Source organism: Devosia sp. (genome assembly GCF_017307495.1).
Classification (GTDB): Bacteria; Pseudomonadota; Alphaproteobacteria; order Rhizobiales; family Devosiaceae; genus Devosia_A.
This window is the reverse complement of sequence record NZ_JAFKHE010000016.1, coordinates 1-226,658: the sequence shown is the minus strand read 5'-3', so window position 1 is coordinate 226,658 and position 226,658 is coordinate 1. Positions and strand designations below refer to the sequence as shown.

210 protein-coding genes and 3 pseudogenes (1 of these 213 running past the window's edge) are annotated in these 226,658 nt (G+C 66.7%); 136 read left to right on the top strand and 77 right to left on the bottom strand.

The features are described 5' to 3' along the window. The 5 genes from J0I99_RS09040 to J0I99_RS09020 form a co-directional block, all read right to left on the bottom strand. Positions 1-456, bottom strand: partial view of a glutamine amidotransferase gene (locus J0I99_RS09040; protein ID WP_291397159.1) — the 5' portion only. The gene continues 294 nt to the left of window position 1, outside the view; 456 of the gene's 750 nt are visible here — the first part of the coding sequence; the start codon lies at positions 454-456; its stop codon lies beyond the left edge, outside the window. Next, positions 453-1,469, bottom strand: a complete 1,017-nt coding sequence (locus tag J0I99_RS09035) for a LacI family DNA-binding transcriptional regulator (protein ID WP_291397158.1) — start codon at positions 1,467-1,469, stop codon at positions 453-455. Before J0I99_RS09035 ends, J0I99_RS09040 begins: the two co-directional genes overlap by 4 nt. A 94-nt stretch (positions 1,470-1,563) precedes the next feature. Continuing rightward, positions 1,564-3,426 (bottom strand): adenine deaminase, encoded by a 1,863-nt coding sequence (locus tag J0I99_RS09030; protein ID WP_291397157.1) that lies wholly within the window; start codon positions 3,424-3,426, stop codon positions 1,564-1,566. Between the two features lie 29 nt (positions 3,427-3,455). Then, complete coding sequence (locus tag J0I99_RS09025) at positions 3,456-4,187, bottom strand: creatininase family protein (protein WP_291397156.1); 732 nt, start codon at positions 4,185-4,187, stop codon at positions 3,456-3,458. Further along, positions 4,187-5,140, bottom strand: coding sequence for a hypothetical protein (locus J0I99_RS09020; RefSeq protein WP_291397155.1), 954 nt, complete (start codon positions 5,138-5,140; stop codon positions 4,187-4,189). Before J0I99_RS09020 ends, J0I99_RS09025 begins: the two co-directional genes overlap by 1 nt. Positions 5,141-5,225: 85 nt before the next feature. Here J0I99_RS09020 and J0I99_RS09015 point away from each other — a divergent pair, with 85 nt between their 5' ends. The 6 genes from J0I99_RS09015 to J0I99_RS08990 all read left to right on the top strand — a co-directional run bounded on the left by J0I99_RS09015 (position 5,226) and on the right by J0I99_RS08990 (position 12,382). Next, positions 5,226-6,575, top strand: coding sequence for an amidohydrolase (locus J0I99_RS09015; protein WP_291397154.1), 1,350 nt, complete (start codon positions 5,226-5,228; stop codon positions 6,573-6,575). Position 6,576: 1 nt separating this feature from the next. Continuing rightward, complete coding sequence (locus tag J0I99_RS09010) at positions 6,577-7,524, top strand: nucleoside hydrolase (RefSeq protein WP_291391262.1); 948 nt, start codon at positions 6,577-6,579, stop codon at positions 7,522-7,524. A gap of 28 nt (positions 7,525-7,552) precedes the next feature. Beyond that, complete coding sequence (locus J0I99_RS09005; protein ID WP_291397153.1) at positions 7,553-8,608, top strand: BMP family protein; 1,056 nt, start codon at positions 7,553-7,555, stop codon at positions 8,606-8,608. Between the two features lie 164 nt (positions 8,609-8,772). Continuing rightward, entirely contained in the window at positions 8,773-10,317 is a 1,545-nt protein-coding gene (locus J0I99_RS09000) for an ABC transporter ATP-binding protein (RefSeq protein ID WP_291397152.1), read from the top strand. Continuing rightward, complete coding sequence (locus J0I99_RS08995; RefSeq protein WP_291391265.1) at positions 10,314-11,441, top strand: ABC transporter permease; 1,128 nt, start codon at positions 10,314-10,316, stop codon at positions 11,439-11,441. Before J0I99_RS09000 ends, J0I99_RS08995 begins: the two co-directional genes overlap by 4 nt. Continuing rightward, positions 11,438-12,382: an ABC transporter permease gene (locus J0I99_RS08990; protein ID WP_291391266.1), complete on the top strand. Its 945-nt coding sequence runs from the start codon at positions 11,438-11,440 to the stop codon at positions 12,380-12,382. The genes J0I99_RS08995 and J0I99_RS08990 overlap by 4 nt, the downstream gene beginning before the upstream one ends. 78 nt (positions 12,383-12,460) lie before the next feature. Here the strand turns inward: J0I99_RS08990 and J0I99_RS08985 are convergent, their stop codons facing one another. From J0I99_RS08985 to ubiE, 6 genes are all read right to left on the bottom strand, one after another. Continuing rightward, positions 12,461-13,177, bottom strand: a complete 717-nt coding sequence (locus J0I99_RS08985) for a molybdopterin-synthase adenylyltransferase MoeB (protein ID WP_291397151.1) — start codon at positions 13,175-13,177, stop codon at positions 12,461-12,463. Next, the gene (locus J0I99_RS08980; protein ID WP_291397150.1) at positions 13,174-13,920 is read right to left on the bottom strand and encodes a DUF2259 domain-containing protein; all 747 of its coding nucleotides are present in this window, start codon (positions 13,918-13,920) and stop codon (positions 13,174-13,176) included. The genes J0I99_RS08985 and J0I99_RS08980 overlap by 4 nt, the downstream gene beginning before the upstream one ends. Continuing rightward, positions 13,874-14,332, bottom strand: a complete 459-nt coding sequence (gene dut / locus J0I99_RS08975) for a dUTP diphosphatase (RefSeq protein WP_291397149.1) — start codon at positions 14,330-14,332, stop codon at positions 13,874-13,876. Before dut ends, J0I99_RS08980 begins: the two co-directional genes overlap by 47 nt. Further along, on the bottom strand, positions 14,332-14,961 hold the full coding sequence (locus J0I99_RS08970; RefSeq protein WP_291391270.1) for a hypothetical protein: 630 nt from the start codon (positions 14,959-14,961) through the stop codon (positions 14,332-14,334). Before J0I99_RS08970 ends, dut begins: the two co-directional genes overlap by 1 nt. 118 nt (positions 14,962-15,079) lie before the next feature. Continuing rightward, a complete protein-coding gene (ubiB, locus tag J0I99_RS08965; protein ID WP_291397148.1) occupies positions 15,080-16,609 on the bottom strand; it encodes a 2-polyprenylphenol 6-hydroxylase in 1,530 nt (509 codons plus the stop codon). Between the two features lie 4 nt (positions 16,610-16,613). After that, complete coding sequence (gene ubiE / locus J0I99_RS08960) at positions 16,614-17,369, bottom strand: bifunctional demethylmenaquinone methyltransferase/2-methoxy-6-polyprenyl-1,4-benzoquinol methylase UbiE (RefSeq protein WP_291391272.1); 756 nt, start codon at positions 17,367-17,369, stop codon at positions 16,614-16,616. A gap of 232 nt (positions 17,370-17,601) precedes the next feature. On the opposite strand from ubiE, the gene mutM reads away from it, so the two are divergent. The 9 genes from mutM (at position 17,602) to J0I99_RS08915 (ending at position 29,436) form a co-directional block, all read left to right on the top strand. Beyond that, the gene (mutM, locus tag J0I99_RS08955) at positions 17,602-18,483 is read left to right on the top strand and encodes a bifunctional DNA-formamidopyrimidine glycosylase/DNA-(apurinic or apyrimidinic site) lyase (RefSeq protein ID WP_291397147.1); all 882 of its coding nucleotides are present in this window, start codon (positions 17,602-17,604) and stop codon (positions 18,481-18,483) included. A 159-nt stretch (positions 18,484-18,642) separates the two neighbouring features. Continuing rightward, positions 18,643-18,909, top strand: a complete 267-nt coding sequence (rpsT, locus tag J0I99_RS08950; RefSeq protein WP_291397146.1) for a 30S ribosomal protein S20 — start codon at positions 18,643-18,645, stop codon at positions 18,907-18,909. 853 nt (positions 18,910-19,762) lie between these two features. After that, a complete protein-coding gene (gene dnaA, locus J0I99_RS08945) occupies positions 19,763-21,223 on the top strand; it encodes a chromosomal replication initiator protein DnaA (protein ID WP_291397145.1) in 1,461 nt (486 codons plus the stop codon). Positions 21,224-21,342: 119 nt separating this feature from the next. Then, positions 21,343-21,516 (top strand): hypothetical protein, encoded by a 174-nt coding sequence (locus tag J0I99_RS08940; RefSeq protein WP_291397144.1) that lies wholly within the window; start codon positions 21,343-21,345, stop codon positions 21,514-21,516. 133 nt (positions 21,517-21,649) lie between these two features. Continuing rightward, positions 21,650-22,768, top strand: coding sequence for a DNA polymerase III subunit beta (gene dnaN, locus J0I99_RS08935; protein ID WP_291394350.1), 1,119 nt, complete (start codon positions 21,650-21,652; stop codon positions 22,766-22,768). 159 nt (positions 22,769-22,927) lie between these two features. Then, on the top strand, positions 22,928-24,049 hold the full coding sequence (gene recF, locus J0I99_RS08930; protein ID WP_291397143.1) for a DNA replication/repair protein RecF: 1,122 nt from the start codon (positions 22,928-22,930) through the stop codon (positions 24,047-24,049). A gap of 108 nt (positions 24,050-24,157) precedes the next feature. After that, positions 24,158-26,611, top strand: coding sequence for a DNA topoisomerase (ATP-hydrolyzing) subunit B (gyrB, locus tag J0I99_RS08925; protein WP_291397142.1), 2,454 nt, complete (start codon positions 24,158-24,160; stop codon positions 26,609-26,611). A 221-nt stretch (positions 26,612-26,832) separates the two neighbouring features. Continuing rightward, positions 26,833-29,004 carry a transglycosylase domain-containing protein gene (locus J0I99_RS08920; protein WP_291397141.1) on the top strand — a complete coding sequence of 724 codons (2,172 nt, stop codon included), beginning with the start codon at positions 26,833-26,835 and terminating at the stop codon, positions 29,002-29,004. 54 nt (positions 29,005-29,058) lie between these two features. Then, on the top strand, positions 29,059-29,436 hold the full coding sequence (locus J0I99_RS08915) for a hypothetical protein (protein WP_291397140.1): 378 nt from the start codon (positions 29,059-29,061) through the stop codon (positions 29,434-29,436). A gap of 136 nt (positions 29,437-29,572) precedes the next feature. On the opposite strand, the gene J0I99_RS08910 is transcribed toward J0I99_RS08915, so the two are convergent. Next, positions 29,573-30,319, bottom strand: coding sequence for a M48 family metallopeptidase (locus J0I99_RS08910; protein WP_291397139.1), 747 nt, complete (start codon positions 30,317-30,319; stop codon positions 29,573-29,575). Positions 30,320-30,412: 93 nt separating this feature from the next. Beyond that, positions 30,413-30,856 (bottom strand): DUF2852 domain-containing protein, encoded by a 444-nt coding sequence (locus J0I99_RS08905; protein WP_291390890.1) that lies wholly within the window; start codon positions 30,854-30,856, stop codon positions 30,413-30,415. Between the two features lie 201 nt (positions 30,857-31,057). Here J0I99_RS08905 and J0I99_RS08900 point away from each other — a divergent pair, with 201 nt between their 5' ends. The 3 genes from J0I99_RS08900 to J0I99_RS08890 all read left to right on the top strand — a co-directional run bounded on the left by J0I99_RS08900 (position 31,058) and on the right by J0I99_RS08890 (position 34,769). Next, on the top strand, positions 31,058-32,359 hold the full coding sequence (locus J0I99_RS08900) for an ActS/PrrB/RegB family redox-sensitive histidine kinase (protein ID WP_291397138.1): 1,302 nt from the start codon (positions 31,058-31,060) through the stop codon (positions 32,357-32,359). A gap of 145 nt (positions 32,360-32,504) precedes the next feature. Beyond that, entirely contained in the window at positions 32,505-33,056 is a 552-nt protein-coding gene (locus J0I99_RS08895) for an ActR/PrrA/RegA family redox response regulator transcription factor (protein WP_291390888.1), read from the top strand. Positions 33,057-33,098: 42 nt separating this feature from the next. Beyond that, entirely contained in the window at positions 33,099-34,769 is a 1,671-nt protein-coding gene (locus J0I99_RS08890; RefSeq protein ID WP_291397137.1) for an MBL fold metallo-hydrolase, read from the top strand. A gap of 57 nt (positions 34,770-34,826) precedes the next feature. Here J0I99_RS08890 and J0I99_RS08885 read toward each other — a convergent pair whose 3' ends face one another. The 6 genes from J0I99_RS08885 to J0I99_RS08860 form a co-directional block, all read right to left on the bottom strand. After that, positions 34,827-35,966: an MFS transporter gene (locus tag J0I99_RS08885; protein ID WP_291390886.1), complete on the bottom strand. Its 1,140-nt coding sequence runs from the start codon at positions 35,964-35,966 to the stop codon at positions 34,827-34,829. 7 nt (positions 35,967-35,973) lie between these two features. After that, complete coding sequence (locus J0I99_RS08880) at positions 35,974-36,435, bottom strand: MmcB family DNA repair protein (protein WP_291390885.1); 462 nt, start codon at positions 36,433-36,435, stop codon at positions 35,974-35,976. Further along, positions 36,428-37,603, bottom strand: a complete 1,176-nt coding sequence (locus J0I99_RS08875; protein ID WP_291390895.1) for an MFS transporter — start codon at positions 37,601-37,603, stop codon at positions 36,428-36,430. The genes J0I99_RS08880 and J0I99_RS08875 overlap by 8 nt, the downstream gene beginning before the upstream one ends. An 8-nt stretch (positions 37,604-37,611) precedes the next feature. After that, a complete protein-coding gene (locus J0I99_RS08870; protein WP_291390884.1) occupies positions 37,612-38,781 on the bottom strand; it encodes an MFS transporter in 1,170 nt (389 codons plus the stop codon). A gap of 137 nt (positions 38,782-38,918) precedes the next feature. Beyond that, the gene (locus J0I99_RS08865; protein WP_291397136.1) at positions 38,919-39,452 is read right to left on the bottom strand and encodes a hypothetical protein; all 534 of its coding nucleotides are present in this window, start codon (positions 39,450-39,452) and stop codon (positions 38,919-38,921) included. A 167-nt stretch (positions 39,453-39,619) separates the two neighbouring features. Continuing rightward, on the bottom strand, positions 39,620-40,258 hold the full coding sequence (locus J0I99_RS08860; protein ID WP_291392751.1) for a biotin transporter BioY: 639 nt from the start codon (positions 40,256-40,258) through the stop codon (positions 39,620-39,622). 67 nt (positions 40,259-40,325) lie between these two features. Between J0I99_RS08860 and J0I99_RS08855 the strand changes: the two genes are divergently transcribed. Next, entirely contained in the window at positions 40,326-41,249 is a 924-nt protein-coding gene (locus tag J0I99_RS08855) for an MBL fold metallo-hydrolase (RefSeq protein ID WP_291397135.1), read from the top strand. A 7-nt stretch (positions 41,250-41,256) separates the two neighbouring features. Here the strand turns inward: J0I99_RS08855 and J0I99_RS08850 are convergent, their stop codons facing one another. Continuing rightward, positions 41,257-42,075, bottom strand: coding sequence for a DUF1499 domain-containing protein (locus tag J0I99_RS08850; protein ID WP_291392748.1), 819 nt, complete (start codon positions 42,073-42,075; stop codon positions 41,257-41,259). Positions 42,076-42,256: 181 nt separating this feature from the next. Continuing rightward, positions 42,257-42,892 carry a pyridoxamine 5'-phosphate oxidase gene (gene pdxH / locus J0I99_RS08845; RefSeq protein WP_291392747.1) on the bottom strand — a complete coding sequence of 212 codons (636 nt, stop codon included), beginning with the start codon at positions 42,890-42,892 and terminating at the stop codon, positions 42,257-42,259. Between the two features lie 106 nt (positions 42,893-42,998). Between pdxH and J0I99_RS08840 the strand changes: the two genes are divergently transcribed. Then, entirely contained in the window at positions 42,999-43,964 is a 966-nt protein-coding gene (locus J0I99_RS08840) for a DnaJ C-terminal domain-containing protein (RefSeq protein ID WP_291397134.1), read from the top strand. Here the strand turns inward: J0I99_RS08840 and J0I99_RS08835 are convergent. Both J0I99_RS08835 and J0I99_RS08830 read right to left on the bottom strand, forming a co-directional pair. Beyond that, on the bottom strand, positions 43,961-45,322 hold the full coding sequence (locus J0I99_RS08835) for an HD-GYP domain-containing protein (RefSeq protein WP_291397133.1): 1,362 nt from the start codon (positions 45,320-45,322) through the stop codon (positions 43,961-43,963). The two genes, J0I99_RS08840 and J0I99_RS08835, sit on opposite strands and share 4 nt — an antisense overlap. A 31-nt stretch (positions 45,323-45,353) precedes the next feature. Then, positions 45,354-46,298 carry an L-threonylcarbamoyladenylate synthase gene (locus J0I99_RS08830; RefSeq protein WP_291397132.1) on the bottom strand — a complete coding sequence of 315 codons (945 nt, stop codon included), beginning with the start codon at positions 46,296-46,298 and terminating at the stop codon, positions 45,354-45,356. A 92-nt stretch (positions 46,299-46,390) separates the two neighbouring features. On the opposite strand from J0I99_RS08830, the gene J0I99_RS08825 reads away from it, so the two are divergent. From J0I99_RS08825 to J0I99_RS08810, 4 genes are all read left to right on the top strand, one after another. After that, a complete protein-coding gene (locus J0I99_RS08825; protein ID WP_291397131.1) occupies positions 46,391-47,320 on the top strand; it encodes a histone deacetylase family protein in 930 nt (309 codons plus the stop codon). Positions 47,321-47,349: 29 nt separating this feature from the next. Further along, the gene (locus J0I99_RS08820; RefSeq protein WP_291392739.1) at positions 47,350-47,598 is read left to right on the top strand and encodes an exodeoxyribonuclease VII small subunit; all 249 of its coding nucleotides are present in this window, start codon (positions 47,350-47,352) and stop codon (positions 47,596-47,598) included. Positions 47,599-47,690: 92 nt separating this feature from the next. Then, the gene (locus J0I99_RS08815) at positions 47,691-48,296 is read left to right on the top strand and encodes an SCO family protein (protein WP_291397130.1); all 606 of its coding nucleotides are present in this window, start codon (positions 47,691-47,693) and stop codon (positions 48,294-48,296) included. Continuing rightward, a complete protein-coding gene (locus J0I99_RS08810) occupies positions 48,293-49,033 on the top strand; it encodes a TlyA family RNA methyltransferase (RefSeq protein ID WP_291397129.1) in 741 nt (246 codons plus the stop codon). Before J0I99_RS08815 ends, J0I99_RS08810 begins: the two co-directional genes overlap by 4 nt. Here the strand turns inward: J0I99_RS08810 and aroC are convergent. The 5 genes from aroC to J0I99_RS08785 are packed head-to-tail and all read right to left on the bottom strand — an operon-like array spanning position 49,027 to position 52,374. Further along, on the bottom strand, positions 49,027-50,133 hold the full coding sequence (gene aroC / locus J0I99_RS08805; RefSeq protein WP_291392733.1) for a chorismate synthase: 1,107 nt from the start codon (positions 50,131-50,133) through the stop codon (positions 49,027-49,029). The two genes, J0I99_RS08810 and aroC, sit on opposite strands and share 7 nt — an antisense overlap. A gap of 51 nt (positions 50,134-50,184) precedes the next feature. Then, entirely contained in the window at positions 50,185-50,586 is a 402-nt protein-coding gene (locus tag J0I99_RS08800; RefSeq protein ID WP_291397234.1) for a type II toxin-antitoxin system VapC family toxin, read from the bottom strand. A 2-nt stretch (positions 50,587-50,588) separates the two neighbouring features. After that, a complete protein-coding gene (locus J0I99_RS08795; protein WP_291397128.1) occupies positions 50,589-50,840 on the bottom strand; it encodes an AbrB/MazE/SpoVT family DNA-binding domain-containing protein in 252 nt (83 codons plus the stop codon). A 49-nt stretch (positions 50,841-50,889) separates the two neighbouring features. Beyond that, positions 50,890-51,519, bottom strand: coding sequence for a histidine phosphatase family protein (locus tag J0I99_RS08790; RefSeq protein WP_291397127.1), 630 nt, complete (start codon positions 51,517-51,519; stop codon positions 50,890-50,892). 51 nt (positions 51,520-51,570) lie between these two features. Beyond that, entirely contained in the window at positions 51,571-52,374 is an 804-nt protein-coding gene (locus tag J0I99_RS08785; protein ID WP_291397126.1) for an SDR family oxidoreductase, read from the bottom strand. A 106-nt stretch (positions 52,375-52,480) separates the two neighbouring features. On the opposite strand from J0I99_RS08785, the gene J0I99_RS08780 reads away from it, so the two are divergent. Next, positions 52,481-53,890, top strand: a complete 1,410-nt coding sequence (locus J0I99_RS08780) for an FAD-binding oxidoreductase (protein ID WP_291397125.1) — start codon at positions 52,481-52,483, stop codon at positions 53,888-53,890. Positions 53,891-53,934: 44 nt separating this feature from the next. Beyond that, complete coding sequence (locus J0I99_RS08775) at positions 53,935-54,492, top strand: hemerythrin domain-containing protein (RefSeq protein WP_291397124.1); 558 nt, start codon at positions 53,935-53,937, stop codon at positions 54,490-54,492. On the opposite strand, the gene J0I99_RS08770 is transcribed toward J0I99_RS08775, so the two are convergent. Beyond that, positions 54,489-55,238: an SOS response-associated peptidase gene (locus tag J0I99_RS08770; RefSeq protein WP_291397123.1), complete on the bottom strand. Its 750-nt coding sequence runs from the start codon at positions 55,236-55,238 to the stop codon at positions 54,489-54,491. The two genes, J0I99_RS08775 and J0I99_RS08770, sit on opposite strands and share 4 nt — an antisense overlap. 68 nt (positions 55,239-55,306) lie before the next feature. Between J0I99_RS08770 and J0I99_RS08765 the strand changes: the two genes are divergently transcribed. From J0I99_RS08765 to J0I99_RS08755, 3 genes are all read left to right on the top strand, one after another. Further along, positions 55,307-55,714: an NUDIX domain-containing protein gene (locus J0I99_RS08765; protein ID WP_291397122.1), complete on the top strand. Its 408-nt coding sequence runs from the start codon at positions 55,307-55,309 to the stop codon at positions 55,712-55,714. A gap of 31 nt (positions 55,715-55,745) precedes the next feature. Continuing rightward, on the top strand, positions 55,746-56,117 hold the full coding sequence (locus J0I99_RS08760) for a TIGR02301 family protein (protein ID WP_291392714.1): 372 nt from the start codon (positions 55,746-55,748) through the stop codon (positions 56,115-56,117). Between the two features lie 108 nt (positions 56,118-56,225). After that, a complete protein-coding gene (locus J0I99_RS08755; protein WP_291392713.1) occupies positions 56,226-56,504 on the top strand; it encodes a hypothetical protein in 279 nt (92 codons plus the stop codon). A 116-nt stretch (positions 56,505-56,620) separates the two neighbouring features. Here the strand turns inward: J0I99_RS08755 and J0I99_RS08750 are convergent, their stop codons facing one another. Further along, positions 56,621-57,943, bottom strand: a complete 1,323-nt coding sequence (locus J0I99_RS08750; RefSeq protein WP_291397121.1) for a dihydroorotase — start codon at positions 57,941-57,943, stop codon at positions 56,621-56,623. A gap of 52 nt (positions 57,944-57,995) precedes the next feature. Here J0I99_RS08750 and J0I99_RS08745 point away from each other — a divergent pair, with 52 nt between their 5' ends. The 3 genes from J0I99_RS08745 (at position 57,996) to J0I99_RS08735 (ending at position 60,269) form a co-directional block, all read left to right on the top strand. Beyond that, complete coding sequence (locus J0I99_RS08745) at positions 57,996-58,814, top strand: folate-binding protein (protein ID WP_291397120.1); 819 nt, start codon at positions 57,996-57,998, stop codon at positions 58,812-58,814. A 212-nt stretch (positions 58,815-59,026) separates the two neighbouring features. Beyond that, entirely contained in the window at positions 59,027-59,635 is a 609-nt protein-coding gene (locus tag J0I99_RS08740) for an HD family hydrolase (RefSeq protein WP_291397119.1), read from the top strand. A gap of 106 nt (positions 59,636-59,741) precedes the next feature. Then, the gene (locus tag J0I99_RS08735; protein ID WP_291397118.1) at positions 59,742-60,269 is read left to right on the top strand and encodes a hypothetical protein; all 528 of its coding nucleotides are present in this window, start codon (positions 59,742-59,744) and stop codon (positions 60,267-60,269) included. 16 nt (positions 60,270-60,285) lie between these two features. On the opposite strand, the gene J0I99_RS08730 is transcribed toward J0I99_RS08735, so the two are convergent. Continuing rightward, the gene (locus J0I99_RS08730; RefSeq protein ID WP_291397117.1) at positions 60,286-61,446 is read right to left on the bottom strand and encodes a penicillin-binding protein activator; all 1,161 of its coding nucleotides are present in this window, start codon (positions 61,444-61,446) and stop codon (positions 60,286-60,288) included. A gap of 153 nt (positions 61,447-61,599) precedes the next feature. Here J0I99_RS08730 and rsmI point away from each other — a divergent pair, with 153 nt between their 5' ends. From rsmI to J0I99_RS08710, 4 genes are all read left to right on the top strand, one after another. Further along, positions 61,600-62,484: a 16S rRNA (cytidine(1402)-2'-O)-methyltransferase gene (rsmI, locus tag J0I99_RS08725; protein WP_291397116.1), complete on the top strand. Its 885-nt coding sequence runs from the start codon at positions 61,600-61,602 to the stop codon at positions 62,482-62,484. Next, complete coding sequence (locus tag J0I99_RS08720; protein WP_291397115.1) at positions 62,453-62,860, top strand: YraN family protein; 408 nt, start codon at positions 62,453-62,455, stop codon at positions 62,858-62,860. The genes rsmI and J0I99_RS08720 overlap by 32 nt, the downstream gene beginning before the upstream one ends. A gap of 129 nt (positions 62,861-62,989) precedes the next feature. Further along, positions 62,990-63,934, top strand: a complete 945-nt coding sequence (gene gshB, locus J0I99_RS08715) for a glutathione synthase (RefSeq protein ID WP_291390054.1) — start codon at positions 62,990-62,992, stop codon at positions 63,932-63,934. Between the two features lie 39 nt (positions 63,935-63,973). Continuing rightward, on the top strand, positions 63,974-64,627 hold the full coding sequence (locus tag J0I99_RS08710; protein WP_291397114.1) for a MarC family protein: 654 nt from the start codon (positions 63,974-63,976) through the stop codon (positions 64,625-64,627). Between the two features lie 42 nt (positions 64,628-64,669). On the opposite strand, the gene J0I99_RS08705 is transcribed toward J0I99_RS08710, so the two are convergent. Together J0I99_RS08705 and J0I99_RS08700 are read right to left on the bottom strand one after the other, a co-directional pair. Beyond that, the gene (locus J0I99_RS08705) at positions 64,670-64,792 is read right to left on the bottom strand and encodes a hypothetical protein (RefSeq protein WP_291390051.1); all 123 of its coding nucleotides are present in this window, start codon (positions 64,790-64,792) and stop codon (positions 64,670-64,672) included. A 106-nt stretch (positions 64,793-64,898) separates the two neighbouring features. Continuing rightward, complete coding sequence (locus tag J0I99_RS08700; protein ID WP_291397113.1) at positions 64,899-65,732, bottom strand: GH25 family lysozyme; 834 nt, start codon at positions 65,730-65,732, stop codon at positions 64,899-64,901. A 388-nt stretch (positions 65,733-66,120) separates the two neighbouring features. Here J0I99_RS08700 and J0I99_RS08695 point away from each other — a divergent pair. Beyond that, positions 66,121-67,002, top strand: a pseudogene (locus J0I99_RS08695) (YifB family Mg chelatase-like AAA ATPase); the annotation flags it as partial. Positions 67,003-67,029: 27 nt separating this feature from the next. Then, positions 67,030-67,506 (top strand): GNAT family N-acetyltransferase, encoded by a 477-nt coding sequence (locus tag J0I99_RS08690; protein WP_291397112.1) that lies wholly within the window; start codon positions 67,030-67,032, stop codon positions 67,504-67,506. Here J0I99_RS08690 and J0I99_RS08685 read toward each other — a convergent pair whose 3' ends face one another. Next, positions 67,507-68,427 carry an esterase gene (locus J0I99_RS08685; protein WP_291397111.1) on the bottom strand — a complete coding sequence of 307 codons (921 nt, stop codon included), beginning with the start codon at positions 68,425-68,427 and terminating at the stop codon, positions 67,507-67,509. It lies immediately after the preceding gene. Positions 68,428-68,563: 136 nt separating this feature from the next. Then, positions 68,564-69,679: a cyclopropane fatty acyl phospholipid synthase gene (cfa, locus tag J0I99_RS08680; protein ID WP_291397110.1), complete on the bottom strand. Its 1,116-nt coding sequence runs from the start codon at positions 69,677-69,679 to the stop codon at positions 68,564-68,566. Between the two features lie 153 nt (positions 69,680-69,832). Between cfa and J0I99_RS08675 the strand changes: the two genes are divergently transcribed. Then, positions 69,833-70,468: a cold shock and DUF1294 domain-containing protein gene (locus J0I99_RS08675; RefSeq protein ID WP_291397109.1), complete on the top strand. Its 636-nt coding sequence runs from the start codon at positions 69,833-69,835 to the stop codon at positions 70,466-70,468. 52 nt (positions 70,469-70,520) lie between these two features. Here J0I99_RS08675 and J0I99_RS08670 read toward each other — a convergent pair whose 3' ends face one another. Together J0I99_RS08670 and J0I99_RS08665 are read right to left on the bottom strand one after the other, a co-directional pair. Further along, positions 70,521-71,054 carry a DUF1697 domain-containing protein gene (locus J0I99_RS08670; protein WP_291397108.1) on the bottom strand — a complete coding sequence of 178 codons (534 nt, stop codon included), beginning with the start codon at positions 71,052-71,054 and terminating at the stop codon, positions 70,521-70,523. Beyond that, positions 71,054-72,055, bottom strand: a complete 1,002-nt coding sequence (locus tag J0I99_RS08665) for an aldose epimerase family protein (RefSeq protein WP_291397107.1) — start codon at positions 72,053-72,055, stop codon at positions 71,054-71,056. Before J0I99_RS08665 ends, J0I99_RS08670 begins: the two co-directional genes overlap by 1 nt. A gap of 70 nt (positions 72,056-72,125) precedes the next feature. Here J0I99_RS08665 and J0I99_RS08660 point away from each other — a divergent pair, with 70 nt between their 5' ends. The 22 genes from J0I99_RS08660 (at position 72,126) to J0I99_RS08555 (ending at position 99,140) form a co-directional block, all read left to right on the top strand. After that, complete coding sequence (locus J0I99_RS08660) at positions 72,126-73,172, top strand: LacI family DNA-binding transcriptional regulator (protein ID WP_291397106.1); 1,047 nt, start codon at positions 72,126-72,128, stop codon at positions 73,170-73,172. A gap of 68 nt (positions 73,173-73,240) precedes the next feature. Then, positions 73,241-74,740, top strand: a complete 1,500-nt coding sequence (gene xylB, locus J0I99_RS08655; RefSeq protein ID WP_291397105.1) for a xylulokinase — start codon at positions 73,241-73,243, stop codon at positions 74,738-74,740. Then, positions 74,737-76,041, top strand: a complete 1,305-nt coding sequence (gene xylA, locus J0I99_RS08650) for a xylose isomerase (protein ID WP_291397104.1) — start codon at positions 74,737-74,739, stop codon at positions 76,039-76,041. Before xylB ends, xylA begins: the two co-directional genes overlap by 4 nt. Positions 76,042-76,248: 207 nt before the next feature. Beyond that, on the top strand, positions 76,249-77,877 hold the full coding sequence (locus J0I99_RS08645; RefSeq protein ID WP_291397103.1) for a glycoside hydrolase family 43 protein: 1,629 nt from the start codon (positions 76,249-76,251) through the stop codon (positions 77,875-77,877). A gap of 229 nt (positions 77,878-78,106) precedes the next feature. After that, positions 78,107-80,782, top strand: coding sequence for a DNA mismatch repair protein MutS (gene mutS, locus J0I99_RS08640; RefSeq protein ID WP_291397102.1), 2,676 nt, complete (start codon positions 78,107-78,109; stop codon positions 80,780-80,782). Beyond that, a complete protein-coding gene (locus J0I99_RS08635) occupies positions 80,763-83,558 on the top strand; it encodes a [protein-PII] uridylyltransferase (RefSeq protein ID WP_291397101.1) in 2,796 nt (931 codons plus the stop codon). Before mutS ends, J0I99_RS08635 begins: the two co-directional genes overlap by 20 nt. A 171-nt stretch (positions 83,559-83,729) precedes the next feature. Further along, positions 83,730-85,286: a murein biosynthesis integral membrane protein MurJ gene (gene murJ, locus J0I99_RS08630; protein ID WP_291397100.1), complete on the top strand. Its 1,557-nt coding sequence runs from the start codon at positions 83,730-83,732 to the stop codon at positions 85,284-85,286. A gap of 97 nt (positions 85,287-85,383) precedes the next feature. Further along, on the top strand, positions 85,384-86,418 hold the full coding sequence (gene trpS / locus J0I99_RS08625; RefSeq protein ID WP_291397099.1) for a tryptophan--tRNA ligase: 1,035 nt from the start codon (positions 85,384-85,386) through the stop codon (positions 86,416-86,418). A gap of 65 nt (positions 86,419-86,483) precedes the next feature. Then, the gene (locus J0I99_RS08620; protein WP_291389508.1) at positions 86,484-86,960 is read left to right on the top strand and encodes a universal stress protein; all 477 of its coding nucleotides are present in this window, start codon (positions 86,484-86,486) and stop codon (positions 86,958-86,960) included. A 73-nt stretch (positions 86,961-87,033) separates the two neighbouring features. After that, complete coding sequence (locus J0I99_RS08615) at positions 87,034-87,594, top strand: NifU family protein (protein WP_291389507.1); 561 nt, start codon at positions 87,034-87,036, stop codon at positions 87,592-87,594. 159 nt (positions 87,595-87,753) lie between these two features. Then, positions 87,754-88,359 carry a tRNA (adenosine(37)-N6)-threonylcarbamoyltransferase complex dimerization subunit type 1 TsaB gene (gene tsaB, locus J0I99_RS08610; RefSeq protein ID WP_291397098.1) on the top strand — a complete coding sequence of 202 codons (606 nt, stop codon included), beginning with the start codon at positions 87,754-87,756 and terminating at the stop codon, positions 88,357-88,359. Further along, positions 88,356-88,832, top strand: coding sequence for a ribosomal protein S18-alanine N-acetyltransferase (rimI, locus tag J0I99_RS08605; protein ID WP_291397097.1), 477 nt, complete (start codon positions 88,356-88,358; stop codon positions 88,830-88,832). Before tsaB ends, rimI begins: the two co-directional genes overlap by 4 nt. 36 nt (positions 88,833-88,868) lie before the next feature. Next, positions 88,869-89,306: a Fur family transcriptional regulator gene (locus tag J0I99_RS08600; RefSeq protein ID WP_291389529.1), complete on the top strand. Its 438-nt coding sequence runs from the start codon at positions 88,869-88,871 to the stop codon at positions 89,304-89,306. A 7-nt stretch (positions 89,307-89,313) separates the two neighbouring features. After that, a complete protein-coding gene (locus tag J0I99_RS08595) occupies positions 89,314-90,114 on the top strand; it encodes a 1-acyl-sn-glycerol-3-phosphate acyltransferase (RefSeq protein ID WP_291389528.1) in 801 nt (266 codons plus the stop codon). Between the two features lie 249 nt (positions 90,115-90,363). Beyond that, a complete protein-coding gene (miaB, locus tag J0I99_RS08590; protein WP_291397096.1) occupies positions 90,364-91,776 on the top strand; it encodes a tRNA (N6-isopentenyl adenosine(37)-C2)-methylthiotransferase MiaB in 1,413 nt (470 codons plus the stop codon). A 40-nt stretch (positions 91,777-91,816) separates the two neighbouring features. Continuing rightward, entirely contained in the window at positions 91,817-92,836 is a 1,020-nt protein-coding gene (locus J0I99_RS08585) for a PhoH family protein (RefSeq protein WP_291397095.1), read from the top strand. Positions 92,837-93,063: 227 nt separating this feature from the next. After that, positions 93,064-93,525 (top strand): rRNA maturation RNase YbeY, encoded by a 462-nt coding sequence (ybeY, locus tag J0I99_RS08580; RefSeq protein WP_291397094.1) that lies wholly within the window; start codon positions 93,064-93,066, stop codon positions 93,523-93,525. A gap of 44 nt (positions 93,526-93,569) precedes the next feature. Then, positions 93,570-94,619: a hemolysin family protein gene (locus J0I99_RS08575; protein WP_291397093.1), complete on the top strand. Its 1,050-nt coding sequence runs from the start codon at positions 93,570-93,572 to the stop codon at positions 94,617-94,619. Between the two features lie 90 nt (positions 94,620-94,709). Further along, entirely contained in the window at positions 94,710-96,323 is a 1,614-nt protein-coding gene (gene lnt / locus J0I99_RS08570) for an apolipoprotein N-acyltransferase (protein WP_291397092.1), read from the top strand. Positions 96,324-96,455: 132 nt separating this feature from the next. Beyond that, positions 96,456-97,718: a methionine adenosyltransferase gene (metK, locus tag J0I99_RS08565; protein WP_291397091.1), complete on the top strand. Its 1,263-nt coding sequence runs from the start codon at positions 96,456-96,458 to the stop codon at positions 97,716-97,718. Between the two features lie 135 nt (positions 97,719-97,853). Then, entirely contained in the window at positions 97,854-98,564 is a 711-nt protein-coding gene (trmB, locus tag J0I99_RS08560; protein ID WP_291397090.1) for a tRNA (guanosine(46)-N7)-methyltransferase TrmB, read from the top strand. A 174-nt stretch (positions 98,565-98,738) separates the two neighbouring features. Further along, positions 98,739-99,140, top strand: coding sequence for a helix-turn-helix domain-containing protein (locus tag J0I99_RS08555; RefSeq protein WP_291397089.1), 402 nt, complete (start codon positions 98,739-98,741; stop codon positions 99,138-99,140). A gap of 41 nt (positions 99,141-99,181) precedes the next feature. On the opposite strand, the gene J0I99_RS08550 is transcribed toward J0I99_RS08555, so the two are convergent. Then, on the bottom strand, positions 99,182-99,532 hold the full coding sequence (locus J0I99_RS08550) for a hypothetical protein (RefSeq protein ID WP_291397088.1): 351 nt from the start codon (positions 99,530-99,532) through the stop codon (positions 99,182-99,184). Positions 99,533-99,748: 216 nt separating this feature from the next. On the opposite strand from J0I99_RS08550, the gene J0I99_RS08545 reads away from it, so the two are divergent. Further along, positions 99,749-100,357, top strand: a complete 609-nt coding sequence (locus tag J0I99_RS08545; RefSeq protein WP_291397087.1) for a flavodoxin reductase — start codon at positions 99,749-99,751, stop codon at positions 100,355-100,357. Positions 100,358-100,363: 6 nt separating this feature from the next. On the opposite strand, the gene J0I99_RS08540 is transcribed toward J0I99_RS08545, so the two are convergent. Together J0I99_RS08540 and J0I99_RS08535 are read right to left on the bottom strand one after the other, a co-directional pair. Continuing rightward, a complete protein-coding gene (locus J0I99_RS08540; RefSeq protein ID WP_291397086.1) occupies positions 100,364-101,383 on the bottom strand; it encodes a MerR family transcriptional regulator in 1,020 nt (339 codons plus the stop codon). Positions 101,384-101,465: 82 nt separating this feature from the next. After that, the gene (locus tag J0I99_RS08535; protein ID WP_291397085.1) at positions 101,466-102,455 is read right to left on the bottom strand and encodes an aldo/keto reductase; all 990 of its coding nucleotides are present in this window, start codon (positions 102,453-102,455) and stop codon (positions 101,466-101,468) included. Between the two features lie 149 nt (positions 102,456-102,604). Here J0I99_RS08535 and J0I99_RS08530 point away from each other — a divergent pair, with 149 nt between their 5' ends. The 11 genes from J0I99_RS08530 to J0I99_RS08480 all read left to right on the top strand — a co-directional run bounded on the left by J0I99_RS08530 (position 102,605) and on the right by J0I99_RS08480 (position 117,824). Further along, the gene (locus J0I99_RS08530) at positions 102,605-103,624 is read left to right on the top strand and encodes a ketopantoate reductase family protein (RefSeq protein WP_291397084.1); all 1,020 of its coding nucleotides are present in this window, start codon (positions 102,605-102,607) and stop codon (positions 103,622-103,624) included. A 156-nt stretch (positions 103,625-103,780) separates the two neighbouring features. Then, positions 103,781-104,410 carry a ribosome maturation factor RimP gene (gene rimP, locus J0I99_RS08525; protein ID WP_291397083.1) on the top strand — a complete coding sequence of 210 codons (630 nt, stop codon included), beginning with the start codon at positions 103,781-103,783 and terminating at the stop codon, positions 104,408-104,410. Next, positions 104,411-106,006, top strand: coding sequence for a transcription termination factor NusA (gene nusA / locus J0I99_RS08520; RefSeq protein ID WP_291394301.1), 1,596 nt, complete (start codon positions 104,411-104,413; stop codon positions 106,004-106,006). It begins immediately after the preceding gene. An 11-nt stretch (positions 106,007-106,017) separates the two neighbouring features. Continuing rightward, positions 106,018-106,641: an RNA-binding protein gene (locus J0I99_RS08515; RefSeq protein ID WP_291394302.1), complete on the top strand. Its 624-nt coding sequence runs from the start codon at positions 106,018-106,020 to the stop codon at positions 106,639-106,641. 122 nt (positions 106,642-106,763) lie between these two features. Then, positions 106,764-109,466 (top strand): translation initiation factor IF-2, encoded by a 2,703-nt coding sequence (infB, locus tag J0I99_RS08510; RefSeq protein ID WP_291397082.1) that lies wholly within the window; start codon positions 106,764-106,766, stop codon positions 109,464-109,466. Between the two features lie 63 nt (positions 109,467-109,529). Then, entirely contained in the window at positions 109,530-110,048 is a 519-nt protein-coding gene (locus J0I99_RS08505; protein ID WP_291397081.1) for a hypothetical protein, read from the top strand. A gap of 721 nt (positions 110,049-110,769) precedes the next feature. Further along, positions 110,770-112,632, top strand: coding sequence for an ABC transporter ATP-binding protein (locus J0I99_RS08500; protein ID WP_291397080.1), 1,863 nt, complete (start codon positions 110,770-110,772; stop codon positions 112,630-112,632). 79 nt (positions 112,633-112,711) lie between these two features. Then, entirely contained in the window at positions 112,712-113,638 is a 927-nt protein-coding gene (locus J0I99_RS08495; RefSeq protein WP_291397079.1) for a transcriptional regulator, read from the top strand. A gap of 148 nt (positions 113,639-113,786) precedes the next feature. After that, positions 113,787-115,343 (top strand): alpha-N-arabinofuranosidase, encoded by a 1,557-nt coding sequence (locus J0I99_RS08490; RefSeq protein ID WP_291397078.1) that lies wholly within the window; start codon positions 113,787-113,789, stop codon positions 115,341-115,343. A gap of 288 nt (positions 115,344-115,631) precedes the next feature. Further along, a complete protein-coding gene (gene hyi, locus J0I99_RS08485) occupies positions 115,632-116,414 on the top strand; it encodes a hydroxypyruvate isomerase (protein ID WP_291397077.1) in 783 nt (260 codons plus the stop codon). Positions 116,415-116,564: 150 nt separating this feature from the next. After that, a complete protein-coding gene (locus J0I99_RS08480; RefSeq protein WP_291397076.1) occupies positions 116,565-117,824 on the top strand; it encodes a DUF763 domain-containing protein in 1,260 nt (419 codons plus the stop codon). A gap of 787 nt (positions 117,825-118,611) precedes the next feature. On the opposite strand, the gene J0I99_RS08475 is transcribed toward J0I99_RS08480, so the two are convergent. From J0I99_RS08475 to J0I99_RS08440, 8 genes are all read right to left on the bottom strand, one after another. Then, on the bottom strand, positions 118,612-119,379 hold the full coding sequence (locus tag J0I99_RS08475) for a ribonuclease activity regulator RraA (RefSeq protein WP_291392936.1): 768 nt from the start codon (positions 119,377-119,379) through the stop codon (positions 118,612-118,614). Between the two features lie 27 nt (positions 119,380-119,406). Further along, positions 119,407-120,570: a mandelate racemase/muconate lactonizing enzyme family protein gene (locus J0I99_RS08470; protein ID WP_291397075.1), complete on the bottom strand. Its 1,164-nt coding sequence runs from the start codon at positions 120,568-120,570 to the stop codon at positions 119,407-119,409. 19 nt (positions 120,571-120,589) lie between these two features. After that, positions 120,590-121,801 carry a D-mannonate dehydratase ManD gene (manD, locus tag J0I99_RS08465; protein ID WP_291397074.1) on the bottom strand — a complete coding sequence of 404 codons (1,212 nt, stop codon included), beginning with the start codon at positions 121,799-121,801 and terminating at the stop codon, positions 120,590-120,592. 22 nt (positions 121,802-121,823) lie between these two features. Beyond that, positions 121,824-123,182 (bottom strand): mandelate racemase/muconate lactonizing enzyme family protein, encoded by a 1,359-nt coding sequence (locus J0I99_RS08460; protein ID WP_291397073.1) that lies wholly within the window; start codon positions 123,180-123,182, stop codon positions 121,824-121,826. A gap of 64 nt (positions 123,183-123,246) precedes the next feature. Beyond that, positions 123,247-124,341, bottom strand: coding sequence for an ABC transporter ATP-binding protein (locus J0I99_RS08455; RefSeq protein WP_291397072.1), 1,095 nt, complete (start codon positions 124,339-124,341; stop codon positions 123,247-123,249). Between the two features lie 16 nt (positions 124,342-124,357). Next, on the bottom strand, positions 124,358-125,236 hold the full coding sequence (locus J0I99_RS08450; RefSeq protein ID WP_291392927.1) for a carbohydrate ABC transporter permease: 879 nt from the start codon (positions 125,234-125,236) through the stop codon (positions 124,358-124,360). Then, positions 125,233-126,120 carry a carbohydrate ABC transporter permease gene (locus J0I99_RS08445; protein WP_291397071.1) on the bottom strand — a complete coding sequence of 296 codons (888 nt, stop codon included), beginning with the start codon at positions 126,118-126,120 and terminating at the stop codon, positions 125,233-125,235. Before J0I99_RS08445 ends, J0I99_RS08450 begins: the two co-directional genes overlap by 4 nt. Positions 126,121-126,332: 212 nt before the next feature. After that, positions 126,333-127,760: an extracellular solute-binding protein gene (locus J0I99_RS08440; RefSeq protein WP_291392943.1), complete on the bottom strand. Its 1,428-nt coding sequence runs from the start codon at positions 127,758-127,760 to the stop codon at positions 126,333-126,335. Positions 127,761-128,054: 294 nt separating this feature from the next. Here J0I99_RS08440 and J0I99_RS08435 point away from each other — a divergent pair, with 294 nt between their 5' ends. Both J0I99_RS08435 and J0I99_RS08430 read left to right on the top strand, forming a co-directional pair. Continuing rightward, positions 128,055-128,756: a GntR family transcriptional regulator gene (locus J0I99_RS08435; RefSeq protein ID WP_291392922.1), complete on the top strand. Its 702-nt coding sequence runs from the start codon at positions 128,055-128,057 to the stop codon at positions 128,754-128,756. Between the two features lie 137 nt (positions 128,757-128,893). Beyond that, the gene (locus tag J0I99_RS08430; RefSeq protein ID WP_291397070.1) at positions 128,894-130,093 is read left to right on the top strand and encodes a mandelate racemase/muconate lactonizing enzyme family protein; all 1,200 of its coding nucleotides are present in this window, start codon (positions 128,894-128,896) and stop codon (positions 130,091-130,093) included. On the opposite strand, the gene J0I99_RS08425 is transcribed toward J0I99_RS08430, so the two are convergent. The 5 genes from J0I99_RS08425 to J0I99_RS08405 form a co-directional block, all read right to left on the bottom strand. Beyond that, the gene (locus J0I99_RS08425; RefSeq protein ID WP_291390861.1) at positions 130,057-130,272 is read right to left on the bottom strand and encodes a hypothetical protein; all 216 of its coding nucleotides are present in this window, start codon (positions 130,270-130,272) and stop codon (positions 130,057-130,059) included. The two genes, J0I99_RS08430 and J0I99_RS08425, sit on opposite strands and share 37 nt — an antisense overlap. A 131-nt stretch (positions 130,273-130,403) precedes the next feature. Beyond that, complete coding sequence (locus J0I99_RS08420) at positions 130,404-131,453, bottom strand: mannonate dehydratase (protein ID WP_291397069.1); 1,050 nt, start codon at positions 131,451-131,453, stop codon at positions 130,404-130,406. Between the two features lie 159 nt (positions 131,454-131,612). Beyond that, on the bottom strand, positions 131,613-132,497 hold the full coding sequence (locus J0I99_RS08415; RefSeq protein WP_291397068.1) for a carbohydrate ABC transporter permease: 885 nt from the start codon (positions 132,495-132,497) through the stop codon (positions 131,613-131,615). Continuing rightward, positions 132,497-133,405, bottom strand: a complete 909-nt coding sequence (locus J0I99_RS08410) for a carbohydrate ABC transporter permease (RefSeq protein ID WP_291390858.1) — start codon at positions 133,403-133,405, stop codon at positions 132,497-132,499. Before J0I99_RS08410 ends, J0I99_RS08415 begins: the two co-directional genes overlap by 1 nt. 243 nt (positions 133,406-133,648) lie before the next feature. Then, positions 133,649-134,977 (bottom strand): extracellular solute-binding protein, encoded by a 1,329-nt coding sequence (locus J0I99_RS08405; RefSeq protein ID WP_291390857.1) that lies wholly within the window; start codon positions 134,975-134,977, stop codon positions 133,649-133,651. Between the two features lie 259 nt (positions 134,978-135,236). On the opposite strand from J0I99_RS08405, the gene J0I99_RS08400 reads away from it, so the two are divergent. From J0I99_RS08400 to J0I99_RS08355, 10 genes are all read left to right on the top strand, one after another. Beyond that, complete coding sequence (locus J0I99_RS08400) at positions 135,237-135,887, top strand: GntR family transcriptional regulator (RefSeq protein ID WP_291397067.1); 651 nt, start codon at positions 135,237-135,239, stop codon at positions 135,885-135,887. A gap of 289 nt (positions 135,888-136,176) precedes the next feature. Then, positions 136,177-136,983, top strand: coding sequence for an ATP-binding cassette domain-containing protein (locus tag J0I99_RS08395; protein ID WP_291397066.1), 807 nt, complete (start codon positions 136,177-136,179; stop codon positions 136,981-136,983). Between the two features lie 54 nt (positions 136,984-137,037). After that, positions 137,038-138,090 (top strand): substrate-binding domain-containing protein, encoded by a 1,053-nt coding sequence (locus tag J0I99_RS08390; RefSeq protein WP_291390854.1) that lies wholly within the window; start codon positions 137,038-137,040, stop codon positions 138,088-138,090. A gap of 197 nt (positions 138,091-138,287) precedes the next feature. Continuing rightward, positions 138,288-139,277, top strand: coding sequence for an ABC transporter permease (locus J0I99_RS08385; RefSeq protein WP_291391164.1), 990 nt, complete (start codon positions 138,288-138,290; stop codon positions 139,275-139,277). After that, a complete protein-coding gene (locus J0I99_RS08380) occupies positions 139,274-140,269 on the top strand; it encodes an ABC transporter permease (RefSeq protein WP_291391163.1) in 996 nt (331 codons plus the stop codon). The genes J0I99_RS08385 and J0I99_RS08380 overlap by 4 nt, the downstream gene beginning before the upstream one ends. A 44-nt stretch (positions 140,270-140,313) precedes the next feature. Next, a complete protein-coding gene (locus J0I99_RS08375; protein WP_291397065.1) occupies positions 140,314-141,504 on the top strand; it encodes an enolase C-terminal domain-like protein in 1,191 nt (396 codons plus the stop codon). 200 nt (positions 141,505-141,704) lie between these two features. Then, on the top strand, positions 141,705-142,490 hold the full coding sequence (locus J0I99_RS08370) for an IclR family transcriptional regulator (RefSeq protein ID WP_291397064.1): 786 nt from the start codon (positions 141,705-141,707) through the stop codon (positions 142,488-142,490). Positions 142,491-142,548: 58 nt separating this feature from the next. Beyond that, positions 142,549-142,860, top strand: a complete 312-nt coding sequence (locus tag J0I99_RS08365) for an L-rhamnose mutarotase (protein WP_291397063.1) — start codon at positions 142,549-142,551, stop codon at positions 142,858-142,860. A gap of 13 nt (positions 142,861-142,873) precedes the next feature. Then, positions 142,874-143,782: a dihydrodipicolinate synthase family protein gene (locus J0I99_RS08360; RefSeq protein WP_291397062.1), complete on the top strand. Its 909-nt coding sequence runs from the start codon at positions 142,874-142,876 to the stop codon at positions 143,780-143,782. Between the two features lies 1 nt (position 143,783). Then, positions 143,784-144,812, top strand: coding sequence for an aldo/keto reductase (locus tag J0I99_RS08355; protein WP_291397061.1), 1,029 nt, complete (start codon positions 143,784-143,786; stop codon positions 144,810-144,812). Positions 144,813-144,815: 3 nt separating this feature from the next. Here J0I99_RS08355 and cydX read toward each other — a convergent pair whose 3' ends face one another. Genes cydX through J0I99_RS08340 form a run of 3 tightly spaced genes read right to left on the bottom strand, consistent with a single transcriptional unit; the run spans position 144,816 to position 147,697 of the window. Next, on the bottom strand, positions 144,816-144,950 hold the full coding sequence (gene cydX / locus J0I99_RS08350; protein WP_291390032.1) for a cytochrome bd-I oxidase subunit CydX: 135 nt from the start codon (positions 144,948-144,950) through the stop codon (positions 144,816-144,818). A gap of 12 nt (positions 144,951-144,962) precedes the next feature. Next, positions 144,963-146,111 carry a cytochrome d ubiquinol oxidase subunit II gene (gene cydB, locus J0I99_RS08345; RefSeq protein WP_291397060.1) on the bottom strand — a complete coding sequence of 383 codons (1,149 nt, stop codon included), beginning with the start codon at positions 146,109-146,111 and terminating at the stop codon, positions 144,963-144,965. Positions 146,112-146,122: 11 nt separating this feature from the next. After that, positions 146,123-147,697: a cytochrome ubiquinol oxidase subunit I gene (locus J0I99_RS08340; RefSeq protein ID WP_291397059.1), complete on the bottom strand. Its 1,575-nt coding sequence runs from the start codon at positions 147,695-147,697 to the stop codon at positions 146,123-146,125. A gap of 143 nt (positions 147,698-147,840) precedes the next feature. On the opposite strand from J0I99_RS08340, the gene cydD reads away from it, so the two are divergent. Continuing rightward, on the top strand, positions 147,841-149,583 hold the full coding sequence (gene cydD, locus J0I99_RS08335) for a thiol reductant ABC exporter subunit CydD (RefSeq protein WP_291397058.1): 1,743 nt from the start codon (positions 147,841-147,843) through the stop codon (positions 149,581-149,583). Further along, positions 149,580-151,241 carry a thiol reductant ABC exporter subunit CydC gene (gene cydC / locus J0I99_RS08330; RefSeq protein WP_291397057.1) on the top strand — a complete coding sequence of 554 codons (1,662 nt, stop codon included), beginning with the start codon at positions 149,580-149,582 and terminating at the stop codon, positions 151,239-151,241. The genes cydD and cydC overlap by 4 nt, the downstream gene beginning before the upstream one ends. Positions 151,242-151,431: 190 nt before the next feature. Here the strand turns inward: cydC and J0I99_RS08325 are convergent, their stop codons facing one another. Then, a complete protein-coding gene (locus J0I99_RS08325; RefSeq protein ID WP_291397056.1) occupies positions 151,432-152,088 on the bottom strand; it encodes a L,D-transpeptidase in 657 nt (218 codons plus the stop codon). A 95-nt stretch (positions 152,089-152,183) separates the two neighbouring features. Further along, on the bottom strand, positions 152,184-152,915 hold the full coding sequence (locus J0I99_RS08320; protein WP_291397055.1) for a GntR family transcriptional regulator: 732 nt from the start codon (positions 152,913-152,915) through the stop codon (positions 152,184-152,186). Between the two features lie 201 nt (positions 152,916-153,116). On the opposite strand from J0I99_RS08320, the gene J0I99_RS08315 reads away from it, so the two are divergent. Continuing rightward, on the top strand, positions 153,117-154,040 hold the full coding sequence (locus J0I99_RS08315) for a dihydrodipicolinate synthase family protein (protein WP_291397054.1): 924 nt from the start codon (positions 153,117-153,119) through the stop codon (positions 154,038-154,040). Positions 154,041-154,056: 16 nt separating this feature from the next. Further along, the gene (locus tag J0I99_RS08310) at positions 154,057-155,361 is read left to right on the top strand and encodes a mandelate racemase/muconate lactonizing enzyme family protein (protein WP_291397053.1); all 1,305 of its coding nucleotides are present in this window, start codon (positions 154,057-154,059) and stop codon (positions 155,359-155,361) included. A 58-nt stretch (positions 155,362-155,419) separates the two neighbouring features. Here J0I99_RS08310 and J0I99_RS08305 read toward each other — a convergent pair whose 3' ends face one another. Beyond that, positions 155,420-156,631, bottom strand: a complete 1,212-nt coding sequence (locus tag J0I99_RS08305; protein ID WP_291397052.1) for an MFS transporter — start codon at positions 156,629-156,631, stop codon at positions 155,420-155,422. A gap of 190 nt (positions 156,632-156,821) precedes the next feature. On the opposite strand from J0I99_RS08305, the gene J0I99_RS08300 reads away from it, so the two are divergent. From J0I99_RS08300 to J0I99_RS08280, 5 genes are all read left to right on the top strand, one after another. After that, complete coding sequence (locus J0I99_RS08300) at positions 156,822-157,820, top strand: iron ABC transporter substrate-binding protein (RefSeq protein WP_291392095.1); 999 nt, start codon at positions 156,822-156,824, stop codon at positions 157,818-157,820. A 135-nt stretch (positions 157,821-157,955) separates the two neighbouring features. After that, positions 157,956-159,452 (top strand): iron ABC transporter permease, encoded by a 1,497-nt coding sequence (locus tag J0I99_RS08295; RefSeq protein WP_291397233.1) that lies wholly within the window; start codon positions 157,956-157,958, stop codon positions 159,450-159,452. Next, positions 159,449-160,471 (top strand): ABC transporter ATP-binding protein, encoded by a 1,023-nt coding sequence (locus tag J0I99_RS08290; protein ID WP_291397051.1) that lies wholly within the window; start codon positions 159,449-159,451, stop codon positions 160,469-160,471. The genes J0I99_RS08295 and J0I99_RS08290 overlap by 4 nt, the downstream gene beginning before the upstream one ends. A 115-nt stretch (positions 160,472-160,586) precedes the next feature. Next, positions 160,587-161,792: a mandelate racemase/muconate lactonizing enzyme family protein gene (locus J0I99_RS08285; RefSeq protein ID WP_291392099.1), complete on the top strand. Its 1,206-nt coding sequence runs from the start codon at positions 160,587-160,589 to the stop codon at positions 161,790-161,792. A gap of 192 nt (positions 161,793-161,984) precedes the next feature. Continuing rightward, positions 161,985-163,310 carry a hypothetical protein gene (locus J0I99_RS08280; protein ID WP_291397050.1) on the top strand — a complete coding sequence of 442 codons (1,326 nt, stop codon included), beginning with the start codon at positions 161,985-161,987 and terminating at the stop codon, positions 163,308-163,310. Here the strand turns inward: J0I99_RS08280 and J0I99_RS08275 are convergent. Together J0I99_RS08275 and J0I99_RS08270 are read right to left on the bottom strand one after the other, a co-directional pair. Then, positions 163,283-163,990 (bottom strand): response regulator transcription factor, encoded by a 708-nt coding sequence (locus J0I99_RS08275; protein WP_291397049.1) that lies wholly within the window; start codon positions 163,988-163,990, stop codon positions 163,283-163,285. The two genes, J0I99_RS08280 and J0I99_RS08275, sit on opposite strands and share 28 nt — an antisense overlap. Continuing rightward, positions 163,980-164,699, bottom strand: coding sequence for a FecR domain-containing protein (locus J0I99_RS08270; RefSeq protein WP_291397048.1), 720 nt, complete (start codon positions 164,697-164,699; stop codon positions 163,980-163,982). The genes J0I99_RS08275 and J0I99_RS08270 overlap by 11 nt, the downstream gene beginning before the upstream one ends. Before the next feature lie 404 nt (positions 164,700-165,103). Between J0I99_RS08270 and J0I99_RS08265 the strand changes: the two genes are divergently transcribed. Continuing rightward, a complete protein-coding gene (locus J0I99_RS08265; protein ID WP_291397047.1) occupies positions 165,104-166,120 on the top strand; it encodes a UDP-glucuronic acid decarboxylase family protein in 1,017 nt (338 codons plus the stop codon). A 41-nt stretch (positions 166,121-166,161) separates the two neighbouring features. On the opposite strand, the gene J0I99_RS08260 is transcribed toward J0I99_RS08265, so the two are convergent. Further along, positions 166,162-167,583, bottom strand: coding sequence for an ATP-binding protein (locus J0I99_RS08260; protein WP_291397046.1), 1,422 nt, complete (start codon positions 167,581-167,583; stop codon positions 166,162-166,164). 11 nt (positions 167,584-167,594) lie between these two features. Then, positions 167,595-168,313, bottom strand: a pseudogene (locus J0I99_RS08255) (response regulator). 201 nt (positions 168,314-168,514) lie between these two features. On the opposite strand from J0I99_RS08255, the gene J0I99_RS08250 reads away from it, so the two are divergent. The 8 genes from J0I99_RS08250 to J0I99_RS08215 all read left to right on the top strand — a co-directional run bounded on the left by J0I99_RS08250 (position 168,515) and on the right by J0I99_RS08215 (position 177,088). Then, positions 168,515-168,988, top strand: a complete 474-nt coding sequence (locus tag J0I99_RS08250; RefSeq protein ID WP_291397045.1) for a DUF2271 domain-containing protein — start codon at positions 168,515-168,517, stop codon at positions 168,986-168,988. Positions 168,989-169,000: 12 nt separating this feature from the next. Continuing rightward, positions 169,001-171,208 carry a PepSY domain-containing protein gene (locus J0I99_RS08245; protein ID WP_291397044.1) on the top strand — a complete coding sequence of 736 codons (2,208 nt, stop codon included), beginning with the start codon at positions 169,001-169,003 and terminating at the stop codon, positions 171,206-171,208. Next, positions 171,198-172,145 (top strand): FAD:protein FMN transferase, encoded by a 948-nt coding sequence (locus J0I99_RS08240; protein ID WP_291397043.1) that lies wholly within the window; start codon positions 171,198-171,200, stop codon positions 172,143-172,145. Before J0I99_RS08245 ends, J0I99_RS08240 begins: the two co-directional genes overlap by 11 nt. A gap of 156 nt (positions 172,146-172,301) precedes the next feature. Then, positions 172,302-173,564 carry an ABC transporter substrate-binding protein gene (locus J0I99_RS08235; RefSeq protein WP_291397042.1) on the top strand — a complete coding sequence of 421 codons (1,263 nt, stop codon included), beginning with the start codon at positions 172,302-172,304 and terminating at the stop codon, positions 173,562-173,564. A gap of 62 nt (positions 173,565-173,626) precedes the next feature. After that, positions 173,627-174,541 carry a carbohydrate ABC transporter permease gene (locus J0I99_RS08230; RefSeq protein WP_291397041.1) on the top strand — a complete coding sequence of 305 codons (915 nt, stop codon included), beginning with the start codon at positions 173,627-173,629 and terminating at the stop codon, positions 174,539-174,541. Then, complete coding sequence (locus J0I99_RS08225) at positions 174,538-175,422, top strand: carbohydrate ABC transporter permease (protein ID WP_291397040.1); 885 nt, start codon at positions 174,538-174,540, stop codon at positions 175,420-175,422. Before J0I99_RS08230 ends, J0I99_RS08225 begins: the two co-directional genes overlap by 4 nt. Before the next feature lie 4 nt (positions 175,423-175,426). Continuing rightward, the gene (locus J0I99_RS08220; protein WP_291394322.1) at positions 175,427-176,536 is read left to right on the top strand and encodes an ABC transporter ATP-binding protein; all 1,110 of its coding nucleotides are present in this window, start codon (positions 175,427-175,429) and stop codon (positions 176,534-176,536) included. 96 nt (positions 176,537-176,632) lie between these two features. After that, on the top strand, positions 176,633-177,088 hold the full coding sequence (locus tag J0I99_RS08215; protein ID WP_291397039.1) for a host attachment protein: 456 nt from the start codon (positions 176,633-176,635) through the stop codon (positions 177,086-177,088). 149 nt (positions 177,089-177,237) lie between these two features. On the opposite strand, the gene J0I99_RS08210 is transcribed toward J0I99_RS08215, so the two are convergent. Both J0I99_RS08210 and J0I99_RS08205 read right to left on the bottom strand, forming a co-directional pair. After that, positions 177,238-179,103, bottom strand: coding sequence for a DUF5054 domain-containing protein (locus J0I99_RS08210; RefSeq protein WP_291397038.1), 1,866 nt, complete (start codon positions 179,101-179,103; stop codon positions 177,238-177,240). A gap of 14 nt (positions 179,104-179,117) precedes the next feature. After that, positions 179,118-180,110 (bottom strand): LacI family DNA-binding transcriptional regulator, encoded by a 993-nt coding sequence (locus tag J0I99_RS08205; protein WP_291397232.1) that lies wholly within the window; start codon positions 180,108-180,110, stop codon positions 179,118-179,120. A gap of 362 nt (positions 180,111-180,472) precedes the next feature. Here J0I99_RS08205 and J0I99_RS08200 point away from each other — a divergent pair, with 362 nt between their 5' ends. The 6 genes from J0I99_RS08200 to J0I99_RS08175 all read left to right on the top strand — a co-directional run bounded on the left by J0I99_RS08200 (position 180,473) and on the right by J0I99_RS08175 (position 188,259). Next, positions 180,473-181,834 (top strand): extracellular solute-binding protein, encoded by a 1,362-nt coding sequence (locus tag J0I99_RS08200; protein ID WP_291397037.1) that lies wholly within the window; start codon positions 180,473-180,475, stop codon positions 181,832-181,834. Positions 181,835-182,091: 257 nt separating this feature from the next. Continuing rightward, positions 182,092-183,009 (top strand): carbohydrate ABC transporter permease, encoded by a 918-nt coding sequence (locus J0I99_RS08195; protein ID WP_291397036.1) that lies wholly within the window; start codon positions 182,092-182,094, stop codon positions 183,007-183,009. Continuing rightward, on the top strand, positions 183,006-183,836 hold the full coding sequence (locus J0I99_RS08190) for a carbohydrate ABC transporter permease (protein WP_291397035.1): 831 nt from the start codon (positions 183,006-183,008) through the stop codon (positions 183,834-183,836). The genes J0I99_RS08195 and J0I99_RS08190 overlap by 4 nt, the downstream gene beginning before the upstream one ends. Further along, positions 183,836-186,328 carry a CehA/McbA family metallohydrolase gene (locus J0I99_RS08185; protein ID WP_291397034.1) on the top strand — a complete coding sequence of 831 codons (2,493 nt, stop codon included), beginning with the start codon at positions 183,836-183,838 and terminating at the stop codon, positions 186,326-186,328. The genes J0I99_RS08190 and J0I99_RS08185 overlap by 1 nt, the downstream gene beginning before the upstream one ends. 3 nt (positions 186,329-186,331) lie before the next feature. Then, positions 186,332-187,183 carry a sugar phosphate isomerase/epimerase gene (locus tag J0I99_RS08180; protein WP_291397033.1) on the top strand — a complete coding sequence of 284 codons (852 nt, stop codon included), beginning with the start codon at positions 186,332-186,334 and terminating at the stop codon, positions 187,181-187,183. Further along, a complete protein-coding gene (locus J0I99_RS08175; RefSeq protein WP_291397032.1) occupies positions 187,183-188,259 on the top strand; it encodes a Gfo/Idh/MocA family oxidoreductase in 1,077 nt (358 codons plus the stop codon). Before J0I99_RS08180 ends, J0I99_RS08175 begins: the two co-directional genes overlap by 1 nt. A gap of 116 nt (positions 188,260-188,375) precedes the next feature. Here the strand turns inward: J0I99_RS08175 and J0I99_RS08170 are convergent, their stop codons facing one another. Genes J0I99_RS08170 through J0I99_RS08150 form a run of 5 tightly spaced genes read right to left on the bottom strand, consistent with a single transcriptional unit; the run spans position 188,376 to position 192,309 of the window. After that, entirely contained in the window at positions 188,376-190,160 is a 1,785-nt protein-coding gene (locus tag J0I99_RS08170) for a SulP family inorganic anion transporter (protein WP_291397031.1), read from the bottom strand. A gap of 3 nt (positions 190,161-190,163) precedes the next feature. Further along, a complete protein-coding gene (locus tag J0I99_RS08165) occupies positions 190,164-190,523 on the bottom strand; it encodes a sulfur transferase domain-containing protein (protein ID WP_291397030.1) in 360 nt (119 codons plus the stop codon). A gap of 2 nt (positions 190,524-190,525) precedes the next feature. After that, positions 190,526-191,419: an MBL fold metallo-hydrolase gene (locus J0I99_RS08160; RefSeq protein ID WP_291397029.1), complete on the bottom strand. Its 894-nt coding sequence runs from the start codon at positions 191,417-191,419 to the stop codon at positions 190,526-190,528. Positions 191,420-191,437: 18 nt separating this feature from the next. Continuing rightward, on the bottom strand, positions 191,438-191,878 hold the full coding sequence (locus J0I99_RS08155) for a DUF6691 family protein (protein ID WP_291391307.1): 441 nt from the start codon (positions 191,876-191,878) through the stop codon (positions 191,438-191,440). Next, complete coding sequence (locus J0I99_RS08150; RefSeq protein WP_291397231.1) at positions 191,878-192,309, bottom strand: YeeE/YedE family protein; 432 nt, start codon at positions 192,307-192,309, stop codon at positions 191,878-191,880. Before J0I99_RS08150 ends, J0I99_RS08155 begins: the two co-directional genes overlap by 1 nt. A 286-nt stretch (positions 192,310-192,595) precedes the next feature. Here J0I99_RS08150 and J0I99_RS08145 point away from each other — a divergent pair, with 286 nt between their 5' ends. From J0I99_RS08145 to J0I99_RS08135, 3 genes are all read left to right on the top strand, one after another. Next, positions 192,596-192,901: a helix-turn-helix transcriptional regulator gene (locus tag J0I99_RS08145; protein WP_291397028.1), complete on the top strand. Its 306-nt coding sequence runs from the start codon at positions 192,596-192,598 to the stop codon at positions 192,899-192,901. 132 nt (positions 192,902-193,033) lie between these two features. Then, positions 193,034-194,353 (top strand): MFS transporter, encoded by a 1,320-nt coding sequence (locus J0I99_RS08140; protein ID WP_291397027.1) that lies wholly within the window; start codon positions 193,034-193,036, stop codon positions 194,351-194,353. Next, the gene (locus J0I99_RS08135) at positions 194,350-194,655 is read left to right on the top strand and encodes a rhodanese-like domain-containing protein (RefSeq protein ID WP_291397026.1); all 306 of its coding nucleotides are present in this window, start codon (positions 194,350-194,352) and stop codon (positions 194,653-194,655) included. Before J0I99_RS08140 ends, J0I99_RS08135 begins: the two co-directional genes overlap by 4 nt. A gap of 51 nt (positions 194,656-194,706) precedes the next feature. Here J0I99_RS08135 and J0I99_RS08130 read toward each other — a convergent pair whose 3' ends face one another. Further along, entirely contained in the window at positions 194,707-195,297 is a 591-nt protein-coding gene (locus tag J0I99_RS08130) for a TetR/AcrR family transcriptional regulator (protein ID WP_291397025.1), read from the bottom strand. Positions 195,298-195,384: 87 nt separating this feature from the next. On the opposite strand from J0I99_RS08130, the gene J0I99_RS08125 reads away from it, so the two are divergent. Both J0I99_RS08125 and J0I99_RS08120 read left to right on the top strand, forming a co-directional pair. Beyond that, positions 195,385-196,560: a RidA family protein gene (locus tag J0I99_RS08125; protein WP_291397024.1), complete on the top strand. Its 1,176-nt coding sequence runs from the start codon at positions 195,385-195,387 to the stop codon at positions 196,558-196,560. Continuing rightward, positions 196,560-197,720, top strand: a complete 1,161-nt coding sequence (locus J0I99_RS08120) for a Xaa-Pro peptidase family protein (RefSeq protein ID WP_291397023.1) — start codon at positions 196,560-196,562, stop codon at positions 197,718-197,720. The genes J0I99_RS08125 and J0I99_RS08120 overlap by 1 nt, the downstream gene beginning before the upstream one ends. On the opposite strand, the gene J0I99_RS08115 is transcribed toward J0I99_RS08120, so the two are convergent. Beyond that, entirely contained in the window at positions 197,717-198,475 is a 759-nt protein-coding gene (locus tag J0I99_RS08115; protein WP_291397022.1) for a helix-turn-helix domain-containing protein, read from the bottom strand. The genes J0I99_RS08120 and J0I99_RS08115 overlap by 4 nt on opposite strands. Before the next feature lie 116 nt (positions 198,476-198,591). Between J0I99_RS08115 and J0I99_RS08110 the strand changes: the two genes are divergently transcribed. The 15 genes from J0I99_RS08110 to J0I99_RS08040 all read left to right on the top strand — a co-directional run bounded on the left by J0I99_RS08110 (position 198,592) and on the right by J0I99_RS08040 (position 215,190). Beyond that, a complete protein-coding gene (locus tag J0I99_RS08110) occupies positions 198,592-199,263 on the top strand; it encodes an amino acid ABC transporter permease (protein WP_291397021.1) in 672 nt (223 codons plus the stop codon). Next, positions 199,260-199,910: an amino acid ABC transporter permease gene (locus tag J0I99_RS08105; protein WP_291397020.1), complete on the top strand. Its 651-nt coding sequence runs from the start codon at positions 199,260-199,262 to the stop codon at positions 199,908-199,910. The genes J0I99_RS08110 and J0I99_RS08105 overlap by 4 nt, the downstream gene beginning before the upstream one ends. Beyond that, a complete protein-coding gene (locus J0I99_RS08100) occupies positions 199,897-200,628 on the top strand; it encodes an amino acid ABC transporter ATP-binding protein (protein ID WP_291391297.1) in 732 nt (243 codons plus the stop codon). Before J0I99_RS08105 ends, J0I99_RS08100 begins: the two co-directional genes overlap by 14 nt. A gap of 31 nt (positions 200,629-200,659) precedes the next feature. Further along, positions 200,660-201,448 (top strand): transporter substrate-binding domain-containing protein, encoded by a 789-nt coding sequence (locus J0I99_RS08095; protein ID WP_291391296.1) that lies wholly within the window; start codon positions 200,660-200,662, stop codon positions 201,446-201,448. Positions 201,449-201,515: 67 nt separating this feature from the next. Then, positions 201,516-202,523: a succinylglutamate desuccinylase/aspartoacylase family protein gene (locus J0I99_RS08090; protein WP_291397019.1), complete on the top strand. Its 1,008-nt coding sequence runs from the start codon at positions 201,516-201,518 to the stop codon at positions 202,521-202,523. Continuing rightward, a complete protein-coding gene (locus J0I99_RS08085; protein ID WP_291397018.1) occupies positions 202,520-203,464 on the top strand; it encodes a threonine/serine dehydratase in 945 nt (314 codons plus the stop codon). The genes J0I99_RS08090 and J0I99_RS08085 overlap by 4 nt, the downstream gene beginning before the upstream one ends. Positions 203,465-203,641: 177 nt before the next feature. Next, a complete protein-coding gene (locus J0I99_RS08080) occupies positions 203,642-205,978 on the top strand; it encodes a LuxR C-terminal-related transcriptional regulator (RefSeq protein WP_291397017.1) in 2,337 nt (778 codons plus the stop codon). Between the two features lie 199 nt (positions 205,979-206,177). After that, a complete protein-coding gene (locus J0I99_RS08075; RefSeq protein ID WP_291397016.1) occupies positions 206,178-207,728 on the top strand; it encodes an ABC transporter substrate-binding protein in 1,551 nt (516 codons plus the stop codon). 78 nt (positions 207,729-207,806) lie between these two features. Then, positions 207,807-208,829, top strand: coding sequence for an ABC transporter permease (locus J0I99_RS08070; RefSeq protein WP_291391291.1), 1,023 nt, complete (start codon positions 207,807-207,809; stop codon positions 208,827-208,829). Between the two features lies 1 nt (position 208,830). Next, positions 208,831-209,718: an ABC transporter permease gene (locus J0I99_RS08065; protein ID WP_291391290.1), complete on the top strand. Its 888-nt coding sequence runs from the start codon at positions 208,831-208,833 to the stop codon at positions 209,716-209,718. Continuing rightward, on the top strand, positions 209,718-210,563 hold the full coding sequence (locus J0I99_RS08060; protein WP_291397015.1) for an ABC transporter ATP-binding protein: 846 nt from the start codon (positions 209,718-209,720) through the stop codon (positions 210,561-210,563). The genes J0I99_RS08065 and J0I99_RS08060 overlap by 1 nt, the downstream gene beginning before the upstream one ends. Next, on the top strand, positions 210,560-211,453 hold the full coding sequence (locus J0I99_RS08055) for an ATP-binding cassette domain-containing protein (RefSeq protein ID WP_291397014.1): 894 nt from the start codon (positions 210,560-210,562) through the stop codon (positions 211,451-211,453). Before J0I99_RS08060 ends, J0I99_RS08055 begins: the two co-directional genes overlap by 4 nt. Next, positions 211,450-212,997 (top strand): hydantoinase/oxoprolinase family protein, encoded by a 1,548-nt coding sequence (locus J0I99_RS08050; RefSeq protein ID WP_291397013.1) that lies wholly within the window; start codon positions 211,450-211,452, stop codon positions 212,995-212,997. Before J0I99_RS08055 ends, J0I99_RS08050 begins: the two co-directional genes overlap by 4 nt. Further along, positions 212,987-214,090, top strand: coding sequence for a DUF917 domain-containing protein (locus J0I99_RS08045; RefSeq protein WP_291391286.1), 1,104 nt, complete (start codon positions 212,987-212,989; stop codon positions 214,088-214,090). Before J0I99_RS08050 ends, J0I99_RS08045 begins: the two co-directional genes overlap by 11 nt. 17 nt (positions 214,091-214,107) lie before the next feature. Continuing rightward, complete coding sequence (locus tag J0I99_RS08040) at positions 214,108-215,190, top strand: DUF917 domain-containing protein (RefSeq protein ID WP_291391285.1); 1,083 nt, start codon at positions 214,108-214,110, stop codon at positions 215,188-215,190. A 314-nt stretch (positions 215,191-215,504) separates the two neighbouring features. Here the strand turns inward: J0I99_RS08040 and J0I99_RS08035 are convergent, their stop codons facing one another. Then, positions 215,505-216,815 (bottom strand): hypothetical protein, encoded by a 1,311-nt coding sequence (locus J0I99_RS08035; RefSeq protein WP_291397012.1) that lies wholly within the window; start codon positions 216,813-216,815, stop codon positions 215,505-215,507. A 59-nt stretch (positions 216,816-216,874) separates the two neighbouring features. After that, entirely contained in the window at positions 216,875-217,528 is a 654-nt protein-coding gene (locus J0I99_RS08030) for an outer membrane beta-barrel protein (RefSeq protein WP_291397011.1), read from the bottom strand. 716 nt (positions 217,529-218,244) lie between these two features. Between J0I99_RS08030 and J0I99_RS08025 the strand changes: the two are divergent. The 7 genes and pseudogenes from J0I99_RS08025 to J0I99_RS07995 all read left to right on the top strand — a co-directional run. Continuing rightward, a pseudogene (locus tag J0I99_RS08025) lies at positions 218,245-218,367 on the top strand (integrase); the annotation flags it as partial. A 356-nt stretch (positions 218,368-218,723) separates the two neighbouring features. Beyond that, positions 218,724-219,266 carry an amino acid synthesis family protein gene (locus tag J0I99_RS08020; RefSeq protein WP_291397010.1) on the top strand — a complete coding sequence of 181 codons (543 nt, stop codon included), beginning with the start codon at positions 218,724-218,726 and terminating at the stop codon, positions 219,264-219,266. Between the two features lie 33 nt (positions 219,267-219,299). Next, positions 219,300-220,211, top strand: coding sequence for an amidohydrolase (locus J0I99_RS08015; protein WP_291397009.1), 912 nt, complete (start codon positions 219,300-219,302; stop codon positions 220,209-220,211). Positions 220,212-220,215: 4 nt separating this feature from the next. Continuing rightward, complete coding sequence (locus J0I99_RS08010; RefSeq protein WP_291397008.1) at positions 220,216-221,205, top strand: aldo/keto reductase; 990 nt, start codon at positions 220,216-220,218, stop codon at positions 221,203-221,205. 53 nt (positions 221,206-221,258) lie between these two features. Continuing rightward, complete coding sequence (locus tag J0I99_RS08005) at positions 221,259-222,179, top strand: NAD(P)-dependent oxidoreductase (RefSeq protein WP_291397007.1); 921 nt, start codon at positions 221,259-221,261, stop codon at positions 222,177-222,179. A 17-nt stretch (positions 222,180-222,196) separates the two neighbouring features. Continuing rightward, positions 222,197-223,171 (top strand): hydroxyacid dehydrogenase, encoded by a 975-nt coding sequence (locus tag J0I99_RS08000; RefSeq protein WP_291397006.1) that lies wholly within the window; start codon positions 222,197-222,199, stop codon positions 223,169-223,171. Then, the gene (locus J0I99_RS07995) at positions 223,168-223,905 is read left to right on the top strand and encodes an aldolase/citrate lyase family protein (RefSeq protein WP_291397005.1); all 738 of its coding nucleotides are present in this window, start codon (positions 223,168-223,170) and stop codon (positions 223,903-223,905) included. Before J0I99_RS08000 ends, J0I99_RS07995 begins: the two co-directional genes overlap by 4 nt. Before the next feature lie 53 nt (positions 223,906-223,958). On the opposite strand, the gene J0I99_RS07990 is transcribed toward J0I99_RS07995, so the two are convergent. The 3 genes from J0I99_RS07990 to J0I99_RS07980 all read right to left on the bottom strand — a co-directional run bounded on the left by J0I99_RS07990 (position 223,959) and on the right by J0I99_RS07980 (position 226,548). Beyond that, positions 223,959-224,732 carry a FadR/GntR family transcriptional regulator gene (locus tag J0I99_RS07990; RefSeq protein WP_291397004.1) on the bottom strand — a complete coding sequence of 258 codons (774 nt, stop codon included), beginning with the start codon at positions 224,730-224,732 and terminating at the stop codon, positions 223,959-223,961. Positions 224,733-224,851: 119 nt separating this feature from the next. Further along, positions 224,852-225,619: an SDR family NAD(P)-dependent oxidoreductase gene (locus tag J0I99_RS07985; RefSeq protein WP_291397003.1), complete on the bottom strand. Its 768-nt coding sequence runs from the start codon at positions 225,617-225,619 to the stop codon at positions 224,852-224,854. 74 nt (positions 225,620-225,693) lie between these two features. Further along, on the bottom strand, positions 225,694-226,548 hold the full coding sequence (locus tag J0I99_RS07980) for an SMP-30/gluconolactonase/LRE family protein (protein WP_291397230.1): 855 nt from the start codon (positions 226,546-226,548) through the stop codon (positions 225,694-225,696). Positions 226,549-226,658 lie beyond the last annotated feature (110 nt).

Here is a 226,658-nt window from a genome sequence, read left to right as displayed (position 1 = left end):
TTCCTTGCGGTCGTCATGGCGGTGGAGCGTCACCGGCAGCACGTCCTCGACCGGCGAGCCGGCATACTGGCCCTTGGCATCGATGCCCTGGAAGGTGAGGTAGCCGCCGATCATGACGAGGCCGCCGCCGTAGAGGACGTAGTCCCTGATCGAGACGAGGCGATTGGGCAGCGGCACCGAACGCACGAAGGTATCGGGATGGAGCAGCAGCGTGTTGGCGCCGATGTCGGAGAGCATCACCACGTCAAAGGCGGTGAGTGCTTCGGCGGTCTGAGGAAAATCGCGCGAGGCCAGGTGGTTGGGCAGGAAGGTCACGTCCCAGCCACCCGATTCGAGCGCCGCCTTCAGCCAGCGCACGCCTTCGTTGTATTCGGTGGTGGTGAAGCTGTCGAAGCCCTTGGTATGGATCGAGTGGGTGACCCAGGACTCGCCTGCGATCAGTACGCGTTTGCTCAAGCTCTGAAATCCTTGGAAGTGGGGGCCGCTACGGACTGGCGGCGGATGAGTTCGACGGGAAGGCGGGTGAGGAGCGGCGGCGTTTCCCCGTTCAGCAGGGCGAGCAGGGTGAGGAAACCCTGTCGCCCCAGTTGCTCGACCGGCTGGCGGACGGCGCTCAGCGGCGGCGTCAGCAGGGTCGAGAAGGCAATGTCGTCGAAGCCGATCAGCGACACCTCGTCGGGCACGCTGACATTGGCATCGCGCAGGCCCATCACCGCACCGATGGCGAGATAGTCCGAGGACGCAAAGATCGCGGTCGGCGGCAGGGGCAGCTCGAGGAACCTGACCGTCGCGGCACGCGCCAGCTCGGGCGCAAAGCTCCCCATCGCCACATATTCGGAGCGCACGGCGATGCCGGCCTCGTTCATGGCCATCAGGAAGCCCTCGCGCCGCTCGGTCACGGTCAGCAGGCCCTGCGGGCCGCCGAGATAGGCGATGCGCCGGTGTCCCGCCTCGATCAGGTGCCTGGTCGCCTGGTAGGCCCCCTCGCTGTTCTCGACGAACAGGCGCGGCACGCTGACGCCGGGGATGTCCTCGTCGACGATCACCACGTTGCGCCGCTCGCCGATCAGGCCCGCGAGCGTGCCATCGTCGGGCGTGTTGGTCATCATCAGCAGGCCATCGACGTGGCCGTCCTGCAGGCGCTCGAGCGAGGCGATCTCGCGCTTTCGGTCGGAGCGGGTCGAGCTCATGAAGACGGTGTAGCCGTGGTGGTCGGCCTCGTCCTCGAAGGCCGAGGCGAGCTCGGCGAAGAAGGGTTCGCGGATTTCCGGAGTGACGAGCCCGACGGCCTCGGTCTTGCCGGTGGACAGGCGCTTGGCGAGGAGATTGGGGCGGTAGTCGAGCTTCTTGATCGCCGCGTCGATACGGGCCGCGGTGGCCGGCGGCAGCTCGATCCGGTTGTTCAGATACCGCGAGACCGTGGTCGGAGAGACCCCGGCATCCTGCGCCACATCATGGATAGTCGCCATCTCACCCCCACTCGCAGGCCTCAGGCTAAGGTAGGGGAAGCGCTTTAGTAAAGCGGTTTCGTAGATCGAATTCCACAGCAACGACCATGAACTTCTACCAGACGATCGGATGCGTCCGGCCGGTCGCGACGTTGACGAACCCCTCGGGCGCGAGCGGCGAGGGGGCGACCAGCACCCATTGCCAGGGCGCGCAAGTCAGCGTCGCGAACATCAGCCGCTCCGGGAAGCCGGGATGCCAGCGCGGATGCCAGGTCGGTTCGTACATCCAGTCGATCGTGGCGGCAGCGGCGCGCAGGGCCCGCATGTCGGCATCGAGGGCTTCGGCGGAGCGCTGCGACATCAGCCCGCCGACCTCGAAGCGGACCGTGGCGGTGACTTCGCCGCGATGCACCAGCACCCAGCCGCCCCGCTGCTCGCGCAACCGGTTTACCGCCAGCGCCATGGCGGCATCGGACGAGCCGCAGGTCCAGATGTTGTGCTTGTCGTGCGCCACCGAGCAGGCGAGCGCCGTGTCGGGATCGCGCGGACCGGTGCCGCGCCAGAACATCTTCGACACCTTGCCCTCGCCCGAGAAGCGATCGACGATGGCGAACTTGGTGATGGTCTCGGCGGGCAGCCGCTGCACCTCGCCGTCCGCGACGGGCATCTCGACGGTGTAGAACTCCGGATGCCAGTGGAAAGGGCGGATCACGGCCGCGTTCATCGTGGCGCGGCCCGGCGCCGCCTTGATGGCGAAGTCGGCGGCGGTAATCTCGCGCCGGATGTTGACGGTGCGGGTCGCCCAGTCGGGCCAGGCGATCTGCGGAACCGTGCCGGTAAACCGGTTGCCCTCCGAGACCGGCTCGCCATCGGCCCAGACCTTCGCGATCTTCAGGCTCGGCACGTCTTGCAGCAATACTATGTCGGCATAGCGCCCCGGGGCGATCGAGCCGACATGCGGTGTCAGCCGCATGTGCCGGGCCGGGTTGATGGTGACGCACTGGATGGCGATCTCGGGTGCGAGGCCCGCCGCGATGGCGGTGCGGACGTTATGATCGGTGGCGCCGATCTCGAGCGTCTGCGGCGCGCTGCGGTCGTCGGTGGCGAACGCCACCTGGCTCCAGTCGGCGAGCCCCTTTTCCAGGAGACCCCTGATGATCTCCGGCATGGTGTGGACGCGGATCTCGATGAAGAGCCCGTGCCGGAGCTTGTCCCAGGCCTCGTCGGCGGTCGCCATCTCGTGGTCCGAGGCGAGCCCGGCCGCGGCGAAGGCATTGATCTCGGGCAGGGTGCGCAGGCCGGCGGCATGGCCCTCGACGACGCCGCGCGCCGCGAAGGTCGCCTCGATCATGCCCCAGAGGCGGGCGTGTGACGGGTTGTCGGGGTTCCATACGGCGGGCCAGTCCATCACCTCGTCGAGCCCGGTGACCATCGGGCTGCGCATGAAGCCCTGCTGCTCGTCGTGGCCGAAATGGCCGCCGCCCCATTCGTAGGCGGTGGGCGGCACGGCCGAGCCCGGCTGCGGGAAGATCTTCAGGCGGGAGCCGGCCTTGCGGGCGGCCAGCCAGAACTCGAGGTTGTGCGGACCGTCGACATTGGAGAATTCGTGGCTCGCCTCGCAGGTCCAGGTATTGCCGCGCGGCAGCACGAGGGCTGCCTCGTATTCCGGCGTCAGGTGCGAGCTCTCGATGTGCTTGTGCACCTCGCCGAAACCGGGAACGGCGCTGAGGTCCGGCTCGTGCACCCGCTCGGCGGCCTCGCCCGGGTAGGCACCGGCGGGACCGACCCAGGCGATGCGGCGGCCCTTGATGACGATTTCCTGGTCCTCGAGCCAGGTGCGCGAATGCACGTCGAGCAGCCGCCCGACGCGCAGGATGCGATCCGCCGGGCGCTTGCCGAGCGCGACCAGCAGCAGGTCCTGCCGGATCTTCACTTCATCGGCGGCGTTGAGGATCAGGTCGTCGGGGAGGTCAGTCATGCAGGAAGGTCCGACAGCCGGTGGGTGGTTCATATGCCGTGCTTTCCGCGCCATAGCGAAATCAGCCTGAGGCTCTCCGCCGCGATGCCGGCGATCATCGCCTCGCCCTTTTCGGCGCTGGCCGGCCGCGGGTCGCCGAACACGCCGGAGGTGTTGAAGGCGCTGAGCTTCATCGGCTCGGAGCCGAACAGCTCCGGGAACTCCGGATACTCGGGACGGGCCCGGTCCATGCGCACCGTCTCGGGCGCCAGCGCCAGCATCATCGAGGTCTCGACCTCGTCGGCGTGATAGAAGCCCGGGCCGGCGGGCTTGCTGTCCATCAGCTCGGCGGCAAGCGCCTCGAGCCGCGGATAGTCGAGATGCAGCACGGGAAAACCGGCCTCGCTCAGCGCCCGTGCCGCGAGGCTGATCGGCTCGCGATTGCCGAAATGGCCGTTGACGGTGACGAGGCCCCTTACCCCCATCCGCATCAGGCCGCGACCGATATCCTCGACCGATCGGCGCAGCGTCTCGGGCGACAGCGAGAGCGTGCCGGCCCAGCCCTCGGTGGTCCAGGCGTCGCCATAGGCGAGGGCGGGCAGCAGCAGGCCGTCGCAGCCTTCGGCGATGCGCCGCGCCACGCCGGTCGCCATCACCGTGTCGGTGAGCAGCGGCAGGTGCGCGCCGTGCTGCTCCACGGCGCCGACGGGCAGAACGGCGACGAGGCCGCGCGCGATGGCGGCGGATACGTCTTCCCAGCTGGCGCCGGCGGCATCGAGCATCAGGCCCATCCGGCGATCGCCAGCGTGGCGGCGGGGGCGAGGCTGCCGAGCAGCTCGGTCACGCTGCGTGAATAGTCGACGTCGCCGGCGAGCCGCGTGGCCAGCGCCGCCGCGGCAATGTCGGCGGCCTCGTAGCCGTGCGCGATGAGGTCGATCATCGCCGCCTGCATCGGGCCCATGGTCGGGTTGTAGGCGACGCTCTCGATCGAGAACCCGGCGACCATCTGCCCGTCGCCCAGCGCCAGCACCACGGCGCCGGGACAGCCGCTATAGGGCGCATGGGCGCGGCGCCCGGCTGCGGCCAGCCGGTCGGCGATGGCGGTCGGCAGCGCGTGCGGGCCGAGCGCGAGCGGCGAGACGCTGCCCGGCACATAGCCCGTTTCGCCGAGATAGCCGGGATCGAAGGGCCAGGGATAGAGCTCGGCCATCGTCAGCCGGTGTCCCAGCGGGTCGATCAGCACCATGTCGCGGCTGGCGGCGAATTCGCTGAGATACTGCCGGCAGTGGGCGCAGGGATGCGCCTCGCCGATGGCGAGGGCCTGGATCGTCGTGCCGCGCGAGGCGGCGCGGGTGAGCACGAACCCTTCGCCATGGATGGTGAAGCCCAGGTGCGTGCCGGAAAACTCGACATTGCCGCCCAGGATGAGGTTGCCGGTCTCGCGCTCGAGGCCGACCGCGCCGACGAAGAATTCCGAGATCGGCGGCCGGGCGATCTGCCGCGCTGCCGGCACCGCCAGCAGCATCAGTTCCTCGATGCCGGCAAGCCCGTAGCTGTCGACAAGGGCCGCCGCCTCGTCGCGGAGGATGACGCCGCCCAGGTTCTCGTCCGGACGGCGCGCCCGGCGGGCGGCCAGCTGCATGATCTCGGTGGCAATGTCGCCGCCCACGAGAGCGCCGAGTTCGCCAAGGCGCGCGGCGATCTCGGGGTCGGCGCGGAACGGATTGTGGCTCATGTGATCCTGCCGCGATTGCATTTGACAAGCGGCTTTGCTGTGTCGTTAGATTGTCATGTAAACCGGTTTACCGGACGGGGGTCAAATGGGTTCGACGCTTATCCACGGAGCGACTGTGCTTTCCGTGGACGCTGAAAATCGTGTGTTCGACGGCGGCTATGTCGCCATTCGAAACGGACGGATCAGCGCAATTGGACCCCGTGACGGCACTCCCGACCCGTCCGGCTTCGACGAGGTGTTCGAGCTGACCGGACACCTCGTCATGCCGGGCCTCGTCAACGCCCATACCCACTCGGTGATGGTGCTGTTCCGCGGTCGCTCCGAGGGGCAGAGCCTGCTCACCATGGAGGGCTGGTACAACTCGATCCGCGAGCCGGAACTGTCGCTGGTCTCGACCGACATCGGTCCGGCCGTTGCGCTGAGCTGCGCCGAGATGGCGCTGTCGGGTACCACGACGTTCTGCGACCAGTATTTCTTTGCCGACGAGATCGCCGACGCGGTCAAGGCCGCGGGCCTTCGATCCGTGATCGCCTACGGCATCGTGCAGCTGGGTGACAGGGAACGCGGCGAGCAGGAGCTCGCCAGGGCGACCGCCTTCCTCGAGCGGCAGCGTTCGGCCGATGGCCGGGTGATCCCCTGGTTCGGCCCGCATGCGCCCTATGTCGACAATACCGAGGACCTGCTGGTGGCCGAGGTCGAGGTGGCCAACAGGTACGGGGTCGGCCTCCACCTGCACATGGCCTGCGGGCCGGAGGACAACGAGGAAACGATACGCCGCTACGGCACCACGGCGGCCGTGGCGCTCGAAAAGCTCGGCTTCTTCAAGGGCCGCATCCATGCCGCGCACTGCCTCGACCTCAGCCCGGAGGACATTGCCGTCTTCGCGCGGGCCCCGAACGCCTCGGTGTCCTACAACGCCACGGCCGGGCTGCGCTCGGGTCGCGAGGGCATCTGCCCGGTCGTCGACCTGCGCGCGGCGGGCGTCACCGTGGCGCTCGGCACCGACAACGTCGCCGCCAACAATTCCTACGACATGGTCGCCGAGATGCGGGTCGCCGGCCTCGTCGCCAGCCATCGCGAGGGCGTGGCGCAGCCGCTGTCGAGCCGCGACCTGATCCGCATGGCCACCATCGAGGGCGCGAAGGCGCTTGGGCTCGCGCACGAGATCGGCAGCCTCGAGGTCGGCAAGGCAGCCGACATCGTCGCCTTCGACCTGCGCGGCGCCGGCTATTCCGAGACGCCGGATCCCGAGACGCTGCTGATCTACTCGGGCTCGGGCCGTGATGTCCGTCACGTTTGGGTGGATGGCGAGCAATTGGTCAACGATCGCAGCTTGACGCGGCGGCCCTATCGCGACATCCGACAGGCCTATTCGGCGACCTATGCCGGGTTCTGGAGCCGCGTCGACGACGCCAAGAAGAAAGAAGTTGCCTAGCTTGACCAAGCGTAAGTTCATTTTCGACAGCGACGGCGGCGTCGACGACGCCCAGGCGCTGATCCTGCTCGTCGCCAACGGCAGGACGCCGGACCTCATCACCACCGTGTTCGGCAATGTCGGCCTCGACCAGGCAACGACCAACCTGCTCGCCGTGCTGGCGATGCTGAAAGTCGACGTGCCCGTGCACAAGGGCGCCGATCGCCCGCTGACCCAGCCGATCATCGATGCCAAGTATGTGCATGGCGACGATGGCCTCGGCGGCGCGCGCCGGCCCGACAAGCAGGCCCTGCCGGCCTCCGAGGATGGCGTCGGCGTGCTGCGCCGCGCCTTCGGCGACGCCGCGGCCAAGGGCGAGAAGGTCGACATCCTGATGATCGGCCCGCTCACCAACCTGGCGCTGGCGCTCCGGCTCGAGCCCTCGATCGTCGACGGCATCGGCACGCTCACCATCATGGGCGGCAACGTCTATGGCCGCGGCAACACCACGCCGGCCGCCGAGTTCAACATCTATGCCGACCCCGAGGCGGCGCAGGTCGTGCTGACCGCCGGCGTCGAGACCGTGGTCGTGCCGTGGGAGCCCTGCACCACGCACTTCATGGAAGGGCCGCGCGTCGACGCCATGTTCGACGCCATCCCCGAAACGCCGCTGCGCGACTTCTCCAAGGCGCTGGCCCGCCATGCGCGCGAGAACGGCATCAAGCGCGGCCTCGCCGATCGCTTCCTCTATGTCGATCCGCTCGCCGCCGCCGTGGTGCTCGACCCTTCGATGATCACCAAGTCGATCGAGGCCTCGTCGTCGGTCGCGCTCGCCCCCGGGATCACCCGCGGCATGACGCTGGTCGATCCCTCGGGACGCCTCGGCACGCCCAAGATTACGTTCGTCGAGGAGGTCGACATCAAGAAGGTCGATGCCCTCTACGCCGTATCCGCCGCCTATTCCCCCTGAACCAGAACAAACGCAAACAGGAGTGCGCATGTCTCTGATCTCGAATTTCGCCAAGGCCGCGGCAGGTCTGCTGCTCGCCGGCTCGATGATGGCGTCGACGGCGATCCCCGCCGCCGCCGCGGAATACACCAAGGACCACCCGCTCAAGGTCGCGCTCGTGCTGCACGGCACGCTGGGCGACAAGAGCTTCTTCGACAGCGCCAAGGCCGGCATGGACAAGGCCGCGGCCGAACTGCCGGTCGAGGTGAAGGTCATCGAACTGGGCTATGACCGTTCGAAGTGGCAGGCCGGCCTCGCCGACGCCACCGACAGCGGCTACGACGTGGTCATCGCCGGCACGTTCGACATGACTGCCTACATCGCCGAGCTCGCCCCGCAGTACCCGGACGTCAAGTTCATCGATTTCGACGACGCGCCCGACTACACCAAGTGCGACTGCAAGAACGTGCTGGCCGTCCAGTACGGCACGTCGACTGCCGGCTATCTCGCCGGCTACGCCGCCGCCAAGATCTCGAAGTCGGGCATCCTCGGCACCATCCTCGGCATGGAATTCCCCACCGTCACCGACTTCAAGGTCGGCTTCGACCAGGGCGCCAAGGATGCCAACCCGAACATCCAGATCCTCAACGCCACGGCCGGCACCTTCTCCGACCCGGCCAAGGGCAAGGAAATCGGTCTCGCCCAGCTCAACCAGGGCGCCGACATCATCTTCCCGATCGCCGGTGGCACGGGCCTGGGCGCCCTGCAGGCGGTCAAGGAAGCCGGTGGCGGCAAGCTCGCGGTCGGCGTCGACAGCGACCAGGCGGCCATCTTCGCGGTCACCGATCCGGCCCAGGCCGACGTGATCTTCACCTCGGTCGAAAAGAAGGTCGGCGAGTCGCTCTACCTGGCGCTCAAGGGCACCATCGACGGCACCCAGGAATACGGCAAGCGCATCGTGCTCGGCCTCAAGGACGGTGCCGTCGGCATTTCCAAGAACGCCCAGTACGAAAAGCTGGTGCCGGCCGATGTGCGCGCCGAAGTCGACGCCAAGGAAGCGGCCATCATCGCCGGCGAGATCGTCGTCGCCGCCGACGTGAAGTAAGGTCGATCGCCTCCCTCCCCTTGCGGGGAGGGACCGAGGGAGGGGGTGGTGGGGTTCGTCTCTGATGGACCCCCTCCCCCAGCCCCTCCCCGCAAGGGGGAGGGGTGTACTCGCCCGGACCGCAGTGGCCCGGGCCAGACTGTCAAAACCAGGCGCGGGGCAGCATGGCGCTTCTTGAAGCAAGCGGGATCGGCAAGGTCTATCCCGGCGGAGTGGTGGCGAACGACGGGGTCAACCTCGTCATCGAGCCGGGCGAGGTTCATGCCGTGGTCGGCGAGAACGGCGCGGGCAAGTCCACCCTCATGAAGATCCTGTTCGGCATCGAGCAGCCCAATGCCGGCACGCTCACGCTCGACGGCAGGCCGGTCAGCTTCGCCAATCCGCGCGAGGCGATCGATGCCGGCATCGGCATGGTGTTCCAGCACTTCTCGCTGGTGCCGAGCTTTTCCGTCTACGAGAACGTCGTGCTCGGCTCCGAGCCGCGCGCCGGCATCCGGCTCGATCGCGACAAGGCGATCGCCGAGGTGCGGGCGCTGAGCGACAAGTTCCGCCTCAAGGTCGATCCGCTGCCGCCCGTCCGGACGCTGCCGGTCGGCCAGCAGCAGCGCGTCGAAATATTGAAGGCGCTCTATCGCAACGCCCGCATCCTGATCCTCGACGAGCCGACCGCGGTGCTGGCGCCGCAGGAAGTGCAGGAGCTGTTCGTCGCCATCCGCTCGCTGGTGGCGCAGGGCAAGACCGTGATCTTCATCGCCCACAAGCTGCCCGAGGTGCTCGAGATCTCGAACACCATCACGGTGATGCGACAGGGCAAGACCGTGGGCCAGGTCAAGACCAGGGAAGTGACCGAGAAGAGCCTTGCCGCCATGATGGTGGGGCGCGAGGTGGCGCTGCGCGTCGAGCGCAAGCCGACCGACCAGACGCAGCGCGTCGCCGCGGTGAGCGGCCTGCGCGTGGTCAATGCGCTGGGCACGGAAGTGGTCGCCGGCCTTGATCTCAACGTGCACTCGGGCGAGGTCGTCGGCCTTGTCGGCGTCGAGGGCAACGGGCAGGCGGAAACGCTCGAGGCGATCGCCGGCCTTCGTTCGATCGTGGCCGGCACGATCACGATCGCCAACGAGAACGCAACGCCGATGTCGGTGCTCGAGCGGCGCGGGCTCGGCCTCGCCTCGATTCCCGAGGATCGGATCGCCCAGGGCCTGTCGACCGGCTCCACCGTGGCGGAGAACCTCGTCGCCACCCGCCTCAACGACAAGCGCTATGTCCGCAACGGCCTGCTCGACCTCAAGGCGATCAGGGCCAATGCGGTCAGGCTGATCGAGCAGTTCTCGATCCGCGTCGGCGGGCCGAACTACACCGTGGGGACGCTCTCGGGCGGCAACATGCAGAAGGTGGTGGTGGCGCGCGAGCTCAGCGAGCAGCCCAAGCTCCTGCTGGTCAACCAGCCGACGCGCGGCGTCGACCTCGGCGCCACCCAGTTCATCTGGCGCACCATCACCGACGCCCGCGATGCCGGCGCCGCGGTACTGCTGAGTTCGGCCGACCTCGGCGAATTGCTGGCGCTGAGCGACCGGCTGCTGGTGCTCTATCGCGGCAAGATCGTCGCGGCCTTCATCAATACCCCCGACCTCACGCCGGAAACGCTCGGTACCTACATGCTCGGCCTTTCGACCCAGACCGCAGACGAAATGAAGGCGGCCCTCAAATGAGCAACATCCCCGCCATCGACCGCTCGTCGCGCTGGAAGACGGTGCGCCGGGAAGTCGGCCGCGCCGTCGGCGCGCTGGTCATTGCGCTGGTCGTCACCTTCGTCATCGTGCTGTTCACCTCCAAGGCGCCGTTCGACGCCTTCGGCCAGCTGCTGACGGCCCCGGCATCCAAGCCGCGCACCATCGGCCTCTGGCTCGACGACGTGGCGAAGCTGACCGTCACCGGCCTCGCCTTCAGCCTGGTGTTCCAGGCCCGGCAGTTCGCCATGGGCGTGCAGGGCCAGGTCTATATCGGCGCGCTGGCAGCGACCTATGTGGTGCTGACGCCGCTCGGCGCCACCTGGGCCGGCATCCCGCTCGGCATCGCCGCAGCGATGCTGGCCGGCGCGATCTACGGGTTCCTGCCCGGCATCGCCAAGGCCAAGCTGGGGGCCAACGAGATCGTCTCGTCGCTGATGCTGAACTACATCGCCATCGAGGCGTGCAACTTCCTCGTCCGCGTCAGCCTGCCCAAGCCGCAGGCGGGCGTGCTGACCACCAACGAGTTCCCCGACACCGCGGTCTATCCGCAGCTGATCAAGTTCGACTTCCTCAACATCACCCGGCTCGACCTCGGGCTCGTCTTCGCGCTCGTCGCGGTGCTGGTGGTGTGGTTCGCGCTCTATCGCACCAGCTGGGGCCTGAAGCTCCGGCTCGTCGGCCACAACGCCCGCTTCGCCGAATATGCCGGCATCAAGTCGACCTTCATCATGGTCTCGGCGATGACCGCGTCGGGCGCGTTGGGCGGCCTGCTCGGCTCGATGTTCGTGCAGGGCCAAGGCTACGGCAAGCTCACCGTGCTGTTCGAGGGCGGCCTCGCCTTCGAGGGCATCCTCGTCGCCATCGTTGCCCGCAGCCGGCCGCTGGCGGTGCCGATCGTGGCGCTGTTCTACGGCTACCTGCGGCAGGGCGCGCAGCTGATGAACATCCGCACCGACGTGCCGGCCGAAGTGATCGGCGTCGTCACGGCGATCATCATCCTGCTCGTCTCCTCGAGCTTCTCGCTCAACTTCGTCACGCGCCTGTTCAGGCGCAACCCGGCTGCCGTCGCGGCGCCGGCCACCGCCGGGGGCGCCACCAAATGATGGAGCTGTTCGTCACCGTCTTCTCGGCGGCCTTCTTCGTCACCATCATCCGAACCACGACGCCGCTGCTGCTGGCAACGCTCGGCGGTCTCATCGCCGACCTCTCCGGCGCGCTCAACGTGGCGCTCGAGGGCATGATGCTGATCGGATGCCTCACCGCCGTGATCGTCTCGGTCTATGCCCCGTGGTATGTCGCGGTGGCCGCGGGCCTCGGGGCCGGCGCCCTGCTCGGCCTGATCATGGCGTTCTTCGCCTACCGGATGAAGGCCGACATCATCCTGGTCGGTTTCGCCATCAACATTCTCGCGACGGGTGGCACCGTGTTCGCGCTGGCGCTCGCCACCGGCGGCGACAAGGGCACCTCGATCAACCTGCAGTCCAAGGCCATCCCCGCCGTCGATCTGGGCTTCCTCTCCGGCATCCCGGTCGTCGGCCCGACCCTGACGGCGCTGCTCTCGGGCCATTCGGTGCTGAGCTGGCTCGCGGCCTTCCTCGTCTTTGCCGTCTGGTATTTCCTCTATCGCACGCCGTGGGGCCTGTGGCTGCGCGGCGTCGGCGAGTACCCGGCAGCGCCTGAGGCAGCGGGCATCCCGGTGAACCGGATCCGCACCCTGAGCCTTGTCGTCTCCGGCGCGCTGGCGGGGCTGGGCGGGGCGCAGCTCGCCATGTTCAACTATGTCGGTTTCACCCGCGACATGACGGCGGGCCGCGGCTTCATCGCGCTGGGGGCGGTGCTGCTCGGCGCCCGCCATCCGGTCGGGGCGCTGCTGGCGGCCTTGCTGTTCGGTGCGTTCGAGGCCCTGGCGGTGGTGATGCCCGGCCTGTTCAACGATATCCCGGCCGAGCTGATCCGCATGATCCCGTTCGTCGTGACCATCGCCGCGCTGGTGCTGTTCTCGATCCGGGCGCAGCGGGCGCTGGCGCTGCGCGGGGTGAAGTAGCTCCCCCCTTGCAGGGATGGTGAGGTGGTTCGCCGGTGGACCCCCACCCCCGGCCCCTCCCCTCAAGGGGGAGGGGAGTCAGTAGCCCAGTTCGGTAAACCGGGCAGCGCGTCCGTCGTAGAGCAGCAGCCGCCCGACCAGCGGCTCCCCGATCCCGGTGATCAGCTTGATGGCCTCCATGGCCATCAGCGTGCCGATGACGCCGGTGACGGCGCCGAGCACGCCCACCACTTCGCAGGCCGGCAGGTCGGCCTCGTCCGGCGTGTCCGGGTAAAGGTCGCGGAAGGTCCTGCCCCCGGGCATGAACACCGTCACCTGGCCGTCGAACATCGACACCGCGCCCGACACCAGCGGCACGCCCGCCGCCTGGGCCGCCGCGGCGACGATGGCGCGGGTGCCGAAATTGTCGGTGCCGTCGAGCACGTAGTCGTATCCGGCGACCAGCCCGGCCGCGTTGTCGGTACCCACCCGCTCGACATGCGAGACGAAAGCGACCGTATCGTTCAGCCCGGCCACGAAGCCGGCGGCGCTTTCCGCCTTCGACGTGCCGATTGCGTCGCTGCGATGGATGATCTGGCGCTGCAGGTTCGACAGCGACACCGTGTCGTGGTCGACCACGCCCAGCGTCCCGACCCCGGCCGCCGCCAGATAGGCGATGGCCGGGCTGCCCAGCCCGCCGGCGCCGACCACCAGCACGCGGGCCGACTTAAGCTTCTGCTGGCCATCGCCGCCCACGCCGCGCAGCACGATGTGGCGGGAATAGCGCTTGATCTCTTCGGGGCTCAACATGCTCATGGCGCGATCGGTACGGTGACAAAGCGGCGGTTAGGGCCTTCGAAGCCGAGGCTGTAGGCGGCAATGACGGCAACCAGCGGCGAGGCGCTGACGGCGAACGGGAACGGGCTGAAGATGGCGTGGATGCGGTAGTCGGAAACGCAGCCGCGCGAGGCCGGGACGGCGGCGTCGCGATGGACTTCGGCGGTGTTCCCGGCGCTGTCGGTCAGAGTCAGCGCAAAGCCCTGCACCGGACCCTCCATGCCGTAGCTGGCGCAGGGTTCTGTCGTTGTCGATGCGAAGGTCTCGAGCCTGAGCGTGAACGGATCGCGCGGCGCGTCGAGCCCATTGCCGAACATGCCGAAACCGACCTCCATGCCGCTGGCGCCGACCTCGCCGTCGGCGTTCATCAGCAGCGGCTGCGCCGGCATCACCATCCCGGCCTTGTCGAGCATGGCTTTCGCCTCTGACAGGGCCTGCTTGCGCGCCGCATCGAGGGTGGCGGTCTCGTCGTCGAGGCGGACGCGGACGGGCGTGCCGACCCATTTGTCCGCGATCAGGTCGACGAGAAAGATCGAGTCGTAGGGAAAGCCGGAGCCGTCCTGCACACCATATTCCTCGTAGGCGAAATAGCGCCCGTCGGCGGAAAAGCCGATCGGGTCGATCGCCGCCGCATCGCCCGCGAGGGCCGGCGACGCGAGCAACGCCAGCCCGAGACTAGCGGCCAGTCGAGCCGAAGCCGCCTGCACCACGTGCCGTGTCATCGAGGGTCTCCCTGAGCGCGAACGCGACCTGCGTCACCGGCGCCACCACCATCTGCGCGATGCGCTCGCCGCGCCGGATCTCGAACGGGGCGTCGCCGTGGTTGACGAGGATCACCTTGATCTCGCCGCGATAGTCCGCGTCGATCGTGCCCGGCGCGTTCAGCACGGTCACGCCGTACCTGGCGGCAAGCCCGGAGCGCGGGCGCACCTGTGCCTCGTATCCGGCCGGCAGGGCGATGGCCATGCCGGTCGGCACCAGGGCGCGCTGGCCCGGGGCGAGGGTCACGACCTCCGAAGCGTCGAGCGCGGCAAGGAGGTCCACTCCCGCCGCGCCCGCCGTCTCGTGGCGCGGGACCTCAAGGCCCCGGCCGTGTTCAAGCCAGATGAAGCCGATCTGGACGCGTGCCGTCATCAGCGGGTGTCGACCACGGCGTAGAGCTCGGCCGGCAGATCGACATTGCCATCGAGCAGGTCGGTGAACGGGATCACGGTCTCGGCGGCGTTGTCGCCGACCTTGGTCATGTTGGTTTCGACGATCTTCTTGCCCTTGATGCGGATGGTGGCGCTGTGGCCCTCGAAATAGGCCTTCATCATCTGCGCCGTCTGCTCGTCCTGCTCTTCGCCCTGCGTCACCTGGCTCTTCATCTCGTCGGTCTTGAAGGCGACGCGAACGACGCCCGGGCTCACCACGGTGAAGATGGTATCCTGGTTCGGGCCTTCGCCATCGGCGGTGATCTCGGTCAGGTTGCCTTCCTTGACCGACGTGCAGGTGGCGCTGCCGTCGCCGTTCTCGGTGAGCACGTCGCCTTCGTCCTGGCAGAAACTGCTGTCGGAGCTCTCGGCTTCCTCGCCGCCGGCCTTGGCCGCCTCCTGCATCTGCTTGATCATCGGATAGAATTCGGCGCCGACCGTCATCGTCGTCGTCGCCTTGCCGGCGGTCTCCGACAGCACGTCGATCTCGGCGGTCACATCCATGCAGCCGGCAAGGCTGGCGCCGAGCACAAGGACGCCGGCCAGCCGGGCAATGGTCTTCAGGGTCATGGAATTCTCCTCAACAGTCCGCCCGCCGCTTCCCCGCACGGTATGGCCGGGACCCAAGAGCTGCAAGCGTGCGCCGCCTCGTTATCGCCCGGTTGATGAACGGGTCATGAACCCGCATTCAGAATCCGAGGAGACGCCAGAGCGCGGTCAATAGAACAACCAGTCCGAGCCAGAAGCCGGTGAGGATCATGAAGCGGTTGAAGCGGCGGCCCGGCGCGTGCTTGTCGTGCTCGTAGTCGTCGAGCGCCGCCTCGGCCTTGCTGACCACCGCCGGGAGCCGGCCGAGCGTCGCCACGGCGGTGTCGAAGTGATCCCTGAGGTCTTCGAGCCGGCCGAGCGGGCCTGCCGAACGCCGGACCCAGTCGCCGACGATCGGCTCGGAAATGGTCCAGATGTCGAGTTCGGGGTCGAGCGCGCGCGCCACGCCCTCGACCAGCACCATCGATTTCTGCAGCAGGATCAGCTCGGGGCGCGTCTGCATCTCGAACAGCTCGGTGGTGGCGAAGAGCTGGCCCAGCACCTTGGACATCGAAATCTCGGAGACGCGACGGCCATGCTGCGGCTCGCCGATGGCGCGCAGCGCGAGGGCGAACTCGTCGATCGACTGGCTGCGCGGCACGTAGCCGATCTCGAAGTGCCGCTCGGCGATCAGGCGGTAATTGCGTGTTATGAAGCCATAGAGGATCTCGGCGAGGAAGCGCCGCTCGCGCCGCGTGATGCGGCCCATGATGCCGAAATCGACGGCGATGACATCGCCAGTCCGCGGGTCGGCGAAGAGGTTGCCCGGGTGCAGGTCGGCATGGAAGAAGCCGTCACGCACGGTGTGGCGCAGGAAGGCCTGCAGCAGGTTCTTCGCCAGCGCCTTGCGATCGACGCCGGCCGCATCGAGCGCCGCGTTGTCGCGGATCGGGATGCCCTCGACCCAGGTGGTGGTCAGCACCGTGTCCGACGTGTAGTCCCACAGCACGCGCGGGATGACGAAGCCGGTGTCGTCCTTGATGTTGTCGGTGAACTCCGAGATCGAGGCGGCCTCGAGGCGCAGGTCGAGCTCGATGCGGGCCGAGCGGTCGAGCGTTGCCACCACGTCGACGGGGCGCAACCGCCGCAGCTTGGGGACGAACGTCTCGGCCAGGCGGGCGCCGGCATACTGGCTCTCGATATCGGCGGCGAAGCGCTGGCGGATGCCGGGTCGCAGGATCTTCACCGCCACCTTGGTGCCGTCGGCCAGCCTGGCGTGATGGACCTGGGCGATCGAGGCCGCGGCGATGGGCGGCGAGAACTCGGTCAGCTCGGCGGCCCGGGCTCCCAGCGCCTCGTGCAGCAGGCCCGGCACCAGCGCCGGATCGAACGGCTCCATCGAGTCCTGCAGCACCGCGAGGTCGGCGGCCGCCGCCGGGCCGACGATATCTGGGCGGGTGGCGAGGGTCTGTCCGAGCTTCACATAGGTGGGACCGAGCCGGTGCAGGGCGCGCGTCAGCCGCTCGACATTGCCGCTGCGCCGGACCTCGCCGCGCTCGAACAGGCGGCCGAAGCGCACCCCGGCCTTCATCACCGGCGGCAGCGCGTCGTTATCGGCGATCGACAGCGCGCCCTCGCGGGCAAGGACGAAGCCGGCCCGAGCCAGGCGGAAATAGGCCCCCAATCCCATGGCGTCAGAGCTTCCAGGCCGCGTGCAGGGCCGCGATGTTGCCGGAGAGCGCGGTGTGGGTGACGCGCTTGAAGCCGGCAGCGCCGATCATCTGGGCAAAGTGCTCGGCGGTCGGAAACTTGCGGATCGACTCGACGAGGTACTGGTAGGGCTGCGCGTCGCCGGTGACGGCGCGGCCGATCGGCGGGATGACGCGGTCGGAAAAGGCCTTGTAGACCTCGGCCAGCACGGGCGTGTCGACCTGGCTGAACTCGAGGACGAGGAAGCGCCCGCCGCGCTTCAGCACGCGAAAAGCCTCGCGCAGCGCCAGCTCGATGCGCGGCACGTTGCGGATGCCGAAGGCGATGGTGTAGGCGTCGAAGCTCTCGTCGGCGAACGGCAGGGCTTCGGCGTTGGCCTCGACGAATTTGGCCTGCGCCGGGAAGCGCCACGCCTTGGCCCGCTCCTCGCCGACGCGCAGCATGTCGGTATTGATGTCGCCGACGGTGACCTCGGCATAGCCGACCGAGGCATTGACGATGCGTTCGGCGATGTCACCGGTGCCGCCGGCCATGTCGAGCACGCGGTAGGGCACCGAACCCTGCCTGGGCGGGGCCAGGCGGGCCACCATGGCGTCCTTCCACAGACGGTGCACGCCGCCGCTCATCAGGTCGTTCATCAGGTCGTAGCGGTCGGCGACGCGGTGGAAGACGTCGTTGACCAGCCCCTGCTTGTCCTCGAGGGCGACCGTGCGTTCGCCGAAATGCGTGGTCCCAGCCATGCCTGTCGTCTCCGAAATCTGCCGGCGTTATAGCGGAGCGGGGTCGCGCTTGCCATGCTTCTCGCGGGCGCATGGTTGAGGCGATGGCGACCCCGCTCTCCTCCCACTCGATGCCATCCCTGCGCCAGCCGGGACCCTACTCGCTGAGGCCGTGACAAACCCTGACAGCGCGCGGCGCTTGCGTGACTTAGGTTCGCCCGCCACATATCGCGTGCTGAACAAGGAGTCCCCGATGCCCGAGCTGCCAGAGGTCGAAACGGTCCGCCGCGGGCTCGAGCCCTATGTCACCGGCGCGCGCATCGACAGGGTGACGCTGAAGCGCAAGGACCTGCGCTTTCCGTTTCCCGAGGGGTTCAAGCAGGCGCTGGAAGGCGCGACCATCGACAGCACCGGGCGCCGCGCCAAGTACCTGCTGTTCCGCCTTTCGACCGGCAAGACCTGGCTCAGCCACCTGGGCATGACCGGCACCTATCGCTTCGAGGCGTTCAGGTTCAAGGAGCCGAGCCGCTATTACGAGCCGACCGAGGACCGCAAGCACGACCACCTCGTCCTCGAACTCACCCATCCCGGGCACGGGCCGCTGCAGCTCATCTACAACGATGCGCGCCGCTTCGGCTTCATGGACCTGTTCGGCAACGACGAGGACAGCCCGTGGCTGGCCGGACTCGGACCGGAGCCGCTGTCCAACGCCTTCAATGCCGCCGAGATGGCCGAGCGCTTCCGCGGCAAGAAGGCGCCGATGAAGGCGGCCCTGCTCGACCAGCGCGTGGTGGCCGGGCTGGGCAATATCTATGTCAGCGAGGCGCTGCACCGCGCCCACATCCGCCCCGACGTCGCCGCAGGCACGCTGGTGCTGAAGTCGGGCAAGCCCTCGAAACGCCTCGAGGACCTTGCCGACGGCGTGCGCACCGTGCTGATCGAGGCCGTCGACGCCGGCGGCTCGACGCTGCGCGACTTCCGGGCCGCCGACGGTAATTCGGGCTATTTCCAGCACCGCTTCGCCGTCTATGATCGCGAGGGCGAACCGTGCCCCACGCCGGGCTGCCGCGGCACCGTCAGGCGCATCGTGCAATCGGGTCGCTCGAGCTTCTTCTGCCCGGTGTGCCAGCACTAGCGGCGACTCGGCCACGGGCCTGAATCCAGTTGACGCCACCGGTGGCCGCGACTATACACCCCCCAACTTGGCGGCTTGGTGCCGCCGATTTCATTTCATCGCCCGTGGGTGAGCGGCTCGCAAGGCTGCGCCACTGGGTTGAAGCGCCAAGAGGATTTCATGGCCAATACCGCCTCCGCCAAGAAGGCCACCCGCAAGATCGAAGCCCGTACCGCGGTGAACAAGTCGCGCCGCTCGCGCATGCGCACCTTCGTCCGCAAGGTCGAGGAAGCGATCACCGCCGGGGACCACAAGATCGCCGTCGAGGCCCTCAAGGCAGCCGAGCCGGAGATCGTGCGCGCGGCTCAGAAGGGCATCGTCCACGCCAATGTGGCGGCCCGCAAGGTGAGCCGTCTCAACTCCCGCGTGAAGGCGCTGCAGGCTTAACAGCCGGCCGCAATCTGCACCAATCTGGCACAGGGCTCCCGCTCGGGGGCCCTTCGCTTTTTGTGCGCTCCCGATGCCGGTGGCGGCCGGGAGGCCACCCTGGGGTGTGGCCGGATTGCGACAGTTTTGCTACAGAGTTTTCCCCTTGCCAAACCCCAGTGTTTCCGGGCCTTTGCGGGCGCCCGTCATGAGAATTTCACCTTCGGATGTGAAATGCGGGCTGCCCTTCGAGTAGAGGGCAAGATTGTCGCAGCCAGGCCAGTCGGGGTCCCCAAATGGCGATTCCGCCTTGAGTCACAGCGCCTTAAAAACGGGGGCCGGGCGAGGGCGCCGGAAAGGTTCTCGCAAGAGTCGCGAGTCAACCCCCCGGAGGTAAAAAACCCCCGTTGATTGGAAAATTCCCCCCCTCTAATATGGCCTCGCTGGCTCAGGACAAACGGCGTAAGAACCGGGCGGAGAGCCAGTGTTGCGTGCAAGAATGCTGACTTGAGATCATGGCTGATAGGCGGTTTGGACGCGGCCGGCAGTCTTGGGGAACTACATTCGTGGGCTGGATTGTCTAGTAATTAGTGTGGTCTTGCACGTGCGCAGGACGTTGCAGTAGCCGGGCGCGGTCAGCGGCCCGGTTCAAGTTAAATATTTGCGTAGACGCAACCGCGGCGAAGTCCGCGGACGGAAGAGGTTTGCCTGAAAAACGGCAAGCAGGTTGGCGGCGCCGTGCCCGGTCGGGGCGGCGGCAGGATAACAGGATTGGGGCTGAAACACGATGGCGACACAAGCGGCGGCAAGTCGTGCTGACTGGGGTTTGGGTGCGAACAAGGGAAAGGGACAGGCTGGCAGCGAAGGGGGACTGATGATGACGACGGGCAAGGATGGCCAGCCGATCGCATCCAATGAACTGTTCCAGCGCGTCCGCGCCCGTCTCAAGGCCGCCGTTGGCGAAGACGTGTTCAACTCCTGGTTCGCCCGGCTCGAGCTCGAGGAGATCGTCGACGATCTGGCGCACCTGAGCGTGCCCACCCGATTCCTGTGCTCCTGGGTGCAGTCCAACTACGCCGAAAAGATCCTCGACGCCTTCCGCGCCGAGTCCGCCGGCCTCGCGCGCCTGCACTTCACCGTGCGCGTCAACGGCCAGGCCCGGCCACGGCTGCAGCACAACGAACCGGCGATCGAGCCGGTCGACCTGCCGGTCGTGTCCTCTGCGCCTGCCGCGGCGCGCCCGGCCCGCGAGCCGCAGGTGGTGGCGCCCACGCCGCGCGGCGATGCGCTGTCGGGCTCGGCGATCGATCCGAAGATGACGTTCGACAATTTCGTCGTCGGCTCGGCCAACGAAATGGCGCTGCAGGTGGCCAAGCAGGTCGCGCATGCCGTCCAGAACAACACCGTCAGCTTCAACCCGATCTATATCCACTCGAGCGTCGGGCTGGGGAAGTCGCACCTGCTCAACGCCATCGCCTGGGCCGCCGGTGCGTCGGACCCTGGCAAGAACATCGTCTACCTGACCGCCGACCACTTCATGTACCACTTCATCACCGCCGTGCAGCGCCAGTCGGCGCTCGGCTTCAAGGAGTGGCTGCGCCGGGTCGACCTGCTGCTGATCGACGACATGCAGTTCCTGCAGGGCAAGTCGGCCACCGAGTTCGGCCACACGCTGGGCACGCTCCTGACCGGCGCCAAGCAGGTGGTGGTGGCCGGCGATGCGCCGCCGCGCGACCTCGAGATGCTCGACGAGCGCGTGCGCTCGCGCCTGTCCGGCGGGCTGGTCGTGCCGATTAACGCGTTCGACCTCGACCTGCGCCGTGCCATCGTGACGCGCCGGGCCGAGCAGGCGGTGGCCCGCTTCTCGGATGCGCATTTCGCTCCCGCCGTGCTCGACTACGTGGCGCGCGTCGTGGTGAGCCATGGCCGCGACCTCGACGGCGCGGTGAACCGCCTGCTGGCGGCCAACCAGCTGACTAAGGAACCGATCACGGTCGCACTGGCCGAGCGCACGCTCGCCGACCTGGTGCGCCAGCGCGACGCGCGCCGGGTGCGCATCGAGGACATCCTCAGGATCGTGTCGCGCCACTACAAGGTGCCGCGCAACGACCTGCTGAGCTCGCGCCGGTCGCGCGACGTGGTGCGACCGCGCCAGATTGCCATGTACCTGGCCAAGGCGCTGACCTCGCGCTCGCTGCCCGAGATCGGCCGGCGCTTCGGCGGTCGCGACCACACCACCGTCCTCCACTCGGTCCGCAAGGTCGAGCAGATGATCAAGGACGACGGCGAGCTGGCCCAGGAGATCGAACTGCTCAAGCGCATGCTTGAAGAATAAGCAATTCCGGCCCTCTCCGACGGAGTGGGCCGTCTGCCCGCCGAGTATTGAGTGCTGCCCAGTAGGGCGCTTTGTGAGTAGTAGCGTTGCCGTCATCGCGTTCTCGTACCCCGCGGTTGTTGCTGCGGATTCGCAAGGGCCTGCGTCGCCTCGACATCGGGGCCAGGGCCGAAAACCAGCCGCTGCCGCCGGACCGGGCCTGGCACGAAATGCTGGCCCGCCTCGAGGCGGACGAGGCCGAGCGGCGGCTCGAGGCGATGGAGCAGGCCCTGAACCGCGGCGCCCGTCACTGAGCCGAGCGCGTTTTTCCAAGGGATTGCGGGGCGTTCGGGGCTGTCGCCCTTGCCTTTTTCGCCCTCGCTTGCAAATGTCGCAGCCCGGCTTTGCCGGGCGTTTCATGCCGCATGCCGCAGGGGTTCTGAGTTTATGAAGGTCACTCTCGAGCGCAATCATCTGCTCAAGTCGCTGGGGCACGTCCACCGCGTGGTAGAGCGCCGCAACACCTATCCGATCCTCGCCAACGTGCTGCTCAAGGCCGCCGACGGCAAGCTCGACCTGCGCGCCACCGACCTCGACATCGAGGTGACCGAAAGCGTGCCGGCCATGGTCGGACAGGCCGGGACCACGACGGTGCCCGCCCACACGCTCTACGAGATCGTGCGCAAGCTCGCCGACGGGGCCGAGGTGCGGCTCGAGAACACCGGCGGCGAACAGCTGACGGTCAGTTCCGGGCGGTCGCGGTTCAACCTCTCCTGCCTGTCGCCCGACAGTTTCCCCGACCTCAAGTCCGGCACCTTCACGCACAGCTTCTCGATGCCCGCCGCAACGCTGCGCGAGCTGATCGAGCGGACCCAGTTCGCCATCTCCAACGAGGAGACGCGCTACTACCTCAACGGCATCTACATGCACGTGCTCGAGGTCAATGGCGAGCCGACCCTGCGGGCCGTGGCCACCGACGGCCACCGCATGGCGCGGGCCGAAACGGCGGCGCCTGCCGGCGCGAAGGGCATGCCGGGCATCATCGTGCCCAAAAAGACCGTCTCGGAGGTCCAGAAGCTGCTCGAAGGCGCCGAAGGCGACGTCGCCGTCGAGCTCTCCGACACCAAGATCCGCTTCACCCTGGGCAGCGTGGTGCTGCTGAGCAAGCTGATCGAGGGCACCTTCCCCGACTATGACCGGGTGACGCCCAAGAACAACGACAAGCAGATGAACGTCGACAAGGCGAGTTTCGCCACCGCTGTCGATCGGGTGTCGACCATCGCGTCGGACCGGGGCGGCAAGGCGGTGAAGCTCTCGCTGCGCGAAGGCCAGCTGGAGCTCTCGGTCACCAACCCGGACCATGGCACGGCGAGCGAGGAGCTGGCGGTCGAGTTCGAGCCCGAGAGTTTCGAGATCGGCTTCAATGCGCGCTACCTGCTCGACATCATCGGCCAGATCCGCTCCGAAAATGCCGTCTTCCTGTTCAACGACGCCGGCTCGCCGACGCTGGTGCGCGAGGATGGCGACGCCAAGGCGCTCTACGTGCTGATGCCGATGCGGGTGTAGTTCGCCCGCAAATCCAGGTCCCCTCACCCGGTCCTGCGGACTGACCTCTCCCCCAAGGGAGAGGTGGCGATGGGGCAAGATCGTGCCACGGATCACCTCTCCCTTGGGGGAGAGGTCGCGCCGCGTCAGCGGCGGGTGAGGGGGCCTTCCTCAACCGCAATGCATCCCTCCCGCTACATTTCCCGGCTTCGCCTCAGCCACTTCCGCAACTATGCCTCCGCCGCCCTCGATCTCGACGGGCGGCACCTGGTGCTGGTCGGGCCGAACGGGGCGGGCAAGACCAACCTGCTCGAGGCCGTCTCGCTGCTCTCGCCGGGACGCGGCCTGCGCGGGGCCGCCTTCGAGGACGTCGCCGCGCAGGGCTCGGACGGGCTCTGGGCCGTGGCCTCGACCATCGAGACGCCCGAGGGGCCGGTGGATATCGGCACCGGCGCGGGCGGCGCGGACGGCGGGCGGCGGGTGCGGATCAACGGCGCCAATGCCAGGACCGTCGAGGAGATGAGCGCCTATCTGCGCGTCCTCTGGCTGACGCCATCGATGGACGGGCTGTTCACCGGACCGGCCAGCGACCGCCGCCGCTTTCTCGACCGCCTCGTCACCACCCTGATCCCCGGCCATTCGGCGGCGGTGTCTGACTACGAAAAGGCCATGCGGCAGCGCAACCGGCTGGTGGACGAGGACGCCGATCCGCTCTGGATCGACGCGATCGAGGCGCAGATGGCGGTGTCGGCGGCGGCAGTGCACTTTGCCCGCGCCGACAGCCTCGATGACCTGCAGGCGGTGATCCTGTCTGGCGTCGACGAGGCCAGCTTCCCGGCTGCCCGGCTGGCGCTGACCGCGCTGTTCGAGGATCGGCACGTGCCGCAGTCCTCGGCCGCGCTGGAGGCCGAACTGCGCGCGTTCTGGCGGCGCGAGCGCCAGCGCGACCGCGCCGCCGGCCGCACCCTCACCGGGCCGCACCGCATCGATCTCGAGGTCCGCCATGCCCAGAAGGACATGCCGGCCGCCCTCGGCTCAACCGGCGAGCAGAAGGCGCTGCTGATCGGACTGATCCTGGCGCAGGCGCGGCTGGTGAAGCGCTCGACCGGGATCGCCCCCTTCCTGCTGCTGGACGAGGTGGCCGCCCACCTCGATCCCGGCCGCCGTTCGGCGCTTTTCGCGGCGCTCGAGGCGCTCGGCACCCAGTGCTTCATGACCGGCACCGACCCGATGCTGTTCGACGCGCTTGGCGGGGCCGCGCAGCAGGTCTTCGTGCGGGATGGCCGGCTCGGCCCGAAATAGGCGCAAAGCCTTGCAAAACGGGCTCAAAATAGCCATTTGTCTTGGGTATCCGACACGCTTCCGCTAGACCCGGTCCAGCGGACCTGCAGGCTTTGATTCGGGATTCCCTTGAGCACCGATACTCCATCCGAACCCAATGAATATGGCGCCGATTCCATCAAGGTCCTGAAGGGCCTCGATGCGGTGCGCAAACGCCCCGGCATGTATATCGGCGATACCGATGACGGCTCGGGCCTGCACCACATGGTCTACGAGGTCGTCGACAACGCCATCGACGAGGCGCTGGCGGGGCATGCCGACCTGGTGACGGTGCAGCTCAACGCCGACGGCTCGTGCACGGTCATCGACAATGGTCGCGGCATTCCCACCGGCATCCACGCCGAAGAGGGCGTCTCGGCGGCCGAAGTCATCATGACCCAGCTGCATGCCGGCGGTAAGTTCGACCAGAACTCCTACAAGGTGTCGGGTGGCCTGCACGGCGTGGGCGTCTCGGTGGTGAACGCACTGTCGGTCTGGCTCAGGCTGCGGATCAATCGTGACGGCGAGATCCACGAGATGGAGTTTGCGCACGGCGATGCCGTCGCCCCGCTGAAGCAGGTCGGCACCTACGTCCAGGACAAGCAACCGGGCACCTATGAGGGCCGCTCGGGGACCTCGGTCTCGTTCATGCCGTCGCCCGAGACCTTCACCATGGTGGAGTTCGACTTCAAGACCCTGGAGCATCGCCTGCGCGAGCTGGCGTTCCTCAATTCCGGCGTCCGCATCGTCCTGCGCGACCTGCGTCATCCCGAGCCGATCGAGACGGAGCTGCACTACGAGGGCGGGCTCGAGGCCTTCGTGCGCTATCTCGACCAGGCCAAGACGCCGCTGATTTCGGCGCCCATCCTGCTGCAGTCGGAGCGCGATGGCATCACCGTCGAAGTCGCGATGTGGTGGAACGACAGCTACCACGAGAACGTCCTGTGCTTCACCAACAACATCCCGCAGCGCGACGGCGGCACGCACCTTGCGGGCCTGCGCGCGGCGCTCACCCGGCAGGTGATCAAGTACGCCGAGGAAAGCGGCATCCTCAAGCGCGAGAAGGTCGAGCTGGCGGGTGACGACATCCGCGAGGGGCTGACCTGCATCCTCTCGGTCAAGGTGCCGGACCCCAAGTTCAGCTCGCAGACCAAGGACAAGCTGGTCTCCTCCGAAGTGCGCCCGGTGGTCGAGAACGGGGTCAACGACAAGCTGCAGCAGTGGCTCGAGGAGCATCCCGCCGAGGCCAAGACCGTCGTCGGCAAGGTGGCGGAAGCCGCCGCCGCGCGCGAAGCGGCCCGCAAGGCGCGCGAGCTCACCCGGCGCAAGTCGGCGCTCGACATCAACTTCCTGGCCGGCAAGCTGAAGGACTGCTCGGAGAAGGATCCGGCCCTGTCCGAGATCTTCATCGTCGAGGGCGACTCGGCCGGTGGCTCGGCCACGCAGGGGCGCGATCGCCGCAATCAGGCCGTCCTGCCGCTGCGCGGCAAGATCCTCAACGTCGAGCGCGCGCGCTTCGACCGCATGCTGAGCTCGGAGACCATCGGCAACCTGGTGATGGCGCTGGGTACCTCGATCGGGCGCGAAGACTTCAACATCGACAAGCTGCGCTACCACAAGATCATCATCATGACGGACGCCGATGTCGACGGCGCCCACATCCGGACGCTGCTGCTGACCTTCTTCTACCGGCAGATGCGCGAGCTGATCGATCGCGGCCACATCTATATTGCCCAGCCGCCGCTCTACAAGATCAAGCGCGGCTCGTCCGAGCAGTACCTGAAGGACGAGCGCAGCCTCGAGGACTACCTCATCAATACCGGCACCGAGGATGCGGTGCTGACCAGCCGTGACGGCGTGGCCCATTCGGGCGCGGACCTGCTCGCCATCGTGCGGCAGGCCCGCGATATCGTGCACGCCATCGAGGGGCTGAACACCAAGTACAACCGTTCGATCATCGAGCAGGCGGCCATCGTCGGTGGCCTCGCCGACGCCGCCGGCGACGAGGAGCGCTCGCGCATCGTGATCGAGCGGGTGGTCCGCCGGCTCGACCGCCTGGCCGACGAGTTCGAACGCGGCTGGAGCGGCGAAAGCGACGGCCAGGGTGGCTATGTCTTCCGGCGCACCATTCGCGGCGTGACCGAGACGCATGCCGTCGACGCGCAGCTGCTCGCCTCGGCCGACGCGCGCCGCATCCGGTCGACCGTCGACAAGCTGGGCGATCTCTATGGCGGCGTGGCCAGGCTGGTCCGCAAGGACCAGGCGTTCGACATCTTCGGACCGTTCTCGCTGTTCGACACCATCGCCACGATCGGGCGCAAGGGCATCTCGCTGCAGCGCTACAAGGGCCTGGGCGAGATGAATCCCGAACAGCTGTGGGAGACCACGCTCGACCCCAACGCCCGCACCCTGCTCAAGGTGGAGCAGCGCGAAGACGACAGCGAGGTCGGCATGCTGTTCTCCGAACTGATGGGCGACGTGGTCGAGCCCCGCCGGGTGTTCATCCAGGACAATGCGCTGAGCGTCGCCAACCTCGACGTGTAGCGACTTCGCGGGGCGGCCTCCGGCCGCCCTGTCGCCCCCTCGCAACACCCTCGGCTATGGGGGTTAAGGCCACATAAACCGGCCACAATTACCCTCGATAGCCGAGGGGACCGCGCTGGTCGGAGGCTCGGGAGTCCCGAGTTGGCTTGGGCCTGGCGAGACGGTCGGAACGCCCCATGGTGTCCGCGCGCCCCCAAGGAACTGCCGCCGGATCGAACGCCATGCGCAAGAAGAATGCCGGGGCCCTGTTTATGGACTTTCAGATTTCGCCGGACGACCGTGTCGGAGCGACGCCGAAGAAGGGCTCGCGCTCGTCGCGCAATGCGCCCCAGAAGGCAGCCCGCGGCGCCCGGGTGGAACCCGGCTTCGACGACAGCGCCGTCCATGTCGAGGACGAGCGCAGCGAGCGTGCCCCGCGTGGCAAGCAGAGCCGCGGCAAAGCCAGGGCGCCGAGGGGCAAGAAGACCCGCGGCCGGCGCGAGAAGAAGCCGCTGACGCTGTTCGGCGTCATCGGCAAGCTGATCGGCTGGCTGTTCATTCTCGGCATCTGGGCCGGCGTCGCCGCCGCGGGCGTCATCATCTACTACGCCGTGCAGCTTCCCTCCTCGGACACCTGGAAGGTGCCGGACCGGGCCGCCAATATCCGGATCGTCGCAGCCAATGGCCAGCTGATCTCCAACCGCGGCAAGACCGGCGGCGAAGCCGTGTCGCTGCGCGAGCTGCCCTATTACGTGCCCGCCGCGTTCGTTGCGATCGAGGACCGGCGCTTCTACGAGCATTTCGGCGTCGACGTGGTCGGCCTCGCCTCGGTGGCGCTCGAGTCGATCCAGGCGGGTGAAGTGACCCGCGGCGCCTCGACCATCACCCAGCAGGTGGCCAAGAACCTGTTCCTGACCCCGGACCAGACCCTGGGCCGCAAGGTGCAGGAAGCGCTGCTCGCCATCTGGCTCGAGCAGAACTATTCCAAGGACGACATCCTCGAACTCTACCTCAACCGCATGTATTTCGGTTACGAGAAGTACGGCATCGAGGCAGCGGCGCAGTACTATTTTGGCAAGTCGGCGCGCAACCTGTCGCTGAGCGAGGCAGCCATGCTGGCGGGCTCGCTGCAGGCACCGTCGCGGCTCAATCCCAAGGGCAAGCCGGAACTGGTCAAGGCGCGCCAGCAGCTTGTGCTGAACGCCATGGCCAAGGAAGGCTATATCAACACCAACGAGGCCAAGGCGGCGGCGATCGACCCCAGCCAGACCATCCGCACCAAGGTGGTGGGCGGCGAATCCTACGTCGCCGACTGGGTCGAAAGCCTGATGACCGCCTATCTCGGCGACGTGAAGCAGGACGTGATCGTCCACACCACGATCAACTGGGACCTGCAGAAGGAAGCCGAGTTCGCGGTCAAGGAAGCGGTCTCCAAGTACGGCAAGGACAAGGGCTTCAGCCAGGGCGCCATGGTCGCGATGGATGTCGACGGCTCGGTGCGCGCCCTCGTCGGCGGCGTCGACTACCAGCAGAGCCAGTACAACCGCGCCGTGACGGCGCGCCGGCAGCCCGGCTCGGCGTTCAAGCCGTTCGTCTACCTGGCAGGCATGGAGAAGGGCTATACGCCCGATACCGTCGCCACTGACGGTCCGATCGACATCAACGGCTGGCAGCCGCAGAACGCCGACGGCAAGTATGGCGGCGAAATGACCCTGCGCACCGCGCTGGCGCTGTCGCGCAACACGGTCGCGGCGCTGCTCGCCAACGATGTCGGGCCGGACAAGGTGGTCGAGGCGGCGATGCGCATGGGCATCTCGTCGCCGCTGCAGGCCGTGCCCTCGATTGCGCTGGGCACGCAGGAAGTCTCGCTGCTCGAACTCACGGCCGCCTACGCGCCCTTCGCCAATGGCGGCATCGGCGTCATCGCCAACGTCATCACCCGCATCGAGACGGCCGACGGCAAGGTGCTCTATGACGCCGTGGCGGCCGGCCCGGGCCGGGTGATCGAGCCCAACATCGTGGCCGAGATGAACGACATGCTGCACGCGGCGGTCGAGATCGGCACCGGCAAGCGCGCCCAGCTGAACGGCTGGCCCATGGCCGGCAAGACCGGCACGTCGCAGAAGGCCCGCGACGCCCTGTTCGTCGGCTATACCTCGCGCATGGTCGCCGGTGTCTGGCTCGGCAACGACAACGACGTCGGCACCCGGCTCTCGGGCGGCAACGTGCCGGTGGAGATCTGGAGCCAGTTCATGACCAAGGCGCACGACGGCATCCCGGTCGCCGACCTGCCCGGCGCGGCATCGCAGCCCGGCCTCGACCAGCAGCAGTTGCAGCCGATGGAGCAGCCGCCGGTGGAGCGGCCCAAGCGGACGCTGGTCGACCTCCTGGGCGACATTTTCGGCGGCAACTAGGCTCCGGAAGCTCGTGGCGCCGCGACGAACCCAGGACAGTCGGAGGAAGGGTGCATGCGCCAGACCGTTCTCGCCGCTCTTCTCATGCTGGCGGGCCTGCTCGGAACCATGCGGGAGGCCGTCGCCTACACGGCCGTCGCCGTGTCGGGCTCGCTCGCCTATGGCTTCTGCAACAACATGCAGTCGCAGGGCGAGGCAGACAGTTGCGCCCTGAGCTACTGCCAGCAGGGCGCCGCCGACCCGGAAACCTGCGCCATCGGGTTGAGGAGCGAGCCGACGGGCAACTACGCGCTGGCGATCGGCGGCGGCAGCTGGGGCGCTGCCATGGGCCAGAGCCAGGCAGACGCCGATCGCGATGCGCTCGGCTATTGCGCCAACTCCGCCTGCGCCGTTGTGGCGCGCTGGACCGAGGGGATTGTCCGCGGGAACTAGCTAGCTGGCTCCCGCCAGCGGCAGTCTCAACTCGATGTCATCCCCGCGAAAGCGGAGATCTCTGTTTCTGGCAGGCACCGCAAACCGAGGTTCCCGCTTTCGCGGGAAGGACCCGGCGGGTGGGTGAGACGGGTGCCTAGCTGTCGAGCCCGTAGCCCATCAGCACCTTGCCGTGGGCCTTGAGCCAGGCCTTGCCTCTTTCCATGTCGGGCAGGGCGCGGGTCACCGCCTTCCAGAAGCTGGGCGAGTGGTTCATGTGGACGAGGTGGGCGACCTCGTGCGCGGCGACATAGTCGAGCACGAAGGGAGGGGCCAGCACGAGGCGCCAGTTGTAGTTGAGCCGCCCCGTCGATGAGCAGGAGCCCCAGCGCGTCGACTGGCTGCGCATGGCCACCGACTTCACCTCGACGCCCAGCGTCGCGGCATGGATGTTCGAGCGCTCGGCCAGGTCGCGCTGCGCCTCGGCCTTCAGCCACTCGGTCAGCCGGCGCGGAATGTGCACCGCCTCGCCCGGCACCAGCAGCGCCGGCTCGCCCTCGATCTCGGCGGCCTCGACGCGACCGCGCAGGCGCCCGGTGGCGTGGATGCGATGGGCAATGCCGCGCAGCGGCACCAGCTCGCCATGGCTGAACGCGGTGCGGGGGGCGCTGCGCCTGATCCGGGCCGCGAGCCAGCCGCGGTGGCGGTTGAGGAAGCCCTCGGCCTCGGGCCAGCGACCGGTGCTCGGCAGGGTCAGCACCGGGCTGCCGTGGTGCGGGACGGTCAGCCGATAGCTCCGGGCCCGCGCGCTGACCTTGACGGTAATCTCGACTGCACAGCCGTCGAGGATCAGCGTAGCGGTCGCCGGGATCTTGGCGGAGCGGTCCGGGAACAGGAAATTCATGACCTGATCATCGCCGATTCGAGGCCCGTTCCGACGACAAAAAAAGCGCCCCCGGAGGAGCGCTTAGTCGTCAGGAGGACATTGGGCCAGAACTCAGGCGTTCTGCCCATGGTCGGAGCCGCCGTAGTTCGGGCGGTTGCCGTTGCGGTCGCGCATGAAGCGGTCGAACTCCTCGCGGTCCTTGGCCATGCGCAGGTTGCGCATGTACTCGTGGAACGCGTTGACCTCCTCGTCGAGGCGCTTGCGCTCCTCTTCGAGCCGGCGCAGCTGCTCGGCGCGGTAGTCGTCGAAGGCGGCATTGCCGCTCGAGTGGTGGAACCCGTGGCGGAAGGCATGGCCACGCGGGCCGCAGCGTTCCGCCCAGGCGCGGGATCGGTTGACGAACCCTTCCGCCTTTTCCGCCGAGCCGCCGAACATTTCGCCCCACAGGATGTAGGCGAGCATGGCGAGGCCGAGCGGCCACCAGACGACGAAGCCCAGGACCATCAGGGCGATGGTCAGCGGGCCCCATTGCGGTTTGACAATTGCAGTATTCATCGGGCTTCTCCCAGAGGCGGGAACCGGGGGGAAGTCAGCGACTGCTCCGGTTCGGTTCCCGCGATATTCAACCAGTCACGAACCCCTGCGATGTGGGCCACCCCGGGGCAGGATCAAGCGATTCCGCACGGATTTTGGCCCTTGAAATGGCGTGCTAGACTTCCCATGCGGGCGCTGGGACGACCCGGAAAGGACGACTTCATGGCATTGGCACTGGGTTCGGAGGCCGTACTGCCCGGCACGTGGCGGCCGCTCCGGCTCGGCACGCTGGTCGGTCTGCGCTGGCTGGCGATCGTCGGGCAGGCGATCGGCGTGCTGTTTGTCGCCTTCGGTCTCGGCTTTCCGCTGCCGCTGGCGCAGTGCCTCGTGCTGATCGGGCTGTCCGTCCTGCTCAACCTGTGGCTGCTGTTGCGCCTCGGCGAAGGCTATCGACCCTCGGCGACGGTGGCGACGGTGCACCTGAGCTGGGACCTGTGCCAGCTCGCCGCCCTGCTGGCGATAACGGGCGGCTTGCAGAATCCGTTCTCGCTGTTGCTGCTGGCGCCGGTCTCGGTATCGGCGACGACCCTGCCGCAGCGCGCCACCACCATCATCGCCATGCTGGCCATCCTGCTCGCGTCGCTGCTGGCGGTCTTCCACCTCGACCTGCCCTGGGCGCCGGACGAGAAGCTCGTCTTCGACCGCGTCTATGTCATCGGCATCTGGGTCTCGATCGTCTGTGGCACCACCTTCATTGCCGCCTATACCAACCGCGTGGCGCACGAGGCGCGCCAGCTCGCCGATGCCCTTGCCGCCACGGAACTGGCGCTCTCGCGCCACGAGCAGCTGAACGCGCTCGACGGGCTTGCGGCGGCCGCGGCGCATGAACTGGGCACGCCGCTCTCGACCATCGCGCTCGTCGCCCGCGAGATGCGCGACGAGCTGCCCGACGGCGACGTGCGCGAGGATGCCGAGCTGATCATGTCGCAGGCGGCGCGCTGCCGCGAGATCCTCGGCAAGCTGCGCAGCCTGCGCGATACGCCGGGCGACCCGTTCGCCGCCGTGCCGCTGGGCGAGCTTCTGGCCGAAGTGGTGCAGCCGCTAGAGGGCACCGGCAAGGCCATCTCCATCCGCATCGACCGCTCGGGCGGGCCGGACCCGGTGATCAAGCGGGGCGCGAGCCTGCTCTACGGGCTCGGCAACCTGATCGAGAACGCCGCCCAGTTCGCCCGGCAGTCGGTGCTGATCGATGCCAGCTGGGACAAGTCGGCGCTGACGGTGACGATCACCGACGACGGGCCGGGCTTTCCATCCGAGCTCATCGCGCGGCTGGGCGAACCCTACCTCACCACCCGGGCGCGCGACCCCGACAGCCCCGAGCCCGGCGGGCTCGGGCTGGGCATCTTCATTTCCAAGACCCTGCTCGAGCGCACCGGGGCAAGAATCCGGTTCGAGAACGAGGCGGCCGACGGCCATGCCCGCGTCCGGCTGGTCTGGCCGCGGGCCGCACTCGAGACGGCGTGAGGTGAGCCGCCTTGAGATGGGTCCCCGGGTCAAGCCCGGGGACGACGGTGATAGAGGGCGCGGTCGGTGTTGGCTGAATGTGTGCCGCGCTCGGGGGGCCTGGCTTCTTTGACCTTTTGGCCGAAAGCCCTTACATCAGGCCCCGATGAGCACAGTCGATGAACTACTTGCGGCCGACCGTAGCCTCCTATTGGTCGATGACGACAAGACTTTCCTGACCCGCCTCGAGCGGGCGATGCAGAAGCGCGGCTTCGATGTCCGCATTGCCGACACCGTGGCGGGCGGCCTTGCGGCCGTTTCCGAGGCGCCGCCGGCCTATGCCGTGGTCGATCTCCGCCTCGAGGACGGCAACGGGCTCGACGTGGTCGCGGCCCTGCACCAGAAGCGCGGCGACGCCCGCGCCGTGGTGCTGACCGGCTATGGCAACATCGCCACCGCGGTGACCGCCGTGAAGCTGGGCGCCGTGGACTACCTGAGCAAGCCCGCCGATGCCGAGGATGTGATCAACGCGCTGCTGGCGAACGGCGACAAGCCGCCCGAGCCGCCGGAAAACCCGATGTCGGCCGACCGGGTACGCTGGGAGCACATCCAGCGCGTCTACGAGCTCTGCGACCGGAACGTCTCGGAGACGGCGCGCCGTCTCAACATGCACCGGCGCACGCTGCAGCGCATCCTCGCCAAGCGCGCGCCGAAGTAACCCCGACACAATCGACAGACAACGAACGCCCCGGAGGCCAGCATGACGGTCACGCTTTACTTCCACGGGGCGGCGGGGACCGTGACCGGGTCGTGCTACCGGATCGTCCATCCGCGCGGCCAGTTCCTCGTCGATTGCGGCATGTTCCAGGGCAACCGGACCGTCCGCGGGCTCAACTACAAGCCCTTCCCGTTCGACCCCCGGGCCATCGACTTCCTGCTGCTGACGCATGCCCATATCGACCATGCCGGGCTGCTGCCCAAGCTCTGCCGGCAGGGCTACCGCAAGCCGATCTGGGCGACCGGACCGACCGACAACCTGCTCGAGTACCTGCTGCCCGACGCGGCCGGCATCCAGGAAAGCGAGGCCGAGCGCGAAACGCGCAAGCGTACGAAGCGCGCCGAGGAGCCGTTCAAGCCGCTCTACACGATGGAAGACGCCGAAGAGGCGCTCAAGCTGCGCAAGTCCGTCACCTACCAGGAGTGGATCGAGCCCGGCCCGGGCGTGCGCGCCCGCTACTGGAACGCCGGCCACATCCTGGGCTCGGCCTCGATCGAGGTCGAGGTCGCCGATGTCGACGGCAAGATCATCCGGATCCTGTTCTCCGGCGACCTCGGCCCCGACGTCAAGGTGTTCTGGGACGCGCCCGACGCGCCCTCGGGCTACGACTACATCCTCAGCGAATCCACCTATGGCGGGCGCGAGCGCGAGGACTACACGCTCGAACAGCGGCGCGAGACGCTCAGGACCGAGATCAACACGGCACTCGGCCGCGGCGGCAACCTCGTCATTCCCACCTTCGCGGTCGAGCGCAGCCAGGAGCTGCTGCACGACATCGGTTACCTGATCAAGCGCGGCGAGATCAGCCCCAGCCTCGTCTTCCTCGACAGCCCGCTGGCCAGCAAGGTGACCGGCGTCTACCGCAAGTATGCGGCCATGTTCGACGATGTCGAACTCAACGCCGACGAACTGTTCAACGACCCGCGCTTCCGCATCGTCGAGGGCGTGGAGGAGAGCAAGGCGATCAACTCGATCCGTGGCGGCGCCATCATCATGTCGGCCTCCGGCATGTGCGACGCGGGGCGGATCAAGCACCACCTCAGGGTCAACCTGCCGCGCGCCAATGCCACGGTGCTGTTCGTCGGCTATCAGGCGCCGGGCACGCTGGGGCAGATCATCCAGTCGGGCGCCAGGGAAGTGCGCATCCATTCCGAGCTGGTGCCGGTGCGGGCCCAGGTGCGCAGCCTCGGCAACTACTCGGCCCATGCCGATCATTCCGAGCTCGTCGCCTGGGTAACGAAGCGCCTGCCGGCGCATGGCGCGATCTTTCTGACCCATGGCGAGGACGAGGAGCGCGCCGCGCTCAAGGCCGCCCTGATGCACGACGACGGCCTCGGCTCCGACCAGGTGATCACGCCGCTCCTGGACGATGCCTTCGAACTCCGGGCCGAGGGCATCGGTGGGGTCGAACACCCGTCGGAGCGGCGCGTCGACCTCAGCCAGGTTACCTCCGACTGGCACAATGCCTATGCCAGCTTCATCATCGATCTCAGTCACCAGCTGCAGTCGGCACCGACCGACGCGCAGCGGATCGCGGTGATGGAGGCGCTCAAGGCGACGCTCGCCAATAGCGGGCCGGTGAGCCCGCCACTGCCGATGAAGACGCAGCCCGGCCGGCCGCAGGTGCTGCACGGCGAGCCGAGCGGCGAATAGGGGACATCCCTGGTTCCTGCACAAGCACCCTCCCTCGCGGAAAGGGATGTGGGACGGTCAGCGCTTCGGTTCGAGGTAGCGCGCCAGGTAGATGGCCAGCAGCAGCGGCGGCAGCATCACCGCGAAGGTGACGCGGATCGAGGCGGCGGTCGCGATCCAGCCCAGCACCGCCGGGGTGCCGAGCAGCAGGATCTGCTGGCTCATGGTCAGCGCCGCGACATTCTGCGAGGCCGGGCGATCGCCGAGGCGCGCCGCCGCCGAGGTCGAGAGCGGGAACGACACGCACACGCCGGCCCCGATCAGGAAGAAGCCCAGCAGCGCGACGACCAGGTTGGGCGAGAAGATGACCAGCAGCAATCCGGCCAGCGCCGTCAGGCCGAGCCCGCGCGCCAGCCGGACCGGACCCCAGCGCGTGACGGCACGGTCGGCCAGCAGGCGGCCGGTCGATTGCGCCGCCATGAAGGCGGGCAGCGTCAGCGTATCGACCCATTCGGGGGCCACGAAGCTGTCGCGCATGAAGATCACCGACCAGTTCCGCAAGCCGCCTTCGAGCAGCGCCGAGCCGAAGGCGTAGCCGACCAGCAACAGGGTCATGCCGGTGGGCAGCGCGATGCGCGGAGCCTTGCCGGTCCCGGCATGCGGCCGCGGCGGGGCGCTGCGCATCGGCAGCGCCACGAGCACGATGCCAGCCAGCACGGGCACCAGGACGAGGGCGAAGTGCATGGCGGGCGCGATGCCGGCGCCGCGCATGGCGGTCGCCACCAGCGAGGAGGCCAGCAGCCCGACGCTCCACACCCCGTGGCAGGTGTTCATGATGCGCGTCCCAAGCGCCGCCTCGACCCGGTCGGCTTCGACATTGACGGCGATGTTGCTGATGGCGAAGACGCCGCCGAACACGGCGAAGCCCAGCCAGAGCAGCGGCAGGCTGGGCGCGAGCGCCATCAGCACGAGGGTCAGCGCCATGAGGGGAATGGTGGTGAGGATCACGAGGCGCGTGCCGATGCGCTCGACCACCTGGCTGGCGATCATGAAGCACAGGATGGCCCCGGCCGGCTGACCGAGGAGGGCGAGGCCCAGCTCGGCCTCGCTGAGCTGCAGCCCGCTCTGGAAATCGGGGATGCGGGCAAACATGCCGCCCTGCGCGATGGCGTGGATCAGGAACACCAGGATGATGCGGCGGGCCGAAACCGTGTTCATGCCGATCTCACAGGTCCTGGGGGTCCATCAGCACGTGGATGCGGTCGGCGCCGAGCCGGGCGAGCTTCAGCAGCATCGCCTTGCGGCGGGCCGGCGCCAGCGCACTCTCCCGTCCCATCCTGAGGATCGCCGCATCGTGGCCGTCGCCCACCATCAGCCCTTCGTCGTCGGGGAAGATGTCGGGGTCGAGCTCGGGAGGCTTGGCGAAGAAGAAGCGGTCGCAGAAGTCCTTGTAGTCGGGCCATTTGCGGTCGACCTGGAAATCGACCAGGGAGGACTTGATCTCGACGATCCAGATCTCGCCCCTCGGCCCGAGCGCCAGGACGTCGGCGCGGCGGCCATTGCTGAGCGGCACCTCGGCGTAGCAGCAGAAATCGTGTGCGTTGCGCAGGAAGCGCATGACGCCGCGCTGGACGCGCAGCGCCGTCGGCGATTGCCTCAGATCGACGATCTTCGGCAGCTCAGCCATGGGGCGTCGCCGGCTCCGGTTCCGACAGCACCGGCGTTGGCCGGGCGGCGAGGGCCCGGATCGCCAGCAGCGCCGCGATGACCAATGGCACCACCACGAAATACGAGGTGCGGATGCCGAAGGCCTCGGCGATGAAGCCCAGCAGCGGCGGCCCGAGGAAGAAGACGACGAAGGTCATCTGCCCCAGGGATGCGACGTTGACCGACGCCGGCCGATCCGTGCGCTGCGCCGCGGCCGAGACGGCCAGCGGATAGACCGACGAGCAGCCCAGCCCCATCAGCAGGAAGCCGAACAGCGCCACATAGGGGTGGGGCGCAAGGCCGACGATCACCAGCCCCACGGCGGCAATGCCGAGCAGCGTGCCTGCAACGACTCGCGGGCTGTAGCGCTCGACCACCGGATCCATGAACAGGCGGGCGAGCGCCATGAACAGCGAGAAGATGGTGATCGACAGCCCGCCCACGAACGGCTCCACGGCAAACACGTCGCGCATGTAGATCGCCGACCAGTCGATGCCCGCGCCCTCGACGAGCAGCGGCGCGGCGCCGATGAGGCAGAGCGGCAGCAGCCCGATGGTGGGGAACGCCACCAGCGGCATCTTGCCCGCGTGCGCCTCGATGCGGGGCGGAGCGTTCTCGATCCGCGCGAACACGATGCAGCCGAAGATCACCACGACCACCAGGGCAGCGAAGGTGTGCACGTGCACCGAGACCCCCAGCTGGCGCACGCCGGCCGAGATGAAGGCGGTGACGAAAAAGCCCAGGCTCCACATCCCGTGCGCGCGGCTCATGATGCGCGTGCCCAGTTGCGCCTCGTGCCGGTCGGTCTCGAGATTGACGTTGATCTCGAGGGCGCCAGCCAGCAGCCCGGCAACGAAGAACACCGGGATGAGCAGCAACGCCGAGGGCACCCACGGCACGATCGCGTACATGGCGGAGGCGCCGAACACCGTGACGAACGCCGTGGTGCGCGCGCCGAACCGCTCGATGAGCGGGCTCGAAAAGGTCAGGCCGCACAGGGCCCCGACCGACATGGCAATCAGGATGAGGCCGAGCTGCCCCTCGCTCAGGTGCAGTGACTTCTGCAGGTCGGGCAGGCGCGACAGGAGGGCGCCCATCGACAGCGAGAACACGAAGAAGATGCCGTACACCCGTTGGTGCGGTTTCAGGCTGAACATCAGTCGACCTCATGGCGGATCGGCTTCCGGCCCAGGGCATCGGCGAAGATGAGGCTCAGGATGACGAGTGGAATACCGATGCCGAACGACCAGCGGATGCCGAAGTGCTCGGCAACATAGCCCAGCAGCGGCGGTCCGAGGAGGAAGGCGACGAAGCTGGTCTGCGCCAGCGAGGCGACATTGGTCGCCGCCGGACGGTCGGTGCGCTGCGCCGCCGCCGACATGGCGAGCGGGAAGATCGCCGAAGTGCCGATGCCGGCAAGTCCGAAGCCGAGCAGCGCCATCCAGTCGGAGCCGGCAAAGAAGATCAGCAGGGCGCCGACGAAGAGGATCGAGAGCAGCACGCGCGACACCACGGTGGGGCTGTAGCGCTCGACGAAGGGATCGATGAAGAAACGCGTCATCGCCTGCGTAAAGGCGCCGAGCGCCACGGCAAAGCCGGCGAGGAACGGGGTCACGTGGAACTCGTCGCGCATGTAGATCGCCGACCAGTCGATGCCGGCGCCCTCCATGATCATGGCCGAGAGCGTCACGATGACGAGGATCATGATGGCGAGCGTGGGGGTGGCAAAGCCCCTGGTCTCGTCGGTCGAGCCGCCGCTGCGATGCGGCGCGGGATCGAAGCGGCCGAGCAGCAGCGCGACGCCGAGGATCACCACAGGCACCATGAGCAACAGATGGATGTGCACCTCGAGGCCGGTCTGCGCGACGGCGGCGGAGACGATGCCGGCGGAAAAGAAGCCGAAGCTCCAGAAGCCGTGCGCCCGGTTCATGATGCGGCGGCCGATCAGGTGCTCGGTGCGATCCGCCTCGAGGTTGAGGATGATCTCGATGCCGCCGATGACCAGCCCGACCGGGACCAGCAGCAGGAAGAAGGCCAGCGGACCGCCGGCGAAGCTGGCGATGGCGTAGAACAGCGACAGCAGCGGGATGAGGGTCAGGATCGAGCGGCGGTAGCCGAACCTTTCCAGCCACGGGCCGGCGACACTGAGCGAGATCAGCGTACCGACGGCGGCGCCGATCAGGCCGAAGCCGAGCGCGCCTTCCTGCACGCCCATGGCGTGCTGGATATCCGGCAGGCGCGGCGGCAGGCTGCCCATACAGAACGAATAGATGAAGAAGCCACCATAAACCCGCCGCTGCGGCGGCAGCTCGATACCGAATCTCATACCCAGGGGAACTCGCGAAGGAAGGCGCGGGACCCTATTAAAATCGGTTCAATCGGGCAAGCGCCGGCGCATGTTTCCGACCGGGACGATCGACGTCGTTTCGGGGAAGCATTCGGGCACGCGCCGCCGGCGCGGCCCTAAACGGCCACCTGCATCTCGTCGCGCATGACGCTGACGCCGCTCAAGACCGTGCGCATGATCTCCAGGCGGCGATACTGGCCGTTGCGCTGGCCGTGCGTCAGGCGCATCCCGCGGTCGGGGCCGAGGTAGTCCGCCGTCTCGAAATAGACCTGCGTGTGGTCGACCAGCCGGTCGAGGCGGCCGGAGACGCGATGTGACGTGAAGGGCAGCGTGATCACGTCGTCGAAGCCCATCTCGACGCAGGTGCGGATGGCATCGAGCGACGGGCTCTCGGAGAAATACACCATGGGCGAGAAGCGGATCCGCCGACTCGGCGAGAAGCGGACGGCGTCGGCCGTCGCCTTCAGTCCGAGCACGTCGTCGACCGCGGCGAACAGGAAGAACAGCAGCGGAGTCTGCTGCGCCTGCGCCTCGGCGGCGGCGAGGCTGGCGAAGGGGGACACGGCGGCAAAGCCGAGGCCTCGCGCCAGGTGGGCAAGTGCGGCCCCCGGACCATCATGCGGTCCCACGACGAAAGCACAGGCGCGCACGTTGCCTCCGTTCGATGACCTGCCCGACGCGGGAGTATGGCGCAGCCGGATTGCCGCGCGGTTAAGGCGCGCCCGATTCGTCGCGCTGACCAACCGGTGGCAGCCCCTCGCCAACGAAAAAGGGCCGGTCGTCGGACCGGCCCTTTGTTCAGGATTGCTGGCGACCGTCAGGCCTTCCTGGGCAGCAGCTTCCAGATGCCGACCAGGCTGAGCGCGGCAAAGGCCATCTTCAGCACGTCCCACAGGACGAACGGGGCGATGGCGCCGTTCCAGGCGGTGGTGACGAGGTTGCCTGCATCGAGCCAGCCCGGCAGCGCCGCACCCGACTGGATGATGATGTTGGCGACGATCAGCAGCCAGGTGAAGCCGAAGGCGAAGGCCACCGCATCGGCAGCCAGCATGGCGAGGAACAGCAGGGCCGGACGGCCCGAGGCGCCAAGGTCGGCGGCGCGCCCGATGATGTAGGCCATCGGCAGGTAGCCGACGAGGAAGCCGAACGAGGGGCGCAGGATATAGTCGAAGCCGCCGCCGGTGGCGAAGACCGGCAGGCCGGCGAGACCCTCGACGAGATAGAGGGCGACCGTGGCAACGGCGATCCGCCAGCCGAAACCGGCGGCGAGCGCCGCTACGGCGAGCGTCTGCAGCGTGACCGGCACCGGCATCACCGGCACGCTGATCTTGGCCGACAGCGCCAGAATGAACGAACCCACGACGACCGTGGCGATGTTGGCCACAAGGCGGGCCGACTGCGACTTGGGCGAAAGCACGCCGAGAACGGTATTCGGCGTGGTGAGCGTCAAGGCCATTGCCAATCCTTCAGCAAGAGGAGAAATTCCAGCGCCCTTTTACTAGTCGCTCCCCTGGGAGAGCGCAATGCCCGCCCGGACGCCCGAGCTTCGCTTCAACACCCAGTTCGATGCCAGAACCGGAGAGCCCACGGGGGTCGCTCCCGGCATCGTGCGGGTCACGGCGCCCAATGCCGGTCCCTACACCTTCAGGGGGACGAACAGCTTCCTCGTCGGCAGCGCCCCGGTAGTCGTCGTCGATCCCGGTCCCGACGACAGCGGGCACCTGAAGGCGCTGCTCGACGCGATCGGCGGCCGCAGGGTCGCGGCGATCCTGCTCACCCACACCCACCTCGATCACTCCGCGCTCGTGCCGAGGCTGAAGGCCGCGCTGGGCGCCCCGGTCTGGTCGGGCGGCCGGCACCGGCTCAGCCGGCCGCAGCGCCTGTTCGAGATCAATCCCGTGGGTCGGGAAAGCGACTGGCGCCATGTGCCCGACCGTGTGCTGAAGCACGGCGAGCGGGTCGTGGTCGGCGACACTGCGCTCGAGGTTGTTGCGACGCCGGGCCACTGTGCCAACCACATCGCCATCGGCCTCGCCGGTACGCCATGGCTGCTCACCGGCGACCACATCATGGGCTGGAATTCGACGCTGGTCGCCGTGCCGGACGGCTCGATGGCCGACTATCTCGGCGCGCTCGAGCGGGTCATCGGGCTCGACTACTTGCACTACCTGCCGGCCCACGGTGGCGAGATCGCCAACGGTCCGGACCAGGCCCGGGCCCTTCTCGCGCATCGGCAGGCGCGGAACCGCCAGGTCGTGGCTGCGGTCGGGCAGGGCGCGCGCAGCATCGGCGACCTGCTGGCGAGGATCTATCCCGATCTCGCCCCGCCGCTGCGGGGGGCGGCCCGGATGACCCTGCGCGCCCACGTGGAATATCTCGCCGATCGTGGCCTGATCGGCGCGACGCACGGCGTCGCCGGCATGGTCGTGTTCCCCGCCAGCAACTGACGACGGGCTATTGGCCGGCGTCGCCCTCGTCGGGCGGAGCCGGAGGCGGCTCGGTCTCGCCGGCAGCCGGCGCCTGCGGTGCGTCGCGCAATGTCAGGGTGATCTTCTGGTCGAGCGCGAGCAGGAATTCCTCGATCCGGCGGCCGTTCTCGCCGAAATCGTGGAACCCTCCCAACGGCACCGAGCGCATGTCGATGGTCGAGCCCTGCGCCGTGCCGGCAACACGGATGGCCACCTCGTCGCGCCAGCCGAACAGGGTCATCGCGATGGCATTGATCTGGCCGGTATCGAGCGCGGTCGGCGGGGCCCGCTGGATGCGCACGTCCCAGCCTCGTTCGGAGACGAGGTTGTCCACGATGGTGAACATGTCGGTGGCATCGACGGGATAGGAACGCGTCCGCGCATTCGGAAAGGCCTCGGCAATCCTGTCGCGCAGGGCGGCGCTGGTCGGCGCCACGCTCACCCCTGAGGTCAGCGCCAGCGGTTCGGCGATGTCGGTGGTCACCTCGTTGGCCATCGGGTAGCGGACGGCCTGATAGCCCAGCCAGGCGAACGGCAGCAGGCAGGCGATCCCGAACAGCAGTCCCGACGCGGCGCGGCCCCAGCCCCGGTCGCCGGTGACCCACAGCCGGGCGAAGGCGCCCAGCGCGAGGAACACCGCCAATGCCGCAAGCCCCGCGGCCACGGCTTCCGTGACGACGAAATCGCCCGACGCGATCATCTGTTCGCGATGCAGGAATACCGGGACGATCGTCACCGGCAGCGCGAGACTGCCCAGGCGCCGGGCCCAGATCGCCCATTTCGAGGTGCGGATGAGGATGCGCATCGCCGCCGCTGGGAATGACAACCCGCTAGCCATAACCATGCCGCGCGGCAGGATGCAAAGGCCGGGCGCAGAAAGCTGTTAGGAGCCGCTGGCGCCCTGGGCCGAGCCGGCTCGCAGCATTGTCTCGACGGCCGGTTCCTCGTTCGGGCGGGCGGGCTGACGAAGCAACGATTGGCGTCTGCTACGGATAAAGCCGTTGCCGGCTCCACGCGCCGTCCGGCAGGGTACGGGTGAAGCGGACCCGGTCATGCAGCCGGTTGGCCCCATCCTTCCAGAACTCCATTGCCTGCGGCACGACCCGGAACCCCGACCAGTTGGTCGGGCGGTTGACCGGCTCGTCCTCGCCGAAGCTCTTCTGCAGGGTCTCGACCCGCTCGAGCAGGGTGTAGCGGTTGGCGAGCGGTCGCGACTGCTTGCTGGCGTGCGCGCCGATCTGGCTGACGCGGGCCCGGGTGGCAAAATAGGCGTCGGCTTCCTTGTCGGCGACGACTTCGACCGGCCCGCGCACCCGGATCTGCCGGCGCAGTGACTTCCAGTGCAGGACGAACGCAGCCCTCGGGTTGGCCAGCAGCTGGCGTGCCTTGTCGCTCTCGAAATTGGTGAAGAAGCAATAGCCGCGGGCGTCGCGGGCATTGAGCAGCACCATGCGCACGTCCGGCAGCCCGTCCGCGTCGACTGTCGCGAGCGCCATGGCATGCGGATCATTCGGCTCGCTCTGCTGGGCCAGGGCGAACCACTCCTCGAACAGGGAACCCGGATCGATCGGCGCCATGTCGGCATCGTCGAACAGGCGTTCGGAAAGCGTTGTGGCCGGCATGTCTACCCCCGTCTCGCGCCGATCTGGACAAGCATCGGGCGCGTCGCCATATAGGATGCGGCAGGGGGCGAAAGCAAATCCCAACCCGCGCCACGAAAAGGAACCCATGCGCGATCCCTATACCGTGCTCGGGGTGCCCAAGTCCGTCTCGGAGAAGGACCTGAAGGCAGCCTACCGCAAGCTCGCCAAGGCGCACCACCCCGACCAGAACCAGGACGACCCGAAGGCTCACGCGAAGTTCGCGGAGATCTCGTCCGCCTATGATTTTCTCTCCGACAAGGAGAAACGCGCCAGCTACGACCGCGGCGAAATCGACGCCGACGGCAACCCGCGCTTTGCCGGCTTCGGCCGCGGCGGCGCCGGCGGCCGCGCCGGCGCTGGTGGCTACTCGGCGAACCAGGGCGGCTTTTCCGCCGAGGACATCCTCAAGGAATTCATGTCCGGCTTTGGCGGCCAGCCGCGCGGCGGCGGCGGCCGGACCGGCGCCGGCGCCGGGCAGGGCTGGGACCCGTTCTCGGGCTCATCGGCCGGCGGTTTCCAGGGCCGTGCCCAGAGCTTTGGCGGCGAGGACATCAACGCCACTGCCACGGTGACGCTCGAGCAGGCGCATCAGGGCGGCAGCGTGCCCCTGCGCATGCCTTCGGGCAAGGTGCTCAACGTCAAGCTCCCCGACAAGGTCGAGGACGGCCAGCAGATCCGGCTCAAGGGCCAGGGCAGCCCGTCGCCGATGGGCGGACCGCCGGGCGACGCCATCGTCACGGTGAAGTTCGAGCGCCACAAGCAGTTCCGCCGCGACGGCCCCGATCTGCGCGTCGACGTGCCGATCACCCTCTACGAGGCGGTGCTGGGCGGCAAGGTGCGGGTGCCCACCCTCGACGGCTCGGCCGAGCTGAACCTGCCCGCCTCGGTCAACACCACCAAGGCGTTGCGCCTGAAGGGCAAGGGTCTGCACGGCGCCGGCGATCTCTATGTGACGCTCAAGATCGTGCTTCCCGAGAGCAGCGATCCCGACCTCGAGAGCCTGATGCGCTTCTGGCGCGACCAGAAGCCGTATAAGGTGCGGGACAACTAGGCCGCGGCGGTTTCCGCCGCGGACATGGCACGCTTCAGGGCCAGGAGACAGTCGGGATCGATCGCGGTCCCGGCATCGCCGTCCATGACGGCAAAGGCCTTCGAGACCGGCATGGCGGCGCGGTACGGCCGCTCGGCGGTCAGGGCATCGAAGATGTCGGCCGTGGTGACGATGCGCGAATCCAGGCCGATCTGCTCGTCCCGCAGGCCATGGGGATAGCCTCGGCCATCGAGCCGTTCGTGATGCGATAGGGCGATCTGCGCCAACTCGGCGAAGGCCCCGATTCGCGACAGGATGCGCTCGCCGATCACCGGATGCCGCCGCATCTGTTTCCACTCCTCGTCGTCGAGCTTGCCCGGCTTGTCGAGCACCTGGTTCGATACGCCGAGCTTGCCGATATCGTGCAGCAGGGCGGCGCGCCTCAGGCGACGGCGGCGTTCCGGTGGCAAGCCCAGTTGCTCGGCAATCAGGTCGGCAAACAGCGCCACCCGGTTCGAATGGCCGCTCGTATAAGGGCTTTTGGCATCGATGACGCGGGCAAAGGCGGCGGCGATGTCGTCGAGATAGTCCTCTCCGACTGCAATGGCCCGCTTCCGCGGTTCCAGCGCCACGACATGCGCGTCGATGTCAGGGGCGGCGAGGCCGGCCCAAAACGAAGGATCCGCAGAGACGCGTGCGAAGCACGCCACATAGGCCGGATCGAACCAGACGCCCGATCGGGCCGAGACCTCCGCCAGTGCCGCCTCCCGGCCACCGGTCATGAAGAACACGTCGACCACCTGCGCGAGCAGCGCGATCCTCGCCAGCGGCGAGATCGCTTCGCCGACCTTGCCCAGGGGGTGGCCGCGGCCGTTCCAATGCTCGTCGAGGTCGAGGATGGCGCCTGCCACCGCCTCGGAGAAATGCATCTGGCGCACGATCTCGGCACCGCGGGTGCAGCGCGTCTCGATCAGTTCGCTGACCACCTCGCCGCCATGCATGGCGATGTGCAGGATCGTCCGGAAGCGCTCGGCGAGGCCGGCCTTCATGCCGGTATGCGACAGCACGAAGCGCAGGATCTGCGGCAGTGCGTCATCCAACCGCTTGTGGTCGCGTTTGAAGTTCAGGTCGTCGGCGAGGTAGAGCTGGCAGATGCGCGCGGCGTTGGAGCTGCACCCGACATCCTTGAGCAGCAGGGCGTAGTAGAGATCGCCGAGCGTTGCTTCATCGAAGCCGAGGGCTCGTCCCAGGTGCATGCCTATCCAGCAGCAGCGTACGCCGTGTCCCGCCGGCTGGCCCTCGGTGATGTCCAGGGCATGGCTGAGCGCGCCGACGAGTTCGGCGAGTTCGACCCTTTCGCTGCTGGTTCCTGCGGTCATGGGGCGATTGAACGGCCGACGGCATTAAGACTTAGTGGACGGCCGGAGTTCGCGGCGCGGCCGCTCGCCTCAGCCGGTCGTTGATCGCCTCGCCCAGGCCGGTGTGGGGGATCGGCGCGACGGCGATGCGCGTGGCGCTCTCGTCCAGTTCATGCAGCATCGAGAAGAGGTTGCGAGCGGCTTCGCGCAGGTCGCCCTTGGGCGAGAGGTTGGCGCCGGCGCGGCCGGGGCCGAAACCGAGCCAGGTCTCGCCCGGCTCGGGGTACTCCGCGTCGAGCCGGAGCGTGGCGCTCGGGGCGTAATGGCTGGCCAGCATGCCGGGGGCGGCAATCCTGGCGTCGTGCGCGGCCTGTGCGATCGGGCGGCCGATCGCGGCCGCGATCTCCGCGCGCGGCAGGGCGCCGGCGCGCAGCTGGGTCACCGTCTCGCCCTCGACGGCGAGGATGGTGGATTCGACGCCGGACTGCGACGCTCCCCCGTCCAGCACCGGCACAAGCCCCTGAAATCCCTTCACCACCTGATCGGCGGTGGTGGGCGAGAGCTTGCCCGATCTGTTGGCCGAGGGGGCCGCGAGCGGGCGGTCGGCGGCGCGGATGAGCTCCCGCGCCAGCGGGTGGTCGGGAATGCGGATGCCAACCGTGTCGAGGCCGGCGGTGACGATGTCGGAAATGCCGGCATCCGGGCGCCGGGGCAGCACCAGGGTCAGCGGGCCGGGCCAGAACTGGGCCAGCTTGCGCGCCATCGGCGAGAACTCGACCAGGCGTTCGGCCATCGCGAGGTCGGCGACGTGCACGATCAGCGGATTGAAGCGGGGGCGGCCCTTGGCCTCGTAGATCTTGAGCACGGCGTCGGAGTTGGTCGCGTCGGCACCCAGCCCGTAGACCGTCTCGGTGGGGAAGGCGACAAGCTCCCCGGCCCGCAGCAGGGCTGCGAGTTCGGCGATATCTGAACGGTCATGAACGGCGCCTGTCGGCATGCTGGACGATATGAAACGGACTCTGGTGCCCGCCGTTTGACAACCGCAAGCCTTGAACGTCAAGCTTCGCGGGCAATCCGGCGGCCCCCTCAATGACCACACTGCTCGTCTCGCAGCGCAATTTCGAAAGCCATGTCACCCCGACCGGCCATCCGGAGCGTCCCGATCGGATCAGGGCGGTGGAGGACGCACTGTCCGCCGCGACGTTTGCCGGGCTGAAGCGGCTCGACGCCCCCTCGGGCGATCTCAGCCTCGCACAACTCGTGCACTCCGGGGATTATCTGCAGAACCTTGCCCGCATCCGGCCGGCCGAGGGCATCTCCAGGATCGACGAGGACACCTTCATCTCGTCCGGCTCGCTCGGTGCAGCCGCGACCGCCCTGGGCGCCGGACTGCTGGCGCTGGAGGAAGTGGCGCTGGGCGGGGTCCGCAATGCCTTCTGCGCCGTGCGTCCGCCCGGCCACCACGCCGAGCGGCACCGGCCGATGGGGTTCTGCCTCATCAACACCATTGCCATCGTGGCGCGCGAGGCGCAGCGCAAGTTCGGGGCCGAGCGTGTCGCGATTGTCGATTTCGACGTGCATCACGGCAATGGCACCGAGGACATCTTCCAGGATGACGAGACGGTGTTCTACGGCTCGAGCCACCAGATGCCGCTCTATCCGGGCACCGGTGCGCCGAGCTTTGTCGGCGTCGGCAACATCTGCAATGCGGCGCTGCCCGCCGGGTCGGGCACCGAGGCGATGCGTGCGGCCTATGACGACCGCATCCTCCCGGCGCTCGAGGCCTTCCGACCGGATTTCCTTCTCGTCTCGGCCGGGTTCGATGCCGACTATCGCGATCCGCTCGCCGGCCTCAACTGGAAGCCCGAGGACTTTGGCTGGCTCACCGGCCGGCTGATGGATGTTGCCAGCCGCGTGTGCGACGGCCGCATCGTCTCCATGCTCGAAGGCGGCTACGACCGCCAGGGGCTCGCCACCGGCGTTGCCGCGCATGTTGAAATGTTGATGGGGGCGGGCTAGCAACGGATCCTGTTCCGAGGAGCCGCGACATGGCCGATTCCCCAGCCGACGATATCAAGCAGATGAGCTTCGAGGCCGCCCTGCGCGAGCTCGAGACCATCGTCGGCAAGCTCGAGAGCGGGCAGGCGCCGCTCGCCGAGTCGATCGCCATCTACGAGCGTGGCGAGGCCCTGAAGGCGCATTGCGAGGCGCTGCTCAAGGCGGCCGAGATGCGCATCGAGAAGATCACCCTGCGCAGCGGCCAGCCGACCGGGACCGAACCGCTCGACCCGCAATAGCGGGCTTCAACAGCGCGTGACTGCGACATCGCCGCTCGCCCCGCACCGCTGCGGAGCGCTATAAGGCGGCGGACTCTCCGGACACAGGGACCATGGCCGACACGACCTCGCCCGCGCTTGCGCGCTTCCGCATCATCCTCTGGACGCTTGTCGTCGTCGCCGCCGTTGCCGCCACAGTGGTGTTCTTCACCCGGCAGGGCCCCAACGCCCCGCTCGGTGTGACCGGCAAGCCCTTTGCCCTCGAGTCGACCCAGGGCGGCACCTTCACCGAGGCGAGCCTCAAGGGCACCCCGAGCCTCGTCTTCTTCGGCTACACGCACTGCCCCGACGTCTGCCCGACCACGCTCGCCGAGTCGGCCGCATGGAAGGAACAACTGGGCCTCTCGCCCGAGCAGTTGCGCATCATCTTCGTCACCGTCGATCCTGCCCGCGACACCAGGAACGTGCTGGCCGACTACCTCAGTTCCTTCCCGGGCACGATCGGCCTCGTCGGCACCGACCAGCAGACGGCGGATGCCAAGGCCTCGTTCGGCGTGATGTCGGAAGCGACCGCTCCGGATGCGGATGGCTACTACCTCGTCAACCACACGGCGAGCGTCTTCCTGATCAACAGGGACGGCCGGTTCGAAGGCACCATCGCCTATGGCGAGTCCAAGGACACCGCGGTCGCCAAGATCAGGAAGCTCATCGCGTCGTGAGCGGGCGCCGCCGGCTCGACCAGGAACTGGAAGCCCGCGGCCTGCTCCCCAGCCGCGCCCGGGCCCGCGACGCCATCCTGCGTGGCACGGTGACGGTCAACGGCAGCGTCGCGGCCAAGCCCAACCAGCAGGTGGATGAAAGCGACGCCATCGCGCTCGACGATCCCGCGGCGCGATATGTGTCCCGCGCCGCGCTGAAGCTCGTCGCCGGCCTCGACGCGGGAAATATCGACCCCCGCGGCAAGACCTGCCTCGACCTCGGCTCGTCCACGGGAGGGTTCACCCAGGTGTTGCTCGAGCGCGGCGCAGTCCGGGTCCATGCCGTCGATGTCGGGCACGCGCAGCTGCACGAGAGCCTCAGGTGCGACCCCCGCGTCGTCTCGCTCGAAGGCGTCAACGGCCGCGACCTCGACCGCAACCTCATCCCGGACCCGATCGAGCTCATCGTCTCCGACGTCAGCTTCGTTTCGATCCTAAAGGTCATTGACCCGGCGCTGGCGCTGGCCGCGCCCGGCGCCGAGGCGGTCATACTGATCAAGCCGCAGTTCGAGGTGGGGCGCGATCACATCGGCAAGGGCGGCATCGTCACCGACGACACGGCGATTGCCGATGCGGTTGAGCGCGTGGTTTCTCACATGGCCACAGCGGGCTGGGCGCACCGCTTCTCGATCGCCTCACCGATCACCGGGGGCGACGGCAATCGCGAGATTGTCGCGGGGTTCAGCCGCGTTCAGTAGCCGATGCCACCCTCGCGCCCGGTCTGGCCGCGATGGCGCAGGAAATGGTCGGCCAGCACCAGGGCCATCATCGCCTCGCCGATGGGTACGGCGCGGATGCCGACGCAGGGGTCGTGCCGCCCCTTGGTGATGACCTCGGTGTCCTCGTTGGCGGTCGTCACCGTCTCGCGCGGCGTGATGATCGAGGAGGTGGGCTTGACCGCAAACCGCACCACGATCGGGTCGCCATTCGAAATACCGCCGAGGATGCCGCCGGCGTGGTTCGACTTGAAATAGGGGCCGGCATTGCCCGCCCGCATCTCGTCGGCATTCTCGGTGCCGGTCAGCGCGGCCGAGTTCATGCCCTCGCCGATCTCGACGCCCTTGACCGCGTTGATCGACATCATCGCGGAGGCGAGATCGGCGCTGAGCTTGCCGTAGATCGGCGCCCCCCAGCCCGGCGGCACGCCCTCGGCGACGACCTCGATGACCGCGCCGACCGAGTTGCCGTCCTTGCGGATGCTGTCGAGATAGTGCTCCCAACCCTGTGCGGCGATCGGATCGGCACAGAAGAAGGGGTTCTGGTCGACCTGGGCCCAGTCGAAGTTGGCGTAGTTGATCTTGTGCGGCCCGACCTGCACCAGGCTGGCGCGGATCGTCACGTGCGGGATCACCAGCCGTGCCACGGCGCCGGCGGCGACGCGCGCCGCCGTCTCGCGCGCCGAGGCGCGGCCAGAGCCCTTGTAGTCACGGATGCCGTATTTCTGGTGGTAGGTGAAATCGGCGTGGCCCGGCCGGTACTTGTCCTTGATCTCGGAATAGTCCTTGGAGCGCTGGTCGGTGTTCTCGATCAAGAGCGAGATCGGCGTGCCGGTGGTCTTGAGCTGGCCGTCGCGCTCGTCCTCGAACGTGCCCGAAAGGATGCGGACCTGGTCGTCTTCGCGCCGCTGCGTGGTGAAGCGCGACTGGCCGGGCTTGCGCCGATCGAGATCGCGCTGGATCGCCTCGGCCGAGATCGGGATGCCGGGCGGGCAGCCATCGACCACCACGCCAAGCGCCGGCCCGTGGCTTTCGCCCCAGGTGGTGAAACGGAAGAGATGACCGAAGGTGTTGAACGACATGGAGTGCGCCCCGCAGGTTGTGGGCGTTCTAGGGGCTGGAGGGGGAAAAGGTCAATCGAGCCAGTTCTCGACACGCAGTCCGGGGACGCGCGAGAACTCGCCCACGTTTGCGGTGACCAAGGTGAGATCGAGCGAAAGGGCGTGGGCGGCGATGAGCAGGTCGACCGGCCCGATTGGCTTCCCGGCCGACACCAGCTCATGCCGAATGCGTGCGTACTCACGGTCCGCCGGCGGCTCCAGAGGCAGGACGGAAAGGCGCCTGAGAACGACGTCGACCATTTCGGGAAGCCGCGACGATAGGGATTTCGCGGCTCCATACCGCAGTTCAGCCGCCACCAACACGCTGGTACACACACGATCGACGCCGCGCGCGTCGATCGTGCGACTGGCCCTGCCATAGGGATCGCGGACAACGTTCGATACGATGTTGGTGTCCAGCATGAACCGGAACAGGCTCACAGCGACACGTCGCGTTGCAGAGGAAGTTCGTCGTCGGAAATGTCGGGGAACTGGTCTTCCGGACCGAGTGGCGGCTGCTTTCGAAGCCAATCGAGCCAGTTCTCCTTTGGATGGACGGGCGAGATGATCAGCTGTTCTCCCCGCCTCTCGACGATGACCTCATCACCCTCGGGCTCGAACTCGACTGGAATACGCAACGCCTTGTTGCGGCCATTGCGAAACAGACTGACTTTGCGTGCTTCAGACATCGCCGCCTCCATGGCATATGCCTATACATATGCCAATTGCGGCACGGCTTCAATCGTCCCAGCTGTGCCCGGCCGGGTAGACCACGCTCTTGCCGTCGATGAAGTGGACGACCGAGTCCTGCGGCGGAAACCAGTTCACCGCCCGCTCGGCCGGAAAATCCTCGATCAGGCGGCGCAGGATGCGCAGGATTCCGCCATGCGCGACGATGATCGCGGGGCCGTCGAGCTTGTCGGCGGCAAAGGCCTGCACGCGCTGCGCCACGTCCTGGTAGCTTTCGCCTGAGGGCGGGCGGAAGAACCAGAAGTCGGCGTCCCGCTCACCGGCGATGGCCATTTCGGACGAGCTGAGTTCGGTATGGAGCCGGCCTTCGTAGACGCCGAAGGACACCTCGACCAGACGCTGGTCGAACCCGACCTCGGGCAGCGGCACGTCGAAGCCGGCGCGCACCCGCTCCATGGTCTCGCGCGTACGGCCGAGGGGCGAGGCGTGCCAGGTGAAGTCGGATGGCTTGCGGCCGGCGCGCTTGAGGATCTGCACCAGCAGGCGACCATTGAGGTCGGCCTGGCCGCGGCCGATATCGTTGAGGGGAATGTCCTTGCTCCCCTGGTACCTGCCCTCGGCGTTCCAGTCGGTCTCGCCGTGGCGGATGAAATAGAGCTCAGGCCAGTTCAGGGACATGCTTGGTCTCGAAAAACGGAAAGGGCCGCCTCACGGCAGCCCCTTTGTGGATCAGACGGCTGCGTCGGCTTCGTCGTCGACATGCATGCCGATGATGTTGAAGCCGCAGTCCACGTACTGGATCTGGCCGGTGACGCCGGAGCTCAGGTCGCTGAGCAGGTAGAGCGCGGCCGAGCCGACTTCCTCCTGCGTGACGTTGCGCTTCAGCGGTGCGGCCTTCTCCTGGTAGTGCAGCATGGTCCGGAGGCCCGAAATGCCCGAGGCGGCGAGGGTCTTGATGGCGCCGGCCGAGATGGCGTTGACGCGGATGTTCTGCGGGCCGAGGTCGTGCGCAAGGTAGCGCACCGAGGCCTCGAGCGCGGCCTTGGCGACGCCCATGACGTTGTAGTTCGGCACGTACTTTTCGGCGCCGTAATAGGTCAGCGTGAGCAGCGAACCACCCGGGTTCAGCATCGCCTCGGCGCGCTTGGCGACGGCGGTGAAGGAGTAGACCGAGATGTTCATGGTCAGCGCGAAATTGTCGGCGCTGGTGTTGATGTAGCGGCCCTCGAGCTCGTCCTTGTTGGAAAAGCCGATGGCGTGGACGAGGAAGTCCATCGTCCCCCACTTGTCCTTGAGCACGCGGAAGGTCTCGTCCATCGCGGCGTCGCTCGACACGTCGCATTCGACCAGCGTGGTGACGCCGATCTCGGCGGCGAGCGGCTCGACGCGCTTCTTCAGCGCTTCGCCCTGGTAGGAGAAAGCGATCTCGGCGCCCTGGTCGGCGAGGGCCTTGGCAATGCCCCAGGCGATCGAGCGGTTGTTCGCCACGCCCATGATCAGGCCCTTCTTGCCGGCCATCAGCCCCTGCGCCATCGTCGTGCTCCGTATTGGATGTGTCGTTGGCGCCGCTTGTCGCATAGGGCAATGGACCGGGCAAGTTCAGCCTTGCGCCCGTGCCGCCTGCGGCTATTGTCCGGCCATGACGCTCGCCCCCCCCGCCATCATCTCCGGTCTCACGGCCCTGCTGGGGGAGGCCGGCGTGATCGCCGACGCCATGGCGATGACCAGCTACCTCACCGAGCCGCGCAAGCGCTTCAAGACTCCCGCAGTCGCGGTGGCGCTGCCGGCCGATGTCCCCGCGCTGCAGGCGCTTTGCCGCTGGGCCAATGACCATCGCGTGCCGCTGATCCCGCAGAGCGGCAATACCGGCCTCGTCGGCGGCCAGGTGCCGCTCGCCGGCAATGAGGTGATCGTCAACGTCTCCCGCCTCGACAGGGTGCGCGACGTCAACGCCGCGGCCGGGCACATGACGCTCGAGGCCGGCGTGATCCTCGAGGAGGCGCACAGGGCGGCGGAAGCGGCCGGCGCGCTGTTCCCGCTCTGGATCGCTTCGCAGGGCTCGGCGCGTATCGGCGGCGTGCTGAGCTCCAATGCCGGCGGCGTGCAGGTGCTGGCCTTCGGCAATGCGCGCGAGCTGACGCTGGGGGTCGAGGCCGTGCTGGCCGACGGCCGGCTCTACCGGGGGCTCAATGCGCTGAAGAAGGACAATACCGGCTACGATTTGAAGGACCTGCTGGTTGGAGCCGAGGGCACGTTGGGTTTCATCACCGCCGCGACGGTGAAGCTCTTCCCCATCCCCGAGGCCCAGGAGACGGCGCTGATCAACGTGCCGGATCCGGGCGTGGCGCTGCAGCTCTTCTACCTGCTGCGCGAGCGGACCGGATCGCGGCTGACGGCGTTCGAGCTGATGAACCGCTTCGGCGTCGACCTGCAGCTCAAATACGGCCTGCTGTCGCGCGATCCGACGGCGTCGCTGTCGCCCTGGTATGTGCTGGCCGAGGTCAACCGCATGAAGGGCAGCGCACCCGGCGCGCTGCAGGCGGCGCTCGAGGAGGCGCTCGGTTCGGGGCTCGTCACCGATGCCGTGGTCGCCGAATCCGAGGCCGATCGCACCCTGATGTGGGCGGCGCGCGAGCAGATGAGCGAGGTGCAATCGAGGGAAGGCGCCTCGATCAAGCACGATGTCTCGGTGCCGATCGGCGTCGTGCCGGCCTTGATCGCCGAGGGCACCGCGGCGGTCGAGAAGGTGATCCCCGGCGTGCGGCCCTGTCCGTTCGGGCACATGGGCGACGGCAATATCCACTTCAACCTGAGCCAGCCGGTGGGCGCCGATCCCAAGGCGTTCATGGCGCGGGAGAAGGACGCCAATGCGGCGATCTACGAGGTGGTGCTGCGGCTGGGCGGCTCGGTCTCGGCCGAGCATGGCATCGGGCAGCTGAAGCGCGAGCTGCTCAAACAGGTGAAGGATCCCGTCGCGCTCGAGATGATGCGCGCCATCAAGGCCGCGCTCGATCCCAACGGCATCCTCAACCCCGGCAAGGTACTCTAGGGAGCCTTGTTGACGCGGCGCGTCATCTGCCCCATCTGGGCGCCATGCTGCTCGATATCGGATTTCTCGACGACGCCACCCGGCCCAGGCCGATCAGGCTCGAAGGCCTGACCGAGGCGCAACGCGCCCCCGGACTGCACCTGAAGGAAGTGCACGACCACCTGCGCGGCAACATGCTGACGCTGGGCCGGTTGATCGAGCGCGCCGCAGCGGGCGGTCAGAATGCCGCGGCGCTGACCGCCGAAGCCGCCAACCTGGCGATGGTCGCGAACTACCGTCGCTTCGGCGTGCTGTGCGGCGAGCACTGCCAGATCGTCAACATGCATCACTCGATCGAGGACGCGGCGATCTTCCCGGCCATCGCGGCGCAGGGGCCGGGCTTCAAGGCCATCGCCGACCGGCTCAGGGCAGAGCATGTCGTCGTGCATCAGCTGCTTGAACGGCTGATCGACGCGCTTGGCGAACTGGCGGACGAGCCGGGCGCGCAGAAGTTCGCGGCGACGCTCGAAATCTACCGCGCGCTGGAGCGCGTGCTCCTCAGCCACCTCGGCTACGAGGAAGAGGCGATCGGCGACGCCTTGGGGGCCTTCGACATCTTCTAGAACAAGTCGAGCTGGCCGCCACCGCCGACCACCTTCCTGGGCTTCACCGGCTTGACCTCCTCGGCCGCCAGCTTCGCTTCGGTCAGCGGCCGGATCAGCTCCGGGCCGTCGGCATCGGTGCGGCCCACGGCCTTGCCGACGGGGTGATACTTCAGCGAGCCGGGCGGCAGCGGCAGGGCGAGCTGCGTCGCTGCCCTGGTGTCGATCTCGCGGGTGTTGAGCCACAGGTCGACGGCCTCGCCCTGCAGCATCGCGGGCATGCGATCGTAGATCGAGCTGATCTCGAGGTTCGGCTCGACCGTGACGATGCAGGCCGTGTCGACCTCCTCGCCGTCGGGGCCGGACCAGGTCGAGTAGAGGCCGGCGAACACCATCGGCGAGTCGTCGGCCATGGTGATGTAGTAGGGCTGGCGCACCCCGTCCTTGCCCTTCATCCACTCGTAGTAGCCCGAGGCCGGCACGATGCAGCGCGCGTTGCGCACGGCATCGCGGAACGACGGCTTCTCCGCCATCGTCTCGGCGCGGGCGTTGATCAGCAGCGAGAATGCGCGCGGATCCTTCACCCAGCCGGGCACGAATCCCCAGCGCACCAGCTGAATGGTGCGCCGGCCCGACTGCTCCCAGATCACCGCGATCGGCTGGGTCGGGGCGATGTTGTAGCGCGGCGGGAAATCGATCTGGTTGAGCAGGTTGAACAGCTCGACCATCATTTCCGGCGGCAGCGTTGCGGCGTAGCGTCCGCACATGGCGCGTTCTCCGTTTCGCCTCTAGTTAGGGCCTTGCCGCCGGATCGGCAAACCCCGAACATCGCGACATGCCCGACTCGCGCCGCCCGCCCAACGCCGCTTCCGTCGCCCTGATCGACCGCGACAGGGTTCTGCTCATCCAGCGGGCGCGGAAGCCGTATTTTGGCATGTGGAGCCTGCCCGGAGGGCGGCTGGAGCCGGGTGAGACCGCCGAGCAGGCGGCCGAACGGGAGATCCTGGAAGAGGTCGGCCTGCGTGTCTGGCGCCTGCATCCGATCCGGCGCATGCTGATGGGCGAGGGCAACTTCGTGCTGCAGGTCTTCGCGACCGAGGCCTTCGAGGGCGAGATCCTGGTCGCCGCCGACGAGATCACGGCCTATCGCTGGGTGCGGCTCGACGAGATCGGCCTGATGCCCACCACGCCCGACCTGGGGGAAGTGGTGGCCGGCGCCTTCCGCGTCTTCGATCGCAGTTGAGGGCGCCGGGCCTTTCCCATAAGGATGCCGCATGCGCCTGCGCCCGCTCGCCTTCGCCCTGCTGATCACCTGCCTCGCGGCGGGACCGGTGCGCGCCGTGGATCCGCCGTACCAGGCGGACATGGAGCGGCTGAGCGAGATTCTCGGTAGCCTCTATTTCCTCGGCCCGCTCTGCCGCCCCGAGCTCGGCACCGACTGGCGCGCGCAGATGGCCGACCTCATCAATCTCGATGAACCAGACGACGACCGTCGCCAGCGGCTGACCGGCGCGTTCAATGCGGGCTACGAAGCCTATGCCCGGCTCTACCGGGTCTGCACCACCTCCGCCGACGAGGCCATGACCCGGCTCCTCGTCGAGGCGGAAAAGACCGCGCGCGACATCCACGCCCGCTATGCCGAGTAGGCGGTCATGCGTCCGGCAAGGCGTTAAGAATAATTGAAGAGTGCAAATTAACCTTTTGGCGACGAGTGGGGCGCGCAACCGCCCCGGCGCGTGCTACCGCCTATGCTCATGAAACTCACCAAGACCCTCAGGGCCCGGGCCAGCCTCGAGCCGATGGCGGATGCCGACCGCGAAGAGCGGCAGGTGGCGCTCGAATATGTCGCCGGGGCCTGGAACGACGCCGAGGATGACGGCGTCGCCACGCTGGCGCTCGCCCATGCCTCGCTGTTCGCCGCCATCACCTCGCTGGTCGACCACCACGGCGAGACGGCGGTGGCCGAACTGATTGCGAGCCTGCCCGAACGCATCCAGTCGGGCGACTACACGCTGGGGCGGTCGCTGCAGTAATTGCCGGATGCCGGCGCCTCCCGCCCCCCTGAGGGGAGGGACCGAGGGAGGGGGTAGTCCGGCGATCGCCGATGGACCCCCACCCCTCCCCTCAAAGGGGGAGGGGAGTCGAGTCCCTACAGCGCCTCCAGGAACCGCATCGGTTGTCCCACGGCCGGCGTCACCAGTTCGCCCTGCCACATCACCGTGTTGCCGCGCACGATCGTGCCGACCGGCCAGCCGGTGACCGATACGCCGTGGTAGGGCGTCCAGCCGGCGCGGCTCTTCACCCATTCATCGGTAATGGTTTCGGTGCGCTTCAGGTCGACGATCGTCAGGTCGGCGTCGTAGCCCACCGCGATGCGCCCCTTCCCGGCAATGCCGAACAGCCGGTTCGGGCCGTGGCTGGTCATGTCGACGAAGCGCTCGAGGCTCATGCGGCCGGCATTCACGTGGTCGAGCATGATCGGCACCAGCGTCTGCACCCCGGTCATGCCCGAATGGCTGGCGGGGTAGGCGTGGTCCTTCTCCTCGCGCGTATGCGGCGCGTGGTCCGAGCCGAGGATGTCGGCGACGCCGTTGTGGACGCCGGCCCAGATGCCCTCGCGATGCGCCTTGTCGCGCACCGGCGGGTTCATCTGCGCGTAGGTGCCGAGGCGGGTGTAGGCCGTCTCGTCTAGCGTCAGGTGGTGCGGCGTGACCTCGACGCTGGCCACGTCCTTGTGCGCGGCGAGGAACACCATCTCGTCGGCGGTCGAGATGTGCAGCACGTGGATGCGCTTGCCGGTCTTTCGCGCCAGCGACACCAGCCGGCGGGTGGAGCGCAGCGCCGTCTCCGGATCGCGCCAGACCGGGTGCGAGCTCGGCTCGCCCGGCACGCGCAGGTGCTTGCGGTCCTCGAGCCGGTACTCGTCCTCCGAGTGAAAGGCGGCGCGGCGCGAGATGGCGGAAAGAATTGCCTCGACGCCGCTGTCGTCGGGCACGAGCAGCGAGCCGGTCGAGGAGCCCATGAACACCTTGACGCCGGCGCAGCCCGGCAGGCGCTCCAGATCGGGCAGGTCGGCGACATTGTCATGCGTGCCGCCGACATAGAAGGCGAAGTCGCAGTGCATGCGGCGCGTGCCGAGCCGGATCTTTTCTTCGAAGCGCTCGCGCGTCGTCGTCAGCGGATTGGTGTTGGGCATCTCGAACACGCCGGTGACGCCGCCCATCACCGCCGACAGCGACCCGGACTCGAGGTCTTCCTTGTGCGTCAGCCCGGGCTCGCGGAAATGCACCTGCGTGTCGATGACCCCGGGCAGGATGTGCAGCCCGGTGCAGTCGATCGTCTCGCCGGCGCTGCTCGCCGCGAGCGAGCCGAGCGCGACGACGCGGCCATCGTTCACCGCGATGTCGGCCTGGTGCACGCCGTCCTGGTTCACCACGGTGCCGTTCTTGAAGATCGTCTGATACTGCGCCATGTCTGGTGCTCCCGGTCCCGTGCGTTCGGCCGGGTGTAGCGGAAACCCACCCATGCCCACAATCCTCCGACCGTCCCGTGCCGCCTTCCGCTTTTCCGGCCCGGAGGCGCAGAAGCTGCTGTTCGACGTGGTTACGGGGCGCCTGCTGGCCGAACCGGGGCCGGCCGTATGGTGGGCGCTGCTGTCGCCCCAGGGCAAGGTGCAGGCCGAAGGGCTGAGCGGCTGGGCCGACGGAGCCTTCTGGCTCGATGTCGACCACTCGGTCGCCGAAGCCTTCCTCAGGAAGATGAAGCTCTACCGGTTGCGCGCCAAGGTCGAGATCGACGACCTCAGGCAGACGCACTCGGTGGGCTGGACCTTCGATGGCTGGACCGAAGGGGTCGGCCACGCCGATCCGCGCGGGCTCGGGGAGCGCGTCATCGCCGAGAACGCCGCAACCGCAGGCTGGCTGCCGCCCGACGATGCGTTTGCCCGCCACCGCATCGCGGCCGGCGTGCCGGAGCAGGGGGCCGACTTCGGCGTCGACGAGGTGTTCGCCCACGATATCGGCCTCGACCTTCTCGACGGCATCGACTTCGTCAAGGGCTGCTACATCGGCCAGGAAGTCGTCTCCCGCATGAAGCATCGCGGCACCGCCCGCCGCCGCCCGGTGATCGTCTCGGGCATCGATGCACCGGCGGGCACGCCGGTGGTTGCCGGGAGCCGGGAAGCCGGGACGATCGGCGAGGTGGTCGACGGCCGGGCCGTGGCGATCATCAGGCTCGACCGCATCACTGACCCATCTTCGGTCACCGTCGCCGGAAAGCCGGTGACGCTGGAACTGCCGCCCTACGCGACCTACCAGTTTGGGGAAGTGGGCGCGGAGGAGTAACCCCTCATCCGGCGCTGCGCGCCACCTTCTCCCCGACGGGGAGAAGAATGCCGAAGCATCGACGATCACCTCTGTCCCTCTCCCCGTCGGGGAGAGGGTAGACCGGCGGAGCCGGGACGGGTGAGGGGTCGGGGCACGATTTCGCCGATCCAAATTGGCGAATCACCCGCGTTCCCACTACGTTCCCTTCCTTCTCGATGACGGAGCGGACAATGGCGCGAGGCAAGGAGCGGGCGTGGCAGCGCATGCTGTCGGGCAGGCGGCTCGACATCCTCGATCCGTCGCCGCTCGACGTGGAACTGAGCGACATCGCCCACGGCCTCGCCCGGGTGGCGCGCTGGAACGGCCAGACCACGGGCGACTATCCGTTCACCGTCGCCCAGCACTCGATCCTCGTGCTCGAGCTGTTCCGGGCCGTCAATCGCGACGCCGACGTGCGGGCGCAGCTCTATGCCGTCCTGCACGATGCGCCCGAATACGTGATGGGCGACATCATCTCGCCCTTCAAGGCGGCCATGGGCGGCAACTACAAGGACGTCGAGAACCGGCTGCTCGGCGCGGTCTACCTCCGCTTCTCGCTGCCGGCCGTCCCGGCGGCGGCCGTGCAGAAGCAGATCAAGCGGGCCGACCGGGAAGCCGCCTATCTCGAGGCAACCCACCTCTCCGGCTTTGCCCCCGAGGAGGCGCGGAAGTTCTTTGGCGAACCCAGTTTCCCGGTGTTCGAGTTCGAGCCGTTCGAGAAGCTGATCCGGCCCTGGCCGACGCGCGAGGCCTATGACCGCTTCGTCGAGGCTGTCGAGCAGCTGAGCGCCGCCCTGTAGCGCTCCGGCATGGTTAAATTAACCCTAACGCGTGTTTCATTTTGACACGCTTTTTGCCCGCGTGGTTGATCTCTGGTTAACGAGAACGGTTAACCGGAGGTAAATCGTGGAGACGTCGCGCGCGCTCATGCTCGGAGGCCTGATCGGTCTCGGAGCCGTTTGCCTCACCGCCCTTCCTGAATTGCTGCCGGCAGCCGTCGCCGACGACCAGCCGATGCGCACGCTGCTGCATTCGGCCAGCCAGCTCGTCGCGACCCCGATCGACCCCGACAAGCTGCTCAAGTGGGACTTCAAGATGGAGCCAGGGGTGTCCATCAAGCCGATCAAGGAATCCTCAATCCGGAAGATCGGCTACGGCCATGTGACCGTCGTCGACGTGATGGAGACCGACAGCGGCGTCTATTCGACCGATGGCCTCGCCAGCGCCAACATCCAGTACCCCGGCATCATCAAGGAGCCCAAGGCCGATGCCGCGCCGGCCCCGATGTTGTGGCTGTGGTCGGACGGTCGCTGGGCCAGCGCCATTGCCTTCTCGGCCAGTTCCTTTGTCGCCGTCACCCCGTTCAAGGGCGGCAAGCTGGTCGTCACCGACGGCGGCTCGTGCGTCGTGCGCGAGAACGCGCTGTACTGCTAGGCGCGACCAGAGTCTTCTAGAGCTTCGCCGCCTCGGCGATGCTGGCGCTGCCGATCGCGACCTGCTTGATCACCAGCGCATATTCGCTCCGGCCGTCGGCGAGGAAGCGGAACACGCCGTCCCGGCCGTTGAACCCGGCCGGCAGCGTCAGCTGCGCCCGGTCGTATTTCGGCGTGCCGTTGGCGAGCGAGCCGGCATTGGCGAGGATCGTCGCCGTATAGGCGATGGTGGCGAGCTTGTGCGGCGCCGAGCCGAACTTTGCCTGGTACTCGGGCAGCAGCGCATTGTAGCCGGCATCGTCGACCGCCGGGAAGATCGCCCCCGCCAGCGCCGTGGTGTTGAGGATGGCCGGATCGCCATCCCAGTCGGCGGAGCCGATCAACTGTACCTTGCCGGGCGGGATGCCGGCCTCGTTGAGCAGGTTCGCAAGGCTCGGCGCGGTGGCACGATCCGGGATGAACAGCGCATCGAGCTGCCCGGCCTGCAGCATCGGCACCAACTGCGTGACGACATTGCGCGCCTCGGCCTCGGACGAGAAATTGTAGACCGCGCGGGCATTGAGCCCCAGATCAGCGGTCGCCTGCCGGAACGCACCCTCCTGGATGCGGCCGAAATCGGTCGTCGGGAAGACGCCGGCGAAGGCCTTCTTGCCCAGCTTGTTGGCATAGCCCATCGACCGCTTCACCTCGCTCTCGGGCAGGACGTTGAGCAGGTAGACGCCCGGGCTGGCGGCGCCCGAATTGTTGGAGAAGCCGATGACCGGCACTCCGGCGGCCTTGGCCACCTGGCCCACCGCCGTCACCTGGTCGGCGCGCAACGGGCCGAGGATCAGGCTTGCGCCTTCGCCGAGCGCCTGCTGCGCCGCCTGCGTGGCGCCGGGCACGGAAGTGCCGGTGTCCTTGAGCACGACGGTGATGTTTTCCCCGATATTGGGGTTGGTCTCGACGAACTGGATGGCGAGTTCGGAGGCATTGGCCAGCGATTGGCCGACCGAGGCGATATTGGCGTCGCCCGACAGCGGCAGCAGCAGCGCCACCCGCACCGGGCCCTTGCCGAAGCTCTTGCCGGCCGCCGTCGGCATGGTCGTCGGACCACCGCTGGTCGAGCCGGGACCGAAGTTGAAGTTGCCAGCCGAGCAGCCCGCAAGGATCGCTGCCGCAACGATGCCGAGTCCCAACAGCCTCAACCCGCCCGAAGTTCGCACTTGCCCTGTTGTCATGAAGTCCCGCACTCTGGCGCCACAGCGCCGTTCCCTGCGGCGTCTATACAGAATCGCGCCCGCTGCATAAAGCCCGGGCCTAACCTTGCATCTACGTGCCCGGGGGGTGGTTTGGACGAGCGGCCGCACAGCTACTTCATTGCCGGCACGGCGTTTGCCGCGCCCCCGCTGGCCGCGGGCCTGTACGTGGTCGCCACCCCGATCGGCAATCTCAAGGACATCACGCTGCGCGCCCTCGAGACCCTCGCCGCGGCCGATCTGGTCCTGTGCGAGGACACGCGCCATTCGGCGACGCTGCTCGATCACTACGGCATCCGTACGCCGCGAAAATCGCTGCACGAGCACAACGAGCGGGCCCGCGTCGGCGAGGTCATTGCCGCGATCGGCGCGGGCCGGGCGGTGGCGCAGATCTCCGATGCCGGCACGCCGCTCCTGTCCGACCCCGGCTTCCCGCTGGTCCGGGCCGTGCGCGAGGTGGGCCTGCCGGTCTTCGCGCTGCCGGGCCCTTCGGCCCTGCTGGCCGCGCTGGCGAGCGCCGGCCTGCCGACCGATACTTTCGGCTTCATCGGGTTCCTGCCGGCCAAGGCCGGAGCGCGCGCCAATGCGCTGGCCGCGCTCCGGGCCCGTGGCGACACGCTGGTGTTCTATGAATCCCCCCGTCGCCTCGGCGACACGCTGGCGGCCATGGCCGATGCCTTCGGCGATCGTCCGGCCGCGGTGGCGCTCGAGCTGACCAAGCGCTTCGAGCGCGTCGAGCGCGGTACGCTGGCGGACCTTGCACGGCAGTTCGGCGAACGCGAGACGAAGGGCGAGGCGGTCATCCTCGTCGGCGGCGCCGAAGGCGTGGTGGTTGAGCAAGCCGACTGGCAGGCCGCGCTCGCCGACGCACTGGTGGCCCAGCCGCTGCGGGCGGCTGTCGATGAAATCACCGCCCGCTACGGGCTCAAGCGCAAGGACGTCTACGATGCCGCCCTCGCCCTCAAGGCCCAGGAATAGGGGCAGCCAGCAGACCCGGTCGGCCCGGCTCGGCGCCGAGCTGTTCGGCCGTCGCGGCGAGGATCTCGCCGCCTTGTACCTGCGCCTCAAGGGCTATCGCATCCTCGCGCGGCGCGTGAAGACACCGGGCGGCGAGCTCGACCTCGTCGCCCGCCGGCTCGGGGTCACCGTCTTCGTCGAGGTGAAGGCGCGCATGTCGCGGGCTGAACTCGGCGTGGCGCTCGAGGCGGTGAACACGCGCCGCATTGCCCGCGCCGCCGAGCACTATGTCGCCCGCCACCCCGAACTCGCCTCCGCGCCGCTCCGCTTCGACGTGATTTTCCTTGCGCCGATGATGTGGCCGCGCCATTTGAGGAATGCTTTTCAGGCCGAATGAAGCACGGCGTCCACCCTCGCACCGGGTCATCCCAGCGCAGGCGGGAACTCCATTTGCGAGCGTGCCTGAAACAGGGATTCCCGCCTGCGCGGGAATGACACCGAGAGTGTTGCAGCATCGGAGCGGAACGTGACTTTGAAGATTGCCGTGCAGATGGATCCCATCGCGACCATCAATCCGTGGGGCGACTCGACCTTCGCGCTGATGCTCGAAGCCCAGGCGCGCGGGCACCGGGTCGATTATTACGTGCCGCAGTCGCTGGCCCTGCGCGACAACAAGGTCTCGGCCGAGCTGGCCCCGATCCAGGTGTTCGACAAGCCCCGGGGCGAGCATTTCGCGCTCGGTGAGTTTGCCCGCGCCGACCTCTCGACCTACGACGTGGTCCTGATGCGGCAGGACCCGCCGTTCGACATGAACTACACCACGCTCACGCACCTGCTCGAGCGCATCCACCCGCACACCTTCGTGGTCAATCCACCCGCCGCCGTGCGCAACGCCCCCGAGAAGATCCTCGTCACCGAGTTTCCCGAGCTGATGCCGCCGACGCTGGTGACGCGCGACCGGGCGCTGATTCACGAGTTCCGCCGTGAGCACGGCAACATCATTTTGAAGCCGCTCTACGGCAATGGCGGCGCCGGCGTGTTCCTGCTGCAGGCGGGCGACCAGAACCTCAATTCGCTGATCGAGCTGTTCGAGCAGAGCTTCCGCGAGCCCTTCATGGTGCAGCGCTACCTGCCGGACGTCAGGAAGGGCGACAAGCGCATCATCCTCGTCGACGGCGAGCCCGTCGCCGGCCTCAACCGCATTCCCGCCGAGGGCGAGGCGCGCTCCAACATGCATGTCGGCGGCCGCCCCGAACTCTCGGAACTCACGGCGCGCGAGCGCGAGATCTGCGCCGCCATCGCCCCGGCGCTGAAGGCGCGCGACATGATCTTCGTCGGCATCGACGTGATCGGCGACTACCTCACCGAGATCAACGTCACGAGCCCCACCGGCATCCGCGAGATCAAGCGCTTCGGCGGACCGGACATCGCGGTGCTGATCTGGGACGCGATCGAAAGGCGGCGGAGCTAGACCCTCGCCAAATCGCACCGCTTCCGGCATGTTCGCGCCATGCCCATCGACACCCTGCTGCTCGCGCTGACCACCTTCTTTGCCACCCTCGGGCCGGCGGACCTGCTGGTCGTCTATGCGGCGCTGACGCAGAAGAACACGCAGGCCGAGCGCCGCGCCATGGCGCTGCGCGGCACGGTGGTCGCGGCGGTGATCCTGCTGTTCTTCGCCGTGTTCGGCGAGGTGCTGTTGCGCCTGTTCGGCATCACGCTGCCCGCGCTCAGGATTGCCGGCGGCATCCTGCTGCTGCTGATCTCGATCGACATGGTGTTCGCCCGCCACTCGGGCGGCACGGGCACGACGCCCGAGGAAGAAAACGAGGCCCAGGGCCGCCAGGACATCTCGGTGTTTCCGCTGGCGACGCCGCTGCTGGCCGGGCCGGGCGCGATCAGTGCCGTGATCCTTCTCACGACCGCGAGCGGCAGCTTCACCTTCGGTTGGTTCGTCGTGGTCGCCGCGCTGCTGGCGATCCTGCTGCTCTGCTACGCCGTCATGCTGGTGGCGATCCCGATCCAGCGACTGCTGGGGCTGACCGGCCTGGCCGTCGTCACCCGTGTCGTCGGCGTGCTGCTCGCCGCGCTGGCCGTCCAGTTCCTGCTCGACGGGGTCAAGGCCAGCGGGCTCGTCGGCGCCGTGCTCCAGGCCGCAGGATAGGAAGGGGCCGCGGCGTCGGCCACGGCCCTCCCGGTCGCGCTACTACTTCTTCTTGCCCGGCGCGGCGGTCGTGACGGTGCTCAGCCCCGCCGTCGCCAGCACTTTCGGCTTTTCCTTCTTGGGCTTCTTGGCTTCCTTGTTCGAACGCAGTTGTCCCTTGGCCATGATCCTGCCTCCTCGCTGCTGCCGGCGCCTGCCGGCAAATTACACAGCGGAAGCTAGACCTTACCCCGAGTCATGACAAGTTGATGGCGAAGCCCTTGCCGCCGACCTACTTGAGCGAGCCGCAGCGGCCCTGTGGCCCGAGCCGGTCCAGCATGCGCGGGTCGCATCCGGTGAGCAGGAACTGCACCCATTCGGTCTCGCTGCCGTAGAAGGCGTTGCGGTCGACCTCGGTATTGATGCCCGACATCGTGCCGGTCTGCGTCCACTGCCAGATCAGCCACGGCCGGTCGCCATACTTCATGTGCGGCTCGGCCGCCGTCGAGCGCAGCCAGAACGAGCTGTCGAAATGCTCGCCGGCGAGGATGTCGCGGTAGAAGTTCATGTCGGTATAGATGATCGGCACCTTGCCGGTGTGGCGCTCCATGGCGTCCAGCATCACCCGCACCTTTTCGAGGATGTCGTCGCGGTTGTGCTTGTTCTTGCAGCTCGAATGGTTGTTCCACTCCAGGTCGAGCACCGGGGGCAGCGCGTCGGGATCGTTCGGCACCATCCGCACGAACCAGGCGGCCTGCTCGGAGGCGAGGCTGCACCAGGTCATGAAGTGGTAGGCGCCGCGCGCCATGCCCGAGGCCTGCGCCCCGCGCCAGTTGTCGTAGAAGTTGGGGTCGATGTAGTCCTTGCCTTCGGTGGACTTGATGTAGACGAAATGCACGCCACCGGAGCGCGCCGAGCCGAAATCGATCCGGCCCTGGTAGCGCGCCACGTCCAGCCCCTGGATGGGCAGGCCCCAGGCGCGGCGCACCCCGTCATGCGGATCGTTGTCGCCCGGGATGCCGACATAGTTGGTCGGCGAGCGGCCGCAGGCGGCCAGCAGCAGCATCAGCCCCACGACGAGTGCGGACCTCAAGGCGGGGAGCGCGGGACGGGAGGCGTTGGGCATGCGGAAACGAGGCCTTCAACAGGTCTGAAAGCCTTTGATTCAACATGCGGCGCTTAACGAAACCTTGCGCTAACCCTTTGGAATTCCAGCATGGTTAACGCGCGTTGGTCAGTCGAATGCGATCGTGGCGCCGTACCGCACGCCACGTCGTCGAAGTCTTTCCCGCTGGCGCTGCAGCGGACCTGGCAGCAACGGGCCGTCCCGATACTTCGTCCGTCGCCTGCGTTCACTTAATGTTCTTGCGTCATCCGCAAAACTCCTGATAGCGTCGGCCCGGGCACTGGGAGGCAAGCGGATGGTCACGCGGGTCGCGACCGTGGCGTTTCAGGGGATCGAGGCGGTGCCGGTCGATGTGCAGGTGCAGATCGCGCCGGGACTCCCGAAATTCCTGATGGTCGGGCCGCCCGGCGCCGGAAAGTCGATGCTGGCGGCGCGCCTGCCCTCCATCCTGCCGGCGCTCAACCCGCGCGAACTGCTCGATGTGTCGATGATCCAGTCGATCGCCGGTGAGCTCTCGGGCGGCGAGCTGTCGGACCGGCGCCCGTTCCGCGCACCGCATCATTCCGCCTCGATGGCGGCGCTGGTGGGTGGCGGGCTGCGGGTTCGGCCCGGCGAGGCCAGCCTGGCCCACAATGGCGTGCTCTTCCTCGACGAGCTGCCGGAATTCCAGCCCGCCGTGCTCGACAGCCTGCGCCAGCCGCTCGAAAGCGGCGAGGCGGTCATCGCCCGCGCCAATGCCCATGTCAGCTTTCCGGCGCGCTTCCAGCTCATTGCCGCAATGAACCCGTGCAAGTGCGGCCTGGCCGGTACGCCCGGCCATACCTGCAAGCGCGGCGACCGCTGCGCCAGCGACTACCAGGCGCGCATATCCGGCCCGTTCCTCGACCGCATCGACCTCAGGATCGACGTTCCCGCCGTCTCGGCCGCCGACATGATCGGGCCGGCGACGGCCGAGCCGTCGGCCAGGGTGGCGGAGCGGGTCGAAAGGGCGCGCGAGCGGCAGCGGCAGCGCTACGAAGCCGCCGGCCACCCGGGCACCTTCACCAACGCTGCCGCGAGCCCGACGCTGATCGAGAAGCTGGTCGATCCCGACCGGGAGAGCCAGGCGCTGCTGCTGCAGGCGGCGGAGCGCTTCAGCCTCTCGGCCCGCGCCTACCATCGCGTGCTGAAAGTGGCGCGCACGCTCGCCGACCTGGCTGGTGTCGACAAGGTCGCGCGGCCGCATATCGCCGAGGCATTGAGCTACCGTCTGAACTTTGCTCCAGGCTGAGCCCCCGAGTGCTTCCGAGGCTGCCCGATGACCGACCATGACCTTTCTGTCCGCCCTGCGACACCAGGCGATGCCGCTGCCATCCGCGATCTGGTGCTGGCCGCCTATGCCAAGTGGGTGCCGCTCATCGGGCGCGAACCCCGCCCGATGAGCGCCGACTACGACGCCTCCGTGCGCGAGCACGAGTTCGACCTCGTGCTTGAGGGCGAGAGGCTGGTCGGCCTCATCGAGATGGTCCTGCGCGACGATCACCTGTGGATCGAGAACGTGGCCGTCAGTCCGTCGGCTCAGGGACGCGGCATCGGACGGCAGCTCCTCGCCCGGGCGGAGGATCGGGCGCGACGGGCGGGTCGCACCGAGACGCGCCTCCTTACCAACGGCGCCTTCGCGGCCAACATCTCCCTCTACGAACGAGTCGGCTACGTCGTCACCCATACCGAGCCCTATCTCGGTGGGGTCACCGTCTACATGACCAAGCAGCTCGCCCCGCCGGTGACGGCGTAGTCAGCGGGCGAAGGCGTTGAACGGATTGTCGTGGGTGAGGCGCGTGATGGTGGCCTCGTCGAGGCCGCGGGCCCGCAGCATCGGCAACACCTCGCGCGACAGCACGTCATAGGGTTTCGGCACGCCGCCGCCCGGCTGCGCCGGATCGAACCAGCCGCGATCATGGCTGAGCAGCAGCTGGTGCGTGAGGCCATGCGCGATGGCGCGCTCGACCAGGTCCACCGAGTCCGCCACCGGCACCCAGCCGATATTGTCGTACTCGATGAAGGCGCCGCGCGCGGCGACGGCCCGGTGCAGGCCGAAATCCGGCTCCGCCTGGGTGTGGATCGAGATGAAGCGCGCCGGATCGCCGCCCTCGGCTGCGATGATGTCGAGCTGGTCGAGCACCACGCGGCCCCGGATCGTGTGGCTGCCGATGATCGCGCCCGTCGCCGCCGCGGCGCGGGCGGCAGCTCTCAGGATGCGGGCCTCGAGCGGCGTGATGCCGTCATCGCCGGCGCTGAGCTTGATCCAGGCGGCCCGGACCCCGGTGCCCTCGATGCCGTCGGTCAGCTCGTCGAGCATCCAGCGCTCCAGCTCGGCTTCGCTGGCCTCCCGGACCCAGTCCGGAATCCAGGGTTCGCGATAGTTGCCGGTCGGCACGACGATGGGGAAATCGGCAGCGCGGCTGACCACAAGGTCGAGGTCGGCGCGGCGTCCGACGCCGCCGGTCGAGCATTCGACCAGCGCGGTGACGCCCAGGGCCTTGATCGCCTCGAGCTGCGGCGCCATCAGCGCCACCACCGCTTCGGTATCCGCTTCGGCGTAACCAGGCTGGTCCGGCGTGCGCAGGTCGACGAAGACATGCTCATGCGGCAGGATCATCCCCAGCTGGTCGCGCCGCAGGGCTCCCAGCGTCGTGTGCAGCAGCGTCTCGCCCATCTCGCCCCCCGGTTCGCAAGGTCGGCGGACCGTGGCCGAAGCCACGCGGCTTGGCAAGCCGGCGACGGACGAGAGCCTCCGGCCACCTTGCGCCCCGCGCTGAGGGACGGGCGTCGCCCTGCCTGGGTCCAGCCCGTCAGGACACCCGTCGATAGCCGCCGCGGATACCGTCGGGGCTGAGCACCGCCTGCCACAGCTGGATGTTGCGGGCGCGGAACATGGCGGCGAAGACCATGAGGTAGAACCGCCACATGCGCCAGAACCGGTCGCCGTACTTGTCCCTGAGCTCCGGCCAGGCCGCGTCGAAATTGGCCCACCACGCCATCAGCGTCCTGTCGTAGTCGGCGCCGAAATTGTGCCAGTCCTCCATCACGAACCGGCCCTCGAGCGCGGCCGCGATCTGCTTGATCGAGGGCAGCATGCCATTGGGAAAGATGTACCTCTCGGTCCACGGGTCGCCATGCGTGGTCGAGAAGTTGTTGCCGATGGTGTGCAGCACGAACAGCCCGTCCGGCCGCAGCAGCGAGCGCACCTTGGCGAAATAGGCCTCGTAGTTCTTGTAGCCGACATGCTCGAACATGCCGATCGAGATCACCCGGTCGAACTGGCCCTCCAGCGCCAGGTAGTCCATCAGCCGCGTCTCGATCGGCAGGCCGGCCTTGTTCGCCTCGGCGAACGCCGCCTGCTCCTTCGAGATGGTGATGCCGACGCCCGTGATGCCGTAGCGCTCCGCAGCGAACTTCAGGAACCCGCCCCAGCCCGAGCCGATGTCGAGCACCTTCATGCCCGGCTCGAGCCCGGCCTTGCGGCAGATGAGGTCGAGCTTGGCCTCCTGCGCCTCGTCCAGCGTCGCCGCCTCGGCCCAGTAGCCGCACGAGTAGATCATGCGCCGGTCGAGCATGCGGGAGTAGAGGTCGTTGCCGATGTCGTAGTGCTTCTCGCCGACTTCCCGCACATGCGATCGCTGCCGGTTGAACAGGCGCCCGCGCAGGAAGCTGAGCGCCAGTCCGAGGTCGGGCTTCAAATGCGCATAGATGTCGTATTCGAGCAGCTTGTAGATGAACTGGTCGAGCGCCTCGCTGTCGAACCAGCCATCCATGTAGGCCTCGCCAAAGCCCAGCGTGCCGTGGCTGATCGCCCGCCCCCACAAGCGATCGTCATGCACCGTCACGTCGAACGGCCGGCTGCCGCCGAGCTCGATGCCCGCCTTGGCGAGAATGTCGCTGAAATACGCCTTCGGCCCCGCACTCATTGGAAGCTCCGGCAATATATGTATGATCCTGCCAAACGTTAGCGCCGCAGCCGCGGGCCGCGCAAGTGCATGATGCCGCTGCCCGATCTGCACCAGCGCCGGCTCGCGGGGGGCCGGAATCATGATGGGGCCGCCGCCGAGGAGCGATGATCGATGCGTCGAAGTGGCGAACTGGTCCAGTGGAACGACGGTCGCGGTTTCGGCTTCGTGCGCGACAACGACGGCAAGCGCTACTTCGTCCACATCTCGTCGATCCGACGTGCCAGGGCCCGACCCCAGCAGGGCGACCGGCTGACATTCGATCCTGCGAGCGACGAAGCTGGCCGCTCCGTTGCCCAGTCCGTGGTGCTGCTCGACGTCGCGCCGGCGGCGCGGACCGCTCCACCCAGGTCGGCGGATGCCGGCGGAATACCGGTCGGCTTGTTGCCGCGGCTGTTCGGGGCCGCCCTGATCATCCTCGCGGCGCTCGCCGCGACACAATTGCGCCTGGCCCCGACCTGGGTGCTGATCGCCTACCTCGTCCTGGGAATCGTGAGCATCGGCCTCTACTGGGCCGACAAGCGCGCCGCCGAGGGTGGACGCTGGCGCATCGCCGAGAACTCGCTGCACCTTGCCGACCTGATCGGCGGCATTGCCGGTGGTCTGGTGGCCCAGGCACTGCTGCGCCACAAGGTTCGGAAACCGGCGTTCTGGGTCTACTCCTGGCTCATTGCCACCATGCACTTCACCGGCCTGGTCCTCGTCTCTCTCGGCTTCTGGCGGTTGCCACCCGTGCTGTGGCCGAACTAGCCAGAGTGCGCGATCGGGTCAGCGCCGACGTCAGAAGTCCCAGGGCGCCGTGTCAGGAGGTGGTGCCGAAGCTGGCGGCTCTCTCGGCGAGGCCGGCAAAGACCCGCCAGTTCCGCTGCGTCATCGTTGCGCCGAGGCGTTTCTCGATCTGCAGCCGCGAGCCGGCGAGGCCGGGAGGATAGGCGACGACCAGGTGCGTGCCCACGATCGCCAGTTGCTCCGGCCCGTCATAGTCGCTCAGCACCGGCGCCCAGTCCGGCGCGACATGGAACGAGCAGACCCCGACTTCGTGGGGTCGGTCCGCCGCCGCCGCGGGAAACGGGTTGGCCTCGACCACGGCAAGCATGTCGACCGGACGGCGCAGGAAGACCTCGTTGTCGAGACCGAAGCTGCGCACCGCCGATTGCACCAGCTTCCGCACTTCGACCAGCGAGGCCTCGCTGCCGAAGATCAGGTTGCCCGTGTTGCCGACCGATGCAACGTCGGCAAGGCCGGCCCTGGCGCAGGCCTCGCGCAGCTGCAGCATGCCCATCCTGGCATGGGTCGCCGGGCCGATCGCGCGGATCAGGCCGACATAGACCGGCATCAGGCGATCTCGATGTCGACCCGGTGGCTGTACGGCCGGTCGGGACCGTAGATGATCGAGGGGAAGTGCGGATGGTTGACCGAGTCGGGCAAGCCCTGGTCCTCGAGACAGAAGCCGCAGTGGTGGCCGAAATGCTTGCCTTCCGCCGAGGCATCGGTGGTCACCGAGTTGTAGACCTGCAGGCCCGGCTGGTCGGTGTAGAGCTTCAGCGTCAACGCCTTGTCCGGCCCGGTGACGATCGCGACCGGGTCCTCGAACTTCCGGTCCGTCGGAAGCACCAGATTGCCGTCGTAGTCGATCGGTGTGCCGGTCGCGTCGCGCATGGTGCGGCCATCGCGGAAATCCCAGATGGTGCCGTCGACCGGCAGGATCGCCCCGGTCGGGATCAGCGGCCCGCCGAGTTCGGTATAGGCGCTGGCACTGATCCTGTAAGTGTGGTCGAGCACGTCGTTGCCCGTGCCGAGGTTGAAATACTGGTGCTGCACCACGTTGATCGGCGTGCGCCGATCGGCCCTCGCGGCGATGTCGAGGCGCAGCCTGTTGCCGGTGAGCGTATAGGTGGCGGTGAACGTCACATTGCCCGGAAAGCCCATGGCCCCGTCGGGCGATACGTGGGTGAAGCGTACGGCATTGTTGGTGCTATCCGCTTCGCCGTCCCACACCAGTCGGCCGATGCCGGCGGGGCCGCCGTGCAAGGCGTGCTCGCCAATGGTCTTTGCCACCGTGTAGGTCTTGCCGTCGAGCGTGAACGTGGCGTTCCTGATGCGGTTGGCAACGCGGCCGGCAAGGGAGCCGAAATACGGCGACGCCTTGGGGTAGGAATCGAACTGCTCGAAGCCGAGCACCACCGAGCGCAGGCCGCCGGCGACGGGCACCCGCCAATCGCGCACCAGCACGCCCCAGGAGATGATGTCGACTTCGACGCCGCTGTCGCTCCTGAGCTTGAACTGCTCGACCGTCTTGCCCTCGAACTCGCCGAACTTTTCAACCGCGACGCTCATTGCCGATCTCTCCTCTTCGTGCGACGGGTTGATAGCCGCATTCGGGGCCCGGCGAAAGCCGGGAGCATTAATGGACGAGATCAAGCGCCGCGCCACCGTGCACGACGTCGCCCGTGAGGCCGGCGTCTCGCTCGCCACTGTCGATCGGGTGCTGAACGGCCGCCCCGGGGTGCGCAGCGAGACGGCCGAGAAGGTGGCCGAGGCGATCAAGGCGCTCGATTTCCGTCGGGATCTGTCGGCCTCGCTGCTCGCCCGGGCGCGCGACCTGGGGGTCACCTTCCTCATCCCTGATGGCCGCAACGAGTTCATGTTCGCGCTCGGCACCGCGATCCAGCGCCGGGCCAGCGTCAGCAAGGGCGAGCGCGTCTCGATCACCACCCGGCTCGTGCATGCGTTCGACCCGGCGGCGCTCGCCGCCGCGCTGGGCGAGCTCGATCCCAAGGCCTGCGACTGCGCCGTGGTCGTCGCCACCGCTGACGACAAGGTTCGCCGCGCCATCGACAGCGCTGCCCGCCGCGGCATCGACGTCATCACCCTGGTGTCGGACCTGCCCGGCTCGGCACGGCGGCATTTCATCGGCATCGACAACGTGGCCGCCGGCCGTACCGCCGCGTCGCTGATGGGCCGTTTCGCCCGGCCCGGCCCGATCGGCCTCATTGCCGGTTCGCTGAGCCTTGCCGATCACCGCCAGCGTCGGGAAGGTTTCGAGGCGGTGCTCGGGTCCGAGTTTCCGCAGCACATGATCGTAGGTCCGCTGGAGGGCTTTGACGACGACGCCCGCACCGAAGCGGCGGCACTCGAACTGCTCGAGCGCTCCGTGAGCGGCATCTACAACCTCGGCGCCGGCAATGCCGGGTTGATCCGGGCGCTGCAGAAGACCGGCCATGCCGGCAGGGTCCGGATCGTGGCGCATGAGCTGACGCCCACGACCCGCGAAGGACTTGCCGGCGGTGCGATCGACGTCGTGATCGACCAGAACCCCGATGGCGAGATCGCCGCAGCCCTCAGCGCCGCGCAAAGCCTGGCGCTGGGCCAGGAATCCGACCGTCCGCCGGCCCCCATTGAAATCGGCCTGTATCTGCGCGACAATCTGCCCAGGGCCCAGACGACCACCTGATCCAGAACATCGCCGCCCCGGGAGGACCATCGGATGGCTTGTGCAACCGGCAATGAGGTACGTACATCATGACGTATCTCGGGATCGATATCGGGACTTCGGGCGTCAAGGCCCTGCTCATCGATCGAGCGGGTCAGCCCGTCGGAGAGGCGACCGCCAGGGCGGTCGAGCCGGTGCGGCCGCACCCCGGCTGGTCAGAGCAGAATCCGGCCGACTGGTGGACCGCGACGCTTGCGGCGGTCGACAAGCTGGCGGCGGCCCACCCCCGGGAGGTTGCGGCGGTGCGGGGCATCGGCCTCGCCGGACACATGCACGGCGCAACCCTGCTCGACCGCAACGACCGGGTGCTTCGCCCCTGCATCCTGTGGAACGACGGCCGCTCGGCCGCCGAGTGCGCGGAGATGGAGGCAGCGCTGCCCGCGCTGCGCGACATCGCCGGCAACATCGCCATGCCCGGCTTCACCGCACCCAAGATCGCCTGGGTCCGCAAGCACGAGCCCGAGATCTACGCGCGCATTGCCAAGGTGCTGCTGCCCAAGGCCTATATCCGGCTGCTGCTCACCGGCGAGCATGTCGAGGAAATGTCCGACGCTGCCGGAACGCTCTGGCTCGACGTCGCCAGGCGCGACTGGTCCGATGCGCTGCTGGCCGTTACCGGGCTCACCCGCTCGCACATGCCGCGCCTCGTCGAGGGCTCGGCGCCGTCAGGCGCGCTCAGGCGCGAGTTCGCCAACCGCTGGGGCATGACCGGCGAGGTGGTCGTCGCCGGCGGGGCAGGGGACAATGCCGCGGCCGCCTGCGGCATCGGCGCCATCCGGCCGGGGGAGGGCTTCGTCTCGCTCGGCACGTCAGGCGTGCTGTTCGTGTCCAACGACCGCTTCCGCCCCAATACCCAAGGCGCCGTGCACGCCTTCTGTCACGCCGTTCCCAACACCTGGCACCAGATGGGCGTGATCCTGTCGGCCACCGACAGCCTTAACTGGCTGGGCAGGATCACCGGCCAGGACCCCGCGAGGCTTGCGGGCGCCGCCGAAGCGCAATTCGCCGGCCCGGGCGAGGAAATCTTCCTGCCCTATCTCAGTGGCGAGCGCACGCCGCACAACAATGCCAATGCCCGCGGCAGCTTCGTGGGTCTCAGCCACTCCAGCGATACAGCCCGGCTCGCGCAGGCAGTGATGGAAGGCGTCGCTTTCGCCTTCCGCGACTGCAAGCGCGTGCTCAACGATGCCGGCACGACGCTGGGCCAGCTGATCGCGGTGGGCGGCGGATCGAAGTCCGAGCTCTGGCTCCGTCTCATCGCCGCGAACCTCGGCACCGACATCGCCATTCCCGACGACGGCGATTTCGGCGGTGCGCTCGGCGTCGCCCGCCTCGGCCTGTGCGCTGCCGAGAACGTCGACCCGGCCGAAGTGATGACCGCTCCCGCCATCAAGCGGGTGATCCACCCGGACGCGTCGCTCGCCGACGCCTATGCCCGCCAATATGAGCGCTATCGGGCGCTCTACCCAGCGATTGAAGACGCGCGTGAACGCGCTTTTGACCCAGCCATCGAGGAGGCTCGCAAGTGACCGATTTCTTCAAGGGGATCAGCCCCGTCAAGTTCGAGGGGCCGCAGAGCTCCAACCCGCTCGCCTACCGCCACTACAACAAGGACGAAATCGTCCTCGGCAAGCGGATGGAGGACCACATCCGCCCCGCCATCGCCTACTGGCACACCTTCGCCTGGGAGGGAGGCGACCCGTTCGGCGGCCGCACCTTCGACCGGCCCTGGTACGACAAGGACATGGAAGGCGCCAAGCTCAAGGCCGATGTCGCCTTCGAGCTGTTCGACCTGCTCGATGCGCCGTTCTTCTGCTTCCACGATGCCGACGTCGCGCCGGAGGGTGCGACGCTCAAGGAGAGCAACAAGAACCTCCGCACCATCACCGACATCTTCGCCAAGAAGATGCAGTCATCCCGCACGAAGCTGCTCTGGGGCACGGCGAACCTGTTTTCGAACCGCCGCTACATGGCCGGCGCCGCGACCAATCCCGATCCCGACGTCTTCGCCTACGCTGCCGGGCAGGTGAAGCAGATGCTGGAGATCACCCACGACCTCGGCGGCTCGAACTACGTGCTGTGGGGCGGCCGCGAGGGCTACGAGACCCTGCTCAACACCCGCATCAAGACCGAGCAGGACCACGCCGCGCGCTTCCTCGGCCTCGTCATCGAGCATGCGAAAAAGATCGGCTTCTCCGGCCAGATCCTGATCGAGCCCAAGCCGCAGGAGCCGACCAAGCACCAGTACGACTATGACGTCGCTACAGTGTACGGCTTCCTCAAGACCTATGGCTTCGAGAAGGAGGTGAAGGTCAATATCGAGGTCGGCCATGCCTTCCTCGCCGGCCACTCGTTCGAGCACGAACTGGCCGTCGCCGGCAGCCTCGGCATCCTCGGTTCGGTCGACGCCAACCGCAACGACCTGCAGTCGGGCTGGGACACCGACCAGTTCCCCAACAATCCGGGCGAGATGGCGCTGGCCTTCTACCAGATCCTCAAAGCCGGCGGGCTGGGCAAGGGCGGCTTCAACTTCGACGCCAAGGTGCGCCGCCAGTCGATCGACCCGGCCGACCTGCTGCACGGCCATGTCGGCGGCCTCGACATCCTCGCCCGCGGCCTCAAGGGCGCCGCAGCACTGATCGAGGACGGCACTTTCGACAAGGTGGTCGAGGCGCGCTACGCCGGGTGGAAGTCTCCCGCCGCGCAGAAGATGCTGCAGAGCGAGAGCCTTGCCGACATCGCTGCCCGAGTGGAAGCCGACAACATCAACCCGCAGCCCAAATCCGGCCAGCAGGAGTATCTGGAGAACCTGGTCAACCGGTTCGTCTAATTGGGTCTCTCAACCAGCACCGGCCTTCCTTCTCCCCTTGAGGGAGAAGGTGGCGCGTAGCGCCGGATGAGGGGTCGCATCGCGTTGGCGATGCCGTTCCGAGCGGAAGCGAGGAGCGACCTCCCTCGACCTTCCCCTCACCCGCCCGCTTTGCGGGCACCCTCTCCCTCAAGGGGAGAGGGAAGACACAGACACATCGAGCAACGTATGCCCACCATCCGCAATCCTATCCTTCCCGGCTTCAACCCCGATCCCTCGATCCTGCGCGTCGGCGACGACTACTACATCGCCACCTCCACCTTCGAGTGGTACCCGGGCGTGCAGATCCACCATTCGAAGAATCTCGCCAACTGGGAGCTGGTCACCCGCCCGCTGAGCCGCGCGTCGCAGCTCGACATGCGCGGCGACCCGGATTCGTGCGGCATCTGGGCTCCGTGCCTCAGCCACGATGGCGAGCAGTTCTTCCTCATCTACACCGACGTCAAGCGCAAGGACGGCTCGTTCAAGGACGCGCATAACTACCTCGTCACCGCGCCCTCGATCGAGGGGCCGTGGTCCGACCCGGTCTACATGAACTCCTCCGGCTTCGACCCCTCGCTGTTCCATGACGACGACGGCCGGAAGTGGTTCGTCAACATGCTATGGGACCATAGGACTCGCCCCCTGCTGTTCGCCGGCATCGCGCTGCAGGAATACGACCACGCGCAGCGAAAGCTCGTCGGCCCGGTCAGGAACATCTACCAGGGTACCGACCTGAAGCTGGTCGAGGGCCCGCATCTCTACAAGCGCAAGGGCAGGGACGGTCGCCCGTGGTACTACCTGCTCACCGCCGAGGGCGGCACCGGCTATGAGCACGCCGTCACCTTCGCCCGCTCGCGCAACATCGACGGGCCGTACGAGACCCACCCGCTCAAGCACATTCTCACGGCCAAGGATGCCCCACTCAACCCGGTGCAGCGTTCCGGCCACGGCGACATCGTCGAAACGCCCGACGGCAAGACCTACCTCGTCCACCTGATGGGCCGCCCCACCACCCAGAAGCGCCGCTGCGTGCTCGGCCGCGAGACCGGCATCCAGGAAGCGTACTGGGGCAACGACGACTGGCTGTGGGTCAAGAACGGCCCGGTCCCCTCGCTCGAGGTCGAGGTGCCCGGCACGCGTGACGACAGCAACTACTGGGCCGAGCAGCGCTATTCGTTCGACACGCTGCACAAGGATTTCCAGTGGCTCCGCACGCCGGAGACCGATCGTATCTTCCGGGTCGGCGACAACCAGCTGACGCTGATCGGCCGCGAGTCGATCGGTTCATGGTTCGAGCAGGCGCTGGTCGCCCGCCGGCAGACCCACTTCTCCTACGACGCGGAAGTTACGCTCGACTTCTCGCCGGTCGACGAGCGGCAATTCGCTGGCCTCACCGGCTATTACAGTCGCTACAACTTCCACTATCTCACCGTCACTGCGCATTCGGACGGCAAGCGCGAGCTGTTGATCATGAGCTCGATGGCGAGCCATCCCGACGGCAAGCTCACCTTCCCCGCCGATCCGGTCCCGCTGCCGCAGGAGGGGCCGGTCCGTCTGAAGCTCGAGATCCGGGGCCCCAGGCTGCAGTTCTTCTATGCCACCGGCACCGCCAGGGCCGGCGGCAACTGGCAACCGGTCGGGCCGGTGCTCGATGCCTCGCTGCTCTCGGACGAATGCGGCGGCCACGCCGAGCACGGCAGCTTCACCGGCGCTTTCGTCGGCATGGCGGCGAGCGACCTCAACGGCACGGCCAAGGAAGCGGTGTTTTCGGACTTCGTGTATCGGCCGGTGAAGGATGCGAGCGACCGGTACTAGCCGCCCCTCATCCGGCGCTACGCGCCACCTTCTCCCCGACGGGGAGAAGAACACCAAAGCATCGGCGATTATTCCTGTTCCTCTCCCCGTCGGGGAGAGGGTGGACCGGCGAAGCCGGGACGGGTGAGGGGTTGGTGGGCCTCAGCGCCGGGGAAAGCCTCCGTACACCTGTTGCCCCGCCCCCCCAAACCCCATAACCTCGCAGGCCTCCCTCCAGTCCCGCGAGCCCATGGACCAAGCGCCCTATAACGCCCCGAGCGCCGCCGATGCCTCGCCCATCACGCCGATGATGGGGCAGTATCTCGAGATCAAGGCGGTCAATCCGGGCTACATCCTGTTCTACCGGATGGGCGACTTCTACGAGATGTTCTTCGAGGACGCCGAGATCGCGTCGCAGGCGCTCGGCATCGTCCTCACCAAGCGCGGCAAGCACCAGGGCCAGGACATCCCGATGTGCGGCGTGCCGATCCATGCCGCCCAGGATTATCTGAAGAAGCTGATCGGCCTCGGCCACCGCGTCGCCATCTGCGAGCAGGTCGAGGACCCGGCCGAGGCGAAGAAGCGCGGCTCCAAGTCGCCGGTGAAGCGCGATGTCGTGCGCCTCGTCACCCGCGGCACGATCACCGAGGACGACCTGCTGCCGACGCGCGGCTCGGCCTATCTCGCCGCGCTCAGCATGGTGCGGCACGGCGAAACCGATTTCGCGCTGGCCTGGGCCGATGTCTCGACTGGCGAAACCGCTGTTCTCGACCTGTCGGCGGCGGCGCTCGGCGATGAACTCGCCCGCATCGGCCCGGCGGAACTGCTGCTTGCCGAAGCGGCCCGCGTGGCGCTCGCCGAGGCGCGCCTGGTGCTCCCCGACATGGCGCTCACTGTGCTCGACGGCGCCGCTTTCGACAGCGAACAGGCGGTGGCCCGCATCGCTGCCGCCTTCCCCTCGGGCGAGGTCGACCCCACCGCCTTTTCGCGCGCCGCACGGGCCGCGCTGGGTGCGCTGGTCGACTATGTGCGCGAAAGCCAGAAAGGCGTCCCCGTCGCGCTGCGTCCGCCGAGCGCCGAGCGGCTCACCTCGCACATGGCGATCGATGCTGCGACCCGAGTGTCACTCGAGCTGCTCGAGACCCAGCGCGGCGCCGAGAGGGGGTCGCTGCGCCATGAGATCGACCTCACCGTCACCCCGCCCGGCTCGCGCCTGCTTGCCCGGCGCCTGGCTGCGCCGCTCTGCGATGCCGGCCGCATCAACGCCCGGCTCGATGCCGTCAGCACCTTCGTTGCCGACGGGCTCGTCACGCAGCGCCTGCGCGCCGAACTCAAGGCAGTCCCGGATCTGACCCGCGCCCTGACCCGCCTGGCGCTCGGGCGCGGCGGTCCGCGCGACTTGAAGGCCGTCGGCACTGCCGTCTCCGGTGCCATTGCCCTCGCCGATCGCCTCGGCACCATCGCCGGTCCGCCGGCCGAGATCGCCGCCATCATCGCCTGTCTTGCCGATGCGCCGGCCGCGCTCGCCGCCGAGCTGGCCGACGCGGTCGATGACGAGCCGCCGCTCCTCGCCCGCGACGGCGGCTTCGTGCGCAAGGGCTATGACGCGACGCTCGACGGCGAACGGGCCCTCGCGTCGGAGACCCGGGCCGTGGTCGCGGCGCTACAGCAGCGGCTGATCGACGAAACCGACGTCAGGTCGCTGAAGATCCGCCACAACGGCGTGCTCGGCTATTTCGTCGAAGTCCCGGCCGGCCATGGCTCGAAGCTGCTCGAGGCGCCGCATCGCGCGACCTTCATCCACCGCCAGACGCTGGCCAACGCCATGCGCTTCACCACGGCGGAACTGGCCGAGCTCGAAGGCCGTATCGCCAAGGCGCACGACGCGGCGCTGGCCCTCGAGACTGCGATCTTCACGCGCCTCTCGGATGCGGTGACGGTCGAGCAGGAGCGCCTGCGCGCCATCGCCGATGCACTGGCCGAGCTCGATGTCGCCACGGCGCTGGCGCATCTGGCGATGACGCGGAACTTCTGCCGGCCGACCATCGACGACAGCCTCGCCTTCTACATCGAGGGCGGCCGGCACCCGGTGGTGGAGAGCAATGTAAGGGCCCAGCACCAGGTCTTCGTCGAGAACGGCTGCGACCTGACCGGCGGCGCGCTCTGGCTGGTCACCGGCCCAAACATGGGCGGTAAGTCGACCTTCCTGCGCCAGAACGCGCTGATCGCCATCCTCGCCCAGATGGGGAGCTACGTGCCGGCTTCCGTCGCCCATATCGGCGTCGTCGACCGCGTCTTCTCGCGCGTCGGTGCCTCCGACGACATCGGCGGCGGCCGCTCCACCTTCATGGTCGAAATGGTCGAGACCGCTGCCATTCTCAACCGCGCGACGCAGCGTTCGCTGGTCATCCTCGACGAGATCGGCCGCGGCACCGCCACCTTCGACGGCCTCAGTATCGCCTGGGCGGCGGTCGAGGCGCTGCACAACGACACCGGCTGCCGCGCCCTGTTCGCGACGCACTTCCATGAGATGACGGCGTTGCACAAGACGTTGCCGCGCGTTTCCAACCACACCATGAAGGTGCGCGAGTGGGAGGGCGAGGTGGTCTTCCTGCACGAGGTCGCCGAAGGGGCGGCCGACCGCAGCTACGGCATCCAGGTCGCCCGCCTCGCCGGGCTTCCCGAAAACGTGCTCGCCCGCGCCCGGCAGGTGCTCGGCGTGCTCGAACAGCGCTCTTCCGGCGGCAAGGGGGCCGTGCTAGACGATCTGCCGCTCTTTGCGCATCAACCGCCGCCGCCCAAGGCGGCTGTTAACCCGATACATGCCATGCTCGATCAGGTACGCCCCGACGACCTCACGCCGCGACAGGCCATCGACCTGATCTACGAGCTCAAGAAAATCCGTGATGCAGCTCGCCGAAATTGACGCCCGGCCACGAAAATCGGCCTTCCAGCTGATCAGCGCCGAGACCATTCTCGACGACCTGTACCGGCAGCTTGCCGGCCAGGACCCCAAGTCCGCCGCATCGCGCGCCCTCGTGCTCTCCCACCTTCGCAAAGTGCTGGCCGACGCCCGCACGGGCGCCGAGGCCGAGCTGATGGCCAATGGCCGGGGCACGCGCTGCGCCATGAACCTGAGCGCCGCCGAGGACGAGATCCTCCGCGCCATCCACCAGTTCGCCGTGCGCGACGTCTATCCGCTCGACAATCCGTCGGGCGCCGAGATGATCTCGATCGCCGCCGTCGGCGGTTACGGCCGCGGCACGCTGGCGCCGGGTTCCGACATCGACCTGCTGTTCATCCTGCCCTACAAGCAGACGCCCTGGGGCGAGCAGATCACCGAATACATCCTGTACATGCTGTGGGACCTCGGCCAGAAGGTCGGCCACGCCGTGCGGTCCGTCGACGAGTGCATCCGCATGGCGCGCTCCGACATGACAGTGCGCACCGCCACGCTCGAGGCGCGCTATCTGATCGGCGACCGGACGCTGTTCGAAGAGTTGATCCGGCGCTTCGAAACCGAGATCATGCCCAGGACCGGGCCCGAGTTCATCGCCGCCAAGATGGCCGAGCGCGACGAGCGGCACCGGCAGATGGGCAATACCCGCTACGTGGTCGAGCCCAACATCAAGGACGGCAAGGGCGGCCTGCGCGACCTTCATACCCTGTTCTGGATCGGCAAGTACTTCTACCGGGTGAAGTCGAGCGCCGAGCTCGTGGGCAAGGGCGTGCTCAGCGCCGAGGAGTATCGCCTGTTCCAGCGCGCCGAGGACTTCCTCTGGGCCATCCGCTGCCACCTGCACTTCCTCACCGGCCGGGCCGACGAGAAGCTGACCTTCGACCTCCAGCCCGAACTGGCCGAACGCCTCGGCTTTGCCAGGCGCGCCGGCATGCTGGGCGTGGAGCGCTTCATGAAGCGCTACTTCCTCGTCGCCAAGGACGTGGGCGACCTGACCCGCATCTTCTGCACCTCGCTGGAATTCGATCATGCCAAGCCGCTCGACATGATCGGGCGCGTCCTCGCCCCGTTCAAGCGCGGCCGGGTGGCGATCAAGGGCGAGACCGATTTCGTCATCGATTCCGGTCGCCTGAACGTCGCCGATCCCGACGTGTTCCACCGCGATCCCCGCAACCTGATCAAGGGCTTCATGCTGGCCGGCCGGCATGACCTGCACCTGCATCCCGACGCCATCAAGGCGATCCGCCGCGCCTTCAAGCTGATCGGCCACGAGCTGCGCAACGACAGGCAGGCCAATGCCTGGTTCCTCGAGATCCTGACCGCCCCGACCTATGTCGAGCGCATCCTGCGCCAGATGAACGAGGCCGGCGTGCTCGGCCGCTTCGTGCCCGACTTCGGCAAGATCGTCGCGCTGATGCAGTTCAACATGTACCACCACTACACGGTGGACGAGCACCTGATCCGCGCCGTCGGCGTCATGGCCGACGTGGCGAACGGCGGCCTGCGCGACCAGTTGCCACTGACCCACGAGCTGCTGCCGCATCTGAACGACACGCGCCTGCTCTATGTCGCGCTGTTCCTGCACGACATCGCCAAGGGCCGCCCCGAGGATCATTCGATCGCCGGCGCCCGCATCGCGAAGAAGTTCTGCCCGCGCCTCGGGCTCGATCCGGCCGAGACCGATACCGTCGCCTGGCTGGTCGAGCATCACCTGCTCATGAGCGAAGTCGCCCAGTCGCGCGACATCCAGGATCCCGAGACGGCCAAGAGCTTCGCCGACGTGGTGCAGTCGCCGCAACGGCTGGCGCTGCTGATGATCCTTACCGCCTGCGACATCCGTGCGGTGGGTCCGGGTGTGTGGACCGGCTGGAAAGGCTCGCTGCTGCGCGCCCTCTACTATGCCACCGAGCCGCTGCTTTCGGGCGGCCACAGCCAAGTCACGCAGCGCGACCGCATCGAGGCGGCGAAATCGGCTCTGCGCACCGCGCTCTCGTCCTGGCCGCAGCCCGAGGTCGATGCCTATCTCGGCCGCCACTACGACCACTACTGGCTGCGCGCCGAGCCCGAGTTGCAGTTCGAGCATGCCCGCATGATCCGCGCCGCCGACCAGGCGGGCCAGATGTTCTCCGGCTCGATCCGGGTGAAGGCCTTCGAGGGCATCACCGAGGTCAGCTTCTACACCCCCGACCATCCGCGGCTGCTGTCGCTGATCGCCGGGGCCTGCACCATGTGCGACGCCTCGATCATCGGCGCGCAGATCTTCGGGACGCGCGACGGACGGGCGGTCGACACCTTCCGGCTGCGCCGCTCCTTCACCTCGGACGAGGACGAGAAGGTCCGCGCCACGCGCATCATCGATACGGTCAAGCAGTTGCTGCAGGGCAAGCGCCACGTGCTGATCGACCTGGGCAAGCAGGACCGCCACAACAAGCGGCTGAAGCCCTTCTCGCTGCCGTCTCAGGTAGCGGTCAGCAACACCATCTCGGAGAAATTCACCGTCATCGAGGTCATGGGGCTCGACCGCATGGGCCTGCTCCACCAGCTCACCCGGCAGATCTCCGACCTCAACCTCACCATCGGCTCGGCCCATATCGGCACCTATGGCGAAAAGGCGGTCGACGTCTTCTATGTGACCGACCTCACCGGCCACAAGATCGAGTCGCGGCAGCGCCAGAAGAAGATCCACGACGAACTGCTGGCCGTATTCCAGCCGGTCGAGGAGAAGAAGGTGGTGAATGGGTAGGGGCAACTTGTGGGTCAACCACAAGCCCATCCCCACCCCCGGTGTCATCCCAGCGCAAGCTGGGATCCGTTTCACCACCAGCGCCAGCCGTGAGGTGGGTCCCTGCTTTCGCAGGGACGACATCGAGCCTGGGATGGGCGCCACAGGGTGTGCGTCGAGCATAGTTGTCGCATGAGCCTCTATCGCAACTTCCTGTCCGTCGGCGGCCTCACCCTCGTGTCGCGCGTCTTCGGCTTCGTGCGCGACGCGCTGATGGCGGCGGTACTGGGGATTTCGCCGGTTTCGGACGCCTTCAACGCTGCCTTCCGCTTCCCTAACCTGTTCCGGCGCCTGTTTGCCGAGGGGGCCTTCAACACAGCCTTCGTGCCGATGTTCTCGGGCGCACTCGAGACCGAGGGACCGGACGGCGCGAGGGAACTGGCGAGCCGGATCATGAGCTGGCTGGTGGCGGCCATCCTCGTCGTCACCATCGTCGTCGAGGTGTTCACGCCGCAGATCATGGTGGTGTTCGTCCCCGGCTTCGTCAGCGAGCCGGCCAAGTTCGACCTCACCGTGTTCCTCACCCGGATCATGTTCCCCTACCTGGCCTGCATGTCGCTGATGGCGGCCTATGCGGCGATCCTCAACAGCCTCGGACGGTTCTTTGCCGCCGCCTTCGCCCCGATCGTGCTCAACATCGTCAACATCTCGGCGCTGGTGCCGCTGGCGATCCTGACGCTGGAGGCGCCCGACACGGCGTTCTGGGTGGCGATTGCGACGATGCTCGGCGGCATCGCCCAGCTCATGCTGGTTTACTGGGCCATCCGGCGCGCCGGCTTCGTGCCGCGCATCCGGCTGCCGCACCTCGATCCCGAAGTGCGCCGCTTCTGGATCCTCGCCGTGCCGGCGATCATCGCGGGCGGTATCACCCAGATCAACATCTTCGTCGGCACCATCATCGCCTCGGGCGCCGACGAGGTGATGTCGATCATCTACAATGCCGACCGGCTCTACCAGCTGCCGCTCGGCATCATCGGCATTGCCATCGGCACGGTGCTCCTGCCCGAGTTGAGCCGCCACCTCAGCGCCGGCCGCGACGGGGAGGCGCGCCAGAGCCAGAGCCAGTCGCTGTTCCTCTCCATGTACCTGTCCATGCCCGCCGCCGGGGCGCTGATCGCCCTCGCCCTGCCGGTGGTCCGCGTGCTGTTCGAGCGCGGAGCGTTCCACGCCGCCGACAGCGCCAACGTGGCGCAGGCGCTCGTCGCCTTCGCCGTCGGCCTGCCGGCGTTCGTGCTCATCCGCGTGCTGCAGCCGGGATTCTTTTCGCGCAAGGACACCAGCACCCCGACCTGGTTCGCGGCCGTCTCGCTGGTCATCAACATCGCGCTGTCGCTGGCACTGTTCGGCAGCCTCAAGCATGTCGGCATCGCGCTCGCGACCTCGATCTCGGCCTGGGTCAACGTGCTGCTGCTGGCCGTCTTCCTCGCTCGGCGCGGCCATTTCGCCATGACCTCGACGGAGTGGCGGCAGCAGGGGCTGATCGCGCTGCTGACGCTGGTCATGGCCGCTGCCCTCTGGGGCGGCGTCGCCCTGCTCGGGCCGGTGTTCGACCCGGGCTATTTCTTCCCCGCCCAGGCACTTGCCCTGTTTGCGCTTTGCATCGTCGGGGCGGGGCTCTACTTCGCGCTCGCCCATTTCACCGGCGTCCAGCCACTCGGCGGGCTGCTCCGGCGGTTGCGCCGGAGTTAGCCTCCCTCCCCCCAAGGGGGAGGGGAGCTTCAGCCTGACGCTTGCCTAGCCGGCCGCTGATGGGCGATAAGCCCAACCTCTTCTAGGGAAACTCTCCATGCCGTTCACCCCGCGCGTCTTTTCCGGCATCCAGCCGTCCGGCGACCTGCACCTGGGCAACTACCTCGGCGCGATCAAGCGCTTCGTGCCCCTGCAGCAGACCCACCACTGCCTCTACTGCGTCGTCGACATGCATGCGATCACGGTCTGGCAGGACCCGGACAACCTCCGCCGCGCGACGCGCGAAGTGGCGGCGGCCTTCGTCGCGGCCGGCGTCGATCCGAAACAGCACATCGTCTACAACCAGTCGCGCGTGCACCAGCATGCCGAGCTCGCCTGGGTGTTCAACTGCGTGGCGCGGATGGGCTGGATGAGTCGCATGACGCAGTGGAAGGACAAGACCGCCGGCAAGAACGCCGAAGCGGAATCGCTCGGCCTGTTCGCCTATCCCTCGCTGATGGCCGCCGACATCCTGCTCTACAAGGCGACGCACGTGCCGGTGGGCGAGGACCAGAAGCAGCACCTCGAGCTGACCCGCGACATCGCGCAGAAGTTCAACAACGACTTCGCGCCCTCGATCAGAGAACAGGGGCTCGAAGCCGACTACTTCCCGAACACCGAGCCGGTGATCACCGGCCCGGCGACGCGCGTCATGTCGCTGCGCGACGGCAGCAAGAAGATGTCGAAATCCGACCCTTCCGACCAGTCGCGCATCCTCATGCTCGACGATGCCGATGCCATCTCGAAAAAGATCAAGCGCGCCACCACCGACCCCGAGGCGCTCCCCTCCGAGGAGGCCGGCCTCAAGGGGCGTCCGGAAGCCGACAACCTCGTCGGCATCTATGCCGCCCTCGCCGATACCACCAAGGCCGAGGTGCTCGCGCAATATGGCGGGCAGGGCTGGGGTGCCTTCAAGCCGGCGCTCGCCGAGCTTGCCGTGGCCCGGCTGACGCCGGTCGCCGACGAGATGCGCCGCCTGATCGCTGATCCGGCCAGCATCGACGCGTTCATGGCCGACGGTGCGGCCCGCGCCGCCGAAATCGCCGAGGCGACCATGTCGGAAGTGCGCCGCGTCGTCGGGTTCATCCGCTGACTGGACGGCGCGCCGTCCATTTGGGACAATGAACTACCCCGGAGGGCGGCGCCTTGGTTGATGTGTTGAACGAATACAGGCGCAAGTTCCTCGTCGTCGTCGACGAGAGCAAGGAAGCCGACCGGGCGGTCACCTTTGCCGCGCACCGCGTCAAGCGCACCGGCGGCACGGTGGTGCTGCTGTCGGTGATCGACAGCCAGGATTTCACCCAGTTCCTCGGGGTCGAGGAGGTGATGCGGGCCGAGGCGCGCGAGGAGGCCGAGCGCCTGCTCGACGCCAAGCGCGCCCGGATTTCGCAGATAGGCCAGGGGATCAGGACCGAATCGGTGATCCGCGAAGGCGACCTCGTGGCCGAGATCGAGGGCTTGATCCGCAAGGATCCGGGCATCGCCATCCTGGTGCTGGCCGCCTCCGCCGGCAAGGACGGGCCGGGGGCGCTGGTCAGCGCCTTTGCCAGCCGGGCCGGGCAACTGGCCCTGCCTGTGATCGTCACCATCATCCCCGGCTCGATGACCGACGAGCAGATCGTGGCGGTAACCTGAGCTGGAACTCTTGCCTTTCGACCATTGGAAATCTATATTTAGAACAATTCTAATGCGAGATCTTCCGGCGGACATGTTCATTCAGACCGAAGCGACGCCGAACCCGGCGACCCTGAAGTTCCTTCCCGGCCGCGACGTGCTGGTGGGTGAGCCGCGCGATTTCCGCGGCCCCGAATCGGCTCACGTCTCCCCCCTCGCCTCGGCCCTGTTCGAGGTGCCCGGCGTCGACGGCGTGTTCCTCGGCTCCGACTTCATCTCGGTGACCAAGGACAGTGCCGAGTGGAGCCACATCAAGCCGGCCATCCTCGGCGTGATCATGGAGCATTTCCTGTCCGGCAAGCCGGTCCTCAACGACGGCACCAGCGAGGTCGAGACGGCCGGCGACGAGTTCTTCGATACCGCCGACACCGAGACCGTCGAGGTGATCAAGGAACTGCTGGCCACCCGCGTCCGTCCGGCCGTGGCGATGGACGGCGGCGACATCACCTTCAAGGGCTTCAAGGAAGGCACCGTGTACCTGCACATGCAGGGGGCCTGTTCCGGCTGCCCGTCCTCCACCGCGACGCTCAAGTCCGGCATCGAGAACCTGCTCCGCCATTTCGTCCCCGGCGTCGAGGCCGTGCAGCAGGTCTGAGGCCTGCGCTGACGTGAGTATGGACGCCCGGCCATTGGTCGGGCGTTTTGTTTTGCGTCGGCGCGTCGGGTCACCCCCACCCTAGCGCAACTGGGTGGGGTGACGCCCCGAGCGCCGAGCCCACGTGACAACCCGGCGCCGAACCCCTATCTCTCGCCCATGCCCACCGCGCTCCTCGCCATCGATACCGCCGCGCCGCGCCTGCAACTCGCATTGCTGCTGGGCGACACGGCCGACACGCTCGTCGAGGACATGGCGCAGGGCCAGGCCGAGCGCATCTTTCCGGCCATCGACGCACTGCTCGCGCGCACCCGGATCGCCTATGCCGACCTGACGCGCATCGCGGTCACCACCGGCCCCGGGTCCTTTACCGGCTTGCGCATCGGCCTGAGCGCTGCGCGTGGGCTGGGTCTCGCGCTGGACATTCCGGTGGTCGGCATCCCGACGCTGCTGGCGCTGTCGCTCGGCTGCGGTTGCGACGCGGCGGCGGTGCTGCTCGATGCGCGTCGCGACGAGGCCTATTTCCAGCTCTTTTCCGGCCCGGCGATCCCGGTGGGCGGCCCGGCGCTGCTGCCGATGGAAGAGGCGCGCCGCCGCATCCCGCCGGGGGTGGCAACGCTCACCAGCCCCTTCGTCGATATCGCGGCGCTGGCTCGCTTCGCCGCGACGGTCGATCCCTCGCACTACCCGCCCGAGGCGGCCTATATCCGCGACGCCGACGCCAAGCCGCAGGAGAAGTTCCGCGTCGCGAGGGTGTCGCCATGAATTTCTGGCTCTCCCCGGCAACCCTGCATGTCGAGCCGGCCCGCCCCGGCGATGCCGAGACGATCGCCCGCCTGCATGCCGAAGGGTTCTATCGCGGCTGGACGCGCGAGGAGTTCGCGGCCTACATCGCTGGCGACGGAACGCCGGTCTACGTGGCCTGCGATGCCAGGCGCCACATCGCCGGCTTCGCCATGCTGCGCCACCTCGGCGAGGAGGTCGAGCTCATCACCATCGCCGTCGACCGCAAGTGGCGCAAAAAGGGCGTCGGCCTGATGCTGATGCGCGCCCTGTTCGAGGCGCTGCTGATGAGCCCGGCGCGCCGCATGCTGCTGGAAGTCGCCGCCGACAACGCGGCCGCCCTGCGGCTCTACGGCAAGCTGGGGTTTCACAAGATCGGCGAACGCAAGGGCTACTACCCCCGCCCCGACGGGACGCCGGCCACCGCTATTGTCATGGCGCGCGATCTTGGCTAACCCCGCATGAGCGATACAGGAGACGGGGGACCACAGATGAGCAGGCCCCAGGTCCAGACCCTCGAAGAGCAGTGCGCCCTCAAGGGCATGCGCATGACCGACCAGCGCCGGGTGATCGCCCAGGTGATCGAGCAGGCGATCGACCACCCGGATGTCGAGGAGCTGTATCGGCGGGCCAGCGCCATCGACGCGCGCATCTCGCTGTCGACGGTCTACCGCACGCTCAACCTGTTCGAGGAAGCCGGCCTCGTCACCAAGCACGACTTCAAGGACGGCCGCGCCCGCTTCGAGCTGATCCCCGACGAGCACCACGACCACCTGATCGACATCCGCTCCGGCAAGGTCATCGAGTTCCGCAACGAGGAAATCGAGGCCATCCAGGAAGTGATCGCCAAGCGGCTCGGCTATCAGCTGGTCGACCACCGGCTGGAGCTCTATGCTGTGCCGCTGAAGCCGGACGATACGAAGAAGTGACCACGCCATGATCCTGCGCAGCCTGTTCTTCATCTTCCTCTACATCCCCTTCCTCATCGTTTTCATCCCGCTGCAGTTCATCGTGACGCGGCTGGGGCTGAGCTGGAATTTCATCCCCCGCTGGTTCCACACCATGGGCTGCATCTTCCTCGCCATGAAGGTGAACGTGGTCGGCGAGCCTTCGCATGATCGCCCGACGCTGATCGTCTCCAACCACATCTCCTGGACCGACATCATCGCCGTCGGCTCCAAGGCCGACGTGACCTTCGTCGCCAAGTCCGAGATCGCCAAATGGCCCTTCGTCGGCTTCATGGCCTCGCTGCAGCGCACGCTCTATGTCGATCGCAAGCGGCGCGGCGACGCCCACCGCGCCAGCCAGGAGATGGGCAAGCGCATCGCCGCCGGTGGCGCCGTGCTGCTGTTCGGCGAGGGCCAGTCCGACATCGGCACCCACGTGCTGCCCTTCCGCTCGGCCCTGATCGGCGCAGCGCAGCATGCGATGGAAGCGGCGGGTGCCGCCGAGGTACTGATCCAGCCGCTAACCATCGCCTACACCAAGCTGCAGGGCCTGCCGGTGGGCCGGACCGATCGCTCGCTGATCGCCTGGATCAAGTCCAAGTCGGTCAAGCAGAACATCAGGGAAATCCTGACCGGCGGCACCCGCGAGGTCACCCTCGCCTTCGGCACCCCCCGCCCACTCTCGGCCGGCGCCGACCGCAAGCTCCTCGCCAAGGAAACCGAGAACGAAGTCCGCAGGATGCTGGTCGCGTTGAACCGCGGCACGCCGCTGCCGATCGCGGCGGAATAGGGCCAGCGACCCCCAGCCACCCCTCACCCGTCCCGGCTTCGCCGGTCCACCCTCTCCCCGACGGGGAGAGGAACAGGGGTGGTCGCAGCCGTGGGGTCATTCCCGCGAAAGCGGGAACCTCTGTTTTGGTGCGTGCCGCCAAACGGAGATCCCCGCTTTCGCGGGGATGACCCAGTTCAGCGGGTGTGCCCACCCCTCCCACCGCGCTTGTTTTTGCACTCCGGCTCCATACGGTGTATTTCCCCCGCCATGAACGAGCACGCGCCGAAAAAACTGTTCATCAAGACCTATGGCTGCCAGATGAACGTCTACGATTCCGATCGTATGGCGGACGCGCTGGCGCCGCATGGCTATGAGCCGGTGCAGGCGGCCGAGGATGCCGATCTCGTCGTGCTCAACACCTGCCATATCCGCGAAAAGGCCTCCGAGAAGGTATTTTCCGAGATCGGGCGGCTGCGCGAGCTGCGCGACGAGCGCCGGCTGGCCGGTGGCGACCTGATGATCGGCGTCGCCGGCTGCGTGGCGCAGGCCGAGGGCGACGAGATCGTCCGCCGCGCGCCGGCCGTGAACCTCGTGTTCGGCCCGCAGAGCTATCACCGCCTGCCCGAACTGCTCGCCCGCGCCCACAACGGCGCCAGGGTCGTCGACACCGATTTCCCCGAGGAGGACAAGTTCGAGCACCTGCCGGCGGCGAAAAAGGAAGTCACCGCCAGGCGTGGCCTCACCGCCTTCCTCACCGTGCAGGAAGGCTGCGACAAGTTCTGCTCGTTCTGCGTCGTGCCCTACACCCGTGGTGCCGAGACCTCGCGCCCTCTCGAGCAGGTCTTGCGCGAAGCCGAGAACCTGGCCGAAGCCGGGGTGCGCGAGCTCACCCTCCTGGGCCAGAACGTCAACGCCTGGCACGGGCTCGATGCCCGTGGCCGCAGCGTCGGCCTGGGCGAGCTGTGCTACCGGCTGTCGCTGATACCGGGCATCGCCCGCATCCGCTACACCACCTCGCACCCGCTCGACATGACCGACGAGCTGATCGAGATGCATCGCGACCTCGACGCGCTGATGCCCTACCTGCACCTGCCGATCCAGTCGGGTTCGGACGCGATCCTCAAGTCCATGAACCGCCGCCACACCGTGGCCGAGTACATGGCCGTGATCGAGCGCATCAAGGCGGCCCGGCCCGACATGGCGATGTCCGGAGATTTCATCGTCGGCTTTCCCGGCGAGACCGACGCCGATTTCGACGCGACCATGCAGGTCGTGCGCGAGGTCGGCTATGCCTCGGCCTATACGTTCAAGTACTCCATCCGCCCCGGCACCCCGGGCGCCACCATGGACGGGCAGGTGCCCGAGGCGAAGAAGGCCGAGCGGCTTGCCCGCCTCAACGAGCAGATCAACACCCAGATGCACGCCTTCCATCGTTCGGTGGTGGGCCGCACCCTGCCGGTGCTGATCGAGAAGGCGGGCCGGCAGCCCGGCCAGGTCGGCGGCCGCTCGCCCTACCTGCAGGCCGTGCACATGCAAGGCCCGACCCGGCTGATCGGCCAGATCGTGCCGGTGGAAATCATCGAGGCCAGGAATAATTCGCTCACTGGCAAGATTGTCACAGACGCGGAACCGAATCCTGCTAGCGTTATTGAGTCTCGAGCCACCGCGGCCCATATCTGAGGCTGCACTTACAGGAGCCGACAGAGATTTGAGCAGGCATTTGCCCCCGTCTTTAGACCACGGCCCGTCCTCCCAGCTTGAACTCGCCTTCGAAGACAACAAGCTCGCCGCGCAGCTCTACGGCGATTTTGACCAGCACCTGGCCTTGATCGAGCAGCGCTTGAGCGTCCAGGCGACGCCGCGCGGCAATCACGTCATGTTGAAGGGCGGGGCGAGTGGCGTCGATCAGGCGCGGCGCGTGCTGGAATCGCTCTACGAGCAGCTCGAGGAAGGCCAGCAGATCGACGTTGCCACCGTCGACGGCGTCATCCGCATGATCGAGACCGAGGACAGCCAGCTGACGCTGCCTACGCTCGAGAAGAAGGGCAGGGTGCGCATGGCGCAGATCGCCACCCGCAAGGCCACCATCGTCGCCCGCACCCCGGCGCAGGACGCCTACATGCGCGCCATGGACCGGGCCGAACTGGTCTTCGGCGTCGGCCCGGCCGGCACCGGCAAGACCTACCTCGCCGTCGCCCACGCGGCGACGCTGCTCGAGCGCGGCGACATCAACCGCATCATCCTGTCCCGTCCGGCCGTCGAGGCGGGCGAGCGCCTCGGGTTCCTGCCCGGCGACATGAAGGAGAAGGTCGATCCGTACCTGCGGCCGCTCTATGACGCCCTCTACGACATGATGCGCCCGGAACATGTCGAGCGCTGCATCACCTCGGGCATCATCGAAGTGGCGCCGCTCGCCTTCATGCGCGGCCGCACCCTCGCCAACGCCGTGGTCATCCTCGACGAGGCGCAGAACACCACCTCGATGCAGATGAAGATGTTCCTGACCCGCCTGGGCGAGAACAGTAAGATGATCGTCACCGGCGACCCGACCCAGGTCGACCTGCCGCGCGGCGAGAAATCCGGTCTGATCGAAGCGGTGAACCTGCTCGACGGCGTCGAGGGCGTGCACATCTCGCGCTTTTCCGACAAGGACGTGGTACGCCACGCCCTGGTGGGCCGGATCGTCCGGGCCTACGAAGCCGACAGCGCGCGTCGGCTGGCCGAACAGAACAAGGCCTGAGCGGCAGCGGGGCTTGCCCGCATCGCGCCTCCCCACCGGCTGTCATCCCAGCGAGGGCCGGGAATCCATGGCGCAGCCGGCGCGAAGATAGAAGCAACTCACGGTGTCATTCCCGCGAAAGCGGGAATCTCAGTTTGCGGAGCGTGCAGCTAAACAGAGATCCCCGCTTTCGCGGGGATGACACCTCAGATGGTTCAGACAGAAACGTGAAAACGCCAAAATCCCCCTTGTCGATCGCCTTCGCGATCAATGCCGATGGCTGGCCGGAAGGGCTTGAGCCCATCGCCGAACGCGCCATCCGCGAGGCGCTGAAGCAGTCCGAAGCCGAAGTCGCCGGCGTCGCCGAGGTCTCGGTGGTGCTCACGGACGATGCCGAGCAGCGCGAGCTCAACCGGCAGTGGCGCGGCATCGACAAGTCCACCAACGTGCTGAGCTTCCCCCAGCTCGAGCCCTTCGCTCTGGTCGAGGGATTGGTCGGCGACATCATCCTGGCGCGCGAGACACTGGAGCGCGAGGCGGAGGAAATGGGCATCGGCTTCAACGACCATTTCACCCATCTGGTGGTGCATGGCTTCCTGCACCTGCTCGGCTACGACCACATCGAGGATGAGGACGCCGAGGAGATGGAAGGGCTGGAAACGAAAATCCTCGCGACCCTCGGCATTGCCGATCCCTACGCCGACGACTAGATTATGCCCTCCGATGAATTGAAGGCCGCCTTGCGGCCAACCCGATGAACGAGTCCGATACGCCCTCTGCCCCGGCCAGGAAACCGGCCGCCAAGTCCAACAGCGAGCCTCCTTCTAGTCCCGCCTCCACCGCCACGTGGGGGCAGCGGCTCTGGCACTGGCTGCGCTCCGTCATGGCGATGCGCACCGTGTCCCTGCGCGACGATCTCGAGGTCGCCCTGGAGAGCGAGGAGTCGGGCGGCACCGCCGACTTCACCCAGTCCGAACGCGCGATCCTGAAGAACGTGCTCGACCTCGCCGACAAGCGGGTCGAGGACGTGATGATCCCGCGCGCCGACATCGAGGCGATCGAAGCGAGCGAGACGCTGGGCACGCTGGTGGCGCGCTTCCGCCTGGTCGGCCATTCGCGCATGCCGGTCTATGCCGACAGCCTCGACAACATCACCGGCTTCATCCACGTCAAGGATGCGCTGCGCCGCATTACCGAGCCGGTGACCGATCCCGAGGCGACGCTGCCGGTTAAGCTGGTGTCGCCGCCGCTCCGGAGCCGGCTCGAAAAGCTCGACATCGTGCGCCAGGTGCTGTTCGTGCCGCCGCTGATGCCGGTCGGCGACCTGTTGCAGCAGATGCAGCTGAAGCGCGTGCACATGGCCGTGGTCATCGACGAGTACGGCGGCACCGACGGGCTCGTCACCATCGAGGACCTGCTCGAGGCCGTGGTCGGCGAGATCGAAGACGAGCACGACGACGACGTGGCGCTGGTGCGCAAGGTCAATTCCAATGTGTTCATCGCCTCGGCCCGCGCCGAACTCGAGGAGGTGCGCGAGGTGATCGGCCCCGACTTCGACCCCGGCCAGCATGCCGAGGAAGTGGATACGCTGGGCGGGCTGGTGTTCGAACTGGCCGGCCACGTGCCGCTCAAGGGCGAGCATGTCAACGGCATCAAGGGCTTCGAGTTCGAGGTGCTGCAGTCCGACAGTCGGCAGGTCAAGCGCGTCAAGATCAAGCGCGTCAAGCAGCGCGCCCCGCGTCCGCCCAAGCCGCCGGCCGCCAAGCAGCCCGACGACGCCCCGGCAGCCCCGGTGGCGGAGTAGCGGGCAGCCGCAGCCGCATTGTTTGCGCCAGTCTTGACCCCGCGCCTCCGCCTCGCGACCTTGCGTCATGCCTCCTGATTCGAGCGTCGCATGACCTGGCTTGCCGAGACCGTGATGCTGAGCCATGGCTGGCGGCGGTTCCTGATCCTGGTTGCGGCCGGGGCACTGGCTGCCGCTTCGGTGCCGCCGTTCTTCCTGCTCCCGGCCTTGTTCCTGGCGCTGCCGATCTGGGTCTGGGCCCTCGACGGGGCCGAGCACCGGCGCGGCTGGCGCGGACTTGTCGGGCCGGCGTTCCAGATCGGCTTTGCCTTCGGGCTCGGCTACTTCACCGTGGCGCTGCACTGGCTCGGCGCCGCCTTCCTGCAGGAGGGCGGTCTGTTCCTCGTGCTGATGCCGTTCGCCATCGTCGGGCTCGCCGCGATCCTCTCGATCTTCTGGGGCCTGGGCAGTGCGCTGGCGCACATGCTGTGGTCGGGCGGGGCCTTCCGCATCGTCACGCTGGCGAGCTTGCTCGCAATTGCCGAGTGGGGGCGAGGGCACCTGTTCTCGGGCTTTCCCTTCGACCTCATCGGCTATGCGCTGACCGCCAACGACGAGATGCTGCAGCTGGCCTCGGTCATCGGCACCTATGGCCTGACCTTTCTCGGCGCGCTGCTGGCGATGACTCCGGCGCTGGTCTGGCCGGCCGACCAGCGCAGCCTCGTGCGCCGGCTGGTGCCGATCTTTCTCGCCGTCGCCGCACTCGCGGCGCAGGTCGCCTACGGCAACTGGCGGCTGAACACCACGACGCTGAGCGCGCGCACCGACATGCAGGTGCGCATGGTGCAGCCGATGATCCTCGACCACGCCGACTGGACCACCGCCGATCCGGCCGACATCATCAACCGGCTGATCCAGTTGAGCGAGAGCAAGGTGTCGCCGGCCGATCCGGGCCTGCCGGGCATCACCCACCTGATCTGGCCGGAATCGGTGTTTCCGTTCTTTCTCACCAACTACCCAGACGGCATCGCCCTCATTGCCCGCATGCTGCCCGACACCACGCTGCTGCTGACCGGCGCGCCGCGCGAGCCGCTCGGCGATGATGGCCTGCCGATCCCCGACAACCCGGGCTACAACTCCATCCTCGCCCTCGATACCAATGGCGAGGTGGTCGCGAGCTACGACAAGTCGCATCTCGTGCCGTTCGGCGAATACCTGCCGTTCCAGGGCTTCTGGCGGCTGTTCGGCATCAACCAGTTCGTGCCCGGCACGAACGGCTGGGCCGCCGGCGACGGCCGACGCCTGATGAGCCCGCCCGGCTCGCCGGCCTTCCTCGCGCTCGTCTGCTACGAGGCGGTGTTCCCCGGCGATATCGGCGATCCGAAGGATGCGCAGTTCATCCTCAACGTCACCAACGATGCCTGGTTCATGGGCTCGATCGGTCCGGCCCAGCATGCCCATCATGCCCGCCTCAGGGCGGTCGAGACCGGCCTGCCGATGTTGCGGGCCGCCAATACCGGCGTCACGCTCAGCGTCGACCCGCTCGGCCGCATCGTCGCGCAGCTGGCCGAGGAGCAGGTCGGGGTGCTTGACGTGGTGCCGTCCGAACCACTGCCGGGCGGGACGATCTTCAACCGCGTCGGCGACCTGCCGTTCTGGTTCGCCGTCATCCTCGGCGTGCTCGGATCGCTGCTCGCCTCGCGCCGTCCGGCGCGCCTCGCATGATTTTTGCGTCGCCGCGCCCCATCAAGACATAAAGCTTCCTTTATATCCCTTGACCGCGCCTCGCCCGAGTGGCAAAAGTCCGCCCAAGGGTGCGATTTTCGCACTTTTGGAGCACTTTTCGGGGGGTTCGCCTTGGCTCGGTCTTCCTATCTCTTCACTTCGGAATCGGTTTCCGAGGGGCATCCGGACAAGGTCTGCGACCGGATCAGCGACGAGATCGTCGACCTGGTGTTCCGCGAAGCCAAGAAGGCTGGCATGGACCCGGCCCGGGTCCGCATTGCCTGCGAGACGCTGGCGACCACCAACCGCGTCGTCATCGCCGGCGAGGTGCGCGTGCCCGAGACGCTGCTCAAGAAGGGCAAGGACGGCAAGGTCCTGCTCGACAAGGCAGGTCACCCGGTGGTCAATCCCGCCAAGTTCAAGTCGACGGCCCGCAAGGCGATCAAGGCTATCGGCTACGAGCAGTCCGGCTTCCACTGGAAGACCTGCAAGATCGACGTGCTGCTGCACGGCCAGTCGGCCGATATCGCCCAGGGCGTCGATGAATCGGGCAACAAGGATGTCGGCGCCGGCGACCAGGGCATCATGTTCGGCTATGCCAGCCGCGAGACCCCGGAACTGCTGCCCGCCCCGATCTACTATGCGCACAAGATCCTCGAGGCGCTGACCGCGGCCCGCAAGGCTGGCGAAGGCGCCGCCGTCAAGCTCGGCCCCGACGCCAAGAGCCAGGTCACGGTGAAATACGAGAACGGCAAGCCGGTCGGGGTCACCCAGATCGTCGTCTCGACCCAGCACATCGACGAGTCGCTCACCTCCGAGGACGTGAAGAAGATCATCGAGCCCTACGTGCGCAAGGCACTGCCCGAGGGCTGGATCACGGCCGAGACCGTCTGGCACGTCAATCCGACCGGCAAGTTCGTCGTCGGCGGACCGGATGGCGACGCTGGCCTCACCGGCCGCAAGATCATCGTCGATACCTATGGTGGCGCGGCCCCGCATGGCGGCGGCGCCTTCTCGGGCAAGGACCCCACCAAGGTCGATCGCTCGGCCGCCTATGCGGCGCGCTATCTCGCCAAGAACGTTGTCGCCGCCGGCCTCGCCGACCGCGCCACGATCCAGCTGAGCTATGCCATCGGGGTGGCCAAGCCGCTGTCGATCTACGTCGACCTGCACGGTACCGGCAAGGTCGAGGAGAGCAAGCTCGAAGAGGTGCTCGGCCAGGTCTTCGACCTTTCGCCGCGCGGCATCCGCAACCAGCTCGACCTCAACAAGCCGATCTACGCAAAGACCTCGGCCTATGGCCATTTCGGCAGGAAGCCCGGCCGCGACGGCTCGTTCAGCTGGGAAAAGACCGACCTCGTCCCGGCGCTCAAGGCCGCGGTGAAGGCGGCCTGAGCTGCCCAAAATCCGGTGTCACCCCGGCGAAGGCCGGGGTCCATCTCCCGTTCTATCCACATCCGGCGAAGGCTGAGCCATCTCGAGATGGATTCCGGCCTTCGCCGGAATGACTTCGTGGTGTAGGTGAGCCCCATGACGGACAAACCCCATCATCCCCTGAACGTTTCCGGCGAGCCGCGCGCCTTTTTCGGCCGGCGCTCGGGCAAGCGCCTGCACAAGGGACAGGACCGGCTGTTCAGGGAACTGCTGCCGCAGCTGGCCATCGAGCTCGGCGACGGCATGCTCGACCCGGCGGCGCTGTTTCCACGCAGCAGCCGCCGCATCATCGAGATCGGCTATGGCGGCGGGGAGCACCTGGCCCGGCAGGCCCGGCAGCACCCGGAAACCGGCTTCATCGGTTGCGAGGTGTTTTCGGGCGGTATCGCCAAGCTGGTCGAAAAGATCGACGAGGAGGGGCTGGAGAACATCCGCCTGTTCACCGACGACGCGCTCAAGCTGCTGCAGAAGCTGCCCGATGCCGCGCTCGACGGCGCCTACCTGCTCTATCCCGATCCGTGGCCGAAGACGCGCCACCACAAGCGCCGCTTCATCTCGCCGCTGACCCTGGGCGAGTTGGCGCGCGTGCTGAAGCCGGGCGCCGTGTTCCGCTTCGCCACCGATATCGAGGACTACGCCAACTGGACGCTGGCGCACATCCTGCGCTCGCCCCACTTCCGCTTCGATCCGGAGCGGCCGCGCATCTGGCACGAGCCCTATCCGCACTGGGAGCCGACGCGCTACGAGGAAAAGGCCCGGCTCGAGGGGCGGCACGTCAGCTTCTACCTGAGCTTTACCCGGCTCTAGCGCGCCGAACGCGTTCCTTCGCCCAACAATTACCAGGAATTAATGGAACGTTTGGGCAACGCGCGGCCGAAATCCCGCCGAAGGCACTGGAAAATCGTGCAGCCGTAACGATATCGCCTCTTGGGTCACTCGTGCTGCCTGTCAGGGTGGTTATTGTTCCGAGGAGTTGGCGCCATGCGAGAGCAACGTCGCCTGCCCGTTAGCCATGACGCGATCGAGGGCATGCTGGCCAGCCGGCAGAGCAAGTGGACACTGGTCGTCGTGCTCCACCTCCGGCGTGATACGATGCGCTTTTCCCAACTCCAGCGCGACATCGGCGGCATTTCACAGAAGGCCCTGACGCAGACACTGCGCGCCCTCGAGCGGGACGGGTTCGTGTCGCGCACCAGCTATGCCACCATTCCGCCGCGCGTCGAATATGCGCTCACCGACCTCGGCCACGAGGCCCTGAAGGCATTCGAGGCGTTCGAGGCCTTCGCCGCGCGCCACTGGCAAAGCGTCCTGGAGGCACGGGCGGTATTCGACGCGCGTGACGCCGGACACGTGGACATCCTCAGCGTCAACATCGCGCGCTAGCGGATCGGCCGCAGCAAGCGGCCGATCCGGAGCGTACCCCGTCAGTGGCTGTGGTCGCCTTCATAGAGCAGCGAATCGGTGACCGTGGGGGCCTTGACGACGCCCGTGTCGAGCTTGGACAGCACACGCGTATTCGGCCCGGTGGAGGCCCTCACCGGGGCGAGGGTGTCATCGTAGAAGTACTGAAAGACGGTCGAGCCGTCGGCCAGCTTCACGTCGGCGCGGACGATGTTGTCGCCACTCTGGTACACATTGGTCGCGTTGATGCCGCGCTGCTGCAACTGCGTGACGAGATAGTCGCTGTCGAAGCTCGATTCGTCAGCCGCGAACGCCGGAACGGACAGGCCGCCGGCAATGAGGAGAGCCGCAAGGGCGAGAGCAGGAGTCTTCATTGTCATGTCCCTTTCGTTTTCTGGACAACCGGGAAATCGGACTCGTGGTCGCGATCCGCAAGGGAGACATTTCGCACTTGGGCCACTTGAAATTGACAAGTTGATGCAGAGGCTTACAGCCTGGATCGCCACTATCGCGGGAGAAACCCACAGGCCTTCAGGACGGTAGGTTGCCAAAAGGAAACCAAAGGCCGAAGCTGGCCTTCGAGGCGATTTTTGTCGGCCGACGGCTACCGTTTCGAGCCCGGCCAGGCGACCGACCTGTCGATCGACCGCGACGGCTACCGGACCAGGAAGAACCCGTTCACCTTCACCGGGCTGGCGGAGTGGGCCGAACTCGAGTTCACCATCAAGTCGTATTTCGACCATGACGGGGTGACCAGGGCGCTGTGGGAGCTCTCGCCCGGCGATCACCTGATCCTGCGTGATCCGTGGGGCACCATCACCTACAAGGGGTCGGGCACCTTCATCGCGGGTGGGGCGGGGGTCACGCCCTTCATCGCCATCCTGCGCCGGCTGCGGGCGGACGGCAGGCTCGCCGGCCACCGGCTGATCGTCTCGAACCGCACGGCCGGCGACATCATCCTGCGCGACGAGTTCGAGGCCATGGCCGGCGAGGGGCTCGAGGTGACCTGGACGCTGACCGACGATGCATCGGCCGCGGGCGTGTTGCACGAGCGCATCGATGCAGCCTTCCTCGGGCAGCACGTGCGCGACATGGCGCAGAATTTCTATCTGTGCGGCCCCGACCCCATGGTCAAGGACCTGCGCGCCGCGCTCGAGGGGCTTGGGGCCAGCGCCGATGCGGTGACCTGGGAGAAGTAACGGATCCTAGCCGACCGCCGGCGGGCGCATGGCGACGACGCCCTCGGTGCGGGCCCGCACCTGTGGCGCGGCGAGGCAGCTCGCCAGCGCCTCGCGGCCCGGTGCGCCGGGCCACGGTTTCACGATCATCGGCGGCGCGTGATTGGCCGGGCAGTACAGGATTGTCTCGGTGGCTCCGACCAGTTCCAGATCGAGAATGGCGGTCGACCGCGTCATCAGCACCAGCGGCGGCGCGTCGGGAGTACGCCGGCGGAGATAGGCAACCAGCGCCTCCTGGTCCGGCTGGTCCAGCCCCTGCTCGACCAGATCGACGACCATGACGGAAGGGCGCTCGTCCTCGAGGCAGGCGAGGAGAGCAAGGAGTGCGTCGCAGTGCGCGGCTCCTTCCCCCGTGAGCCAGTCGAGTGCGGCTTCGACGCGGGCGCTGAGCCCGGCATCGGCGTTTAGGCGTTGCCGGACGGCGCTCATGTCGGAGGCGCGGTCGAGCCCCACGAACAGTGCGCCGGGCACGGCCGCGGCGATGCGCTGCGCCAGCCGCGTCTTGCCGCTGCCCAGCGGTCCGCTGAGGAAGCTCAGGGGGCCGAGCGCCTCGAGGCTGAAGCGTTCGCCGCCCCAGGGCCATGGCAGGTCGAAGGCGATGGCGGGCATGCGCGGTGCCAGCAGGTCGGCGACGGGAGTGCTGCCCTGCTGCAGCTGCAGCCGCTTCGCCGCGACGCGCGCGAGCCGCTCGCCGACGAGCCGCAGCTCGCGCTCCAGCGTCTGCTGGTGACTGTCGAGCGCCGCGGCGAGGGCCGCCGGCCGGCCGTCCAGAACGTCGCCGACTTGCGCGAGGCTGAGGCCCAGGGCGCGCAGGGCGACGATCTCGCGGGCGCGGGCCATCTGTATGGCGCCATAGGTTCGCCAGCCGGCGACGGTGCGTACCGGCGCGATCAGGCCGCGCGCCTCGTAGAGGCGCAGGGCCTTGACGGAGATGCCGAGGCGGGCCGCGGCCTCGGAGGCGGTCAGGAACGGGTCGGAAGAGCGCACGAATCACCTCTGGAACAGGGACCGCCCCTCTATCGGGGCGGCCCCGGGGGCCAGGTCAATGGTGATCGTGGGCCGGCCGGCCTCAGTAGCGCTGCGGCGCGGCCGGCTTGTTGCCGACGATCTTCTCGATCTCGGCCAGCACTTCGGGCGTGAGCTTGTCCTTGTGCTTGAGCGCCTCGAGGTTGTCCTTGAGCTGGCTGAGCTTGCTGGCGCCCAGGATCACCGTCGAGACGTGCGGGTTGGCGTTGCACCACAGCAGCGCCAGGTGGTGGATCGGCAGCCCGACCTCGTCGGCGAGCTTGGCGAGCTTTTTCACCTTGGCGAGCTCGTCGCGGCCCTTGTCGCTGTCGAGCCGGGCCTTCAGCCACTCGTAGCCCGGCAGGTTCATGCGGCTGTCGGCCGGGATGCCGTCATTGTACTTGCCGGTGAGGATGCCCGAGGCGAGCGGCGACCAGATCGTCGTGCCGAGCCCGAACAGGCTGTAGAGCGGCAGGAACTCGGCTTCGACCTTCTCGCGCCGGAACAGGTTGTATTCCGGCTGCTCCATGGTCGGCGGCGTCAGGTGCTCCTGGCGGGCGATCGCATAGGCCTCGGTCAGCTGCTGCGCCGTCCATTCCGACGTGCCCCAGTACAGCACCTTGCCCTGCTGGATCAGGTTGTGCATCGCCCGCACCGTCTCCTCGATCGGGGTGTCGATGTCGGGGCGATGGCAGAAGTAGAGGTCGAGGTAGTCGACTTTCAGGCGTTTGAGCGCCGCGTGGGCGGCATCGGTCACGTGCTTGGCGGACAGGCCCTTCTGCGTCGGCTTCTCGCCGCCCCAGAAGACCTTGGAGGAGACCGCATAGCTGTCGCGGCTCCATTTCAGCGCCTTCAGCGCCTCGCCCATCACGACCTCGGCATTGCCGCGCTCGTAGCCCTCGGCATTGTCGAAGAAGTTGACGCCGTTGTCGTAGGCGTAGCCCATGAGCGAAGTGGCGGCGTCCTCGCCGACCTGCTTGCCGAAGGTCACCCAGGCGCCAAACGAGAACTCGCTGACCTTGAGGCCAGCCTTGCCGAGGCGGCGGTATTCCATGATGTCGATGTCCGTGATTTCGGGAGACGGGAAGGGAGGCGCCAGTCTATCGGCAGATGCCGATAGAGGCAACCGCGCCGCCCCGCACTTGCGCCCGGTTGCGTCTGCGCGCGCCAGCCGCCAGACTGCCGGCAAAGGGGAGCAGGACGATGCGGTTCATCATCTTCGGACTCGGCGCAGTCGGCGGCACCTTCGCGGCGGCCCTCGCGAGGTCCGGGCACGAGGTCGTGGGGATCGCCCGCGGCGCAATGCTCGAGGCAGTGAAGGCCAATGGCCTGCTGTTCCGCACACCTCAGGGTAGCGAGCGCATGCGCTTTGCCGTCGTCGCCACACCCGCCGAGATCGCCTTTGCGGATGGCGATATCGTCATGCTGACGATGAAGTCGCAGGATACCGCCGATGCGCTGGTCGCCCTGCGCGATGCCGGCTTCGGCGACCGCCCGGTTATCTGCGCCCAGAACGGGGTGAACAACGAGCGGCTGGCGCTGCGCTATTTCGCCAAGGTCTACGGCGCAACGGTAATGACCCCGGCCGACTACACCATCCCAGGCGAGGTGTCCTGCTTCGGCACGCCCCGGCACGGCATTCTCGATATCGGACGCTATCCGTCCGGCGCTGACGACATCACCACCGCTATCGCCGCGGCACTGACGAACGCCAACCTGGCGGTCACACCGGCGGAACACGTCATGCGGTCGAAATACGGAAAGCTGTTCGAGAATCTCGCCAACGTCGTCGAAGCGGCACTTGGGAACCGCAATGCCCGGCTGGAGTCCCTCGGCAAGGCGGCCGATGCCGCCGGCGAACGCAACCTCCTCGCCGAGATCATGGCCGCGGTCCGGTCCGAAGCCGACACAGTCTATCGCGCTGCCGGAATCGACCGGCTCGATATCGGTTGGGCCAGCGAACGCCGGAAAGGCGTGATGGAACTGGGTCAAGTCGATGGCTATGTGCGGGTCGGTGGCTCGTCGGCGCAAAGCCTCAAGCGCGGCACGGGCAGCATCGAGACCGACTATCTGAACGGCGAAATCGTCCTGCTCGGCCGGCTGCACGGGGTGCCGACGCCGGTGAACGCGGCACTGTGCACGGTCGGGCGCGAGCTCGCTGGCCAGGGCGCCGCCCCGGGCTCGATGAGCGTCGAAGAACTGGCCCGCCGGCTCGGCCTCTGAGAGCACCTTGCGCCAACCCCTCATCGGCGCTATATGAGCGCCAACAACATCTCTGGCTTTAAAGCGGGAGTGGGTGCCTGACCGGCCCCCGCTCTTTTTGTTTTCCAGGGCGACGTGCGCGCCGTTACGCGCGCAGCCGCCAGACAAGACGACCCAATGACCTTCGACCTCACTGAGAAACGCTACGTCAAGGAAACCGGACTCGAAGCGCGCATTGCCCGCATCATCGAGCCGGTGGCCAATGATCTCGGCTACAGCCTCGTGCGTGTGAAGATCACGCAGGAGAACGGGATGACCCTGCAGATCATGGCCGAGGACAAGGACGGGCGCTTCACCATCACCGACTGCGAGCGGCTGAGCAAGGACGTCTCGCCCGTGCTCGACGTCGAGGATCCGATCGATCGCGAGTACCACCTCGAGGTGTCGTCGCCCGGCATCGACCGTCCGCTGGTCCGCGCCCGCGACTTCGCGGCCTATATCGGCCACGAGGCCAAGATCGAGCTGTCCGACCTGCTCGACGGGAGGAAGCGCTTCCGTGGGCTGATCAAGGCCGTCGACGCCGACACCGTGACCATCACCCTGCCCGACGCCCCCCGCGACACCGACCCCGACCACAAGCTGCCGCTGGCGCTGCTCGCCGACGCCAAGCTGGTGATGACCGACGCGCTGATGAACATGGCGCAGGTCGACCAGGAAGAATTCCCCATCGACGACGATGAAGACATCGAGACCGTCGAACTCCCATCCGACGAAGAATCTGCCGACTCTGAACAGGAGACCAACTAAATGGCCGTTAGCGCGAACCGCCTGGAGCTGCTCCAGATCGCTGATGCCGTTGCCCGCGAGAAGTCGATCGATCGCATGATCGTCATCGAGTCGATGCAGGACGCCATCGAGAAGGCGGCCAAGACCCGCTACGGCGCCGAGACCAATGTCCGCGCCGAGATCAATCCCAAGACCGGCGAACTGCGCCTGTGGCGCCTGCTCGAGGTCGTCGACGCGGTCGAGGAGCCCTCGCGCCAGATCGAGCTCAAGTATGCCAAGGCCAAGGCCGCCGACGCCAAGCTCGGCGACTTCCTGACCGAGCCGCTGCCGCCGATCGAGTTCGGCCGCATCGCTGCCCAGTCGGCCAAGCAGGTGATCGTGCAGAAGGTGCGCGATGCCGAGCGCGACCGCATGTACGAGGAATACATCAACCGCGTCGGCGAGATCGTCAACGGCACCGTCAAGCGCGTCGAATACGGCAACGTCATCGTCGACCTGGGCCGCGGCGAAGCCATCATCCGCCGCGACGAGCTGATCCCGCGCGAGCTCTACCGCTACGGCGACCGCGTCCGCGCCTATATCTACGACGTGCGCCGCGAGCAGCGCGGGCCGCAGATCTTCCTGAGCCGTACCCACCCGCAGTTCATGGCCAAGCTCTTCCAGCAGGAAGTGCCGGAAATCTACGACGGCATCATCACCATCCGCTCCATTGCCCGTGACCCCGGCAGCCGCGCCAAGATCGCCGTCACCTCGTCGGATTCTTCGATCGACCCGGTCGGCGCCTGCGTCGGCATGCGCGGCAGCCGCGTGCAGGCTGTCGTCGCCGAGCTGCAGGGCGAAAAGATCGACATCATTCCCTGGACCGAGAGCATCGCCGATCTCGTCGTCTCGGCGCTGCAGCCGGCCGATGTCGCCAAGGTCGTGCTCGACGAGCAGGCCGAGCGCATCGAAGTGGTGGTGCCCGACGAGCAGCTCTCGCTCGCCATCGGCCGCCGCGGCCAGAACGTGCGCCTGGCTTCGCAGCTGATCGGATGGGACATCGACATCCTCACCGAGGCCGAAGAGTCCGAGCGCCGCCAGAAGGAATTCACCGAGCGCTCTGCTTTGTTCATGCAGGCCCTTGATGTTGACGAGATGGTTGCCCAACTATTGGCTTCCGAAGGCTTCTCGTCGGTCGAGGAACTCGCCTACATCGATGCGTCCGAAATCGCCTCGATCCAGGGCTTCGACGAAGAGACTGCCGGAGAAATCCAGCAGCGCGCCGCTGACTACCTGGCGGCGATCGAGAAGGCCAACGACGACGAGCGCATCAAGCTCGGCGTTTCGGACGACCTCTACGAGATCCCGGGTCTCAATGCGGCCATGCTGGTCGCGCTGGGCCATGACGGGGTCAAGAATGTCGAGGACTTTGCCGGCTGCGCCGCCGACGACCTGGTCGGCTGGACCGAACGCAAGGACGGCGAGACCAAGCGCTTCGACGGCACCTTCAAGGACTTCCCCGTTTCGCGCGAGGAAGCCGAGGAGATGATCCTGCAGGCCCGCCTGAAGGCCGGCTGGATCACCGAAGCCGATCTGGCGACCGCCGAAGAGGCGATCGAGGAAGGGGCGCCCGCGTAATCGGGCGTTTGGTGGCTTTGCCGCGTAGCGAGGAAACCGAGCGGATGTGCGCGCTCACCCGCGAGGTGAAGCCCGCCGCCGACCTGATCCGGTTCGTCGTCTCACCCGACGGCGAACTGGTGCCTGACACGGACGCCAGGGCCGAGGGCCGGGGTGTCTGGATCAGCCTCGGGGCGAAAGCCGTCGCCGAGGCGCAAAAGAAGAAGGCCTTCGCCAGAAGCCTCAAGGCCGAGGTGAAGGTGCCGGACGATCTGGCCGGGCTGACGCGCCGGCGGCTCGAGGAGCGCTATCTGAGCGCCCTCAGCCTCGCGCGGAAGGCCGGGCAGCTGGTCACCGGGGCCAGCAAGGTGAAGTCGGCGATCGAGACCGGCGAAGTCCTGGCGCTGCTGACCGCGACGGACGCGGCCGAGGACGGCAGGAACAAGCTCCTGGGTTCGCTCAAGGGCTATACCATGGCGGCGGCGGAAGCGGGGCTCAACCCCTCGGAAACCCCGCATTTCGAATTGCTCGATTCCGGCCAAATGGGTTTGGCACTCGGGATCGAAAATGTGATACATGCTGCGCTCACCAGAGGGGGTGCGGCCCAGGCGGCGGTGCAACGAGCTGAAAGACTGGCTCGTTACAACGCCAACTAGATGGGTTATTCGAGCGGCGCGGCAGCGCCCAGCCGCCCCCTGAGCCCGACCATCGGACGTGTTCGGAAAGCGCGGCGACGCACTGTCTTGGGGCACGTTTCGTGAAGGAAGACGCGAGATACATGGCTGATAACGACGACAAGCAAGATTCGGGTGCCGGCAAGAAGACGCTGTCCTTGAAGGGGGCTCCCAACCTGGGGAACCGCCCGAACATGACGCGCTCGTCGCGGACCGTGGTCGTCGAGAAGCGCACCCGCTTCGTTCCTCCGGGCACTCCCGGCGCGCCGCACGTGCCGCATGGCTCGACCGGCGCTCCGCAGCGCCAAGGCCAGACCGGCGCGGGAGCCCCGGCGGGCGCACGCCCCGCTTCGGGCGGCGCGGCCCAGGGTGGCCGTCCCTCCTATGACAACCGCCCCGGCCAGCGTCCGCCGCTGCGTTCGGGCGGCGCACCGCGTCCCGGCGGCGGCCTGAGCGCCACCGAGGCCGACGCCCGGGCCCGCGCCCTGCGCGAAGCCGCCGGTCGCCAGGCCGAGGACGATGCCCGCGCCCGCGCCGAGGAAGCCCGCCGCGCCGAGGAAGATGCCCGCCGTCGCGCCCTGCGCGAAGAGGCGCAGCGCGCCGAGGAAGCCAAGGCGCGCGCCGCCGAGGCCGAGAAGGCCCTCGAGGAAGTCGCCGAGGTGTCGACCGTCTCGCGCGAACCGCGCGTGTCGCCGGCTCGTCGCGCCGCCGAGACCGCGCCGCAGCGTCGGCCCGCTTCGACCCCGGGCGCCAATATCCCGCCGGCGCCGCCGTCCGAGGCCGATGGCCGCAAGACCCGCACCGCGCCGGCCGCGCGTCCGCTGGTCAGCGCCAATGAGCTGGAGAATGCCCGTCGTGGCGGCGCTGCCCGTGTTCCGGCGACGCCCGAGCGGCCGACCCGTCGCGCCGGCGAGGAAGCCTTTGCCCGCAGCCGCCTGACGGTGACCAATGCCGGTACCGAGTCCGATCGCGATCGCGGTCCGTCGCTCGCCGCCATGCGCCGTCGTCGCGACAAGAAGATGGGCCGCAACCAGCAGGCGGCGCCCAAGCTCAGCCGCGAGGTGACCATTCCCGAGGCGATCACCGTCCAGGAACTCGCCAACCGCATGGCCGAGCGCGCCGTCGACGTGATCAAGATCCTGATGGCCCAGGGCCAGATGGTGAAGATCACCGACATCCTCGACGCCGATACCGCCGAGCTGATCGCCACCGAGCTCGGCCACACGGTCAAGCGTGTGTCGGATGCCGACGTGGAAGAAGGCCTGTACGACATCCCGGCTGACGACAAGGCCGAGGACCTGACCAACCGCGCGCCGGTCGTGACCATCATGGGCCACGTCGACCACGGCAAGACCTCGCTGCTCGACGCCATCCGCCAGACCAATGTGGTCTCCGGCGAAGCCGGTGGCATCACCCAGCACATCGGCGCCTACCAGGTCGAAGTGAACGGCCAGAAGATCACCTTCCTCGATACCCCGGGCCACGAGGCGTTCACCGCCATGCGTGCCCGTGGCGCCCAGGCCACCGATATCGCGGTGCTGGTGGTGGCGGCCGATGACGGCGTGATGCCGCAGACGATCGAATCCATCAAGCACGCCAAGGCGGCCGGGGTTCCGATCATCGTGGCCATCAACAAGATGGACAAGCCGTCGGCCAATCCGCAGCGCGTCCGTACCGAGCTGCTGCAGCACGAAGTGTTCGTCGAATCGATGGGCGGCGACGTGCTCGACGTCGAAGTTTCGGCCGTCACCAAGGCCGGCCTCGACAAGCTGCTCGAAACCATCCTGCTGCAGGCCGAAGTGCTCGAGCTCAAGGTGGCCCGCGATGGGCGCGCCGAGGGCCTGGTCATCGAAGCCAAGCTCGATCGCGGCCGCGGTGCGGTGGCGACCGTGCTGGTGCAGCGCGGCACGCTCGCCATCGGCGACATCGTCGTTGCCGGTACCGAGTTCGCCCGCGTTCGCGCGCTGATTTCGGACAAGGGTGAGCAGGTCAAGGAAGCCGGACCGTCCGTGCCGGTCGAAGTTCTGGGCTTTACCGGCGTGCCGAGTGCGGGCGACCGCTTCTCGGTGGTCGAGACCGAAGCGCGTGCCCGCGAAGTCACCGAGTATCGCCAGCGCGCCATTCGCGAGAAGACGGCAGGCGGCGGCGCCACCAGCCTCGAGCAGATGATGAATCAGCTCAAGGCCTCGGGCATCGCCAAGTTCCCGCTGATCATCAAGGGCGACGTGCAGGGCTCGGTCGAGGCGATCAACGCCTCGCTCAACAAGCTCTCGACCGAGGAAGTGTCGGCCCAGATCCTGATGAGCGGCGTGGGCGGCATCACCGAATCCGACGTGACCCTGGCCACGGCCAGCAACGCCATCATCATCGGCTTCAACGTCCGCGCCAACAAGCAGGCCAACGACCTCGCGACCCGCGACGGCATCGAGATCCGCTACTACAACATCATCTACGACCTCGTGGATGACGTGAAGGCGGCGATGTCGGGCCTGCTGAAGCCGGAACGTCGCGAGACCTTCATCGGCTACGCCGAGATCCTCGAGGTGTTCAACATCACCAAGGTCGGCAAGGTCGCCGGCTGCCGTGTCACCGAAGGGATCGTCGAACGCGGCGCCGGCGTGCGCCTGCTGCGCGACAACGTCGTGGTCCACGAAGGCAAGCTCAAGACGCTCAAGCGCTTCAAGGATGAGGTCAAGGAAGTCCCGGTCGGCCAGGAATGTGGCATGGCCTTCGAGAACTACGAAGACATCCGCGCCGGCGACGTCATCGAATGCTTCCGCGTGGAGCAGGTGACGCGCACGCTGTAAGCGGTTCTCCATCGCAGGGTATCTCAGAGGGCGCGGATCAAACCGTGCCCTTTGCCTAGGTTGATGACCCAACCGCTCCTCACCCTCAGCTACGCCCTTACCCCCGCCGACGCGTTGGCCTACGAATCGTTGCCGCGCGAGATGATCGGCTGGCGCAAGTGGGCGCTGCTGATCTGGCTTGGCGCCTCGGGTGGATCGGTGGCCTTCCTGCCGCCCGACTGGGTCGGGCCGGAGTGGAGCTGGCGGTTCTGGCTGGCGGCGCTGGTCCTGATCGCGGTCGGCTACGGCCTCGCGACGGCGGCGATGACCCTTGCGGCGCGCTGGCGCGCCCGAAGGCGCGCTCCCGCACCAGCTTCGGTGAGGCTCGAACAGTGGGGCGATCACCTGGCCGTGGATCGGGACGGGCACAAGTCCTTTGCGGCCTACGAGACCATCGCCGCGGTCACCATCACAGACGCTTACGTCTTCATCGACGTGCCCCCCGAGGTGATCCTTGTGCCGATCCGGGCCTTCGCAGATCGTGCGGAGATGGTTGCATTCGGCGAGGATGTGGACCGTCGCTCCAGCGAATCGCAGCCCTGACGGCGGCTTGCGTCATGACAGGGCTTGCCGCCCCCGAGTTGGTGGCGAGCGAAGGCAAAATCGCTCCAGTGGAGCGATTTTAGGTGAGAAGGCAATGAGAGCTACGCTCGAATGGCCGGCAAGCGGAGGGGGGAGTTGGGCACCGTGCTGCCCCACCCACCAGCTGTCATCCCAGCGAAAGCTGGGACCCAAGCATCAGCCCGCGCCAGCCGAGAGCTGGATCCCAGCTTGCGCTGGGATGACACCGAGTTGGTGGCGGGATAGCTCCCCCACGAACCGGCCCACCCAACAAACTTATCCCCCCACCTCCGGATGTCGAGGGTCATGGGAGTCGTCCCATGGCGGGTCGGTGTCGTGGGCAACCGGCCGACTGGTCAGGTCCCGTCCTGGTAACAGGGGTGTGGAGAGAACCAGCCGCGCACGCTCCCTCACGGCAGCGGTCTCACTCAGACCTCGATCTGACCGGCGCGGCGACGGCCGTTTCATTTGCGGACTACCCGCGTGGCCAAAACCGCGCCGGTCACCCCGCCCAGTTTTTTGACATCCTCCGGGTCCGGATGGCCGCCGGATGAATTGGTGTGCGCAAGGCACTGTGCTTTCCGGAGGTTCCGCAGAGCCAGTCCAGCGCTCGCCATCCGTTCAGGTTGAGAACTGCCGCCGCCTCCCCTAACTATTCGGGATGCGTGGTGTCGGTGGCAGGATGGGTGGGGGACGGGGCGGGGTGAATGGCCCCGACATTCCCACTGCCTTGCCCTTCGACAAGGGTGAGCGCCTGAAGACCCTCCGCCACCTCGGGCGTCTCTTCGCGCAGATGTGGCGCACCAGTCCGTGGCTGATCTCGCTCTCCATCGCGCTTCGCCTCGTCGTCGCCGTCCAGCCGCCGCTGGTGCTGCTGTTCACCAAGCTGATCATCGACGAGGTCGTGCACCAGACGGGCCTCCCGAGCCCCGGGCCGGGCCTCTCCGACTGGCTCGACAGCGGTCGGCTCACCTACCTGATGCTGCTTCTGGGTGGCGAGTTCATCCTCGTCTTCGCCCGCGACGCGTTCAATCGCGCCATCAACGTGGTCGACAACATCCTCGGCGAAAGCCACTCCAATGCCGTCAGCCTCGAGCTGATGCAGCATGCCGCCAAGCTCGACCTCAAGCATTTCGAGCAGTCCGAGTATCAGGACAGCCTCGAGCGCGCCCGCCGCCAGGCCTCGTCGCGCTCCACCGTGATCTCGCAACTGTTCGGCCAGGCGCAGGCGATGATCACCGCCATCGCGCTCGCCGCCGGGCTCTTCATCCATGCGCCCCTGCTGATCGGGCTGCTCGCCATTGCGCTCATTCCCGCCGTCTGGGGCGAGTTCCGCTTCAATCGCCTCGCCTACTGGATCTCGCACCACCGCTCGCCCGAGCGACGGCAGCTCGAATACCTGCGCCAGATCGGGGCCAGCGCCGAAAGCGCCAAGGAGATCAAGCTGTTCGGGCTGGGCGGGTTCCTCTCCGGCCGGTTCAGGACGCTGAGCGACCAGATCCTGATCGAGAACCGCAATCTGTCGATCCGGCGCGCCCTGCAGACCGGCCTGCTCGCCTCGATCTCGACCCTGACCTACTATGCCGCCTACGCCTATATCGTCTGGCGCACGCTGCATGGCGAGTTCACCATCGGCACGCTGGTCTTCCTGTCGGGCAGCTTCAATCAGCTCAACGGCTACCTGCAGCAGATCCTCATCGGCTTCACCCAGATCGCCGGACAGTCGCTCTATCTCGACGACCTGTTCAGCTTTTTCGAGATCAAGCCGGCCATCGTCGATCCTGAGCGCCCAAGGCCCTTTCCGGTGCCGGTCCGGCAGGGGATCGTGTTCGACAATGTCGGCTTCCGCTATCCCGGCTCCGATGCCTGGGCCGTGCGCCACCTGAGCTTCACCGTGGCCGCCGGCGAGACGCTGGCCCTGGTGGGCGAGAACGGCGCGGGCAAGACCACCATCGTCAAGCTGATCACCCGGCTCTACGACCCCGACGAGGGCCGCATCACCATCGACGGCATCGATATCCGCGAGTTCGCCCTCGCCGACCTGCGCACCCATATCGGCGCCATCTTCCAGGACTTCCTGCGCTACAGCTTCTCGGCCTCCGACAATATCGGTGTCGGCCGCATCGATGCGGCGGCTGACCGCGAGCGGATCGTCTCCGCCGCCGAGCAGAGCCTCGCGGACGCGGTGATCCGCAAGCTCCCCGAGGGCTACGACCAGATGCTGGGCCGCACCTTCGCCAAGGGCCACGACCTCTCGGGCGGCGAGTGGCAGAAGCTCGCCATCGCCCGCGCCTACATGCGCGATGCCGAGATCATCATCCTCGACGAGCCGACCGCGGCGCTTGACGCCCGGGCCGAAGCCGAAGTGTTCCAGCGCTTCAAGAGCCTCGCCGAGGGAACCACGGCGGTGCTGATTTCACACCGCTTTTCGACCGTGCGCATGGCCGATCGCATCGTCGTGCTCGCCGACGGCAAGGTCGAGGAGCAGGGCACGCACGCCGAGCTGATGGCCAATGGCGGCCGATACGCCGAGCTGTTCGAACTCCAGGCCTCCGGCTACCGCTGAGCCCGGCGATATCTGCCGACTTTGACTGTACCGAAGACGCTGATACAAACCCCATATCCATTGGGGGCGCTGAAGAGTCGTGAGCCGCAACTTCCTGCTTGTCGATCCGGAGGAGAGGCCCGAGGTGCTGAAGGCGCTCGCGTCCGAGGTGCGGGTGGCGATCCTCAAGCTGCTGCACATCGAAGGGCCGATGAACGTCAACGACATCGCCGCCAAGCTCAGGCAGCCGCAGTCGACGGTTTCCTCCAACATGCAGACGCTGGTCGATGCGGGGCTCGTGCGCACCGAGACGCAGAAGGCGCGCAAGGGCAACCAGAAGATCTGCCACAGCCTCTTCGACGAGGTGCTGGTGATGTTCAAGGAGGATATCCGGCCGCTCAAGGCCAACGCCATCGAAGTGGCCATGCCGCTGGGGCTCTATACCAGCTGCGAGGTCTCGGCGCCGTGCGGGCTGTGCTCGACCGAAGGCATTATCGGCCTGCTCGACGTGCCCGACACCTTCCTCGATCCGGACCGCATGCGGGCCGGGCTGATCTGGTTCACCCGGGGCTATCTCGAGTACCAGTTCCCCAACAATGCGCGTCTCGCGCAACAGAAGATCACCTCGATGGAGTTCTCGCTCGAGCTGAGTTCGGAAGTGCCCGGGACCAGCGCGGACTGGCCCTCCGACATCACCGTCACGGTCAACGGCCACGACATCGCGACCTGGACCTCGCCGGGCGACTTCGGCGACAAGCGCGGCGTCTATACGCCCGACTGGTGGAAGCTCAAGGGCAGCCAGTACGGCAAGCTCAAGGGGTTCCGGGTCACCGCCACCGGCACCTTCGTCGACGGGGTCAAGATTTCGCCGGTGTCGCTCAAGGAGCTCGACCTCGAAACGCACCACTCGATCCGGCTCAGGATCGGGGTCAAGGAGGATGCCAAGCACCCCGGCGGCATCAACATCTTCGGTCGCGGCTTCGGCAACTACGACCAGGACATCGTGCTCCGGATCGAGACGGAATAGCGCCCCAACGACCACCTGAAGCCCACAGGAAACCCAGGCTTGGAGCATGAACTTCGGCCCATCCTTCCGACCCCCTTGACGGGCCTTGGGCTGTTCCATATCAAGCTCAGCGATATAAATCACCAAAACCGGTGTTTAGGAGGGGCCGATGCGGGCGACGGTTACGGCGCACAAGGACTATACCATCTCGAGGATCGACGACCGGGTCTACGGGGCCTTTCTCGAGCACCTCGGGCGCGCCATCTACACGGGCATCTACGAGCCCGGCCACCCGACCGCCGACAAGAACGGCATGCGCGGTGACGTGGCCCAACTGGTCAGGGACCTCAAGGTCCCGATGGTGCGCTACCCGGGCGGAAACTTCGTTTCGGCCTATAACTGGGAGGACGGCGTCGGCCCGCGCGAGCAGCGCCCGACCCGGCTCGACCTCGCCTGGCATACCTCCGACAGCAACGCGGTCGGCGTGCACGAGTTCGCCGACTGGTGTGCCGCCGTCGAGACCGAGATGATGCTCGCCATCAACCTCGGCTCGCGCGGCCTCGACGATGCGCGCAACTTCCTCGAATACGTCAACGGCCCGACCGGCTCGTACTGGGGCGACCTCAGGAAGAAGAACGGTCGCGCCGACCCGTTCAACGTCAAGCTGTGGTGCCTCGGCAACGAGATGGACGGCCCCTGGCAGGTCGGCCACAAGACCGCCCACGAGTATGGGCGCCTCGCCAACGAAGTCGCCAAGACCATGCGCGCCTTCGACAAGAACCTTGAGCTGATCGTGTGCGGCTCGTCGAACTCGGACATGCCGACCTATCCCGAGTGGGAACGCGAGGTGCTCGAGCACACCTACGACAATGTCGACCACATTTCCCTGCACATGTACTTCGCCAACCGCGAGAACGAGCGCGCGCTGGCGGAAGGCGCGGCGGCGGACGTGCTGGCCAAGAACTCGGCCAACTACCTGGCGCTGAACGAGAAGCTCGACCGCTACATCGGTACGATCGCCTCGACCATCAACTTCGTGAAGTCCAGGAAGCGCAGCAAGCACAACGTCTACATCAGCTTCGACGAGTGGAACGTGTGGTACCACTCCAACAAGCAGGACCGTAAGATCCTCGACGGCAATGATGGCTGGCCGCACGCGCCGCGCCTGCTCGAGGACATCTACAACTTCGAGGACGTGCTGCAGGTCGGCCTGATCCTCAACACCTTCATCCGCCGCTCCGACGTGGTGAAGCTCGCCTGCATCGCCCAGCTGGTCAACGTCATCGCCCCGATCATGACCGACCCGGCCGGCCAGGCCTGGCGCCAGACGATCTACTATCCGTACTACTTCGCCTCGATCTACGGCCGCGGCACGGCGCTGAACCTGTCGGTCAGCTCGCCCGGCTACGACGCCGTGCACGGCGACAACATCGGCTATGTCGACGTCTCGGGCGTGCACAACGAGGAAGACGGGACGATCTCGTTCTTCGCCGTCAACCGCCACGCCACGGAATCGATCGACGTCGACCTCAGCCTCGAGGGCTTCGGCGCGGCCTCGGTGATCGACCACCAGGTGATGACGCACAGGGACCTGAGGGCCGTGAACACCGCCGCCAACCAGAACAACGTCGTCCCGGTCAAGGGCAGCGGCGCCAAGGTCGACGGCAAGCTGCTGAGCGTGAAGCTGGCCCCGTATTCGTACCAGATGATCCGCGTGAAGGTCTGAGGCAATCTGACCATTGACTGGTGGCGGGGTCGCAGCGAAAAGCAGCGATCCCGCTTCTCGTTCCGGTCCTCCCGGAAAAGTCCTCCGGCGCGCCGCTCCCACGGGGCGCTGGAGGGCGCTCGGGCTTTCCACCCCTCCCCCTTGAGGGTGGGGGTTGGGGGTGCGGGTCCATCGGTGATCCACTGAACCACCCCCTCCCTCGATCCCTCCGCTCAAGGCGGAGGGAGGCGGACCCGGTAGCTATTCAGAGCACTTTACCCTCGTCGCTCTGCATGCTCTGGCTGGGCCATGCCGAAATTCTCCGCCAACCTCTCCTTCCTCTATCCCGACCTGCCGTTTGCCGAGCGCTTCGCTGCTGCCGCCGCCGATGGCTTTCGCGCCGTCGAGTATGTCTCGCCCTATGAACTGCCGCCCGAAACGGTGGCTGCACTGCTGCGCGACAACGGCCTCGAACAGGCGCTGTTCAACCTGCCGGCCGGCAACTGGGCGGCCGGCGAGCGTGGCATCGCCTGCCTGCCGGGGCGGGTGGAGGAGTTCCGGCAGGGGGTGGAGACGGCGATCCGCTATGCCACGGCGCTGGGCTGCACGCGGGTGAACTGCCTCGCCGGCATCAGGCCGCCGCACCTCAGTATTGAAGTGCTGGACGCCGTGCTGGTCGAGAACCTGAAATACGCCGCGCCGCGCTTCGCCGCTGCCGGGGTGAAGCTGCTGATCGAGCCGATCAACAGCGTCGTCGATATCCCGGGCTTCTTCGTCGACAACACCATCCACGCCGACGGCATTCTCGACGCGGTGGGCAGCGACAACCTCTTTATCCAGTTCGATTTCTACCATGTGCAGATCATGCAGGGCGACCTGATCCGTAACTTCGCCTCCTTGCAGGACCGGGTCGCCCACGTGCAGATCGCCGACCATCCCGGCCGGCATGCGCCGGGGACGGGCGAGATCAACTACGGCTTCGTGCTGGGTGAGCTCGACCGGCTCGGCTACGACGGCTGGGTCGGCTGCGAATACCGCCCGCGCGGCGGGACAGGCGCGGACCTTGGGTGGATGGGTTCCCCTCCCCCTTGAGGGGAGGGGCTGGGGGGTGGGGGTCCATCGGTGATCCACTGAACCACCCCCTCCCTCGATCCCTCCCCTCAAGGGGGAGGGAGGCGGCACACATGCATTTGTTTCCGTTTCGTTCCCATGCTATCCTCGCCCCGAACGAGGACTTCTCCCATGGCCAGTCGCGCCGGAAGTGCCGATCTGCCGCTGCACGGCGGCAGGGTGCCGAAATGGCTGAGCGAGCGCATGGCGCGGCTCGGCGCGGTGATCTGCCAGGCCATCGCCCATGAATATGGCCGCGACGAACTGCTGAGCCGGCTGGCCAATCCGTTCTGGTTCCAGTCGTTCGGCGCCGTCATGGGCATGGACTGGCACTCGAGCGGCATCACCACCAGCGTCATCGGCGCGCTGAAGGGCGGGCTCAGGCCGCTCGAGCGCGAACTGGGCCTCCATATCTGCGGCGGACGCGGCCGGCATTCGCGCAAGACCCCGGACGAGCTGGTCGCCATTGGCAACCGGGTCGGATTCGACGGGGCGGCGCTGGCGAGGGCCAGCCGGCTGGTCGCCAAGGTCGACAGCGCCGCCGTGCAGGACGGCTTCGAACTCTACCTGCACGGCTTCATCGTCGCCGACGACGGCAAATGGGTGGTGGTGCAGCAGGGCATGAAGGGCGATGCCAGGACCGCGCGCCGCTACCACTGGCAATCGGCCGGGCTGAGCAGTTTCGTCGAGGCGCCGCACGCGGCGATCGAAGGCGCGGGGCAGGGGGTGATCGTCAACCTGACCGATGTTCGCGCCGCCCGCTCCCGCAGCGCGCAGACCGAGCTGCTTGGCGGCATGGGAGTGGATGCCATCGTCAGGGAGGTCAGCCGCATCGAGGGCATCGCCGAGCCCGCGCCGGCACAGAGCGACGAGCCGCTGCTGCCGCATCTGATCATGCCCGAGCACCACGACATTCGCCCCAAGGACGTGATGCTGCGCCGCCTGCACGGCAGCCTCGCCGCCGCCGCCGACCGGGCGCCGGAAGATTTCGCCGAACTGCTGCTGGTGCCCGGCGTCGGGGCCCGCACCGTCCGCGCCCTGGCGCAGGTGGCCGAGGTGGTGCACGGCGCTCCGCACCGTTTCGCCGATCCCGGGCGCTTCGCCATGGCGCATGGCGGCAAGGACGGGCATCCTTTCCCGGTGCCGCTCAAGGTCTATGACGAGACCATTCGCGTGCTGAAATCGGCGGTCGGCAAGGCGCGTCTGGGCGCCGACGAGGAACTGGCGGCGATCCGGCGCCTCGACGTGCAGGCCCGCGCCATGGAGGAGGCCGGCGGGCCCGGCTTCCACGACTTCATCGCCGAGGAGCGCCGCCGCGCCCCGGAATATGGCGGGCGTACGGTGATGGACGACAGGCCCAATGCTTATGCGCGGGCGAAGATGCGGGTGTAGGACGTGATGAATCCACCGTCAGGCTGGGGGCTGAACAGCTTTACCGCCGCATTCGATGCCGCGAGAGAGAACCAGTACGCCACGTTTCATAACAAGGCGCCAGCCAAGGACGATCTCGTGCAGATTGACTGGTTACTTTGGCGCCTTCTCGAGGGAAAGATAGACCCCACTCCACTCCAGCCGATGAACTTCTTTTTAAGGTCGCACTCGTGCTTCAGAGCAGCATCGGCGTGCGCAATGGCGGGTCAAGTCTATGAGGCCGTCGTACTGCAGAGGGCAACCCTAGAGGCCGCAGCATACGGACTTCACATCGGTCCAAACGAACAAAGGACTCAGCTGTGGTTTTCGCGTGGCAACTCTGCCGCAGCGGCTGAGCGAGTCAGGAAGGAATTCAGTTTCGGAAGCCTTAAGCGCCACTTTCGCCAAGACTTCCCCGACATAGCATCGGCATTTGTGTCTCTGTACGAGACGTTGATTGACTTTGGTGCACACTCCAATGAACCAGGGCTCTCGATCAGCACGAACATTCGGCAAGAGGAAGGAAAGCGAATGTTTGACACTGTCTACTTGCATGGCGACGGCCTTCCACTGGACTTTGGGCTGAAGAACGCCGCTCGCGTTGGGCTTTGGACGATGCTTGCGTACCAGAAAGTGTATCCGGGTCAGTTCGATCTAGCACATGTTGCCGAGGCGGTTCAGGAGATGACGTCTCGCCACTAGACAAGATGCCGCAAGAAGGGCGCCACCTGGGCGCCCTTCTCGTATTCGCTTGCAGGGTTAGGCCAGTCTAGTGGCTCGGGCTGGGCGGCAGGCCCTTGGCCTTGCGCCAGGCCTGGTACTCTTCCTCGGCGTCGGGGTGCAGCGGGTAGTAGCGGCGGAGCGATTCACCGGCGGTGAGCTTTTCGCGGCTGAACACCTCCCACTCGGCGTGCTTCTTCGAATCCTCGATCACCTTTTCGGCCATCGACTGGGGCAGGACGATCACGCCGTCGTCGTCGGCCATGATGATGTCGCCCGGGATGACCATGACGCCGCCGCACGAGATCGGCACGTTCACCGCCGATGGCCAGATGGAGACCTGCACGTGATAGTTCGGGGTCCAGCCGCGCATCCAGATGGCGAGGTCGAGCTTGTCGACGTTCGGCTTGTCGCGCATGACGCCGTCGATGACGATGCCGGCGCCCTTGCGGCCCTTGAAGTAGGTCGACATCATGTCGCCGAACACGCCCGAGCTCATGTCGCCGCGGGCATCGACGACGACTACGTCGCCTTCCTCGACTTCATACAGCACGTGGCGGTGCAGCTGCGTCTCCGGATCGGCGTATTCGCCCTCGCTGAACAGGTCCGGGCGCTGCGGCATGAACTGCAGGGTGAGGGCCGTGCCGACGATCGACTTGCCCTTGTACTGGCTGACCGGGCCGACCATGTGCGGGTTGCGGAAGCCGGAATGGCCGAGCGAACCGGCGACGGTCGCGGTGCCGATGTCCTTGAGCGCGTTGATGATGTCCTTGCTCGGACGCTTGAAGGGCGGAATCTTCGCTTGAATGATGGCCATGTTGTCCTCCTGAAAAATTGGTCGGGCCTACCAGTTCGTAACCGAACCGTCGTGGCGCTTGAGATGGGGCGCTTCCCAGAACTTGAAGCTGTCCCGGTCGAGCAGCTTTTCGTTGATCTCGATGCCGAGGCCGGGGCCGTTCGGCACCCTGAACACGGCGCCATCGAGCATCGGCATCTGCGGGAACAGCTCCGCCGTCGGCGTGCCGGCATAAAGGTCGGTGGCGTTGGCGCGGACCTCGAGGGCGAAGAAGTTCGCCGTGGCGGCAGAGAAGTGGATGGTCGCCGCGGTGCAGATCGGGCCGAGCGGATTGTGCGGCATCAGGTCGACATAGTGCGCCTCGGACCAGCCGGCGACCTTCATCGCCTCGGTGAAGCCGCCGACATTGCACAGGTCGAGCCGGTTATACTGGTGGATGCCGCGCTCGATATAGGGCAGGAACTGCCACTTGGAGGCGAACTCCTCGCCGACGGCGAACGGCACGTCGGTCAGGGTGCGCAGCGACTCGTAGGCCTCCGGCGTCTCGTCGCGGATCGGCTCCTCGAGGAAGTCGAGCGTGCCCGACGGCATCTTCTGGCAGAAGCTGGCGGTTTCGGCGACCGACAGGCGGTGGTGGTAGTCGATGCCGAGCACCACGTCCTCGCCCAGTTCCTTGCGGGCCCGGATCAGGAACTTCGCGGTCTTGCCGATGCTCTCGCGCGGCTCGAAGATGCCCGATGCGTCGTTCCAGGCGGCGGGGAAGAAGCGGATGGTGTTCCAGCCGCGCGCCATCAGCGCCTTGGCCTGTGCGATGGTCTCGTCGCCATCGTCGGTGATCGATCCGGTGGAGGCGAAGGTCGGGATGACCTCGCGATGCTTGCCGCCCAGGAGCTCGTAGACGGGAACGCCCAGCGCCTTGCCCTTGATGTCGTGCAGCGCGATGTCGAGCGCCGACTGCGCCGCGGTGAGCACGCGCCCGCCCTCGAAATACTGGCTGCGATAGAGCTCCTGCCAGATGGCGCCGATGCGGAACGGGTCCTTGCCGATCAGGAACTCGCGGAAATGCTCGAGCGCCCCCACCACGGACTTCTCGCGGCCCGAAAGGCCGCTTTCGCCCCAGCCGAAGATGCCGGCGTCGGTCTCGACCTTGACGATCAGCTGGTTGCGATGGCCGACCCAGACGGGAAACGGCTTGATGTCGGTGATCTTCACGTGACGCGTCTTTCCGGAGTTACCAGCTGGTCATCGAGCCGTCCTCGAGCCGGGCGACCGGCAGGTAGGCGGCGGCGTAGGGATACTTGGCGGCCAGGTCTTCATCGATGTCGGTGCCGTGGCCGGGCGTCTCGTTGGGGTAGAGGTAGCCGCGGTCGTAGCGCCAGTCGCACTTGAAGACGTCGTAGGTCTCCTTGGTGTAGCCGGTGAATTCCTGGATGCCGAAGTTGTTGATCGCGGTGTCGACATGGATGTTGGCGCCCATGGTGGCGGGCGACATGTCCATGGGGCCGTGGCAGGCCGACTTCACGTGGTAGATCGAGGCGAAATCGAAGATCTTCTTGATGCCGGTGACGCCGCCCGCATGCACGGCGGTGACGCGGATGTAGTCGATCAGCTGTTCCTGGATCAGCGTCGTGGTGTCGTAGACCGAGTTGAAGATCTCGCCCACGGCCAGCGGCTGGGTGGTGTGCTGGCGGATGATGCGGAAGCCTTCCTGCAGCTCGGCGGGAACGGCGTCCTCGAGCCAGAACAGGCGGTAGGGCTCGAGGTCCTTGCCCAGCCGTGCGGCCTCGATGGGGGTCAAACGGTGGTGCACGTCGTGCAAGAGGTGCACGTCCCAGCCGACCGCATCGCGCAGCTTCTCGAACAGCTTGGGGACCAGCGGCATGTATTTGTGCGTGGCCCAGACCTCCTCGGTGACCATCGGCTTGATCATGCCGCCGGCAGCCTGGTCGGTGGACGGGCCGGTGCCGTAGATCGGCGGCAGGCCGGGGATCGAGACCTGGGCGCGGATGGCGTCGAGGCCCTGCTCGCGCATGGCGATGACGCCTTCGGTGACCTCGGAGATGTCGAGGCCGCCGACATGCTTATAGACCATCACCTTGTCGCGCGACCGGCCGCCAAGCAGCTGGTAGAGCGGCATGTTCGCGACCTTGGCCTTGATGTCCCACAGCGCCATGTCGATCGCGGCGATCGCCGCCATGGTGATCGGGCCGCGGCGCCAGTAGGCGCCCTTGTAGAGGTACTGCCAGATGTCCTCGGTGCGGAGGGGGTCCTTGCCGATGAGGGTGGGGGCAATGTGGTCCTTGAGGTAGGAGACGACCGCGAGTTCGCGGCCGTTCACCGTGCCGTCGCCGATGCCGTAGACGCCCTCGTCGGTGATCACCTTCACGGTGACGAAGTTGCGTCCGGGCGAGCAGACGATGACCTTGATCTCTTTGATCTTCATGGCGTGCCTCGGTTCCGGATGCTTACGACCAGGTGCGGTCCCAGGACGTGTCGTCGTTCCACTGGTCGGTCGGCTGCCAGATGTCGGTGACGCCCGGCTGCAGGTGCTGGCGGAGGACCTCGTCGTTGAGGTCGTCGATGCCGAGGCCAGGCTTGTCGCTCAGTTCGATGAAGCCGTTCCTGACGATCGGGCCGTCGAAGCCGGTGACGATGTCGTCCCACCACGGCACGTCGACGGAGTGATATTCAAGCGCGAGGAAGTTTTCGGTGGCGGTGGCGATGTGGGCCGCGGCGATGGCGGCGACCGGGGTCTCGGCCATGTGGATGGCCATGGCGATACCGTAGTCCTGCGCCGCGTCGCCGATCTTCTTGGTCTCGAGGATGCCGCCCGTGGTCAGGATATCGGGGTGGATCACTGAGATGCCGGCGTTGAAGAGCGGCTCGAAGCCTTCCTTGAGGTAGATGTCCTCGCCGGTGCAGATCGGCACCGAGGTCGCTTCCTGGAGGCGGCGGTAACCCTCGGCGTACTGCCACGGGATCACGTCCTCAAGCCATGCCGGGGTGTACTTCTCGATGCGCTGGGCCAGGCGGATGCCGTCCTGCAGCGAGATGTGGCCGAGATGGTCGATGGCGAGCGGGATTTCCGGCCCGATCTCGCCGCGCACTTCACCCATGTACTGGTCGAGCAGGTCGAGGCCCTTCTCGGAGAAGTGCAGGCCGGTGAAGGGGTGCATGACGTTCTGCGCGTCATAGGCGCGGTTGCGGGCGTAGCGCTGCTCCGCGGTCTGCGGGCCGACGCTGGCGGGATGCTGGCGGAACGCGTCAATGGCACCGGCGGGGCCGACGACGGCGCCGGGGATGTGGGCGATTTCCATCAGCCCCAGGTCCATCTTGAGGAAGGTGAACCCCTTGTCCATGCGCTCCTTGAGGCGCTTGCCCATCTCGGTGCCGCTGGGACGGTCGGCGTCGGTGTCGCAGTAGCAGCGGACCTTGTCGCGGAACTTGCCGCCGAGCATCTGGTAGATCGGCACGCCATAGGCCTTGCCGGCGAGATCCCACAGCGCGATCTCGACCGCGGACACGCCGCCCCCCTGGCGGCCGTGGCCGCCGAACTGCTTGATGCGGCGGAACAGGCGATCGACGTCGCACGGGTTCTCGCCGATGAGGCGGCTCTTCAGCATCAGGGCGTAGGTGGCGCTGGCGCCGTCCCGGACCTCGCCGAGCCCCACGATGCCCTGGTTGGTGTAGATCTTCAGCAGCGCCGAGCGGAACGGCGCGCCGGTGATCTCGGCCACCCGGATATCGGTGATGCGCAGGTCTGAGGGCTTGGAGCTGGTGTTGACGCGGTTGAGGGCGTCCTCGGCAGTGTTCGCAGTCATCATGGGCATGCCTCGCTTGGGGCGGCACGACCCTGCCGCCCGGGACAGAATGGGGTGGGGGGGCGGCCTAGAGCGTCAGCGCCATCTCCGTCTCGGCGTCGAACAGGTGCATCCGGTTCTGGTCGAACTCGAGGAATACCGGCTCGTCGGGGCGCAACTGGAAGCTCGGCGCGACGCTGACATTGACCACGGCGCCGGAGACGAACACCTGGGCGAAGGTGACGTCGCCGGTGGGCTCGACGGTGTAGACCTTGCCGGGCACCGAGCCCGGCACCTGCGCCTTGTGCACCTGGATGGTCGAGTGCCGGCCGCCGAGCACAACCTTGTTCGACTTGGCGGAGAGCGCCTTCCTGCCATTGGCGTCGGACAGCGGCATCTCCCAGCCCTCCGGGCTGGCGAGGACGACGTCCGTGCCCTTCGACACGGCCGTCAGCGGCACCAGGCTCATCGCCGGCGAGCCGACGAAGCTCGCGACGAACATGTTCACCGGATTGGCGAAGACGTTGGCCGGGCTGTCGTACTGCTGCAGGAAGCCGCCGTTCATCACCGCCATCTTGTCGGACATGGTGACGGCCTCGAGCTGGTCGTGCGTCACGTAGATGATCGTGGCGCCGAGGTCCTGGTGGAAGCGCTTGATCTCGCTTCGCATCTGCACGCGCAGCTTGGCATCGAGGTTGCTGAGCGGCTCATCCATCAGGAAGGCACGCGGCTCGCGCACCAGGGCGCGGCCGAGGGCGACGCGCTGCTGCTGGCCGCCCGAGAGTTCTCTCGGCTTGCGCTCCAGAAGGTGGGTGATGTCGAGCGTCTTGGCGGCGGCCTGCACCCGACGGTCGATCTCGGCCTTGTCCATCTTCCGCATCTGCAGCGGGAAGGCGAGGTTCCTGTAGACCGACTTCTGCGGATAGAGCGCGTAGTTCTGGAACACCATCGCGATGTCCCGGTCCTTCGGATCGAGATCGGTCACGTCGCGATCGCCGATGGTGATCGTGCCGCCCGACATCGGGATGAGCCCGGCGACGAGATTGAGCGTCGTGGTCTTGCCACAGCCCGAAGGTCCGACCAGGGCGACGAATTCGCCATCCTCGACGGTCAGCGATACGTGGTTCACGGCGTATACGCCGCCGTAGTTCTTGACCACGTCTTTGAGGACAACCTGAGCCATAAGGGTTCCCTGGCGGTTAGTGCTTCACGGCGCCTTCGGTGAGCGCGCGAACGAAGTAGCGTTGCAGGACGAGGAACAGCACCACGACGGGGATGCTCATCATGAAGGTCGCCGCCATCAGCCCCGGCCAATCCGTGGCGTTCTCAGAAAAGAAGCGCTGGATGCCGACCGGCAGGGTCATCTGGTCGTGCCGGGTGAGGAACGTGTAGGCGTAGATGTACTCGTTCCAGGCGCCGATGAAGCTGTAGATCGAGGTGGCGATGATGCCCGGCGTCGAGAGCGGCATGACGATCAGGAAGAACGCCTGGAAGCGCGTCGCACCGTCGATGCGGGCCGCCTGCTCGAGCTGGACCGGGATGTTGTCGTAGAAGCCCTTCAGCAGCCAGATGGCGAGCGGCAGGCCGAAGGTCAGGTACGTCAGGATCAGCGAGCCGTGCGTGTTCACGAGGCCGAGCACGCGCATCAGGATGAACAGCGGCACGAGGAACACCACGGCCGGGAACATGTTGCGCAGCAGCACGGCGAAGAACAGGAACGTCCGGCCGGGAAAGCGGAAGCGCGAGAAGGCATAGGCCGCCGGCACCGCGACGACCACCGCGAGGATGGTGGTGAGGGTCGAGACCCAGACGCTGTTCCAGAAGTACCGCAGGAAGTCCTGGCCGACGCTGCTGGTGGGATCGATGAGGCGCCAGTAGTTCTCCAGCGTAGGCTCGGTCGGCCACCACTGCGGCGGGTATTGCATCGCGGCAAAACCCGTCTTCAGCGAGGTGATGAACATCCACAGCATCGGCATCACCGTGAAGCCGAGCAGCAGGACGAGGAACAGACGACCGAACCAGCGCCAGCCGTCGATGCCCGTGCGATGGATCACCGCTGCTTCCGTGCTCGCACTCATGCGCCGGCCCTCGATTCGTCGCCCTTGGTCAGTGCCCGCACGTAGAAGTAGCCGAGCACCATCATCACGATGAACAGGATCACCGCGTAGGCCGCGCCCACGCCCCAGCGCTGCCGCCCGAAGGCGATCTGGTAGATATGGGTGATCCAGATGTCGGACGAGCCGGCGGGACCGCCGCTCGTCATCACCCACGGGATGATGAAGGAGTTGAAGTTCTGCACTGCAAGCAGCAGCACGGTTACGGTCGAGACGCCCGCCAGGTGCGGGAAGGTGACGTGCCAGAACCGCTGCCAGGCGCTTGCCCCATCCACCTGCGCGGCACGCAGCAGGCTGTCGGGAACGGTCTGCAGGCCCGCCATCAGCATGATCATGGCGAACGAGAATTCCTTCCACACGTTCACGACGATCAGCGCGTAGAGCGAGGTTGTGGTGTTGTCGATGAAGTTGATCGGGTGGTCGGTCAGCCCGAACTGCACCATCAGGGCGCCGATGACACCGAAATCGGAATGGTAGAGCCACTTCCACACATAGGAGGCGGCGACCGCGCTCACGACCCACGGGATCAGCAGCAGGCCGCGCAGGAAGCCGCGGCCGGCGAACTCGCGATTGAGCGCCAGCGCGGCGCCGAGGCCGAGCACGAAGGCAAAGAAGGTGGAAAGCGTCGTCCACACCACGGTCTGCCACGTGACCTTCCAGAAGATCGGGCTGGTCAGGATGGTGACGTAGTTGTCGAGCCCGTTGAACGTCTTGTCGGCCAGCGACAGGCTCGCGGGGGTGTTAAAGAAGCTCAGTTCGATCGTGTAGTAGATCGGGTAGCCGATGACGATCAGCATCACGAAGATGGCGGGCGCAACGTACAGATAGTCGGTGCGGCTGTTCCACATCCGCTGCCCGATATTCGGACGCCTGGGCGCCTGTGGCGGGACATCACGGAAGATGGCTTGACCCGGAACGGTGCTCACTGTGGCTTGCCCTGGTGTTCTGCTTGGTCGCGCATCGGGGACGGAAAGGTCTGCAACCGTCCCTCGAATGCGCTCCAGCTTAGATAGAAGACCGGCGGCGCGGGCCGCCGGTCACGATACTTGTCGGTCAGCGATCAGATGCCGCCGCCGCCAGCGACGATGGCCTCGACCTTCTTGGCCGCGTCGTCGGCTGCCTGGTCGACGGTCATGGCGCCGGTGAGCGCGTTCTGCATCATGTCCGGCACGATGATGTTCATGATCTCGGGAGCCTCGGGGATCACCGGGAACGGGATGCCGTTGGGCAGCATGGAGGTCGTGACGTCGAGGAACTTGATGGTCTCGAGGCGCTGCTTCATGGCGTCGGTCATGAAGCCGTTGATGTTGCCGGGGTTGGAGCCGACCCAGGCGAGCTTGGTCGACCATTCCGGGCTGTCCCAGAAGCAGATCAGAGCCTTGACCGCCTGCTCGTCCGACTTGCCGCCCTCGACGAACTCGGGCTTGACCACGTGGATGTTGGAGCCGCCGAACACCACGGCGCGCTTGCCGTCCGGACCGGTCGGCAGCAGGCCATAGCGCATGTTGGCCACCACATCGTCAGCCACGGCCTTGTCGGCGCCGGTCGCCTTGGAGGCGAGGTCGGTCATCTTGGCGTACTCGGCCGGGTGGGCAATCATCATGCCGAGCTTGCCGGCGATGAACGGCGCCTGGTTCTCGCCCTGGGTATTGGTCAGGGCCGAGGTCGGGGCCGACTTGTCGACAGCGTACATCTGGTAGGCGGCTTGCAGCGCGGCCTTGGAGCCCGCGTTGTTGATCTCGACCGTCTTGTAGGACGGGTCCGCCGAGGCTTCGTCCAGCGCGCCGCCACCATAGGCCCACATCATCGGCATGAAGCGGAACGGCGTGTTGCCGGCGTTCTGCTTGGCCACGAGGCCATAGCCCGGGATGCCCAGCTTTTCGTGGATCTGCTTGGAATAGGCGACCACGTCGTCCCAGGTCTTGGGCGGGTTCTCGGGATCGAGGCCGGCGTCCTTGAACACCTTGGCGTTCCAGATCAGGGCCATCGTCTCGTTGTTGGTCGGCAGGCCGTACGAGGTGCCCTCGTAGGTCACCGACTTGAGCGCGCCGGGCCAGAAGTCAGCGGCAGTGTAGCCGACGTCCTCGGGCTTGAGCGGCTGCAGGTAGCCCTTTGCGGCGAACTCGACGCCACCCAGGATCTGCAGGCGGATGACCATCGGCGCGGCATTGCCGAGCAGGGCGGTGCGGAACTTGTCGAGCAGCTCGTTGTAGGTGATCGACTGCACGTCGGTGGTGATGTTCGGGTAGGCCGCGTGGAACGCGTCCCAGAACGCCTTGTCCATGTCGTGCGCGATCTGCGGATCGGCCTCGAACGGGCCCGTGTACCAGTAGGACACGCGGCCGGTGTAGTCGTTGGGAACGACCGCGCCGCAATCCTTGGCAGCGTCGAACTGCTTGGTGCCGGCGATCGACTTCACGTATTCCGGCGACCACTTCGACAGGTCCACGCTCTGCGCGTAGGCTGCACTGGTCGCCGTCGTCAGCATGGTGGCGGCGGTCAGCGCCGCCACTGAAAGGCCAAGCATACGCCGGCCGGTCCTGGTCTGCATGAAACGTCCTCCTAAAATCGGCCCGCGCCGCGGCTTCCGCGCACGCAAGTCCTTACAGCTCACGCTGTTCTTCACGGGTTTCCGGTCTTCGCGGCCGGATTTGCCCAACTGGTATGGCACAGTTCCAGACATCCAACTGTATGTCAACATTGCCAGGATCATACATAATTTCGGAATTTTAGCGTGTGAACAGGACTTGGCTTGCCCAAAAAACATGCATAAACAGAAAGTATGAGCCAGGCGACCGACAGCGCTGACCGGCCCGAGGAGACGCTCGAGCAGCAGGCCTCCGTCTACGAGATGATCCGGGAGGACATCATCTCGGGGCGGCTGGGCCCGAGCGAGCGCCTGAAGGTCGCCGAGCTCGCCGAGCACTACCAGACCTCGACCAACCCGGTGCGCGAGGCCCTGCAGCAGCTGCGCGGCGAGGGGTTCGTCCTGATGGAGCCCAATCGCGGCGCCCGCGTAAGGCCGATCGACGCTGATTTCGTGCGCGACATCATCGAGATCGAGATGCTGATCGAGGCCGAGCTCACCCGCTGGTTCGTGTCCATCGCCACGGATGCCGACCTGGCTGAACTCGAGGCCATCGAGGCCGAGATCGAGGCCAACAATTTCGTCGACCGCAACCTGCACGGCCAGCTCGACACGCGCTTCCACCAGTTCATCTACGATCGGCACTACAACCGGCACGCCGCCGACCTGTGGTGGAAGCATCGCGAGATTCTGCGCGCCATCAGCCGGCGGTTTCCCACTTCGCTCAGCCGCCGCGTCTCAGTCGTGCGCGAACATCGCGAACTCATCGAGTGCATCCGCGCGCAGGACGCCCAGGGCGCCGCCGCCGTGGTGGCGCGCCATGTCGAGGGGTCCGGCCGGCATATCATCGAGCAGATGGGCGTGGCCCAGAGGAACACGGCGCTTCGGCGCCCCTGACTTGCGCCGGTTGGGAGGACCGGCACCGTCATTGCTGATCATCCATTTCGCGCCATCCCGCCGCGAGCGATCGGGGTCGGGTCGGGTGCTGTCGTGACCACGAAAAAGGAAGGCCCATTGGGGCCCGAGGGAGCATCATGAAGATTACCGACCTGCGCTGTGCCGTCATCGGCAAGCATCCGATCGTCCGCATCGTCACCGACGAGGGCCTCTACGGCCTGGGCGAGGTCGAATACACCAAGCCGTACCTCAAGCCCTGGGTGCTGCATTTCCGCGAGGCGCTGATCGGCGAGGACCCGACCGATGTCGAGCGCGTGATGCTGAAGATCCGCCAGCGCGGCTCGTTCAAGCCGTATGGCGCGGCCGTCTCGGCCATCGAGCATGCGCTCTGGGATATCGCCGGCAAGGCCGCGAACGTGCCGGCCTACAAGCTGCTCGGCGGCAAGGTACGCGACAAGGTGCGCGTCTATAACGGCTCGATCCGCCAGCGCCGCTCGGGCGACCGGCCCGAGGATTTCGCCGCCGACGTCAAGTGGATGGCCGAGCAGCCGCAGAAGTTCTTCATGGTCAAGCAGGGCCTGAGCTTTCACTCCTCGATGAAGCAGAGCTACGACGACTTCCACTACGGCGTGCGCCAGCCCCCGACCTACCACGGCGCCATGGACCAGGGTCAGATCTCCGAGCACGGCTTCAACTACATGCTCGACTGCGTGATCGCGATGAAGGAAGCGCTCGGCGACAAGGTCAGCCTGGCGCTCGATTGCGGCCCCGGCTGGTTCCTGCCCGATGCGATCAAGTTCGCCCAGGCGGTCGAGAAGTACAACATCATGTGGCTCGAGGACATGCTCACCGGCGACTACGTGCCGTGGGTGAACCCGCAGGCCTATCGCGAGCTGACGCAGTCGACCTCGACCCCGATCCACACCGGCGAGCAGATCTACCTGCGCCACAACTTCAAGGAACTGATCGAGACCCAGGCGGTGCGCGTCGTCGGCCCGGATCCGGCCGATATCGGCGGCATTGCCGAGCTCAAGTGGGTGGCCGAGCACGCCTACATGCACTCGATCATGATGGCGCCGCATGGCACCGCCAACGGCCTGCTCGGCCTCGGCGCGCTGATCAACGTGTGCGCGACGCTGCCGGCCAACTACATCGCCTTCGAGTACCCGTCGGCCTCCGACCCGTTCTGGAACGAGATCGTCACCGGGCTGCCCTCCGGGCCGATCGTCGTCGACAGCCATGTCGACCTGCTGCCGGGCCCCGGCCTCGGGCTCGACATCGATGCCAAGGCGGCCAAGCGCTACCTGCGCGAGGAAGACGCCGGCTTCTTCGACTGATCGGAGCGCAGGACCGCGAGGCGGCGCTCGAGTCGCTCCGCCTCGCTCCTGCCGTAGCGCCCCATGCGGAAGCCCTCGACGATCTGCAGGATCTCGTTACGGCGCTGTTCGAACTGCTCGACCGTCTCGGTCGCGTGGCGCGGGACGCGCAGCGGCGCCCAGCTGTGATGCGGCGGCATTGGAAACCCCAAGTCGTTCCATGCGAAGGGGTCCCACGCTAGCGCACGGCGCTGCGTCGCCGTGCTGTACGGTTTGTCGCTGCGTCAGGCTGCCGCGCCCGGAGTGCCGGACGCGGCAGAAGCTGCCGGACCTAGAGCTTGCCGAGGAACTCTGCCATGCGGATCAGGCCCTGCATGTAGCCGATGGCGTGCGAGCGGCCGCGGTGGTTCCAGTCGCTGTCGCCGTCCATCTTGGGCACGTGATCGTCGAGCAGGAAGCCGTCGAAGCCGTTCTTGGCGAGCAGCACGATCACCTCAGCCGGATCGAAATTGCCGTCGCCGATGAAGCACTCGGTAAAATCGGGCACCGAGCCCTTCACGTCGCGGAAGTGGATGTAGGAGATGCGGCCCTTGGGCGCGAAATACTCGATCATCTCGGTGACGTTCTGCTTGCCGCCGACCATTTCCGAGCAGCAGCCGAGGCAGAGGTCGAGCGTCCACGCATCGGACTTGCCGACCAGCTCATAGGCCTTCTTGAAGTTGTCCGGCTTGTAGAACAGGCGCGCCACGCCGCCCAGCATCGGCACCGGCGGATCGTCGGGATGGAGCGCCAGCTTCAGGCCCTCCTCCTCGGCCACCGGCAGCACCGCCTTCATGAAGTACTCGTAGTTGCTCCACATCTGCGCTTCGGTGATCACCGGGCCGTCCTTGCCGAACAGCGGCATCGACGAGGCGCGGCCGAGCGTCGTCGGCATGAACGAGCGCAACAGCTCGAGATTGTCGGCATTGGCCTCGACCACCGCCATGTCGAACTGGCGGGCGACCGCACCGCCGCGGGTGGCGCCGGCCCGATCGGTGGTCCACACCGAGTTCGGCATGAAGTGCAGCCCCAGCACCGGGATGCCGGCGCGGGCAACGGCGCGGATCGTCGCCTGGTAGTTCTCGATCTGCTCGTCCCGGCCGTCGAGCCCCATCATCGCCTTGTGGTAGAAGTGCGTGGGGACATTCTCGATCGCCTCGAACTTGAGGCCGGCGGCTTCGACCTGCTCGACCAGCGCCCGCACGTCCTTCTGCTCCCAGCGGCTGTCGCCGGGGAGGGTGGGATTGTTCATCTGCAGGCCCGAGGCGCCAATCTGCGCGGCAAAGCGCAGCCGTTCCTCGGTCAATTCGTGAAACTGGCCTACCGCAACCCTGATACCCATCGCTCTTTCCCTAATCCTCGAACTCGGTTCGTTGTTGTCACCGGGTCATCCCCGCGAAAGCGGGGACCCGTGTCTTGCTTGCCGCCGCTGCCACTGACCAAACAGAGGTTCCCGCTTTCGCGGGAATGACCCGGTGGAGGTGGGGAGACGGGATCGCACTCATCCCTTGACGCTGCCCTCGGTCATGCCGGCCACCATGAAGCGCTGGGCGATGAAGTAGAGCACCATCAGCGGCACCGACGAGATCACCGCGCCCGCCATCAGCGGGCCCCAGGGCAGCACGTCGGAGGTGATGAGATAGTTGAGGGCCAGCGGCGCGGTGCGCTGGCTTTCCGACGTGATGAGGACGAGCGCGAAGAGCAGCTCGTTCCACGCCCCGGTGAAGGTGAAGATGGCGACCGCCGCGATGCCCGGGGCCGACAGCGGCAGCACAATCCGCACCAGGGCGCCGAACCGGCTGAGCCCGTCGATCATGCCCTGCTCCTCGAGCTCGCGCGGCACGCCGCGGAAGTAGCCCTGCAGCAGCCAGGTGGCTAGCGGCAGCGAGAAGGTGAGATAGACCAGGATCAGTCCAACCAGCGAATTGCCCAGCTTGAGCTGCGCCATCACGATCGACAGCGGAATGAACAGCAGCGAGCCCGGCGTCAGGTAGGCGAACAGGATCAGCCGCCCGATGACGCCGCGGAACCGGTAGCGGAAGCGCACCATCGAATAGGCGGCAAAGCTGGAGATGATCACCGAGATGACCGTGACGATCGAGGCGACGATGAAGCTGTTGCGGATGGCGAGCAGAAACTGCCCGTCGGCGAGCAGCTTGACGAAGTTGTCGAGGGTGAACGTCTTGGGCCACAGGGAGGGGACGCGATAGATCTCGCGCGGCAGCTTCAGCGAAGTGATGATCATCCAGTAGATCGGAAACAGCACCAGCAGTACGGCGATGCCGAGCGCCAGGTAGCTGAGCGCCCGACCCATGATGAAGCGCCGCCGCGCGGCGGCATTGGCGTTCTCGGGGGCAGCGCTGGCGATTTCTGCGAGGCTGGTCACTATTCCTCCCTCCGCATCATCAGCGACGTGGCAAAGATCACGAGGATGGCGAGCACCGGCAGCATGTAGACCGACACCGCTGCCGCCTCGCCGATGCGCTGCGTCTGCATGCCGAAATAGGCGAGCACCGGGAATACCATGGTGGCGTCGGACGGCCCGCCGGCGGTGAGCAGCCAGACGTGCTCGAAGCCGTTGGCGGTCCAGATCGAGCTCAGCAGGGTGGTGACGATGATCACCGGCAGGATGCTCGGGATGGTGACGTTCCAGAACCGCTGCCAGGCATTGGCGCCATCGACGATGGCGGCCTCGTACAACTCCTTGGGCACCGATTGCAGCGCCGCGAGGATCGAGACGAACCAGAACGGAAAGCCGCGCCAGACCGAGGCGGCGATGACCGAAGCCATCGCAGTCTGGCGCTGGCCGAGGAAGTCGATGACCTGCGGGTAGAGCCCCGTCTGCGTCAGGATCAGGTTTATGCCACCGCCGATCGGCTGGTACAGCACGCGCCAGGTCAGGAAGGCGACAAAGGCCGGCATGGCCCAGGGCAGCATCAGGAACGAGCGGAACAGGCCCCGGCCCGGCAGCTTCTGGTGGACGAGCAGGGCCAGGCCGAGCCCGATGGCGAGTTTCAGCCCGTCCGAGACGAGGACGATGGTCACCGTGTTCCAGATGGCGCTCCAGAACGTCGCGGTGCCGGCGAGGTACTGGAAGTTCTTGAAACCGACGAACTGCCCGACGCTGCCGATCACCATGTCGGTGAACGACACCCAGATGGCGAACAGGAACGGGTAGGCGACAAGGCCGAGGATCAGCAACACCACCGGCGCCACGAGCGCATAGGCAAAGAGCTTGAGCCTGAGGCCGCCGGCGAAGCGGGAGCGGGCTGGGACTTGGGCGGATACGGTCATGGTCTGTGCCCTTGGCTGCCCCTCGCCCCGACCCTCTCCCCAGAGGGGCGAGGGGGCGCAAGAGCCGAAAACTCAAGGCTGATGGATACTGGGGACCTTGCCACCACGTCCCCTCGCCCCCCTGGGGAGAGGGTCAGGGTGAGGGGTCGCCAAGCGCTCCGATCGTTCAATGAAGCACCCTTCCGCAAGAGACCCGCGGATGGCTCCTTTGGGGGGCCATCCGCGGCAGGGAGGAACTCTCGGTCAGGCGTACTTGTCGTAGATCGCCTGGCCCTGGGCCTGCGCTTCGGCGATGGCCTTGTCGAAATCCCAGCCGTCCACCACCACGCGCTGCGCCAGCTTGGGGATGAGGAAGTTGGAGTTGAAGTCGGCAAAGGCGGCATTGTTGACGTCGGGGTAGGCCGGGGCAGTGCCGTTCTTGGCCAGCCCGAGCAGGCCGACGAGGATCGTGTTGGTGCCGTCGAAAGCCTGCAGCTTCTCCTGGGCCGCCAGCACCGGGCCGTAGATCGCCACGTTGAAGTAGGCGTTCATGAACTCGGGGCTGCTGAGGTGCTCCAAGAGCGCCTTGGCTTCGTCCTGCATGGCGCTGGCCTTGGTGATGGCGCGCACCTGCACGTCGATCGGCGAGATGATGCCCTTCGGCCCGCCCGGCAGCGGCGAGAAGGCGCTGGACTGGAACAGCTCCGGATCGTCCTTCCTCGCGGCAATACCGACCGAACCGGTATTGGCGATGAAGCCGGCCTGGCCGCTGAGATAGGCCTGGTTGTCGCCGGCCCCGTCCCAGGTGGTGTTGCCGGGCGAGAACAGGCCCTTGTCCCAAGCATTCTTGAGCCAGGTGAGCCACAGGCGCGTCTCGGGCGTGTCGAGCGTCACCTTCTTGCCCGCGTCATCGGCGATGCGGCCGCCGAACGACTGCAGCACGGCGACCTGGAGGTTGGCGTCGCCAACATTGGAGAGCGCGAGGCCAAGACCCGATACCGGGGGCTTGTTGATGGCTTCGGCCTGCGTGACCAGTTCGTCCCAGGTCTTGGGCGGCTCGGTGAAGCCGGCGGGCTCGAGCAGGTCCTTGCGGCGGAGCAGCAGGTTGCCGTTGACGCCGAACGGGATGCCGACGCGCGCGATGCCGCCGTCCGCCGTCAGGTCCGTCGCCGTGTCGGGGCCGGTGAACCAGCCGCCCTGTGCGTCGCCGATCTTCTTGTAGAGATCGCCAAGGTCGGAGAACTGGCTCTGCCGGGCCAGCAGCCGGGCCAGGCCGAGACCCATGTCGAGGGCATCCGGCATGCTGTTGGATGAGACCGCCGCCGAGACCTTCTGCGTGGTCTCGTTCTGGTTGATCATCACGACCTCGGTCGCGACGCCATTGGCCGCGCCCCAGGCGTTGATCGTGTCGGTCAGCAGCTTGTTGGCATCGTCGGAAAAGATCAGCCCGCCCCAGTAGGTCAGCTTCTTGCCCTGGGCAATCGCCGGCATCGGGAAACCGCCGGCGGCGGCAAGTGCGAGGCCGCTTGCGGCGGTTCCGAGGACACGGCGGCGCGTCCAGCCGGTCTTCTGGTTCTTCGTACCTTCGGTCATGCTCATCTCCTCCATTGAGCAGTTTCAGGCTACCGACGCTTCGCACATGAAGTGCAGCAACCAGCGCCAGCCGAGCCCGCGCAACTGCTGATCCCCAGGTCCTCCCCGCCGTCGTTCGATCGGCGGCCATGCCCCGTGGGGGACACGGCCGCTCGCGAAATTGGTTTGTCGAATGGCATTAAGTATATTTAATACAGTGAATAAGAGCGTATTCTGACCGCCAAACTGCTGTCAATGCGGTCGCTGATAGGAGAAAGGGATGAGGGGTGAAATCGAGAATGCCGGCTACCAGGCATTCTTCGATGCGCTGATCGACGGCCGGCTGCAGCTCGGCCAGACCCTGACGCAGGACGAACTGTGCCGGATCCTGGGCATCTCGCTGTCGCCGATGCGCGAGACGACGACGCTGCTCGAGGCCGAAGGACTGATCACGGTCCGCCGCAAGGTCGGCATCACCATCTTCTATCCGGACGTGAAATTCGTCGGCAACTGCTTCCAGTTCCGCGGGCTGCTCGAAAAGGAGGGGCTGCGCAAGTTCGCCCAGACCGTGCGGCGCGACTGGATCGACACGATCCGCTCCGAGCACACCGCCATCATCGACTTCGTGCGCCAGGTCAATGATCTTGAGGCCTACCGCGTCCCGGTGAAGAAGCTGGAGCGCCGCTTTCACGACACCTTCGTCGATGCCTTCGACAACGACCAGATCCGGGTGAACTACGCCCGCCTGACGCAGAAGATGTACCTGCTGCGCCTGCACAATCTCAACGCCGTTGGCCCGGCCAACACGGTGACGTCGATGGAGGAGCATATCGACATCATCGATGCTCTCAAAGTCGCCGATGTCGACGGTGCGGTCGAGGCCCTCGAGCGGCACCTTCAGGGTGTGCTGCATCGCGTGCTGACGACGTAGCCGCCTCCACAGGTCGTCGTCCCGCCGGCACCCAGCGCGCCGAAAGCCCCATCGCTGCTGGTGCCCATGGATCGGAGGCGTCCGCGCGTTACCCAGTACTCCGCAATGGGTCCCGGCTTTCGCCGGGATGACGGCCGTGGCTGTGAGAGCTTACCGGGTCGGAACCCACCCTTCGCAAGTCGAATCCGCGTCCCCGTTGACAGCGCTCCCGCTCCGGATTTAGCGTGTCCCTAATATGAAACGCTCGTTCCAGATGCGGAACGCACGGCGAGCGCGAGGGAGGACATCGATGTCGGACTTGGCCGCTGCGCCCGTGCTCGAGGCACGCAACATCGCTCGCCATTTCGGCGCCGTGACGGCGCTCGCCGATGCGTCGCTGAAGCTCTATCCGCGTGAAGTCGTGGGGCTCGTCGGCGATAACGGCGCCGGCAAGTCGACGCTGTTGAAGATCCTCTCCGGCATTGTCGCGCCCTCGAGCGGCGAGATCGTCATCGACGGCCGCCCGGTGGTGCTGAAGCGCGCCCAGGACGCCATGGATGCAGGGATCGAGACGGTCTACCAGGACCTCGCGCTGGTCGACACCATGTCGGCCTACCAGAACGTCTATCTCGGCCGCGAAGAGCTCTCGAAAAACCCGCTGGCCCGCCTGTTCAACCTCGTCGACGACCGGCAGATGCGGGAGCGCGCCCGCGAGGTGCTGAACACCCTGAAGGTGAAGATTCCCTCGATCAACGTCTCGGTGAAGGGTATGTCGGGCGGCCAGCGCCAGTGCCTCGCCATCGCCCGCGCCCTGCTCTGGGGCCGCCGCATCGTCATCCTCGACGAACCCACCGCCGCGCTCGGCGTCCGCGAGACCGGCCAGGTGCTCGAGGTGATCCGTTCGCTGCGCGAGCAGGACGTCTCGGTGATCATCGTTTCCCACAACATGCAGCAGCTGATGAGCGTTGCCGATCGCATCACGGTCATGCGGCTGGGGCGCTCCATTGCGACGCGCACCGTCAAGGATACCGAGGTCAACGAGATCGTCGGTTTGATTACCGGCGCCATCCCGGGCGACTCGCCCGAGGCGCGCGCCGCTGCCCAGGTTGCGGCCTGAGGCATCCGCCCCGGCCGCCCAACACGTTTCGCATACTCAGGGAGGAGACCTATGTTGCGTAACACGACCCGTGCCTTCGCCGTCATGGCGCTGTCCGTGCCGGCCGTTCTCGGCCTCGGCGGCATCGCCGAAGCCCAGGACAAGTTCAAGCTCGGCATGGCGGTGGGTGGCAACACCTGCTGCGAGTGGATGAAGGCCCAGGGCGACGTCGCCCGTGCCCTCGCCGAGAAGGAGGGCTGGGACTATGTCGAGCTCTCCAACAACAACGACCCGGCCACCGCGCTCAAGAACGCGCAGATCTTCGTGCAGGAAGGCGCCAAGGCCGTCATCCAGTTCAATGGCCAGGCCGCATCCAACCCGGCCATCTCCGCCGTCATGAAGCAGGCCGGGATCCCGATCGTCACCTACGATATCGCCGACCCCGGCATGTACTTCGTCGGCATCGACAACCTCGCGGCCGGCATCGCCGGTGGCGAAGGGCTGGGCAAGATCGTCAAGGAGAAGTGGGACTGCAATCCCGACCTCGTCGTCTCGGCCGAAGGCGCCGGCGCCGGCATCGTCAACGAGTGGCGCACCGGCGGCATGCGCACCGGCCTGGGCAACATCTGCCCGGATATCCCGAAGGAGAAGTATGTCAGCTTCGAGAGCCAGGGTGACGCTGCTGTCGGCCTGCCGGCTGCCCGCGACCTGCTCGCGGCGCATCCCGATGCCAAGAAGATCGCCGTGGTCGGCCTCAATGACGGCGGCGTGCTCGCCCTCATCAACGCTGCCGAGCAGCTCGGTCGCGCCGACGACGTCATCGGCTGGGGCCAGGACGGCGCCTTCATCACCGGCGACAACGTCAACCCGCACCTTGTCGGCTCGGTGTTCTACTTCCTCGAAGGCTACGCCGTGTACGCCATCCGCGACGTGATCAAGCCGATCGCCGAGGGCAAGATCCCGCCGCTCAAGGCCGATGCCGGCGATCCGGCGTCCAAGGTCCAGCCGTGCCCGGTGACCGCCGAGCAGGCCAAGGCCGTGCCGGACATGGCGGAACGCGTCAAGCAGCTGCTCGCTGCCCCCGCCGGCACCACCGAGTACGACCTGTTCTGCCCCAACAAGGGCTGACTTGGACGTGACTGCCTGAAGGCCCCCTCACCCGCCGCTACGCGGCGACCTCTCCCCCGGAGGGAGAGGTGAACCGAGGCACGATCTCGCCGCACCACTACCTCTCCCTCGGGGAGAGGTCGGCCCGCAGGGCCGGGTGAGGGGGCCTTTTCAACCTGCTGCTGAATCCCTGCTGCTGAATCCCTTCGGAACCCACAATGTCCGTAACCCCTGCTATCGAGACCGCTGCGCCGGCCGTGCCGCTCAAGGTGCGCCTGGGCGGCTGGGGCACCGGACTGATGCTGCTGGCCGTGTGGCTGCTGCTCATCGTCGCCACCGGCCTTTATCGCCAAGACTTCCTCTCGCACCAGACCCTGCTGGCGGTGACCTTCACCATGGCGGTGGTCGGCGTGCTCGCCATCGGGCAGGGGCTCGTCGCCATCTCGGGCGGCTTCATCGACCTGAGCCAGCCCGCCAACATGATCCTTGCCAGCCTCGTGGCCGTCCGGTTGTCCGAGGCCGGCATGCCGCTCGCCGTGGTGATCGTCGGCGCCATCCTTTCCGGCATGTTGTGGGGAGCGCTCAACGCCGCGATCGTCGTCTTCGCCAGGCTGAACCCGGTGATCGTCACGCTCGCCACCAACTTCATCGGCCTGGCCGTGCTGTTCCTCGTCTTCCAGCTCGCCGAGGTGCCGCTGAACAGCGAGATCTACCAGTTCGGCCGCGCCAGTTTCCTCGGCCTGCCGGCGATCTTCTGGCCCATGCTGGCCCTGGTGCTGATCGTCGGCCTGCTGATGCCGCGCACCCGCTATGGCCGTCGCGCCATCGCCGTGGGCGGCAACAAGGCTGCCGCCAAGGCGCGCGGCATTTCGCTGAAGCTCACCCGCTTTGCCATCTTCACCATCGCCGGCGGCTTCGTCGGCTTCGCCTCGGTGCTGTTCGCCGCGACCGCCGGCCCGTTCAACCCGGGCTCGGCCAACACGCTGCAGCTCAACATCATCGCCGGCGTCATCCTCGCGGGCATTTCGCTGGCCGGCGGGCGCGGCAATTTCTGGATGCTCCTGCTCTCGGTCGGGTTCCTCTCGACCATTCCGACCTCGCTGGTGTTTTTCGGCCTGAGCTCGGACACGCAGTCGATCTTCCAGGGCTTCATCCTTATCATCGCGGTCGCCATCGACGGCTGGCGGGCACGGAAGGGCACACCATGACCGACATCACCGCTGCCCCCGTCAGGAAGGGCCTCAGCGAGGACTGGCGCGCCATCCTCACCGGCTCGGTCGCCTCGATCAGCATCACCTTCATCGCGGTGATCGCCATCGGCTGGTTCTGGGTCGGCCCGAAGTTCCTGAGCTTCGGCAACGTCTCGATCATGGGGACCTTCCTGATCGTGCCGCTGATCGTCGGCGCCTTCTCGGGCTTCGCCCTGCTCTCCGGCGTCGTCGACCTGTCGATCGGCTCGATGGTGGCCTTCTCGTCGGCCCTCTTTGCCCTGCTCATCTCGCTCGGCTGGGATCCGGCCACGACCGCCGTTGTGACCCTCGTCGCCTGCCTCTGCTTCGGCGGCATCAACGCCATTGCCATCGTCGGCTTCGGCGCCGAGCCGATCGCGGCGACGCTGGGCATGCTGGTGGCGCTGCGCGGCATCGCCTGGGTGCTGCTCGGCTCGCAGGGCACGATCTTTGCCTTCAACATCGACATGTTCAACCTGATCAGCCTGCAGCTGTTCGGCCTGCCGCTGTTCTTCCTCGTCGCCATCGCGCTGACGGTGGTCGCGGCGCTGATCGTCACCAGGACCCGGGCTGGCCGGCACGTGCAGGCGGTAGGCGGTGACGACAAGGCGGCGGCCCGTGCCGGCATCTCGGTCAGGGGCGTACGCGTCGCGGCGCTGCTGCTTTCGTCCTTCGGCGCCGGCCTCGGCGGCATCGTCTACGCCGCCCAACTCGGCTCGGCTGCCCGCGCCACCGGCTTCGGCCTCGAGTTCCAGGTCTACGCCGCGCTGATGATCGGCGGCTACTCGATCCTGCGCGGCGGCGTCGGCAATCCGATCGGCGGCGCGCTGGGCTTGCTTGCGGTCGCGGGTGTGTCCAACATCCTCGATCTGAAGGCGATCAGCCCCTACTACGTGAACATCATTGTCGGCCTGCTGCTGCTGGCAGCAGTCCTGCTCGACCGCATTCGCGGCGGCGACGCCTACGAATAAGCCCATTCCACTTCATCCCCCAGGGACACACCAAGGACCGCGCCGTGAAGATCTCGGACATCACCATCAAGTCGTTCCGCACCACCGCCGACCGCTTCGACACCGGCTACGCCCGGCCGATGCCGGATACGCCGATGATGCAGACCCTGCTCACCATCCACACCGACGAGGGCGTCGAGGGCCACTATTTCGGCGGCGGCTCGCACGGTGACGCAGAGGGCCTGAACGTCGTCGACCAGCAGGCGATCCTGTGGCGCATCAAGGACCTGCTCGTCGGGCAGGACCCGATGGACCGCGAGATGATCTGGAAGTGGATGTGGGTTGCCAACGTCCAGGAGAACGTGGCTTCGGTCATCGACAATGCGCTGTGGGACCTGGCGGGCAACTTCGCCAACCTGCCGGTCTACAAGCTGATGGGCGGCGCCCGCGACAAGGTGAAGGCCTACGCCTCGACCTATCCCAACATCGGCAAGCCGCAGGTCTATGCCGACCATGCGCTGCAGTGCAAAAAGGAAGGCTACATCGCCTACAAGATCCACCCGCACTACTTCTGGAACCCCGAGACCGGCACCCCGACGCCGGGCCGTCCGTCCAACATCAAGGCCGACATCGAGACCATCCATCTGGTGCGCGAGGCCGTCGGCCCCGACTACGTGCTGATGTACGATCCGTGGGGCACCTACATGAGCCTCGAGGAAGCCATCCAGGTCGGCCGCGAGCTCGAAAAGCTCAACTACTACTGGTACGAGCACCCGATGCCGGAATACCGGGTCGAGAGCTACGTCCGGCTCTCGCGCGAGCTCTCGATCCCGATCCTCAGCCCCGAGATCGTCGCCGGTGGCGTGTTCAGCCGCGCCGAATGGATCCTGCGCGGCGCCGGCGACATGAGCCGCATCGACGTGGTCCGCGGCGGCATCACCGGCGCCCGCAAGACCGCCATCGTTGCCGAGGCCTATGGCCTGCGCTGCGAAATGCACATGGCCGGCTGGGGCAACCTGCAGGTCTGTGGCGCGACGTCGGAAGATACGTCCGAGTATTACGAGAAGGGCCTGCTGGCGCCGGGCGTCGACTACGACAAGCCGCACCCCTACCTCAAGAATATCGTCGATAAGATCGACGCCGAGGGTTACGTGCACCTGCCCAAGGGCTCGGGCATGGGCTACGAAATCCAGTGGGACTACATCAACGACAACCTGATCGAGCCCAACGCCACGACGAAGAAGACCCACTGGTGATAACGAGGGCCAACTGGCTTCGGTTGAGCGCGGAGTCATTCCCGCGAAAGCGGGAACCCCTGTTCTTGATGCCCGACCCAAACGGCGATCCCCGCTTTCGCGGGGATGACACGGCGGGTTTGGTGGGTCCGGGGCCAATGCTCGGCGGCAAGCGCGAGAGTGGTCCGACTGCAATCCATTGCGCAGGAGCTGTCGCCTAGATGTCGAGCATCATCCGGTCAGTGCAGGCCATGGACCTTCTGGCAAGGAAGGGACCGCTTGGCGTGCGCGCCGTTGCCCAGCAGCTGCAATTGCCGCTGGGCTCGGTGCACCGGATGCTGCTCGATCTTGCGGAGGCGGGCGTTGCCGACCGCACGCCGGCGGGCGAGTGGGAGCTGAGCTTCCGCCTGCTCGAGATCACCGGCATGCAGCTCGAGCGTATCGACCTGCCGCGGTTGTGCCGCCCGTTCGCCGAAAGGATCGCCGAGGCGACGAGCGAGACGGTCAACGTCAACGCGCTCAGCGGCCTCCATGGCGTCTGCATCGACAAGGTGCGCGGCAACGAGGGCATGCAGCTCGACCTGCGCATCGGCTCGCGCGGGCCCCTCAATTGCGGCGGCGCCGGCAAGGCCATGCTGGCCTTCATGAGCGAGGACAAGCGCGAGGAGATCTACAACCAGCCGCTCTCCGCGCTCACCAGCCAAACCATCACCGACCCGGCGAGGCTGCGCGAGGAGATCGGCCGCATCCGCGCGCGCTTCTACTCGATCGACGACCAGGAAGTGGTGATGGGTGTCTACTGCGTCGCCGTGCCGATCCTCGATCGATCCGGCACCTCGGTCGGCGCCATGAGCGTCACCGGCCCGTCGGTGAAGAAGCCCGGCGGCGCCAACGTCATGCCGATCGTCGCCATGCTGTGGGACGCCTGCGAACACGTCAGCCGCCGCCTCGGCTTCGCCGGCGCCTGGCCCCCGGTCGCGGCTGCGGCCGAACGGATGGCGGGGTGATGGCGATGGCTATCTGCATCGAAAATGGCGGCGGCGTGCCGACCGCGAGGATTTGAGAATGGTCCGCATCGCCTGGATGATGAAGCTGAAGCCCGGCAACGAGGTGATCTACAAGCAAAAGCACGACGAGATCTGGCCCGAGATGCTCGAGGCCATGAAGCGCGACGGCGTGCGCACCTTCTCGATCTACCGCAACGGGCTCGATCTCTTCGCTTACATGGAGCGCGACACCGCGCCCGATCCGGGCACCCCGGTCAGCGACCTCACCTGGCGCTGGTGGGAGATGATGGCGCCCTACATGGAAACCAACCCCGACTTCTCGCCGGTGCAGTGGCCGGTCGAGGAAATGTTCAACTTCGAAAATCGCTAGGAAAGCTCGCTCAATGTCTTCGGTCGCCATCAGGGGCGTCGTGCCCATTCTCGTCACGCCCTTCCATCTCGACGGGAGCATCGACGAGGAGAGCCTTGCGCGCCTGATCGAGTTCAACATCGCGGCGGGCGTGCATGGCCTCGGCGTGGCGCTGGGCAGCGAGGTGTTCAAGTTCAACGAGGCCGAGCGCGCCCAGATCACCGCGGCGACGGTGCAGGCGGTGAATGGCCGCGTGCCCGTCATCATCAACTCGGGTGCCGCCGGCACCGACCTGGCGGTGTTCTATTCGAAGGCCGCCGAGGCCGCCGGCGCCGATGCGCTGATGGTGATTCCGCCCTCGTTCATGCCGGTCAGCTCCGACGAGATCTTCGACTACTACAAGGCGATCGACGCCGCGGTGGGCATCCCGATCATCCTGCAGGACGTGCCGCAGGGGCCGATCTCGCCCGCGCTGGCGTTGCGCATTGCGGACGCCTGCCGGAACGTCACCTACATCAAGGTCGAGACCCTGCCGGTGACCTCCAAGGTGCACGCCATGTCGGCGGCGGCGGGCGATCGGCTGACCATCTTCGGGGGCGCCGGCGGCTCCTACTTCATCGAGGAGATGCGGCGCGGGGCGCACGGCACCATGCCGTTCTGCAGCCAGCCGGCCGATTTCGTCGCCGTCTGGGACGCGTTCCAGGCCGGCGACGAGACGGCGGCGCGCACGCGCTTCGACGCGACGATCATGGCGGTGAACCGGCTCGGCAACCAGGGCGGCGACATCTACTACGCCATCCACAAGCAGCTGCTGGTGCGTCGCGGCATCATCCGGACGGCACTGGTGCGCAGCCCGACCACGGCGGTCGATCCGATCACCCAGCGCGAGATCGACGAGCTGCTGGCCACCATCGTTCCGACACCGGTAGCCTTCGGAGGCTGACATGGATCCGTTCGCGCTGCGCCGCCTTGGCCGCACCTCGCTCGAGCTGCCGGCCCTCGGCATGGGTGGCGCGACGCTCGGCAACATCTTCGGCGTCATCGAGGACAGCCAGTCCGATGCGACACTCGCCGCCGCCTGGGATGCCGGCATCCGGTTCTACGACACCTCGCCGTGGTACGGTCGCGGCCTCAGCGAGCAACGCTTCGGTCGTGCCCTCTATCGGCGCCCGCGCGAACAGGTGATCCTCTCCACCAAGGTCGGGCGCCGGTTCACCGCCCCGGCCGACCCCGTCGCCTTCGCCCGGTCGCCGCGCGCCTGGGAGCACGGCCTGCAGTTCGAGCATCACCACGACTATTCCTACGCCGGCATCATGCGGGCCTATGAGGACAGCCTGCTGCGGCTCGGCATGAATCGCATCGACATCCTGGTGGTCCACGACCTTGATGCGGGCAATCTCGGATCGGAAGAACTGGTGACGGCGCACCTGCACCAGCTCGCCACCGGAGGTATCCGGGCGCTCGAGGACCTCAAGAAGGCCGGCCTGATCAAGGCCTATGGCGCGGGGGTGAACGGGCTGGGCACCATCCCCCGCTTTCTCGACCTGGTCGACCTCGATTTCTTCCTCGTCGCGCTGCCCTACACGCTGGCCGAGCAACCCGTGCTGGACAGGGAGTTCCCGCTCTGCGCGGCCCGCGGCGTCGGCGTCATCATCGGCGGCGTGTTCGCCTCCGGCATTCTCGCCACCGGGCCGGTACCGGGGGCGCGCTACAACTACGCCATCGCCAGCGAGGAACAGTTGCAGCGGGTCGGCAGGATGGAGGCCGTCTGCGCCCGCCACGGCGTGCCGCTGGCGGCAGCGGCGCTGCAATTCACCCTGCATCATCCCGTCGTCGCCTCGGTGATCCCGGGGGCCTTCCATCCCGATCACCCACGACGCAATGTGCAAAGCATGCGGGTCGAGATTCCGGTCGACCTGTGGGCCGAACTCAAGGCCGAGGGGTTGCTGCGCGAGGACGCGCCGACCCCCTGATCGTCAGGTTGCCGGCCTGTTGCTGTCCGGGTGCGACCTGGCCTGTTCCGCGTCGTCGCGGAACTCGTACCACATGGCGTTGAGGATGCCGAAGGCACACGCGAGTCCGACGCCCAGAATCCATGAGAAGTACCACATGCGTTCTCTCCTTCAGTAGGCGTTGGGGTTCTTGCCCAGGCTCCGCGACGTCACCGGTCCGCGCATCACGCGGAAGACGAAGGCGGTGTAGATGAGAACGATCGGCAGGAAGACCACCGTGGCGAGCAGCATGGTGAACAGCGTCAGCTGGCTCGATGAGGCGTCCCATAGCGTGAGGCTGGAGGCCGGGTCGATCGAACTGGGCAGGAAGAACGGGAACAGCGTCAGCCCCGCCGTGGCGATGATGCCCAGGATCGCGACACTCGAGCCGAGCAGGCCGACGAGGCCGCGCCTGGCCCCCAGCGCCCACCAGGCAACGAGGCTGCCCAGCACGGCAAGGATCGGCGCGGCAATCATCCACGGCATCAGCCCGTAATTGGTCCGCCACGCGCCGGCCTCGAGCACGACCGTCTTGCCGAGCGGGTTCGAGGGTCCGACCGGGTTGATCGGGCTTGTCACCCTGTAGCCGCTGAGCACGAACAGGGCGACCAGCCCACCCAGGGCGAACAGCACCACGGTCGCCAAGGCGGCCAAGCGCCCGTACCGGCGGGCGCGTTCGGCCAGCTCACCATCCGTGCGAGCGGCGATCACCGTTGCGCCCTGCGTGACCAGCATGGCGACGCTGACGAGGCCGGCGAGCAGCGCGAACGGGGTGAGCAGCCCGAAGAAGTTGCCTTCGTAGGTCACCCGCAATGTCTCGTCGAAGCGGAAGGGTGCGCCGAGGAACAGGTTGCCCACCGCCACGCCGAACACCAGCGAGGGCACGAAGCCGCCCACGAACAGGGCCCAGTCCCAGGTGGCGCGCCAGCGCAAATCTGCGATCTTGCCGCGGTACTTGAAGCCGACCGGCCTCAGGATCAGCGCCAGCAGGATCGCGATCATGGCGATGTAGAAGCCCGAGAAGCTGACCGCATAGAGCGGCGGGAAGGCCGCGAAGATCGCGCCGCCGCCGAGGATCAGCCACACCTGGTTGCCCTCCCAGGTCGGACCGGCGAGATTGAGCAGCACGCGCCGCTCCTCGTCGGTACGGGCGGCGAAGGGATGGAGCATGCCCATGCCGAGGTCGCGGCCGCCCATCACGGCAAAGCCGATGAGCAGGATGCCGAGCAGCAGCCACCAGACCAGGCGGAGCACTTCGTAGTCGAGGGGAACGACACTCATTTGATTGCTCCTTACCTGGCGGGAATCGCTTCGGCCGGCTCGACCGGTTCGGCGTCGTCATCAAGACCGAAGCTGTCCGAGGGGCCCTTCCGGATGGCTTTGACCATGAGGAAGAGCTCGACCACGATCAGGGCCGTGTAGAGCGCCACGAAGAAGACTAGCGAGATGACCAGGTCCGAGACCTTCAGGCCCGAGGCCGCATAGAAGGTCGGCAGGACCCCTTCGACCACCCATGGCTGCCGGCCGTACTCGGCGATCAGCCAGCCGAGCTCGATGGCAAGCCACGGCAGCGGCAGGGCCAGCACGCAGGTCCACAGCAGCCAGCGCTGGTTGTCGAGCCGGTGAACCGCGGCCTTGTAGAACCACAGCGCGAAGAAGGCGATGAAGAAGAACCCGCAGGCCACCATGATGCGGAAGCTCCAGAACAGCGGCCACACGTCCGGCACCGTGTCGAGCGAGGCCTTGACGATCTCCTCGCCGGTCGCATTCTCGATGTCGGGCCGGTACTTCTTCAACAATAGCGCATAACCGAGATCGGTCTTGGCCGCGTCGAACGTGGCCCGGGCGCCGCTGTCGGTCGCGTCGGCCTTGACGGCCTGCAGCGCGACATACGCCTTGAGCCCGTTGGCAATGCGCAGCGCCGCATGTTCGGTAAGCTCGGTGATGCCCGGCAGGTCGCGGTCCAGCGAACGCGTGGTGATCAGCCCAAGGATCCAGGGGAACTGGACCTGGAAGGCCGGACGGCCGTCGGCGCCGGGGATGGCGAACAGCGTCAGCGCCGCCGGGGCCGGCTCGGTCTCGAACATGGCCTCCATGGCGGCGATCTTCATCTTCTGGTGTTCGGTCGCGACGTAGCCGGACTCATCGCCGAGCACGACCACCGACAGCGCCGAGGCGAGCCCGAAGCTCGCCGCCACCACCATCGAGCGCTTGGCCAGTTCGACATGCTTGCCGCGCAGCAGGTAGAGCGCGCTGATGCCGAGCACGAACACCGCGCCGCACACATAGCCGGCCGACACGGTATGGACGAACTTGGCCTGCGCTACGGGATTGAACACCACTTCCATGAAGTTGGTGATCTCCATGCGCATGGTGTCGGGGTTGAAGCTCGCCCCGACCGGGTTCTGCATCCAGCCGTTGGCGATCAGGATCCACAGCGCCGAGAAATTCGCGCCGAGCGCAACCAGCCAGGTGACCGCGAGGTGGGCGACCGGCCTGAGCCGATCCCAGCCGAAGAAGAACAGGCCGATGAAGGTCGCCTCGAGGAAGAACGCCATCAGGCCCTCGATAGCGAGCGGCGCGCCGAACACGTCGCCGACATAGTGGCTGTAATAGCTCCAGTTCATGCCGAACTGGAACTCCATCACCACGCCGGTGGCGACGCCCATGGCGAAGTTGATGCCGAACAGTGTGCCCCAGAACAGCGTCGCCTTGCGCCAGACCTGGCGCCCGGTCATCACGTAGACGCTTTCCATGATCGCCATGATGAAGCTCAGGCCGAGCGTCAGTGGCACGAACAGGAAATGGTACATCGCCGTCGCCGCGAACTGGATACGCGACAGATCGACTACGAACGGATCGACCATGGGTGAATGCCTTGTGTTGTCTTGCCAGGGGCCGGCCTGGCCGCCGCAGTACTCGCACTCTTGTCGCAGCGCCTTGATCGAGGTCAAAGCGAAGCACCATACTTATACCGCAAGTGCACTCCCGTTCTCCACCCGGTAAGGCGATGATCGACAAGCCGAAAAATGTCGCACCGGGGCGCTGGCTGAACCGGCTTGCGGCGGCCGACCGGCGGCTCCTCGCGGTATCACTCGGCCTGCCGCTGCTGTCCGGCGCATTGGTGCTGGCGCAGGCCTTCGTGCTCGCCGGCGTGCTCGGCGCAGCCATTGTCGAGCACGTAGAGCTCCAGGCGCTGTGGGGCTCGATCGGACTGATCGGACTGCTGATCGCGCTGCGGGTCGGTCTCGCCGTATTTGGCGAGGTAGCTGCGGTCCGCCTGAGCGAGGCGATCAAGCTCGACCTGCGCCGTACGATGTTCGCCGATCTCATGGCGGCACGGACGGCGGAGACATCGAGCCGCAGCTCGGGAGCCCTCGCCAGTACGGTGATCGAGCAGGTCGAGGCGCTCGACGGCTACTTCGTGCGCTATCTGCCCGCCATGCTGCAGGCAGCCATCCTGCCGCTGGCATTCGCAATCGCGGTTTTTCCGATCGACTGGGTCGTGGGTCTGCTGTTCCTGTTCACCGCGCCCTTGATCCCGGTGTTCATGGCCTTGGCGGGCTGGGGCGCCGAAGCGGCGAGCCGTCGGCAGGCGAGTGCGCTCAACCGGCTTGGCGGCCACTTCGCCGACCGGCTGCGCGGACTGACCACGCTGCAGCTGTTCGGCGAGGCGGAGCGCGAGACGGAGCGGGTGCGCGTCGCATCGGAGGAATTGCGCGTGCGCACCATGCGCGTGATGCGCATCGCCTTCCTGAGCTCGGCCGTGCTCGAGTTCTTCGCCGCCCTCGGCGTGGCCGGGGTGGCGCTCTATGTCGGGCTCACCTTTCTCGACCTGGTGACGCTGCGCGGCACCGAGCTGACCCTCGCCGCCGGGATGTTCTGCCTGCTCATGGCACCCGAGGTCTACAACCCGCTGCGCCTGCTTGCCGCCCACTACCACGACCGCGCCGCCGCCCTCGCCGCCGTGGCGGAAATGGACTCGCGCCTCGAGCGCCTGCCCGGCGTCGCTCCAGCCGTGGCGCCCGCGCCCGCCAGGCCCGCCGAGGCGTGCGCCGCCGCCCGCCTCGAACTGAGGGATGTCTCGGCCGCGACGCCGGACGGGCATCCGGTTCTCTCCGGTATCGACCTCGCCGTGGCGCCGGGTCGGCACATCGCCATCCTGGGCGAGAGCGGCAGGGGCAAGTCGACCTTGCTGGAGGCGATCGCCGGCCTCAGGCCGTTCGGAGGCGCGATCGCCCTGGATGGCGTGCCGCTGGCGGCAGTTCCGGAGTCCGGACTGCGCAGCTACGTTGCCGTGCTTGGCCAGCGGCCGCACATCTTCGCCGGCAGCATTGCCGACAACATCCGGTTGGGCCGGCGGGAGGCCGACGATGCCGCAGTGCGGCAGGCCGCGCACCTGGCCCGGGTCGCCGACTTCGCCGACCGGCTGCCGGCGGGGCTGGCCACCCGGATCGGCGAGGATGGGCTCGGGCTTTCGGGTGGCGAACTGCAGCGCGTCGCCCTCGCCCGACTGTATCTGCGCGATCCCGGTCTCCTGCTGCTCGACGAGCCGACGGCGCATCTCGACAGCCGGACCGAGGCCGCCGTGCTCGATGGCCTGATCGCCTTCGCGCGCGGTCGCACCATGGTGGTAGTCACCCACTCGCTGGCGGTTGCGGCGCGCATGGATGGCGCGTTCTGTATCCTCGGCGGACGCCTTTCGGTGCTCGACGAGCCCGGCCTGGCCAACGGGAAGGCAGGGATCGCATGAAGGCCATCCTCGTTCTCGCCCCGCTTCTCGGTCGCCTGCGGGGGGCGTTGCTGCTCACCCTGCTGCTGTCGCTGATCACCCTGTTCGCCGGCATCGCCCTGCTCGGGCTCTCGGGCTGGTTCCTGACGGCTGCCGCACTCAGCACCGCCGGCCCGGCCTTCAACCTGTTTGCGCCATCGGCCGGGGTGCGCGGCCTTTCCTTCGTGCGCATCCTGTCCCGCTACGGGGAGAAGCTGACCGGGCACGATGCGACGCTGCGCCTCCTCTCCGACCTGCGCGTCTGGCTGTTCACCCGGCTGTTCCCGCTGGTGCCGCTGGCCAACCGGTTCGGGCGCGGCGACCTCGTGAGCCGGCTGCTCGCCGATGTGGAGGCGCTCGACACGCTGTTCCTTCTCGCCCTCGGCCCGATCAGCACCGCCGTGCTGGCCGGCGCGCTGATGACCGGCGTACTGGCCGTGTTCCTGCCCGGCGCGGCGGCGATCTATGCGCTGTTCTTCTTCGCCGCGGTTCTCCTGGTGCCGATCGGGCTGGTCCTGGTGTCGCGACGGACTGGCGCCGAGCTCGTGGCCGCCACGTCGCGACTGCGCCAGTCGGTGCTCGACGGCGTCGACGGGCAGCGCGATTTCGTGCTGTTCGGCGCCACCGATCTCGCCACCGCCCGCACCGCGGACGCCGCTGGAAGGCTGGCCGCGGCGCGACGAAAGCTCGGCCTGATCGCGGCCATCGCCGCGGGCCTCGTGCAGGCACTGGCCGCAGCGGCGATGTTGGGCGTGCTGGCCACGGGCCTTTCCGCGCTCGAGGCCGGAGCCGTCGACGGACCGTTGCTCGCCGGCCTGCTGCTGGCGGTGATCGCCAGTTTCGAGGCGTCCACCATGCTGGTGCGCAGCGCCACGCGCCTCGCCGGGGCGGCAGCCGCCGCCGAGCGCCTCGAAGCCGTGGCACGTACCCCGGCCGCCGTCCTCGATCCGGCGACGCCCGCGCCCCTGGCGCCTGGCGGCGAGGTCGATTTCCGCAGCGTGCGCTTCGGCTACGATCCGGATCACCCGGTGCTTGGTCCCCTCGACTTCACCATTCGCGACGGCGAGGCCGTCGCCATCGCCGGGCCGAGCGGTGCCGGCAAGTCGACGATCGCGCACCTGCTCGTGCGCCTTGCCGACCCGCAGGCCGGCGCGGTGCGTGTTGCCGGATGCGATATCCGTAGCGTGTCGCGCGAGGCGCTGCGCGCCCGTGTCGCGCTGATGACCCAGGATGCGCCGGTGTTCCTCGACACCGTGCGGGCGAACCTGCTGATCGGGCGGCATGCCGCCGGCGATGCCGATCTCTGGCACGTCCTCGAAACGGTCCGGCTTGCCGATTTCGTCCGCAGCCTGCCGCAAGGGCTCGATGCCGTCGTGGGCGAGGCCGGCCGGACCCTGTCGGCCGGACAGGCGCGGCGACTATGCCTGGCGCGCACGCTGCTCTCGGATGCCGCGGTGCTGGTCTTCGACGAGCCGACCAGCGGGCTCGATTTCGAGACCGAGGCGGCGCTGCTGGCCGAGTTGCCAAGCCTGGCGCGCGGGCGAACCGCGATCGTCATCACCCACGCTCGCGTGCCGGACAGCTACGACCGCGTTCTGAGTTTGCGGGGCGGGCAGGTTCTCGACCAGCCCCGGGGCTGACCCGTGGCCTACTTCGCGGCGGGCCCGCCTGACCGCAATACGCCCCAGGCGAGGGTGACGGCGAGGGCGACGAAGGCGACGATGACGGCTGTTACGAAGACTGCTGCATCTGCAGGCATGGTGATCTCCCGGCTGGAATGGCCGCAGAGGATCACGCCACGGGCAGGGCGGTGTTGATCGAGGTCAAGATTCAGGAGACGACGATCACCTTCGTGCCCGCCGGTACACGGTCGTAGAGGTCGATGATGTCCTGGTTGATCAGCCGGATGCAGCCGGATGAAACGCTCTGGCCGATGGTATAGGGCTCGATCGTGCCATGCAGGCGGAAATGCGTGTCGCGGCCGTTGCGGTACAGATAGAGCGCGCGGGCGCCGAGCGGGTTGCGGAGCCCGCCCTCCATGCCGGCGGCGACCGGGCCGTAGCGCTCGGGCTGGGTCTTGATCATGTTCGCGGTCGGCGTCCAGCGCGGCCACTCGGCCTTGCGCGCGATGGTGGCGGTGCCGCGGAAGTTAAGCCCTTCCTCGCGGCCCACGCCGACGCCGTAGCGGATGGCGCGCCCGCCGGGCTGGACGAGGTAGAGGAACCGGTCGGTGGTATTGACGACGATCGTCCCCGGCGCCTCGGAGCCGGAGTAGTCGACGTCCTGCCGCCAGAACTGCTCCGGGATCTTGCGGATGTCGATGCCGGGGATGGTGAAGCCGCCGTCGTGGCGCAGCGAATAGTGGCTGGCCCAGGGCTCGTCGACCTGGATGACATTGGAGTTCTCGAGCCGGCTCCGGCCTGTCGAGGAACAGGCAGAGAGCGCGAACGCAGCGCTGCCGGCGAGGAAGAGGCGTCGGGTGGTCAAGGCAATCTCGCGAATGGCTTCCGTCCGGCCTACCCAACCGACTCGCGGCGGGACTTGTCGAGTGCGACCGCGCCACAATCGGCGACGAAAGCCGATCACGCTTTCGTGGTGACCTCGGCCAGCCGATGGATGGGCCGTTCCGGCTTGGGCAGGGCCTCGAAGGCGTCCATGATCACGGCCAGCGTGCCGCGCACATGGGCGGTATTGATCCGCGCCGCCGCTTCGGGATCGCGGGCGCGGAAGGCCTCGAGCAGGGCATGGTGTTCGGTCCGCACCCGGTCGGCGAAGGCGCTGTCGCGGCCTTGGCTGTTCATCAGGCTTTCGCTCAGCCCGTAGTAGCGCGAGATCAGGCCGGCGGCTTCGAGATTGCCGCCATGCGTGTTGATGAAGCGGTGGAAGGCATGGTTGGCGGCGTCGATCCGGGCCCAGTCCATCGCCGCCGTGGCCGCGTCGTGCTCGGCCTGCAACGCCTCGAGCCGGCGGATGGCCGAGAGCGAGGCCTCCTCCGCGAACTGGCGGGTGAGGAAGGTCTCGAGCGCCTCGCCGATCTCGTGCGCGTGGACCAGCAGGTTGCGGTCGAGCGCCCGGACCCGGGCCCCGGCATTGGGGATCATCTCGACGAGCCCCTCACCCTCGAGCTGCTGCAACGCCTCGCGCACCGGTTGCACGCTGCACCCGAACCGCTCGGCCAGGGCCGTCATGGTCAGCCGGCCGCCGGGCAGGATCGCGCCGGCGATGATCTCGTTGCGGATGAGGTTGGTGACGCGCTGGTAGGTTGTCTCGACCTTGCCGTCATGAGTAACCGGTCTGTTGGTCCTTGCGCTCATGCCGTACCTTGCCCGGGGCCGCGTCTCGACGCAAGTTGCATCGTATACGATGTTGACAGATTTGATACGATCCGGCACCGTCGACATGCGACTGGCGGGCTCGAACGACCGGCCCCTAGGTCGCGGGAGGGGCATCGCGAAACACTGGACGTACGGATCCGGGGTCCGGCGTGCGCCTCTCGCATTGCAACCGAGGGCAGCATGGATCGCAAGAGTTTCCGCGGCATCTTCGTCATCGTCACCACGCCTTTCACGCATGACTTCGCGCTCGACGAGGCGGGGCTCGCTGACACGCTGGAGTTCTGCCTCGCCGCCGGGGTGCATGGCGTCGTCGCCAATGCGCTCGCCAGCGAGGGCGGCTACCTCGGCGAGGCGGAGCGCAAGCGCGCGGCCGAGATTGTCGTCTCGGCCGTGAAGGGCAAGGTGCCGGCCATCGTCGCGGTCTCGGCACCGCATTCCAGCATCGCCGCGGATCATGCCCGGCATGCCGAGGCCATCGGCGCCGATGCCGTGATGGCGCTGCCGCCCACGCTCCACCCGGCCTCGCCGGCCGAGATCAAGGCGCACTATCGCGCCATCGCGGCGGCGACGTCCCTGCCGCTGGTGCTGCAGAACGTCGTCGGGCAGGGCGCCTCGCCGATGAGCGCGGCGCTGCTCGCCGAACTGGTGCACGAGATTCCCTCGGCCCGTTTCGTCAAGGAAGAGTCGGGCTACCCGGCCCAGACCGTGGGTGAGATCATCCGCCTGTGCGGCGACAAGGTCGAGGGCGTGATGGGGGGCAAGGCCGGCAAGACCCTGATGGAGGAAGTCCGCCACGGCGTGTCGGGCACCATGCCGGCCTGCGAGATCGCCGATGTGCACGTCGCACTGTGGAACGCCATCGAGGCCGGCGACGACCGGCGGGCGCGAACCATCTTCCAGCGCCTGCTGCCGCTGCTCGACATGGAGAGCAACTACGGCATGCCGCTGATGAAGGAGGTGCTGAAGATGCGCGGCGTCATCGGCAGTTCCGCCGTCCGCCAGTCCGGCTTCCGCGCCCTCGACGATGCGGCCCGCGAAGAGGCGGCGACGATCATGGACGACCTCGCCGAATTCATGCTGCCGGCCTACCGGCACCGGCGCTAACCTGGGAACCTGAGCGATGAGCACGATCGAAAACGCCATCAACCGCAACTCCGAGCCGACCGAGCTGCGCATCACCGACATGCGGCTCGCCGTGGTGGCGGCGAACTACGACTACCCGATCCTGAGGATCGACACGAACCAGGGGGTGTATGGCCTCGGCGAGGTGCGCGATGCCGGTCATGCCGTCAATGCGCTGCAGTACAAGTCGATCCTCGTCGGCCAGAACCCGTGCAATGTCGACATGATCTTCCGGGCCATCAAGCGCTTCGGCAACTGGGGCCGCGAGGGTGGCGGCGTCTCGGGCATCGAGATCGCGCTGATGGACCTCATCGGCAAGGTCTACGGCGTGCCCTGCTACCAGCTGCTCGGCGGCAAGTATCGCGACAAGGTCCGCCTCTACGGCGACACGCCCACCCCCGACGATCCGACCCCGGAGGACTTCGTCGCGGCGGTGAAGGGCCGGCGCGCCCGCGGCCTCACCTGGATCAAGTTCGACCTGCGTCCGTCGCTGTTCGAGACCGGCGAGCATCCGCTGATCGGCCACGATGCCCCGCACGAAACCGACTTCGACATGGGCAAGTGGTTCAAGACCCCGATGGCCGGCCGCGGCGTCAAGCTCACCGACAAGACCATCGAGCAGGCCGCCCATGTCGTCTCCGAGGTCCGCAAGGCCGTCGGCAATGACGTGCAGATCTGCGTCGACCATTTCGGCGAGGGCTACCTGAGCGCCGACGAGGTGATCCGGCTCGGCAAGGCGCTCGAGCCCTACGACCTCGCCTGGATGGAAGACCCCGTCTCGCGCTTCGACATCCCCGGCCACAAGCACGTCTCCGACGCGCTGCTGACCCCGATCGCCGCCGGCGAGGACTGGTACCTGCGCGACGGTTTTCGCGAGGCGATCCGTACGCGCGCCGTCGACATCGTCCACCCGGACCTCTTGACCTCGGGCGGCCTGATGGAGACCAAGCGCATCTCCGACGATGCCGAGGAGGAGGGTATCCCGACCGCGCTCCACTGCGCCGGCTCGCCCATCGGCTTCATGGCCAATATCCACACCGCGGCGGCGATCTCGAGCTTCCTCGCCTGCGAGCACCACGGCCTAGACCTGCCGTTCTGGGAGAGCCTTGTCACCGGCCTCGCCCCCGACTACATGGCCGGCGGCTTCGTGAAGGTGCCGGAAAAGCCAGGCCTGGGCGTCGACCTCGATCTCGATGCCATCGAGGCGAACCTGCGCACCCCGGGCACGATGTTCCTGCCCACCGACGAGTGGAACACGCCCAAGCTCGGCTTCTGGCGCCCGGACAACCGCTGGCCGGAGTAAGGCCCCCCAATCCAGGGGGCATCCCCCAGGGGTGCTGCGGGCATCGCGAGTCCCCTCGTCACGCCGACAGCGTATCGACCTTGCGCAGGGCGGGGAACAGCCGGGACCAGGCCAGCACCACGGCGATGGTCCCGATGCCGCCCACTGCTACCGCCAGCACCGGCCCCATGAAGCCGGCGGCGACGCCGGCCCGGAACTCGCCGAGCTGGTTGGAAGCGCCGATGAACAGCGAGTTCACGGCGTTGACCCGACCGCGCATCTCGTCCGGCGTCAGCAACTGCACCAGCGACGAGCGGATCACCACGCTCACCGTGTCGGCGGCACCCAGCGCCAGCAGCATGGCGATCGACAGCACGATGTCGGTCGAGACCGCGAAGACGATGGTCGCGAGCCCGAACACCGCCACCGCCCATAGCATGGTGACCCCGACATGGTGCCGGAGCGGGAAGCGCGCGAGATAGAGCGACATCGCCACCGCGCCGATGGCCGGCGCGGTGCGCAGGAACCCCAGCGCCCACGGACCGGCGAGCAGGATGTCCCGCGCATAGACCGGCAGCAGCGCCGTCGCGCCCCCCAGCAGCACGGCGAACAGGTCGAGCGAGATGCAGCCCAGCATCAGCGGGCGGCTCTTGATGAAGGCTACGCCGGCGAACACGGATTGGACTGTTACCGGCGTGCGCCTGAGCTGCGTCGCAGGCCTCGGGATGGCCACCACGTTGACGCTGGCGACGATGAAGCAGAACGCCGAGAACGCGAACGGCACCACCGCACCGGCGCCGTAAAGGGCGCCGCCGATCGCCGGTCCGAGCACCATGGCCGTTTGCATCACCGAGGTGGAGGTGGCAACCGCGCTCTGCAGCCGTGTCGCCGGCACGATGCCCGGCAGCAGCGCGGCCATGGCCGGCCGCTCGAACGCCTGCGCTGCCCCGATTAGCGCGACGCCGACGAAGATGCCCCAGGTCGGCAGCCAGTCCTGCCACACGCCGATGGCGATGCCGCACATCACCGCGGCTTCGATGACTTGGCAGATGAAGCCGATTCGCCGCCGGTCGAACTGGTCCGCCACATGGCCGGCGACCAGGGTCAGAGCCAGCATGGGCAGGAACTGGAACAGTCCGACGAGGCCCAGGTCGAACGGGTTGCGGGTGCGGTCGTAGACCAGCCAGCCGATCGCCACCGCCGACCCCTGGAATGCGATCGAGGAGAGTGCGCGCGAGGACAGGAAGTGGCGGAAGGCAGAGCGGGGGACGGGCGGGGCGGGGGGCGTCATTATCGTTGTGGAATCGCACACCGACCACCGTCACACAACCGTTACATGGCAACCGGCGATCGCGGCCCGGCGGCAGTTCAGGCCGATCTTTGACCCGCAGCTTGGAAGCATTCCAAACAGGGTCGATTCTTGTTGACTGAAGCGGTCATATTTACCTAATCGGCAGCCGCACAACATTTGCGAGGTTCCGATGACGTTTCGCCGTTCCCTGCTCGCCGGCATCATGCTGGCTGCTTCCGTCCTGCCGGCCATGGCTGAGGATGAAGGCATCCTCGTCTATAACGCCCAGCACGAAACGCTGACCCAGGCCTGGGCCGACGCTTTCACCAAGCAGACCGGCATCAAGGTGACGCTGCGTCAGGGCAGCGATCTCGAAGTCGGCAACCAGATCCTTCAGGAAGGGGCCAATTCGCCTGCCGACGTGTTCCTGACCGAGAATTCGCCGGCCATGGCTTTGGTCGACAACGCCGGCCTGCTGGAGCCGCTCCCGGCCGATATCCTCGACCAGGTCCCGGCCGAGTACCGTCCTGCCAACGGCCACTGGACCGGCATTGCGGCGCGGTCCACGGTGTTCGCCTACAATACGGCCAAGCTCAACCCCGAGACCCTTCCCAAGTCGCTGCTGGACCTGGCGGATTCCGCCTGGAAGGGGCGCTGGACCGCGTCGCCGGGTGGTGCGGACTTCCAGGCCATCGTCGGCGCGCTGCTGGCATTGAAGGGTGAGGAGGCGACCTCGGCCTGGCTCAAGGCGATGAAGGACAACGTCACGCCGGTGCGCGGCAACCGCACCGCCATGGCTGCGGTCAACAAGGGCGAGTTCGAAGGCGCGGTGATCTACCACTACTACTGGTTCGGTGATCAGGCCGGCACCAAGGAGAACAGCGCCAACGTCGGCCTGCACTACTTCAAGAACGAGGACCCGGGCGCCTTCGTGTCGATCTCGGGTGGTGGCGTCCTCGCGTCGTCCAAGCACAAGGACCAGGCGCTTGCCTTCCTCAAGTGGGTGACCGGCAAGGCCGGCCAGGCCGAGCTGCGCGACGGCAGTTCGTTCGAATATGCCATTGGCGTCGGCGAGGCGGCCAATCCGGCACTGCCCCCGTTAGCCGATCTGCAGGCACCCAAGCTTGACCCGACCCAGCTCGACAGCGCAAAGGTCACCGCACTGATGACGGCGGCGGGCTTGTTGTAGGCTCCGCGCCGCATTGACCAATCTGGCGGGGCGGCGCATGTGCCGCCCCGTTCCCCATTCGAGGTCGACGTGACCGAAGCCGTTGAGCATAGCGTTCCCTTGAGTTCCCGCCGGGTGACCGGCAGCGGCCTGGCCATGGTGGCGGCCACGCTCATCGCCCTGGTGAGCCTCATTCCGCTCGGCTTCATCGTCATGGTGGCGGCAGGCAGCGGTTGGGACGAGACCGTGCGGCTGGTGTTCCGGCCCAAGGTTGGCGAACTGCTGCTCAATACGCTCTGGCTGGAGCTCATCACGCTGCCGCTCAGCATCGTGCTCGGCGTGACGCTGGCCTGGCTCACCGAGCGCACGGACCTGCGCGGCGCCGGCCTCTGGGCCGGACTGATGGTCGCGCCACTGGGAGTTCCGGCCTTTGTCCAGAGCTATGCCTGGAGCAGCGCGTTCCCTTCCTTTCACGGTCTTGCCGGAGCGGTCGCGATCGCGCTGATCTCCTATTTCCCCTTCGTCTACCTGCCCGTCGCCGCCCAGTTGCGCCGCCTCGATCCGGCCCTCGAGGACAATGCCGCCTCGCTGGGCCTGCGGCCGCTTGCGGTGTTCATGCGTGTCGTCCTGCCGCAGCTCAGGCTGTCGATCTGCGCCGGGGCGCTGCTGGTCGGGCTGCACCTGCTCGGCGAGTACGGGCTGTTCGTGCTCATGCGCTACGACACCTTCGCCACCGCCATCGTCGACCAGTTCCAGTCGGTCTATGACGGGCCGGCGGCGAACCTGCTCGGCGGCGTACTCGTGCTGTGCTGCGTGGTGCTGCTGGGTGGCGAGGCCGTGCTGCGGGGCGATCGCCGCTATGCCCGAATCGGCTCGGGCTCGGCGCGCCGGGCCGTGCCCGCGCCGCTCGGCCACTGGCTGGTCCCGTCCCTGCTGCTGCTCACCGCTGTTGCCGCTGTCGCGCTGGGCGTGACCTTCGTCACGCTTGGTCGCTGGCTCTGGTTTGGCGGAGCAGCGGTGTGGAAGCTCGACCAGATCGGCGCCGCGCTTGGCCAGACCGCGCTCTATGCCCTGCTCGCCGGCCTTGTCGCCACCGCGCTGGCCATGCCGATGGCCTGGATCGCAGTCCGGTCCCCCGGCAGGTGGCAGCGCCTGCTCGAGGCCGGCCACCTCTATGTCGGGGCCCTGCCGGGCATCATCGTCGCGCTGGCGCTGGTTGCGATCACCGTCCGGGTGGCGCTGCCGCTGTACCAGACCGTCGCGACGCTGGTGGTCGCCTATGCGCTCATCTTCCTGCCGCGGGCCCTGACCGGGTTGCGCTCGTCGATCGCCCAGGTTCCCGTCGAGCTCGAGCGCGCCGCCATGAACCTCGGCCGGTCGCCGGTCGCTTCGGTCTGGCAGGTCACCATGCGGCTGGCCTTCCCCGGCATCGCGGCCAGCATCCTGATGGTGGCGCTGGGAGCCGCCAACGAGCTGACGGCGACGCTGATGCTCGCGCCCAACGGCACGCGCACGCTGGCGACCAAGTTCTGGGCCCTGACCAGCGAGCTGGACTATGCCGCGGCTGCCCCCTATGCGGTGCTGCTGATCGTGGTCTCGATGCCGCTGACCCTCCTCCTGCGCCGCCAATCCAACCGGGCGATCGGACAATGACGCTGCTTTCGCTCACCGGAGTGTCCCGGACCTATGGCGAGGTTGTCGCGCTCGACCGCGTCGACCTCTCCGTCAAGGTGGGCGGGCTGACCGCCGTCGTCGGCGCGTCCGGCTCGGGCAAGACTACCCTGCTGCGGCTGATCGCTGGCTTCGAGGCGCCGGATGCCGGTCGGATCGAGATGGGCGGCACCGTACTCGCCGGCGGCTCGGGATTCGTCCCGGCGCATCGGCGCGGCATCGGCCTTGTGGCCCAGGAAGGCGCGCTCTTTCCGCACCTCAGCGCCGGGGCCAATATCGCTTTCGGCATGGAGGGCAGCGAGCAGGATCGTCGCGTGGCGGAGTTGCTGCGCGCCGTCGAACTCGATCCGGCGCTGGCGCAGCGCATGCCGCACGAGCTGTCGGGCGGCCAGCAGCAGCGTGTGGCCCTGGCCCGCGCCCTGGCGCGCCGCCCGCGGCTGATGCTGTTCGACGAGCCGTTCTCGGCGCTCGACGCGGGCCTGCGCGCCAACATGCGCGAGATGGTCAAGGCCCGGCTCGGCGCCGAGGGGATCACCGGCATCCTCGTCACCCACGACCAGCAGGAAGCGCTGAGCTTCGCCGACCAGCTCGTGGTGCTCGAGGACGGCCGCATCGTGCAGGCCGGCGATCCGCGCGAACTGTACCAGCAGCCGCGGACCGAGCGGCTGGCACGCTTCCTCGGCGATGCCCTCGTCGTCGATGCCGCAGTGGCCGGGGGCGAGGCAATGACGGCGCTCGGCCGCGTCCGCGTCGGCAAGGCGACGGCCGAGGGCAGGGCCCGCATCCTGCTTCGTCCCGAGCAGATTCGCCTCGTCCCGTGGAGCGAGGGCCAGCCGGCGGCCGAAATCCTCTCGGCGTCGTTCGAGGGGCCGATCACCGTGGTGAAGTTCCGCGCCAATGGCGCCACCTTCACCATCAAGTGCTCGAGCGCCGAGGCGCCGGTGCAGGGTCGCGCCTCGATCATCGTGCTCGGCACCGGCCATCCCGTGGCCGCTGCATAAGCGCCCGCCGTCGCACATAAATCCTTTGTTTCGCCCTTAGTCCCATTCCATCGGTGGGCGGAATGCGGCTATAGGAACGCAACTGGTATGGTAGGGGTTTGAGGAGGCTCCCGGAATGAAGATTACCGATCTCAAGTGCGCGATCATTGCCAATAGCCCGGTGATCCGCATCACCACGGACGAAGGCATCACCGGCTGGAGCCAGATCGAGACGCCCAAGCCCTACGTGAAGCCGCAGGTGCTGCAGCTCAAGGACTGGATCGTCGGCCAGGATCCGCGCGACGTCGAGCGCGTCATGCGCCGCATCCGGGTGCGCGGCGGGTTCAAGCCTTTCGGCTCGGCGGTCAGCGCCATCGAACATGCCCTGTGGGACATCGCCGGCAAGGCGCTCAACGCTCCGGTTTACCGCCTGCTTGGCGGCAAGGTGCGCGACCAGGTCCGCACCTATCGCACGCTCTACCAGGCCGAGGTGCCCGGTGGCGCCGAGCACACCCCCGCCGGCTACAAGCGCTGGGCCGAGTACGGCAAGTCGCTGAAGGGTGAGTTCACCCTGTTCAAGCTGCCGAGTGCCTTCCACTCGTCGATGGTGAAGGATTTCCCGAACTACTTCTACGGCGAAGTCCAGCACGATGCCCCGTTCCCCTACCCGCACAAGGGCACGATGACCAAGGAGGGCTTCGACCACCTCGTCGCCTGCATCACCTCGGCGCGTGAGACGCTGGGCAAGGGCTACAACACCGCCGTCGACGCCGGCCCGGGCTTCATGCCGCTCGATGCGCTCCGCCTCGCCAAGGCCGTCGAGCACCTGCACCTGATGTGGATCGAGGATACCGTCACCGGCGATTACAGCCCCTATGTGAATCCTGACGTCTACAAGGACGTTACCCACCACACGACGACCCCGATCCATACCGGCGAGCAGATCTACCTGCGCCAGCACTACAAGGCGTTGATCGAGAGCCACGCGGTCAACGTCATCGGCCCCGATCCGTGCGACGTCGGCGGGCTCGCCGAGATCAAGTGGGTGGCCGAGCACGCCGACCTGCACGGCATCGCGATCGCCCCGCACGGCACCGCCAACGGCATCCTCGGCCTCGCTGCGCTGATCCAGGTCTGCGCCACCATGCCCGACAACCTCATCGCCTTCGAGTATCCGGCCCGTTTCGAGCCGTTCTGGTACGACATCACCGAGGGTTTCGACGGCATGCCGGTCAAGGGTGGCCTGATCGACGTGCCGGATCGCCCGGGCCTCGGCGTGAACCTGATCGCCAAGGAAGCGAAGAAATACCTCGAAGAGGGCGACGAGAACTTCTTCGACTGACTTCCCGTCCTGACCGACACGCCGCCGGCCGGTATCCTCGGTCCGGCGGCTTTTCGTTACCGGCTCCGCCTCGCCGACGGCGACCACGAATTATGAACCATGCCCCGCTATTGTCGTGCATCGGACAATCAGGTCACCTCGGGGACGATGCCAGGCTTTCGCCGTCCAACTCTGTCGCAGCGCTTCTTTGGGATGGCGGTCGCGGTCGTCCTGGTGACGATGACCCTGCTCGCCGGCTGGACCGGCAACTATGTCGCGCGCGCCGTCGTGCGCGGGGTCGGTGATACGGCAGCTGCGAGCATTGAAGGGCTGATCTCCCGCCAGCTGGACAGCGCCATCGTCGATGGCGTGCTGTCACCGGAAAGGCTTGACAGCCTAGAAGACGCGTTCAGCATCGGGTCCGCCCACGACGTGACGCGGTTGCTGCAGATCAACATCCGCGGCCTCGACCAGCGGGTGCTCTACCAGCTTTCGAGCGGACTGCAGGACGCCAGCGACAGAGTGGACCTCGAGCGCGCCATCCAGGGACATGTGGTCGTGAAGTTGCTCGACCTGCCCCTGGCGGCACTTCCCGGGCTCCCCCAAGCGTCGGTCCCCGTGCTCAAGATCTATACGCCCCTGCGAGCGGGGGACCCGGAGCACATTGTCGGCGCCGCCGAACTCTACTTCAGCGCCAGGTCGGTCAGCGAGCTGCAGGGAAGGGCGCGCAAGGACGTCTGGGTCATTGCGGCGCTCATCGGCTTCTTCTCCCTGGGTCTGGTCGCTGCGATGGTCGACGGCACCGGGCGGATCATCGGCGCGCAACGGATCAGGCTGGCGCACAATCTCAGGCGTATCCGCGAGCTTCTGAAGCGCAACGTAGCCCTCCAGCAGGCGTCGGATCGGCTTCGCATCGAATCCAACCTCGCGGGCGAACGCATGCTGGCGACGGTCGGGCAAGATATCCATGACGGGCCGGTCCAGTTGCTCACCCTGCTCATCCTGCGCATGGGTGGCCGCTCCAGCCAGGAGTCGCAGCAGGACAACGTGGTGCTGGCGCAGCAGGCGCTCGAGGAAATGCGCGCCGCCTCCTCGGGGCTTGCCCTGCCCGAACTCACGACCGCCAGTCTGGCCGACGCGATCGAAGCGGCCATGTCGCGCCACGAGAGCCTTACTGGCGCGCACGTGCTCCGCACCATCGCCATCGAGCCCGGTGCCTCCGCGCCGCTCACGGCGCGAATCTGCGCGTATCGTGTCGTCCAGGAGGGACTGAGCAACGCCTATCGGCACGGCGATGGCTCCCCGCCGCGGATCATGGCCAGCACGGCGGCGGGATGGCTCCGGATCCAGATCCTAAACCAGCTGGGGAAGTCCAGCCTGGAGCCGACGCCGGGCGGCATGGGACTGACCGGAATGCGCTTCAGGGTCGAATCGCAGGGCGGAGAGCTCGACATCGGCTTCGAGGGTGGGCTGGCCCGCGTCACCGCCACGATTCCGCTGGTCGAGCAGCCTCAGGTGTCGCCGTCGGCGGGCCTATAGGTTTCGCCGCTGGTCGGCGCCCGCAGCCTTGGCGCCGCCAGCACCACTTCGAGCCGGCTCTTCACCTTCAGCTTGTTCATCAGGTTGGTCATGTAGTGCTTGACCGTCTTTTCCGTCAGCTCGAGCTTGCGGGCGATCTCCTTGTTGCTCATGCCCTCGAGCAGGCAATCGAGCAACTGCTGCTCGCGCGGGCTGAGCTTGACCGTCGCCTTCTCGCGTCGCGACCGGTTCCGGAGCCCTGAAAGCAGCTTGGGCGAGAAGTCGGGCGAGATGTAGAGCGCCCCCTTCGAGACTGTGTCGATCGCATCGAACAACTCTTCCGCCGGACGCCCCTTGAGGACGAAGCCGTGCGCGCCGGCGTCGAGCGCCCGGAGGGCCAGATCGACATCCGCATAGGCGGTAAAGATCAACACGCGCGTGCCAGGTGACGTATCGACGATGCTGCGGATCGCCGTGAACACATCGCCGGGCATGCTGAGATCGAGTGTGACGACGTCGGGTTCGTGGGCCTCGACCAGGTCTATGGCCGCCGTGGCAGATAGCCCCGTGCCGACAATGGTGAAGCGCGGGTCGCTGGCAAACAGCGCCGATACTCCCATCAGCAGGGTGGGATGGTCGTCGACGAGGGCGACGCGGATCCGTCCGGAAAGGTCAGCCGCTCCGTCTGGCTCACTTGCCATCGCCATTGCCATTGCCGTTCCCCTTGCCCCCTGTGTTGCCGTTGCCATTGCCGCCCGCGTTGCCATTTTCCTTGCCCCCGTTCCCCTTGCCCCATGCGTTTCCGTTCCCTGTCCCTCTGCCCTTGTCGGCAAGATCAGGACTGTCGCCGGCGGAGCTGTCTCCATCCGGCCTGCCGTTGAAGGCTGACGTCACCGTCCCCGTTGCGGTCGGGTCCGCAGTCGATGTGGCCACTCCAGCCCCGACCTCGGTAGCCTTGCCCGTGACATTGTCGACGACGACGACTTCTCCCCGATCGACCCAGACCTGGCCCGTCGCGAGATCGGAACGGAAATCTGCACTCGTCGCTTCCGCCTTGATGGTGAAGGCAGGGGTCTGAACCACCACCGCTCTGGTGCCCTGCTGGCTGATCGATACGCTGATGCTGCCCGAAAACTGCCTGATGATGGCGCCCCCGCCCTGATTGGCCTCGACGCGGACCGCACTGCCCGGCTCGAGCCGGATCCGTATGGCTCCCGACGACAGCTCGGCGCGGGCGCCACGCAGGGTACGAACGGCGACCCCGATCCGAAGCGGCTCGTGATCGAAGACTTCGACCCAGGCATCGTTCTCCATCTTGAACACGGGGCCGGCTGCAGAGGACACCAGCCAATCCTGGGCACGCGCCTGCAGGCCGCTGAGTTGCAGCAGCAGTAGGGACGTGGCGATCAATGACACCACCCTGCGCGGCCTGGATGAAGACGCTTCCCATCGTCTTGGCATCTCACCCCCTTCGATCACGCTTCGCGACCTACAAGTACGGTGGCACACGGACGCGGCGCTATTCCACTGCTGCAACGGGCGTTTACCGCTAACCGAAGAATCATACCGACCACAGGCCATGCCTTGGAGGCGACTAAAGGCCGTATTGGGGAAGGCCCGTTTTGGTTACACCTACCTTAACAGTTACACAAGCAAGTGTTCCGTTTTGGACCACTTTCTGAAGTCCTGATACGGGTCCGAGGCCAAGCGGACTTTATCAGATGTTTTGTAAGTAAGAAGTGTCAGGCGTTTGCGGCTCGTTCTGAACCTTCCTTTCCCGGACGATAGTGTGTTCGTCGGGGCAGGAGTTCGAAATGGCTGTGCCCCCCATCGAGTTTTCCTCCCGTCGGCATGAAGTTCCGCCAGCGGCAGTCGTGACCGGTGGAGCGGGGTTTGTTGGCTCCCACCTTTGCGACAGACTATTGGCCGAAGGCTACCGCGTCATCTGCGTGGACAACCTGCAGACGGGGCGCAAGAGCAATATCCGGCATCTGCTCGGCAATGCCGACTTTACCTTCATCCAGCATGACGTGGTCGAGCCGCTGAAGTTGAAGGCGCACGGAATCGTCCGCGTCTACAACCTGGCGGCCGCGGCATCTCCCCCGATGTACCAGCGCGATCCGATCCACACGCTGCGGACCAACGTCATCGGCGCGATCAACGTGCTGGACCTCGCAAAGCAGACCGGCGCGCGGATCTTTCAGGCCTCTACTTCGGAAGTCTACGGCGATCCCGAGGTGCATCCGCAGCCAGAGAGCTATTCGGGCAGCGTCAACTGCTACGGCCCCCGCGCCTGCTACGACGAAGGCAAGCGGGCCGCCGAGACGGCGTTCTTCGAGTATCGCCGCCTGCATGACGTGGACACCCGCATCGCCCGCATCTTCAATACCTATGGGCCGCGCATGAGCCCCGAGGATGGCCGGGTCGTCTCGAACTTCATCGTACAGGCGCTGAAGGGCGAGGACATCACCATCTACGGTGACGGCAGCCAGACTCGCTCGTTCTGCTTCGTGGATGACCTGGTCGAGGGCATCCAGCGACTGATGGCAGCCGACGAGTCTCCAAACGCGCCGGTAAACCTCGGCAATCCGGGCGAATTCACCATGCTCGAGCTTGCCCAACTGGTTCTGGAACTCACCGGGTCGCGCTCGCGTATCGCCCACCGGCCGTTGCCCCAGGACGATCCGCGTCAGCGCCGGCCCAACATCACCAAGGCCCGCGAGCTGCTCAATTGGGAACCTGCCATCGCACTGCGCGACGGGCTGATCCGCACCATCGAGTATTTCGACGCCGAGCTGGCCGGTGCGCGCGAGGCCGCCCTGGCGGTGTGAAGTGGCCGGTCCGACGAGGCACAGCGGAACACTGCCTAGTCCTATACAAGCTTGCGCTTGATCGAGCCCGGCCGGCTGGTCGCAATGGGCAGGCGGATCCTCGCGACAAGTCCCTTGCCCGTCGCGCGGTTGGCCAGGTCGATGCTGCCGCCATGGGCGTGCACGATGCCCTGCGCGATGGCGAGCCCGAGGCCGATGCCGCCGGTTTCCGCATTGCGCGACGGCTCGAGCCGCACGAACGGCTTGAACGCATCGACGATCCGATCGGGCGGAATGCCGGGCCCGGTGTCGGTCACCTCGATGACGGCTTCGTCACCCGCCCGATAGAGGTTGAGACGGGCCGAGCCACCGTAGCGGACGGCATTCTCGACGAGGTTGCGCACGGCCCGCTTGAGCGCCACCGGCCGGCATGGCGCCACCGTACTCTCGATCCGTGACCCGGCGACATCGGCGCCGTTCAGCTGGAACTCGCCGATCAGCTCGCCAAGGAGCTCGGCGAGGTCCAACGGGACCGTCTCCTCGTTCGCGGCCTCGGCGCGCGTGAAGGCCAAGGTCGCTTCCGAGATGCGCGACAGTTCGTCGATCGTGGCGATCAGGTCGTCGCGCGCCGTCGCGTCCTCGAGCAGTTCGGCCTTCAAGCGCAGGGTGGTCAGGGGGGTCCGCAAGTCGTGGCTGATGCCGGCGAGCAGCCGCATGCGCTCGGCGATGAACTGGCTGAGCCGCTGCTGCATGGTGTTGAATGCGCGCGTCGCGGCCGTCACTTCGGAGGGGCCTGAAAGCGGGAGGGGCTCGACCTGCTCGCCGCGTCCGAAGCGCTCCGACGCTTCGGCAAGGGCGCGCAGTTGCCGGGTCTGGCCGCGCACCGCCCAGATGGTGACGAGGCCGACAGCAAGCGCCGAGACCACGAACGACACGAGCGCCAGCCTGTTCGGCTCGTCGGGCAGGTTCACCGCGGTCCGCATCACCAGCCAGCGCCCGTCGAGCAGTGGCACCTCGACGTTGAGTGCCGTCACCTCCGGTTCGTTGTCGGCATGGCCGCGTCCGGAATGGTCGTCGTCGGCATGCAGGCCGTCGCTGCCGCATCCTGGGTTGTCGCCGGTGCCGGAGCTCAGCGTGACCCTTGGCGTCCCGACGCCGATGCCGTGCAGCATCGAGGCGAGCGCCTGCGCCAGCTGCTGCTCGGCCGGCGACATGGGGCCGGCGCTGGCACTTGCCTCGATGGCGACGCACGAGCGGCGTGACCGGAACGCCTGCAGCAGCAGATCGGCGTCCGCCGGTGGAGCTTGGTCCAGCAGGCGCGCCAGCGTCACGCTCTGGCTGAGGGCCTGGCTGTGCATCAGGTCTTCGACGACGGAGTCGCGCTCGCGGCTGAGCAGAAGCGTCAGTCCCAGCTGCGCCAATGCCAGCGTGGCCACGAGCAGGAGCGTCAGCCTGACCGCGAGGCTGCGAGGCCAAAGGCGCATGGGCGAACCGATCACGTCAGTTCTTTCACCGGGGTCGCGCAGACATAGCCGTCGCCCCACACGGTCTTGATGATGTCCGGGTGCTGTGGGTCGCGCTCGATGCGCTTGCGCAGCCGGCTGACCAGGTTGTCGATGCTGCGGTCGAATGCCTGCGCGCTGCGGCCGGCGGTGATGTCGAGCAGCTGGTCGCGCGACAGCACCACGCCCGGCCGGCTGACCAATGCCTGCAACACGCGGAACTCGGCGGTTCCCAGCGCCACCTCCCGTCCGGCCTGGTCGGTCAGCAGGCGCCGGGAGGCGTCGAGCACCAGCGGTCGAAGGCCAGCCGTCGGTCGGCTGCCGGCGCCTGGCGTGGCGAGCCCGCGGCACGCCTGAGGATGGCGCGAACGCGCGCGAGCAGCTCGCGCGGATTGAAGGGCTTGGTGACATAGTCATCGGCACCGAGCTCGAGGCCGACCACCTTGTCGGTTTCCTCCGACACCGCGGTGAGCAGGATGATCGGGATGTCGCTGTCCTGCCGCACCTGCCGGCAGAGCGACAGCCCATCCTCGCCGGGCATCATGATGTCGAGCACGATCAGGTCGGGGGCCCCGTTTCTCATCAGCTGGCGCATCTCGCCGCCGCCGTTCGCGACACTGACGCGCAGTCCGTTCCTGGTGAAGAACTTGGCCAGCAGTTCGCGAATCTCGCGATGGTCGTCGACGATCAGGATATGCGGCGTGCGTTCCATTGGCGCCCAGCTTTTCGGGAGACGATGGGCAGATAAGCCGCGGCGGCGCAAGTGTCAGCCCGGCGTCAGGTGAAAAGTGTAACCGTGTGTAACGGCACCGGGGAATTGCGACGAGAGGTTGCAAAGCTCACCAAACGGTAACTTGAGAAGCTTCGGCGTGCCGCTGATCTAGCGCTTCATGATGCGCTGAAAGGACCGCAGATGAAGAAGATCATCGCCTCGCTGTTGCTTTGCACGGCACTTATCGCCCCAGCCGCCGCCATGGCCAAGGACGTGACCATCACCACGACCCTCGACAACTATTCAGGCCGTGACGCCTATCTTGCTGTCTATGTCACCAAGCCCGACGGGAGCTACGACTCGACGTTGTGGGTGGCTGGGAGCAAGCAGCGCTACTTGGGCGACCTGCGGGGCTGGATCTCCGCCATGACCGCGGCCGGCATGACCACGCTCAACCTGGACGGCATCACCGGAGCCAGCATCGGCAGCGGCCAGACCCTGACCATCCACTCCAACCTCGCCGACACCCTGATCGACGCCGGCTACACCATCCACGTCGAGAGCGCCGTCGAGCAGGGCGGCGAATATCCGGACGACGCCGTGGCGCCGATCACCTCCGCGCCGCAGCAGGTGAGCGGCAAGGGCTACGTCGCAACGCTCTCGGTGAGCATGTAGCGGGGATCCCAGATGCGCCGCCTCCATTCCCTCGCCGGCCTTGCCGCCGCCGTGGTGGTCACCTTCATGGCGATCACCGGCGCCATCCTGTCGCTGCAGCCCGCCCTTGAAACGGCATCCGCCCGCGCCTGGGCCGGATTGGGCTCGGTCGCCCAACTCGCCGGGGCAGTCGCCACGAACCTGCCGGGCGCCGAACGCCTTACCCGCTCGGCATCGGGAATGGTCGTGGCCTACTATGCCGAGAACGGCACGCAGCGGGCCGCCCAGATCGACCCGGCAACCGGTGGCGTCATCGGCGCCTACGAGCCGTCGGGCTTCTTCTCCTTCATCACCGAACTCCACCGCTCGCTGTTCCTCGGCGACCGTGGCCACGCCATCGCAGGCCTTGCATCGGTCGCCATCGCGGTGCTGGCGGTGAGCGGCATCCTCATGCTGGTCAAGCGCATGGGCGGCTGGCGGCGGCTGCTGGGCCAGGTGAAGGGAACGCGCAGCCAGCGGCTCCATACCTTCCTGGCCCGCCTCGCGCTCGTTGCCCTGGTCGTCACCTCGCTCAGCGGCGCCTTCATGTCCGCCGTCAACTTCGGCTTCATCCCTGACGGCACGTCCCTCAGCTTCGCCATGACACCGCAAAGCTCGGGTGCTGCGCCGGCGGCCATCGACAGCCTTCCCGCACTTGCCGCCACGCCGCTCGGCGACCTCCGCGAACTCGTCTTTCCCGCCATCGGCGACGCCACCGACGTCTTCACGCTCTCGACCGCGCATGGGCAAGGCTATGTCGACCAGGCGACGGGCGCGCTGCTTTCCTTCACGCCCAACAATTTCTGGCAGCAGCTCTACGAGGCGATCTACGTCCTCCATACGGGCGTCGGAGTTTGGTGGCTGGCCCTGATCCTCGGGCTGGGCGCGCTGGCCGTGCCGGCGCTTGCCATCACCGGCACGCTGATCTGGGCGCAACGCCGGCGCCACTCGGTGCGGCTCGAGCAGAACGCCTCGTGGTGGTCGGCCCGTACGGTCATCCTGGTCGGCTCCGAAAACAACAGCACGATGGGCTTTGCCGCCACGCTGCACAACGCGCTTGTTGCCCAAGGCGAGCGTGTTCATACGGGGCCGATGAACAGCGTCAGGGCCTATCCGGCCGCAGAGCGCCTTATCGTGCTCACCTCGACCTATGGCGACGGGGCGGCGCCGGCATCGGCACGGCACTTCCTTGCTCACCTCGACAAGGTGTGGGCGAGCCCGGCTCCGTCGGTGGCGGTCCTCGGTTTCGGTGATCGCAGCTTTCCCAACTATTGCGCCTTCGCCGAGGTCGTGCAGGCGGCGCTCGTCGCCCGCGGCGCGGAACCATTGGTCGACCTGACCACGATCGATCGCCAGTCGAGCCAGGATTTCGCTCGCTGGGGCGAGAGGTTGGGCGAGGCCATCGGCGTCCCGCTCACCCTCAGCCACACCCCGGCACGCCCCGCATCGCAGGATCTGGTTCTCGTCGAGCGCGAGGATTTCGGCTGCGAGGTCCAGGCTCCGACCGCCATCCTTCGCTTTGCCGCCCCCAACGGACAGGGGCTGCTGGCGAGACTTGGCTTCAAGGCCTCGCTGCCGCGCTTTGCGGTGGGCGACCTCGTGGGCATCATCCCGCCGGGCTCGGACGTGCCACGCTACTATTCCATCGCCACCGCGTCGGGCGAGGGCGTGCTCGAAATCTGCGTGCGCAAGCAGGCGGGTGGAGTCTGTTCGGAATACCTGCATGCACTGAACCCGGGCGACCGGATCGAGGGCTTCGTCCGCCACAACCCGGACTTCCGCCCGGCGCGCAACCGCAAGCCGCTGATCCTGGTCGGGGCCGGTGCCGGTATCGCTCCGCTCGCCGGCTTCGTCCGGCAGAACCGGCCCGGCCGGCCGGCGTACCTGTTCCTGGGCGCCCGCGATCCGGCGTCTGATTTCCTCTACCGGCGCCAGCTCGAGGGCGCCCTGTCGGAGAACCGCCTGACCAGCCTCGATACCGCCTTCTCGCGCGTCGTCGGTGGCCAGTACGTGCAGCATCGCCTGGCGGCCCAGGCCGACGAAGTGCGGGAGCTGGTCGCGGCGGGTGCGCAGATCATGGTGTGTGGCGGCCTCGACATGGCCCGCGGCGTCCGCGCTGCCCTCGACGCCGCGCTGGCACCGTTGTCGCTCTCGACCGCCATGCTGAAGGCGCAGGGAAGGTACCTCGAAGATGCGTACTGAGCCGGTACGCCACCCCGTGCCGGCCGAGCCGCCGGCCGGGCTGCGTCGGGTGGCGATCAACGGCCCGACCATGGGAACCCGGTATTCCGCCGTGTTCTACGCCCCGGCCGCGGTCGATCTCGACGCGATCGGGCAGGCTCTTGCCGAAGCCGTGACGGAGGTCGATAGCCAGATGTCGACCTGGAAGCCCGACAGCGACCTCATGCGCTTCAACCGGGCTGCCGTCGGGACCTGGGTGGCGCTGCCCGACAGGCTGCTGGCAGTGATCGAGGCGGGCCTCGAGATCGGACGTGTCACGGATGGAGCCTTCGACATCGGTGTGCTCGACCTCGTGCAGGCCTGGGGGTTCAACGACCACCGGCATGTCCCGGATCCGGCCGCCACCAGGCGACTTGCCGCCACTGCCCGCCGACCCGCGCACGAGCGGCTCGAACTCGACCGGCGGGCCGGCCGCGCCATCAAGCATGCGCCGATCGGCATCGACCTGTCGGGCATCGCCAAGGGTTACGGCGTCGATCGGCTCGCCGAGACCCTGGCCGGCTTCGGCATCGAGCACTACCTCGTCTCGATCGACGGCGAGCTGCGCGCGGCGGGCGGCAAGGCCGATGGCACGCCCTGGCGCGTCGCGGTCGAGCAGCCCGATCCGGCGCGCCGCGATGTCGCGGGCGTCGTCGAGCTCGCCGAGGGCGCGCTCGCGACCTCCGGCAACTATCGCCACCGTGCGACGCTCGACGGCAGGTCCTTCTCCCACACGATGGATCCGCGGACCGGGCGGCCGGTCTCCGACCTCGTCAGTTCGGTCACCATTCGTGCGCCCACCTGCATGGTGGCAGACGCCTGGGCCAGCGCCGTGATGGTGATGGGCGAGGCCGCGAATGCCCTCCTCGTCGAGCGTGGGCTCAGTGCCATGACCATGGGCGCCGCCGGGGCCCAGTAGGCGGCAGCGGCATCCCCGAGCGCCGGCATGTGTGCGTTTGATGCGGATCAATGCGATCGGACCCGCAAGAGCGGTTGATACCCCCTAGAGCCCTGAGCAGGGCGAGCAGTATGGCGCCCGTCCGGTACTCAGCGAGCCGAACCGAAGGGAAGTGTCATGACCAGCCTCAAGGCATTCGCGATCGCGTCCGCGGTCGCCTCTGTGATGTTGCCGGTCGCCAGCCTCGCTGACGGCACGGTGGAAGTTCTGCATTGGTGGACATCCGGCGGAGAAGCCAAGGCAGTAGGAGAACTCAAGTCCGCATTCGAGGCCCAGGGCGGGACCTGGGTCGATTCCCCTATCGCGGGCGGCGGCGGCGATGCGGCCATGACCGCGCTGCGCGCCCGCGTCGTTGCCGGCAATCCGCCGTCGGCCGTTCAGCTCAAGGGTCCGGGCATCCAGGAATGGGCCCAGCAGGGCGACCTGGCCGACATCAACGACGTGGCGACGTCGGGCAAGTGGGACTCCGTGCTGCCGCCGGTACTTGCCACCATCATGAAATACAAGGGCGACTACGTCGCGGCGCCGGTCAACATCCATCGCGTCGACTGGATCTGGGCCAATCCGCAGCTGCTGGCCAAGGTGGGCGTTACCGCCGCACCCACGACCTGGGACGAGTTCAACGCGGTCGCCGACAAGCTCAAGGCGGCCGGCATCACCCCGCTCGCCAACGGCAGCGATCCCTGGCAGGACCTCACGCTGTGGGATGTCATCGCGCTTGGCGTCGGGGGGCCTGACTTCTACAAGAAGGCCATCATCGACCTCGATCCCGCCCAGCTGACCGGCGACACCATGATCAAGGTCTTCGACCAGATGCGCCGGATGCGCGGCTATGTGGACGCGGGCTATGCCGGGCGCTCCTGGGATCTGGCGACGCGCATGGTGATGAACGGCGAGGCCGCCATGCAGATCATGGGCGACTGGGCCAAGGGCGAGTTCGCCGCCGCAGGCAAGGCACCCGGCAAGGATTTCCTGTGCTGGCCGGCGCCCAACCAGGGCGGCTACATCCTGAACTCCGACAGCTTCGCCTTCTTCAAGGTGACCGGCGCCGACAAGATCAAGGGCCAGAAGGTCCTTGCGGGCCTTGTCATGGCACCGGACTTCCAGCGGGCCTTCAACCTTGCCAAGGGTTCGATCCCGGCGCGCACGGATGTCCCCCTCGATGGTTTCGATACCTGCGCGCAGAAGTCGCATGAGGATCTGCTCGCGGCGATCTCGGGTGACAAGCTGGTGCCCAGCCTCAGCCAGGAGATGGCAATTTCGCGCAGCTATCGCGGCGAGTTCCTCGATGTCGTGACGCAGTTCTACAACAGCGACATGAGCTCGGCGGACGCCGTCAGGCAGCTCGCCGCCGCCGTCGCCCGCGTCAAGGCGCAGTAAGCCCAAGGGGGCCGGAGCGTCCTTGGCTCCGGCCCATCTCCAAGCACCAGGCGGAACGTTCCATGGATCGGACTGCTCCCGAGAGAATTCGGCGCCGGTTCGTCATCGGCAACCTGCTCGAGCGCTGGCTGCCCAAGCTGGTGGTGTCGCCGCTCTTTGCCGCCAGCCTCGTCTTCGTCTACGGCTTCATCGCCTGGACGATCTACATATCCTTCACCAAGTCGGGGGTACTGCCCGACTACACGCTCGTCGGCCTGTCGCAGTATCTGCGCTTGTGGAGCACCCCCCGCTGGTACGTGGCGCTGCAGAACCTGCTCGTGTTCAGCAGCCTCTTCATCGGCGGCTGCATGATCGTGGGCATGCTGCTCGCCATCCTGCTCGACCAGCGCATCCGGGCCGAGGGGGCGATCCGCACCATCTACCTCTATCCGATGGCGCTGTCCTTCATCGTCACCGGCACGGCGTGGAAGTGGATTCTCAACCCGACGCTGGGCATCGAGACTTTCGTGAGGGGCCTCGGCTACCCGGACTTCAGCTTCGACTGGCTGGTTGATCCGCACTTTGCCATCTACACGGTCGTCATCGCCGGGGTCTGGCAGTCGTCCGGCTACGTGATGGCCCTCTTCCTCGCGGGGCTGCGTTCGGTCGACGACGAGATCGTGCGGGCCGCAGCCATCGATGGGGCCGGGCCGGTGCGCACCTATGCGACCATCATCCTGCCGATCGTGCGCCCGGTATTCCTCTCGGCGATCATCGTGCTGGCCCACATCTCGATCAAGAGCTACGACCTCGTCGTGGCGCTGACCGGAGGCGGTCCCGGCTATGCCACGGACCTGCCGGCAACCTTCATGTACGCCTACGCCTTCCAGCGCTCCGAGCTGGGCCTGGCGGCAGCGAGCGCGGTGATGATGCTGATGACCGTCATGGCCATCATCGTCCCCTACCTCTACTCTGAACTGCGGGGACGGCGCAGATGAGCCGGAAGGGAATCGTCCGCCGCAGGGGGGCCGGACAAGCCGCGCTGCGCCTGCTGCTCTACGCGGTGCTGGTCCTCTTCTGCCTCGTCTACCTGCTGCCGCTCGTCATCATGGTCTCGACGTCGCTCAAGTCGCTCGGCGAGATCCGCACCGGCTCGCTCATAAGCCTGCCCACGCAGGTGAGCCTGGATGCGTGGCTCAAGGCCTGGGGCACCGCCTGCGTTGGCGTACGCTGCAAGGGGATCGCACCGTACATGTGGAACTCGGTGCTGATGGTCGTGCCGGCGGTTCTCATCTCCACCCTGCTCGGCGCCGTCAACGGCTACGCCCTGACCAAGTGGCGTTTCCGGGGCGCCGACGTGATCTTCGCGCTCATGCTGTTCGGAGCGTTCATCCCGTTTCAGATCGTGCTTCTGCCAATGGCGCGCACGCTCGGCCTGTTCGGTCTCGCCGGAACCACCTGGGGCCTGGTGCTCGTCCACACCGTGTACGGACTGGCGTTCACCACACTGTTCTTCCGCAACTTCTTCGTGTCCGTGTCCGACGGCATCGTGCAGGCCGCCAAGATCGACGGCGCCGGCTTCTTTCCGATCTTCTTCAAGCTGATGCTGCCGATGGCGGTGCCGACGATCGTCGTCACGGTCATCTGGCAGTTCACCAACATCTGGAACGACTTCCTGTTTGGCAGCGCCTTCACAGTCGGCGACAGCAACCCGGTCACCGTCGCGCTCAACAACATCGTCGCCACCTCGACCGGCGTGAAGGAATACAACGTCGACATGGCGGCCGCGATCATCGCGGGCCTGCCCACGCTCGCCGTCTACGTGCTGGCCGGCAACTACTTCGTGCGCGGCCTCGCCGCCGGCGCGGTGAAAGGATAGCGACATGGCCGGGGTGCAGCTCGAGAAGGTCCGCAAGAGCTTTGGCCAGAACGAGGTGATCAAGGGCATCGACCTCGAGATCGCGCCGGGCGAGTTCGTCGTCCTGGTGGGGCCGTCGGGCTGCGGCAAGTCCACGCTGCTCAATCTGATTGCCGGCCTGGAGACGCTGAGCAGCGGCAACATCCGTATCAGCGACCGCCTGGTCAACGACGTGCCGCCCAAGGACCGCGACATCGCCATGGTGTTCCAGAGCTATGCGCTCTATCCGACCAAGAGCGTGCACGGCAACATCACCTTCGGCATGGAGACCCGCCACGTCCGGCGCGACGAGCAGGACCAGGCGGTGTCCGAGGTCAGTCAGCTGCTGCACATCGAGCAGTTGCTCGACCGCAAGCCGGGCCAGCTGTCCGGTGGCCAGCGCCAGCGCGTCGCCATGGGCCGGGCGCTGGTGCGCAAGCCCGATGTCTTCCTGTTCGACGAACCGCTGAGCAATCTCGACGCCAAGCTGCGCATCGAGATGCGGACCGAGATCAAGAAGCTGCACCAGCGGCTGGGCAAGACGACGATCTATGTGACGCACGACCAGGTCGAGGCGATGACGCTGGCGTCGCGCATCGCCGTCATGGACAATGGGCATATCCGCCAGTTCGGCCCGCCGGCGGAAATCTACGAGGATCCGCGCGACCTGTTCGTCGCGGGGTTCATGGGCTCGCCCTCGATGAATCTGGTGCGTGGCACGCTGGTGGGGGACGGCGATCGTCTCGCGGTCGAAGTGCGCGACCAGGAGGGAACCGTATCGTTCCCGCTGCCCGCGGCACTGGCGGCGAAGGTGCGGGGAAAGACCGGTCAGCAGATCGACCTCGGGCTGCGGCCGGAGATCATCACCCACCACGGCGCCCACGCGGAAGGCGCGATGCTCTCGAACTTCGAACGCGCCATCGATGTCGTCGAGCCAACCGGTCCCGACACCATGCTGGTCTTCACGCTGGGCGGCGCCGAGGCCATCGGTCGGGTACGCTCCGACGAGGTCGTCGAGGCGGGGCGGCCCTATACGTTCGAGGTGAACATGGACAAGGCCAAGCTCTTCGATCCCGAGAGCGGCATCAGGCTGTAGCCGGCCCGGGCCCGCACGACGGCGCTTTGATCTGCGTCACACGCGAGCGCAGGCCCCATTGTACCGTCTGTCGACCACAACGTGAGTGCCAGCAAGATGAGCCGCACAGTCCTGCCGAAGGGCGCCTTGATCCTGGTCTGCGATGGCAGCAAGTCGCTGCTGTTCGAGAACATCGGCGATGAGCGCGACCTCAACCTCAAGGCCATTGAGACGCACGTCGAGCCGCATCCCCCGAGCCGCGAACTCGGCGCCGACCGGCCGACGCGCGTGTTCGATGACTGGTCGCGCAGCGCCGCCGAGGAAACCGATTTGCACGATCAGGCCGAGGTCGCGTTCCTCAATGGTGCGGCCAAGGCGCTCGCCGCCCTGGTCCACGAGCGCGGGGCGAGGCACGTGGCCATCGTCGCCCCGCCGCGCGCCCTCGGCGTGCTGCGCGATGCCATCGATGCGCCGACGCGCTCTGCGCTCGTTCTCGAGCTCGACAAGGACTGGGTAAAGCACCCTGTCGCCCAGATCGAGCGCCACCTCGCCGAGTTGCGCGAACTCAAGTAGCGAACCTGTCCGCCGCCGCCGGCCCCGTCCGACCCGGCTCACGATGCTGCTCGCCTTGTCGGCTTGCGTGCGGCGACCGCCTTCGTCGTCAGACGCTCGCCCCGCCGGGCGTGAAAGATCCGCTGCCGCCGCGATGGGTTGGCTGCCGATCAGCGTACCTCGGAGGCCGGCATTTCCAGCACGAAACGGGCAACGAACCGCTCCGCGCCCCACCACATGGGGAAGTTGGTGCCCCACTTGTTGTTGTGCAGGTTGAAGCGCAGGCCGGCGGAGAAATCGGGCGGAGCGGGGTTGAAGGGCATGAACGGCGTGGCGACCGGAGCGACGAGCGGGGTGTCGAGCGGGCGCAACGCGAGGCCGCCGGCGCGAACGGCGGCCACGGCCTGCAACTGGCCGCCGCCCCTCGCGGCGACGCGGTTGGCCTCGAGCCACTGGCCCATCCTGAGGAACTGCCAGTCGTGCCGACCCGCGGGGGTGAAGGTGACAAAGCTCGCTTCGGGCATGCGGTTGGCGGGCTTGTCGAACAGTTCGACGGCGATCTCGAGCCGGTGCTCGTCGAGGGCGCGGAAGCCGTAGGCGACGCGGGCCGGGGAGCCTAGCTGGGCGTGGGCCTCGGCCTCGAGTTCGAGGCGGCCGTCGGGCGCGTAGATTGCCGAAGTCGCGGTGGCGGCCTGCGCGAGGCCCGGCTTGCAGTGGTCGAGGATGGCCCACGGGGCGCGGTGCGTCAGATAGGTGTCCATGTGCGCGGCAACATCGGCCGCGTTGTAGCTCTCGTAGCGGTAGCCGATGAGGCTGCCGTCGTTGCCTTGCAGTTCGACGCCGGAGGGCGAGCGGATGAGCATGACATCGCCCGTCCCCGGGTCGGTTTCGACGAACCAGCCGCTGCCCTCCGCCGCGGTCTCGTCGGCCCGTTCGGCGAAGGCCCGGTCCTCGGGATCGAGCGCGGCGACCGCGGCGTCGAGATAGGCGCGCTGCTCGGCCCAGGAGGCTTCGGAAAACTGGAAGCGGTAGTCGGAGGCGCGGGCGGCTTCGAAGGCGGGACGATCCCAGGCGGCCTCGTCGCGCAGGTACGACTTGATGTCGACGCCCCAGGTGTGCTCGGTGAACAGCGTGAGGCCCCGGCCAAAGGCCAGGCGGGCGGGGGTGAGTTCGGTCGCGGCGAACCCCTCGTAGATGCGCTGCAAGTGGAGGAAACGCTTGAGCTTGTCGGGGTCGGTGCCGGCGCCGTGTATCCAGCTGTCGGCGAGCTCGAGATCGACGACCGGGAATTCCTCGCGGCGGGTCCACAGGATGGCGCCGTAGTCGTCGAGGCTGGAGGCGACGATCCGGGTGTCGGGATGGTGTGCGGCGGTCTCGCGCCAGGCATCAACGGTCTGCGGCACGCTCTGCGGGCCGATATTGTCGTTGGTATGCGCGAAGCCGAGGCCGTCCTCGAAGCCCGGGGGGAAATGGGTCTCGCCATAGGACTTCTGGTACATCACCACGACTTCGCTGCCGTCAGGGGCGCGCCAGCGGAACACCTCGGGCACGTCAGGCGGCGGCGAGGCGCTGTTGACGCCCAGGTGCAGGAATTTCACCCCGGCCTCGGCCAGCAGCGGCACGATGCCGATGGTGTGGCCCGGCACGTCGGTCATCTTGGCGGCGATGGTTCGTATGCCGAAGCGCCTGTCGAGCTCGGCGCCGTAGGACAGGCCGGCGCGGAACACGGCTGGCGACATCAGCTCGGAATGGGTGGTGAAGGGCAGCGCGTGCCAGCGGATGAGACCGCGCTCGATGGCGCGCTCGAGACGCTTCACGCGGCCTGAATCCTGCGAGTTGAGGTGATCCCAGATGAGCCAGGCGCCGGTGGTCCAGATGAACCTCGGATGGTCCGGGTCCTCGGCGAAGAAATGCTCGCCGGTATCGATCGCCTGCGGGATGAAGCGCTCGTGGTACTGGGCGCGGACGCGGGCCGCGTGGTCGGTGAAGCCGATGTCGAGGTGGGTCTTGAAGACCAGGTGGATGGTACGGGTCACGGGAGGGTCCTGGCTCAGCCCACGGTGCCGCGGACGACGAGGCGGGTAGAGATCGTTTCGACGAGCGAGGGGGCAGTGGGGTTCCTGAGCCGGCCCAGGATCAGGCGGAGCAGCGCCTGGGTGCGCTCGGCGAGATCGAGCCGCACCGTGGTGAGATTGTAGCTCTTCCAGTGCGCCTGGTGGATGTCGTCGAAGCCGACGACCTTGACGTCCTCCGGGACACGCAGGCCGAGTTCGGTGCGCAGCGCATCGATTGCGCCAAAGGCGCCGACATCGTTGGCTGCGAAGATTGCATCGACCGGCCCGTGGATGCGGAACTGGTCGAGCGTCGCCCGGTACGCGGTGTCGTAGGTGTAGTCGCCCGGGATCTCGATCGGCGGCGGCAGGCCCCGCTCGGCCAGCACCCGGCGCACGATGCTGCCGCGCGCGGCGGTGGCGAGCGAACTGGTCTTGCCGGCGAGGAAGGCGAAGCTGCGGGCGCCGTAGCCCTGCATGAGGGCGATGGCCTGCTCGATGCCGGGGCGCTGCAGGACATCGAGGCGGTCCGACAACGGCGCGGGTTCGCTGCCCGGCTCCGCCTCGTCGGGGTAGCCGACATAGATCGGCACGGCGCGGTCGAGAACGCGGGCCAGAGTGGCGGGGCGCACGTTCTCGGCATAGGCGATGACCGAGTCCGGATTGAAGCCCTTCATGTAGGTGAGCAGGGTCTCGTCGATCGAAAAATCGTCACGGGTGCGGAACAGGAGCGTGGCGAAACCCTCCGCCTGAAGCGCCGTGGTCATGGCGTCGAGTTCCTGGCTCTCCCAGGGGCCCGACACGTCGGGCACGATGATGCCGACGAGGTGGGACCGCCCGGTAACCATGGAGCGGGCCGCCATGTCGGGAGTGTAGTTCAGCTCCTGGGCGACCTTCAGGATCCGGTCGCGCTTCTCCGGCTTGATCGAGGCGTGCGGGTTGAAGGCGCGACTGACGGCAACGCGTGAGACGTTGGCGGCGGCCGCCACCATGTCAGCCGTAGCACGGTTCCTCGTCCGGGGGGCTTGGTCGCTCAAAAAGGGTCTGTCTCGCTGCCATATTGCAATCGTGTGCAACATTTGTTCTGCCGCCCGGCTACGGCGGCTGTCAAGCTCAGCCTTCTCACGATCAGTGCAAACACCATATATTCCGAGCACATGGCGCATAAAGTCGACAATGGAATGGATGTTCCGTTTATCTCGTGCTAGCAGCGTTGCGCGATACATTCATTCTGCCGCTTGACGGATAGTGAAAGCGTGATCATTCTGGCGTCGTGAATTGCGGCGGGCCGAGGGGTACGTCGCTTCGCCAATTCGGCGCCCCCGAAGGTGCGCCACACGGGAGGATATTCGCGATGATCAATCGCCTGCGCGCCCTATATCTGGGGCTGGCTACCGCTACCACCATGATCACGCCGGCCTTCGCGGTCGACCTGACGGTTATCTGCCGTTGCGTCGTCGGCGGGGTGAACAGCGAGACCGCGACCTGGATCAAGGACAGCGTGATCCCCGGCTTCACCGAGCAGATGAAGGCCGAGGGCAAGGACGTGACCGTCACGCTCAACGAGTTCGGCGGCCAGGACGAGCAGATGACGCAGCAGCTGGCGCTCGACTTCTCGACCGGCGCCGGCGCCGACGTGTCGGCATTCGACGGCTTCCTCATTCCCTCGTTCGTCGAGGGTGGGCTGCTGAAGCCGCTCGACGAAGTGGCCGGACCCGAGGTCAACGATTGGGAGGGCTGGAGCCACATCTCGGAGGGCTCGAAGGCGCTGATGAGCTACAAGGGCAAGGCCTATGGCCTCGCGCTGGGCACCGACGTGCGGGCTATCTTCGTGCGCAAGACGCTGCTCAAGGACGCCGGGATCGATCCCGAGAGCTTCCAGCCGAAGTCGTGGGCCGAACTGCTCGATGCAGCCCGCAAGATCAAGGCGGCCAAGCCCGACTCCTTCCCGCTGCAGCTCAACGCCGGCGTGAACATGGGCGAAGCCACGACCATGCAGGGCTACTACATGGCCATCCTCGGCACGGGCGAGAGCGTGGTCGACGAAAGCGGCAAGTATATCGTCGCCAGCCAGGGCATCCTCGACGTGCTCAACCTCTACAAGACCATCTACGTCGACGAGCAGCTGGGCGACCAGCGCGCGCAGTTGCTCGGGGACGGCCGCAACCGCACCTTCACCAACTTCCGCGACGGCAAGACCGCGATGCTGGTCGAGGGCGACTGGTTCTACAACTCCGTGATGGCGCCTGGCGCCGAGTTCGGCCTCGATAACCGCAACGAGGAAGTCGCCTGGGCCTCGATGCCGGCGCAGGAGCCGGGCAAGGGCTTCCGCGGCCAGGACTTCGTGACGGTTTCGGGCGGCACGGGCTTCGTGCTCAACCCGGCGACCAAGAACCCCAAGGAAGCCTGGGCGCTGCTGAGCTACATGAATAGCCAGGCAGGGCTCACCGCGTTCCAGGGCTATCGCGAGGCCCGCCGCATCCGCGACGACGTTGCGACGCCGAACAACACCTACCTGCAGAAGACGCAGGTTTCGCTGCTGCCGCTCACCACGGCCCGGCCGAACGACCCGAACTACAACAAGGTGTCGGCCGAAATCCAGCGCATGACCGAGAGCGTCGTCTCGGGCGAAGCGACACCCGAGGCAGCGATGGCGGCCTACAAGGCGGCCGTGATCGGCATCGTGGGCGAAGCGAACACGGTCTCGAAGCTCTGACGACTTCAATAGAAGTCCTCTCCAGCGTCCGGCCCTCCCTGGCCGGACGCCACCCTGGGACTGCCTCCCCGGCTCTGCAGCCGGGGAGGTGTCTGTTGCCGGCCGGGTGTCATGCTGATTAAAGTGAAAATGCTGCTGATCGTCGGTAACGGCGCGGCCGTAGCCGCCGTCATCCCTGCCCCCTCGCCGCATCGGGGAGGAAGCCAAACGGGCGTGGCGCCGACGCTGGAGGAAGCAATGCGCTCCGAGTCCTCCCAATGAAGAAGCGCGGCTTCTCCTTGCTCTCGCACCGGGCCGGCGCGCTGTTTCTCGCGCCCGCCGCGGCGCTGGTGGGCGTGTTCGTGCTGCTGCCGTTCTTCTGGGTGATCTTCGTCTCCTTCACCAACCGGACGTTGCTGGGCAAGACCGCGCTCAGCCCCGATTTCGTTGGCCTCGGCAACTATTTCGCGCTGTTCGATCCGGCGACCTTCTTCACGCGCGGGCAGTTCGGCTTCTCGCTGATCCTCACCACGCAGTTCGTGCTGCTGTCGGCACTGGTCGGGCAGGCGCTGCTGGGCCTGCTGCTGGCATGGCTGATGCAAACCATCCCGCCGGCGCTGAAGCGGATCGTCGAAGCCGCGGTGATCGCGGCGTGGATCCTGCCTGAGGTAGTGATCGGCTTCGCCTGGTTCGCCTTCCTCGATTACGACCATGGTACGCTGAACGCGATACTGACCGGGCTCGGCCTGCCGCGCGGCGATTTCCTGCTGCAGCAGCCGTTCTGGGTGATCGTGGTCTTCAACACCTGGCGCGGCGCTGCCTTCTCGATGATGCTGTTCAACTCAGCCTTCTCGTCGATCCCGCCCAGCTACTTTCAGGCTGCGGACGTGGCCGGTGCCTCGAGCTGGCAGAAGTTCCGCGATATCGGGCTGCCGCTGATCCGCGGGCACGTGGTCACCGACCTGATCCTGATCACCATGTGGACCTTCAACGTGTTCACCCCGTTCGTGCTCACCAATGGCGGACCGAGCTACCGGACCGAACTGCTCTCGATCTACAACTACCGCATCGCCTTCCGCGAATTCGAGTTCGGCAAGGGCGCGGCGGTGGGCGTCATCATCATGCTGATCAACCTCGCCTTCGCGCTCATCTATCTGTCGGTCGGCCGCAGGAAGGCCAAGGCGGTGGAGCAATGAGGCTCAGCTTCGGCCAGTTGGCGGCCCGCATCGGCTTTTCGGCGCTCGCCGCCACGATCGGCATCCTGTTCGCGCTGCCGCTGATCTGGTTCATCTTCGCGCCGTTCAACGCGCGGGCGGAACTGGGCGTCAGCATACCGGATCCCTGGACGCTGCAGAACTTTCTCACCGTGTTCGGCAACGGCTTTGCCATGCGCGGCCTGCTCAACAGCCTGATCCAGAGCGTCGGCGGGGTGATCCTCGTCGCCGCCGCGGCGACGCTCGCGGCCTACGCGCTTTCCCGCTCGTCGATCCCGGGCAAGGGGCTCGTCACTTACGTGCTGCTGTTGTTTTCATCGGTGGTGTCGGGCACGGCGGCGATGGTGCCGATCTTCCTGATCATCTCGTCGGTCGGCCTGATGGACACTCATATCGCGGTGATCCTGGTCTTTGCCGGCGGCCTGCTGCCGACCGCGATGTTCATCCTGCGCGATTTCATCGACGGCATCCCCAGGACCTACGAGGAGAGCGCGATGGTCGCTGGCGCCTCGCCGGTGCAGGCGTTCTTCGACGTGGCGCTACCGGTGATCCGCCCCGGCATCGTGGTCGTGGTGGTGTGGGCGTTCGTGAACATCTGGGGATCGTTCCTGATCCCGTTCATCCTGCTCCGGTCGGACGACCTGATGCCCTCCTCCGTCGCGATCTACTCGTTCTATTCGGAGGCGGGGACGCCGATCGTGACGCTGCTGGCAGCGTATTCGCTGATCTACTCGCTCCCCGTCATCGTCCTCTACCTCTTCGTCAGCTGGAAGTTCGGCTTCCGCTTCTTCGGTGGAATCAAAGCGTAATGGCCTCTGTCGAATTCCAGAACGTCACCAAGAGCTTCGGCAGCTTCAATGCCGTCTCCGACATCAGCTTCAAGGTCGATGACGGTGAGTTCATCTGCCTGCTCGGCCCCTCGGGCTGCGGCAAGACCACGAGCCTGAGGATGATCGCGGGGCTGGAGACGCCCAGTTCGGGCACGATCCGCATCGGTGACGACGACGTGACCGCGCTGCATCCCCGCGACCGCCGGATCTCGATGGTGTTCCAGGACTATGCGCTCTACCCGCACATGAACCTCGCCGACAACATCGCCTATCCGCTGAAGGTGCGCGGCGAGCCGGTGGAAAAGCGCCACCAGCGGGCCAGGGAAGTGGCCGACGTGCTCAAGATCGGCGACCTCCTGCAGCGGCTGCCGAGCCAGATCTCGGGCGGGCAGCAGCAGCGGACCTCGCTGGCGCGCGCCCTCGTCTATCCGAGCCGGGTCTACCTGTTTGACGAGCCGCTTTCCAACCTCGACGCCAAGCTCAGGCTCGAGGCGCGCGGCTTCCTCAACCACCTGCAGCGCGACATGGGCATCACCGCGGTCTATGTGACGCACGACCAGGCCGAGGCCATGGCGCTGGCGACGCGCATCGCCGTGATGGACCGCGGCAGGATCGTGCAGTTCGCCCGTCCGATCGAGATCTATCGCCGCCCGGCGACGACGTTCGTCGCCAATTTTGTCGGCAACCCGCCGATGAACATGATCCCGGTCGAAGGGACGATCGAAGCGGAGCGGCTGGTGCTGCGGTCGCACGGGACGCTGGTGCGCGACGTACCGCTGTCGCAGGGCATCAAGGCGGCGCTGGGCAAGGGGGCCGCGCTGACGCTCGGCGTGCGTCCGGAGCATTTGCGGATGGGGACGCTCGAGGACGTGAACACGGTGAGCGGCAAGCTCTTTGCTAACGAGAACATGGGCCCGGAAAAGCTCGTCACCTTCGAGCGGCAGGACGGCGGTCGGGTGACGGCGCGGATCTTCACCGACGAGCCGGTCGAGACCGGACGGGAAACGAATACCGGCCGACCGGGAGATGCCGCTGTGAGGCGGGTGCCGACAGAAGCCGGCGAGGCGATCAGCGTCCACATCACCTCCGCCGACCAGGCACGCGACCCCTACTATTACATCCCCGTCACGGTGCCCGCCGGCACGACGCGGATCGATGTCACGCTCGCCTATCCGCAGGCCGAGGACTGCGTCATCGACCTCGGCATGTTCGACCCCCGCATGACGCCGTTCCCGTCCGAGGAAGGATTTCGTGGCTGGTCGGGCGGGGCGCGCGACCGCTTCTTCGTCGCGACCGACGATGCCACGCCAGGCTATGTGCACGGGCCGATGCCGGAGGGCGAATGGAACGTCATCCTCGGGCTCTACAAGGTGCCGCCGCAGGGCGCTGAGGTGAGCCTGACTGTGGCGCTCGACGGCAGCGAGCGGGTCACCAGCCCGCCCCCTCGGCGCACCTTTCCCGTGAGGCGGCAGGCCGGGTGGTACAAGGGCGACCTCCACTGCCATACCTTCCATTCGGATGCCCGCGGCGCCCCCGAGGTGCTGCATGCGGCAGCCAGACAGGCCGGACTCGACTTCCTCGCCGTCGCCGACCACAACACCATCACGCAGCGGCGCTACTTCCACCCTGCCTCGTCGCCGGACCTCGTGTTCGTGCGCGCCATGGAGATCACCACCGCCGTCGGCCACGCCAATGTCTATGGCGTCGACGACTGGGTCGATTTCCGCATGACCCGGCCGTCGGATGCGCATGTGATCGAACAGATCGTGCATCGCAAGGGCGGGCTGCTGTCGGTGAACCATGACAAGCCGACCATCCCCTGGGACTACGAACTGCCCCGGATCGACTGCCAGGAGGTGTGGCAATCGACCTGGATGGCGTGGAACTGGGTGTCGCTGGAGCGCTGGCAGGAGCGGCTGGCGCAGGGCCTGCGCATCTCGGCGATCGGCGGCAGCGACTTCCACCAGCCCGAGGAACTGCAGCCGGAGGGACCGCTGGCGCTGGCGCGGCCGACCACGGTGCTGTGGCTCGACGAGCTGAGCGAGGACGCGGTGCTTGCCGCGATGAAGGCCGGCCGCGGCTATGTCACCGAGGGGCCGGAAGGGCCGCATCTCGAGATCATCGTCAACGGCCAGCCGATGGGCGCTACCGTGACCGGGCCGCTCGACTGCGAGGCCATCGTGCACGGCGCGCGGGGCGACCAACTCGTCTGGATCGATGCCAATGGCACCATCACCACGCAGGATATCGACAGCGACGACTGGCACGGCGAACTCGCCTTGCTCGACGGCGCCGTGACCTTCATCCGCGCCGAGATCATCGCCGGGGCGAGCCGCGAGCGGCTGCTCGAGGCGTTCAGGGCAGCGGCGATGGAGCACGGCGAACTCCCCTGGCAGCTCCAGGACGCGCATCTGAGCGACGAGCCGGTGCGGCGCGCCGTCTCCAACCCGATCTATATCGACCAGGACTGACCAATGCTCATCGGCAACGCCCCGTGTTCGTGGGGGATCAACTACCCAACCGGCAACCGCTACACCTGGGAGGAATATCTCGACCAGGTGGCGACCTCGGGCTATCGCGGCACCGAGCTCGGGCCGTTCGGCTTTCTGCCCAAGGACAAGGCGGTGCTCGGCCCCGAGATGGAGCGGCGCGGCCTCACCCTGATCGGGGCAACCCACGTGCACACGTTTGGCGACCGCGCCTCGGCGCCGGCGCTGATGGCGACACTGCGCGAACTGGCGCCGCTCCTCAGCGATCTCGGCGCCCGCCACCTGGTGATCATGGACGAGAGCAACTGGTACCCCAGGGGCCAGGAAGGCGTGCTCGACGACGCCGGCTGGCAGGGGCTGGTCGCCACCGTGCGCGAGGCGCAGGCGGCGATAGAGGGCGAGTACGGACTGAAGGCGAGCTTTCACCCGCATATCGGCACCGCGGTGCAGTTCGAGGCTCAGATCGACCGGCTGCTCGAGGAGACCGAAATCGACCTCTGCTTCGATACCGGACATCACGCCTTCTGGGGCCAGGACCCGCTCGCCTACATGCAGAAGGTCTGGGGGCGGATCGCCTACATGCACCTCAAGAACGTCGATGCCACGGTGCGCCAGCGCGTGCTGGACGGCTCGCTCAGCGTGGCCGACAGCTATGGCGCCGGGGTGATGGCGCCCCTGCCAGACGGTGCAGTGGACATCAGGGCGGTGATGCGGTTCCTCGAGGCCAGGGGCTTTGATGGCCCGATCGTGGTCGAGCAGGACGTGGCCGAGAACGCGGCAGAGACGCCGCTCGAACTGGCCGCCCGGAACTTCCACTTCATGCAGGCGATCGCGTGATGGGCGAGCGGATCAGGGTCGGCCTCATCGGGCTGGGGGAAGTCGCGCAGCTCATGCACCTGCCGCTGCTGGCCGACGACCGGCGCTTCGAGATCGCGGCGGTGACCGATGCGTCGCCCAGCCTCGCCGCCCATGTGGCAGAGCGCTATGGAGTGAAAACGCGACATGCCTCGGCCGGGGCACTGATCGCGGACGAGACCCTCGATGCGGTATTCATCCTGACGCCGGACCATCTGCACGCGCCGCTGCTGGAGCAGGCGATCAAGGCCGGCCGGCACGTGTTCATCGAAAAGCCGGCGGCTCTCACGGCAGCAGAGCTGAAGCCGCTGGTCGAGCTCGACGCCGGCAACCCCAGGATCGTGTTCGTGGGCTACATGCGACGTTTCGCACCCGCGTTCACGGCGCTCAAGGCGCGGCTGCCGACGCGGGACGAGATCCGCCATGTGCGCATCCGCGACATCATCCGCGAGAGTCAGTTCTTCGTCGACCAGACGCGCAACATCTTCAAACCCAGCGACGTGCCGGCGGCGCTGATCGCGGAGGGGCGGAACCGGACCGAGGCCCTGCTACGATCCGTTATGGGTGAGGCCGCGGCGCCGAACCAGCTGCGCGCCTACCAGGTATTGACCGGACTCGCCTCGCACAGTTTTTCGGCGATGCGGGAGCTGCTCGGCCCGCCCAAGGCCGTCGCGGCGGCGCGGCAGCACCGTGGCGACAACGTCCTGGTGATGTTCGACTACGATACGTTCACCGCACTCTACGAAGCGGTGATCCACGACGTGGCGCGGTTCGACGCGGGCATCGAGGTGCTGACGCTGAACCAGCACTTCAGGATCAACTACGACACGCCCTACATCCGGAACCTGCCGACCAGGCTCGAGATCACCACGTCGGACCTGCACTCGACCGGCACCGAGATCGTCGGGCCGTTCTACGAGGATGCCTTCCGGGTCGAGCTCGGCGCCTTCCATCATGCGGTGACGACCGGCGAGAGACCCAAGACGCGGCTGGCCGACTCGCTGGCCGACCTCGAGCTCTTCGCCGAAGTCGGCCGCCACTTCCTGATGCAGCACTGACGGGGGTGGCTCCGGGCAACGGCGGCACGACCCCGGCCCATCCCTGTGGCGGAGCGTGTTCGGCGCAGCCGGCTTCGTTGCCTCCCGGATGCGCCGAGCTCGCAGCTGGTCGTCGCTCAGCTGCTGGCGGTCGACACCACGCCGGCAGGCGCCATCTGCATCTCCGCTGCCGGCGTGCCGGGGGCCGGAGGCGTGCCCCGCCCGATCTCCTGCACCGCCTGGTGCTGGCTCAGGTACACCCGACCACTGAGGTGTGCCAGGAACTCCGTTCCCTCGAGCCGGTCCATCACCGGGCCTTTCACCTCCGAAAGGTGGAGCCGGACGCCCATGTCGCTCAGCCGATGCTGGATCGCCTCCAGGCTTTCCAGTGCCGACATGTCGATCGCGTTCACGGCGGAGCACATGAGCACGACATCGGTGAGCGCCGGCCGCATGGCAGCCTGCTCGGCCACGAAATCCTCAAGGTAGCGCGCGTTGGCGAAATACAGGCTCTCATCGATGCGGATCGACAGCACGCCCGGCTGCGTCTCGACCTTGTGGCGCTTGACGTTGCGATAGTGCTCGGTTCCCGGAACCCTGCCGACAATGGCCGCGTGCGGCCGCGACGAGCGGTAGAGGAACAGCAGGATGGACGCTCCGACACCAAGGGCGATGCCGGTCTCGACGCCCAACAGCAGAGTACCGCCCAGCGTTATGGCCACCGCGGCGAAGTCGGCTTTCGAATAGGCCCAGGCCTTCCTGAGGATCGAGAAATCCACCAGCGTCAGCACCGCGAGCACGATCGTGGCGGCCAGCGTTGCCTTGGGCAGGATGGCGAGGAATGGGGTCAGCAGCAGGGTTGCCGCCGCGATGCCGATGGCGGTGAATGCTCCGGCGGCCGGGGTGGCCGCGCCGGCATCGAAGTTCACCACCGAGCGGGCGAACCCGCCCGTCACCGGGTAACCGCCGCCCACTGCGGCGGCGAGGTTTGCGGTGCCCAGCCCGATCAGTTCCTGGTTGGGCTCGATCCGCTCGCGCCGCTTGGCGGCGAGCGTCTGGGCCACCGAGATGGACTCGACGAAGCCGACGATCGAGATGATCAGGGCCGGCACGAGCAGCGCCTCGACGGTCCCCATGCTGAAGCTGGGAAGCGAGAGCATGGGAAGTCCCTGCGGCACCTGGCCGACCAGCGCGACGCCCTTGCCGCCAAGGTCCATCAGCACCGACCAGGCCATGGTCAGGAAGACGACGAGCACCGGGCCGGCGCGAACGATGATCTTTGCGATCCCCTGGGGCACGCCGAAGCGAGCCAGCCAGTTCTTGAGGTCGAGCCGAATCCACAGCAGCAGCGCCAGCGCCACCGCACCGACGGCGACGGTGTACCAGTTGATCCGCCCGGCGTTCTCGACGATCGACATCACGAGGTCGGGCAGCGCGTGTCCTTCGGTCTTGATGCCGATGAGGCCGCCCACCTGGCTCAGCGCGATGATGATGCCCGAAGCGGTGATGAAGCCTGAGATCACCGGGTGGGAGAGGAAATTGGCGATGAAGCCGAGCCGGAACACCCCCATGGCCAGCAGGATCAGGCCGGAGAGTGCGGCGAGGACGATGGCTGCGCTGGCATAGTCCGCCGTGCCCTCGGCGGCGAGCCGGCCAACCGCCGTCGCCGTCATCAGCGAGACGACGGCGACCGGGCCGACGGCGAGCGAAGTCGATGTGCCGAAGATCGCGTACGCGACCAGCGGCAGCACCGAGGCATAGAGGCCCACCTCCGGCGGCAAGCCGGCCAGCAGGGCGTAGGCCAGCGACTGCGGAATCAGCATGATGGTCACAATGATCGCCGCGACGAGGTCGCTGGTCAGCGTCTGCCCGTTGTAGCGGCTGCCCCAGTCAAGGATCGGGAGGTAGGCCTTCAGTTTCATCGTTTAGCGATCCAGTGTCGAGTACAGGCTGCCGGCGCGGGCGCCCGAGCGGCAGTAACCGAGGATCGGCTTGGGCATCTGCTCCCAGGCATCGTGGAAGCGGTTGATCTGGCCTTCGCCCAGCATGCCCGACACGGTGATGTGGACGATCTGGATGCCTTCCGCCTCGGCGGCGCGGGCGACAGCATCGAAGCTCGGCTGGCCGCCTTCCTCATTGTCGGGGCGGGCGCAGATGATGCCCTTGTAGCCGGCATCGGAGATGTCCTTGACCTGCTCGGGAGTGATCTGGCCGGTCACGGAGAAATTGTCGTCGATCTTGCGGATATTCATGATCTTGCCTTTGGGCTTGAGGAAATCGAACATGGTCAGAGCCCGTTCACCGGGACCTTGAGATACGTCTTGCCGTCCTTGTCCTTGGGCGGAAGCTGGCCTGCGCGCATGTTGACCTGCAGCGACGGGATGATCAGCTTGGGCATGGCGAGGGTCGCGTCGCGGGTTTCCCGCATCTTCACGAACGTGTCCTCGTCGGTCCCCTTGCCGACATGGATATTGTGGGCGATCTCGTCGCCCACGGTGGTCTCCCACTGGATGTCGCGACCGTTCGGGCCGTAGTCGTGGCACATGAACAGGCGCGTCTCCCGCGGCAATTGCAGGACGCGCTGGATCGAGCGGTAGAGGGTGCGCGCATCGCCGCCCGGGAAGTCGGCGCGCGCCGAGCCCCCATCCGGCATGAACAGCGTGTCGCCGACGAAGGCGGCGTCGCCGATCACATGCGTCATGCAGGCCGGGGTATGGCCCGGCGTGTGCATGACATGGACCGTCAGGCCGCCGATCTGGTAGCTGTCGCCGTCCTTGAACAGGCGGTCGAACTGGCTGCCGTCGCGCTGGAACTCGGTGCCTTCGTTGAAGATCTTGCCGAAGGTCTGCTGGACGATGGTGATGTTCTCGCCGATCCCCAGCTTGCCGCCCAGCTTGGACTGGATGTAGGGCGCCGCCGACAGGTGGTCGGCGTGAACGTGGGTCTCGATCAGCCACTCGAGCTTGAGCTGGTGCTCTCCGATGTGGCGGATGATCCGGTCGGCGCCATCATAGGTGATGCGGCCGGCGGCGTAGTCGATGTCCATGACGGAATCGATCACTGCGCAGGCGTTCGAGTCCGGGTCCTTCACCACGTAGCTGATGGTGTTGGTCGGGGCGTCGAAGAAGGCGGTGACCTCGGGCTTGACCTCGAGATCGGTGGTGAATGGAAGCGTGCTCATCTCAGGCTCCTTTTCCTTTCAGGTGTTCTGGGCGGCGCGCTGCTCGAGCGCGATACGCAGGGTGCGGGCGGCCGCGATGCCGGCGAGCATGGAGCCGACGAAGATCCAGGCGGAGGGTTCACCCAGGCCGAGGGCCGGGATCGCCCCGCCTGGGCAGAACCCCGTGATGCCCCAGCCGATACCGAAGGCCGCCGAGCCGGCGATCAGCGGCATGTCGAGCTTGCGGTTGCCGGGAACGTGGAATTTCGGCTCGAGCAAGGGGCGTGGCCGCTTCAGCACGAAGCGGTATCCGATGGCCGTCACCGCCAGGGCCGCGGCCATGACGAATGCCAGCGACGGATCCCAGGTGCCAAAGATATCGAAGAAATTCAGCACCTTGGCAGGGTTGGCCATGCCCGAGATGGCGATGCCTGATCCGAATACGAGGCCGATTGCGCCGGCTGCGAGAATGCGAAGCATCACAAGCCTCCCAGCACGTGGCGGACGACGAACACGGTGGCGACGGCCGCTGCCATGAAGGTCAGCGTCGCTGCGAGCGAGCGCGGCGACAGCCGGGCGATACCGCAGACACCGTGGCCGGACGTGCAGCCGGAGCCAAAGTAGACGCCAATGCCAACGATGAGGCCGCCGACGATCAGCCAGGGCGCCGGGACCGGACTATCGAAGCCGACGGCCTGGCCACCGGCGAAGACCATCAGCATCGGTGCACCGATGGCACCGAGAAGGAAGGCTGCGCGCCAGCCCCAGTCGGCGGCGATGGGCGGCAGCAGGCCGGTCATGATGCCGGTCATGCCGGCGATGCGACCGTGGAAGGCCATGAGGGCGACGGCGGCAAGCCCGATGAGGGCGCCGCCGCCAAGGGCGGATATGGGAGTAAAGTCGGTAGTCAACACGAAGCCTTGTAGTTTGAGATGCCGAAGGGAAGGTAGAGGAGACAAGAAGCGGATGGCGGTGACGATCAGCACCAAGCCAACGCCCGCAGCCGTCCACAACCGGAACAGTTCAGCAAGCGCGTGCAGCCCGCGAACATCCCGGGGCGTCGCGGCCAGGACCGAGAATCAGGCACGGCAGACGGTCGACAGGGCCGACATTGGGTTGCATCGGGAAGCTCCTTGCATGCCGAGCGGATCGGGTGCATATGTTCGAACGAACATTCATATATTCGCACATTCGAATATGATCAAGATGCAAATCGAGAGGCTCGCGGAACGCGCCGAAGAGGCGAGCCAACTTCTCGCGGCGATGGCGAACCCGAAGCGGCTGTTGATCCTGTGCAACCTGCTCGAGGGCGAGATGCATGTGACGGAGTTGTCCGAGCGCATCGAGCTCGCTCAGTCACCGCTGTCGCAGCATCTGTCCAAACTCCGGGCGTGGGGCTTGGTGAAGACGCGGCGCGACGGCCATCAGATAAACTACCGCCTGGCCTCGAACGAGGTCCGGGAGCTGCTGCAGACGCTCCATGACATCTACTGCCAGAGCTGAACCAATGGAGCGCCGCTTCTTCGACATGAACGACAGGGCGTCCCATGCTGGCGGCACCCAGACATGGACGATCAATCATTCAGGATATTCCTTGAAAGGCCCCGGGACGCCCGGTCGAGACAGCGTGATCTGATGACCTCCACCCACCAGCTCGGCATACGAGAGAACCTGACGCCGTTCCTGCAGCAGCTTCTGCAGGTGTTCTTCGTCGGCCTCACCATCGGCCTGCAGCGCACCGTCATTCCCGCGCTGGCGGAAAGCGAGTTCGGCGTTGCCAGGGGCTCGATGCTGGCGGTTTTCGCCTTCGTGGTGTCCTTCGGCGTGGTCAAGGGCAGCATGAACTTCCTCTCCGGGCGCCTCGCCGAGCGCGTCGGACGCCGGAAGGTGTTGATCTGGGGATGGCTGTTCGCGCTTCCTATCCCGTTCATCATTCTTTTTGCCCCCAACTGGTGGTGGATTGTGGGCGCCAATGTCCTGCTCGGCATAAACCAGGGCTTTGCCTGGTCGATGACCGTCACTGCAAAGATGGACATCGTCCGCGCCGACCAGCGTGGGCGGGCGACGGGCATCAACGAGTTCGCCGGCTACGGTGGCGTCGCCGTCGCCGGGGTGCTGACCGGATACCTCGCGAGCGCCTTCGAACCCCGCCTCAGCCTGTTCGTCTTCGGCCTCGTCGTTGCCGTCGTCGCATTGCTTGCTGCCATCCTCGCTTTCACCGAGACGCTCCCCTACGCGAGGGCCGAGGCGGCCCGGCACAAGGCCGGCACCCATGCCGGCCCGAAGCCCCGTTTCGTCGAAGCACCCGAGCACCCCAGTACCGCCGAGGTTTTCGCGCTGGTCAGTTGGAAGAACCGGACCTTCATGGCTCTGGCCCAGGCTGGCAGTGTCGAGAAGTTCGTCGATGCGCTGATGTGGGCGCTGGTGCCGGTCTTTCTCGTCGCGAGGGGCGCCAGCCTGATCGAGATCGGCTGGGTCACCGGCACCTATGGCTTCGTCTGGGGCGGAAGCCAGCTCTGGACCGGACCGCTCTCCGACCGTGTGGGTCGCAAGTGGCCGACGATTGTCGGCTTCCTCGTCTGCTCGGCCGGCGTGTTCACCTTTCCCGCTCTGTCGACGCCGCTCGAATGGTCCATGGCCGCCGCCGCGATCGGCGTGGGCATGGCACTGCTCTACCCCACGCTAATGGCCGCCATGGGCGACATTTCTCCGCCGAACTGGCGAGGCTCGGCGCTCGGCGTCTACCGCTTCTGGCGCGACCTCGGCTACGCCATCGGGGCGCTGGCCATGGGCATTCTCGCCGACGCGTCCGGCCTGCTCGAGGCTGGTTTCTGGTTCACCGGCTTGGCCATGGCCGGTTCCGCCATCGTGCTGATGCTGGCGATGGAAGAAACCCACCCGCGGATCAGTCCGGCACCCTCTTCCAGCTCGCATGTGCCTAGGGGCGCCAAGTGACGGACCTGATGCTCCCCCTGGCCGAGTTCGTCGCTCACCCCGATCGCTACGTGCTGATCGATGTGCGCGACGAGTCCGAATTCTCGGAGCGGCACATTGCCGGCGCGATACACAGGCCGCTGAGCAGGCTTGCGGCCGAGACGCTCCGCATTCCGGATGACAAGCTGCCCGTCGCGGTCTGCGGCAAAGGCGGTGGACGTTCGGCCGAAGCCGCTGCCAGACTGCGGATAGCGGGGCTGCATGGAGCCCTGTGGCTGGAAGGCGGCACTGCCGGCTGGTACCAGGCCAGACAGGGCATCTGAGATTGCCTCGACCTGCGACGTATCAAAGCCCGTCGATTCTGGGCGCCATCCTCATCTGAGGGTCAACCTGGCAAGGGCGCCATAGGCTGCTTCGAGGCCTGAAAAACCGCCTTCCGCGATGGTGATCGGAGCCGCACTGTCGGCAATGGCGACGAGCAGAGTAGTAGCTGCTTCGACGTCGCTCCGAATTTCTCCGGCCGCCGCCGCGCGAGAAAGTGCGCCTGCAAAGACGTCATGCAGCTCGGTCGAAAACTTCGCCAGCAGGCCACGACCCGTGGCGGAGAGCAGTTCCTGGTCCTGCCGCAGGCGTGAGATCAGGCTCCACGGGCGGACGGGCTCGCCCCGCGCGTTGAAGCGATCGTAGCGCTGGCGACTGAGAACCATCATTTGGCTGAGCTTGTCTGCGAGGCTCGTGCCCTCGTCGGCCCATACCTCGCGCAGGCTGCCGAGCGTCGCGGCCACATAGTCGGCCAGCACTTCATCGACCAGGGCGCTCTTGGAGCCGAAATGATAGTGAATGTTGGCGCGCGTGATCCCGAGCTGCGCCGCGATCTCGGCATAGCGCATGCCGCGATAGCCGTGCTGCACCAATAGATCAGACGCCAGTTGCTTGATGGCGCTGCGGCTGTCGCTCTCGTCCATGCCTTCCCCTAGCGCAGTTCGCGGCGCCTGCACATTGACCGGGCACTTACTTACATGTCAGTAAGTCCCTATCCAGGGGGGACAATAATGGCTGCACCGACCGTCATTCGCCGCGACAACTTCGTTTTCGTTGGCGGCATCGTCGCCCGGCAAGCGGATGGCTCTATCGCTCCGCCGGACGTGCGGCTCCAGACCAGGCTGGTTTTCGACGCGCTGCGCGACACGCTCGCCAGCGTTGGAGCTGGCATGGCCGATGTGGTCAAACACTCGATCTATTTCACCTGTGCGCCCGAGCAGGCGGCAATCGACGCCTTCATGGCCGACGTCGACGCGGTCCGTGGTGCCTACTTCAACCCCCCCGGCCCGACGCGAACCGAACTGCGGTGCGGCCTCGATACCGAGGGTGCCCTTCTGATGCTCGATGCCTGGGTGGTACAGGGGGGCAAGCGCGAGGTGATCGATCCCCCGGGCCATTGGGGCTGGGGCAAGGAGCAGCCCTTCGTCCACGGCTGGAAGGTGGACGACATGCTGTTCATCGGCGGCCAGCGCTCGCTCGATGCCGGCGGCAACGTGCTTGGCCTCGGCGATATCGAGATCCAGACCGATGAATCGTTTCGCAATCTCGACACCATGCTGCGCGCCGGCGGTGGCGACCGCCACAGCTTGATGCGCCAGAACACCTACTTCCGCTTCTTCGGTGAGGGGCGTGAGGTCACGACCTACTGGGAGAAGATGACCAACGTCAGGCGGCGCTACATGTCGGTTCCGTCGGCGGCGGGAGCCGGGTTGCGCATCCAGGGCATGCCTCAGGTCGATGAACTGATCCAGGTCGAGGGTATCGGCGTCCTGGGGGACGAGCGTTTGCGCCTGCAGCCGCAAGATCACTGGGACTGGAGCATCTCCAATACGCAGTTCACTCAGGGCTGGGCCAAAGGGCCGCTGATCTTCATCGGTGGCCAGATCTCGGCCGACAACAAGGCCCAGGCGGTCGGCGCGGACATGGAGACGCAGACCCGCAACGTCTTCCAGTTCATCCGCAACGTGCTCGCCGAAGGCAACTACACCGAAGCCGACGTGCAGAAGCTCTATATCTACTTCCACGCCGAGGGTGACTGGGCCGAGATCGAGGCGACACGCGCTACCATTGCCCGGGTGCAGCGTGAGTTCTATCCGGACCCCGGCCCCGTGGTGACTGCGATCCGCGTGGCGGGCTTTGCGTTCGAGAATCTGTTGATCGAGATCGAAGCCTTCGGGGTGCGCTGATGGCGCGCCGGGATTTTGCCCCGGAGGAGTTCCAGCGCCGGCTCCGTTTGGTGCGCGAGCAGATGCGGGCGCGCCGTCTCCGCGCCCTTGTCGCCATTCATCCAGCTTCGATCCACTGGCTGACGGGCAGCGAGGCCAAGAGCTACCAGGAGTTCCAGTGCCTCGTCGTCGGCGTTCATGATGACGCGCCGCTGGTGGTTCTGGCGCGGGCCGGTGAAGTGCATGAGCTCGAAACGGAAGCGCGGGTCGACGAAGTCGCCGGCTGGGGTGGCGGCATCACCGAGGACCCAATCGCGGCGTTCGAGGTCTTGGCCAGACGGCTCGGCCTGCTCGGCGAGACCGTCGGGCTTGAAGTGCCCGGCTACTATCTGCACCCCTACCATTACCAGCGACTGCGCGACCTGTTCGGAAGCGAACACCTGATCGATGCGACAGCGCTGGTCGCCGACTTGCGCATGGTCAAGTCGCCAGCGGAGCTGAGCTATGTGCGAGAGGCGGCGCGGCTCGCCGACATCGGCATGGACGCGTTCCTGGCGCATCTGGCAGTGGGTCGCCGTGAGCTCGAGCTGGCCGGTGCCGTCTATGGCGCGCTGCTGCGGGCGGGAAGTGGCATCGCGGCGAGCCCGATCAATCTGGTGAGCGGCGAACGTTCGGCCTATTCCCACGGCGCCCCGACAGAGCGCGCGATAGCGGCCGGCGACAACGTCAACGTCGAGTTCGGCGCAACGTTCAAGCGCTACACGGCAACGATCGGTCGGCAGTTCGTCATGGGCAAGCCGACATCCTTGATGCGCGACCTCCATGACATCGTGCGGTCTGCGAGCGATGCCATGATTGCACGGGTTCGCGATGGTGCGGCGGCCATCGATGTGCATGAGGCGGCGCGGCAAGTGATCGCGGCTGCAGGCCTCGAGCGATACCGCGTTCACCTCTCCGGCTACGGGCTGGGCCCGAGCTTCCCGCCGGGCTGGGCCGAGCCCCTGCACCTGATCGACGGCACGACCTACACGCTGCGATCAGGCATGGTGATCACCATCGAGCCACCGGTCTTCATCGGTGACGAAGGTCTGGGCGTCCGCATTATCGACAATGTCATCGTCACCGCCGATGGGGCCGAACTGCTCGCTACCAGCCCGCGCGACCTGATCGAGATCGGCTAGCCGCCCAGGTCGTGCGCGATCTCGGCACAGGCCAGTTTGAGCCGGCTCAGCATCGCCTCGAAATTGGTCGGGCTGCTGCGTCGGCTGACCGCGGCCACGGTGACGCAGGCGACGGCGCGGTCGCCGATGACAATTGGGCAGACAATGTCGGTCACACCGACGATGTCGCGGCTCTCATGGATGATGGCGCCCTGCCGCCGCACTTCGTCGAGTTCGGCCGCGAGCGTCGTCGGGTCGGGTGGCAGCCGCATCAGCGTCAGGCACTCGTCGACCATGCGCTGGCGTATCGCAGGCGGCTGGAACGCCATCAGAACCAGGCCCGAATGTGCATCGGCCAGCGGCCGGCGATAGCCGAGCTTCAGCGAGAAATTCATGTCGGCACCGCCGGATGCCGCCGCGATGATGACCGTCTCGCCGCGATGCGCGACGACAAGGTGGGCGGCCTGGTGCACTTCGTCGGCGAAGCGCTCGACGATCGGCGCCGCGACGCTGACGAGATCGCGGGCGCGCGCCGTCTGCATGCCGAGCCCGAACAGCTTGTTGGAAAGGACGAGCCCGTCGCAGCCCTCCTCGCGCTGCAGGTAGCCGCGGCCAACCAGCACGTGCACCATGCGGAAGATCTCGTTCTTGGACCGACCGAGCTCGTCGGCGATCTGGCGTGTGCCCAAGGGCTCGCTCGAGCGGGCGAGCAGTTCGAGAATATCGAGGCCCTTCTCAAGGGCGGGAGCACTGTAGATGCGCTTGTCTTCTGCCATCTCGTTTCACCAATGACGCTTGACGACAAATATGAAGCGACTGTAGCGTGGGTCGCACTGTAATGGGCCGGTGAGCTAGCCCATTCTAGCCGATTGCAGAAGGGGGATCTGCACGGATGAACTACAATTTCAGATTTAACGCGCTGCTCCCCTACACCGAGGAGATCATCCGCGGCATCGGTGTCACCCTGCAGCTGACCTGCCTGACCATGGCAATCGCGCTGGTGATCGGCCTCTTCGTGGCGCTGGCGCGGATGAGCGGCAACCGCGCGCTGCGTGGCGTCGCGCGGGTCTATGTCGAGGGCATCCGCAACACGCCTCTGCTGGTGCAGCTCTTCATCGTCTTCTTCGGCCTGCCCAGCGTCGGAATCCGGCTCGATGCGTATCTCGCGGCGATCATCGGCCTCTCCATCAATGTCGGCGCCTATGCCAGCGAAATCCTGCGGGCCGGCATCCAGTCGATCCGCCCCAGCCAGATCGAGGCGGGGAGGGCGCTGGGCATGACGGCCGGCCAGACATTCCGCAGCGTCGTGCTGTTTCCGGCGATCAAGGCGATCTACCCGGCGCTGGCCAGCCAGTTCGTGCTGCTGCTCCTTGCCACCAGCGTGGTGTCGTCGCTGGGCGTGGGCGAGCTCTTCCACCAGGCCGTGTTCATCGACTCGCGCACCTATCGGTCGTTCGAGGCCTACACGCTGATCACGGTCACCTATCTCGTCCTGACACTTGCCGTGCGGGCGCTGTTCTCGCTGGTCTACTGGCTGGTCTTCGTGCGGAGGCCGCGCGCATGATCCGCGAACTCGGGCCGAACGACATAGTCTATCTGCTCGAGGCGGCCCGCTGGACGGTGGCGCTGGCGGTCATCGCGATGGTCGCGGGTGGCGTGCTGGGGCTGGTCGTTGCCGTGCTGCGCATCGTGAGCTTCAAGCCGGCCAACTGGATTGCCATCGGCTATATCAACATCGTCCAGGGCACGCCGCTGCTGGGCCAGCTGTTCATCTTCTTCTTCGGCCTGCCGCTGTTCGGCATCCAGGTCGGCGCCTGGGAAGCGGCGGCGCTGGCGCTGTCGATCAATGCTTCCGCTTTCTTCGGCGAGATCTGGCGGGGCAGCCTGCAATCGGTATCGCCGCGCCAGTGGGAAGCGGGCGCCGCGCTCGGACTCTCCTACTGGCAGCGGCTCACCAGCGTGATCCTGCCGCAGGCTGTACGCATCTCGATCGCGCCCACCGTCGGCTACCTGATGCAACTGGTGAAGGACACCTCGCTCACCGCGCTGATCGGCTTCATCGAACTCACGCGCGCCAGCCAGATCCTCAGCGCCGCCACGTTCAAGCCACTGCAGGTCTATGGCCTCGCCGCCATTGCCTATTTCGTCATCTGCTTCAGCCTGTCGCGGCTGAGCGAGCAGCTCGAAAAGAGGACTCATGCCGCTCGTTGAGATCACCGACATCCACAAGAGCTTCGGCAAGGTCGAAGTGCTCAAGAACGTCTCGCTCACGGTCGAGAAGGGCGAGATCGTCGCGGTCATCGGCCGCTCCGGTTCGGGCAAGTCGACCCTGCTGCGCTGCATCAACGGGCTGGAGCGCGTGCAGTCCGGCCGGATTGTCGTCGACGGCATGGAAGTGACCTCGCCGGCCACCAACATCAACGCCCTGCGTGAACGGGTTGGCATGGTGTTTCAAAGCTACAACCTCTTCCCGCACCTGACCGTCGAGCGGAATGTGACGCTGGCGCTGAAGAAGGTCCGGCGGATGAACAGCGAGGCCGCGCGCGACGTCGCCCGCGCCATGGTCGCCAAGGTCGGGCTCGCCGACAAGCTCGGCGCCTACCCGGATGAACTGTCGGGCGGCCAGCAGCAGCGGGTGGCCATCGCCCGCTCGCTCGCCATGCAGCCAACCATGATGCTGTTCGACGAGATCACCTCCGCGCTCGACCCGGAACTGGTGGGCGAGGTGCTCAAGGTGCTCGAGCAACTGGCCCGCGAGGGTATGACCATGATGCTGGTCACGCACGAGATGAACTTCGCCAAGAACGTCGCCGACCGGGTGGTCTTCATGCACCAGGGCAACGTCCACGAGGACGGTCCTGCACGCGACACCCTGATCGAGCCGCGTACTCCCGAACTCAGGAGCTTCCTGAGCGCGGTTCTGCACTAGACCTCACCAACTACAACCAAAGGGGACTACAATGTTGAAGCATCTCTCCAGGATCGTCTCAGCCGTGCTCCTGGCCGGCGCCGTCACCGCGGGGCCCGCTCTGTCCGCCGATCTGCAGGCGATCATCGCCTCGGGCAAGGTGAGGATCGGCGTGCCGGTGGACGTGGCGCCGTTCGGCTCCAACGACGCCAACAACCAGCCGGTCGGCCTCGATGTCGACATGGCCAACAACATCGCCAAGGCGCTTGGCGTGACCCTCGAGCTGCAGCAGATCACCGGCGCCAACCGCGTACCGTTCCTTGCGACCGACAAGCTCGATATCGTTATCGCCGCAATGGGCGCCACCCCGGAACGCGCGCTGACCATCGCCTTCACCTCGCCCTACGCGGCGCTGTCGGTGGGTGTGTTCGGACCTGACTCCATCGCGATCACCAGTGCCGCCCAGATCACCAACGAAACCATCGCGGTGGCTCGCGGCACGACGCAGGATCTTCTGCTCACCGAGCTTGCGCCGACCGCCAACATCCAGCGCTACGACGACGATGCCACCGCTGCGGCCGCCTTCATTTCCGGTCAGGCGCAGTTGCTCGCGACGGCCGACATCGTCGCCAAGGATCTGATGGACAAGAACCCCGGCGCCGAACTCAAGCCGAAGTTCATCATGCAGTTCTCGCCCTGCTACATCGGCATCCAGCAGGGCTCGCCCGAACTGCTGCGCTGGCTCGATACCTACATCCACATCAGCCAGCTCGACGGAACGCTTTCGGCGCTCTCCGAGAAGTGGATCGGCACCAAGCTGCCGCCGCTGCCTGCGATCTGAGTGCAGAACGCGCGGCAGGACAGTCCTGCCGCGCCCCCCTTCTCCTCACAGCCTCCAGTTGGTTCCGATGACCACCGCGCGCACCACCATAGACTTCGACAAGGTCGGCAAGCAGATCGGCTTCGTCGATATCCCGCATTCGCCGCATGAGGATGCCTGGGGCGCAACCCGCATTCCACTGGCCGTCATCAGCCATGGCCGCGGTCCCACCGTTATCCTCGAAGCCGGCAATCACGGCGATGAATACGAGGGGCCGATAGCGTTGGGCGAACTGATCCGTGCGCTCGACCCCGGCGAGGTCAATGGTCGCATCATCTTCCTGCCGGCGGTGAACACACCGGCCGTCGACGCCGGCCGCCGCACCTCCCCCGTCGACGGGCTCAATCTCAATCGCACCTTCCCGGGCGATCCGGCCGGCACCATCACGCAACAGATTTCCGCCTATGTCAGCAGCGTGATCATGCCGCTTGCCGATGCCTTCGTGGATCTCCATTCTGGTGGCTCGTCGCTCAACATCCTGCCGAGCGCAATCATCGAGCCTGCCGCCGATCCGGACCTCAGGCGCCGCAACATCGAGGCAGTGCTTGCCTTCGGTGCGCCGCTGACAGTCGTCATCGACAATCTGGGCGAACCACGGACCTCGACGGCCACTGCGGTACGCGCCGGCCTCGTCACCATCGGCACCGAAATGGCCGGTGCCGGTACCGTGTCGCTCGACGCGCTCGACATCTGCCGTCGCGGCGTGCGCAACGTACTGGCCCATTTCGGCGTGCTCGACGCGGCAACAGCGAGCCCGCCGGCGCGACCGGACGCGATCCTGCGCATCCCTGGGCACGATGGCTATGTCCTCGCCACTGCCGCGGGCGTGTTCGAGCCGTTCCACCCGCTCGGCGCGCGGGTTGAGGCGGGGCAGGAGGCCGGCCGCATTCACAATCTTGTCGATCCGTCGCGGGCGCCCGAGATCGTGCGTTACGGGGCGAGCGGTATCGTGTATGGGCGACGCCAGCCGGGGCGCGTGGTGATCGGCAATTGCTGCGTCACTGTCGCTGCCCCGTATGAGGGAGACATCACTTGATCGTCGAGATCGATGACATCCGGGCGGCCGAGCGGCGCATCGCCGGCAATGTGCGCCGCACTCCGGTGATGCAGGCTACCGCGCTGCGCCACGGCTTCGATGGCGGCTACGATCTGTGGCTGAAGCTCGAACTGCTGCAGGCTACCGGCTCGTTCAAGGCGCGCGGCGCCACCAACAAGCTGCTGTCGCTCGACAAGGCGGCGCTGGCGCGCGGCGTAGTCACGGCGTCGGGTGGCAACCACGGCCTCGCCACCGCCCGGGCCGGACAAATGGCCGGGGTCACGGCGACCATTTTCCTGCCCACGAACGCGGCCCCCTCCAAGATCGAGAAGCTGAAAGCCTGGGGTGCCGATGTGCGCATCGTCGGCAGCGCCTGGCACGAATCCAACGAAGCGGCGCTGGCGTTCCAGCGTGAAACGGGCGCCGCCTATTTCCACCCCTTTGCCGATCCAATGGTTGTTGCGGGGCAGGGCACCGTCGGGCTCGAATGCCTGGAACAGATCGCAGGCCTCGACACGATCCTCGTCGCCATGGGCGGCGGCGGGCTGGTGAGTGGCGTCTCCACCGCGCTCAAGGCGCTGAAACCCTCGGTGCGTGTCATCGGCATCGAAGCAGAGGGATCGCCGGTGCTGCTGCGCTCGCTTGAAGCCGGCCGCAACATCGCGCTGGACCGGGTAACGACCAGCGTCGCCACCATGGCCTGTGCCAAGACCGATGAGGCGATCTTCGAGGCGGTTCGGGCGCGGGTCGACGAGATAGTGCTGGTCAGCGACGACGAAATGCGCGCTGCCGCCAGATGGATGTGGTTCGAACTGGGCATAGCCGCAGACCTCAGCGGCGCGGCGGCAATTGCGGCCTTGCAGATGGGTCGGGTGAAACCCGCATCCGAGGCCGTCGTCGGCGCCATAATCTGCGGTGCCGGCCCCGACGGCCTGGCTTGATCCCGGCACGAAACTGAGCGCGCGCCGAAGGCTGCTGGCGGAGCGAGAGGGACTCACCGGGAGTTTCTGGCTGCACAGAGCCGCCTGCTGCGCCACCGACGCACGCGGCGGCATGCCGGATTGCATTCGCCCCGGGTCTGCGGGACCGTGCACCCGACACAGGACCGCCGCACCGCCTTGACGACCAGCCAACCGAGACACCGCATCGACCGCGCGCAGAAGCGACGCGACCTGCTCGCTGTACCGCAGGCCATAGTGGTGCTGGAGGCCCCGGCCGGGATGGGAAAGTCCGTGCTGCTCGAGCAGTTGGCCGAGGAACTCGGGCTATCAGTCCACCGTTCGGCCACGGCTCCGCCCGACGGGCAGGGGCCGCTGGTGCTGTGGGATATCCCGCCGGCAAGTGCACCCGAGGATCTGCCGGAGGTCTACGTCTCCGGAGCCCGCCGCATCGTGATCGGCAAGCGGCCCGAGACCGCACTTCCCTCCCTTGACCGGGCCAGCGTCTACGGCCACGTCCACCGGCTCGTCACCTCCGATCTGCTGTTCGATCGGGAGGAGCTGCTGTCTGCGATGCCGGCTCGTCAGGTCGAGCGGGTGTTCCAGCAATCCCGCGGCTGGCCGCTCCTGCTGGGCCAGCCCAATGCCGGCGACGAGCACCTGGCGGGCTTTCTTGCGAGCGAACTGCTGTCCCCAATGACTGCAGCCGAACTTGTCGCGCTCGCCACCTGGCTCGACGGCCAGCCGGCGCAGCTGGACTCGGGCCTGTTGCCCCTGCTCGATCTCGTTCGCCCCATCCTGCCGGGCGCGCTCGCCACGGCGCTGGCCGTCCGCCGGCAAGATGCGGAACAGGCGGCCGAGCTGGCTCAAGCCTATCTGGCGCTGGGCCTCACAACTGAGGCCGTCACGACCTGGCAGTCGATCGGGCGCTTCGACGAGGCATTCGACGCCTTCCGGGCCGGCGGCGGCCGTTTCTACCTCTACCGGTACGGCGGCGCCGCCTTCGATCGCGTCCTCGCCGGCTTTCCCAGCGAGTATGCGCTGGGCAACGATACGCTGGTGATGAGCCTGGCCATGCAGGCGCTCAAGCATGGCGAGGTCGCGCGCGCCCGCCGCCTGCTCGCCGATCGTTTTGGCAGCGGCGTCAACGACGTCCGGCGGGTGTTCACCGGCCGCGGCCAGTACAGCGCCGATCTCGTCGCCTTCCGCGTCGTGATGCTGATCTATGAGGACTACCAGCTCACCGACGAGCTGTTCGAGCAGGTCTTCGGCACGCTCAGCGACCTGCCGCTCGACGACCACATCGTGCGCGGCAGCTTCTACAACTCGGTGCTCGAGTTCTATATCCGCGGCCGCCGCCTGGCCGCCGCCGAGGATGTCGCGCAGCGCGCCATCCACCACTACGAGCAGGCTCGCGTACCCATGCTGGCGTTCTACATCAGCCTCCACCAGGCGCTGATGCGGCTGCTGATGGGCGATGCCAACAATGCCCGACAGCATGCCGAAAAGTCGGCACGCTATCTTGGCAAGGTGGGCTTCGACAGCCCGGGCGACGCGCGCCTGTTGGCACTGCTCAACGCCTGCATCGACTACGAAGGCGGCAAGCCCGAGCCGCTGGCCCGTTTCCTGTCGACCGAGCTGGACGATTTCGTGCATGGCGAGATCTGGCCGAGCCTCATCGAGTTCGCGCTGCACTACGGCAGCCAGGCGTTGAGCGAGCACTTCTCCACCATCGCTGCCCGCAATTTCCTCGATCGCTGGCGGGTCTACCAGGTCTCGAACCGGCAGTTCGGCATCATGATCGAGCTGCGCGAGGCGGCCATCCTGCAGAACGCCAACCGCTGGCAGGAGGCGGCGGAAAGGACCGCCGCCCTCGCCACCCGCATTACCCGGGCCTGGGTCGCGGCGGCCGGCGAGGAACTCGAGCGGCTGAAAGATCGGGACGAGATCGTGCAGGCGATGATCTGGCTCAGGCACATCGTCTACGAGCAACCCACCCGGCCGCACCTCGAAGTCCAGCTCGGCCATATCATCGGCAACCTCAACCTGACCGGGCGGCAGCGCCTGTGCGCGCAGATATGGCTCGCCTTCGTGCACAAGCGCCGGCGCGACCTGTCCCGGGCGCGGGGCGTGCTGCACAAGGTCTTCGAGGAGGCGGCCCGCCTCGGCGCCATCGCCCCGCTGGCCGAGGAACGCATCTTCCTCACCGAACTGCTGGAGCAGCAGCGCATCGGCGAGTACCTCGAGATCTCCGCCCCGGTGCGGCAGGTGCTGCGGCGCCTGCGGGACGGCGGCCTGCCCAATTCCGCCCTTGGCGCCCAGAGCGGACTCAGCCGTCGCGAGACCAAGGTCTTGATGATGATCTCGGAGGGATCGTCCAACAAGTTCATCGCCAACGCCCTGGGCCTGAGCGAAGCGACGGTGAAGTTCCACCTCTCGAACGCCTACCGCAAGCTCGGCTGTACCCGTCGCCGGGAGGCGATCAGCGCTGCGCGAGCGCTCGGGCTAGTCAGCTAGAACCTAGACGTTTTAGTCGAAAACCTAGCCGTCTTTGCGCCTTGAGCGAGGCGGCACGCCATTGCGAAGCTCTCCCTATCGGACTTGTGCGACCGCACGGTGACACGGGCTCCAGTGGGGGCCGGCGCGAGCCGGGCCGATTCCGCGCGCGGGGCTAAGCGCGCGGGACGCGAAAAAAGGGACAGGGGACTTCTCAGCAATGACCACGCACAGGCTACTTGCAGCGACTGCACTTTCGGCGCTCATGCTGGGCGCCGCGCCCGCCATGGCGGTGACCGTGACGATGAACACGGTGCAGATTTTCGGCACTATCGATCCGGCCAAGATCTCGGACTACACCGACTACATGGCGGCGGTGAACCTTTATGACGGCCTCGTCACGGTCGACTCCGACGGCAACATCGTTCCCGAGCTCGCCGAGAGCTGGACGGTGTCCGACGATGCCAGGGAAGTCACCTACAAGCTCCGCGAGGACGCCAAGTTCGCCGACGGTTCGCCGGTCGAGGCCAGCGACGTCGTCTACACGGTCGAGCGCCTGCTGCGCATCAACCAGGGTCCGGCCAACCTGTTCGCCGGCGTGCTCGCGCCCGGCTCGGTCACCGCTGTCGACGCCAGGACCGTGAAGTTCACGCTGTCCAAGACCTTTGCGCCGTTCCTCACCACCGTCCCCGCCATCTTCATCCTCAACGAGGCGCTGGTGAAGGCCAACGAGGGCACCGACGATGGCCAGACCTGGCTCGCGACCAACGTCGCCGGCGCCGGGGCCTACAGCCTCAAGAGCTGGGACCGTGGCAGCCAAATGACCATCACCCGCAACCCCGGCTACTACAAGGGTTTCGGCGCTGGCCCGATCGATGAGGTCCGCTGGATCATCACCAATGACGAGGCCACCGTGCGTTCACTCGCCGCTTCCGGCGAGTTGACGATGTCGAGCCAGTTCCAGTCGCCCGACACCTACACGGCCCTCGAGGGCATGGGGCGCTTCGTGATCGCCAAGGAAGAGACCTCCACGGCCTTCTACCTCAAGCTCAACACCAAGGCCGCGCCGACCGACGACGTTCACATCCGCAAGGCCATCGCACTTGCCACCGACTATGCCACGATACGCGAGGTGATCTCGCCGGGTGGGGTGCTCTCGACGCCGCTGCCGAAGGCGTTCGCCGCCTTCCACGCCGACGACATCCCGGAGCCGGTCTACGACCTCGAGGCCGCCAAGGCGGAAGTCGCGCAGTCGAAATATGCCGGCCAGCCGATCCCGATCACGCTCGGTTACGTGGCGGGCACCAAGTTCGAGGAAGAGATCAGTCTGCTCATGCAGTCGAACCTCGAGCAACTCGGCTTCGTGGTGACGCAGCAGGCGGACCCGTGGAACCGCATCACCGAGATCGCGGGCAAGGTTGAGACCACGCCCAACGTGAACCAGATCTTCTTCGGCCCGACCTACCCGTCGCCAGACTCGATGTTCTTCACCCAGTATCACTCGGAAGCGGCAGGTACGTGGGCCTCGATGGAGTGGGTGCAGGACGCAGAGATCGACAAGCTGATCGACGAGGCCCGCGGCACGGGTGACACCACCAAGCAGGCCGAGATCTACAAGTCGCTGCAGCACAAGCTGGTCGACATGCACTCTGACGTGTTCCTCAACACCCAGACCGTGCAGCACGCCATGGACAAGTGCCTCACCGGCTTCAAGGCCGTGCCGATGATGTCCTTCGACTACGACTTCACCCGCTACAGCTGGACCTGCTGACAGCCCGGCGTCCCCGCCTGAGCGGGGACGCCACTCTACCCGCACCACGCATCTTCCTTTCACCAGGGCGGGCTGCCTTTGGAATTCCTGCTTTTCCTCCTCCGGCGCATCCTGTGGTCGATCCTCGTCCTCGTGGGCCTGTCGATCGTCATCTTCGCCATCGCACGCGTGGTTCCCGGCGACCCGGCCCGCATGGCGCTCGGACCCACCGCGACCGCCGAGCAGGTCGCGGACCTGCAGGAGAAGCTCGGCCTCGACAAGCCGATCGTCGAACAATACGGCATGTTCATCACCGGCCTTGGCCGTGGTGATCTTGGTCGCTCGCTGCTGACTGAGCGTCCCGTCAACGATGACATTCGCGACACCTTTGCCGCGACGTTCGAACTGGTGCTGGCCACCATCACCATCGCCTTCGTGCTCGGCGTGCCGCTCGGCGTCGCGGCGGCGCGCTGGAAGGACAAATGGCCTGACACGCTGGTGCGCGTCCTCGCCATCTTCTCGGCCGTGACGCCGAGCTTTTTCGCCGCGCTGCTGCTGCAGATCCTCGCCGGCTACGTGCTCCACATCCTGCCGACGACCGGCAGGTTGCCGCCCAGCATGGACTTCGTCGCCTCGGTGACCGGGCTGCTCACCATCGATTCCCTCATCGCGGGCCGGCTCGATGTCTTCGGCGAGGCGCTGCGCTACCTGCTGCTGCCCGCCACGGCGCTGGCGCTCGCCACCATGGGCCAGATCGCCCGCATTACCCGCTCCTCGATGATCGATGTTTCGAGCCAGGACTATATCGAGGCCAGCCGCGCCTTCGGCGTGCCTGAGCCGATCCGGGTATTCAAATACATGCTGCGGCCGAGCTTCGTGCCGCCGCTGACCATCCTGGGGCTCGAGTTCGCCTCGCTGATCGGCAACGCCTTCGTGGTCGAACTGGTCTTCGCCTGGCCCGGCATGGCCGCCTACGGCATCCGCACCATCCTGCAGAAGGACCTCAACGCCGTGATGGGCGTGGTGATGGTCTCCGGTGTGTTCTTCGTCCTCGTCAATCTCGTCATCGATGTCCTGGTCGGCTTCGTCGATCCCCGCGTCCGTCTTCGTGGGAGCCGCTGAGATGGCAAGCCAGACCGTCCCCACCGCGCCGCCGCGCCGGCTTTCGAATGCCTACCAGAACTGGTACCGCTTCTCGCGCAATCCGACCGCGGTGATCGGCGCGGTGATTGTGATCCTGGCCATTCTCGCCGCCATCCTCGCGCCGTGGATCACCCCGCATCCCGACCATGTCGGCGCCGTGGTGAACTTCCGGGCGCGGCACCTGCCGCCCTCGGCCGACTATTGGTTCGGGACCGACAATGTCGGGCGCGATATCTTCAGTCGCGTGGTCTTCGGGCTGCGCATCTCGCTGCTGCTGGCGCTGGTGGTGCTCGGCATCGCGGTGCCGGTCGGAACGACGCTTGGCCTGCTCGCCGGCTATTTTGGCGGCTGGGTCGAGATCGTCATCATGCGCCTGACCGACATCGCCCTCGCCATCCCGCCGCTGGTGATGGCGCTGGCGGTGGCCGCAGTGCTGTCGCCCGACCTGATCAACTCGATGCTCGCCATCGCCGCGCTCTGGTGGACCTGGCATACGCGCCTCATCTACTCGATCACCCGTCAGCTCAGGACACAGGAGTTCGTGGAAGCGGCCGAGACGCTCGGTGCCAGCAAGTTCCATATCCTGTTCCGCGAGATACTGCCCAACTGCGTCTCGGCGCTGGCCGTGAAGACCTCGCTCGATTGCGGCTTCGTCATCCTCGTCGGCGCCTCGCTGAGCTTCCTCGGCCTCGGCATCCAGCCGCCGACGCCCGACCTCGGCACCATGGTCGCCTCGGGCTCAGCCTTCCTGCCAGACTACTGGTGGGAATCGGTGCTGCCCGGCTGCGCCATTCTCGTCGTGGCACTCGGTTTCAACTTGCTGGGCGACGGTCTGCGCGACCTCTTCGACGTGCAGGAGGTGCGCTGATGAGCGAGGCGCTTCTCTCCGTCCGCAACCTGGGCGTCCAGTTCACCACCTATGGCCAGACCAACCAGGTTCTGAAGGGCGTGTCGCTCGACGTGCCGGCGCGCTCGCAGATCGCGCTCGTCGGCGAAAGCGGCTCCGGCAAGACCGTGACAATGCGCGCCATCATGGGCCTGCTGCGTACCCCGCCCGCCCGGATCACCGGCGGGGAGATCTTCTACGATGGCCGCGACCTGCTGACGATGCCGGCCAAGGACCGGCTGAAGCTGCGCGGCACCGCCATGTCGATGGTGTTCCAGGACCCGATGAGTTCGCTCAACCCGGTTTTCACCATCGCCGACCAGATGGGCACCATCCTCAAGTATGCCGACCGCCGCCTCGGCCGCAGTCGCGGCAAAAAGGAGCGGATGGCGCGCGTGCACGAAGTGCTCGGCCAGGTGCGGATGCGCGATCCCGAGCGGGTGGCGCGCTCCTACCCGATCATGCTTTCCGGCGGCATGCGCCAGCGCGTGCTGATCGCCATGGCGCTGCTGAGCGAGCCCCAACTGCTGATCGCCGACGAGCCCGGCACCGCGCTCGACGTCACCACCCAGGCGCAGATCCTGAAGCTCCTCAAGGATCTCGTCGAGGAACGTGGCCTCGCGCTCCTCATGATCACCCACAATCTCGGCGTCGTGCGCGAAACGTCGAACTATGTCTACGTCATGAACAAGGGTGTCGTCGTCGAGCATCGCCCGACCGCCGAACTCTTCGAAGCCCCGCGGGACGACTACACCAAGGCGCTGATCGCCGCAGTGCCACGCCTCACCGGCGGCACCAGCTTCGGCAGGGCGGGAGCGGCCGCATGACCAACATTCTGGAAATCGTCCGGTTGACCAAGCTCTTCCCCGTCCGCAACGGCTTCGGCGGCAAGATCGGCGAAGTGCGGGCCGTCGACGACGTCTCATTCGCGATCGAGAAGGGCAAGGTCTATGGCCTTGCCGGCGAGAGCGGCTCGGGCAAGTCCACCATCGCCCGCATGATCATGGGGCTGGCCGGGCCCACCAGTGGCGACATTCTGCTCGATGGACACAACATCACCGGGGAGACCGGCAGCCGCGCCTATGGGCGCAAGGTGCAGATGGTGTTCCAGAACCCCGGCTCCTCGCTCAACCCGCGCCGCACCGTCGGCCAGTCGATCGAGGTGCCGCTCGCTGCACACGGCGCGCCGCGTACCGAGCACAAGCAGCGCGTGTCGGAGTTGCTCGAAATGGTGCAGCTGCCGGCCGATTTCGCGTCGCGATTCCCGCATGAACTCTCGGGCGGCCAGAAGCAGCGCGTCGCCATCGCACGTGCCTTGGCCGTGGCGCCGCAGCTGCTCATCCTCGACGAGCCGACTTCGGCACTCGACGTATCGGTACAGGCCCGCGTGATGGACCTCCTGGTCGATCTCGGCCGGCAACTGGGGCTGACCTACCTCTTCATCTCGCACGACCTCAGCCTGATGCGGAACTTCGCCGACACCGTCGGCGTGCTCTATCTGGGCAAGATCGTAGAGACCGGTCCCACAGCGTCGGTCTTTGAGTCCCCGCAGCACGACTACACCCGTCTTCTCCTTGCCTCGGTGCCGGTGATCTCGGCCGAGGAAGAGGCCATGCGGCCCAGGATCCCGCTGATCGACGGGGAAATCCCGACGGCGGAACAACTCATCGCGCTCCGGGGCGGAGCGGCACCAGTCTCCCAAAGGACAGAAAAATGATCAGAATTGGCATCGACGTGGGCGGCACCAACACGGACGCCGTCGTCATGGACGGCGCGACCGTCATCGCCGGCGTCAAGGCAGCCACCACCGGCGACGTTATGACCGGCGTGGTCAACGCGCTGAAGGCCGTGCTCGAGGCGTCCAGGATGGAGGCGTCGGCCATCGACGTGGTGATGATCGGCACCACCCATTTCACCAACGCCGTGGTGCAGCGCCGCGACCTGGCGAAGACCGCCGCCGTGCGCCTCGGCCTCCCCGCCACCGCCTCGCTGCCGCCGATGGTCGACTGGCCCGAGGACCTGAGGGCGGCGATCGGCGGCACCGGCTACCTCGCCCATGGCGGCAACGAGTTCGACGGCCGCGTCATTTCGCCGATCGACGAGGCCGAGCTGCTGGGCATTGCCGAGGACATCAAGTCCAAGGGCATCAACACCATCGCGATCACCTCGGTGTTCTCGCCAGTGACGGGCGAGTTCGAAAAGCAGGCCGGCGAAATCCTGGCCAAGGCGCTCCCGGACGCGCACATCACGCTGTCGAGCGACATCGGGCGTATTGGTCTGCTCGAGCGTGAGAATGCGGCGATCATGAACGCCTGCCTGCGCGACCTGTCCAGGCAAGTGATCGAGGCCTTCCGCAAGGCGATCACCGAGACCGGCATCAAGGGCCGGTTCTACCTGACGCAGAACGACGGCACGCTGATGGACGCCGAGTTTGCCGAGAAGTTCCCGGTGCTGACCTTCGCCTCGGGCCCGACCAACTCGATGCGCGGCGCCGCCTTCCTGTCGGGCGTTCAGGACGCCATCGTCGTCGATATCGGCGGCACGACCTCCGACGTCGGTTCGCTGCACAAGGGCTTTCCGCGCCAGGCGACCGTGGCGGTCGAAGTCGGCGGAGTCCGTACCAACTTCCGCATGCCCGACGTGTTCTCGATCGGGCTGGGCGGCGGTTCGCACGTCGTCGAGACCGGCGGTGCGATCAAGGTCGGCCCGACCTCGGTCGGCTACCGGATCGCCACCGAGGCGCTGATCTTCGGCGGCAAGACCCTCACCACGTCCGACGTGGTCGTCGCCAGTGGCCGCTTCGAGCTCGGCGACAAGGCCAAGGTCGCGCACCTGACGGCCGACTTCGTCGCGCGCACGCAGCAGCGCATCCAGGCCATGCTCGAGGATTGCGTCGAGCGCTCTCGCCTCTCCCCCGAACCGCTTCCGGTGATCGTCGTGGGCGGCGGCTCGATCCTTGTCGACGGACCGATCGGCGGACTCGAGGTGATCACGCCGAACCACTCCGCCGTGGCCAATGCCGTTGGCGCCGCCATTGCGCAGGTTTCGGGCGAAGTCGATCGCGTCTATGCGCTTGCCGAGATCGGCCGGGACCAGGCGCTGGCCGACGCCAAGGAACGTGCCACGGAGGCGGCGGTCGCCGCCGGTGCGCTCCGCTCGTCGATCACAATCGTCGATGTGGAGGACGTGCCGCTCGCCTACCTGCCCGGCAATGCCACCCGTGTCCGAGCCAAGGCCGTCGGTGAGCTCCATGTCGGATAAGGGCTATGTCCTCAGGGAGGCAGACCTCCTGCCGCTCTCGATCGGTGCTGCTCTCCTCGGCACGGGCGGCGGCGGCAACCCCTATGTCGGCATGCTTCGCGCCCGCGAACTGATCCGAAAGGGCGCGGAGATCCGCGTGCTGCCGCTGGATGCGCTGCCGGATGACGCCTGGGTCGGCGAAGTCGGCGGCATCGGCGCGCCGGTGGTGGGAGTCGAGAAGATCGAAGAAGGCGGCGAGTGCTTTCGCGCCATGCGGGCGGTCGAAGAGACCGCCGGCGTCAAGCTCTCGGCCACCATCTCGGCCGAAATCGGCGGCTCCAACGCGCTCGAACCGGTGATCGCTGCTGCCTATGCCGGCCTGCCGGTCATCGACGGCGACGGCATGGGCCGGGCCTTCCCCGAAGTGCAGATGACTACCTTCTTCATTTACGGCGCCAAGGCCGCTCCCGCCGCCATCGCCGACGAGAAGGGCAATGTCGTCGTCTTCAAGGAGGTGATCGACATGTTCTGGCTCGAGACCTTTGCCCGCGGCGTGTCGGTGAACATGGGCGCGGCCGCCGGCCTCGCCATCGCGCCCATGTCGATGGAGTTCGTCCGCCGCACCGCCGTGCCCGGCACGGTGACCCAGGCACTGCAGATCGGCCACACGGTGCTCGAGGCCCGCCGCAAGCGGCAGAACGTCGTCGAACGCGTCGTCGCCTCGACCGGCGGCAAGCTGTTCTTCACCGGCAAGGTCACGGACGTGCGGCGTGAACTGGTGGGCGGCTTCGCCCGCGGCCATGCCCACCTTACCGGCGTCGGTGACTGGGCGGGCTCGGAAGCGCGCATCGCCATCCAGAACGAGAACCTTGTGCTCTGGGTCGACGAGGTGCCGGTGATCATGGTGCCGGACCTGATCATCAACCTCGAGCTCGATACCGGCGAGCCGATCACCACCGAAGTGCTGCGCTATGGCCAGCGCATCGCCGTCATCGGCCTGCCCGTGCATGACCTGATGAAGACGCCCAAGGCGCTGGAAATCGTTGGCCCCCAGGCCTTCGGGTATCCGGAACTCACCTTCAACCCGCTCCAGCCCCAGCCGATCGTGGCCTGAGGCGAAAGGAACCCATCATGAAGTTTCTTCGCACCATCCATGCCGAGGACATGGAAGACATCGCCACTGGCGGCGCCATTCTGGGCACCGGCGGCGGCGGCGACCCCTATGTCGGCAAGCTCATGGCCCAGCAGGCCATCAAGCAGTACGGCCCGGTGAACCTGGTCGACATCGACGAACTGCCCGACGACGCGCTCGTCGTTCCCGTCTGCATGATGGGCGCCCCCACCGTGATGACCGAAAAGCTCCCGCAGGGCGAAGAGCTGATCAACGCGTTTCGCGCGCTGGAGCAGCTGCTCGGCCGCAAGATCGACGCCGTGCTGTGCGGGGAGGCCGGTGGCGTCAACTCCACGACCCCGTTCGTCGTCGCCGCCATGGCCGGCCTGCCGCTTGTCGACGGCGATGGCATGGGCCGCGCCTATCCCGAGCTGCAGATGGTGACCTTTACCATGCACGGCGTGTCGGCAACCCCGATGGTGCTCTGCGACGACAAGGGCAACTCGCTCGTGCTCGAGACGGTCAGCAATGCCTGGACCGAACGGCTTGCCCGCGCGGCGACGGTCGAAATGGGCGGCTCGGCACTCCTTGCCTTCTATTCGATGTCGGGCGCCGTGGCGAAGAAGGCGATCGTGCGCGGCACGCTGACCCTGTGCTCCGAACTCGGCCGCACCCTGCGCGAGGCCAAGTCCGGCCACGTCGATCCGGTCAACGCCATCGTCGAAAAGCTCGATGCCGATGTGATCTTCCACGGCCGCATCAAGGACATCGAGCGCCGCACCGTTGGTGGCTTCGCCCGCGGCACCGCGCGCTTCGAGGGCGTCGAGGAGTGGAAGGGGCACGAGTTCCGGCTCGATTTCCAGAACGAGTTCCTGATGGCCGAGCGCGATGGCGAGATCATTGTCACGACGCCCGACCTGATCACTGTGCTCGACGCCGAATCCGGGTTGCCGGTGACGGCAGATGCGCTGCGCTACGGCCTTCGGCTCAAGGCACTCGCCATGCCCTCCCATCCGCAGTGGCTGACCCCCGCCGGCATCCAGCTCGTCGGTCCGCGCTACTTCGGGTACGACACCGACTACCGCCAGTATTTCGGCCGCTGAGCCGCATGCGCGCTGCCGGCGGCCACACCCGCCGGCAGCAAGGCCTCTGTTCCGCCGCCATCGAGACGGCAGCGTCTCGCCACCACCCGCGCGCGTTCGCAGATCGACGCGGTGACCGGCAAGTCCACATGGGCGGACGAGGCCTGACGACGGGAGCAGCGGGCTACCGGGCAGCTTGACCGAACCGGGACGGATTCGCGGCGGGCATCGACTACGCTGGATGGCCGCCTGTGGCGCCTTGAACAGCAGGCCCCCAACCCCATGCGTGACGCCGGGCCGGCCTTGAACGAGCGCGCCGGGCACTGCCGACCCTGCTAAATGCTTTGCGCATCGTACTCGCGACGGTACTCGATGAACTTGCCGGCATCGGTGAGAGGCAGTGCCTCGACACGCAGAAATCGAATGACCGCATCGTCAAAGAGTTCGCGGTGGAACGTCTCCACAAAGCGTGCGCGGCCCTGCTCATCGATATCGGCGTCGGCCAGGTAGCGGACTTCGAACTGCGTGGCGCCGGTCTGGGCAATCTGCCAACGACGAACGGCCAGCTGCGCCTGCAGGGGCTCAAGTGCCAGCCGAGCGAAAAGCGATCGACCGTCTGGATGTCGGAAGGCGTGGCTGACGCGTCCGCTGATGCCGTCCAGCGTCGATAGGCAGCGGCCGCAGGGGCATGGCGTTCCGGCAACAGCGGTATCGCCGAGTTCGTACCGGATGAGCGGCATGGCGGTGCTGCCGAATGGCGTGACCAGCACGCGCCCTTCCTCTCCAGGCGCGCAAGGCCGGTTGTTGGCGTCAACCACTTCGACCAGGATCGTTTCGTCATTGACGTGAAGCTGGCCGGAAACCGGGCAAGGATGCGCGATCGGCCCGGACTCCTTGGCGCTGTAGAGCTCTAGCACCCGGGCCCCGCCAAAATGCTTGTGAGCGAGTTCGCGCAATCGCGCATCGGCTCCTGCCCCCCGGACGAAGAAGCATTCGATCTTCACCTCAAGGCCGCGCGCAAGCACGGCGTCGCTGAGCGTCTCGATCAATGGAGTGCCTAAGGCGACGTAGGACGGTCGGTGGGCGAGGATGAGGTCGAGGAGTTCGGGTTCCATCACCGACGACGATGAGTAGATGTGTTGGCCACGCGCCGCTGTCTTGTCCCATGGGGGCCCCCAGGGTCCCAACTTGTCGCCATTGTGGCGGCCGGGGTGGCCTGAATAGACCCGGCTGAGCAGACGCTTCGACCAGTCGATCCCCCACCAGCGCTGCGCGCGCCAGTTGCAGGCAGACACGGCGTCATTAATCACGCGAGTCGTCCGGATCTTGATCGGCGTGCCGGTCGATCCCGATGAGATCACGTCCGCGAAGGGGCCATGATCCGCCACAGGCGCGCGCGACAGCAGGGCGTCAAACCGATCTGCCACGTCCGTACGTGTCAGGATTGGCAGCTCGGCCCAGCGGCGCCAATCGATCAGCCCGGTGGGGCCGAAGAGCCCGTTCAACCGGAAGCGGTAGAAGGGCGTGGTGCGACGGGCATGGTTGACCAGCAGCCCCAGCTGGCGCCGCTGCCAGGCAAGCATCGCATCAGGGCTCCAGCGCTCGCTCTGCTGCAGGCGTTCATCGAGTTCGCGGACGGCTTGCACGGTCTTTCCACACGCGAAGACACATGCCGGCCCACCTACGCTCGGGGCCGGGCTCGGTCCTAAGGCCTGAACGACAGTCCGACCCGAACTGTGTGCGAATTGATGTCCTGAGACCAGTTGCTGCCGAACAGACTGTAGTCGGCGCTGCCATAGTCGTCGTAGAGATACTCGGCACGGGCGACGACATTCTCGGTAAGGGCCAGTTCCACGCCGCCGCCGATGGTCCAGCCGACATGCATCGCCGAATCCTCGTCGTCACCTAGGTTCGCCGCGTCGACGACAACGGAGTTCGATGCCACGGCAAGGCCGCCGGCCAGGTAGAACAAGGCATTGTCCACCGCTACGCCAATACGGCCGCGCAGGTGTGCGTTCCAGTCGATCGTGGAAGTGATGCTTTCGGTGTCGAAGGTGAAATCCTTGAAGGTCCCCTCGACCGTGCCGACGCCGACGTCGCCTTCGATGCCGAGCAGCATGGTGTCGGTCATCATGTTGATGCCCGCGAAGACGCCGCCCAGCATCCCGGACATTGCGATTTCGTCACCAGCATTGAAGGTCGGTAGGCGGCCACCAGCGAGTGTAGCCTCGTTGACGCCGGTCGCCGCGCTGCCGCCGCCATGGACGCCGACATAGAAGCCGGACCAGTCCTGCCCCTGAACAGAACTGCTGCTTGCGGCAAGGATCACAAGCACAGACGAGGTAATGAGATAGCGCATTCAGTGCCCCCCATGCGTAGGTGCGACTATATCGGCCAGTGGCGGCATTCGACAATCGCTAAGCGGAGAAGTAGCGGCGCGGGGAGCCGATTCATGCAGTGCGTTGTACTTTTGCAGCATCGAATGCGTCGACGAAACGGCCGGACGTCTTGGACTGGCATCCATTGACCACGACGGCCCCATGCGGCAGGCCGGGCAGACCCTTGAGGCCATAGCGACCGCGCTGGACCGCATGGATGTGGCGACTTTCCGAGGCGGCAAGTGGACCACTCAACAGGTGTCGCGGGTGCTGCGTAGAGGAGAGGGAGTCAGCCAACTAGACTTGAGCGGTTGCGACTACGCACCTTCCCTCAGGGGCAACGCCAATCAATTAGAGGCGGAGCGCTCTCAACGACCTGCCAAGCCTCCAACAGGTAGTAAGGGCCGTGATGGACCCTATCCACCTCCGAGCGGAAGGAGGCATAGGGCTCAATCTTATGCGGAACCTTTCGGCAGCCCCAACAAACTCAGCCCGCAAGGAATTCTGGCCCGAGTCAATCGGGTTCGGGTGCTGGGCGTAGAACGCTGGTATCGTCGCCTCCTCACCAGCAGGATAAGACCGCGCCTCCAAAATCAAGAAGTCGCAATTGTCACCGTTCGAGAGCTTCTCGATACCCTGGCGCAGTGCGATCCGCTGGGTGCCAGCCGGATGAGGCATCTGGCCATAGGCAGACCAATTCACCCCGCACGGGTTCCGGTCGTCATTTCGAGACTGGGTTTGTGGCAAGACGACTTTCGCCCGCGAGGTTGCCGGGGCAGCTTTGGCACACCGGATCGGTGATGCGACCGAGCGCGCCTATCCTCCGTGCCCGACCAACGCATTAGTGGGCGAGCGCGACTGTGGAAACGGGCGCACGGCAGGCATGGCCCTACGCTAACCGGTTATGTCTTGGTCATCACGATCAAGCATCCCGACAGCATTTGCTGCGGTCGGCGCCGAAGGCGAATCGGCACGATCCCGACACCTGGCAGGCCAGGCGCAGCACAAACCCTGCTCAACAAAGGGTTGAGCAGCTGGGCCAGGCGCGGTTGAGCGGGGATACCTGGCTTTGAGGAGCCAATCACCCTTTACACCACAGCTAAAGCGATGTAGCGTCTGATGTTGTGACGTCTGATGTCCGATGTCACCGTGAATGGACCGCAGTAGGGGTTTAGAATGGAAATTCGTCGCATCGTGACCGTAGTTGAAGACGTGCTTTTCGAAGGGGGGAGGAAAGCTGAAAAGAGGGTGCGCAGGGTGGCAGCGGCTGCAGTGATAACCAATCCGTCGCTGGGGAAAAACTCTTCGAGCAACCTGCAGCAGTATTCCGGAATGGGGTACGAGCTTGGAGAGATTCTGGCGAAGGAGGCTCTCCCCTACCTGAAAGGCGCCAATGTCGAAAACTACGGCAAAGCAGCCATAGTCGGCGTCGATGGCGAACTCGAACACGCCGCCATCCTGATCCACAAAGAGTTTGGGAAGTCGGTCCGCGAGGCGATCGGTGGCGGTAAGGCGGGCATCCCTTCGACCAAGAAGGTCGCCGGTCCAGGTACGCCGATTGATGTGCCAGTGTCGTTCCGGGACAATTCTGGTCTTGGTACTCACTTCGATTGCATCGAAGTGAAGGTCCCTGGCTCCCCCAAAGCCGACGAAATAGTAATCGTGCTTGCCTTTACAGACGGCGGTCGCCCGCACCCCTGGTCGGGCTGGTCCGAATAAGCCAGTGCATTTGGACCACGCGAAGTGAAACCGATGGCAGTTCCAGGCCTATCGATCGTCGACTCGCATGCGCACGTCTGGATCAACGACCCGGAATTTCCGTGGTCGCCAGACGCCGCAGCTACACCGACCTATGATGCCACGCCTGCGTCCTTGCTCGAAGATATGAGCGTGGAGGCAATCGCGGCAACGGTGCTCGTCCAGTACATTGGCTACAGGTGGCACAATGAATACGTTGCGCGAGCGGTTGCCGCAGCACCTGCAAAATTCGCCGGCGTGTGCAGGGTCAATCCGGAAGATCCGGCCGCTCCTGAGCACCTGAACTACTGGACCAAGGAACGGGGCCTTCACGGCGTTCGCATCAGCCCCGAGCCGGGCCCGCGTGGCGACTGGTTCCGCCGGCCGCTGATGGACCCATTTTTCGGCCGCGCAGCCGAGCTCGGCGTTCCGGTTGTGCTGCTGGCTAAGGCCGAGCGACTGCCGGAACTCGTCGACATTCTGAGCCGGCATCCCGATGTCGACGTGGTGATCGACCATTTTGCCGACTGCGATCTCCGGAATGCCGAGCACAGGCACTCCTTGGCGGCATTGGCCGACAATCCGCGTGTCTTTCTGAAGACGGGACACATGTGGGCTAACTCCACGGAGCCGTACCCATGGCGCGACCAGATCGAAGTTCTTCGGGAGGTGCTGGTGCTCTTTGGTGCGTCGCGCATCATGTGGGGAAGCGACTGGCCGCTTTGTCGCGAACACACAACCTATGGCCGGGCGCTCGCGTTCCTGCGCCACGAGGCCACACAACTGTCTCGAGACGACTTGGGATGGATCTTGGGCGGCACCGCGAAACGACTATGGCAGTTCGGCGAGCAGTCGCCGGTTCCAACAACGCAACCCTCGGGTCAACGCGACCACAGTGTCTCCTCCAGCAGTCCCGGGAGGGATTAGGGACATGCAGGTAAGGCCGTTCGGAAAGTCCGATCTGAAGGTCTCGGCACTAGGTTTCGGGTGTGGAGCGGTAGGCGGCCTTCTGGTCAAAGGGGATCCTTCCGACATGCTTCGTGCCGTCGCCCGCGCGGTCGATCTTGGCGTAACCTACTTTGACACCGCAGCCAGCTATGGCGCCGGCTCATCGGAAGCAAATCTCGGACTTGCGGTGCGGGAGACCGGCGCCGACGTGGTGATCGGCACTAAGATCAAGTTGGCGGCGGAGGACCGTCGTGACATCGAAAACTCAGTCACTCGCCATGTCGAAGCCAGCCTTCGTCGCCTTGGTCGCGATGCGGTCGACCTAATCCAGGTTCATAATTTTGTTTCGGGGGAATTCGCGACTGACAGCCAGTGGCTAAGCGTCGAGGAAGTGGCTGAGGTCATCACCGTCTTTGCCCGGCTGCGGGACAAGGGCAAGGTGCGCTACTGGGGTATCAATGGTCTCGGTGACGTTGCCGCGGTTCACCGCTGCGCAGAAGCCGAGATGCACGGCATCCAGGTTTGCTACAACCTCCTCAACCCGACAGCCGGTCTGCCGGCCCCTCCCGGATTTCCGTTTCCTGACCACCGGCAACTGATCGCGAAAGCGGCGAAGAACGGCATCGGCGTGCTGGCGATCAGAGTCCTCGCCGGCGGTGCGCTATCCGGGCAACTGAAACGCCACTCCCATGCGACCGCCGAGGTAGAGCCGATCTCGTCCGGAGAAAGTTATGACGCCGACGTGCGTCTTTCGCAGCGGTTGATCTTTCTCGTCGAAGAGGGGTTCGCCGACAGCCTGATCGAAGCGGCCATACGCTTTGCCATCAGCAACGATGCGATATCCAGCGCTGTGCTGGGCCTGTCTGACCTCGACCAGCTGGAGGCCGCCGCCCGCTCCATCGAAAAGGGACCACTGCCCGCCGAAGCGGTCACGCTGCTGCAAGCGCGATGGGCGCAGTTCGGCACAACATGACCGCCGCAACCCGAAGTGGTCGCTGCCACAAACACAAGAAAGCGAATTCATAAATGCCGGATCAGATAGGCTTCATTGGCCTCGGAACGATGGGCCGAGGTATGGCCGCAAACCTGCTGAAAGCAGGATTCTCACTGCATGTTTGGAACCGCTCTGCGCCGCCCGCCGAGATGCTGCGCAGTGCAGGCGCTATCGTTGCCAGCAGCCCAGCTGAACTCGCAAGACAATGCGATGTCGTCATTGTGTGCGTTAGCGACACTGCAGACGTAGAGGCGGTCATCCTTGGCGAGCATGGCGTACTGGCGGGCGCCAGGCCCGGTTCTCTTGTCATCGATTGCAGCAGTATCAGCCCCAAAGTTACGCGCGAGATTGCAGCCCGTTTGGCCGTAGGGGGCGTGGCGATGCTCGACGCTCCGGTAAGCGGAGGCAGCGAAGGGGCGAAGAACGGCACATTGAGCATTATGGTGGGCGGCCTTGCGGAGCAGGTCGAGAGAGCTCGACCTGTGTTCGCCGCGATGGGGAAGGCAACGACTCATGTTGGTCCGATTGGTGCCGGACAGACAGTCAAGCTAGTCAATCAAGTGCTCGTTGTCGGCAACGCGTTGGCGATGTCAGAGGCACTGCTGCTCGCACAGGCCAGCGGCGTCGATTTGCAGAAAGCGTTTGACGCCGTCAGCCAGGGGGCCGGAGGAAGCTGGATGTTCACCAACCGCGGTCCACAGATCCTGGCGCGGGATTGGCGACCCGGCTTCTCGATCGCTCTGCAGCAAAAAGACCTCAGGCTTATCCTCGAAGCGGGCCGAGAGCTCAATATTCCGCTTATCGCCTCAAGCCTTATTGCCAATCTGTACGCGACGCTCGAGGCCCGAGGGCTCGGCGGCGATGGCAATCATGCGCTCATCAAGGCAATCGAGAATCTCGCCAACATCGAGGTTGGTGGGGCCGCTACGACTTCCGCTGCAGGTGCCAAATGAGGCGCCCAAAAGTGTGGGTGGAGCTGTCGCTGCATCCGACGCAACTTGCTCGGCTCAAGGCCTTCGCAGATGTGGTGGAGGTGTCAGCTTGTGACCACCGACTCCTGCCGAACTCCGAGGTAGCTATTATTGGCTCGAGCACCGTTGATGACAGCTTCATGGACATCGCCGGGCCACATCTGAAGATGGTCGTTCGACACGGCATTGGCTACGACAAGGTCAACGTACCTGCTGCTTCAGCGCGCGGGGTGCTCGCAGCAAATACTCCCAATGGCCCGACAGAGGGGACCGCAGAGCACGCGGTCGGTCTCATGTTCGCAGTGGCGAAAGGCATCTCACGGTCTGATCGTGCCCTACATAACAATGGTGACTGGGCGGGCTCGAAATGCCGTGGCTTTGAGCTGTTTGGACGAACATTGGGCGTCATTGGGTTTGGTCGGATCGGGCAACGCGTCGCCGAGATGTGTGGGGCCGGGATAAAGATGGACGTGGTCTACTTTGATCCGTTCTTGCCCGATGGCCTCGACTTGCCGAAGTCCTACCGGCGCGTTCATTCGCTCGAGTCTTTGCTCAGGGAGGCCGACGTTGTCACGGCTCATTCACGGCTCGACCCTCAGTCCTACCGCATGATTGGCGAGGCGCAGTTGAGGCTGATGAAGCCGGGCGCCATTCTGATTAACACCAGCCGAGGTGAAGTCGTCGACGAACATGCCCTCTGCAAAGTTCTGTCAGAGGGGCATCTGTTCGGGGCGGGGATCGACGTATTCGACCCCGAACCTCCGTCGCCTGAAAACCCGCTTTTCCAATTTGAAAACGTCGTGGTCACTTCACACCTCGCGTCGGCGACGGTCGAGGCAAGTCTTCGCTCCTCAACCGGCGTCGTTGACCAGATCGAGCAGCTCACCAGGGGAGAACGCCCGACCTGGCTCATCAATCCTACGGTCTGGCCGGGTCGCCCGACGGCTACCCCCGCATCGGAGATTCGGAAATGACGGAGCAAGCCACTCGGTCGCTCAGGTCGCGACTTGCAAGCGGTGATCAGGTTATCGCACTCAGGACCAGCCTGCAGATGGAGAGCTATGAACTGGTCTCGGCCTTGGGCAAAGGCGACTACGACCTGATCTATATCGACACGCAGCACGTCCCCTATACAGATCACCAGTTGTGGGAATTCTGCTCGGCTGCTGAGAAACTGGGGTATCCGGTCGAGGTCCGCATTCCGCACACGCGTCAGGCACATCTTGTAGGCAGGTTCTGCGACTTTGGGCCTGCGTCGATCCTGGTGCCGGAAACAGTACGGGAGGAGGACGTGCAAGAAGCGCTCGACTACTTCTACTATCCGCCCATGGGGCGTCGCAGCTTCGGCGGCGGTACCCGGTATGGCATGGGACGACATAAATTCAACACGCGGTCTTACGCAGACTGGTGGAATGACACGGGTGTGCTCGGATTGCAGCTCGAGTCTGTCGACGCCATCATCAACGCTCGCCTACTGGCGAAGTCAGGCGTGCACTATGTCTCGTTTGGGCCCAACGACTTGCAGCTTAGTCTCGATGCCCATCCCCATTTCCCACTGCGCAGCGTTGAAGCCTGCATGCAGCATGTCGCCCAACAGCTCCAAGGCACGGGGATCCCGCTGGGTATCGCAGTTGGGCTAACCCCGGCCGAACGGCAGAAGTACGTGGATATCGGGCTGACAGTGTTTCAGGAGTTTCCAAAGCCTTAGCGATACCCTCCCTCCCAGCCTGGGCCCCCTAGTGCGAGCTAGGGGGCTTCTTTTTAGGCAGACGGCTTCTGTGGATAGGCAAAGGCGCTTATCGGCGTTGTCTTGCCAGGATATGCACGCTCGGCTGCGGCCAGCAATGGCCCCCCCGACGTATGAATCGCCATTGCCTCCGCAGCGGCTACGGGATCGCGGGCTTTGATAGCTGCGAATATCCTGCGATGCAGCTTCATCGAGTTGTTGGAAACACTTCTCTCCGCGAAGGTTGTCTCCATCCAGACTCGCAGTATGTGCTGCAGCATATTAAGGACACTTGAGAAAAGCTCGTTGTGGGACGCACGAGCGATGGCCATGTGAAAAGCCAGGTCGTATTCAACGTAGCGGGTGGCGTCGCCCTGGCTCTCTTCAAGTCGTTGCAGCAACTCTCCGATTTCGGCAATCTCGGCGTCCGTCGCCCGCTCTGCCGCCCAACGAGCCATCGATATTTCCATGGAAGCTCGCGCGTCAATGACATCGCGCACGCTCGTTTGAGTAAGGAATAGGCCCCATTTGAGGGGCCTCGTCAGCATCGACGTGCCGCCACTGCTGATGAAAGTTCCCGTGCCGTGGCGTATGTCAAGTATTCCGAGAGCGCTGAGAGTCTTAATCGCTTCACGCAAGGAAGATCTGCCCACGCCGAGCCTGCTCATAAGCTCACGCTCGGTGAACAACTGGTCACCCGGTCGAAGCCCGCCTTCGATGATAAGGCTGGTCAGCCGCTCAATAATGTCATCGACGAGGGACCCGCGCCCGAGCGGCTCCAGTAACCGTGACGACGCATTTTCCGGCATATGCAGCCCCAGAGGTTCGTTCTGTAACGAGTGCAAGTCTGATGCCGCGAAGTCAATTGCCTGTCAACCGGTATGACGTCGGATGTGTCAGACGCAGTCGCAATAGCTCTTGGGTGCGATCAGGATCCCCCGTTTATGAAGAACATCTGCTTGCTGATGAGGCGAGATTCATCGGCGGCGAGAAAGAGAGCCAGATCTGCAACGTGCTTCGGCAGCAATTGCTCGTGAATTGCCTGCCGCTTTACGGCTTCATCAAATGACTCCTGACTGTGCCACAGTCTGAGTTGGCGCTCGGTGATCACAGACCCCGGGAGGATCGCGTTGACACGTATCGAGTCGCCACCGAGCCGATTTGCCATTGAGTTTGTGAGGCCGACAACGGCAGCTTTGGCCATGGAATAGTTCGGCATGTCCGGGCCGCCACCAACCCACGTCGGCGAGCTCATGTTGATGATGGAACCCCAACCCGCTTTCCGCATCTGAGGGAGTACTTCCTGGATTGCAAACAGGTGGTGGCGAACATTTACGTTCATCATCCAGTCGAAATCCTCCACGGTTACCTCCTCGAATTCCTCCCGCTTGTCGTTGGCAGCATTGTTTATGAGGATCGTGGCGGCGCCAAGCTCTTCTCCCGACCTGCGTATGCATGATCTGAGAGCCGGAATGTCAGTCACGTCGCAATTCAGGAACAAGGCGCGCGCATCGCCTGCGGCATTCAGTTCGGATGCCAGCTCCGAACCGGCTTTGGCGTCAATATCGAGAAAAGTGACGCGGGAACCCTGTGCGAAGAAGGCGCGGACAAAGGCCTCCCCGATTCCCGAGGCGCCGCCGGTGACAACAACCGTTTGTCCCATGAGGCTCGGAAACTTCGCCTGAATATCTGACATTCGTTCTAGCCCCTGTTTCGAGGAATTGTCGAAGGGTGACCTGGTGCCCGCTGCATTTGCGGGCGAACCTCAGATCAGTACGTCTTGGCACCGTTGACCATCAGTCTGATGCTGTAGAGCGATGTGGTGCCGGTCATGTACAGCACGTTGCGCTTGGGGCCGCCGAAGCAGCAATTCGACACAGTTTCTGGCAAGGCGATCCGGCCAATCAGGTTGCCATCAGGAAGGTAGCATTCAACGCTACGTCCGGCGCTTGTCCAAACTCGGCCTTCGGTATCCAAACGAAAGCCATCAAACCCACCGGCGGCTCTATCCGCAAACCTTCTGCCGTTGGTGGGCAGACCTTCGTCGCTTATGTCAAACACCAACATGTCGGCGAGTTTCTTGCCCTGGTGCGGCCCGGAGGTGTCAGCCACGTAGAGCAGGCGCTCGTCCGGTGAGAAGGCAAGGCCATTGGGACGGATCATGCTTGTGATCACTGCTGCAACAATCCCGCTGACCGGGTCAACGCGATAGACGTAACAGGCTCCGATCTCGCTCTGGGCCTTGTCCCCCTCATAGTCGGAGTCGATTCCATAACTGGGATCGGTGAACCATACCGACCCGTCGGATTTCACCACGACGTCGTTGGGAGAGTTCAGCCGCTTGCCGTCGTAGCGATCGGCAACAACGGTTATCGTCCCATCATGCTCCGTCCTGCTGACGCGCCGGCCGGAGTGCTCGCAGGTTACGAGTCGACCCTGGCGGTCCACGGTATTGCCATTGGAGTTGCCGGAAGGTTGGCGAAAGACGCTGACGCGTCCATCCGTTTCGTCGAACCGCAGCATTCGGTTGTTGGGAATGTCGGACCAGACAAGATATCGGCCACCGCCAAAATAGGCAGGGCCCTCAGTGTTGATTTCCGCCGAGAACTGACCCGGGATTTCCACCGAGAAGTGACCCGCCTCTAGGTATGTTTCGGGTCGGGTTTGATGGTCAAGGTTCTGGCTTTCTCCTTCGTGGTTTTGGGATCGTGAGCGGAGCTGTTCTTGAAGCGGAA

Excerpts from the sequence above, each read along its gene's own strand:
- J0I99_RS08165 (WP_291397030.1), bottom strand. The coding sequence starts at position 190,523 with ATGTTCGATTTCCTCAAGCCCAAAGGCAAGATCATGAATATCCGCAAG.
- J0I99_RS08245 (WP_291397044.1), top strand. The coding sequence starts at position 169,001 with ATGCGCCGCCTCCATTCCCTCGCCGGCCTTGCCGCCGCCGTGGTGGTC.
- J0I99_RS08710 (WP_291397114.1), top strand. The coding sequence starts at position 63,974 with ATGCCCATCGACACCCTGCTGCTCGCGCTGACCACCTTCTTTGCCACC.
- dnaA (WP_291397145.1), top strand. The coding sequence starts at position 19,763 with ATGATGACGACGGGCAAGGATGGCCAGCCGATCGCATCCAATGAACTG.
- J0I99_RS08450 (WP_291392927.1), bottom strand. The coding sequence starts at position 125,236 with ATGAGTGCGAGCACGGAAGCAGCGGTGATCCATCGCACGGGCATCGAC.
- rpsT (WP_291397146.1), top strand. The coding sequence starts at position 18,643 with ATGGCCAATACCGCCTCCGCCAAGAAGGCCACCCGCAAGATCGAAGCC.
- J0I99_RS08105 (WP_291397020.1), top strand. The coding sequence starts at position 199,260 with ATGATCCGCGAACTCGGGCCGAACGACATAGTCTATCTGCTCGAGGCG.
- J0I99_RS08175 (WP_291397032.1), top strand. The coding sequence starts at position 187,183 with ATGGGCGAGCGGATCAGGGTCGGCCTCATCGGGCTGGGGGAAGTCGCG.
- manD (WP_291397074.1), bottom strand. The coding sequence starts at position 121,801 with ATGAAGATCAAAGAGATCAAGGTCATCGTCTGCTCGCCCGGACGCAAC.
- J0I99_RS08385 (WP_291391164.1), top strand. The coding sequence starts at position 138,288 with ATGTCCGTAACCCCTGCTATCGAGACCGCTGCGCCGGCCGTGCCGCTC.
- J0I99_RS08990 (WP_291391266.1), top strand. The coding sequence starts at position 11,438 with ATGATGGAGCTGTTCGTCACCGTCTTCTCGGCGGCCTTCTTCGTCACC.
- J0I99_RS08320 (WP_291397055.1), bottom strand. The coding sequence starts at position 152,915 with ATGAGCGCAAGGACCAACAGACCGGTTACTCATGACGGCAAGGTCGAG.
- J0I99_RS09005 (WP_291397153.1), top strand. The coding sequence starts at position 7,553 with ATGTCTCTGATCTCGAATTTCGCCAAGGCCGCGGCAGGTCTGCTGCTC.
- murJ (WP_291397100.1), top strand. The coding sequence starts at position 83,730 with ATGAGCCTCTATCGCAACTTCCTGTCCGTCGGCGGCCTCACCCTCGTG.
- J0I99_RS08970 (WP_291391270.1), bottom strand. The coding sequence starts at position 14,961 with ATGACCCTGAAGACCATTGCCCGGCTGGCCGGCGTCCTTGTGCTCGGC.
- J0I99_RS08395 (WP_291397066.1), top strand. The coding sequence starts at position 136,177 with ATGTCGGACTTGGCCGCTGCGCCCGTGCTCGAGGCACGCAACATCGCT.
- mutS (WP_291397102.1), top strand. The coding sequence starts at position 78,107 with ATGGACCAAGCGCCCTATAACGCCCCGAGCGCCGCCGATGCCTCGCCC.
- J0I99_RS08870 (WP_291390884.1), bottom strand. The coding sequence starts at position 38,781 with ATGAGATTCGGTATCGAGCTGCCGCCGCAGCGGCGGGTTTATGGTGGC.
- J0I99_RS08265 (WP_291397047.1), top strand. The coding sequence starts at position 165,104 with ATGGCTGTGCCCCCCATCGAGTTTTCCTCCCGTCGGCATGAAGTTCCG.
- J0I99_RS08430 (WP_291397070.1), top strand. The coding sequence starts at position 128,894 with ATGAAGATTACCGACCTGCGCTGTGCCGTCATCGGCAAGCATCCGATC.
- J0I99_RS08980 (WP_291397150.1), bottom strand. The coding sequence starts at position 13,920 with ATGACACGGCACGTGGTGCAGGCGGCTTCGGCTCGACTGGCCGCTAGT.
- J0I99_RS08915 (WP_291397140.1), top strand. The coding sequence starts at position 29,059 with ATGCGCCAGACCGTTCTCGCCGCTCTTCTCATGCTGGCGGGCCTGCTC.
- xylB (WP_291397105.1), top strand. The coding sequence starts at position 73,241 with ATGACGTATCTCGGGATCGATATCGGGACTTCGGGCGTCAAGGCCCTG.
- dut (WP_291397149.1), bottom strand. The coding sequence starts at position 14,332 with ATGACGGCACGCGTCCAGATCGGCTTCATCTGGCTTGAACACGGCCGG.
- J0I99_RS08790 (WP_291397127.1), bottom strand. The coding sequence starts at position 51,519 with ATGTCCCTGAACTGGCCTGAGCTCTATTTCATCCGCCACGGCGAGACC.
- cydD (WP_291397058.1), top strand. The coding sequence starts at position 147,841 with ATGATCGACAAGCCGAAAAATGTCGCACCGGGGCGCTGGCTGAACCGG.
- J0I99_RS08775 (WP_291397124.1), top strand. The coding sequence starts at position 53,935 with ATGCTGCTCGATATCGGATTTCTCGACGACGCCACCCGGCCCAGGCCG.
- J0I99_RS08310 (WP_291397053.1), top strand. The coding sequence starts at position 154,057 with ATGAGCACGATCGAAAACGCCATCAACCGCAACTCCGAGCCGACCGAG.
- J0I99_RS08745 (WP_291397120.1), top strand. The coding sequence starts at position 57,996 with ATGCCCACAATCCTCCGACCGTCCCGTGCCGCCTTCCGCTTTTCCGGC.
- J0I99_RS08660 (WP_291397106.1), top strand. The coding sequence starts at position 72,126 with ATGGACGAGATCAAGCGCCGCGCCACCGTGCACGACGTCGCCCGTGAG.
- J0I99_RS08315 (WP_291397054.1), top strand. The coding sequence starts at position 153,117 with ATGGATCGCAAGAGTTTCCGCGGCATCTTCGTCATCGTCACCACGCCT.
- J0I99_RS08720 (WP_291397115.1), top strand. The coding sequence starts at position 62,453 with ATGCCGCCCTCGCCCTCAAGGCCCAGGAATAGGGGCAGCCAGCAGACC.
- J0I99_RS08675 (WP_291397109.1), top strand. The coding sequence starts at position 69,833 with ATGCGTCGAAGTGGCGAACTGGTCCAGTGGAACGACGGTCGCGGTTTC.
- J0I99_RS08475 (WP_291392936.1), bottom strand. The coding sequence starts at position 119,379 with ATGGCCATCATTCAAGCGAAGATTCCGCCCTTCAAGCGTCCGAGCAAG.
- J0I99_RS08130 (WP_291397025.1), bottom strand. The coding sequence starts at position 195,297 with ATGGACGAGAGCGACAGCCGCAGCGCCATCAAGCAACTGGCGTCTGAT.
- J0I99_RS08275 (WP_291397049.1), bottom strand. The coding sequence starts at position 163,990 with ATGGCAAGTGAGCCAGACGGAGCGGCTGACCTTTCCGGACGGATCCGC.
- recF (WP_291397143.1), top strand. The coding sequence starts at position 22,928 with ATGCATCCCTCCCGCTACATTTCCCGGCTTCGCCTCAGCCACTTCCGC.
- J0I99_RS08185 (WP_291397034.1), top strand. The coding sequence starts at position 183,836 with ATGGCCTCTGTCGAATTCCAGAACGTCACCAAGAGCTTCGGCAGCTTC.
- J0I99_RS09020 (WP_291397155.1), bottom strand. The coding sequence starts at position 5,140 with ATGAGCCACAATCCGTTCCGCGCCGACCCCGAGATCGCCGCGCGCCTT.
- J0I99_RS08045 (WP_291391286.1), top strand. The coding sequence starts at position 212,987 with ATGTCGGATAAGGGCTATGTCCTCAGGGAGGCAGACCTCCTGCCGCTC.
- J0I99_RS08820 (WP_291392739.1), top strand. The coding sequence starts at position 47,350 with ATGGCCGATTCCCCAGCCGACGATATCAAGCAGATGAGCTTCGAGGCC.
- J0I99_RS08370 (WP_291397064.1), top strand. The coding sequence starts at position 141,705 with ATGTCGAGCATCATCCGGTCAGTGCAGGCCATGGACCTTCTGGCAAGG.
- J0I99_RS08065 (WP_291391290.1), top strand. The coding sequence starts at position 208,831 with ATGGCAAGCCAGACCGTCCCCACCGCGCCGCCGCGCCGGCTTTCGAAT.
- J0I99_RS08110 (WP_291397021.1), top strand. The coding sequence starts at position 198,592 with ATGAACTACAATTTCAGATTTAACGCGCTGCTCCCCTACACCGAGGAG.
- J0I99_RS08920 (WP_291397141.1), top strand. The coding sequence starts at position 26,833 with ATGCGCAAGAAGAATGCCGGGGCCCTGTTTATGGACTTTCAGATTTCG.
- J0I99_RS08060 (WP_291397015.1), top strand. The coding sequence starts at position 209,718 with ATGAGCGAGGCGCTTCTCTCCGTCCGCAACCTGGGCGTCCAGTTCACC.
- J0I99_RS08250 (WP_291397045.1), top strand. The coding sequence starts at position 168,515 with ATGAAGAAGATCATCGCCTCGCTGTTGCTTTGCACGGCACTTATCGCC.
- J0I99_RS08665 (WP_291397107.1), bottom strand. The coding sequence starts at position 72,055 with ATGAGCGTCGCGGTTGAAAAGTTCGGCGAGTTCGAGGGCAAGACGGTC.
- J0I99_RS08460 (WP_291397073.1), bottom strand. The coding sequence starts at position 123,182 with ATGATGACTGCGAACACTGCCGAGGACGCCCTCAACCGCGTCAACACC.
- J0I99_RS08285 (WP_291392099.1), top strand. The coding sequence starts at position 160,587 with ATGAAGATTACCGATCTCAAGTGCGCGATCATTGCCAATAGCCCGGTG.
- J0I99_RS08850 (WP_291392748.1), bottom strand. The coding sequence starts at position 42,075 with ATGCGCATCCTCATCCGCACCTCGAAATGGGCGATCTGGGCCCGGCGC.
- J0I99_RS08420 (WP_291397069.1), bottom strand. The coding sequence starts at position 131,453 with ATGGGTATCAGGGTTGCGGTAGGCCAGTTTCACGAATTGACCGAGGAA.
- nusA (WP_291394301.1), top strand. The coding sequence starts at position 104,411 with ATGGCCGTTAGCGCGAACCGCCTGGAGCTGCTCCAGATCGCTGATGCC.
- J0I99_RS08505 (WP_291397081.1), top strand. The coding sequence starts at position 109,530 with ATGACCCAACCGCTCCTCACCCTCAGCTACGCCCTTACCCCCGCCGAC.
- J0I99_RS08115 (WP_291397022.1), bottom strand. The coding sequence starts at position 198,475 with ATGGCAGAAGACAAGCGCATCTACAGTGCTCCCGCCCTTGAGAAGGGC.
- J0I99_RS08750 (WP_291397121.1), bottom strand. The coding sequence starts at position 57,943 with ATGGCGCAGTATCAGACGATCTTCAAGAACGGCACCGTGGTGAACCAG.
- ubiE (WP_291391272.1), bottom strand. The coding sequence starts at position 17,369 with ATGGCTGGGACCACGCATTTCGGCGAACGCACGGTCGCCCTCGAGGAC.
- J0I99_RS08030 (WP_291397011.1), bottom strand. The coding sequence starts at position 217,528 with ATGCGCTATCTCATTACCTCGTCTGTGCTTGTGATCCTTGCCGCAAGC.
- J0I99_RS08230 (WP_291397041.1), top strand. The coding sequence starts at position 173,627 with ATGGATCGGACTGCTCCCGAGAGAATTCGGCGCCGGTTCGTCATCGGC.
- J0I99_RS08100 (WP_291391297.1), top strand. The coding sequence starts at position 199,897 with ATGCCGCTCGTTGAGATCACCGACATCCACAAGAGCTTCGGCAAGGTC.
- J0I99_RS08760 (WP_291392714.1), top strand. The coding sequence starts at position 55,746 with ATGCGCCTGCGCCCGCTCGCCTTCGCCCTGCTGATCACCTGCCTCGCG.
- J0I99_RS08220 (WP_291394322.1), top strand. The coding sequence starts at position 175,427 with ATGGCCGGGGTGCAGCTCGAGAAGGTCCGCAAGAGCTTTGGCCAGAAC.
- J0I99_RS08380 (WP_291391163.1), top strand. The coding sequence starts at position 139,274 with ATGACCGACATCACCGCTGCCCCCGTCAGGAAGGGCCTCAGCGAGGAC.
- J0I99_RS08615 (WP_291389507.1), top strand. The coding sequence starts at position 87,034 with ATGTTCATTCAGACCGAAGCGACGCCGAACCCGGCGACCCTGAAGTTC.
- J0I99_RS08685 (WP_291397111.1), bottom strand. The coding sequence starts at position 68,427 with ATGGGCGAGACGCTGCTGCACACGACGCTGGGAGCCCTGCGGCGCGAC.
- J0I99_RS08295 (WP_291397233.1), top strand. The coding sequence starts at position 157,956 with ATGGTGGCGGCCACGCTCATCGCCCTGGTGAGCCTCATTCCGCTCGGC.
- J0I99_RS08290 (WP_291397051.1), top strand. The coding sequence starts at position 159,449 with ATGACGCTGCTTTCGCTCACCGGAGTGTCCCGGACCTATGGCGAGGTT.
- J0I99_RS08410 (WP_291390858.1), bottom strand. The coding sequence starts at position 133,405 with ATGACCGTATCCGCCCAAGTCCCAGCCCGCTCCCGCTTCGCCGGCGGC.
- J0I99_RS08190 (WP_291397035.1), top strand. The coding sequence starts at position 183,006 with ATGAGGCTCAGCTTCGGCCAGTTGGCGGCCCGCATCGGCTTTTCGGCG.
- J0I99_RS08120 (WP_291397023.1), top strand. The coding sequence starts at position 196,560 with ATGGCGCGCCGGGATTTTGCCCCGGAGGAGTTCCAGCGCCGGCTCCGT.
- J0I99_RS08200 (WP_291397037.1), top strand. The coding sequence starts at position 180,473 with ATGATCAATCGCCTGCGCGCCCTATATCTGGGGCTGGCTACCGCTACC.
- J0I99_RS08340 (WP_291397059.1), bottom strand. The coding sequence starts at position 147,697 with ATGGTCGATCCGTTCGTAGTCGATCTGTCGCGTATCCAGTTCGCGGCG.
- miaB (WP_291397096.1), top strand. The coding sequence starts at position 90,364 with ATGAACGAGCACGCGCCGAAAAAACTGTTCATCAAGACCTATGGCTGC.
- J0I99_RS08005 (WP_291397007.1), top strand. The coding sequence starts at position 221,259 with ATGCCGGATCAGATAGGCTTCATTGGCCTCGGAACGATGGGCCGAGGT.
- J0I99_RS08815 (WP_291397130.1), top strand. The coding sequence starts at position 47,691 with ATGGCCGACACGACCTCGCCCGCGCTTGCGCGCTTCCGCATCATCCTC.
- J0I99_RS08010 (WP_291397008.1), top strand. The coding sequence starts at position 220,216 with ATGCAGGTAAGGCCGTTCGGAAAGTCCGATCTGAAGGTCTCGGCACTA.
- J0I99_RS08795 (WP_291397128.1), bottom strand. The coding sequence starts at position 50,840 with ATGTCTGAAGCACGCAAAGTCAGTCTGTTTCGCAATGGCCGCAACAAG.
- J0I99_RS08280 (WP_291397050.1), top strand. The coding sequence starts at position 161,985 with ATGGCGGTCGCGGTCGTCCTGGTGACGATGACCCTGCTCGCCGGCTGG.
- J0I99_RS08160 (WP_291397029.1), bottom strand. The coding sequence starts at position 191,419 with ATGAGCACGCTTCCATTCACCACCGATCTCGAGGTCAAGCCCGAGGTC.
- J0I99_RS08225 (WP_291397040.1), top strand. The coding sequence starts at position 174,538 with ATGAGCCGGAAGGGAATCGTCCGCCGCAGGGGGGCCGGACAAGCCGCG.
- J0I99_RS08400 (WP_291397067.1), top strand. The coding sequence starts at position 135,237 with ATGAGGGGTGAAATCGAGAATGCCGGCTACCAGGCATTCTTCGATGCG.
- J0I99_RS08535 (WP_291397085.1), bottom strand. The coding sequence starts at position 102,455 with ATGGAATACCGCCGCCTCGGCAAGGCTGGCCTCAAGGTCAGCGAGTTC.
- J0I99_RS08555 (WP_291397089.1), top strand. The coding sequence starts at position 98,739 with ATGCGAGAGCAACGTCGCCTGCCCGTTAGCCATGACGCGATCGAGGGC.
- J0I99_RS08755 (WP_291392713.1), top strand. The coding sequence starts at position 56,226 with ATGAAACTCACCAAGACCCTCAGGGCCCGGGCCAGCCTCGAGCCGATG.
- J0I99_RS08140 (WP_291397027.1), top strand. The coding sequence starts at position 193,034 with ATGACCTCCACCCACCAGCTCGGCATACGAGAGAACCTGACGCCGTTC.
- J0I99_RS08440 (WP_291392943.1), bottom strand. The coding sequence starts at position 127,760 with ATGCTGACGACGGCGACCAGTGCAGCCTACGCGCAGAGCGTGGACCTG.
- rimI (WP_291397097.1), top strand. The coding sequence starts at position 88,356 with ATGAATTTCTGGCTCTCCCCGGCAACCCTGCATGTCGAGCCGGCCCGC.
- J0I99_RS08880 (WP_291390885.1), bottom strand. The coding sequence starts at position 36,435 with ATGGCTGAGCTGCCGAAGATCGTCGATCTGAGGCAATCGCCGACGGCG.
- J0I99_RS08155 (WP_291391307.1), bottom strand. The coding sequence starts at position 191,878 with ATGCTTCGCATTCTCGCAGCCGGCGCAATCGGCCTCGTATTCGGATCA.
- rimP (WP_291397083.1), top strand. The coding sequence starts at position 103,781 with ATGACCTTCGACCTCACTGAGAAACGCTACGTCAAGGAAACCGGACTC.
- J0I99_RS08780 (WP_291397125.1), top strand. The coding sequence starts at position 52,481 with ATGACGCTCGCCCCCCCCGCCATCATCTCCGGTCTCACGGCCCTGCTG.
- J0I99_RS07985 (WP_291397003.1), bottom strand. The coding sequence starts at position 225,619 with ATGTCAGATATTCAGGCGAAGTTTCCGAGCCTCATGGGACAAACGGTT.
- J0I99_RS08770 (WP_291397123.1), bottom strand. The coding sequence starts at position 55,238 with ATGTGCGGACGCTACGCCGCAACGCTGCCGCCGGAAATGATGGTCGAG.
- cydC (WP_291397057.1), top strand. The coding sequence starts at position 149,580 with ATGAAGGCCATCCTCGTTCTCGCCCCGCTTCTCGGTCGCCTGCGGGGG.
- J0I99_RS08575 (WP_291397093.1), top strand. The coding sequence starts at position 93,570 with ATGAACGAGTCCGATACGCCCTCTGCCCCGGCCAGGAAACCGGCCGCC.
- J0I99_RS08050 (WP_291397013.1), top strand. The coding sequence starts at position 211,450 with ATGATCAGAATTGGCATCGACGTGGGCGGCACCAACACGGACGCCGTC.
- J0I99_RS08040 (WP_291391285.1), top strand. The coding sequence starts at position 214,108 with ATGAAGTTTCTTCGCACCATCCATGCCGAGGACATGGAAGACATCGCC.
- J0I99_RS08835 (WP_291397133.1), bottom strand. The coding sequence starts at position 45,322 with ATGACCGCAGGAACCAGCAGCGAAAGGGTCGAACTCGCCGAACTCGTC.
- J0I99_RS08355 (WP_291397061.1), top strand. The coding sequence starts at position 143,784 with ATGGATCCGTTCGCGCTGCGCCGCCTTGGCCGCACCTCGCTCGAGCTG.
- J0I99_RS08235 (WP_291397042.1), top strand. The coding sequence starts at position 172,302 with ATGACCAGCCTCAAGGCATTCGCGATCGCGTCCGCGGTCGCCTCTGTG.
- J0I99_RS08305 (WP_291397052.1), bottom strand. The coding sequence starts at position 156,631 with ATGACGCCCCCCGCCCCGCCCGTCCCCCGCTCTGCCTTCCGCCACTTC.
- J0I99_RS08260 (WP_291397046.1), bottom strand. The coding sequence starts at position 167,583 with ATGCGCCTTTGGCCTCGCAGCCTCGCGGTCAGGCTGACGCTCCTGCTC.
- J0I99_RS08550 (WP_291397088.1), bottom strand. The coding sequence starts at position 99,532 with ATGAAGACTCCTGCTCTCGCCCTTGCGGCTCTCCTCATTGCCGGCGGC.
- cydB (WP_291397060.1), bottom strand. The coding sequence starts at position 146,111 with ATGAGTGTCGTTCCCCTCGACTACGAAGTGCTCCGCCTGGTCTGGTGG.
- J0I99_RS08705 (WP_291390051.1), bottom strand. The coding sequence starts at position 64,792 with ATGGCCAAGGGACAACTGCGTTCGAACAAGGAAGCCAAGAAGCCCAAG.
- J0I99_RS07995 (WP_291397005.1), top strand. The coding sequence starts at position 223,168 with ATGACGGAGCAAGCCACTCGGTCGCTCAGGTCGCGACTTGCAAGCGGT.
- ubiB (WP_291397148.1), bottom strand. The coding sequence starts at position 16,609 with ATGGGATTGGGGGCCTATTTCCGCCTGGCTCGGGCCGGCTTCGTCCTT.
- cydX (WP_291390032.1), bottom strand. The coding sequence starts at position 144,950 with ATGTGGTACTTCTCATGGATTCTGGGCGTCGGACTCGCGTGTGCCTTC.
- trmB (WP_291397090.1), top strand. The coding sequence starts at position 97,854 with ATGACGGACAAACCCCATCATCCCCTGAACGTTTCCGGCGAGCCGCGC.
- J0I99_RS08985 (WP_291397151.1), bottom strand. The coding sequence starts at position 13,177 with ATGAGCATGTTGAGCCCCGAAGAGATCAAGCGCTATTCCCGCCACATC.
- mutM (WP_291397147.1), top strand. The coding sequence starts at position 17,602 with ATGCCCGAGCTGCCAGAGGTCGAAACGGTCCGCCGCGGGCTCGAGCCC.
- pdxH (WP_291392747.1), bottom strand. The coding sequence starts at position 42,892 with ATGCCGGCCACAACGCTTTCCGAACGCCTGTTCGACGATGCCGACATG.
- J0I99_RS08205 (WP_291397232.1), bottom strand. The coding sequence starts at position 180,110 with ATGGTGGCGGCCGCCGCCAACGTCTCACGCGTTGCCGTCAGTCGCGCC.
- J0I99_RS08885 (WP_291390886.1), bottom strand. The coding sequence starts at position 35,966 with ATGAACACGGTTTCGGCCCGCCGCATCATCCTGGTGTTCCTGATCCAC.
- J0I99_RS08890 (WP_291397137.1), top strand. The coding sequence starts at position 33,099 with ATGACGGTCACGCTTTACTTCCACGGGGCGGCGGGGACCGTGACCGGG.
- J0I99_RS08405 (WP_291390857.1), bottom strand. The coding sequence starts at position 134,977 with ATGACCGAAGGTACGAAGAACCAGAAGACCGGCTGGACGCGCCGCCGT.
- J0I99_RS09035 (WP_291397158.1), bottom strand. The coding sequence starts at position 1,469 with ATGGCGACTATCCATGATGTGGCGCAGGATGCCGGGGTCTCTCCGACC.
- J0I99_RS08020 (WP_291397010.1), top strand. The coding sequence starts at position 218,724 with ATGGAAATTCGTCGCATCGTGACCGTAGTTGAAGACGTGCTTTTCGAA.
- J0I99_RS08830 (WP_291397132.1), bottom strand. The coding sequence starts at position 46,298 with ATGCCGACAGGCGCCGTTCATGACCGTTCAGATATCGCCGAACTCGCA.
- J0I99_RS08900 (WP_291397138.1), top strand. The coding sequence starts at position 31,058 with ATGGCATTGGCACTGGGTTCGGAGGCCGTACTGCCCGGCACGTGGCGG.
- J0I99_RS08365 (WP_291397063.1), top strand. The coding sequence starts at position 142,549 with ATGGTCCGCATCGCCTGGATGATGAAGCTGAAGCCCGGCAACGAGGTG.
- J0I99_RS08240 (WP_291397043.1), top strand. The coding sequence starts at position 171,198 with ATGCGTACTGAGCCGGTACGCCACCCCGTGCCGGCCGAGCCGCCGGCC.
- J0I99_RS08860 (WP_291392751.1), bottom strand. The coding sequence starts at position 40,258 with ATGGCCTTGACGCTCACCACGCCGAATACCGTTCTCGGCGTGCTTTCG.
- J0I99_RS09000 (WP_291397152.1), top strand. The coding sequence starts at position 8,773 with ATGGCGCTTCTTGAAGCAAGCGGGATCGGCAAGGTCTATCCCGGCGGA.
- J0I99_RS08765 (WP_291397122.1), top strand. The coding sequence starts at position 55,307 with ATGCCCGACTCGCGCCGCCCGCCCAACGCCGCTTCCGTCGCCCTGATC.
- J0I99_RS08180 (WP_291397033.1), top strand. The coding sequence starts at position 186,332 with ATGCTCATCGGCAACGCCCCGTGTTCGTGGGGGATCAACTACCCAACC.
- J0I99_RS08995 (WP_291391265.1), top strand. The coding sequence starts at position 10,314 with ATGAGCAACATCCCCGCCATCGACCGCTCGTCGCGCTGGAAGACGGTG.
- J0I99_RS08840 (WP_291397134.1), top strand. The coding sequence starts at position 42,999 with ATGCGCGATCCCTATACCGTGCTCGGGGTGCCCAAGTCCGTCTCGGAG.
- J0I99_RS08360 (WP_291397062.1), top strand. The coding sequence starts at position 142,874 with ATGTCTTCGGTCGCCATCAGGGGCGTCGTGCCCATTCTCGTCACGCCC.
- J0I99_RS08170 (WP_291397031.1), bottom strand. The coding sequence starts at position 190,160 with ATGAAACTGAAGGCCTACCTCCCGATCCTTGACTGGGGCAGCCGCTAC.
- J0I99_RS08075 (WP_291397016.1), top strand. The coding sequence starts at position 206,178 with ATGACCACGCACAGGCTACTTGCAGCGACTGCACTTTCGGCGCTCATG.
- J0I99_RS08425 (WP_291390861.1), bottom strand. The coding sequence starts at position 130,272 with ATGCCGCCGCATCACAGCTGGGCGCCGCTGCGCGTCCCGCGCCACGCG.
- J0I99_RS08910 (WP_291397139.1), bottom strand. The coding sequence starts at position 30,319 with ATGAATTTCCTGTTCCCGGACCGCTCCGCCAAGATCCCGGCGACCGCT.
- J0I99_RS08905 (WP_291390890.1), bottom strand. The coding sequence starts at position 30,856 with ATGAATACTGCAATTGTCAAACCGCAATGGGGCCCGCTGACCATCGCC.
- tsaB (WP_291397098.1), top strand. The coding sequence starts at position 87,754 with ATGCCCACCGCGCTCCTCGCCATCGATACCGCCGCGCCGCGCCTGCAA.
- J0I99_RS08090 (WP_291397019.1), top strand. The coding sequence starts at position 201,516 with ATGACCACCGCGCGCACCACCATAGACTTCGACAAGGTCGGCAAGCAG.
- J0I99_RS08700 (WP_291397113.1), bottom strand. The coding sequence starts at position 65,732 with ATGCCCAACGCCTCCCGTCCCGCGCTCCCCGCCTTGAGGTCCGCACTC.
- J0I99_RS08435 (WP_291392922.1), top strand. The coding sequence starts at position 128,055 with ATGAGCCAGGCGACCGACAGCGCTGACCGGCCCGAGGAGACGCTCGAG.
- J0I99_RS08015 (WP_291397009.1), top strand. The coding sequence starts at position 219,300 with ATGGCAGTTCCAGGCCTATCGATCGTCGACTCGCATGCGCACGTCTGG.
- J0I99_RS08690 (WP_291397112.1), top strand. The coding sequence starts at position 67,030 with ATGACCGACCATGACCTTTCTGTCCGCCCTGCGACACCAGGCGATGCC.
- J0I99_RS08490 (WP_291397078.1), top strand. The coding sequence starts at position 113,787 with ATGCGGGCGACGGTTACGGCGCACAAGGACTATACCATCTCGAGGATC.
- lnt (WP_291397092.1), top strand. The coding sequence starts at position 94,710 with ATGACCTGGCTTGCCGAGACCGTGATGCTGAGCCATGGCTGGCGGCGG.
- J0I99_RS08855 (WP_291397135.1), top strand. The coding sequence starts at position 40,326 with ATGCCCGCCCGGACGCCCGAGCTTCGCTTCAACACCCAGTTCGATGCC.
- J0I99_RS08480 (WP_291397076.1), top strand. The coding sequence starts at position 116,565 with ATGGCCAGTCGCGCCGGAAGTGCCGATCTGCCGCTGCACGGCGGCAGG.
- dnaN (WP_291394350.1), top strand. The coding sequence starts at position 21,650 with ATGAAGGTCACTCTCGAGCGCAATCATCTGCTCAAGTCGCTGGGGCAC.
- J0I99_RS09025 (WP_291397156.1), bottom strand. The coding sequence starts at position 4,187 with ATGCTCGATGCCGCCGGCGCCAGCTGGGAAGACGTATCCGCCGCCATC.
- J0I99_RS08445 (WP_291397071.1), bottom strand. The coding sequence starts at position 126,120 with ATGTGGAACAGCCGCACCGACTATCTGTACGTTGCGCCCGCCATCTTC.
- J0I99_RS08055 (WP_291397014.1), top strand. The coding sequence starts at position 210,560 with ATGACCAACATTCTGGAAATCGTCCGGTTGACCAAGCTCTTCCCCGTC.
- hyi (WP_291397077.1), top strand. The coding sequence starts at position 115,632 with ATGCCGAAATTCTCCGCCAACCTCTCCTTCCTCTATCCCGACCTGCCG.
- J0I99_RS08215 (WP_291397039.1), top strand. The coding sequence starts at position 176,633 with ATGAGCCGCACAGTCCTGCCGAAGGGCGCCTTGATCCTGGTCTGCGAT.
- J0I99_RS08740 (WP_291397119.1), top strand. The coding sequence starts at position 59,027 with ATGGCGCGAGGCAAGGAGCGGGCGTGGCAGCGCATGCTGTCGGGCAGG.
- J0I99_RS08645 (WP_291397103.1), top strand. The coding sequence starts at position 76,249 with ATGCCCACCATCCGCAATCCTATCCTTCCCGGCTTCAACCCCGATCCC.
- J0I99_RS07990 (WP_291397004.1), bottom strand. The coding sequence starts at position 224,732 with ATGCCGGAAAATGCGTCGTCACGGTTACTGGAGCCGCTCGGGCGCGGG.
- J0I99_RS08125 (WP_291397024.1), top strand. The coding sequence starts at position 195,385 with ATGGCTGCACCGACCGTCATTCGCCGCGACAACTTCGTTTTCGTTGGC.
- aroC (WP_291392733.1), bottom strand. The coding sequence starts at position 50,133 with ATGTCGTTCAACACCTTCGGTCATCTCTTCCGTTTCACCACCTGGGGC.
- J0I99_RS08825 (WP_291397131.1), top strand. The coding sequence starts at position 46,391 with ATGACCACACTGCTCGTCTCGCAGCGCAATTTCGAAAGCCATGTCACC.
- J0I99_RS08530 (WP_291397084.1), top strand. The coding sequence starts at position 102,605 with ATGCGGTTCATCATCTTCGGACTCGGCGCAGTCGGCGGCACCTTCGCG.
- J0I99_RS08635 (WP_291397101.1), top strand. The coding sequence starts at position 80,763 with ATGCAGCTCGCCGAAATTGACGCCCGGCCACGAAAATCGGCCTTCCAG.
- J0I99_RS08095 (WP_291391296.1), top strand. The coding sequence starts at position 200,660 with ATGTTGAAGCATCTCTCCAGGATCGTCTCAGCCGTGCTCCTGGCCGGC.
- J0I99_RS08895 (WP_291390888.1), top strand. The coding sequence starts at position 32,505 with ATGAGCACAGTCGATGAACTACTTGCGGCCGACCGTAGCCTCCTATTG.
- J0I99_RS08300 (WP_291392095.1), top strand. The coding sequence starts at position 156,822 with ATGACGTTTCGCCGTTCCCTGCTCGCCGGCATCATGCTGGCTGCTTCC.
- J0I99_RS08195 (WP_291397036.1), top strand. The coding sequence starts at position 182,092 with ATGAAGAAGCGCGGCTTCTCCTTGCTCTCGCACCGGGCCGGCGCGCTG.
- J0I99_RS08145 (WP_291397028.1), top strand. The coding sequence starts at position 192,596 with ATGATCAAGATGCAAATCGAGAGGCTCGCGGAACGCGCCGAAGAGGCG.
- cfa (WP_291397110.1), bottom strand. The coding sequence starts at position 69,679 with ATGAGTGCGGGGCCGAAGGCGTATTTCAGCGACATTCTCGCCAAGGCG.
- J0I99_RS09030 (WP_291397157.1), bottom strand. The coding sequence starts at position 3,426 with ATGACTGACCTCCCCGACGACCTGATCCTCAACGCCGCCGATGAAGTG.
- J0I99_RS08670 (WP_291397108.1), bottom strand. The coding sequence starts at position 71,054 with ATGCCGGTCTATGTCGGCCTGATCCGCGCGATCGGCCCGGCGACCCAT.
- trpS (WP_291397099.1), top strand. The coding sequence starts at position 85,384 with ATGCCGTTCACCCCGCGCGTCTTTTCCGGCATCCAGCCGTCCGGCGAC.
- J0I99_RS09015 (WP_291397154.1), top strand. The coding sequence starts at position 5,226 with ATGGGTTCGACGCTTATCCACGGAGCGACTGTGCTTTCCGTGGACGCT.
- J0I99_RS08455 (WP_291397072.1), bottom strand. The coding sequence starts at position 124,341 with ATGGCTCAGGTTGTCCTCAAAGACGTGGTCAAGAACTACGGCGGCGTA.
- infB (WP_291397082.1), top strand. The coding sequence starts at position 106,764 with ATGGCTGATAACGACGACAAGCAAGATTCGGGTGCCGGCAAGAAGACG.
- J0I99_RS08785 (WP_291397126.1), bottom strand. The coding sequence starts at position 52,374 with ATGGCGCAGGGGCTGATGGCCGGCAAGAAGGGCCTGATCATGGGCGTG.
- J0I99_RS08600 (WP_291389529.1), top strand. The coding sequence starts at position 88,869 with ATGAGCAGGCCCCAGGTCCAGACCCTCGAAGAGCAGTGCGCCCTCAAG.
- J0I99_RS08595 (WP_291389528.1), top strand. The coding sequence starts at position 89,314 with ATGATCCTGCGCAGCCTGTTCTTCATCTTCCTCTACATCCCCTTCCTC.